202 protein-coding genes and 2 tRNA genes (1 of these 204 running past the window's edge) are annotated in these 228715 nt (G+C 65.9%); 122 read left to right on the top strand and 82 right to left on the bottom strand.

The window, feature by feature from the left end; translation table 11 throughout:
- Nucleotides 1-821: the 5' portion of an ADP-forming succinate--CoA ligase subunit beta gene (gene sucC, locus ACOABP_RS19750; protein ID WP_474229685.1), read on the bottom strand. Its footprint begins 391 nt before the window's first position; only the first 821 of its 1212 coding nucleotides appear in the window; the start codon lies at nucleotides 819-821; the stop codon falls past the left edge of the window.
- Nucleotides 822-1247: 426 nt separating this feature from the next.
- Here sucC and frc point away from each other — a divergent pair, with 426 nt between their 5' ends.
- Nucleotides 1248-2480 carry a formyl-CoA transferase gene (gene frc / locus ACOABP_RS19745; RefSeq protein ID WP_474229683.1) on the top strand — a complete coding sequence of 411 codons (1233 nt, stop codon included), beginning with the start codon at nucleotides 1248-1250 and terminating at the stop codon, nucleotides 2478-2480.
- A gap of 132 nt (nucleotides 2481-2612) precedes the next feature.
- The gene (locus ACOABP_RS19740; protein ID WP_474229682.1) at nucleotides 2613-4742 is read left to right on the top strand and encodes an acetate--CoA ligase family protein; all 2130 of its coding nucleotides are present in this window, start codon (nucleotides 2613-2615) and stop codon (nucleotides 4740-4742) included.
- A gap of 81 nt (nucleotides 4743-4823) precedes the next feature.
- On the opposite strand, the gene ACOABP_RS19735 is transcribed toward ACOABP_RS19740, so the two are convergent.
- Both ACOABP_RS19735 and ACOABP_RS19730 read right to left on the bottom strand, forming a co-directional pair.
- The gene (locus ACOABP_RS19735) at nucleotides 4824-5102 is read right to left on the bottom strand and encodes a LysR family transcriptional regulator (protein ID WP_231906950.1); all 279 of its coding nucleotides are present in this window, start codon (nucleotides 5100-5102) and stop codon (nucleotides 4824-4826) included.
- Nucleotides 5103-5249: 147 nt separating this feature from the next.
- Nucleotides 5250-6209: a LysR substrate-binding domain-containing protein gene (locus tag ACOABP_RS19730; protein WP_474229680.1), complete on the bottom strand. Its 960-nt coding sequence runs from the start codon at nucleotides 6207-6209 to the stop codon at nucleotides 5250-5252.
- A 215-nt stretch (nucleotides 6210-6424) separates the two neighbouring features.
- On the opposite strand from ACOABP_RS19730, the gene oxlT (ACOABP_RS19725) reads away from it, so the two are divergent.
- The 5 genes from oxlT (ACOABP_RS19725) to ACOABP_RS19705 all read left to right on the top strand — a co-directional run bounded on the left by oxlT (ACOABP_RS19725) (nucleotide 6425) and on the right by ACOABP_RS19705 (nucleotide 12425).
- A complete protein-coding gene (gene oxlT, locus ACOABP_RS19725) occupies nucleotides 6425-7768 on the top strand; it encodes an oxalate/formate MFS antiporter (protein ID WP_066737370.1) in 1344 nt (447 codons plus the stop codon).
- A 48-nt stretch (nucleotides 7769-7816) separates the two neighbouring features.
- Nucleotides 7817-8728, top strand: a complete 912-nt coding sequence (locus ACOABP_RS19720; protein WP_474229678.1) for a LysR family transcriptional regulator — start codon at nucleotides 7817-7819, stop codon at nucleotides 8726-8728.
- A 248-nt stretch (nucleotides 8729-8976) separates the two neighbouring features.
- On the top strand, nucleotides 8977-9192 hold the full coding sequence (locus ACOABP_RS19715) for a hypothetical protein (protein ID WP_474229676.1): 216 nt from the start codon (nucleotides 8977-8979) through the stop codon (nucleotides 9190-9192).
- Between the two features lie 725 nt (nucleotides 9193-9917).
- The gene (gene oxlT, locus ACOABP_RS19710) at nucleotides 9918-11243 is read left to right on the top strand and encodes an oxalate/formate MFS antiporter (RefSeq protein ID WP_474229675.1); all 1326 of its coding nucleotides are present in this window, start codon (nucleotides 9918-9920) and stop codon (nucleotides 11241-11243) included.
- A gap of 165 nt (nucleotides 11244-11408) precedes the next feature.
- The gene (locus tag ACOABP_RS19705; RefSeq protein WP_474229673.1) at nucleotides 11409-12425 is read left to right on the top strand and encodes a zinc-binding alcohol dehydrogenase family protein; all 1017 of its coding nucleotides are present in this window, start codon (nucleotides 11409-11411) and stop codon (nucleotides 12423-12425) included.
- 60 nt (nucleotides 12426-12485) lie between these two features.
- On the opposite strand, the gene ACOABP_RS19700 is transcribed toward ACOABP_RS19705, so the two are convergent.
- Both ACOABP_RS19700 and ACOABP_RS19695 read right to left on the bottom strand, forming a co-directional pair.
- Nucleotides 12486-13385, bottom strand: coding sequence for an alpha/beta fold hydrolase (locus ACOABP_RS19700; protein ID WP_474229671.1), 900 nt, complete (start codon nucleotides 13383-13385; stop codon nucleotides 12486-12488).
- Nucleotides 13386-13712: 327 nt separating this feature from the next.
- Nucleotides 13713-14333 carry a TetR family transcriptional regulator C-terminal domain-containing protein gene (locus ACOABP_RS19695; protein ID WP_474229670.1) on the bottom strand — a complete coding sequence of 207 codons (621 nt, stop codon included), beginning with the start codon at nucleotides 14331-14333 and terminating at the stop codon, nucleotides 13713-13715.
- Nucleotides 14334-14617: 284 nt separating this feature from the next.
- Here ACOABP_RS19695 and ACOABP_RS19690 point away from each other — a divergent pair, with 284 nt between their 5' ends.
- The 21 genes from ACOABP_RS19690 to ACOABP_RS19590 all read left to right on the top strand — a co-directional run bounded on the left by ACOABP_RS19690 (nucleotide 14618) and on the right by ACOABP_RS19590 (nucleotide 33948).
- The gene (locus ACOABP_RS19690) at nucleotides 14618-15004 is read left to right on the top strand and encodes a helix-turn-helix domain-containing protein (protein ID WP_474229669.1); all 387 of its coding nucleotides are present in this window, start codon (nucleotides 14618-14620) and stop codon (nucleotides 15002-15004) included.
- A gap of 410 nt (nucleotides 15005-15414) precedes the next feature.
- Entirely contained in the window at nucleotides 15415-16743 is a 1329-nt protein-coding gene (hmgA, locus tag ACOABP_RS19685; RefSeq protein ID WP_474229668.1) for a homogentisate 1,2-dioxygenase, read from the top strand.
- A 19-nt stretch (nucleotides 16744-16762) separates the two neighbouring features.
- On the top strand, nucleotides 16763-18028 hold the full coding sequence (fahA, locus tag ACOABP_RS19680) for a fumarylacetoacetase (RefSeq protein WP_474229667.1): 1266 nt from the start codon (nucleotides 16763-16765) through the stop codon (nucleotides 18026-18028).
- Between the two features lie 202 nt (nucleotides 18029-18230).
- Nucleotides 18231-18989, top strand: coding sequence for a beta-ketoacyl synthase chain length factor (locus tag ACOABP_RS19675; RefSeq protein WP_474229666.1), 759 nt, complete (start codon nucleotides 18231-18233; stop codon nucleotides 18987-18989).
- Nucleotides 18982-19761, top strand: a complete 780-nt coding sequence (locus ACOABP_RS19670) for a lysophospholipid acyltransferase family protein (protein ID WP_474229665.1) — start codon at nucleotides 18982-18984, stop codon at nucleotides 19759-19761. Before ACOABP_RS19675 ends, ACOABP_RS19670 begins: the two co-directional genes overlap by 8 nt.
- Entirely contained in the window at nucleotides 19748-20017 is a 270-nt protein-coding gene (locus ACOABP_RS19665; RefSeq protein ID WP_474229663.1) for a phosphopantetheine-binding protein, read from the top strand. Before ACOABP_RS19670 ends, ACOABP_RS19665 begins: the two co-directional genes overlap by 14 nt.
- Nucleotides 20018-20080: 63 nt before the next feature.
- Nucleotides 20081-20341, top strand: coding sequence for an acyl carrier protein (locus tag ACOABP_RS19660; RefSeq protein ID WP_066737466.1), 261 nt, complete (start codon nucleotides 20081-20083; stop codon nucleotides 20339-20341).
- A gap of 12 nt (nucleotides 20342-20353) precedes the next feature.
- Nucleotides 20354-20911 (top strand): COG4648 family protein, encoded by a 558-nt coding sequence (locus ACOABP_RS19655; protein WP_474229661.1) that lies wholly within the window; start codon nucleotides 20354-20356, stop codon nucleotides 20909-20911.
- Complete coding sequence (locus ACOABP_RS19650; protein WP_474229659.1) at nucleotides 20904-22607, top strand: ApeI family dehydratase; 1704 nt, start codon at nucleotides 20904-20906, stop codon at nucleotides 22605-22607. The genes ACOABP_RS19655 and ACOABP_RS19650 overlap by 8 nt, the downstream gene beginning before the upstream one ends.
- On the top strand, nucleotides 22604-23356 hold the full coding sequence (locus ACOABP_RS19645; RefSeq protein WP_474229657.1) for a glycosyltransferase family 2 protein: 753 nt from the start codon (nucleotides 22604-22606) through the stop codon (nucleotides 23354-23356). The genes ACOABP_RS19650 and ACOABP_RS19645 overlap by 4 nt, the downstream gene beginning before the upstream one ends.
- On the top strand, nucleotides 23353-24390 hold the full coding sequence (locus ACOABP_RS19640) for an LpxL/LpxP family acyltransferase (RefSeq protein ID WP_474229656.1): 1038 nt from the start codon (nucleotides 23353-23355) through the stop codon (nucleotides 24388-24390). The genes ACOABP_RS19645 and ACOABP_RS19640 overlap by 4 nt, the downstream gene beginning before the upstream one ends.
- Nucleotides 24368-24784, top strand: a complete 417-nt coding sequence (locus ACOABP_RS19635; RefSeq protein ID WP_474229655.1) for an acyl-CoA thioesterase — start codon at nucleotides 24368-24370, stop codon at nucleotides 24782-24784. Before ACOABP_RS19640 ends, ACOABP_RS19635 begins: the two co-directional genes overlap by 23 nt.
- Entirely contained in the window at nucleotides 24781-25401 is a 621-nt protein-coding gene (locus tag ACOABP_RS19630) for an outer membrane lipoprotein carrier protein LolA (protein ID WP_474229654.1), read from the top strand. Before ACOABP_RS19635 ends, ACOABP_RS19630 begins: the two co-directional genes overlap by 4 nt.
- The gene (locus ACOABP_RS19625; RefSeq protein ID WP_474229653.1) at nucleotides 25394-27748 is read left to right on the top strand and encodes an MMPL family transporter; all 2355 of its coding nucleotides are present in this window, start codon (nucleotides 25394-25396) and stop codon (nucleotides 27746-27748) included. Before ACOABP_RS19630 ends, ACOABP_RS19625 begins: the two co-directional genes overlap by 8 nt.
- Before the next feature lie 25 nt (nucleotides 27749-27773).
- Nucleotides 27774-29003, top strand: a complete 1230-nt coding sequence (locus ACOABP_RS19620; protein ID WP_474229652.1) for an NAD(P)/FAD-dependent oxidoreductase — start codon at nucleotides 27774-27776, stop codon at nucleotides 29001-29003.
- Entirely contained in the window at nucleotides 28991-29593 is a 603-nt protein-coding gene (locus ACOABP_RS19615; RefSeq protein ID WP_474229651.1) for a DUF3261 domain-containing protein, read from the top strand. The genes ACOABP_RS19620 and ACOABP_RS19615 overlap by 13 nt, the downstream gene beginning before the upstream one ends.
- The gene (locus ACOABP_RS19610; protein WP_474229649.1) at nucleotides 29590-30780 is read left to right on the top strand and encodes a beta-ketoacyl-ACP synthase; all 1191 of its coding nucleotides are present in this window, start codon (nucleotides 29590-29592) and stop codon (nucleotides 30778-30780) included. Before ACOABP_RS19615 ends, ACOABP_RS19610 begins: the two co-directional genes overlap by 4 nt.
- A 2-nt stretch (nucleotides 30781-30782) precedes the next feature.
- Nucleotides 30783-31280 (top strand): hotdog family protein, encoded by a 498-nt coding sequence (locus ACOABP_RS19605; RefSeq protein WP_474229647.1) that lies wholly within the window; start codon nucleotides 30783-30785, stop codon nucleotides 31278-31280.
- A complete protein-coding gene (gene fabG, locus ACOABP_RS19600) occupies nucleotides 31277-32008 on the top strand; it encodes a 3-oxoacyl-ACP reductase FabG (RefSeq protein WP_474229646.1) in 732 nt (243 codons plus the stop codon). Before ACOABP_RS19605 ends, fabG begins: the two co-directional genes overlap by 4 nt.
- Nucleotides 32005-33246: a beta-ketoacyl-ACP synthase gene (locus tag ACOABP_RS19595; protein ID WP_474229644.1), complete on the top strand. Its 1242-nt coding sequence runs from the start codon at nucleotides 32005-32007 to the stop codon at nucleotides 33244-33246. Before fabG ends, ACOABP_RS19595 begins: the two co-directional genes overlap by 4 nt.
- A 3-nt stretch (nucleotides 33247-33249) precedes the next feature.
- Nucleotides 33250-33948 carry a 4'-phosphopantetheinyl transferase family protein gene (locus ACOABP_RS19590; RefSeq protein ID WP_474229643.1) on the top strand — a complete coding sequence of 233 codons (699 nt, stop codon included), beginning with the start codon at nucleotides 33250-33252 and terminating at the stop codon, nucleotides 33946-33948.
- 18 nt (nucleotides 33949-33966) lie between these two features.
- On the opposite strand, the gene ACOABP_RS19585 is transcribed toward ACOABP_RS19590, so the two are convergent.
- A complete protein-coding gene (locus tag ACOABP_RS19585) occupies nucleotides 33967-34701 on the bottom strand; it encodes an IclR family transcriptional regulator (protein ID WP_474229642.1) in 735 nt (244 codons plus the stop codon).
- Nucleotides 34702-35003: 302 nt separating this feature from the next.
- On the opposite strand from ACOABP_RS19585, the gene ACOABP_RS19580 reads away from it, so the two are divergent.
- From ACOABP_RS19580 to ACOABP_RS19565, 4 genes are all read left to right on the top strand, one after another.
- Nucleotides 35004-35405 carry a helix-turn-helix domain-containing protein gene (locus tag ACOABP_RS19580; protein WP_474229640.1) on the top strand — a complete coding sequence of 134 codons (402 nt, stop codon included), beginning with the start codon at nucleotides 35004-35006 and terminating at the stop codon, nucleotides 35403-35405.
- Nucleotides 35405-36727, top strand: coding sequence for a type II toxin-antitoxin system HipA family toxin (locus ACOABP_RS19575; RefSeq protein ID WP_474229639.1), 1323 nt, complete (start codon nucleotides 35405-35407; stop codon nucleotides 36725-36727). The genes ACOABP_RS19580 and ACOABP_RS19575 overlap by 1 nt, the downstream gene beginning before the upstream one ends.
- Before the next feature lie 173 nt (nucleotides 36728-36900).
- Nucleotides 36901-37071 (top strand): hypothetical protein, encoded by a 171-nt coding sequence (locus tag ACOABP_RS19570; RefSeq protein ID WP_474229638.1) that lies wholly within the window; start codon nucleotides 36901-36903, stop codon nucleotides 37069-37071.
- 18 nt (nucleotides 37072-37089) lie between these two features.
- Entirely contained in the window at nucleotides 37090-37902 is an 813-nt protein-coding gene (locus tag ACOABP_RS19565) for an alpha/beta fold hydrolase (RefSeq protein WP_474229636.1), read from the top strand.
- Between the two features lie 60 nt (nucleotides 37903-37962).
- Here ACOABP_RS19565 and ACOABP_RS19560 read toward each other — a convergent pair whose 3' ends face one another.
- From ACOABP_RS19560 to ACOABP_RS19545, 4 genes are all read right to left on the bottom strand, one after another.
- Nucleotides 37963-38691: a DUF4198 domain-containing protein gene (locus ACOABP_RS19560; RefSeq protein ID WP_474229634.1), complete on the bottom strand. Its 729-nt coding sequence runs from the start codon at nucleotides 38689-38691 to the stop codon at nucleotides 37963-37965.
- 25 nt (nucleotides 38692-38716) lie between these two features.
- Nucleotides 38717-41152 (bottom strand): TonB-dependent siderophore receptor, encoded by a 2436-nt coding sequence (locus ACOABP_RS19555; RefSeq protein ID WP_474229632.1) that lies wholly within the window; start codon nucleotides 41150-41152, stop codon nucleotides 38717-38719.
- Nucleotides 41153-41286: 134 nt separating this feature from the next.
- Complete coding sequence (locus ACOABP_RS19550) at nucleotides 41287-42336, bottom strand: FecR domain-containing protein (protein ID WP_474229630.1); 1050 nt, start codon at nucleotides 42334-42336, stop codon at nucleotides 41287-41289.
- Nucleotides 42337-42339: 3 nt separating this feature from the next.
- A complete protein-coding gene (locus ACOABP_RS19545; RefSeq protein WP_474229629.1) occupies nucleotides 42340-42861 on the bottom strand; it encodes a sigma-70 family RNA polymerase sigma factor in 522 nt (173 codons plus the stop codon).
- A 955-nt stretch (nucleotides 42862-43816) separates the two neighbouring features.
- Here ACOABP_RS19545 and oxlT (ACOABP_RS19540) point away from each other — a divergent pair.
- Both oxlT (ACOABP_RS19540) and dbpA read left to right on the top strand, forming a co-directional pair.
- Nucleotides 43817-45133, top strand: a complete 1317-nt coding sequence (gene oxlT / locus ACOABP_RS19540; protein ID WP_474229628.1) for an oxalate/formate MFS antiporter — start codon at nucleotides 43817-43819, stop codon at nucleotides 45131-45133.
- Between the two features lie 291 nt (nucleotides 45134-45424).
- Nucleotides 45425-46828: an ATP-dependent RNA helicase DbpA gene (gene dbpA / locus ACOABP_RS19535; RefSeq protein WP_474229626.1), complete on the top strand. Its 1404-nt coding sequence runs from the start codon at nucleotides 45425-45427 to the stop codon at nucleotides 46826-46828.
- Between the two features lie 118 nt (nucleotides 46829-46946).
- Here the strand turns inward: dbpA and ACOABP_RS19530 are convergent, their stop codons facing one another.
- Complete coding sequence (locus ACOABP_RS19530; RefSeq protein ID WP_474229624.1) at nucleotides 46947-49520, bottom strand: autotransporter family protein; 2574 nt, start codon at nucleotides 49518-49520, stop codon at nucleotides 46947-46949.
- Nucleotides 49521-50237: 717 nt separating this feature from the next.
- Here ACOABP_RS19530 and ACOABP_RS19525 point away from each other — a divergent pair.
- On the top strand, nucleotides 50238-50804 hold the full coding sequence (locus ACOABP_RS19525; protein WP_474229623.1) for a hemerythrin domain-containing protein: 567 nt from the start codon (nucleotides 50238-50240) through the stop codon (nucleotides 50802-50804).
- Nucleotides 50805-50867: 63 nt separating this feature from the next.
- On the opposite strand, the gene shc is transcribed toward ACOABP_RS19525, so the two are convergent.
- Nucleotides 50868-52847: a squalene--hopene cyclase gene (shc, locus tag ACOABP_RS19520; protein ID WP_474229621.1), complete on the bottom strand. Its 1980-nt coding sequence runs from the start codon at nucleotides 52845-52847 to the stop codon at nucleotides 50868-50870.
- On the bottom strand, nucleotides 52844-53431 hold the full coding sequence (locus ACOABP_RS19515) for a TetR/AcrR family transcriptional regulator (RefSeq protein WP_474229619.1): 588 nt from the start codon (nucleotides 53429-53431) through the stop codon (nucleotides 52844-52846). Before ACOABP_RS19515 ends, shc begins: the two co-directional genes overlap by 4 nt.
- A gap of 169 nt (nucleotides 53432-53600) precedes the next feature.
- On the opposite strand from ACOABP_RS19515, the gene ACOABP_RS19510 reads away from it, so the two are divergent.
- Nucleotides 53601-55154, top strand: a complete 1554-nt coding sequence (locus tag ACOABP_RS19510) for a methyl-accepting chemotaxis protein (protein ID WP_474229617.1) — start codon at nucleotides 53601-53603, stop codon at nucleotides 55152-55154.
- 101 nt (nucleotides 55155-55255) lie between these two features.
- On the opposite strand, the gene ACOABP_RS19505 is transcribed toward ACOABP_RS19510, so the two are convergent.
- The 7 genes from ACOABP_RS19505 to ACOABP_RS19475 form a co-directional block, all read right to left on the bottom strand.
- Nucleotides 55256-56017, bottom strand: a complete 762-nt coding sequence (locus ACOABP_RS19505) for a 3-oxoacyl-ACP reductase (RefSeq protein WP_474229615.1) — start codon at nucleotides 56015-56017, stop codon at nucleotides 55256-55258.
- Nucleotides 56018-56028: 11 nt separating this feature from the next.
- Nucleotides 56029-56253, bottom strand: a complete 225-nt coding sequence (locus tag ACOABP_RS19500; protein ID WP_066737459.1) for a DUF1653 domain-containing protein — start codon at nucleotides 56251-56253, stop codon at nucleotides 56029-56031.
- 194 nt (nucleotides 56254-56447) lie between these two features.
- Nucleotides 56448-57362: an AEC family transporter gene (locus ACOABP_RS19495; protein ID WP_474229614.1), complete on the bottom strand. Its 915-nt coding sequence runs from the start codon at nucleotides 57360-57362 to the stop codon at nucleotides 56448-56450.
- 176 nt (nucleotides 57363-57538) lie between these two features.
- On the bottom strand, nucleotides 57539-58885 hold the full coding sequence (locus ACOABP_RS19490) for an MFS transporter (protein ID WP_474229613.1): 1347 nt from the start codon (nucleotides 58883-58885) through the stop codon (nucleotides 57539-57541).
- 228 nt (nucleotides 58886-59113) lie between these two features.
- A complete protein-coding gene (locus tag ACOABP_RS19485) occupies nucleotides 59114-60187 on the bottom strand; it encodes an NAD(P)-dependent alcohol dehydrogenase (protein WP_474229612.1) in 1074 nt (357 codons plus the stop codon).
- A 183-nt stretch (nucleotides 60188-60370) separates the two neighbouring features.
- A complete protein-coding gene (locus tag ACOABP_RS19480) occupies nucleotides 60371-60949 on the bottom strand; it encodes a DUF2939 domain-containing protein (protein ID WP_474229610.1) in 579 nt (192 codons plus the stop codon).
- A gap of 19 nt (nucleotides 60950-60968) precedes the next feature.
- Nucleotides 60969-62729, bottom strand: a complete 1761-nt coding sequence (locus tag ACOABP_RS19475) for a sigma-54 interaction domain-containing protein (protein WP_474229609.1) — start codon at nucleotides 62727-62729, stop codon at nucleotides 60969-60971.
- A 177-nt stretch (nucleotides 62730-62906) separates the two neighbouring features.
- On the opposite strand from ACOABP_RS19475, the gene ACOABP_RS19470 reads away from it, so the two are divergent.
- From ACOABP_RS19470 to ACOABP_RS19440, 7 genes are all read left to right on the top strand, one after another.
- Nucleotides 62907-64454 (top strand): acyl-CoA carboxylase subunit beta, encoded by a 1548-nt coding sequence (locus tag ACOABP_RS19470; RefSeq protein WP_474229608.1) that lies wholly within the window; start codon nucleotides 62907-62909, stop codon nucleotides 64452-64454.
- Nucleotides 64455-64520: 66 nt separating this feature from the next.
- Nucleotides 64521-67838: an acetyl-CoA carboxylase family protein gene (locus ACOABP_RS19465; RefSeq protein ID WP_474229607.1), complete on the top strand. Its 3318-nt coding sequence runs from the start codon at nucleotides 64521-64523 to the stop codon at nucleotides 67836-67838.
- Between the two features lie 77 nt (nucleotides 67839-67915).
- On the top strand, nucleotides 67916-70381 hold the full coding sequence (locus tag ACOABP_RS19460; RefSeq protein WP_474229606.1) for a CaiB/BaiF CoA-transferase family protein: 2466 nt from the start codon (nucleotides 67916-67918) through the stop codon (nucleotides 70379-70381).
- A 57-nt stretch (nucleotides 70382-70438) separates the two neighbouring features.
- Nucleotides 70439-71437, top strand: coding sequence for a Bug family tripartite tricarboxylate transporter substrate binding protein (locus ACOABP_RS19455; protein ID WP_474229604.1), 999 nt, complete (start codon nucleotides 70439-70441; stop codon nucleotides 71435-71437).
- Nucleotides 71438-71669: 232 nt separating this feature from the next.
- Nucleotides 71670-72080, top strand: a complete 411-nt coding sequence (locus tag ACOABP_RS19450) for a cupin domain-containing protein (RefSeq protein WP_474229602.1) — start codon at nucleotides 71670-71672, stop codon at nucleotides 72078-72080.
- Between the two features lie 67 nt (nucleotides 72081-72147).
- Nucleotides 72148-73131: a Bug family tripartite tricarboxylate transporter substrate binding protein gene (locus ACOABP_RS19445; protein ID WP_474229601.1), complete on the top strand. Its 984-nt coding sequence runs from the start codon at nucleotides 72148-72150 to the stop codon at nucleotides 73129-73131.
- A 10-nt stretch (nucleotides 73132-73141) separates the two neighbouring features.
- The gene (locus tag ACOABP_RS19440; protein ID WP_474229599.1) at nucleotides 73142-74314 is read left to right on the top strand and encodes an acyl-CoA dehydrogenase family protein; all 1173 of its coding nucleotides are present in this window, start codon (nucleotides 73142-73144) and stop codon (nucleotides 74312-74314) included.
- A 311-nt stretch (nucleotides 74315-74625) separates the two neighbouring features.
- Here ACOABP_RS19440 and ACOABP_RS19435 read toward each other — a convergent pair whose 3' ends face one another.
- The gene (locus ACOABP_RS19435; protein WP_474229598.1) at nucleotides 74626-74808 is read right to left on the bottom strand and encodes a glycine zipper 2TM domain-containing protein; all 183 of its coding nucleotides are present in this window, start codon (nucleotides 74806-74808) and stop codon (nucleotides 74626-74628) included.
- Nucleotides 74809-75154: 346 nt separating this feature from the next.
- On the opposite strand from ACOABP_RS19435, the gene ACOABP_RS19430 reads away from it, so the two are divergent.
- The gene (locus ACOABP_RS19430; RefSeq protein WP_474229596.1) at nucleotides 75155-77221 is read left to right on the top strand and encodes a putative bifunctional diguanylate cyclase/phosphodiesterase; all 2067 of its coding nucleotides are present in this window, start codon (nucleotides 75155-75157) and stop codon (nucleotides 77219-77221) included.
- 65 nt (nucleotides 77222-77286) lie between these two features.
- On the opposite strand, the gene ACOABP_RS19425 is transcribed toward ACOABP_RS19430, so the two are convergent.
- Nucleotides 77287-77547 (bottom strand): copper resistance protein CopQ, encoded by a 261-nt coding sequence (locus ACOABP_RS19425; protein ID WP_474229594.1) that lies wholly within the window; start codon nucleotides 77545-77547, stop codon nucleotides 77287-77289.
- Between the two features lie 340 nt (nucleotides 77548-77887).
- Between ACOABP_RS19425 and ACOABP_RS19420 the strand changes: the two genes are divergently transcribed.
- On the top strand, nucleotides 77888-78193 hold the full coding sequence (locus ACOABP_RS19420; protein ID WP_474229593.1) for an H-NS family nucleoid-associated regulatory protein: 306 nt from the start codon (nucleotides 77888-77890) through the stop codon (nucleotides 78191-78193).
- A 36-nt stretch (nucleotides 78194-78229) separates the two neighbouring features.
- Here ACOABP_RS19420 and ACOABP_RS19415 read toward each other — a convergent pair whose 3' ends face one another.
- From ACOABP_RS19415 to ACOABP_RS19395, 5 genes are all read right to left on the bottom strand, one after another.
- Nucleotides 78230-78601 carry a copper-binding protein gene (locus ACOABP_RS19415; protein ID WP_474229592.1) on the bottom strand — a complete coding sequence of 124 codons (372 nt, stop codon included), beginning with the start codon at nucleotides 78599-78601 and terminating at the stop codon, nucleotides 78230-78232.
- Between the two features lie 30 nt (nucleotides 78602-78631).
- Nucleotides 78632-79945, bottom strand: coding sequence for a multicopper oxidase family protein (locus tag ACOABP_RS19410; RefSeq protein ID WP_474229590.1), 1314 nt, complete (start codon nucleotides 79943-79945; stop codon nucleotides 78632-78634).
- A 2-nt stretch (nucleotides 79946-79947) separates the two neighbouring features.
- A complete protein-coding gene (locus ACOABP_RS19405; protein WP_474229588.1) occupies nucleotides 79948-81360 on the bottom strand; it encodes a TolC family protein in 1413 nt (470 codons plus the stop codon).
- Nucleotides 81361-81372: 12 nt separating this feature from the next.
- On the bottom strand, nucleotides 81373-81708 hold the full coding sequence (locus tag ACOABP_RS19400; protein ID WP_474229586.1) for a hypothetical protein: 336 nt from the start codon (nucleotides 81706-81708) through the stop codon (nucleotides 81373-81375).
- A 150-nt stretch (nucleotides 81709-81858) separates the two neighbouring features.
- Nucleotides 81859-82350 carry a hypothetical protein gene (locus tag ACOABP_RS19395; RefSeq protein ID WP_474229585.1) on the bottom strand — a complete coding sequence of 164 codons (492 nt, stop codon included), beginning with the start codon at nucleotides 82348-82350 and terminating at the stop codon, nucleotides 81859-81861.
- Between the two features lie 216 nt (nucleotides 82351-82566).
- Here ACOABP_RS19395 and ACOABP_RS19390 point away from each other — a divergent pair, with 216 nt between their 5' ends.
- The 3 genes from ACOABP_RS19390 to ACOABP_RS19380 are packed head-to-tail and all read left to right on the top strand — an operon-like array spanning nucleotide 82567 to nucleotide 85166.
- A complete protein-coding gene (locus ACOABP_RS19390) occupies nucleotides 82567-83244 on the top strand; it encodes a heavy metal response regulator transcription factor (RefSeq protein WP_066737252.1) in 678 nt (225 codons plus the stop codon).
- 28 nt (nucleotides 83245-83272) lie between these two features.
- A complete protein-coding gene (locus ACOABP_RS19385; protein WP_474230450.1) occupies nucleotides 83273-84709 on the top strand; it encodes a heavy metal sensor histidine kinase in 1437 nt (478 codons plus the stop codon).
- 46 nt (nucleotides 84710-84755) lie between these two features.
- Nucleotides 84756-85166, top strand: a complete 411-nt coding sequence (locus ACOABP_RS19380; RefSeq protein ID WP_474229582.1) for a VOC family protein — start codon at nucleotides 84756-84758, stop codon at nucleotides 85164-85166.
- 51 nt (nucleotides 85167-85217) lie between these two features.
- On the opposite strand, the gene ACOABP_RS19375 is transcribed toward ACOABP_RS19380, so the two are convergent.
- The 4 genes from ACOABP_RS19375 to czcI all read right to left on the bottom strand — a co-directional run bounded on the left by ACOABP_RS19375 (nucleotide 85218) and on the right by czcI (nucleotide 91379).
- Complete coding sequence (locus ACOABP_RS19375) at nucleotides 85218-88379, bottom strand: CusA/CzcA family heavy metal efflux RND transporter (RefSeq protein WP_474229581.1); 3162 nt, start codon at nucleotides 88377-88379, stop codon at nucleotides 85218-85220.
- Between the two features lie 12 nt (nucleotides 88380-88391).
- Nucleotides 88392-89624: an efflux RND transporter periplasmic adaptor subunit gene (locus ACOABP_RS19370; protein WP_474229580.1), complete on the bottom strand. Its 1233-nt coding sequence runs from the start codon at nucleotides 89622-89624 to the stop codon at nucleotides 88392-88394.
- 24 nt (nucleotides 89625-89648) lie between these two features.
- Nucleotides 89649-90902 (bottom strand): TolC family protein, encoded by a 1254-nt coding sequence (locus ACOABP_RS19365; RefSeq protein ID WP_474229579.1) that lies wholly within the window; start codon nucleotides 90900-90902, stop codon nucleotides 89649-89651.
- Between the two features lie 96 nt (nucleotides 90903-90998).
- Nucleotides 90999-91379 carry a cation efflux protein, CzcI family gene (gene czcI / locus ACOABP_RS19360; RefSeq protein WP_474229577.1) on the bottom strand — a complete coding sequence of 127 codons (381 nt, stop codon included), beginning with the start codon at nucleotides 91377-91379 and terminating at the stop codon, nucleotides 90999-91001.
- A gap of 139 nt (nucleotides 91380-91518) precedes the next feature.
- Between czcI and ACOABP_RS19355 the strand changes: the two genes are divergently transcribed.
- Nucleotides 91519-93897 carry a heavy metal translocating P-type ATPase gene (locus tag ACOABP_RS19355; protein WP_474229576.1) on the top strand — a complete coding sequence of 793 codons (2379 nt, stop codon included), beginning with the start codon at nucleotides 91519-91521 and terminating at the stop codon, nucleotides 93895-93897.
- Between the two features lie 42 nt (nucleotides 93898-93939).
- Here the strand turns inward: ACOABP_RS19355 and ACOABP_RS19350 are convergent, their stop codons facing one another.
- Genes ACOABP_RS19350 through ACOABP_RS19320 form a run of 7 tightly spaced genes read right to left on the bottom strand, consistent with a single transcriptional unit; the run spans nucleotide 93940 to nucleotide 101051 of the window.
- Nucleotides 93940-94830 carry a polysaccharide deacetylase family protein gene (locus tag ACOABP_RS19350; RefSeq protein ID WP_474229574.1) on the bottom strand — a complete coding sequence of 297 codons (891 nt, stop codon included), beginning with the start codon at nucleotides 94828-94830 and terminating at the stop codon, nucleotides 93940-93942.
- A 7-nt stretch (nucleotides 94831-94837) separates the two neighbouring features.
- Nucleotides 94838-95890, bottom strand: coding sequence for a bifunctional UDP-4-keto-pentose/UDP-xylose synthase (locus ACOABP_RS19345; RefSeq protein ID WP_474229573.1), 1053 nt, complete (start codon nucleotides 95888-95890; stop codon nucleotides 94838-94840).
- A gap of 10 nt (nucleotides 95891-95900) precedes the next feature.
- On the bottom strand, nucleotides 95901-96827 hold the full coding sequence (locus tag ACOABP_RS19340) for a formyltransferase (RefSeq protein ID WP_474229572.1): 927 nt from the start codon (nucleotides 96825-96827) through the stop codon (nucleotides 95901-95903).
- Complete coding sequence (locus ACOABP_RS19335; protein WP_474229571.1) at nucleotides 96815-97807, bottom strand: glycosyltransferase; 993 nt, start codon at nucleotides 97805-97807, stop codon at nucleotides 96815-96817. The genes ACOABP_RS19340 and ACOABP_RS19335 overlap by 13 nt, the downstream gene beginning before the upstream one ends.
- Nucleotides 97786-98961 carry a DegT/DnrJ/EryC1/StrS family aminotransferase gene (locus tag ACOABP_RS19330; protein ID WP_474229570.1) on the bottom strand — a complete coding sequence of 392 codons (1176 nt, stop codon included), beginning with the start codon at nucleotides 98959-98961 and terminating at the stop codon, nucleotides 97786-97788. Before ACOABP_RS19330 ends, ACOABP_RS19335 begins: the two co-directional genes overlap by 22 nt.
- Before the next feature lie 6 nt (nucleotides 98962-98967).
- On the bottom strand, nucleotides 98968-99339 hold the full coding sequence (locus ACOABP_RS19325; RefSeq protein ID WP_101685443.1) for a DMT family transporter: 372 nt from the start codon (nucleotides 99337-99339) through the stop codon (nucleotides 98968-98970).
- The gene (locus ACOABP_RS19320) at nucleotides 99336-101051 is read right to left on the bottom strand and encodes a glycosyltransferase family 39 protein (RefSeq protein ID WP_474229568.1); all 1716 of its coding nucleotides are present in this window, start codon (nucleotides 101049-101051) and stop codon (nucleotides 99336-99338) included. Before ACOABP_RS19320 ends, ACOABP_RS19325 begins: the two co-directional genes overlap by 4 nt.
- Before the next feature lie 369 nt (nucleotides 101052-101420).
- On the opposite strand from ACOABP_RS19320, the gene ACOABP_RS19315 reads away from it, so the two are divergent.
- Nucleotides 101421-102272: a hypothetical protein gene (locus tag ACOABP_RS19315; protein WP_474229567.1), complete on the top strand. Its 852-nt coding sequence runs from the start codon at nucleotides 101421-101423 to the stop codon at nucleotides 102270-102272.
- A 128-nt stretch (nucleotides 102273-102400) separates the two neighbouring features.
- Here the strand turns inward: ACOABP_RS19315 and ACOABP_RS19310 are convergent, their stop codons facing one another.
- Together ACOABP_RS19310 and ACOABP_RS19305 are read right to left on the bottom strand one after the other, a co-directional pair.
- On the bottom strand, nucleotides 102401-102685 hold the full coding sequence (locus ACOABP_RS19310) for an amino acid ABC transporter permease (protein WP_066739945.1): 285 nt from the start codon (nucleotides 102683-102685) through the stop codon (nucleotides 102401-102403).
- Between the two features lie 157 nt (nucleotides 102686-102842).
- Entirely contained in the window at nucleotides 102843-103754 is a 912-nt protein-coding gene (locus ACOABP_RS19305; RefSeq protein ID WP_474229565.1) for an amino acid ABC transporter substrate-binding protein, read from the bottom strand.
- 225 nt (nucleotides 103755-103979) lie between these two features.
- Here ACOABP_RS19305 and ACOABP_RS19300 point away from each other — a divergent pair, with 225 nt between their 5' ends.
- The 15 genes from ACOABP_RS19300 (at nucleotide 103980) to ACOABP_RS19230 (ending at nucleotide 118771) form a co-directional block, all read left to right on the top strand.
- The gene (locus tag ACOABP_RS19300) at nucleotides 103980-105083 is read left to right on the top strand and encodes an acyltransferase family protein (protein WP_474229564.1); all 1104 of its coding nucleotides are present in this window, start codon (nucleotides 103980-103982) and stop codon (nucleotides 105081-105083) included.
- A 286-nt stretch (nucleotides 105084-105369) separates the two neighbouring features.
- On the top strand, nucleotides 105370-106608 hold the full coding sequence (locus ACOABP_RS19295) for a GTP cyclohydrolase II (RefSeq protein ID WP_474229562.1): 1239 nt from the start codon (nucleotides 105370-105372) through the stop codon (nucleotides 106606-106608).
- Complete coding sequence (locus ACOABP_RS19290; RefSeq protein WP_474229561.1) at nucleotides 106605-107912, top strand: URC4/urg3 family protein; 1308 nt, start codon at nucleotides 106605-106607, stop codon at nucleotides 107910-107912. The genes ACOABP_RS19295 and ACOABP_RS19290 overlap by 4 nt, the downstream gene beginning before the upstream one ends.
- 112 nt (nucleotides 107913-108024) lie before the next feature.
- Nucleotides 108025-108717 carry a uracil phosphoribosyltransferase gene (upp, locus tag ACOABP_RS19285; protein ID WP_474229559.1) on the top strand — a complete coding sequence of 231 codons (693 nt, stop codon included), beginning with the start codon at nucleotides 108025-108027 and terminating at the stop codon, nucleotides 108715-108717.
- A gap of 17 nt (nucleotides 108718-108734) precedes the next feature.
- A complete protein-coding gene (locus ACOABP_RS19280; RefSeq protein WP_474230448.1) occupies nucleotides 108735-109430 on the top strand; it encodes a TetR family transcriptional regulator C-terminal domain-containing protein in 696 nt (231 codons plus the stop codon).
- Nucleotides 109431-109506: 76 nt separating this feature from the next.
- Nucleotides 109507-110514, top strand: coding sequence for a BMP family protein (locus ACOABP_RS19275; RefSeq protein ID WP_474229558.1), 1008 nt, complete (start codon nucleotides 109507-109509; stop codon nucleotides 110512-110514).
- Nucleotides 110515-110606: 92 nt separating this feature from the next.
- Nucleotides 110607-112166 (top strand): ABC transporter ATP-binding protein, encoded by a 1560-nt coding sequence (locus ACOABP_RS19270; protein WP_474229556.1) that lies wholly within the window; start codon nucleotides 110607-110609, stop codon nucleotides 112164-112166.
- Nucleotides 112156-113247 (top strand): ABC transporter permease, encoded by a 1092-nt coding sequence (locus tag ACOABP_RS19265; RefSeq protein ID WP_474229554.1) that lies wholly within the window; start codon nucleotides 112156-112158, stop codon nucleotides 113245-113247. Before ACOABP_RS19270 ends, ACOABP_RS19265 begins: the two co-directional genes overlap by 11 nt.
- Entirely contained in the window at nucleotides 113244-114197 is a 954-nt protein-coding gene (locus ACOABP_RS19260) for an ABC transporter permease (protein ID WP_474230447.1), read from the top strand. The genes ACOABP_RS19265 and ACOABP_RS19260 overlap by 4 nt, the downstream gene beginning before the upstream one ends.
- A gap of 21 nt (nucleotides 114198-114218) precedes the next feature.
- A complete protein-coding gene (locus ACOABP_RS19255) occupies nucleotides 114219-115499 on the top strand; it encodes an amidohydrolase family protein (protein WP_474229552.1) in 1281 nt (426 codons plus the stop codon).
- Between the two features lie 98 nt (nucleotides 115500-115597).
- Nucleotides 115598-115684: transfer RNA gene (locus ACOABP_RS19250), tRNA-Leu, on the top strand.
- Between the two features lie 4 nt (nucleotides 115685-115688).
- Nucleotides 115689-115832, top strand: coding sequence for a hypothetical protein (locus tag ACOABP_RS19245; RefSeq protein WP_474229550.1), 144 nt, complete (start codon nucleotides 115689-115691; stop codon nucleotides 115830-115832).
- Between the two features lie 235 nt (nucleotides 115833-116067).
- Nucleotides 116068-116805: a hypothetical protein gene (locus ACOABP_RS19240; RefSeq protein ID WP_474229548.1), complete on the top strand. Its 738-nt coding sequence runs from the start codon at nucleotides 116068-116070 to the stop codon at nucleotides 116803-116805.
- A gap of 92 nt (nucleotides 116806-116897) precedes the next feature.
- Nucleotides 116898-116974 (top strand) — tRNA-Arg (locus tag ACOABP_RS19235).
- A gap of 384 nt (nucleotides 116975-117358) precedes the next feature.
- Nucleotides 117359-118771, top strand: coding sequence for a DUF1254 domain-containing protein (locus ACOABP_RS19230; RefSeq protein WP_474229546.1), 1413 nt, complete (start codon nucleotides 117359-117361; stop codon nucleotides 118769-118771).
- A gap of 90 nt (nucleotides 118772-118861) precedes the next feature.
- Here ACOABP_RS19230 and ACOABP_RS19225 read toward each other — a convergent pair whose 3' ends face one another.
- Both ACOABP_RS19225 and metE read right to left on the bottom strand, forming a co-directional pair.
- Nucleotides 118862-120967, bottom strand: coding sequence for a TonB-dependent receptor family protein (locus ACOABP_RS19225; protein WP_474229544.1), 2106 nt, complete (start codon nucleotides 120965-120967; stop codon nucleotides 118862-118864).
- A 147-nt stretch (nucleotides 120968-121114) separates the two neighbouring features.
- Nucleotides 121115-123511: a 5-methyltetrahydropteroyltriglutamate--homocysteine S-methyltransferase gene (gene metE / locus ACOABP_RS19220; protein WP_474229542.1), complete on the bottom strand. Its 2397-nt coding sequence runs from the start codon at nucleotides 123509-123511 to the stop codon at nucleotides 121115-121117.
- A 128-nt stretch (nucleotides 123512-123639) separates the two neighbouring features.
- On the opposite strand from metE, the gene ACOABP_RS19215 reads away from it, so the two are divergent.
- Nucleotides 123640-124584, top strand: a complete 945-nt coding sequence (locus ACOABP_RS19215) for a LysR family transcriptional regulator (protein ID WP_474229540.1) — start codon at nucleotides 123640-123642, stop codon at nucleotides 124582-124584.
- Here ACOABP_RS19215 and ACOABP_RS19210 read toward each other — a convergent pair.
- Nucleotides 124573-124863, bottom strand: a complete 291-nt coding sequence (locus ACOABP_RS19210) for an AsnC family transcriptional regulator (protein WP_474229538.1) — start codon at nucleotides 124861-124863, stop codon at nucleotides 124573-124575. The genes ACOABP_RS19215 and ACOABP_RS19210 overlap by 12 nt on opposite strands.
- 176 nt (nucleotides 124864-125039) lie before the next feature.
- Here ACOABP_RS19210 and ACOABP_RS19205 point away from each other — a divergent pair, with 176 nt between their 5' ends.
- A complete protein-coding gene (locus ACOABP_RS19205; protein WP_066740198.1) occupies nucleotides 125040-125510 on the top strand; it encodes an Lrp/AsnC family transcriptional regulator in 471 nt (156 codons plus the stop codon).
- Nucleotides 125511-125519: 9 nt separating this feature from the next.
- Here the strand turns inward: ACOABP_RS19205 and ACOABP_RS19200 are convergent, their stop codons facing one another.
- Nucleotides 125520-126446, bottom strand: a complete 927-nt coding sequence (locus ACOABP_RS19200) for a DMT family transporter (RefSeq protein ID WP_474229537.1) — start codon at nucleotides 126444-126446, stop codon at nucleotides 125520-125522.
- 159 nt (nucleotides 126447-126605) lie between these two features.
- Here ACOABP_RS19200 and ACOABP_RS19195 point away from each other — a divergent pair, with 159 nt between their 5' ends.
- Nucleotides 126606-127076, top strand: a complete 471-nt coding sequence (locus tag ACOABP_RS19195; protein ID WP_066739987.1) for an Lrp/AsnC family transcriptional regulator — start codon at nucleotides 126606-126608, stop codon at nucleotides 127074-127076.
- A gap of 84 nt (nucleotides 127077-127160) precedes the next feature.
- Here ACOABP_RS19195 and ACOABP_RS19190 read toward each other — a convergent pair whose 3' ends face one another.
- Entirely contained in the window at nucleotides 127161-127775 is a 615-nt protein-coding gene (locus ACOABP_RS19190) for a uracil-DNA glycosylase family protein (protein ID WP_474229535.1), read from the bottom strand.
- Nucleotides 127776-127843: 68 nt separating this feature from the next.
- On the opposite strand from ACOABP_RS19190, the gene msrA reads away from it, so the two are divergent.
- Nucleotides 127844-128350 (top strand): peptide-methionine (S)-S-oxide reductase MsrA, encoded by a 507-nt coding sequence (msrA, locus tag ACOABP_RS19185; protein WP_474229533.1) that lies wholly within the window; start codon nucleotides 127844-127846, stop codon nucleotides 128348-128350.
- A gap of 18 nt (nucleotides 128351-128368) precedes the next feature.
- Here msrA and ACOABP_RS19180 read toward each other — a convergent pair whose 3' ends face one another.
- Both ACOABP_RS19180 and ACOABP_RS19175 read right to left on the bottom strand, forming a co-directional pair.
- Nucleotides 128369-128749, bottom strand: coding sequence for a helix-turn-helix domain-containing protein (locus ACOABP_RS19180; RefSeq protein ID WP_474229531.1), 381 nt, complete (start codon nucleotides 128747-128749; stop codon nucleotides 128369-128371).
- Nucleotides 128746-128955 (bottom strand): type II toxin-antitoxin system RelE family toxin, encoded by a 210-nt coding sequence (locus ACOABP_RS19175; protein ID WP_474230445.1) that lies wholly within the window; start codon nucleotides 128953-128955, stop codon nucleotides 128746-128748. Before ACOABP_RS19175 ends, ACOABP_RS19180 begins: the two co-directional genes overlap by 4 nt.
- A gap of 309 nt (nucleotides 128956-129264) precedes the next feature.
- Here ACOABP_RS19175 and uvrA point away from each other — a divergent pair, with 309 nt between their 5' ends.
- On the top strand, nucleotides 129265-135126 hold the full coding sequence (gene uvrA, locus ACOABP_RS19170) for an excinuclease ABC subunit UvrA (RefSeq protein WP_474229529.1): 5862 nt from the start codon (nucleotides 129265-129267) through the stop codon (nucleotides 135124-135126).
- On the opposite strand, the gene ACOABP_RS19165 is transcribed toward uvrA, so the two are convergent.
- Nucleotides 135127-135987, bottom strand: coding sequence for a TetR/AcrR family transcriptional regulator (locus ACOABP_RS19165; RefSeq protein ID WP_474229527.1), 861 nt, complete (start codon nucleotides 135985-135987; stop codon nucleotides 135127-135129). It abuts the gene before it with no gap.
- A gap of 299 nt (nucleotides 135988-136286) precedes the next feature.
- Here ACOABP_RS19165 and ACOABP_RS19160 point away from each other — a divergent pair, with 299 nt between their 5' ends.
- The 6 genes from ACOABP_RS19160 (at nucleotide 136287) to ACOABP_RS19135 (ending at nucleotide 141925) form a co-directional block, all read left to right on the top strand.
- Nucleotides 136287-137444, top strand: coding sequence for a porin (locus ACOABP_RS19160; RefSeq protein WP_474229525.1), 1158 nt, complete (start codon nucleotides 136287-136289; stop codon nucleotides 137442-137444).
- Nucleotides 137445-137651: 207 nt separating this feature from the next.
- The gene (locus ACOABP_RS19155; protein ID WP_474229524.1) at nucleotides 137652-138185 is read left to right on the top strand and encodes a winged helix-turn-helix transcriptional regulator; all 534 of its coding nucleotides are present in this window, start codon (nucleotides 137652-137654) and stop codon (nucleotides 138183-138185) included.
- A 110-nt stretch (nucleotides 138186-138295) separates the two neighbouring features.
- Nucleotides 138296-138640 carry a hypothetical protein gene (locus ACOABP_RS19150; protein WP_474229522.1) on the top strand — a complete coding sequence of 115 codons (345 nt, stop codon included), beginning with the start codon at nucleotides 138296-138298 and terminating at the stop codon, nucleotides 138638-138640.
- A gap of 103 nt (nucleotides 138641-138743) precedes the next feature.
- Nucleotides 138744-139163, top strand: a complete 420-nt coding sequence (locus tag ACOABP_RS19145; RefSeq protein ID WP_474229520.1) for a short-chain fatty acid transporter — start codon at nucleotides 138744-138746, stop codon at nucleotides 139161-139163.
- Nucleotides 139164-139511: 348 nt separating this feature from the next.
- The gene (locus tag ACOABP_RS19140) at nucleotides 139512-140885 is read left to right on the top strand and encodes an MFS transporter (protein ID WP_474230443.1); all 1374 of its coding nucleotides are present in this window, start codon (nucleotides 139512-139514) and stop codon (nucleotides 140883-140885) included.
- A 164-nt stretch (nucleotides 140886-141049) separates the two neighbouring features.
- Nucleotides 141050-141925, top strand: a complete 876-nt coding sequence (locus tag ACOABP_RS19135) for a BON domain-containing protein (protein WP_474229518.1) — start codon at nucleotides 141050-141052, stop codon at nucleotides 141923-141925.
- Between the two features lie 128 nt (nucleotides 141926-142053).
- On the opposite strand, the gene ACOABP_RS19130 is transcribed toward ACOABP_RS19135, so the two are convergent.
- Nucleotides 142054-142365: a hypothetical protein gene (locus ACOABP_RS19130; protein WP_474229516.1), complete on the bottom strand. Its 312-nt coding sequence runs from the start codon at nucleotides 142363-142365 to the stop codon at nucleotides 142054-142056.
- 216 nt (nucleotides 142366-142581) lie between these two features.
- Between ACOABP_RS19130 and ACOABP_RS19125 the strand changes: the two genes are divergently transcribed.
- Entirely contained in the window at nucleotides 142582-143121 is a 540-nt protein-coding gene (locus ACOABP_RS19125; protein ID WP_474229515.1) for a malto-oligosyltrehalose synthase, read from the top strand.
- 29 nt (nucleotides 143122-143150) lie between these two features.
- On the opposite strand, the gene ACOABP_RS19120 is transcribed toward ACOABP_RS19125, so the two are convergent.
- The gene (locus ACOABP_RS19120; RefSeq protein WP_474229514.1) at nucleotides 143151-143633 is read right to left on the bottom strand and encodes a hypothetical protein; all 483 of its coding nucleotides are present in this window, start codon (nucleotides 143631-143633) and stop codon (nucleotides 143151-143153) included.
- Nucleotides 143634-143890: 257 nt separating this feature from the next.
- Entirely contained in the window at nucleotides 143891-144232 is a 342-nt protein-coding gene (locus tag ACOABP_RS19115; protein ID WP_474229513.1) for a hypothetical protein, read from the bottom strand.
- A gap of 301 nt (nucleotides 144233-144533) precedes the next feature.
- Here ACOABP_RS19115 and ACOABP_RS19110 point away from each other — a divergent pair, with 301 nt between their 5' ends.
- From ACOABP_RS19110 to tnpC, 3 genes are all read left to right on the top strand, one after another.
- Complete coding sequence (locus tag ACOABP_RS19110) at nucleotides 144534-145940, top strand: BON domain-containing protein (RefSeq protein ID WP_474229511.1); 1407 nt, start codon at nucleotides 144534-144536, stop codon at nucleotides 145938-145940.
- Between the two features lie 117 nt (nucleotides 145941-146057).
- Complete coding sequence (locus tag ACOABP_RS19105) at nucleotides 146058-149057, top strand: Tn3 family transposase (protein ID WP_474229509.1); 3000 nt, start codon at nucleotides 146058-146060, stop codon at nucleotides 149055-149057.
- Nucleotides 149050-149400 (top strand): Tn3 family transposase post-transcriptional regulator TnpC, encoded by a 351-nt coding sequence (gene tnpC, locus ACOABP_RS19100; RefSeq protein WP_474229508.1) that lies wholly within the window; start codon nucleotides 149050-149052, stop codon nucleotides 149398-149400. The genes ACOABP_RS19105 and tnpC overlap by 8 nt, the downstream gene beginning before the upstream one ends.
- Nucleotides 149401-149480: 80 nt before the next feature.
- On the opposite strand, the gene ACOABP_RS19095 is transcribed toward tnpC, so the two are convergent.
- The gene (locus ACOABP_RS19095; RefSeq protein WP_474229506.1) at nucleotides 149481-150350 is read right to left on the bottom strand and encodes a TolC family protein; all 870 of its coding nucleotides are present in this window, start codon (nucleotides 150348-150350) and stop codon (nucleotides 149481-149483) included.
- A 515-nt stretch (nucleotides 150351-150865) separates the two neighbouring features.
- On the opposite strand from ACOABP_RS19095, the gene ACOABP_RS19090 reads away from it, so the two are divergent.
- On the top strand, nucleotides 150866-152548 hold the full coding sequence (locus tag ACOABP_RS19090) for a phage integrase family protein (protein WP_474229504.1): 1683 nt from the start codon (nucleotides 150866-150868) through the stop codon (nucleotides 152546-152548).
- 115 nt (nucleotides 152549-152663) lie between these two features.
- Here the strand turns inward: ACOABP_RS19090 and ACOABP_RS19085 are convergent, their stop codons facing one another.
- Nucleotides 152664-152873 carry a hypothetical protein gene (locus ACOABP_RS19085; protein WP_474229503.1) on the bottom strand — a complete coding sequence of 70 codons (210 nt, stop codon included), beginning with the start codon at nucleotides 152871-152873 and terminating at the stop codon, nucleotides 152664-152666.
- 38 nt (nucleotides 152874-152911) lie between these two features.
- Here ACOABP_RS19085 and ACOABP_RS19080 point away from each other — a divergent pair, with 38 nt between their 5' ends.
- Entirely contained in the window at nucleotides 152912-153214 is a 303-nt protein-coding gene (locus tag ACOABP_RS19080; protein ID WP_474229501.1) for a hypothetical protein, read from the top strand.
- A gap of 30 nt (nucleotides 153215-153244) precedes the next feature.
- Nucleotides 153245-153544: a hypothetical protein gene (locus ACOABP_RS19075; RefSeq protein ID WP_474229499.1), complete on the top strand. Its 300-nt coding sequence runs from the start codon at nucleotides 153245-153247 to the stop codon at nucleotides 153542-153544.
- A 325-nt stretch (nucleotides 153545-153869) separates the two neighbouring features.
- Here ACOABP_RS19075 and ACOABP_RS19070 read toward each other — a convergent pair whose 3' ends face one another.
- Nucleotides 153870-154298, bottom strand: coding sequence for a RidA family protein (locus ACOABP_RS19070; RefSeq protein WP_474229498.1), 429 nt, complete (start codon nucleotides 154296-154298; stop codon nucleotides 153870-153872).
- Nucleotides 154299-154422: 124 nt separating this feature from the next.
- Here ACOABP_RS19070 and soxR point away from each other — a divergent pair, with 124 nt between their 5' ends.
- Together soxR and ACOABP_RS19060 are read left to right on the top strand one after the other, a co-directional pair.
- On the top strand, nucleotides 154423-154935 hold the full coding sequence (gene soxR, locus ACOABP_RS19065; protein WP_474229497.1) for a redox-sensitive transcriptional activator SoxR: 513 nt from the start codon (nucleotides 154423-154425) through the stop codon (nucleotides 154933-154935).
- 121 nt (nucleotides 154936-155056) lie between these two features.
- Entirely contained in the window at nucleotides 155057-155386 is a 330-nt protein-coding gene (locus tag ACOABP_RS19060; protein WP_474229496.1) for a DUF4148 domain-containing protein, read from the top strand.
- A gap of 89 nt (nucleotides 155387-155475) precedes the next feature.
- On the opposite strand, the gene ACOABP_RS19055 is transcribed toward ACOABP_RS19060, so the two are convergent.
- On the bottom strand, nucleotides 155476-156459 hold the full coding sequence (locus ACOABP_RS19055) for a tripartite tricarboxylate transporter substrate binding protein (RefSeq protein WP_474229495.1): 984 nt from the start codon (nucleotides 156457-156459) through the stop codon (nucleotides 155476-155478).
- A gap of 175 nt (nucleotides 156460-156634) precedes the next feature.
- Nucleotides 156635-157840: a phosphoglycerate dehydrogenase gene (gene serA / locus ACOABP_RS19050; RefSeq protein ID WP_474229494.1), complete on the bottom strand. Its 1206-nt coding sequence runs from the start codon at nucleotides 157838-157840 to the stop codon at nucleotides 156635-156637.
- 228 nt (nucleotides 157841-158068) lie between these two features.
- On the opposite strand from serA, the gene ACOABP_RS19045 reads away from it, so the two are divergent.
- Nucleotides 158069-159130 carry an SMP-30/gluconolactonase/LRE family protein gene (locus ACOABP_RS19045; protein WP_474229492.1) on the top strand — a complete coding sequence of 354 codons (1062 nt, stop codon included), beginning with the start codon at nucleotides 158069-158071 and terminating at the stop codon, nucleotides 159128-159130.
- A gap of 65 nt (nucleotides 159131-159195) precedes the next feature.
- On the opposite strand, the gene ACOABP_RS19040 is transcribed toward ACOABP_RS19045, so the two are convergent.
- Nucleotides 159196-159381 (bottom strand): hypothetical protein, encoded by a 186-nt coding sequence (locus ACOABP_RS19040; protein WP_474229490.1) that lies wholly within the window; start codon nucleotides 159379-159381, stop codon nucleotides 159196-159198.
- On the bottom strand, nucleotides 159374-161023 hold the full coding sequence (locus tag ACOABP_RS19035) for a heparin lyase I family protein (RefSeq protein WP_474229488.1): 1650 nt from the start codon (nucleotides 161021-161023) through the stop codon (nucleotides 159374-159376). Before ACOABP_RS19035 ends, ACOABP_RS19040 begins: the two co-directional genes overlap by 8 nt.
- A 199-nt stretch (nucleotides 161024-161222) precedes the next feature.
- Here ACOABP_RS19035 and ACOABP_RS19030 point away from each other — a divergent pair, with 199 nt between their 5' ends.
- Both ACOABP_RS19030 and ACOABP_RS19025 read left to right on the top strand, forming a co-directional pair.
- Nucleotides 161223-162194 carry a SphA family protein gene (locus ACOABP_RS19030; RefSeq protein WP_474229486.1) on the top strand — a complete coding sequence of 324 codons (972 nt, stop codon included), beginning with the start codon at nucleotides 161223-161225 and terminating at the stop codon, nucleotides 162192-162194.
- Nucleotides 162195-162397: 203 nt separating this feature from the next.
- Nucleotides 162398-164047, top strand: coding sequence for an S-layer protein (locus ACOABP_RS19025; protein WP_474229485.1), 1650 nt, complete (start codon nucleotides 162398-162400; stop codon nucleotides 164045-164047).
- A 22-nt stretch (nucleotides 164048-164069) separates the two neighbouring features.
- Here ACOABP_RS19025 and ACOABP_RS19020 read toward each other — a convergent pair whose 3' ends face one another.
- On the bottom strand, nucleotides 164070-164210 hold the full coding sequence (locus tag ACOABP_RS19020; RefSeq protein ID WP_156546119.1) for a hypothetical protein: 141 nt from the start codon (nucleotides 164208-164210) through the stop codon (nucleotides 164070-164072).
- Between the two features lie 109 nt (nucleotides 164211-164319).
- Between ACOABP_RS19020 and ACOABP_RS19015 the strand changes: the two genes are divergently transcribed.
- The 4 genes from ACOABP_RS19015 (at nucleotide 164320) to ACOABP_RS19000 (ending at nucleotide 168491) form a co-directional block, all read left to right on the top strand.
- Nucleotides 164320-164718 (top strand): PepSY domain-containing protein, encoded by a 399-nt coding sequence (locus ACOABP_RS19015; protein ID WP_474229483.1) that lies wholly within the window; start codon nucleotides 164320-164322, stop codon nucleotides 164716-164718.
- 6 nt (nucleotides 164719-164724) lie between these two features.
- Nucleotides 164725-165396: a response regulator transcription factor gene (locus tag ACOABP_RS19010; RefSeq protein WP_474229482.1), complete on the top strand. Its 672-nt coding sequence runs from the start codon at nucleotides 164725-164727 to the stop codon at nucleotides 165394-165396.
- Complete coding sequence (locus ACOABP_RS19005) at nucleotides 165393-166727, top strand: sensor histidine kinase (RefSeq protein ID WP_474229481.1); 1335 nt, start codon at nucleotides 165393-165395, stop codon at nucleotides 166725-166727. The genes ACOABP_RS19010 and ACOABP_RS19005 overlap by 4 nt, the downstream gene beginning before the upstream one ends.
- Before the next feature lie 96 nt (nucleotides 166728-166823).
- Nucleotides 166824-168491, top strand: a complete 1668-nt coding sequence (locus ACOABP_RS19000; RefSeq protein ID WP_474229480.1) for a tyrosine-type recombinase/integrase — start codon at nucleotides 166824-166826, stop codon at nucleotides 168489-168491.
- A 52-nt stretch (nucleotides 168492-168543) separates the two neighbouring features.
- Here ACOABP_RS19000 and ACOABP_RS18995 read toward each other — a convergent pair whose 3' ends face one another.
- The 4 genes from ACOABP_RS18995 to ACOABP_RS18980 are packed head-to-tail and all read right to left on the bottom strand — an operon-like array spanning nucleotide 168544 to nucleotide 172691.
- Nucleotides 168544-169362: an SDR family NAD(P)-dependent oxidoreductase gene (locus tag ACOABP_RS18995; protein ID WP_474229479.1), complete on the bottom strand. Its 819-nt coding sequence runs from the start codon at nucleotides 169360-169362 to the stop codon at nucleotides 168544-168546.
- The gene (locus ACOABP_RS18990) at nucleotides 169359-170144 is read right to left on the bottom strand and encodes a citryl-CoA lyase (RefSeq protein ID WP_474229477.1); all 786 of its coding nucleotides are present in this window, start codon (nucleotides 170142-170144) and stop codon (nucleotides 169359-169361) included. The genes ACOABP_RS18995 and ACOABP_RS18990 overlap by 4 nt, the downstream gene beginning before the upstream one ends.
- Nucleotides 170141-171664 (bottom strand): class I adenylate-forming enzyme family protein, encoded by a 1524-nt coding sequence (locus tag ACOABP_RS18985; protein WP_474229475.1) that lies wholly within the window; start codon nucleotides 171662-171664, stop codon nucleotides 170141-170143. Before ACOABP_RS18985 ends, ACOABP_RS18990 begins: the two co-directional genes overlap by 4 nt.
- Nucleotides 171665-171680: 16 nt before the next feature.
- The gene (locus ACOABP_RS18980; protein ID WP_474229474.1) at nucleotides 171681-172691 is read right to left on the bottom strand and encodes a Bug family tripartite tricarboxylate transporter substrate binding protein; all 1011 of its coding nucleotides are present in this window, start codon (nucleotides 172689-172691) and stop codon (nucleotides 171681-171683) included.
- Between the two features lie 100 nt (nucleotides 172692-172791).
- On the opposite strand from ACOABP_RS18980, the gene ACOABP_RS18975 reads away from it, so the two are divergent.
- From ACOABP_RS18975 to ACOABP_RS18925, 11 genes are all read left to right on the top strand, one after another.
- Nucleotides 172792-173598, top strand: coding sequence for an IclR family transcriptional regulator (locus ACOABP_RS18975; RefSeq protein WP_474229472.1), 807 nt, complete (start codon nucleotides 172792-172794; stop codon nucleotides 173596-173598).
- A gap of 151 nt (nucleotides 173599-173749) precedes the next feature.
- Nucleotides 173750-174247 (top strand): DUF4381 domain-containing protein, encoded by a 498-nt coding sequence (locus tag ACOABP_RS18970; RefSeq protein WP_474229470.1) that lies wholly within the window; start codon nucleotides 173750-173752, stop codon nucleotides 174245-174247.
- Nucleotides 174244-175260, top strand: coding sequence for a vWA domain-containing protein (locus ACOABP_RS18965; protein ID WP_474229469.1), 1017 nt, complete (start codon nucleotides 174244-174246; stop codon nucleotides 175258-175260). The genes ACOABP_RS18970 and ACOABP_RS18965 overlap by 4 nt, the downstream gene beginning before the upstream one ends.
- Entirely contained in the window at nucleotides 175257-176858 is a 1602-nt protein-coding gene (locus ACOABP_RS18960; protein WP_474229467.1) for a VWA domain-containing protein, read from the top strand. Before ACOABP_RS18965 ends, ACOABP_RS18960 begins: the two co-directional genes overlap by 4 nt.
- Entirely contained in the window at nucleotides 176855-177940 is a 1086-nt protein-coding gene (locus ACOABP_RS18955; RefSeq protein ID WP_474229465.1) for a BatD family protein, read from the top strand. The genes ACOABP_RS18960 and ACOABP_RS18955 overlap by 4 nt, the downstream gene beginning before the upstream one ends.
- 116 nt (nucleotides 177941-178056) lie before the next feature.
- Nucleotides 178057-179253 (top strand): formylglycine-generating enzyme family protein, encoded by a 1197-nt coding sequence (locus ACOABP_RS18950; RefSeq protein ID WP_474229464.1) that lies wholly within the window; start codon nucleotides 178057-178059, stop codon nucleotides 179251-179253.
- Between the two features lie 115 nt (nucleotides 179254-179368).
- The gene (locus ACOABP_RS18945; protein WP_474230441.1) at nucleotides 179369-180385 is read left to right on the top strand and encodes an HAD family hydrolase; all 1017 of its coding nucleotides are present in this window, start codon (nucleotides 179369-179371) and stop codon (nucleotides 180383-180385) included.
- 55 nt (nucleotides 180386-180440) lie between these two features.
- Entirely contained in the window at nucleotides 180441-182255 is a 1815-nt protein-coding gene (locus tag ACOABP_RS18940) for an arylsulfatase (RefSeq protein ID WP_474229463.1), read from the top strand.
- Nucleotides 182252-184837, top strand: a complete 2586-nt coding sequence (locus ACOABP_RS18935) for a fused MFS/spermidine synthase (protein WP_474229462.1) — start codon at nucleotides 182252-182254, stop codon at nucleotides 184835-184837. Before ACOABP_RS18940 ends, ACOABP_RS18935 begins: the two co-directional genes overlap by 4 nt.
- Nucleotides 184838-184846: 9 nt before the next feature.
- Complete coding sequence (locus ACOABP_RS18930; protein WP_474229461.1) at nucleotides 184847-185845, top strand: AAA family ATPase; 999 nt, start codon at nucleotides 184847-184849, stop codon at nucleotides 185843-185845.
- A gap of 25 nt (nucleotides 185846-185870) precedes the next feature.
- On the top strand, nucleotides 185871-186875 hold the full coding sequence (locus ACOABP_RS18925) for a DUF58 domain-containing protein (RefSeq protein ID WP_474229460.1): 1005 nt from the start codon (nucleotides 185871-185873) through the stop codon (nucleotides 186873-186875).
- A gap of 39 nt (nucleotides 186876-186914) precedes the next feature.
- Here ACOABP_RS18925 and ACOABP_RS18920 read toward each other — a convergent pair whose 3' ends face one another.
- From ACOABP_RS18920 to ACOABP_RS18905, 4 genes are all read right to left on the bottom strand, one after another.
- On the bottom strand, nucleotides 186915-189149 hold the full coding sequence (locus ACOABP_RS18920; protein WP_474229458.1) for a phosphocholine-specific phospholipase C: 2235 nt from the start codon (nucleotides 189147-189149) through the stop codon (nucleotides 186915-186917).
- Nucleotides 189150-189210: 61 nt separating this feature from the next.
- Complete coding sequence (locus tag ACOABP_RS18915; protein WP_474229457.1) at nucleotides 189211-189378, bottom strand: hypothetical protein; 168 nt, start codon at nucleotides 189376-189378, stop codon at nucleotides 189211-189213.
- A 231-nt stretch (nucleotides 189379-189609) separates the two neighbouring features.
- Nucleotides 189610-190566 (bottom strand): Bug family tripartite tricarboxylate transporter substrate binding protein, encoded by a 957-nt coding sequence (locus tag ACOABP_RS18910; RefSeq protein ID WP_474230440.1) that lies wholly within the window; start codon nucleotides 190564-190566, stop codon nucleotides 189610-189612.
- An 86-nt stretch (nucleotides 190567-190652) separates the two neighbouring features.
- Entirely contained in the window at nucleotides 190653-191792 is a 1140-nt protein-coding gene (locus tag ACOABP_RS18905; protein WP_474229456.1) for an L-talarate/galactarate dehydratase, read from the bottom strand.
- 302 nt (nucleotides 191793-192094) lie between these two features.
- Between ACOABP_RS18905 and ACOABP_RS18900 the strand changes: the two genes are divergently transcribed.
- Nucleotides 192095-193090: a LacI family DNA-binding transcriptional regulator gene (locus tag ACOABP_RS18900; RefSeq protein ID WP_474229454.1), complete on the top strand. Its 996-nt coding sequence runs from the start codon at nucleotides 192095-192097 to the stop codon at nucleotides 193088-193090.
- A gap of 116 nt (nucleotides 193091-193206) precedes the next feature.
- On the opposite strand, the gene pdxR is transcribed toward ACOABP_RS18900, so the two are convergent.
- Nucleotides 193207-194688, bottom strand: a complete 1482-nt coding sequence (gene pdxR, locus ACOABP_RS18895) for a MocR-like pyridoxine biosynthesis transcription factor PdxR (protein WP_474229453.1) — start codon at nucleotides 194686-194688, stop codon at nucleotides 193207-193209.
- A gap of 115 nt (nucleotides 194689-194803) precedes the next feature.
- On the opposite strand from pdxR, the gene ACOABP_RS18890 reads away from it, so the two are divergent.
- Nucleotides 194804-195445, top strand: a complete 642-nt coding sequence (locus ACOABP_RS18890) for an FMN-binding negative transcriptional regulator (RefSeq protein ID WP_474229451.1) — start codon at nucleotides 194804-194806, stop codon at nucleotides 195443-195445.
- A gap of 18 nt (nucleotides 195446-195463) precedes the next feature.
- On the opposite strand, the gene ACOABP_RS18885 is transcribed toward ACOABP_RS18890, so the two are convergent.
- Entirely contained in the window at nucleotides 195464-196339 is an 876-nt protein-coding gene (locus ACOABP_RS18885; RefSeq protein ID WP_474229449.1) for a LysR family transcriptional regulator, read from the bottom strand.
- Between the two features lie 148 nt (nucleotides 196340-196487).
- Between ACOABP_RS18885 and argH the strand changes: the two genes are divergently transcribed.
- The 6 genes from argH (at nucleotide 196488) to ACOABP_RS18855 (ending at nucleotide 202818) form a co-directional block, all read left to right on the top strand.
- Nucleotides 196488-197996 carry an argininosuccinate lyase gene (argH, locus tag ACOABP_RS18880; RefSeq protein WP_474229448.1) on the top strand — a complete coding sequence of 503 codons (1509 nt, stop codon included), beginning with the start codon at nucleotides 196488-196490 and terminating at the stop codon, nucleotides 197994-197996.
- Nucleotides 197997-198096: 100 nt separating this feature from the next.
- Nucleotides 198097-199077 carry a Bug family tripartite tricarboxylate transporter substrate binding protein gene (locus ACOABP_RS18875; RefSeq protein ID WP_474229446.1) on the top strand — a complete coding sequence of 327 codons (981 nt, stop codon included), beginning with the start codon at nucleotides 198097-198099 and terminating at the stop codon, nucleotides 199075-199077.
- A gap of 111 nt (nucleotides 199078-199188) precedes the next feature.
- Nucleotides 199189-200262 (top strand): ABC transporter substrate-binding protein, encoded by a 1074-nt coding sequence (locus ACOABP_RS18870; protein WP_474229444.1) that lies wholly within the window; start codon nucleotides 199189-199191, stop codon nucleotides 200260-200262.
- Nucleotides 200263-200271: 9 nt separating this feature from the next.
- Nucleotides 200272-201192, top strand: coding sequence for an ABC transporter ATP-binding protein (locus ACOABP_RS18865; RefSeq protein WP_474229443.1), 921 nt, complete (start codon nucleotides 200272-200274; stop codon nucleotides 201190-201192).
- The gene (locus ACOABP_RS18860; RefSeq protein WP_066740127.1) at nucleotides 201189-201977 is read left to right on the top strand and encodes an ABC transporter permease; all 789 of its coding nucleotides are present in this window, start codon (nucleotides 201189-201191) and stop codon (nucleotides 201975-201977) included. Before ACOABP_RS18865 ends, ACOABP_RS18860 begins: the two co-directional genes overlap by 4 nt.
- Nucleotides 201970-202818: a substrate-binding periplasmic protein gene (locus ACOABP_RS18855; RefSeq protein WP_474229442.1), complete on the top strand. Its 849-nt coding sequence runs from the start codon at nucleotides 201970-201972 to the stop codon at nucleotides 202816-202818. Before ACOABP_RS18860 ends, ACOABP_RS18855 begins: the two co-directional genes overlap by 8 nt.
- A gap of 21 nt (nucleotides 202819-202839) precedes the next feature.
- On the opposite strand, the gene ACOABP_RS18850 is transcribed toward ACOABP_RS18855, so the two are convergent.
- Nucleotides 202840-203640 (bottom strand): SDR family NAD(P)-dependent oxidoreductase, encoded by an 801-nt coding sequence (locus tag ACOABP_RS18850; protein WP_474229441.1) that lies wholly within the window; start codon nucleotides 203638-203640, stop codon nucleotides 202840-202842.
- A gap of 139 nt (nucleotides 203641-203779) precedes the next feature.
- Between ACOABP_RS18850 and ACOABP_RS18845 the strand changes: the two genes are divergently transcribed.
- Complete coding sequence (locus tag ACOABP_RS18845; RefSeq protein WP_474229439.1) at nucleotides 203780-204721, top strand: GlxA family transcriptional regulator; 942 nt, start codon at nucleotides 203780-203782, stop codon at nucleotides 204719-204721.
- Nucleotides 204722-204788: 67 nt separating this feature from the next.
- Here ACOABP_RS18845 and ACOABP_RS18840 read toward each other — a convergent pair whose 3' ends face one another.
- The 3 genes from ACOABP_RS18840 to ACOABP_RS18830 form a co-directional block, all read right to left on the bottom strand.
- Nucleotides 204789-206756, bottom strand: coding sequence for an acid phosphatase (locus tag ACOABP_RS18840; protein ID WP_474229438.1), 1968 nt, complete (start codon nucleotides 206754-206756; stop codon nucleotides 204789-204791).
- Between the two features lie 186 nt (nucleotides 206757-206942).
- Nucleotides 206943-207509 carry a YcbK family protein gene (locus ACOABP_RS18835; protein ID WP_474229437.1) on the bottom strand — a complete coding sequence of 189 codons (567 nt, stop codon included), beginning with the start codon at nucleotides 207507-207509 and terminating at the stop codon, nucleotides 206943-206945.
- A gap of 25 nt (nucleotides 207510-207534) precedes the next feature.
- Nucleotides 207535-209190 carry a L,D-transpeptidase family protein gene (locus ACOABP_RS18830; RefSeq protein ID WP_474229435.1) on the bottom strand — a complete coding sequence of 552 codons (1656 nt, stop codon included), beginning with the start codon at nucleotides 209188-209190 and terminating at the stop codon, nucleotides 207535-207537.
- Nucleotides 209191-209393: 203 nt separating this feature from the next.
- Here ACOABP_RS18830 and ACOABP_RS18825 point away from each other — a divergent pair, with 203 nt between their 5' ends.
- A complete protein-coding gene (locus ACOABP_RS18825; protein ID WP_474229434.1) occupies nucleotides 209394-209849 on the top strand; it encodes a universal stress protein in 456 nt (151 codons plus the stop codon).
- Between the two features lie 327 nt (nucleotides 209850-210176).
- Here ACOABP_RS18825 and ACOABP_RS18820 read toward each other — a convergent pair whose 3' ends face one another.
- Nucleotides 210177-210938 (bottom strand): bestrophin-like domain, encoded by a 762-nt coding sequence (locus ACOABP_RS18820; RefSeq protein WP_474229432.1) that lies wholly within the window; start codon nucleotides 210936-210938, stop codon nucleotides 210177-210179.
- 200 nt (nucleotides 210939-211138) lie between these two features.
- Between ACOABP_RS18820 and ACOABP_RS18815 the strand changes: the two genes are divergently transcribed.
- Nucleotides 211139-212818 (top strand): phage integrase family protein, encoded by a 1680-nt coding sequence (locus ACOABP_RS18815; RefSeq protein WP_474229431.1) that lies wholly within the window; start codon nucleotides 211139-211141, stop codon nucleotides 212816-212818.
- A gap of 36 nt (nucleotides 212819-212854) precedes the next feature.
- Here the strand turns inward: ACOABP_RS18815 and ACOABP_RS18810 are convergent, their stop codons facing one another.
- The 4 genes from ACOABP_RS18810 to ACOABP_RS18795 are packed head-to-tail and all read right to left on the bottom strand — an operon-like array spanning nucleotide 212855 to nucleotide 217709.
- A complete protein-coding gene (locus ACOABP_RS18810) occupies nucleotides 212855-214408 on the bottom strand; it encodes a TolC family protein (protein ID WP_474229430.1) in 1554 nt (517 codons plus the stop codon).
- A complete protein-coding gene (locus ACOABP_RS18805) occupies nucleotides 214395-216410 on the bottom strand; it encodes an FUSC family protein (protein ID WP_474229428.1) in 2016 nt (671 codons plus the stop codon). Before ACOABP_RS18805 ends, ACOABP_RS18810 begins: the two co-directional genes overlap by 14 nt.
- A complete protein-coding gene (gene mdtN, locus ACOABP_RS18800; RefSeq protein ID WP_474229426.1) occupies nucleotides 216391-217440 on the bottom strand; it encodes a multidrug transporter subunit MdtN in 1050 nt (349 codons plus the stop codon). Before mdtN ends, ACOABP_RS18805 begins: the two co-directional genes overlap by 20 nt.
- Nucleotides 217437-217709, bottom strand: coding sequence for a hypothetical protein (locus ACOABP_RS18795; RefSeq protein WP_474229424.1), 273 nt, complete (start codon nucleotides 217707-217709; stop codon nucleotides 217437-217439). The genes mdtN and ACOABP_RS18795 overlap by 4 nt, the downstream gene beginning before the upstream one ends.
- Nucleotides 217710-217835: 126 nt before the next feature.
- Between ACOABP_RS18795 and ACOABP_RS18790 the strand changes: the two genes are divergently transcribed.
- Nucleotides 217836-218711, top strand: coding sequence for a flagellar brake domain-containing protein (locus tag ACOABP_RS18790; RefSeq protein WP_474229423.1), 876 nt, complete (start codon nucleotides 217836-217838; stop codon nucleotides 218709-218711).
- A 44-nt stretch (nucleotides 218712-218755) separates the two neighbouring features.
- On the opposite strand, the gene ACOABP_RS18785 is transcribed toward ACOABP_RS18790, so the two are convergent.
- Nucleotides 218756-220321 carry a tannase/feruloyl esterase family alpha/beta hydrolase gene (locus tag ACOABP_RS18785; protein WP_474229421.1) on the bottom strand — a complete coding sequence of 522 codons (1566 nt, stop codon included), beginning with the start codon at nucleotides 220319-220321 and terminating at the stop codon, nucleotides 218756-218758.
- 199 nt (nucleotides 220322-220520) lie between these two features.
- Between ACOABP_RS18785 and ACOABP_RS18780 the strand changes: the two genes are divergently transcribed.
- Nucleotides 220521-221399 (top strand): LysR family transcriptional regulator, encoded by an 879-nt coding sequence (locus ACOABP_RS18780; RefSeq protein WP_474229420.1) that lies wholly within the window; start codon nucleotides 220521-220523, stop codon nucleotides 221397-221399.
- A gap of 45 nt (nucleotides 221400-221444) precedes the next feature.
- Here ACOABP_RS18780 and ACOABP_RS18775 read toward each other — a convergent pair whose 3' ends face one another.
- A complete protein-coding gene (locus tag ACOABP_RS18775; RefSeq protein WP_474229418.1) occupies nucleotides 221445-222353 on the bottom strand; it encodes a LysR substrate-binding domain-containing protein in 909 nt (302 codons plus the stop codon).
- Between the two features lie 93 nt (nucleotides 222354-222446).
- A complete protein-coding gene (locus tag ACOABP_RS18770; RefSeq protein ID WP_474229417.1) occupies nucleotides 222447-223166 on the bottom strand; it encodes a YoaK family protein in 720 nt (239 codons plus the stop codon).
- Between the two features lie 141 nt (nucleotides 223167-223307).
- Here ACOABP_RS18770 and ACOABP_RS18765 point away from each other — a divergent pair, with 141 nt between their 5' ends.
- Nucleotides 223308-223610, top strand: coding sequence for a DUF1330 domain-containing protein (locus ACOABP_RS18765; RefSeq protein ID WP_474229415.1), 303 nt, complete (start codon nucleotides 223308-223310; stop codon nucleotides 223608-223610).
- Between the two features lie 153 nt (nucleotides 223611-223763).
- Here the strand turns inward: ACOABP_RS18765 and ACOABP_RS18760 are convergent, their stop codons facing one another.
- Complete coding sequence (locus ACOABP_RS18760) at nucleotides 223764-224045, bottom strand: hypothetical protein (RefSeq protein WP_474229414.1); 282 nt, start codon at nucleotides 224043-224045, stop codon at nucleotides 223764-223766.
- A gap of 175 nt (nucleotides 224046-224220) precedes the next feature.
- On the opposite strand from ACOABP_RS18760, the gene ACOABP_RS18755 reads away from it, so the two are divergent.
- The 5 genes from ACOABP_RS18755 (at nucleotide 224221) to ACOABP_RS18735 (ending at nucleotide 228389) form a co-directional block, all read left to right on the top strand.
- Nucleotides 224221-224541, top strand: coding sequence for a hypothetical protein (locus ACOABP_RS18755; RefSeq protein ID WP_474229413.1), 321 nt, complete (start codon nucleotides 224221-224223; stop codon nucleotides 224539-224541).
- Between the two features lie 502 nt (nucleotides 224542-225043).
- Nucleotides 225044-225262 carry a hypothetical protein gene (locus tag ACOABP_RS18750; protein ID WP_474229411.1) on the top strand — a complete coding sequence of 73 codons (219 nt, stop codon included), beginning with the start codon at nucleotides 225044-225046 and terminating at the stop codon, nucleotides 225260-225262.
- A gap of 148 nt (nucleotides 225263-225410) precedes the next feature.
- Nucleotides 225411-226871 carry a hypothetical protein gene (locus tag ACOABP_RS18745; protein ID WP_474229410.1) on the top strand — a complete coding sequence of 487 codons (1461 nt, stop codon included), beginning with the start codon at nucleotides 225411-225413 and terminating at the stop codon, nucleotides 226869-226871.
- A complete protein-coding gene (locus tag ACOABP_RS18740; protein ID WP_474229409.1) occupies nucleotides 226868-227194 on the top strand; it encodes a DUF2523 domain-containing protein in 327 nt (108 codons plus the stop codon). The genes ACOABP_RS18745 and ACOABP_RS18740 overlap by 4 nt, the downstream gene beginning before the upstream one ends.
- Before the next feature lie 4 nt (nucleotides 227195-227198).
- The gene (locus tag ACOABP_RS18735; protein ID WP_474229408.1) at nucleotides 227199-228389 is read left to right on the top strand and encodes a zonular occludens toxin domain-containing protein; all 1191 of its coding nucleotides are present in this window, start codon (nucleotides 227199-227201) and stop codon (nucleotides 228387-228389) included.
- Nucleotides 228390-228715: the final 326 nt, after the last annotated feature.

The following is a 228715-nucleotide window of genomic DNA, read 5'->3' as shown; positions in this document are numbered from 1 at the left end:
CCGTTCACCAGGCAGCCGATATTGCCGTCCAGCCGCACGTAGCTCAGCCCGTGGCGGGCGGCCTCGGTCTCGGCCGGGTCTTCCTCGCTCTCGTCGCGCATGGCCTCGATCTCCGGATGACGGAAGAGGGCGTTGTCGTCGAAACTGAACTTGGCATCTAGCGCCATCACGTCGCCGCTGTCGGTGACCACCAGCGGATTGATCTCGACGATCGACGCATCGAGTTCGATGAACGCCCGATAGGTGGACAGGATGAACCGCGTCGCCGCGCCAACTTGCTTGCCGGACAGCCCGAGACCGAACGCCAGCCGGCGTGCATGGAACGGCTGGATGCCGCTGGCCGGATCGATCGCCACCTTCAGGATCTTCTCGGGCGAGCGCGCGGCAATCTCCTCGATATCCATGCCGCCCTCGGTGGACACCATGATGGTGACGCGCGACGTGGCGCGGTCGATCAGGATGCCCAGATAGAGTTCGCGTGAGATGTCGAAGGCCTTTTCGATATAGAGGCGCCGCACCACCCGGCCAGCCGGGCCGGTCTGCCGCGTCACCAGCGTCTTGCCCAGCATCTGCCGGGCATTGGCATGCACCTCGTCGATCGACGTCACGACGCGTACGCCGCCCTTGCCCGAATCGTCGTCGGCAAAGCGGCCGGCACCGCGTGCGCCTGCATGGATCTGCGATTTCACTACCCAGACCGGGCCGCCCACCTTGCGGGCGGCATGGGTGGCCTCGTCTGGCGTAAACGCTACGCAGCCTTGCGGTACGGGCACGTCATAGCGCCTGAGCAACTCCTTGGCCTGATGTTCGTGAATGTCCACGTGTCTCCTCGCATGGGAAAGCGCCACGGCGGCGCAGGGCGGTGTCCGCTTGTTCTAGTTCTTCGCAGCCTAAAATATGGTATGTAATATATCAACAAAATCAAGCAAAAAGTGCATCGAAGATTGCTTTGGTGATGCTGCTGCAAGGAAATGTGCTGGGATGACAAGCCGGCTGCATCAATCACGTGGGATTGATGGCAAAGCGTTCTATGTTGCGGGTTTTCGCGGATAGGGAAGCGCCAGTTTGGTGCGTCGCGGCACCGAAAGTTGGCGTTCTGCCGATTTTCTTCTTGTTTGGTGGTGATATATCACATACGGTGTTTAGCAAGGTCGACGCCGCACGGCGCGAATGGTGCATCCCGGTCGAACAAGTCAGGCCGGCTGCATAGACATTGCCTTCACGAGAATACTCAAGGAGACAACGCCATGAACAACAAGGCTCTGGAAGGAGTCCGCATCCTGGACATGACCCACGTGCAGGCCGGCCCGTCGGCCACGCAACTGATGGCCTGGCTGGGTGCCGATGTGATCAAGGTAGAACTGCCCGGCCGGGGCGACATTACGCGCGGCCAGTTGCGCGATGTGCCCAACGCGGACAGCCTCTACTTCACGATGCTGAACTCGAACAAGCGCAGCGTGACCCTCAATATGAAGACGCCCGAGGGCAAGGCCTTGCTCGAAGACCTGGTGCAGCGCTGCGATGTGCTGGTCGAGAACTTCGGACCGGGCGTGCTGGACCGCGCCGGCTTCGACTGGGACCACCTCCAGACGTTGAACCCGCGCCTGATCTACGCCTCGATCAAGGGCTTTGGCCCCGGCCCGTATGTCGACTGCAAGGCCTACGAGAACGTGGCCCAGTGCATGGGCGGATCGGCCAGTACCACGGGCGCCGACGACGGCGAGCCCACCGTGACCGGCGCGCAGATCGGCGATTCGGGCACCGGCGTGCATTGCGTGGTGGGCATCCTGGCCGCACTGCTGCATCGCGAGAAGTCCGGCCGCGGCCAGCGCGTGGAAGTCGCCATGCAGGATGCCGTGCTGAACCTGTGCCGCGTGAAGCTGCGCGACCAGCAGCGGCTCGCGGCCGGCCCGCTCAAGGAATATCCGAACCAGGAGTTCGGCGATTTCGTGCCACGCGCAGGCAACGCGTCGGGCGGCGGCCAGCCCGGTGCCGCGCTGCGCTGCTCGCCGGGCGGGGCCAACGACTATGTGTACGTCATCATCCAGCCGCAGGGCTGGGAGCCCTTGATGCGCCTGTGCGGGCGCGAAGACCTGATCACGCATCCGAATTTCGCCACGCCGGAGGCCCGCCTGAAGATCCTGGGCGAGTGCTTTGGCGTGGTCGAGAAATGGACCAGGACCAAGACCAAGTTCGAGGTCATGGCGGCCCTGAACGACGAGGATGTGCCGTGCGGCCCGATCCTCTCGATGAAGGACCTGATCGAGGACGGCTCGCTGTACGAGCGCGGCTACCTGGTGGAGCTGGATCACCCGCAGCGCGGCAAGTACGTCCAGCTGGGGTGCCCGATCATGCTGTCCGATTCGCCGGTGGAAGTCGAGCGCTCGCCGCTGCTGGGCGAGCACACCGACGAGGTGCTCGAATGGCTGGGCCGCACGCCGGCGCAGATTGCCGCGCTCAAGGCGGCCGGAGCGGTCTAGCGCCGCGCAGCACTTCCTGAATTTTCTCCAGAGCAGTCCGCACGCCGCCTGCGTCATTCGACGCGGGGTGGCTGCCCTTTTGCACGCCTCAATATTGGCGGTGATCCCGCCCGATACAGATGGAGACCTGACATGGCACATGACAAGGATGCGGTACGCAAGATCCTCGCGACCGTCAAGGAAGAGGGCCGCGATGCACTGACTGCGCCCGAGGGCAAGCTGGTTTGCGACGCCTATGGCATTTCGGTGCCGGGCGAGGGCGTGGCGAAGTCGCCGACCGGTGCCGTCGAGCTGGCCGGCAAGATGGGATTCCCTGTGGTGCTCAAGATCGTGTCGCCCGACATCCTGCACAAGACCGAGGCCGGTGGCGTGCTGGTGGGCCTGAGGTCGGCGGCCGAGGTGGAGCAGGGCTACCTGACGATCATCGAGAACGCGAAGAAATACAAGGCGGACGCCAATATCGTCGGCGTGCAGGTGCAGCAGATGATCGCCGGTGGACAGGAAGTCATCATCGGTGCCGTGACCGACCCGTCGTTCGGCAAGCTGGTGGCGTTCGGCCTGGGTGGCGTGCTGGTGGAAGTGCTCAAGGACATCACGTTCCGCATGGCGCCGGCTTCGTACGATGACGCGCTGTCGATGCTCGACGGCATCGCCGCCGCCGAAGTGCTCAAGGGCGTGCGCGGCGCCGAACCGGCCAACCGCGAGGCACTGGCGAGCATGATCCAGCGCGTGTCGGAGTTGGTCAGTGATTTCCCGGAAATCTCCGAACTGGACCTGAATCCGGTCTTCGCCAGCGCCAGCGGTGCGATTGCCGCAGACGTGCGGATCGTGGTTGACCATTCGCCGCAGCCGGAGAAATATCGCCCGAGCCAGGAAGACATCGTGCGCCAGATGAACCGCATCATGAAGCCCGATACCGTGGCCGTGATCGGTGCGTCGGCCGAGGACGGCAAGATTGGCAATTCGGTGATGAAGAACCTGATCAACGGTGGCTACCAGGGCAAGATCTATCCGATCCACCCGAAGGCCGAAGAGATCATGGGCATGGCGGCCTACAAGAGCGTGCTCGATGTACCGGGCGAAGTCGATGTGGCCGTCTTCGCCATTCCCGCCAGGTTCGTGGCGCAGGCGCTGGAGGAAGTTGGCAGGAAGGGCATCCCGGGCGCCGTACTGATTCCGTCGGGATTTGCCGAAACGGGCAACGTCGCCGGCCAGGAGGAGATCGTGGCGATCGCGCGCAAGCACGACATCCGCCTGATGGGGCCGAATATCTACGGTTTCTACTACACGCCGAAGAACCTCTGTGCGACATTCTGCACGCCGTACGACGTCAAGGGCAAGGCGGCGCTGTCGTCGCAATCGGGTGGCATCGGCATGGCGATCATTGGTTTCTCGCGGTCGGCAAAGATGGGCGTGTCGGCCATCGTGGGCCTGGGCAACAAATCGGATATCGACGAAGACGATCTGCTGACGTTCTTCGAGCAGGACGAGAACACGGAGATCATCGCCCAGCATTGCGAAGACCTGAAGGATGGCCGTGCGTTTGCCGAAGTGGCCCGCCGCGTTTCGCAGAAGAAGCCGGTGGTGGTGCTCAAGGCGGGCCGTACCAGCCTGGGCGCCCGGGCGGCCAGCTCGCACACGGGCGCGCTGGCCGGCAATGACAAGATCTACGAGGATGTATTCAGGCAGGCCGGCGTGATCCGCGCCCGTTCGCTGCGCGATCTGCTGGAGTTCGCGCGGGGCATTCCGAAGCTGCCGACGCCGAAGGGCGAGAACGTGGTGATCATTACCGGCGCGGGTGGTTCGGGCGTGCTGCTGTCAGACGCCTGCGTGGACAACGGCCTGTCGTTGATGGGCATGCCCGAGGACCTGGACGCCGCATTCCGCAAGTTCATCCCGCCGTTCGGCGCGGCGGGCAACCCGGTGGACATCACCGGTGGCGAGCCACCTTCGACCTACAAGAACACGATCAGGCTGGGCCTGGAGGATCCGCGCATCCACGCGATCATCCTGGGCTACTGGCACACGATCATCACGCCTCCGATGGTGTTTGCCAGGCTGGTGATCGAGGTCAAGGAGGAAATGAAGGCGCTGGGTATCGAGAAGCCGATCGTCGCGTCGCTGGCTGGCGACGTGCAGGTGGAGGAAGCGGCCGAATACCTGTACGAGCATGGCGTGCCGGCCTACGCATACTCGACGGAAATCCCGGTGGCGGTGCTGGGAGCCAAGTACAAGTGGGCGCGCGGTGCCGGGAAGATCTGAGGTAGCCGTCGATGTAGGAGATCGTTGAAAAGCCAAGGGCCCCGTGACGGGGCCCTTGTCGATCTGGCGATGCGCGGGAACTTAGTTCGCGCCAGCGCCGGCCATGCCACGCAGGTACTCGTTCTTCTTGTCGAAGATCAGCTGGCTCAGGAACGGCGCATCGTAGGCGTTCAGCAGGTGGGCATGGTATTGCTCGATATAGCGCGTGACGCGCGCCTTCTCGCATTCGATACCGCACAGCCATTCGAACATCGGCGCGTCCCAGCGGAAACGCAGGCCCAGTTCGGTGAACGCGGCATTGTAGGCGGCCAGCTGGACCTCACGATCAACGTGGCGCATCTCGCGGACGGCCGTCGACATTGCGGCGGTGGCGGGCGCGTCGGATTGGAGGTGGTTCATGATCGTCTCCTGTAGTTGGCACACATCTCAGCGTGTGATGTCCGAAGCTTAGACAGGAGGAACGATTTACGATAATTAAAGTTTTATCGAAAAACCATAAGTCATTACTTATGCATGGGATGACCTGTGTCGCGCGGGATGGATCAGGCCCTCAACGCCCGTGATCTGCTGGATCAGCGTATGGCCTTCCTCCATCAGGAACTGCTTGAACGCCAGCGCAACCGGCGGCAGGCGCTTGTTCTTGCGATGGACCACGTACCAGTTCAGCATCACTGGAAAGCCTTCGATATCAAGCACGGCAAGCTTGCCGGTCTGCAGTTCCAGGCCCACCGTATGCGCGGACAGGAATGCGATGCCCATGTTGGCGATCACGGCCTGCTTGATGGTCTCGGTACTCTTGATCTCCATCGCGATACGCAGGTTCGACAGCCGGCCCGCAAAGCCTTCCTGCATCGAGTTCCAGGTGTCGGAGCCTTTTTCGCGCGACACGAACGCTTCCGCGGCCAGGCCCGCCAGCGGGATATTACGCTGGCCCACCAGCGGATGGTTGGGCGCGGCGACGATCACGTAGGGGTGCGGGGCGAACGATTCGGCAATGGTGTCCATGCCCTCGGGGGGGCGTACCATGACGGCCAGGTCGGTCAGGTTGCCCGCCAGCTGGTGCAGCAGTTCCTCGCGGTTGTGCACTGCAAGATTCAATGTGACCGACTCATGCCGGTTCATGAATTCGGCCAGCAGGCGGGGAAAGAAATAGTCGCCCGCACTGATCACGGCAACGTTCAGGCGGCCCCCGGAAATACCCTTAAGCTGCGCCATTGCGTCTTCGGCTTCACGAAATTGCTGAATGATGCTGCGGCTGTAATGGAGCATTTCCGTGCCGGCAGGCGTCAGGAAGATTCGCTTGCCAAGCTGCTCGAAGAGGGGCAGCCCGACATGCAGCTCGAGCTGCCGAACCTGTGTAGAAACAGCAGGTTGCGTGAGATGCAGCTCTTCGGCAGCGCGCGAGAAGCTCAGGTGGCGGGCCACCGTTTCGAAGACTTTCAGCTGGCGCAGCGTGGCATTTTTCATTGCACGATATCCTGCAATCTATAAAGGATCGTCAATGATCATAATAAAAAACTTTATGCTGTGCTGATCTAAGTTTGAAGTAGCATCAATCCACGAATACACGTGCCGCAATGTCAGGCGCGCTCATTCAGTAGTGAAAGCGGGCGGCCCCCCCAAAGGCCAGCCCACAACGCGCGCCGCAGAGCGCGCATGACACTAATGCAAGGAGACACGACATGGCGCACATCAATGCGGCAGGCCCCGCCATGGGCAATTCCAACGGCGGATTGCTCCGCAACCGCTGGTTCCAGCTATTTATCGGCGTGCTCTGTATGGGCCTGGTGGCGAACCTCCAGTATGGCTGGACGTTGTTCGTAACGCCTATGAACGCGAAGCATCATTGGGGCGAATCTGCGATCCAGATCGCCTTTTCCATTTTTATCGTCACTGAAACCTGGCTCGTGCCGCTGGAAGGCTGGCTCGTGGACAAGTTTGGCCCGCGCCCCGTGGTGGCCGGCGGCGCAATCTGCGCGGGGCTGGCGTGGGTCATGAATTCCTATGCCACGTCGCTGCCGATGCTCTACGCGGCGGCGGTGATCGCCGGTATCGGCGCGGGCGGCGTCTATGGCACTTGCGTGGGCAATGCGCTGAAGTGGTTCCCGGACAAGCGCGGCCTGGCCGCCGGCCTGACCGCCGCCGGCTTTGGCGCGGGTTCGGCGCTGACGGTGATCCCCATCGCCAACATGATCCAGAAGACGGGTTATGAGAACGCGTTCTTCACGTTCGGCATCCTGCAGGGCGTACTGATCTTCATCATGGCCCTGCTGCTGGTGAAGCCGCAGCCGCCCAAGGGGCTGGTGGCCAACAAGAAGATCCTGACCAACCCGGTGGAATTCACGCCAGGGCAGATGGTGCGCACGCCGGTGTTCTGGGTGATCTACATCTCGTTCGTGGCCGTGGCCGCGGGCGGCATCATGGCCACCGCGCAACTGGGCCCCATCGCCAAGGACTTCGGGTTTGCGACGATGCCGGTGACGATGCTGGGCATGACGCTGCCGCTGCTGACGATGACGCTGTCGATCGACAACCTGTGCAACGGGCTGACGCGTCCGCTGTGCGGTTTCGTCTCGGACCGCATTGGTCGGGAAAATACGATGTTCCTGATCTTTATCGGTGAAGGGCTGTCGCTGATCGGCCTGATGAAGTTCGGCCACGACCCCTACATGTTCATGCTGTTCGCCGCGCTGACGTTCCTGTTCTGGGGCGAGATCTTCTCGATCTTCCCGGCGCTGTGTGCCGATACGTTCGGCAGCAAGTTTGCCGCGGCCAATGCCGGCACGCTGTACACGGCAAAGGGTACGGCTGCGCTGCTGGTGCCGGTGGCATCGGTGCTGTCGCATACGGGTGGCTGGAACCTGGTGTTTGCCGTGGCGGCCGTGATGACCGTGGCGGCGGGGCTGTCCGCCAAGTTCGTACTGCAGCCGATGCGCCGCCGCTTTATCACGGGCCACGTCGAGGCGCAGCCCGTCAGCGATACCGGTACCTACATGGCAGGTTTTTCCACGGGCAAGGGTGAATAACCTGAGCCCCCCAACCCCGGCAGTACCCAGCAAGGAAGGAGCGGCACCATGAATGTTTCGCTTCCTCAGTTGAAGGCCTTTGCCGCGGTAGCGCGCCAGAAAAGCTTTACGCGCGCCGCGGCGGAACTGGGTCTCACGCAATCGGCAATCAGCCGCAGCGTGCGCGAGCTAGAAGAAGAGATCGACCAGCGGCTGTTCGACCGCACTACGCGCCAGGTGGAGCTGACCGACGCGGGTGAAATGCTGTCGCAACGCATCTGCCATCTGATAGAGGAAGTCGAGCAGACGCTGCGCGACAGCCATGGCACCGGCAAGCCAAGCCAGGGCACGGTGCAGATTGCCACCGACCCCGTGCTGTCGTCGATGTCGGTGCCGATGTGGCTGGCGGGCTGCCGCAAGGCGTGGCCCGGCATCGGTATCACGCTGCGCGACCGTTCCCATGAATGCGTGCTGCAGAGCGTGCGCAGCGGCGAGGTGGATTTCGGTATCGCCAGCAATCCTGCCGCTTGCGACGATCTCTACTGCGAGCCGCTGTGCGTGGACCCGCTCCAGGCCGTGCTGCCAGCGGACCATCCGCTGGCGTCGCGCGAATCGCTGGGGTGGGGCGAGCTGGCCGATGCGTCGGTGCTGTCGCTGGACCAGAACTCCGGGGTCCAGCCCGCCGTGGAGCGTGCGTTGTCCACGTATCACGTCAGGCCTGGCTCGCTGCAGCTGCTCGGGCATTTCGCGGCCATCTTCGGCATGGTGGCGATGGGGCTGGGCATCGGCGTGGTGCCGTCACGTGCGCAGGCCAGCGGCATGGCTCCCGCTGCTGTCCTGCGACCGTTGCGGCCCCAGGTGACGTCCAACGTCATGCTGGTCCGACGCAAGGCACGCTCGCTGAAGCCGAACGCGGCAGCGGTCTGGGACAACCTGCGCGCGCAGGAATACGACCAGGGCCTGTTGAAGAAAGTAGGGTAGGGCGATGAACGGGATTCACGTGTCGCGCCGCAGTAAATATTTTTGCGACGGTTTTGGCACTTTTATCCCTTGATTGGCCGAATTCAGCCCCTGCACGGCACGTATTTGAGACGAACAACGCACCCCAAGGGGTGCGTTGTTGTTTTTAGAGCGATTCCTCTCTAGATATATCACATACCAAATATTTACAGACCTCGCAGTGCAGCATATAATGAATACACCTTGATCCTTACGACTTAGGAGTTTTCATGAACGCCACGCTGCTTACCCTTCTCGCTCTCGGTGTTGTTTCGCTGGGTGTCACCGTTACTTATGTGCTGGCCAGCTTCCTGCCGATGGGCCTGCTGACCACCGCCCAGGAACATGGCCGTTTCGCTGGTCTGGGTTCTTCGGAAGAGCCGTCCACCGGCATCGGCAGCTCGGCATCGGATATGGTGCTCCAGCCGCGTTTCCTGCACGCCTGATCGCTGTTCGATGGTTTCTTGCAGTACCCGTAGCACCCGTAGCACCCGTAGTACTTGTAGTTCGCAGTTGGTTGTAGTGGGGAAGTTGTAGCGGCCGGCAACTCCCGCAGCACGCAGTATCCGCAGTCCTCCGCGGCCGTTTTCTCCGTCTTTTCGCAAGACGTGTCTCCATGCCCCTGCGCCCGTGATCTCAGGTCGCGACGCAGCCTGGCATCTGTCCCAGCGCACTTCCGTCCGTATTCCCCTCCGCAGTTGTCTCCGGATCTTTCCGGAATCCCCCGTCCCGCTCCGTTCCCGCCTTATCCGTGTCCATTCGCCGTGATCCTGAATCGCGCCAGATTCAGTCTGTCCGCTGATGATTCGACGTCGCCGCAACGCTTGGGACTTTCCCTAGATGGGGTAATCCGCGACATGCGCCGCAGCATTTTTCATTGATGCCGGTTCCATGCCTAAGTGACTGATCGGGAAGGGGATTGGACTGCCGGCGGCGGGGGCTTTCATGCACCCGATGCACCAGTCGCCGGGGTCACGCGACTGCGTGCTTTCGAATGTCTGCCTGATAGGTCAGGTAACGCGCCGAATGGTCTTGACTTGCTTGATATACCACATACTGTATAGCACTAGAGCGGCTAAGCCGTTCGACAACAAGAAAGCAGCACACACCACAGGCATCCAATGCAGATGCCGATCCACAACAGCGGGCCCACCCGCCTGAAGGAGACACCATGGAAAGTCGGCAGAGCGCGAGCGCGCAAGCGTCCTGGTATTCATCGCCGTGGACGCAGCTTGTATTTGGCGTGATCTGTATGGCGATGATCGCCAACATGCAGTATGGCTGGACCCTGTTCGTCAACCCGATTGACGACAAGTACCATTGGGGCCGCACGGCAATCCAGGTGGCATTCACGATCTTCGTGGTCACCGAAACCTGGCTGGTGCCGATCGAAGGCTACCTGGTGGACAAGTATGGCCCGCGCCCGGTGGTGGTGGGTGGCGGCCTGCTGTGCGCGGTGGCCTGGGCGCTGAACTCGGTGGCGTCGTCGCTGCCGATGCTCTACGTGGCCGCGGCAATCGGTGGTGTCGGCGCGGGCGCGGTGTATGGCACCTGCGTGGGTAACGCGCTGAAGTGGTTTCCGAATCGCCGGGGGCTGGCAGCGGGCCTGACGGCCGCGGGCTTCGGCGCCGGTTCGGCCGCGACTGTCGTGCCAATCGCGAACATGATCAAGAGCAGCGGCTATGAGGCCACGTTCCTGTACTTCGGTCTGGGGCAGGGCATCATCGTCATGATCCTGGGCATGCTGCTGCTGCCGCCGTCGGCCAAGATCCTGGCGGACGTGAAGTCGACGCTCAAGGCCGCGACCACCTACAACGCATCGCCACGCCAGGTGCTCTCGTCGCCGATCTTCTGGGTCATGTACGCGATGTTCGTGATGATGGCGGCGGGCGGCCTGATGGCTACCGCGCAGCTGGGTCCGATCGCCAAGGATTTCGGCCTGCACGATTCGCCAGTGTCGATCCTCGGACTGACCTTGCCGGCGCTGACTTTCGCGCTGACCATCGACCGCGTGCTGAATGGCCTGACACGCCCGTTCTTCGGCTGGGTGTCGGACAATATCGGTCGGGAAAACACGATGTTCCTGGCGTTCGCGGTGGAGGCGGTGGGTATTCTGCTGCTGGCCAACTACGGTCACAACCCTGTGGCATTTGTGATCCTGACGGGCATCGTGTTCTTCGCCTGGGGTGAAATCTACAGCTTGTTCCCGGCCACCTGCGGCGATACATTCGGCCCGAAGTTCGCGGCGACCAATGCCGGCATGCTCTACACGGCCAAGGGTACGGCTGCGCTGCTGGTGCCGTTCTCGAGCGTGATCACGGCGGCCACCGGTGACTGGCACGCGGTGTTCATGCTGGCATCGGGCATGGCGGCGGTCTCGGCGCTGATGGCGATCTTCCTGCTCAAGCCGATGCGCGAGGCGCACGCAAAAAAGTTCGTCCAGGACAGCACGACGTCTCCGATGGGCTATCGCCCGGTGCCGGATGACCTGACCTGATCGCCTTCGTATCATGGAAAGCGAAAAGCCCGCTTCGTGCGGGCTTTTTGTTTGGCCCGATTTTCCTGGAAAACGGGAAAGTGATTGCAATACTATCCGGCTAATCAATCTGGTGGCGATTGGCTACGATGCATCCATCCCGTGATTCTTAAAAAGGATGCTGACATGAAAGCCATCGGCCTGACCCGTTACCTGCCCATTTCCGATCCCCAGTCGCTGGTCGATGTGGAGATTCCCAAGCCCGAAGCCACTGGCCGCGACCTGCTGGTCAAGGTGGAAGCCATTGCCGTGAATCCGGTGGACACCAAGGTGCGTGCGCCGAAGGAAAAGGTCGAGGGCGCTCCGCGCGTGCTGGGATGGGACGCCGCCGGTACCGTGGTGGCGGTGGGCCCCGAGGTGACGCTGTTCAAGGTGGGCGATCCGGTGTTCTACGCGGGCAGCATTACCCGGCCCGGTGCCAACAGCGAATTTCATCTGGTCGACGAACGCATTGCCGGCCACAAGCCCGCATCGCTGGATTTCCCGCAAGCCGCCGCGTTGCCGCTGACGGCAATCACGGCCTGGGAAGCGTTGTTCGACCGGCTCGGCGTTTCGCCAAAGGGCGACGATGCCGGCAGGTCGGTGCTGATCATTGGCGGGGCAGGCGGTGTGGGGTCGATCGGCATCCAGCTTGCCAAGGTGCTGGCAGACCTGACCGTGATCGCCACGGCTTCGCGCCCGGAATCCGAGGCATGGTGCCGCCGCCTGGGCGCCGATCACACGATCGACCACCGCCAGGACATGCCGAAGCAACTGCGCGCGTTGGGGTTTGCGCACGTCGACTACATCCTGTGCTTTAACGATACGGATCGCCATTTCCACGCGATGGCCGAAGCGATTGCACCGCAGGGAAAGATCTGCTCGATCGTCGAGAACGCCGGCCCGCTGAGCGTGGGTGAACTCAAGAGCAAGAGCGCCACGTTCGTGTGGGAATTCATGTTCACGCGTGCGATGTTCGAGACGCCCGACATGATCGCCCAGCACCGCCTGCTGAACGAAGTGGCGCGACTGGTAGACGCGGGCAAGCTGCAGACCACGGTGGGCGACAACCTGGGTGCCATCCGTGCCGACAACCTGCGGCGGGCTCATGCCTTGCTCGAAGGCGGCCAGACCATCGGCAAGCTGGTGCTGCAAGGGTTCTGATCCGCAATTAACGGCCATGCTGTAGTCAGCACGGCATGGACGGCGAGTCCGGACTCCGTATTATTGCGACGCGGGAGCTCTGAACGACATCGGGGGCAGGGCCGGCGCGGCAGCCAGGCCGCACACGAAGCGCGTGAGATGCGCGATGACATCGGCATCGCGCAGGACGCGCCGGTGACCCAGACCCTCGGTAGTGATCAGGCGCGAGTCCGGCCATGCGCCGACAATGGCCGCGCCATCTTCCCAGCGCACTTCCTTGTCGTCGCGGTCATGAATCACCAGCAGCGGCGGCACCGGACGCGTCCGGCCGATATCGGGAACGTTGAACGTGGACCAGCTCGCGCCCAGCCATTGCTCGCTGCGGCGTTGCATGCGGTCCAGCACATGCGGCGCGATGCCAAGCTGCCAGGCCATCGCCGAGCATGCGTCGTACATGTCGGCAGGCGCGCCGATCATCGCCACGCCGCGTGCTGGCAGGCCCTCGCGGATCGCCTGCGCGGCCGCGGCGCCGCCGAGCGAATGCGCCACGACGGCATGTACCGGCCCGACATGCCAGGCTACTGCCAATAGCGATCTCGCCATTTCCAGTATCGAAGTTTGCTGTTGGCCTCGCGCACCTGCATCCGACGCGCCGTGCGACAGCGCATCGAATGCCACCACACGCATGCCTGCCGACAACAGGCCGCCGACAACCGCATGCCACTGGCCGGCATTGCCTCCCCAGCCGTGAGCGAGCAGCACGACCGGCCCCTTGTTGCCCCAGCGATACACCCGGACGCGACGGCTGGCGCCCTGGCCCGTCACGAGTGCCCATTCCGTGCGGGCGGAATCCAGCAGCCGGCGGCCTTCGGGACTGTGCTTGCCCCGCGGCGGACTGAACCACAGGCGCTCCAGCGCCGTGGCGGTCGCGGTCGGAAAGAACAGGCTGCCGGCTTGCCAGCGCAGCCGACGCCATGCCATGACACTGGCTTGCAGTGCGCCAGCAACGGTCTGGGGAGAACGGGGGAGGGCACCACCAGCGTCCGGGCTGGTGGGGCGTTGGGATGTGGATGACAGCACTTGCGGCACGACGAACACCTCCAACGGATCATTTACCGATCTGGCCGGTGACAAGACCGTGCTGGCCTCATCTTTTTTATGCTTTACGACCGACCAGTCGTGCTATTTTCAGGGCAAGAAAACAGGGCAAAAATGCCGCCTGAACCACCCTCCACTCCGCCGCGCCGCTGTCTCACGGCGCACGGACGTTCTGGGATCGCCTTCGCAGGGCGCAGCATTCCTGCCGGCTCAGTTTGTTCCGGCGGCCTCCCTGGCGCGATTCTCTTTGACGTCATTGACCAGCCGTGCGAACGCACGCCGGGCCATCACTTCCGCGTCGGCGCGAGCCATCAGTCTGGACGACGACTGGAACGACATGCCGATGCCTGCCATCTCGAAGGCAAACTGGCGCGGATCGGTATCGGCATGCAGGTCGCCTTCGTCCACGGCATCGGTCACCACGCGCACGATGGTGCTGTGCCAGTCCTTGAAGGCCTGTACCAGCCTGTCGCGGATAATGCCGGGCCGGTTGCGGTACTCCTGCGACAGCGCCATGAACACGCAGCCGCCTTCGATGACCGCGCCGGCGATCCAGACCAGATAGCCGTCGAACAGCGTTTCCAGTCGGGCGATGCCACGGTCCTGGCGCATCGCCGGCTGCACCACGATTTCGGAGAATCGCTCCATCGCGCGAGCCAGCACGGCCTCCTGCAACGCTTCCTTCGACTTGAAGTGTGCGTATAGGCCGCTCTTCGACATATTGGTGTCGGCGGCCAGCGTGGCGAGCGACAACTGCTCGAAGCCGACCTGGGTGGCCGACTGCAGAGCCTGTTCGATGATCGCGGTGCGCGTGAGTTGTCCCTTTTGCATGCGATGGAGAATAGCACGACCGGTCGGTTTGTCAACTTGCCTTGTGCCACACATGGACGATACTGATGTGACGTCAACGCAAAGCGCGCACTGTCGTTATGTGGGGGCGGGAGGAGGGATGCTGTGCTTTATCCGCCGTTTGGATGAGAGTCCGGCGGCGAAGATCAAGCCATCATAAGAAATCTGTAAAAGTGTTCCACAACAGACCTTACGGAACGCTTTACGTGCTCTATACTCGAATGCACGTCCGCGCACTTTTTTTTCACTGGTGACTGGAGACCGACATGAACAGTACAGCCGTGCCAAGAGGCGCTAGCGAACCGTTCCGGCAACTGCGGGCGTTGCGTCGAGCGCGCAAGCTCAAGCAGGAGGACGTCGCCCGTAAGGCCGGGATTTCCCGCGAGGCATATCTTCGTGCCGAATCGGGTCAGGCCGACCCGCGTATGTCCACTTTCCTGGCGGCCTGCGAGGCGCTGGGTCTTGAAGTGGTGCTTGCGCCACAGCATCTTGCCGCCGACGTGAACGCGTTCATTGCCAGCCGTAATGGCGGGGTGACGGCTGCCTCGATGGCAGGCCAGCCTGCCGCGACAGCTGCACCGGCTACATCGACGCCGTCGTCCGGTGGTTTTGGTTCGGGCCCCGCATCGGGGGAGGGCCACAAGCCCGTCTGACCCCTCAGGATTCGTGACAGGACAGGCAACCACCCGTCCTGTCACGAATTCCGTTGGCTGCGCCTGGCGTCTGCCCTGGCGCCGCTTGTCCTGCCGGCCGCCACATCGGATGGCGCGCCTTCTTGCTGCCTCCTTGCAGCGTGCTTTCGCGCGCCGCTGTCTCCGCTTTTCCCTTTTTCCTGACGTTACGCCGCTGATCGCCGCTGTCGCCTTGCGCGCTGGCGTCTGCCGGCGCGCCTTCGCTCGTCCGCTCGCTGACCTATCGTAATTGTGGTTTGACATCGCTCGTCAGCATGATTACGATTTGGTAAATCAATTTTACTAACCGTAATTTGATGGGTATGGCGCCAACGCCATGCCGATGACAAACGCCGGCTTTCAAGCCGGCGGAGGTGTGAGAGGAAGACTCCATGACGCAAACACAACTGCACACGGCCGACACGAAGATCGCCGAGTACATGTCCGGCTTCGCCAATGAATTCGCCACCGAGGCGCTGCCCGGCGCCTTGCCCGTGGGCCGCAATTCGCCGCAGCGCGCCCCGTATGGCCTGTATGCCGAGCAGATTTCCGGCACGGCCTTTACGGCGCCGCGCGCCCACAATCGCCGTGCGTGGCTGTACCGGATTCGTCCGGCGGCCATGCACAAGCCGTTCGAGCGTATCGAGCAGGACCGCTGGCTGAGCCGTTTCGACGAGGTGCCGCCGTCGCCTAACCAGATGCGCTGGAGCCCGCCGGCGATGCCGTCCGCGCCCACCGATTTTGTCGATGGCATCGTGACGATGGCCGGCAATGGTGGCCCCGAGGCCCAGACTGGTTGCGGCATTCATCTGTATCTGGCCAACCGGTCGATGCAGGACCGCTATTTCTACAACGCCGATGGCGAAATGCTGATCGTGCCGCAGCAGGGCCGCCTGCTGATCGCCACCGAGATGGGGCGTCTGGCCGTCGAGCCGCAGGAGATCGTGGTGATTCCGCGCGGCGTGCGCTTCCGTGTGGAACTGCCCGACGGCGAGGCGCGCGGCTATATCTGCGAAAACTACGGCGCGCTGTTCAAGCTGCCCGACCTGGGCGTGATCGGCTCCAACGGCCTGGCCAACCCGCGCGACTTCCTGACGCCCGTAGCCAGCTATGAAGACCGCGAAGGCAGGTTCGAGCTGGTGGCTCGCTTCCAGGGCAATCTCTGGCGCGCCGAGATCGATCATTCGCCGCTGGACGTGGTGGCCTGGCATGGCAACTACGCGCCGTACAAATACGACCTGCGGCACTTCAACACGATTGGCTCGATCAGCTTCGACCATCCCGACCCGTCGATCTTCCTGGTGCTGCAGTCGCCGTCCGACACGCCGGGCGTGGACACCATCGATTTCGTGATCTTCGGCCCACGCTGGCTGGCTGCGCAGGATACGTTCCGCCCGCCATGGTTCCATCGCAATATCGCCAGCGAGTTCATGGGCCTGATCGCCGGCGTCTACGATGCCAAGGCCGATGGCTTCGCGCCCGGTGGCGCCAGCCTGCACAACTGCATGAGCGGCCATGGCCCCGATGCGGAAACATTCGAGCGCGCGTCGGCGTCGGACACCGACACGCCGCACCACATCACCGACACGATGGCGTTCATGTTCGAAACGCCGGGCGTGATCCGTCCCACCCGTCATGCCGCCGAATCGGCGCTGCTGCAGCACGACTACTACACGTGCTGGCAGGGCCTGAAGAAGCATTTCAACCCGAACGTGCGCTGATTTCCGGAGTTACAGAACAATGACTGCCCCCAAGACCAGCTGGGTCGCTTCGGCCAACGACGGCCAGACCCACTTTCCGCTCCAGAACCTGCCGTATGGCATTTTTTCGATGGGTAACAGCGCGCCTCGCGTCGGCGTGGCGATCGGCGACCAGGTGCTCGATCTGTCGGTGCTGGACGATGCCGGCCTGCTGCCTGCCGCCGTCAAGGGCGCCTTTGCCGCGCCGAACCTGAACCGCTTTATCGCGCTGGGCAAGCCGGTGTGGACCGACACGCGCGCCGCCCTGACGGCCCTGTTATCCGCCGATAACCAGACGCTGGCCGGCAACGGCGCCCTGCGTGACAAGGCGCTGGTGCCGGTGTCGGCGGCGACACTGCATCTGCCGGTGGACATACCCGGCTACACGGATTTCTACTCGTCGCGCGAGCATGCCACCAACGTGGGCCGCATGTTCCGCGATCCGGCCAATGCCTTGCTGCCTAACTGGCTGGAGATCCCCATCGGCTACAACGGCCGCGCCAGCTCGGTGGTGGTCAGCGGTACGGCGCTGCGCCGTCCGAATGGCCAGGTCAAGCTGCCCGACGAGGCGCGCCCGGTGTTCAGCCCGTGCCGCAAGCTCGACTACGAACTGGAAATGGCCTTCATCGTCGGCAAGCCGTCGAATCTGGGCGAGCCCGTCAGCACCGCCGAAGCGTCTGCGCACATGTTCGGCATGGTGATCCTGAACGACTGGAGCGCACGCGATATCCAGCAATGGGAATACGTGCCGCTCGGACCGTTCAACAGCAAGGGGTTCGGCACCTCGATCTCGCCGTGGGTCGTCACGATGGACGCCCTCGAACCGTTCCGCAGCGAGAACCCGGCGCAGTCGCCGGAGCCGCTGGCGTACCTGCAGCAACCGGCCCGCAACGCCTACGACATTGCGCTGGAAGTCGCGCTGCAGCCGCAAGGCGCGGCTACGGCCACCACGGTCTGCCGCACCAACTTCAAGGCAATGTACTGGACCATGGCGCAGCAGCTGGCGCACCACACGGTGTCGGGCTGCAACGTGCGGGTGGGTGACCTGATGGGATCGGGCACGATCAGCGGCACCACGCCCGATTCGTTCGGCAGCCTGCTGGAAACCACGCGCAATGGCGCCGAGCGCGTGACGCTGGCCGATGGTGTCACCCGTGGCTTCCTGGAAGATGGCGATACGGTGACCATGACCGGCTGGTGCCAGGGCGATGGCTACCGCGTCGGTTTCGGCGCGGTGACTGGCCAGATACTGCCCGCGCCACGCTGAACGGCCGGCCGGCATCGCGTCGGGTAGTAGGGGAAACGACAAGGCGGATCCGGCCAAGTGCCGCATCTGCCTTGTTACAATTTTGCATTCCAGTTACGTTCTGGCACAGCCACCGCTATCTGTGGCGTGGGAGAATGCGTCGCCGACCAGATATCGCATGCTGGCGGCAGACTGGATCACTTTCCCTCCCCACGCGCACGGCATGGCACTTCAATTCGACATTCGCGCATGGGCCGCCTGTGCGCCGGCATTGCAGACTTCCGCCGACTGGCAGGCCTGGAGCCAGGCGCCCTGGTTGCCGGAGGGGACGGACCTGCCCGCGCTGGCGGCAATGGCCCCGATGCTGCGCCGTCGTGTCAACGTCACGGGCCGCGCCGCGCTCCATCCCGCCTACGATATCGCTGCTGTTGACGAGGCAACCGGTACGCCGAAGGGCATTCCCGCCGTATTTGCCTCCCGTCATGGCGATTCCCACCGTGCCTACGAAATGCTGGGCGAGCTCGCCAACGGCCAGCCGCTGTCGCCCACGGCCTTTGGCCTGTCGGTTCACAACGCCATCGGCGCCATGTTTTCGATCGACCGGCGCGATCCGTCGAACATGCAGGCGCTCTCGGCCGGGCGCGATACCGCAGAAAATGCGCTGGTCGAAGCCTGCGCGCTGCTGGAGGAGGACGCGGACGAGGTGCTGGTGGTCTGCTACGACACGCCGCTTCCCGATCCCTATCTGGATTTCGCCGACGAGCCGCAGTGCCTGTTCGGCTGGGCCTGGCACATTGGCCGGCCGGACGGCCGCCATCCGGCCTTCAGCCTGGAAATCATCGAGCCGGACAGCCTGGATGCGCCGCGTCCGCCTGCCTTGCTGCCACATGGCCTGGACGTGCTGCGCTTTGTCCTGACGGACGAGCCGATGCTGCTGCATCGTGGCGAAAACGCCGCATGGAGGTGGCAGCGACATGGTTGACCGCATCGAACGCGGCTGGCGGGTATTGGCAACCGCGCTGTGCTTCATCGTTTTCGGCATTGGCGGGCTGCTGGTCCGCCTGGTGGTGTTTCCCGTGCTCTCGCTGATGCCATGGTCTGCGGACACGCATCGTCGTGTCTGCCGGGATGTGATTCATCATACGCTCCGCGGATTTCTCTGGCTGATGTGCAGCCTGGGTGTGATCGAATACCGCGTGCGCAATGGCGAACGGCTACGTCGCGGCGGCCTGCTGATCGTGGCCAATCATCCGTCGCTGATCGACATCGTGTTCCTGATGACGCTTACGCGCGGCGCCGATTGCGTGGTCAAGGCCGACCTGGCCCGCAACCCGTTCACCAGCGCCGCCGTGGCTGCCACCGGATGGATTCGCAACGACGCAGGCGGCGCGGCGATGGTCGAGGACTGCATCGCTTCGCTGCGGGCGGGCAGCAACCTGATCATTTTTCCGGAGGGCACGCGCACGCGGCCGGGCGAACCGCTGCAACTGCAGCGCGGCGCCGCCAATGTGGCCGTGCGCGGTGGCTTTGATCTGACGCCAGTGGTGATTCGCTGCGAACCGCCTACGCTGACAAAAGGTGACAAGTGGTATCGCGTGCCGGCCAGACGGCCCTGCTACGAGATCGACGTCCATCCCGATGTCAGCGTGGCCGCCTGGATGCCCGTTGAGACCGAGGCCGTGCAGGCGGTGCGGCGTCTGACCCGCTCACTATCCGATTTTTTTACGAGGGAGATTCGCCGTGAAGGCGCTTGAACAGGAAATCAAGGAACTCATCATCGCGTCGCTGTCGCTGGAGGACATCGCGCCGGACGATATCGATGCCGAGGCGCCGCTGTTCGTCGAGGGGCTTGGCCTCGATTCGATCGATGCGCTGGAACTCGGTCTCGCGCTGCAGAAGAAGTACGGCATCACGATGAAGGGCGACAAGGAAGAAATGCGCGCCCGTTTTGCCAGCGTGGCCACGCTGGCCGCCTATGTGGCATCGCAACGCGACAAGTCCGCAAGGTGAATTGCGGCGTAAACATCACTTTTAATGCGCACTTTGTTTGACGGGGGAAATGCGGAGCGAATCATGACGCACGATGAAATCCTTGCACGCGTGGCTGCGGTGCTCGAGCAGATGTTCGAGATCGCGCCCGGGCGCATCACGCCCGAAGCTCGCCTCTACGACGATCTCGATATCGACAGCATCGATGCGGTAGACCTGCTTGTCAGACTGAAACCGATGTTGCACCACCCCCTGAAACCGGAACAATTCAAGTCGGTGAAGACTGTGGGAGACGTGGTGAGAACGCTTGCGCAACTGATCGATTCCCCGGCGGCCACCGCCTGATTCTGGAACAGCATGGCATGGCGCAAATTGGGGCTGGGGCTGCTGACGATGGCATACCCGCTCGTGATCTATTTTGGCTTGCAGCATTACTCGCCGCGCGTGATGGCGCTGGCGCTGGTGGCGCTCGCGCTGCTGCGTGCCACCACCAGCCGCCAGGCCGGCTGGCGCCTGCTGGCCTTGCTGGCGGGCGTGCTGGCCGCCGTGGTACTGGTGTCCGACCACCCGTTGCCTTTGAAAATTTATCCCGTACTCGTCAACGTGGCGCTGCTGGGCGTTTTCGGCTGGAGCCTTGCCTATCCGCCCACGCTGGTCGAGCGGCTGGCGCGCCTGCGTGAGCCGGACCTGCCCGAGCATGGCGTGGCCTATACGCGCCGTGTGACGCAGGCCTGGTGCGTGTTCTTCGTCTGCAATGGCACGGTTGCCGCCGTGACGGCGTTTGCCGCCAGCGACCAGGTCTGGGCGCTGTATAACGGCGCCATTGCCTATGGCCTGATCGGTGCGATGTTTGCCGGTGAATGGCTGGTGCGCCAGCGCGTCAGGGCCCGTCATGCGGAGGGCCATCATGGTTGAGCGCGTGACAGACGCAGGCAGCGTGGCTGGCGTGAGCGGGGCGATGTCCCGGCTCGCCACGCAGGCCGCCGCAGCCGGCTTTGTGGCCCATGTGGCGGCCTGGCGCCGGGCATTTGCGGCACAGGCCGGGCAGCGCTGGGCGCTGTACCTGGACCAACCCGGCGCGTTTGCCGCTGCGCTGCTTGGCGCATGGCATGCGGGCAAGCAGGTGGTATTGCCCGGCGACAATCGCGCGGAAACCATTGCAGCCCTGCGAGACGCGGTCGACGGCCTGGCCGGCGACCTGCCGGATGGCCTGCAGGCTGGCCCCGGCCCGGCAGGGTCCCAGCCGGGCCTTGACTGGGCTCCGCTGTCCCCGGACGATACCTGGGTCACGCTGTTCACGTCAGGCTCGACCGGCACGCCCGTGGCATTGCCGAAGCGGCTTGCCCAGCTCGATGGCGAACTGCGCGCGCTGCAACAGGCGTTCGGCGCGCGGATGCCGGCCGATGTACGGGTGCTGACCACGGTGTCGCACCAGCATATCTACGGCTTGCTGTTCACGATCCTGTGGCCGCTTGCCGCGGACCGCGACATCCCGCAGAGCCGGCTGGCTTTCCTAGAAGAACTGGTGAGCCAGTGCGCCACCGACCGCCGTCCGGCCATCCTGGTCAGCAGCCCCGCCCACCTGCGGCGGATGCCTGCCGGGCTCGACTGGCCCGCCACGCAGGGCGTTTTGCACGCGGTGTTTTCGTCGGGCGGCCCGTTGCCGGCCGAGGCATCGGCCGATGTGCTGCGCCTGGCCGGGGTGTCCCCGGTCGAGGTCTTCGGCAGCTCCGAAACCGGTGGCGTCGCCTGGCGCCAGCGCCAGTATCACGCCGATGCCTGGACGCCGCTGCCGGGCGTGGCCTGGCGCCTGCAGGACGGGCACCTTGCCGTACGTTCCGCGCATCTGGCGGATGACGACTGGTATGTCTGCGCCGATCGCGCACTGCCCACGCAGGACGGCGGCTTCGTGCTGGCCGGCCGGGCCGACCGCATCGTCAAGATCGAGGAAAAACGCGTTTCGCTGACGGCCATCGAGCAACGCCTGGGCGCGTCGTCCCTGGTGCGCGAGGCCCGCGTGGCAATGATTGCGACCGCCGTGGGCGAGCGCGTTGGCGCGGTGGCTGTGCTGGACGATGCCGGTCAACGCCTGCTTGATGAACAGGGCCGGCCCGCCGTGGTGCGCACACTGCGCCAGTGCCTGGCGGGAGCCATCGACCCGCTGGCACTGCCGCGCCGCTGGGTGTTTCCGCGCGAACTGCCCGCCAATGCGCAGGGCAAGACCACCGAGGCCATGCTGCGCGAGCTGTTCCGGCACGCCGTGCCGGCGGCGCGCTGGGTGGCGGCCGACGCCACGTCCGCACAGGCCGAACTGGACATCGCCGACGACCTGGCCGTGTTCGATGGGCATTTCCCCGGCATGCCGGTGGTGCCCGGCGTGGCCCAGGTGGACTGGGTCATGGCGCTGGCCCCCGAGCGGCTCGCCATTCCGCCGCGCGAGCGTTTCGCGCGGCTCGACATGCTCAAGTTCCAGGCAGTCATCCGGCCCGGCACCCGTGTCAGGCTCGCGCTGGCCTGGCAGCCGGCCGAATGCGTGCTCGGTTTCCGATTGACCTCCGATGCCGGCCCGCATGCGAGCGGCAAGATCGTATTTCATCCCGTAGCTTCATGAGCGCAGTATTCCGCCCCATCGTGCTGGTTCCGGTCTACGACCATGAGCATGCCATCGGCGCCATGGTCGAGGCGATCCTGCGCCATCCGTGGCCCTGCCTGCTGGTCGATGACGGCAGTGGGCCGGAGTGCGAGGCGGTGCTGCGCCAGATTGCCGACGCCCATCCAGGCCGCGTGCTGCTGGAACGGCTGCCGCAGAACCAGGGCAAGGGCGCAGCGATGATGGCCGGCTTTCGCACGGCGGCGCGGCTCGGCTATACGCACGCGCTGCAGATCGATGCCGACGGCCAGCACGACGCCAACGACATTGCGCGCTTCCTGGACCTGGCCCGGTCGCACCCGGACGCCGTGATCGCCGGCTATCCGGTCTACGACGACACCGTGCCCAGGCACCGGTTCTACTTCCGCTACCTGACCCACGTGATGGTCTGGCTGATCACGCTGTCGTTCGATATCCGCGATTCGATGTGCGGCCTGCGCGCGTATCCGCTGTCGGCGGTCACCAGGCTGATGGCCGACAGCCGCCTGGGCCATCACATGGAGTTCGATACCGAGGTGATCGTGCGGCTGTACTGGCAGGGGGCGCCGGTGGTCAACGTGCCCACGCGGGTCACGTATCCGTCCGATGGCGTGTCGCACTTCCGCATGCTGCAGGACAACCTGCTGATCGCCGGCATGCTGACCCGGCTGTTCGTGGGCATGATCTGGCGCGCGCCGTCGCTGCTATGGCGCAAGGTGAGGACGGCATGAGCGTCGTCCATCCCGATTCCTCGCAGTCGTCGTCCGACCGCCCGCAGCGCTCGCAGCACTGGAGCGCCATTGGCGAGGCCACCTGCGTGTGGGGCATCTGGCTGCTGTATGCGCTGTACCGGGTGTTCGGGCGGACGCTGTTCCGGCTGGTGATGGTGCCGGTGGTGGCGTACTTCTGGCTGGCCTATCCGCTGGCGCGCCGCTCTTCCACGGACTACCTGCAACGCCTGGAAGCGGCCACCGGGGCCGTTGGCACGCGGCCCACCTGGCGTCATTCGCTGAACCACCTGTTCTCGTTCGGCGACACCATCCTCGACAAGCTGCTGGCCATCGGTGGCCGCTATCGCTTCGAGAACGTGTCCAAGGAAGGCGCCGACGTGCTGCTCAGGCAGATTGCCAGCCGCCAGGGCGGCATCATCATGACCGCGCACGTGGGGTGCCTGGAGCTGTGCCGCGCCATGGCCAGCCGAATCGAAGGGCTGCGGCTGACCGTGCTGGTGCATTCGGCCCACGCCGAGCAGTTCAACCGCATCCTGGCGCGGCTCGATCCCGACGCGATGCTGCAGCTGTACCAGATCGACGATATCTCGCCGGCCACGGCGCTTGAGCTGTCGGCTCGCGTGCAGGCCGGCGAGTTCGTGGCGATTGCCGGCGACCGGGCGCCCGCGCATGGCGGCCGGGCCGTGAGCGTGCCGTTCCTGGGCGCGCCGGCACGCTTCCCGGTGGGCCCGTACGTGCTGGCGGCGCTGCTCAAGTGCCCGCTGTTCGCCATGGGTTGCGTGCGCGCCGGCAACGGCCACGTGATCCGCTTCACCGAACTGGCGCGCAACGTAACGCTGCCGCGCGCCGCGCGCGAAGCGCGGCTTGAAGAACTGGCGCGGCGCTATGTGGCCTGGCTGGAACTGCTGGTGGTGCGCTCGCCGTTCGACTGGTTCAACTTCTACGATTTCTGGGCCCGGGATCCGATCAGCGTCGGCCGGCTCGATCCCTCGCAGGCTGCGCGCGACCAAGATGCCGAACATCCTCAATCATGAAATCGAACTGACGCCGGCGTTCCACGACCTGGACCCGATGGACGTGGTCTGGCATGGCAACTACCTGCGCTACTTTGAACTGGCGCGCTGCGCGCTGCTGCAGCAGATCGACTACGACTACCCCCAGATGCGCGAATCGGGCTTTGCTTGGCCGATCATCGACATCCGGGTCAAGTACGTGCGGCCGCTGCGCTACGGGCAATCGATGATCGTGCGCGCTACCTTTGCCGAGTGGGAGCACCGGCTCAAGATCCACTACGAGGCGCGCGATGCGGCCACCGGCCAGCGGCTGACCCGTGGATATTCGATCCAGGTGGCCGTGGACATGGCTACGCAGGAAATGCTGTACGCGAGCCCGCCCGTGCTGTTGCAACGACTTGGAGTCCAGGGATGATGCGCCGAAACCTCCTGCGGGCGCTGGCAGCGCTGGGCTGCCTGGCCGCGCTGCCGCTGCATGCCGAGGACCTGCCCGCGGCGGTGGCCGCGCGGCTGACCGATGCGCCCGTGATTCGCGGCCAGTTCGAACAGACCCGCCGGCTGGCGGGCTTCAGCAACCCGCTGGTGTCGCATGGCGACTTTGTGGTGGCGCGCGGCCGGGGCGTGGTGTGGACCACGCGCGACCCCGTGCCGTCGAGCCTGCTGGTGACGCCGGACAAGCTCGTCATGCGTGGTGCCGACGGCCAGGTGCAACAGCAGATGCGTGCCGATGCCCAGCCGGCCATGCGCATGGTGGGGGAATCGATGATCGCCATGCTGCGTGGCGATTTCCGCAGCCTGTCCAGCCGTTTCGCGATAACCGGCAAGCTGGTAGGCAGCAGGGGCTGGACCCTGACGCTGACTCCAACCGATGCCGGCGCGCGGCGCGCGTTTGCCCGCATCGACCTCTCGGGGGACCAGTATGTGCGTGACGTGAGGCTGGAAGAAGCCAGCGGCGACAGCACCGTGGTCAAGATGATCAACCCCGCGGCCGCCAACCGGCTCGACGCCGCAGAGGAGCAGCGCTTTGAGTAATGCGGCAGGCGGTCTCGCGATGCAGGGCGTGCTCACGCGGCGAGACCGGGTGCTGGCGATTGCGTGGCTGTTGCTGGTGATCGCGGTGGCCGTGCATCAACTGCAGTTCTGGCGCGCCTCGCGGATCGATACCGATGTGATGGCACTGCTGCCGACCAGCGCGCGCACCGCCACGGCCGACCGCGTGTTGCGGCAGCTTGGCGAAGGCGTCTCGCGTGAAGTGGTGGTGCTGGTCGGGGCCGACGACTGGGCGCATACGCGGGCCGCTGCCGAGCGCTTCCGCCAGTCCATTGGGCCGGCCAACCCGCTGCTGCAGCCGCAGGACAAGCTTGGCGCCTTCGATTTCGACGCGGCGCTGGCGTTTTATCGCCCGTGGCGAGACCGGCTGCTGACAGATGCGCAGCGCCAGCAACTGTCTTCGGAAAGCCCCGATACGCTGGCCCGGCAGGCCCTGACGCGGCTCTACCAGTTCTCGATGGGGCCGCAGCTTACCGAATGGGCGGCCGATCCGCTGAGCCTGTGGCAGCAATGGTGGCTGGACCGCGCGGCGGCCACGCGGGTACGCGAGCGCGACGGCATGGCGACGGTGACGGGCGACGGCAAGGACTGGATCGTGCTGACGTTCCGCACGGCCCGGTCGGGCTTTTCCGCCAACGGCAATACCGACTACGGCGACCTGCTGGGCCAGGCCGAAGCGGCAGCACGAAACGGGGCAGGCGGCGACAGCGCCGTGCGCGTGATCATGGCCGGCATTCCGCTTCATGCCGAGGCCGCGGCATCGCAGGCCAACTGGGAAATGAACGTGATCGGCTGGGGCTCGCTGGCGGCGGTGTTGCTGCTGGTGTGGGTCGCCTTCCGATCGCTGCGGCCCATCCTGCTGGTGGGCCTGTCGCTGCTGATCGGTACGGCCATGGCGATTTCCGCCACCGCCGTGGTGTTCGGTCGCGTACACCTGATCGCGCTGGTGTTCGGCGCGAGCCTGATGGGCGTGGCCGAGGACTTCGGCATCCACTACTTCGTGACGCGGCAGGCCATGCCGCGCGCGACGCCGCCTTCGGTCATGCGCTTTCTGCTGCCCGGCCTGTCGCTGGCGTTGCTGACCAGCGTGATGGCATACCTGGCCCTTGGCATCGCGCCGTTCCCTGGCTTGCGGCAGATGGCGCTGTTCTCGGCGGTGGGGCTGACCGGGGCCTTCCTGACGGTGGCGTTCTGGTTTCCGCTGCTCGATCGCGGCACGCCGCGGCAGACCCGGCTGTCGACATGGCTGGCCGACAGCCTGGCGCGCTGGCCGCAGGTGCGCAACGATCGCCGCACCTGGGTGGCGCTGGGCGTGCTGGGGCTGTTCATTGCCGGAGGCCTGTGGCAGGTGCGCGTGGTCGACGACGTACGGCAGCTGCAGAGTTCTCCGCCGGCGCTGATCGAGGCGCAACGTACCATCGGCCGGCTGCTGGGCACGCCCAGCCCCGCACAGTTCGTGCTGGTGCGAGGCGCCACGCCAGACGAAGTGCTGGCGCGCGAAGAAGCGGTCAAGGCCAGCCTGGCCGGCGCGCGGGATCGCCATGCGTTTGGCGGTTTCGTGGCGATTTCCGACTGGGTGCCTTCGGCGGCCCGGCAGCGCGCCGATGCGGCGCTGGCCGACCGCCAGGAGGCGGCGGTGCGCGAGCGCGTGGCCAGGGCGCTGGGTGGCACGATTGCCGCGCCACCCGCCGCGCCCGCCGGCGATGGGCTGACCCTGCAGGCGTGGCTGACCAATCCGGTGTCCGACACCCTGCGCCATCTGTGGCTGGACCGCGAAGGCCACGGCTACGCCAGCGTGATGCTGCTGCGCGGCCTCGACAATGCGGCGGAGATACCCGCCATCGCCGCCACGGTCCGCCAGGTGCCCGGCGCCGAATGGGTAGATCGCGTGGCCGATTTTTCATCGCTGCTGCATCACTACCGCGTGCTGATGAGCTGGCTGCTGCTGGCCGGCGCGGGCGTGGTGGGCCTGCTGCTGGCATGGCGCTACGGGCTGTCAGGCTGGCGCGCGCTGGTCCCTACGCTGCTGGCGGCGGCATTCAGCGTGGCCGTGCTCGGCTGGCTGCAGGTGCCGCTGCAGCTGTTCTCGATTCTGGCGCTGGCGCTGCTGCTGGGCGTTGGCGTCGACTACGGCATCTTTCTGCTCGAACATCCCGGCGACGGCGTGTCATGGACGGCCATCGTCCTCGGGGCCGCCAGCACGCTGCTGGCGTTCGGGCTGCTCGCGCTATCGTCCACGCCGGCGCTGCACGCGTTCGGCATGACGATGCTGTCGGGCGTGGGCGCGGTCTGGGTGCTGTCGCCATGGTTCAGGCCCGCCGCCAGGTAGGCGCGGGACACAAGGAGAAATATTGATGAGGACCGAACAAGCCGAAGTCGTGATCGTGGGGGCTGGTCCGGCCGGCTCCGTGGCCGCCGGGCTGTTGCGCCGGCGCGGTATCGGCGTACTGGTGCTGGAAAAGGAAACGTTCCCGCGCTTTTCGATCGGCGAAAGCCTGCTGCCGCAGAGCATGGCCTATATCGAGGAGGCCGGCATGCTGCAGGCCGTGGTGGAGGCGGGCTTCCAGTACAAGAACGGCGCGGCGTTCGCACGCGGCGACCGCTATACCGACTTCGACTTCCGCGAGAAGTTTTCGCCGGGCTGGGGCACCACTTACCAGGTGCAACGCGCGCATTTCGACGACGTGCTGATCCGCGAGGCGCAGAAGCAGGGCGCCGAAGTGCGCTTCCGCCATGTGGTGGAGACAGTGGACGTCAGCGGCGCGCAGCCGGTGGTGACCGTGCGCGGCGAAGACGGCGAAAGCTATGCCGTGCAGGCCAGGTTTCTGCTCGATGCTTCGGGCTTCGGGCGCATCCTGCCCCGGCTGCTGAAGCTGGAATCGCCGTCGAACTTCCCGGTGCGCGCGGCCATCTTCACGCACGTGGCCGACGGCATTCCGGCCGGCACGTTCGACCGCAACAAGATCCGGGTCGGCGTGCACCCCGAGCATGACGATGTCTGGTACTGGACGATCCCGTTCTCCAATGGCCGCTGCTCGCTGGGTGTGGTGGCCGAGAAGGCATTCCTTGACCAGTACGAGGGCGACGAGATGACGAAGCTGCGCGCGCTGGTCAATGAAGACCCGGGGCTGGCGGGGCTGCTCAAGGACGCGCAGTGGGATACCCCGGCGCGTCAGATCGCCGGCTACGCGGCCAACGTCAGTTCGCTGTGGGGCAATGGCTATGCGCTGCTTGGCAACGCGGGCGAGTTCCTGGACCCGGTGTTCTCGTCGGGCGTGACCATCGCGTTCAAGTCGGCCAGCCTGGCCGCCGACTGCCTGGCGCGCCAGCTGACCGGCGAGGCGGTTGACTGGGAAGCGGACTTCGCAAAGCCGCTGAAGGCGGGCGTCGACTGTTTCCGCGTGTTTGTCGAGGCGTGGTACGAAGGACGCTTCCAGCGCGTGCTGTTCCATCCCGACTCGCCAGCCGAGATCCGGGGCATGATCTCTTCGATCCTGGCGGGCTATGCCTGGGATACGTCCAACCCGTTCGTGGCCGATGCGCGGCGGCGCCTTGGCGTCGTGGAGCAGCTTTGCGGCGCCTGATACCGGTCTCCCTCGTCTCGCTGATGGCCGCGTGCGTGCTGGCTGCGGGCATGGCCGGCTGCGCGACGACCGGGGCGCCCAATGCTGCGGAACAGCCGAATCCGGCGCAAGCGCCGCTGTTGCGGCTGTCGCCGGCCTCGCTGGGCCGTACACTGAGCCTGGAGCAGCAGATCACGGTGCAGTACCCGTCGCCGCAGGGCGAGCAGACGCGCGACATGCTGGCGCTGCTGGAGGCCGATGCGGTGCACACGCGCCTGGCGGCCATGGCTGGCAACCAGGTGCTGGCGCGCATCGACTGGGACGGCCACGACCTGCGGGTGATGCGGTCGCCGTGGGCGCCGCCCGAGCTGAATCCCGAGCGTATCCTGAGCGACATGCAGCTGTCGCTCTGGCCGGTGGCCGCGATCCAGGCCGCGCTGCCGGCGGGATGGCGGGTCGAAGCGACCGACGGCATGCGCCAGTTGCGTGCCGGCACCGAGGTGGTGGCGGAGATCCGGTATCCCGATGCCGCCACCACGCTGTTCACCCAGCGGCGTGACGGCTATCGGCTGACCATTCGTACCTTGCGCGACAACGGGAGTGCGAAATGACGGTGTACCTGCACGACATGAACGTGCTGTGCGCGCTGGGCAGCGGCAACGATGCCGTGCGGGCCGCGCTCTGGCGCACCGACGGCCCCTCTGGCGGCGCCAGCACCGATGTCTATACGCCCGGTACGGCGCTGCACCTGGGCGTGCTGGCCGAAGCGGTCGGTGTGTCGGACCTGCCGCCCGATACGCCGCCGTCGCAGGCCAGCCGCAACAACGCGGTGCTGGAGCGCGCGCTGGCGCCGTTGCGCGCAGCCGTCGATGCGGCCATCGCACGGGTGGGGCCGACGCGCGTCGCCATCGTGCTCGGTACCAGCACGTCGGGCATCCATGAGGGCGAGCTGGCGGTGCGTGCGCGTGCAGTGACCGGTGCGTTTCCCACGGGCTTCCACTACAGCCAGCAGGAGCTCGATTCTCCGGCACGCTACCTGGCGCGCCGGCTTGGCACGGCCGGGCCGGCCTATACGATCTCCACGGCGTGCTCGTCCAGCGCGAAGTCGCTGAGCGCGGCCGCCCGGTTGCTGGAGATGGGCGTGGCCGACGTCGCCGTGGCCGGTGGCGTGGATACGCTCTGCACGTTTACGATCGCCGGATTCCGCGCGCTGGAAGCCGTCAGTGCCACGCGCTGCAATCCGCTGTCGGTGCACCGGCAAGGCATCAACCTGGGCGAAGGGGCGGCATTGTTCCTGATGTCGCGCGAGCCCGGGCCGGTACGGTTGAGCGGCTGGGGCGAGACCGGCGATGCCCATCATATTTCCGCGCCTGACCCGAGCGGCGCCGGTGCCCGGGCAGCCATGCAGCTGGCGCTGGCCCGTGCCGGGCTGCAGCCCGGCGAGATCGATTACCTGAACCTGCATGGCACCGCCACCGAGCAGAACGACACCATGGAGACGCGCGCCGTGGCAGACCTGTTCGGCGCGGACATACCGGTCAGTTCGACCAAGCCGCAGACCGGCCATACGCTGGGCGCGGCCGGAGCCGTGGAGGCCGCGCTGCTGTACCTGACGCTGGCCGGCAACCCGAAGGGGCGGCTTCCCGCGCATTGGTGGGACGGCGCGCTCGATCCCGACATCGCGCCGCTGCACGTGGTGGGGGCCGACGAGTCGCTGGGCCGTCCGGTGCGCCATGCCATGAGCAATTCGTTCGCCTTTGGCGGCAGCAACTGTGTGCTGGTCATGAGCGAGGGCTAAAGATGCCTGCCGCCGATCCGTTATCGACTGCACGTAACCCGCTGCCGCCCATCGGCGAACTGGTGCCCCACGCGGGCGCCATGCGCCTGATCGACGAGCTGCTGGAGGCAGATGCCACCCATGGCCTGGCACGGGCCACGGTGCGGCCGACGCAGCTTTTCGTGGACGATGCCGGCATGCCGGCGTGGATCGGCGTGGAGTACATGGCGCAGACCATCGCCGCCTGGGCCGGCATGCAGGCGCGCGAAGCCGGGCGGGCTCCCGTGCCGGGATTCTTGCTGGGCACGCGGCGCTACGTGAGCGATGTGCCGGCGTTTGCGGCCGGCAGCGTGCTGACGATCCGCGTGCAGCTCGAGATGGCTGGCGACGTGGCGGCCGAAGGTGGCCTGTCGATGTTCGCCTGTACGTTGGCGCAGGAGGGCAGGGAAGTCGCCCGCGCCACGGTTTCCGTATTTGTGCCTGCCGATGCGCGGGCGTTCCTCGAAGGACAGCAGACATGACGAACCAGACCGTGCTCGTGACGGGCGCGTCGCGTGGCATTGGCCGCGCCATAGCCTTGCGCCTGGCGCGCGATGGCTTTGACGTGGTGGTGCATTGTCGTGCCAGCCGCGCCGAAGCCGAATCCGTGGCCGACGCCGTGCGCGCGTTCGGCCGCAATGCCCGCGTGCTGGCCTTCGATGTAAGCCAGCGGCAGGCCGCGGCCGATGCGCTGCTGGCCGACATCGGCCAGCATGGCTGCTACTACGGCGTGGTCTGCAATGCCGGCCTGGCGCGCGATGCGGCCTTCCCGGCCATGACCGGCGAGGAATGGGACGAGGTGGTGCATACCAACCTGGACGCCTTCTACAACGTGCTCAATCCCGTGGTGATGCCAATGGTGCAGCGCCGCCGGCCGGGGCGCATCGTGACGCTGTCGTCGGTGTCGGGCATCGTCGGCAATCGCGGCCAGACCAACTACAGCGCGGCCAAGGCCGGCATTATCGGCGCCACCAAGGCGCTGGCGATCGAGCTGGCCAAGCGCCAGATCACGGTCAATTGCGTGGCGCCGGGGCTGATCGATACCGAAATGGTCGAACCCCACGTGCGCGAAGAAGCGCTGAAGATCATTCCATCGCGCCGCCTGGGTACCCCGGATGAGGTAGCTGCAACAGTTGCCTTCCTGCTGTCGGCCGATGCCGGTTACATTACGCGGCAGGTGATATCGGTCAACGGAGGCATGTTCGGATGAAGCGGGTGGTCGTGACGGGCATGGGCGCCGTCAGCGCGCTGGGCAACGACTGGGGGACGGTGCGCCGCAACCTGGCACGTGGCCGCAACGCCGTCGTGCGCATGGACGCCTGGGCCGGTATTCGCGGCCTGAACACCCAGCTTGGCGCACCGGTGCCCCCGTTCACGCTGCCGCCGCACTACACGCGCAAGGTCATGCGCACGATGGGCCGGGTGTCGCAGATGGCGGTGCTTGCCAGCGAGGCCGCACTGGCAGATGCCGGGCTGACCGGCCATCCGCTGGTGACCGGAGGGCAGATGGGCGTGGCGTATGGGTCGTCGACCGGCACGCCATCGGCCGCGCAGGATTTCGCGCGGATGATGAGCGACCGCACCACCGAAGGCGTCAACGCCACGACCTACATCCGCATGATGGCCCATACCACGGCCGTCAATATCGGCCTTTTCTTTGGCGTGACCGGGCGAATCCTGACCACGTCAAGCGCCTGCACGTCAGGCAGCCACGGTATCGGCTACGCCTTCGAGACCATCGCCACGGGCCGCCAGGTGGCCATGCTGGCGGGCGGTGCGGAAGAACTCGACGCCACCGAAGCCGCGGTATTCGATACCTTGTTCGCGGCCAGCACCCGCAATGACGAACCCGAAGCCACGCCGCGCCCGTTCGATGCGGCACGCGACGGCCTGGTGCTGGGCGAGGGCGCCGGCACGCTGGTGCTCGAAGAGCTTGGGCATGCCCAGGCGCGTGGCGCGCGCATCCTGGCCGAGGTGGTTGGCTACGGCACCAATAGCGACGGCAACCACGTCACGCAGGCCCAGCCCGAAACGATGGCGCAGGCCATGCGCATGGCGCTGCACGACGCGGGGCTGCAGCCATCGCAGGTCGGCTACCTGAATGCGCACGGCACGGCCACGGAGCAGGGCGATCTGGCCGAGGCCCAGGCCACCCATGCCGTATTTGGCGACCAGGTGCCGATCAGTTCGCTGAAAAGCTACCTTGGGCACACGCTGGGCGCCTGCGGGGCGCTGGAGGCGTGGATGAGCATCGAGATGATGCGCGACGGCTGGTTTGCGCCTACGCTTAATCTGGATCAGCCTGATCCGCGTTGCGCGCCGCTGGACCATATCGCCGGGGACGGGCGCCGGATCGATACCGACCATGTGATGAGCAACAATTTCGCGTTCGGCGGCATCAACACGTCGCTGATCTTTCGCCGCTGGCCCGAACCGGGTCTCCACTGAACCATGCCGATTGCCCTGCGTACCGGATCGGTCATGGCCTTTGCCGCCATGGCGCCACCTGTCAGCCGCTGGATGTCGGCCGAGGAAGTGGCGCGGCTGGCCGCCATGCGAGCCCAGCAGCGGGCCGAGCAGTTCGCGGCGGGCCGCTGGCTGGCGCGGCGGCTGCTGGCCGTGACGTTCGGCGGCGATGCGTCGGAATGGGCGCTGTCCGCCGCCGAGGATGCGCCGCCGCTGGCTACCCATACGGCCGGCGCGGTGGGTACGCCGGTTTTCGTCTCGATTGCCCACTCGGGCGATCACCTTGCCTGCGCGGTCTCGGATCTGCCGGTCGGGGTCGATATCGAGGAACTGCAGCCGCGCCAGCACCTGGCTACGCTGATCGAGGCCACTACCACCGAGGCCGAGCGCGCGGCGCTGCCCGAACTGCTGGACGACGGCGACGAGGAAGCCCGCATGCTGGCGTTCTTCCAGCTCTGGACGCTCAAGGAAGCGTGGATCAAGTGCCACGGCGGCAACCTGTTCCAGACCATGATGGGAAATGTGGTGGAAGCCATGCCATCACCGCTGGAGCTGGCCAACGGGCTGACCTGGCGCCGCAAGAACGCTGTCCTGGCGCTTGCCGCCGCTTCGGGCCTGGAGGACGACCTGGGCCTGCCGAACGTTACAGGCTGGCGGCTGCACGCCCAGGCCACCGTCGACTGAGCCTGGGTTACCGGACGCTCAGGTCTTTTCCAGCGAGGCGCAGGCTGCGCGCAGGATGGCGGCGTAGCGCTCCAGATGCGGCTCGATCCGGTAGACGGGCCCCGCTATCGAAATCGCATAGCACTCCCCCGAAAGCCGCACCGGCCACGCCAGCGCGCCCACATCGGGCATCGATTCACTGAGATTGACGTAGGCGCCGCGCTCGCGCGACTGGCGCAGGTCGGCTTCGAGCGTCTCGGGCGTGGTCAGCGTGCGGGGCGTGAAGCCCTGGAACGCCAGCCGGGGCAGCAGCGCGGCCCGTTCGCCTTCGTCCATGGCTGCCAGCAAGGCCTTGCCGATGGAGTTGGCGTGCAGTTCGCGCCGTTCGCCGGCCGTGGCGATATAGCGAATGGCGTGCGGGGATTCGAGCACATCCAGGTAGACCACGGCCGTACCCTCGTGCAGCTTGCCGATGACGATGGTTTCGCCTGTGGCGTCGCGCAGTTCGCTCATGGTGCCGTGTACGCGGTCCAGCACGGGATCGTGCCGGGCAATCTGCTGGGCCATTGCCAGCAGCCGCCCGGTGGGGTAGTAGCCCTGGCGCCGTGCGGTCTCGTAGAGGTATCCCAGCGAAGTCAGCGTGCGGATCAGGGCCAGGCAGCTCGATGCCGGCACGGCCAGCAGGCGCGCCAGTTCCGACAGCGACAACGCCCGCCGCTCGCGCGCGAAGGTCTCGATGATCTCGATGACCCGCAGGGCGGTCTTGACGTTCATTGCCGGGGATTTGGTGGGCTCGGGGCGCTCTGGCATGGGCGGCGGGGCAGGATCGGGGCGGGTGCGAATCGTGGATGCCCGGGGTGGGGCCGTCGGGGCGGACTGTAGCACGGCAACACGCACGAGGCGACCGCGGATGCACCCGGAGGCCCACCCGCCGATGCGCTCGATACAACGGATAGGTTGTAAATCTGCTTTACAACCTATCCGTTGTAACTTGTAAATACAACCTTTACGTAGTAAAACGGCTTTACAACCAATGTGTTGTGAACCTGAACCCCGAAAGTGCTCGTGCAGCCCCCATGTCCACCCAATATCCCATTCGAATCCTGACCCAGCTGAATCCGGTATTGCAGGGTTTTCGCAGGTCGCGCGGCCTGACCCAGGCCGATGTCGCGGCGCGCCTTGGTGTCAGCCAGCAAAGCTACGCCCGCCTGGAGGCCAATCCGGGCCGCGCCAGCATGGCGCGCGTACTGGCGGTGTTGCAGGCGCTGGAGGTGGATCTGGTACTGGCGCCCCGTGGCGCGGCGGTTCCCGCGGATGCCGCAGCCCCCGCAGATGCTGCCGGGGCCGCCAATGGCAGGCGCAGCAGGCCTGGCAAGGCCGGCAAGCCCGGTACTGCCCAGGCGGTCGCCAGGCCGACCGGCACTGTTGCGGCCCGCCGCAAGCCAAAACCCGGCCAGGGCTCGGGAGAAGACTGGTAATGGGTCGGCGTCCGCTCCGGCGCCGGCTTGGCGTCTGGATGAACGGCTGGCTGACGGGTACCTGGGAACGGGGCACCGACGGCGAGTCGTTTGCATACGATGCCGACTGGATGGACAGCGCCCAGGGGCGCCCCCTGTCACTGTCGCTACCGTTCCGGTCCGATGCGGCACCGTATCGCGGCGGCGTGGTCACCGACTACTTCGACAATCTGCTGCCCGACAGCGATGCCATCCGCCGCCGCCTGGCGCAGCGCCATCGCACCCAGGGCACGGGCCCGTTCGACCTGTTGGCCGCACTGGGGCGCGACTGCGTCGGCGCGCTGCAACTGCTGCCGGAAGGCGCCGAGCCCGAAGCGTTGCGGACCATCGCGGGCACGCCAATGGATGAGGCGGCCATCGCGCGGTTGCTGCGCGATGCCACGCGCAGCGCGCCGCTGGGTCAGCACGACGACGAGGGCGACCTGCGGCTGTCGATTGCCGGCGCGCAGGAAAAGACCGCATTGCTGCATCACGGCGGCCAATGGCTGCTGCCCCACGGCAGCACGCCCACCACGCATATCCTCAAGCTGCCGCTGGGCCTGGTCGGCAACATGCGGGCGGACATGCGTACCTCGGTGGAAAACGAATGGCTGTGCGCACGGATGGTGGGGCATTTCGGCCTGCCGATTGCCGACTGCACCATCGAAACGTTCGAGGACCAGAAGGTGCTGGTGGTGGAGCGGTTCGACCGGCGGCTGGCGCCCGATGGCAGCTGGATCATCCGCCTGCCGCAGGAGGACTTTTGCCAGGCGCTGGGATTGTCGCCGCTGTCGAAGTACCAGGCCGACGGTGGACCGGGCATCGCCGAGATCATGGGCGTGCTGGCGGCTTCGGAAACCCCGGCGCATGACCGTCGTAATTTCTTCAAGACGCAGATTCTGTTCTGGCTGCTGGCCGCCACCGACGGGCATGCCAAGAACTTCAGCCTGTCGATCGGGCCGGGCGGGCGCTATTGGTCGACACCGCTGTACGACGTTCTGTCGGCATTCCCGATCATGGGCGGCGGCGCCAACCAGCTGGCGCCGCAGAAGGCGCGCATGGCGATGGCCGTGCGCGGCACCCAGAACCACTACCGCATCGCGCAGATCATGCGCCGGCACTGGCTGGAGCAGGGGCGTCGCGTGGGCCTGCCTGCCGATGACGTCGAGGCCATCCTGGCCGAACTGAAAGATGCCGTGGAACCTGCCATCGGCGCCACGGCAGCCGAACTGCCGGCAACGTTTCCGCAGGACGTGGCCGGACGCGTGTTCGACGGGCTGCGGGCGCAGGCGCGCCGGCTCTGAGCGCCTTCCGCCCCGGGGATTTGTACCGTTCTGTATCACGGCGAACAATCGATACGTCGACACACGGAACGGCCGCTTGCGCCACACGCACGCGATACGTCCAGCCCTTCCAATAGGCTCCATGGCGAATGCGCACGGTGCGCCGCCAATCACCGGTCTGGGTGGAGCCCCACATGTCGAAAATCAACATCGCGTTGCAGCTGACGAGGACAGTGTTCTCGTCGTTGCCGCCTGGTGCGCTCCAGGGACTGACGCTCGCGGCGGCCATCGTCGCCACGGGCACCGCCTGCGTGGCGCTGGCGATTGCGCGGCCCGCGCAGCCCGGACCGGCTTTCCAAAACTAGTCTTGCTGGAGAAATCGCATGTTCAATCGCAAACACGACCGCAATCGTACGCTCGTAGCGCTGGCCCTGGCCGCCGTCGGGTTGACCACCGGCGTAGCTGCCCAGGCCGCATCGGCCGCCGCCAATGCTGCCGACACGCAGCAGCCTTCCGTGGTCATCGTGCACGGCGCTTTTGCCGATGGCTCGGACTGGGCCCGCGTCATTCCGCTGCTGCAGGCAAAAGGCGTGAAGGTGCAGGCCGTGCAAAACGGGCTGGAATCGCTGGCCGGCGATGTGGCGGCCACGCGCCGCGCCATCGACAACCAGCCGGGCAAGGTGGTGCTGGTGGGACATTCGTGGGGCGGCACGGTGATTACCGAGGCGGGCGCCAACGACAAGGTGTCGGCGCTGGTCTACGTGGCGGCCTTTGCGCCGGAAGCGGGACAGTCGACCGAGGAAGCCGGCAAGGCGTTTGCGCCGGCACCGGGCATCGGCAAGCTGGTGGCGGACAAGGATGGCTACCTGTCACTGCCGCCGCAAGCCGTGGCAAGCGATTTCGCGCAGGACGTGCCCGCCGCGCAGGCGCGTGTGATGGCCGCGACCCAGGGCCCGATCCAGGCCAAGGCTTTTGGCGAGAAAACGAGTGTCGCGGCGTGGTCCAGCCGACCGTCGTGGTACATCGTCAGCGCCAATGACCGCATGATTCCGCCCGATCTGGAGCGCGCCATGGCAAAGCGGATCGGCGCCAGGGTGACCACGCTGCCGACCAGCCACGTGCCGCAGCAATCGCGCCCCGCCGATGTGGCGAAGGTGATACTGGATGCCGTGCAGACGGTGAAGGCGCAGAACTAAAGAAAATGCGATGACTTTGCGAGCCCTCTCCCGCATGCGCGAGAGAGGGCTGTACCACGCTTACTTGTTCGGCGTCGCTGCCGGGCCAGCCGGCAGCGGGTCGATGCCGTCGCGCTTGACGTACGTGACAGACGTCACATGGCTGGTGGTGGTGAACTTCTCCACGCCGCTTGCGCCCTGGCGCTCGCCCGGCTGTGCGTCGGTGTGCGTGATTTCCGCGACGTACATGCCTTTCCACGGCATGTCGAACGTCACCAGCCCCTGATCGTCGGTGTGGCCTTCCCTGGCCCAGCCCGATTGCGTCACCAGCGCCACCTTTGCCTTGGGCAGCGGCTTGCCGTGGTAGTACGCCTTGAAGGCACCGGGCTGGCCGGCCGGTACCAGGTCGAGCGTCAGCCGGGGCTGCTGGGCGGTGAAATCCGATACCCAGCGCGCGGCCGGGTAATAGCGGCTGATGACCTCGGCATCGCCGCGCTTGAACGTGCGCAGCGGGTAGCGGGCGTCTTCGGCCACCACCGCATCGCGTTCGCCCAGCGTGAACGGAAGCTGGAAGCCGTTGGCGGCCTTCACGCCGTTCGCGGTCTTGTCGCCACCGGCCGCCAGCAGCGTGGCGGTGGGCGCGCCGAACCTGTCGAGCAGGCCTGGCGATACTTCGCGCAGGTTGTCACCATATTCGCCGAAACGGATCGACGCCGGCTGGCCGGCCGGTTGTTCGATCCAGATCTGGTGTGCCTGGACGGCGCCGGACAGCGCGAGCAGGGCGGCGGCAAGGGAGATGGACTTGTTCATAGGGAGAAGGCCTCGTCGGTTGGCGTCAGAAATCGAACTGTGCGGAAAGGAATACGGTGCGGGGTGCCGCCACCGTGGCGTAGGTGCCGCTGACGAGCCAGTAGTCCGAATTGAACAGGTTCTCGACGTTGGCACGGAATACCACCGACTTGCCCATGACCTTGGTGCGGTAGCGGGCGCCGATGTCGTAGCGGGTCCAGCTCGGCAGGCTCAGCGTATTGGTGGCGTTGAAGTACAGCGACGACGTATGGATGACCCGCCCGTTCAGGCTCAGGCCCGGCACCCAGGGCACGTCCCAGTCCGCGCCCAGGTTGAAGGCGTTGCTGGGTACGCCGTTGGCCTTGTTGCCGTCGTTCACGCCGCCGGCGGTCTTTGTCAGCCTGGCGTCATAGAACGTGGCGCTGGCCATCAGCCGCAGGCCGCGCACCACTTCGCCATAGGCGGACAGTTCGATGCCGCGGTTGCGCTGCTCGCCGTCGAAGCTGTACAGGTTGGTGGCCGGATCGGTGACGGCGCTCGGGCGTTCGATCTGGAAGGCCGACACGGTAGTGGTGACCTTGCCCCAGTCCACCTTGACGCCGCCTTCGTACTGGTTTGACTTGTACGGCGGGAACACCTGGCCGGCATTGGCCGCCGTGACCGGTGCCACGCCGCCGCGCGACAGGCCGGACGTGAAGTTGCCATACAGCGACACATTCTTCACCGGCTTGACCACGATACCGGCCACCGGCGACACCGCGCTTTCGTCGTAGCTCGACGTCTTCGCCCCGGTGGTGGTGCTGAAGTTGTCCAGCGCCACGCGCTGGTGGCGGAAGCCGCCGGTCAGCAGCAGGCGGTCATCGAGCATCGCCAGCGTATCGGTCAGCGTGAAGCTCGTAAGCGCGGTGTCGGATGCCTTGCTGGCATCGATGCGCGTGCCCACCACGGGCGTCAACGGCACCGGGTTGTAGATGTTCGATGCCTGCGGCGGGGCCGACGACGGCACGTAGGCGTTGCCGAGTTCCTGCTCCAGCCGGGTGAAGCTGGCGGTGACCGTATGACCGACGCCGAACGTGCTGAACGACGTCCGCGCGCCCACGTCGGCCGTCCACGTCTTGCTGTACGAGTCGTAGTAGGAATTCGTGGCCGTGAAATTGCCCTGCGCGTCGGCAGGGCCGCCCGGGAAGGTCTGGTACGCCGTGCCGCCGCGATAGCCGCCGGCCGCGTACACGGTCAGGTTGGGCAGGATGTCGTATTCCAGGCGCGACATCACGGCCGTATCGTGCAGCGCGAGTTCGGTGCCGGGATAGAAGTTGCGATGGCCCGACGGTGCGTCGGGGATCTTTGTCACGCCGGCCTGGAAGCCGATCTGCGGACGGAAATTGTCGGTGCCTTCGTGCTGCGTGTAGGTGTCCAGCGACCAGCGCAGCTTCTTGCCCCGGTAGTCCAGCGCCAGCGCGCCTACCCCCTGTTTCTGGCTGCCGTCGTCGATGGCGGTATTGCCGCCCCGGAACACGCCATTGACGCGCACGCCCCATTCCTTGTTCTCGCCGAAGCGCCGCCCCACATCGGCCTGCACACCGAACAGCGACTTGCTTTCGTAGGTGGTGGTCAGGCGTGTCAGCGGTTCGTCCTCGGCGCGCTTGGTGACCACGTTGATTGCGCCGCCAATGCTGCCGCTGGGGCCGATGCCGTACATCAGCGTGCCGGGGCCCTTGAGCACTTCCACGCGCTCCATGATCGCGGCGGGCATGCGGCTGGACGAAGCCATGCCATAGAGCCCGTTCAGGCCCACGTCGCTGCTGGACACCGTATAGCCGCGAATCTGGAAATCCTCGCCAAAGCCGCCGCGCGAGGTCAGCGTGCGGACCGAGGCGTCGTTGATGACCACGTCGGCCAGCGTCCTGGCCTGCGTGTTGTCGATCATCTCGCTCGTGTAGTTCGTGGTGCTGAACGGCTGGTCCATGACATCGGACGTGCCGAGCACCCCGAGTCCGCCCCCACGCGCCACCTGGCCGCCCGCATAGGGCGCCGGCAGGTCATGTGCGGCGGCGGCCGTGACGGTCACGGCGGGCAGCGTGGCCGCGCCATCTGCCGCGCCGCCGCCAGCCGGGCCATTGATCAGGTAACTGCCATTGGATTGCTGCGCCACCTCCAGGCCGGACTGGGCCAGCAGCGTGTCCAGGCCCGCGCGCGGCGTGTAGGTGCCCGTCAGGCCCTGGCTCCGCTTGCCGGCCGCGATCTCGGGCTTGAACGACAGCATGATGCCGGCCTCGCGGCCAAAGCGGCTCAGCGCGTCTTCCAGCGAGCCTGGCGGGATGCTGTAGGCGCGCGCAGCAGCCTGGGCGTGTGCCACCATCGGCACGATCATGGCAGGCGCGGCGGCGAGCGCCCCAAAGGCAATACGGCCGACCACCGAGGTCAGCAGCTTGCGGCGGAAAACAGGATGTGACTGACGCTGGCACGCCTTGACCGGACCCATGGACAGACCTTTCGAATTGGAGGAGAGATGCAGTACTTGCCCTCCTTGACCCACGAAGGCCCGAAACGGATCAGGTTTCGCCAACTTTTTTTGCGAACGGTGAGCCATCGGGATGTACACGGTGTCCACGGCGGTCAGCCCCGTGGCGCCGGCAGCAGGCGGATGTCGTCCTGCCCCCACAGGCGCGTGATGGTCTCCTTGCGCAGGTTCAGCGTGGTGCTCAGCGTCTGCAGTACCTTGTTCAGGTCGTCGAGCGGGAACGATCCGGACACCTTGAGCCCCGCAATGGCGGGATCGCATGACAGCGACGCACGGCTGTAGCGGCCCAGTTCGGCCACAAACGCATCGAGACGCATGCTGCGGGCCACGATAAAACCTTCGGCCCAGGCAATGCGGCTGGCGTCCGCCGGGGCTGGCTCTGCGACGTCGCGCTCTGTATAGCGGACGCAACTGCCGGCCTGCAGCACGCGCTGATGGCCGCTGGCGTTGCGCGGACGGATCTCCACGGCCCCTTCGAAGACGCAAACCTCCGTGTTGCCGTGTTCCTCGTTCTTGCCGGCCCCGGTGGCGTCCTGCCGCACCAGGTAGCGCGTGCCCAGCGCACGGGCGGTGCCGTGTGCCGTATCGACCAGGAACGGGCGTGGCAACGGCCGGGCATCCCTGGCCGTCGTGACCAGGATCTCGCCGGCCAGCAGCCTGACGCGCCGTTCGGTATCGTCGAAATGGATGTCGACGGCGCTGTCGGTGTTCAGCACGAGCCGGGTGCCATCGGCCAGCATCACGGTGCGCCGCTCGCCAATGGCGGTACGGTAATCCGCCACCCACTGGCGCCACGGTGTGTACTCGCGGGCCGTCCATGCCAGTCCGCTGGCAAAGGCCAGCGTCGCCAAGGTCTTGATGGCCTGGCGGCGCGGCTGTTCACCAGGAGAGGCGAGGGCGGCGCGCACCACACCGGCCGCCCCCGGCGCTGCCAGCGGCTGCAGCCGGCCGCGCACCGATTCGATCCGTTGCCACGCGCGCTCGTGGTCAGGGTGCGCGGCGCGCCAGTCGGCCCACGCCTGCCGCACCTGTGGCGACGCATCGGCGGCCTGCAGTTCCACCAGCCATTCGAGCGCGCGCTCGGCCACGCTCGCCGGAATCGTTGCAGCGTCGGACGTGGCGCGGTACCAGGAGGATGTCGGCACGTGTCAGCCCACGAACGACAGATCGGCAAAGTAGCACTGCTGCAGCCCCTTGACGATGTAGCGCTTGACGGTCGGAATGGAGATGCCAAGGGCTTCGGCGACCTGCGCATGCGTGTGCTCGTCCAGCTGCGAGAGCAGGAATGCCTGCCGGACGATGGGTGGCAGGCCGTCGAGCAACCGGTCGAGTTCCAGCAGGGTTTCGAACAGGATCGCGCGGTCTTCAGGCGAGAGTTCCACCTCGCGCGGCGCCTGTGCCAGTGCTTCCAGATAGGCCCGCTCCAGCTGTTCGCGCCGCCAGTGGTTCGACATCAGGTTCCGCGCCACCGTGGTCAGGTAGGCGCGCGGTTCATCCAGCGTGGCGGGCACGCGTTCGCTGTTGAGCAGGCGGACGAAGGTGTCGTGTGCAAGGTCGGCGGCCTGATCGGCACTGCCCAGCCGCCGGTGCAGCCAGCCCTTGAGCCACGAATGATGGTCGCAGTAAAGCGACTCGATGGTCGAAGGGAAAAGGGAGCCTGGCGTACTCATGATCTAGCCCGTCATCGGTCGACTACGTAGCCCCGTGCGCGGTACCCGGCTAGCCATGCAGTTGTATCAAGACATTTAAATGATAATCATTATTAGTAACAGAAAGCCCGGGTGACTGTCAAACAACTGCGCCGATGCGTCGTGTCCGACACGTTGTGTCCACCACACAGACATTGGCGACATGAAGCCGAGTGGCGATGAAACTACGTCGCAGTATGCCCGGCGGAATAGGGTGGATTTACGGGATTTTTCGGATACGCCGATTATTCTGACAAAAATGTAATGTTCTACGATTAAGAGAAAACCCTTGGATTGCGAATAGACGTTAAAAGATCACCTATAAATAGAGCCTACGTGTTGCGAACTGGTGTCACGCATCACGCCTCCGCCCGCCTGTGCTAGCCTGCGGGCTTTTTTTTGCCCATTTTTCGACCCATGAATGCACGTGCATGATTAATAACGGATTTTTTATTGCCGTCTGTAATGAATAAGATTTTTGGGGTGGTGAAAACCCTCTCCCTGCTTTCGCTTGACTATGTTGGTATATCACATACCTTGTAACCATCGCGTTCCGGATTACGCGAACATTACGCCGAACATTACATTTTTGTAATCCAGCGTTGCGCCGAACATTACAAACGTGTAATTCATTCGGTGATTTTAAATATGGAGGAGATTTCAGATGCAAAACGAATAGCCGGTCGGTGAACTGCCTGGAAACCAAGGCTGGACAAGGGTTTCGGCGCGCATTCGGTACCAACTCGTGGTTTGAGCAATGGCGGTCCTGCGCAAATGGGTTTCACACGCGAAACCGGAAGACCAAAAACAACAAGAACGAAGACACAGGAGACACGCAAATGCAGGCGACGACATTACGGTTCGAGCGCACGGTGCCCGTGTATCGAATCGCATCCCCACGAATTGCAGACCAAACCACGACATCAGGGAGCGCGCAATGACTCACGCACCGACCGGGGCATTGCGCCCCAATCCACAGGTTTCCGACAAAAAACGCTGGTTACAGTTGCTGGTTGGCGTAGTCTGCATGATCGCTACGGCGAATATCCAGTACGCCTGGACGCTGTTTGTGCCGGAAATCCAGGACACCTTTGGCTGGTCACGCGCCAATATCCAGATTGCCTTTACGATCTTCGTGCTGGTGCAGACTTGGCTGGCCCCGATCGAGGGTTATTTCATCGATAAATTCGGGCCACGGTTGATGGTGGCGTTCGGCGCACTTTTCATTGGCTTCGCCTGGGTGATCAATTCGCAGGCCACCACGCTGATGGGGTTCTACGTGGGCGCGGCGGTAGGCGGGCTGGGCGTGGGGTCGATCTATGCCACCTGTATCAACAACGCGATCAAGTGGTTCCCGGATCGACGCGGGCTGGCCGTGGGCCTGACGGCGGGCGGCTACGGTGCCGGCTCGGCAGCCACCATCCTGCCGATCGCCGCGATGATCGAGTCGCAGGGCTTCCAGCACACGTTCATGTTCTTCGGCATCCTGCAGGGCGCGCTGGCGTTCATGGCTGCATGGTTCCTGCGCGCACCGCAGGCCAATGAAGTGAAGGCGTCGAGCAAGATCTACCAGTCCACGCGCGACTACACCCTGCGCGAGGCGCTGGCTACCAAGCTGTTCTGGCTGATGCTGGTGATGTTCGTGCTGGTGGTTACCGGCGGCATGATGGCCGTGGCACAGCTTGGCGTGATCGCCAAGGACCTGGGCGTCAAGGAGTTCAAGGTCGACCTGTACTTCTTCACGATGGCCGCGCTGCCGCTTGCGCTGATGCTCGACCGCGTGATGAACGGTATCTCGCGGCCACTGTTCGGCTGGATCTCGGACAACATCGGGCGAGAGAAGACGATGGTGATCGCGTTCTCGCTGGAAGGCATCGGGATCATCGCGCTGGGCTACTTCGGCAGCAATCCGTACGCGTTCCTGATCCTGTCGGGCGTGGTGTTCCTGGCGTGGGGCGAGGTCTACTCGCTGTTCTCGGCGCTGGCCGGCGACGCGTTCGGCACCAAGCATATCGGCAAGATCTACGGGGTGCTCTACACGGCCAAGGGTATCGGTGCGCTGTTCGTGCCCATCGGCAACCTGATGATGGAAGCCACCGGTACGTGGTCGACAGTGCTCTATACCGTGGCGACGATGGACCTGCTGGCCGCGTTCCTGGCCTTTACGGTGCTCAGGCCGGTGTTTGCGAACCATGTGGCAGCGTCGAAACGCGCCTTTGCCGAGGAGGGAGGCGGGACGCAGGTGCCAGCCTGATGTCCTGAGCCAGCCCGGAAGACGCCGCGGCGGGCGTCTTCCGGGCACATCGGGCGCGGGCGTGCCGTAGCCATCGTGATGCCGGTTCGGCGGTGCGCCCACGCCGCCCGGACCAGCCCACGGCGGCTGGTTCTTGCTCACGCTCTGGTGTTATGTAAGCGCCACAAATAGCCGGCCGTGAACATGCTGTGGCGATGAGGCGACGTCCTCCGAATCCCCCGTTGCGAGCGCGGAAGGAAACGGATTGGTCAGGGCAGGGCGAAAGCGGCCGCCGCGCATCTATAATCCGGCATGACTTCTTCCGCCCCCACCTCATTCGCCACGCTGCCGCTGTCCGCGGCCATGCAGGCCACCCTCGCCCAACTTGGCTACGACGCCATGACGCCGATCCAGGCGGCCAGCCTGCCATTGGCGCTGGCAGGGCAGGACCTGATCGCCCAGGCCCGCACCGGCAGCGGCAAGACCGCGGCGTTTGCGCTCGCGCTGCTGCACCGGCTGGACCCGCGTCCGTTCGACGTCCAGGCGCTGGTGCTTTGCCCCACGCGCGAACTGGCCGACCAGGTCACACAGGAAATCCGCCGCCTTGCGCGCGCCGAGGACAACGTCAAGGTGCTGACACTCTGCGGCGGATCGCCGATCCGGCCGCAGGTGGAGAGCCTGGTGCATGGCGCCCACGTGGTGGTCGGCACGCCGGGCCGGATCATCGACCACCTGGATCGCGGCAGCCTGAATCTCGACACGATCAATACGCTGGTGCTCGATGAAGCCGACCGCATGCTCGACATGGGCTTTCATGACGACATCGCCTTCATTGCCAGCCACGCGCCCAAGGACCGGCAGACACTGCTGTTTTCGGCCACCTATCCGGATGCCATCGACAAGCTCGCCCATCGCTTCCTGCGCCAGCCCAAGACGGTGAAGGTGGAAGAGGCACACGATGCCGCCACCATCACGCAGCGCTTCTACGAGGTGGAGAACGGCGAGCGGCTCAACGCGGTCGGCCTGCTGCTGGACCATTTCCGCCCAGCCACCACGCTCGCGTTCTGCAATACCAAGGCGCGTTGCCGCGATCTGGCTGATTTGCTACATGCGCAGGGCTACGCCGCGCTTGAACTGCATGGCGACCTGGACCAGCGCGAGCGCGACCAGGTGCTGGTGCAGTTTGCCAACCGGAGCTGCTCGGTGCTGGTGGCTACCGACGTGGCTGCGCGCGGGCTCGACATCTCCCAGCTGGAAGCCGTGATCAACGTGGACGTCACGCCCGATCCGGAGGTGCATGTCCATCGCGTCGGCCGCACCGGGCGCGCCGGCGAGGCGGGCTGGGCCTTCAGCCTGGTCAGCCTCGACGAAATGGGCCGCGTGGGCAATATCGAGCAGCACCAGGGTGGCGAATTCGAGTGGCACGCGCTGACCGAACTGACACCCGCAGGCGGCACGCGCCTGCTGCCGCCGATGGTGACGCTGCAGATGCTGGGCGGCCGCAAGGAGAAGATCCGGGCCGGCGACATCCTTGGCGCGCTGACCGGTGACGCTGGCTTCACGAAGGAGCAGGTTGGCAAGATCAGCGTGATGGAGATGTCGACCTATATCGCCGTCGACCGCGCCATTGGCCGCGAAGCCGTGAAGCGGCTGAACGAAGGCAAGGTGAAGGGGCGCAAGGTGAAGGTGAGGCTGCTGACGACTGGTCAGCGGTAACAGCCATGCCATGCCGGCCCCGCCTATGGGGCCGGCGAAAAAAAACCACGTCGACAAGGACGTGGTTTGCAGTTCTGCCGTCGCTGTCGATTGCTCGCAGCGACTTCCTGTTGCCCTCTTACCAGCGATAACGCACGCCCAGCTTGGCGCCAATCGCATTGCTGTCGCCAAAGTTCTGCACGCTGGTGCGTGCCAGCAGTTCGCCGTAGACCGTGTAGCGGTCGTCGTTCCAGTTCATCGATGCACCGATGCCCAGGCCGGCCCACAGCGCCTGTTCCTTGCTGACCACGCTGAGGTCGGCCACGCGCGCCGACGTGCCGTGCAGGAAGTCGTAGTACAGGTTGGTGATGCCGTAGACGTGCGAGCGGCTGGTCTTGCCGTTGGCAGCGGTCCACTTGGTCTCGTGGTCGAGCGACACGCCCAGGCGCGAGACAAGGCTGTTGCCGTTGTCACGCGACACATTGGCGCCGTACTGGTCGGTGAATGCGTCGAAGCGCACCTGCGACCAGGCCAGTTGCGCCTGCGGCGTGATCGACCAGTTGCCGCCCAGCGCGAGCTGGTGGCCGGCTTCCACGCTGGTCGCCACGCCGCTGCCGCGATTGCCGTTGGCCAGCTTGGTGCCAAGCGTCGACGAACGGATATCGGTGTCGTACCAGGTCAACGTGGCGCGGGCATCGACGTACGCGCCATTGTTGCCGTACCACGTCGCCGTTCCGCCGAAGCCGTAGCCGGTGGTATCCACTGCACCATTGCCGAACATCGACGAGACGCTGGAGTTGGCAATGCCGTAATGGAAGGTCGGACCCACCACCAGCGTGCCGGACTGGTTCTGGACGACCGGGGCATCCACACCGCCTTCGAACTTCCACATGCGCACGTTGTAGCTGGCGCTGGTGGTGCTGGTGATCGGATCGATATGGGTGTTCGAACCTTCCACCCGCGCCCAGGCGCCACGGCCGATGATCGGCTTGCCGGCTTCCTGTTCGGCCTGCACCGAGGCATTCGGCGACCACGAGCGGTTGCCCACGCGCTGCTGCATCGTGCCCAGTTCGTTGAGGCGCTGCAGCACGCTGGAGTAGGCTTCGTACAGCGGGACGGTAGGCGCCAGCAGCGGGCCGGAGGCGGCCGCTGCTGTCGTGCCGACGACGGCTGGATCCAGCAGCGACGACCGCAAGTACCAGTCACCATCCGTCGGCGTGGACGCGCCATTCTTGAACAGCCGGTAACCGTATGCGCCAGCCACGATGGCTTGCTGGCCTTGGAACGTATAGTCGCCAGCCAGCGTGAAGGTGCCATTCGATGCGCCCTGCACGTCGATGATCTTGATACCCTCCGAAGTCAGTGCGCCAGTGCCGCCGACATTGACCACGCGAACCAGGCTGGTGCCCGACGTATCGCCCGTTACCACCAGACGGCCGGTGGCCGACGAATCGCCGCCAAGCACAGTGTTCACGCGCACGGTGCCGCCGTTACCGATGTAGTTACCGGCGACGGTCAGCACGCCCGAGCCACCGCCGGGTGTAACCGTACCGGTGTTGGTGACATTGCCGAAGATCGTGCCGGTGCCCGACAGCGTACCGGCGGCGTTCACCGTCACCGGGCTGGTGATCGAGCCATCGATGGCGAGCGTGCCGAGGTTGATGGTGGTCGGGCCGGTGTAGGTCTGGGCGGTGTTGAACACCGTGGTGCCGGTACCGTTCTGCGCCACACCACCAGTGCCCGAGATGAGGTTGCCGAAGGTGTAGGTGTCCGAGCGGTTGAACGCCAGCGTGGCACCGCTGTTGACCACGACATTGCTGGCGAGGCTGCCACTGGTGCCACCATTGCCGATCTGCAGCGTGCCCTGGTCGACCGTCCACGGCGTGGTGACCGTGCCGGTGCCGATCAGCGACCAGGTGCTGACACCGTTTTTCTCGAACTTGTCGAAGTTGCGGTACTGCGCAGCGTTGCCGATGGTCGAGACGTCGAACACGGCGTTGGTGGCACCGCCCAGGCGGAAGGTGTCGTTGGTACCAGCACCGGCCACGACATTGCCAACGATGTTCGAGCCGGCCTGCAGTTCGAGCGTCGAGGTGCTGGCAGCGGTTGCGCCAAACTCGATGGCGTTCGCGTAGCTGCTACCGGCGCGGATGGTGCCGGAATTGACGATCGTCAGTACCGAATTTTGCTGTACGTAGATCGCCGAGTTGCCAGCTCCGCCCTCCATCAGCCCCGAGTTGGTGATCGAAACGGTTCCGTTCGCAATGCGCACAGCCCGGCCACCGCCCAGGCCGCCGCTCACGTCCGCACCGCCGCGAATCGTGCCTGCATTGACCAGGGTGCTGCCGGCGGTGACGGCAAATGTCACACCCGCGCCCGCCATCCCGCCAGACCCATCGGCGCCGCTGATCAGCCCGGTGGCGGAATTGATAAGCGAGCCGCCGGCGTTAAGCAACACACCGGTGCCCTGGCTGTTGTTGCTGGCGTTGTAGCCTGCCCCTCCTCCGCCCCCAGTGACAGTGCCGTTGTTGGTAACCGTGATGCTACCGTTGGTGGAGAAACCCGCGGAACCACCCGTGGCTGCCGTGGTTGAGTAGCCTCCTGTCACCGAGCCGTTGACGATGGCCTCGGCGCCACTAGTGCCTGCGGCGAGGGCAAGTGCAACGGTAGGGCTGGCGGCCGCCGCCACTGCATACGTCCCGTTGAATGTCATGGGAGCCCCCGCGTTGATGCGGAAGGCGGCTGGTGTCCCACTTCTGGTTAACGTAAAGCCCTGTGTATCGACGATGATTGGCTTGGTGGTCGTGGGAAATGTAGAGGTCGCGGGGAGCGCGATCGTTACGTCTCCTGTCAGCCGGATCGTGGCATTGGCATCGCCATCGGCAAGGGCGTTATTGAGTGCCGTGCGAAACTCGGCCTCGGTGCTGGCTGTGTACTCCGCGGCTGATACGGCCACCGGAAACAACAGCGCAACAGCGAGAGTGATAGACGACGCTTGCGGCGCGCGAGCGCGGGCCTGCCGCATTCCACGACAAAGATTGGACTTCATTGACTACCCCGTTCGAAATGTATTGTTTTGGTTACAACGTGAAGCGGGGGCGATGGTAAATCAGCGTGTGATGCTTTGTCTCATCAACAAGCGGTGTGTTGTGGTTTAGATGCGACGCTCTATTCGTGCCATTGAAGAGGGTCCGCGAAAGCGTTCCGATAGTCGGAATTCTCATCGCTGCGGCCATCGGTGCCAACGCCGTGCATCGATGCGAACACGCGGTCACCCCGGCGCAGGCCACTCGCAAAATCTCCAAATCCTTTCTCATTGACTTGAGCCAGATCAGAGAAAGCCGTGGGCCGAAGGATAGTGTTTCAGGCACGGGGCCTTGATTCCGACGAGGCTTCGAAGGAGACACCATTCAATCGATGGAGCACCCCCATGCCCAGCCCACTTGCCACATGGCACGAAGACCATATCCATTTCGCCCGACTGCTTGATCTGCTCGAAGGGCAGGTCGTCCGGTTCAACCGGGGAGAGCGCCCGGACTACCACCTGATGGAGACCATTCTTTATTACCTGCGCAACTTCGGTGACAGCGTTCACCATCCTCGCGAGGATGTGGCCTACGCCAGGCTGGTCGGGCGCGATCCGAACATGCAGATCGTGGTCAGCCGCCTGCAGCAGGAGCATCGCGTAATTGCCACGGTCGGCCAGGCCTTGCTGGAGCGTCTGAACGAAGCGGAGCGGGACGTAATCAGTTCCCGCGCGGCGCTGGAGGCGGCGGGGGCCATGTATCTGGTCTACTACCGCAATCATCTTTCGACCGAGGAGCGCTACGCCATGCCGCGGGCAGCGCAGTTGCTGACCCGGGAGGACTGGGAGGCCGTCGAGGCAGCCGTGCCGGAATTGGCGGATCCGCTATTCGGCGACGCGACCCCGCAGCGGTTTGCCATGTTGCGAGACCTGATCGACAGCGAGGCACAGGTTGCTGCCTGTACGCAGTGACCGTCCGTTGACAATCGACGCACAAGAAAAAGGGGCGCCTCGGCGCCCCTTTTCTCATGAACCTCAGGCCAGTTCCTGTTCCGGAACGGCCACGGCCGGTTTCTCCGCCTGCTTGCGCGTGGCGGTCAGCCGTCGATATCGACCGAGCGCCCACAGCGGGAAGTACGCTGTATAGCCGTGGTATTTCAGGTGGAAGATGCGCGGGAAACCGGGGGCATTGTGATAAGAATGGGTCCAGAAGCCGTCGTCGCCTTGGGCGTCCAGCAGCCAGGCTACGCCGCGCTTTACCGACGCCGACTCGTGCTCGCCCAGCGCCAGCTGGCCCAGCAGCGCCCACGCCGTATGCTCGGCGGTGCTGCCCGCGTCATGGGTTCCGGCCAGTTCGGGATGCAGGTAGCTGTCGTTGGTTTCGCCCCAGCCACCGTCGGCGTTCTGCTTGCCGCGCAGCCAGTCCACCGCGCGGCGGACCATCGGCAGCTTGCGGTCGACGCCGGCCAGCGCCAGGCCGGCCAGCACGCTCCACGTGCCATAGATATAGTTGGTGCCCCAGCGGCCCCACCAGCTGCCATCGGCCTGCTGCGTCTGGCGCAGATAGCCGATGCAGCGCTCGCGCGAGCTGGCGTCCTGCGGACGGTTGGTCACGCCCATGGCAAGCAGCATGCGACCCGACACGTCTTCGGTGGGCGGGTCGAGCAGGGCGCCGTGATCGGCAAACGGGATCGCGTTCAGGTAGTTGCGGTCGCAGTTGGCGTCGAACGCGCCAAAGCCGCCGTTCTTCGACTGCAGCCCGATCGACCAGTCCAGCGCACGGTCTACGTGCGGGCGGAAACGTTCGGTCTGGCCGGTGCGCTTGCCGTGGGCGTGCAGCATGGCAAGCACTACGGCCGTGTCGTCGACGTCCGGGTAATACGGGTTTTCGTACTGGAACGCCCAGCCGCCGGCTGGCGTTGCCGGCGCGGCGTTGTGCTTCCAGTCGCCGATCAGATCCAGCACCTGGCGTTCGGTGAGCCAGTCGTAGGCACGCGCGATGGCGGTCTTCGACTGCTCGGTGGCCGGTGCCTGCTCCAGCGCCATCACGGCCCAGGCGGTATCCCACACCGGCGACAGGCAGGGTTGGCAGTACGAAATGCCGTCGTCGCGATGGACGATCAGCTTCTTCAGCGCGTCCATGCAGTCACGGCGCATCGGATGGTCCTTGGCATAGCCCATCAGCACCATCATTTCGTAGGCGTAGACCATCGGCGGGAAGATGCCGCCGAAGCCGTCCTCGCCGTTCATCCGCTCCTCGCTCCACTGCACGGCGCGCTGGATGGCCTTGCGGCGCAGCGCGCGCGGGATCAGCGGCTCCGCGTGGCGCACCACGCGGTCGAGTTTCAGGAACAGGCCTTGCAGGCCAGGCTTGCGCGGGAAGTACCCGGTTTCCAGCTCGGGCGGCGTCACGAACAGTTCCTGCACGTGGATGCCGAGCGGATTCCTGGCCTGCGCGCGCATCGAGCACAGCACCAGCAGCGGCACCATGGTCGTGCGGGCCCAGTAGGCCACCTTGTCCATATGGATCGGCGCCCAGCGCGGGAACAGCACGAACTCCACCGGCATGAACGGCGTGGCGCGCCACGGCACCTCGCCAAACGTTGCCAGCAGAATCCGGGTGAACACGTTCGATTTGGCGGCGCCGCCATGCGCCAGGATGGCGTCGCGGGCGCGCACCATATGCGGGGCGTCGGGCGAATCGCCAGCGGCCTTCAGCGCAAAGTACGCCTTGACGCTGCAGGACACGTCGAGGTCGCCGCCGTAGTACAGGTCCCACGCGCCGTGCCGGTCCAGCCGCTGCAGCGCGCGCAGGTATTTCGCCATGCGGGCCTGCAGCGCCGTGTCGATCTCGTCGACGAAATGCATCATCAGGATGTATTCGGCCGTGATCGTGGCGTCGGATTCGAGTTCGAAACACCAGTGGCCATCGGTGTGCTGCTTGTCCAGCAGGGCATCGCGTGCTCGTGCCAGGGCGGCATCGATATCGGATGCCGGAATGTCTTGTGGAGTCATGCTTGTTCTTGTTCCGTGCGGGGCTGGGTCAGCTGTTCAAGATTGCGGACCAGCGCCGCGCGTTGTGCGGGATCGATCGTGCGGTGGCCGAGCAGGTCGGCCAGCCAGAGCCCGTCAGCGGCCAGCCGGCACAGCAGCAGGCGCGTGGCGTCTTCGCACTGGGCCGCGTCGCGCTGCAGCGTCGCGGCTTCCCATTCCTGATAGGGCATGCGGAATTCGGGGCGGGCCATGACCAGCATCATGGCGGCCTTCCAGAGTTCGCGTTCGCCCGCTTCGACAAAGCCGTCGGCCGATGCGCGCAGGTAGGCGCGCGTATTGCGGCCATGCGGTTCGGTATCGGATTCGGCCACCGTGGTCACCTGGCGCTTGAAATGGTCCAGCACTTCGCTGGACAGCGCCTCAAGCAGCTCCTGCTTGCTTGAGAAGTGGTGCTGCAGCCCGCCCTTGGACACACCGGCGCGGGCCGCCACGGCATTGAGCGTCACCGCGCCGATGCCTTCCTCGACCAGCAGGTCGATGGTGGCGGCGATCAGGCGATCGCGAATCAGCTGGGGTTGCTTCGGACGGCGGTGGGCTTCACTCATGGCGCCGGAAGATACCATCCGGACGGATTGTTTGCAAATCGATGCGGCGTGTGCGCCGCTTTATGGGAGTCGCCATGTCTACATTTGTCTACATGGGCCCGTCTGCCTTCAGACGCGGCATTCGGGGCCGTTAGTGCGCTGCAGCATCGACTCCCGGTTGTGACCATCCATGCCAAGCAAACTTTCGATTCGATTCCGCCTGAACGCGGCCCTGGCCGTGCTGGCTGCCCTGCTGACCCTGATCGGCATCATCGGTGTCTTCGGGATGCGTGCGTCCATCGCCGATATCCAGGAGATCTATACCAACCAGCTGGCGTCAACGCGTTTTGTGGCGGCATCGCAACTTAACGCGGCCGTGGTGCGGACCACGCTGGATCGTGCGGTATTCCATCCCGATTCCGCCGACGTGCCAACCACCATCGACAAGGCGGTGGGCTATCGCGAGAAGTCCGAGAAAGCCTGGAACGCCTACCAGGCGCTGCCGAAATCCGCCGAGGAGAAGGCGCTGTCCGATAAGGTGGAAGCACTGCGTAGCAAATTCTTCAAGGAAGGCGTGGAGCCGCTGATCGCCGCGTTGCGCGCCCAGGATGCGGCCGCCATCGACCAGCAGGTGATGGCGAAGATCCCGCCGATGTTCGTGGAACTGACTGGTGCCGTGAACGCGCTGGAGCGCAACCAGAGCGACCAGGCACAGGCCATGTACGAGAATGCCACGGCGCGCTCGCAGCGCTTCCTGTGGATGGTGACTGGCGCGATTGCCATCGGCATCGTCGGGGCGCTGGCCTGCGCCATCGGCCTGCGCCGCGCTATTTCCGAACCGCTGGTGCGCATGCTGGAAAGCTTCGGCCGCATCTCGCACGGCGACCTGACCGAGCGCATCCGTGCCACCAGCCAGGATGAAATGGGCGACCTGACCCAGGGCCTGCGCCAGATGCAGTCGGGCCTGATCGACGCCATCCAGACCATGCGCGGCGGCAGCGACGCCATTGCGACGGCCACGCGCCAGATCGCGGCGGGCAACCTGGACCTGTCCCAGCGCACCGAGCAGCAGGCCAGCGCGCTGGAAGAAACGGCCGCCAGCATGGAACAGCTGACGGCCATCGTGCGGCAGAACGCCGAGAACGCCCATCAGGCCAACCAGCTGGCGGCGGCCGCTTCGGAGACCGCATCGCGCGGCGGCGAGGACATGCGCAACGTGGTGTCCACCATGAGCGGCATCCAGCATGCATCGCGCAAGATTGGCGAAATTACGGCGGTGATCGAAGGTATCGCGTTCCAGACCAATATCCTGGCGCTGAACGCTGCCGTGGAAGCAGCCCGCGCAGGCGAGCAGGGCCGGGGCTTTGCCGTGGTGGCGGGCGAAGTGCGCGAGCTGGCGCAGCGCTCGGCATCGGCCGCCAAGGAAATCGTCCAGCTGATCAACGACACCGTGAGCCAGGTGGAAGCCGGCACGCAGCAGGTGGACAAGGCCGGCACCACGATGCACGACCTGGTGCAGGCCGTGGGCCGTGTCACGTCGATCATGGGCGAGATCAGCACGGCATCGCGCGAGCAGAGTGCAGGCATCGATCAGGTGGGCAAGGCGGTGACGCAGATGGACCAGATGACGCAGCAGAATGCCGCCCTGGTGGAAGAGGCCGCCGCAGCAGCCAAGGCGCTGGAGGAGCAGGCCGATGTGCTGAAGGCGTCGGTGTCGTCGTTCCAGGTGCCGGCGGTGGTCTGAGTGGCTTGAGGGGCCTGGGCGGGCCTGAGCGGGCCGGGGCGGCGGGACGCCGGGCCATGCGCCTCTCGACCCGCGTCCCTTGACCCTCGCTAGCCGCCCTGTCAGTCCTTCACCAGCCCGCCGTCGACCACCAGGTTCTGGCCGGTCACGGCGCGTGCCCACGGCGACAGGAAGAACAGCACTGCGTCGGCGAATTCCTCGGGCGTGGTCACGCGACGCACCGGCGTGAGGCTGGCGATCAGGTCGAAAACGGCATCTGGCGTGGCCGCGCTGGCGTCCGTCACGCGCAGCAGGCCGCCCGACACCATGTTCACGGTAATGCCGTCGGGCCCCAGGTCGTTGGCGGCGGTGCGTGTCAGTGCCAGCAGCGCGGCCTTGGCTGCCGTGTAGTCGTGGTAGGGCACCACCGGATACTGGAACAGGTTGGTGCCGATGTTGACCACCCGCCCGAAGCCCGCGCCGCGCATGGCGGGCGCAGCGGCCTGCATGGTGTTCAGTGCGCCCTTGAGCGAGCCATCGAGTTGCTGCCGGAAACGGTCCCAGCTGATGTCGTCGAGCTTCGGCCGCGCGTCGCCATCAAAGCGGAAGTCGGCCAGCGCGTTGTTGATGACCGATGCCACCGACTGGTTGAAGTGCGCCTGCGCGTCGTCGAGCATCCGGCGCACGGCGTCGGCGTCGGTCACGTCGGCCTGCAGTGCCACGGCTCGGGGGCCGAGTTCCTGTGCCAGCGCACGGGCCTGTGCCTCGCTGCGGCGATAGTTGATGACGACGCTGGCACCTTCGCGCGCCAGGGCGCGGACAATCGCGGCACCCAGGCCGCGCGCGCCGCCTGTGACCAGCACGCATTGCTGATGAATTTGCATGATCGGTACCCTCAGGCTGCGGCCAGCGGCGCAAAGCGCAGGCGTTCGTCCTCCAGCCGGCCGTGGAACATCTCGGCGGGGCGCACCCATGGCGATGTGTTGTGCGGCCAGATGTGTACGTAGACGGTCAGTACTTCGTCGTTTTCCGAGTGCTTCGCTTCGAAGATGCGGCGATACAGCCCGCCCTTGTAGTGGCGGTGCGTAGCCAGCTTCAGCGCTTCGGCCTCGCTGGTCACCTGGTAGCGCGGGGTCTTGCCTTCGCCGAATTCACCGACCAGCGCAAAGGCCTGGCGGATGGCGTCGATATCGGTGTCTTGCATGAGGAATTCCGGTTTGGTCTGCCTGGCCCGGGTGCCTGGCGCAGACTGGGCCGGCATTCTACTCCCCGGGCGGCACTGACGCTCCCGCAGCGCGTCGGGCGCAGCGCTTGTCAGACCACGTCCAGCCACTTGATCCAGGCCGCGATGGTGAAGATCGAGACGATGGTCGACAGCACCACCGCCGATGACACCGCCGCTTCCCCGGCGCGATAGCGCAACGCCAGCAGATAGGAGTTGATGCCGACCGGCATGGCGGCGAAAAGGGTAGCCACGCCGGCGTAGGCGGGCGGCATGTCGAAGACGTGGAAGGCAATCAGCCAGACGAACAGCGGATGCAGCACGAGCTTGCCGACGGAGATGGCCGCTGCCGCGCCCAGGCCATCGCGCAGCCGGTACTGGTGCATCGACACGCCGAGCGAGAACAGCGCGCACGTGGAAGCGGTGTCGCCAAACGCCTTGACCAGCGTGGCCGCCACGCCGCCGAGCGTGACATGCGTGAGCCGCAGCACGCCGCCAACCGCCAGTGCCAGGACGATGGGATTGCGGGCCAGGCGCCGTGCCACCTCCAGCAGCCGCCGGCCCAGCGAGCCCCCGTCGCCACGCTCGATCAGCACCGTCGCCGCGGTCATCATGATCGGCAGATGCACGGCCAGAAGCAGGAACAGCGGCACCTTGCCTGCATCGCCATATACGGCAAGGATGATTGGCACGCCAAAGAACACCGTATTCGACTGGCTCGACGCGAAGCCGACGATCACGGCCGAGCGCTTGTCGTGATGCTCGTCCGGGCGTCGCCTGCGGCCCAGCAGTCCGGCCAGCATCGCCCACACGATGGCGCAGCCGCCAAAGTAGGCAATCCAGTAGCCGACATGCACCGTGGTGCCGTCGCCGGGCTGGGCCAGCGTCTGGATGATCAGCGCAGGCACGGCCACGGCGAACACATATTCGGAGAGCCCTTCGCCCACGCGCGCGGAGAGGATGCCGGTCGCGGCAAGCGCCCACCCCGCGAGGACAACGGCAAACATGGGCAGGATCAGAAACGCGAGGTCCATCGTAAAGCGGCCGGGCAGGCAGGGGCATGTGCAGGAAACCGCAATACTGCCATGCCGGACCATGTCCGTGCCATGCCTGTGGCACCTCCGTGCCACGTCAGACCTGTGTCAGCCCCATCCCGGCGCCGTGGCGCGGGTGCATGCCGGGGTCAGGGTGCGCCCGTTGCCGGCCGTTCGATGGACGCGTGCGAATCTGCCGGTGCGGTCTCCGCAGCGGCCATCGGATCCACATCGTTGACCTTGGGCGCCCACTTGCGCTGGAGCAGCACCACCGTGCTGGTCGCACCGGTCAGCAGGAATCCGAAAATCGCCAGCATCGGCAGTTCATAGCTGCCCCCAACGTGCAGCAACCACCCGGACAGGCTGGCCGATACGCCGCCAGCCAGGCTGGTGGCTACCTGCTGCAGGCCGGTATTCAGGCCTACCGCCTGCCGGGGAATCAGCGTCAGCTTGCACAGTGCCAGGTTGTTGGCCGTGACCAGCCCCAGCAGCGACAGCGACAGCACGTTCCAGAACAGCGCCATCTCCAGCGATGGCGCATAGGCGCCCAGCAGCACGGTGGTGCCGTCAAGGAAGCCCGCCAGCACGAACGACTTGCGCACGCGCACCGCATCGTGGCCCCGGGCGATCAGCCGGTCGGCCGCCCAGCCGGCCGCCATGGCGACGATGGCGATGCCGGCAAAGCTGAAGAACGTGTAGAGCCCGGAGCGCGTCAGCGACAGCCCGCGCTGTTCCACCAGGTAGGCGGGCATCCAGGTCATGCAATAGAACGTGAAGTAGCCGTAGCAGAAGTTGTTGACCAGCCCGCCCCAGACCACCGGGCTTGCCAGCAGGTTGCGCAGCGGCACCGACGATGCCCGGTGAACCCGCACCGCCAGCTGCTCGCGCGACGGGAAATCGTTGCGTACCAGCCGCAGCCACGGCACCAGCCACAGCAGGCCGACCAGCCCCGTTGCCACGAACATCACCTGCCACGACCACGTGACGATCAGCCAGGCGGCAATCGGCGCGCCCAGGGCCGGGCCCATCTTGCCGCCGATCGAGAAGATGCCGAGGGCAGTGCCCTTGCGGGTTTCGTCGAAGTTGTTGGCGAGATAGCGATAGGTGGCCGGTACCACCACGGCCTCGGTCAGGCCGATCAGCAGCCGCATCACGATCAGCGCCGAGAGGGTGGTGACCATGCCCGTCACGGCCGCGGCCACGCACCAGACCAGAAAGCAGACCGTGTAGGGCCATTTCACGCCGTAGCGGTCCACCAACCATCCCATCGGCAATTGCACCAGCCCGTACGACCAGAAGAAGGCCGAGTTGAGCCAGCCGCGCTCGATGCTGGTCAGGCCGAATTCGCGCACGAAACGCTGGTCGGCCAGGGCGGCGGACAGGCTGGTGCGGTCCACGAACGCAATCATCAGCCCCAGCGCCAGCAGCACAAGGATGTGCCACGGGTTCTCGGGGGCGGCGGGTCGGGTGGATCGAGTGGGCGGGCTGGTCTCCATGGACGGCTCTTTTCCTTGTACGGTCTCCTGGCTGCCAAGGATAGAGGACGCTACGGCGCACGTCCCTGTACAAAAGCGCGATTCGCCGGCACTTTGGGGTGCCGCGCATGCGTCGGGCGCCGCGATCGTCGCACGGCCCGCCGTGGAGGGCGGGCCGTGCGGACGGCGGGCATGATGGGGTTACGGGGTCACGGGGTTACGGCGTCACAGCCGTACGGCATTACGGCATTACGGCGTGATGGCCACCTTCAGCACCCCGTCGCGCTGGTTGGCAAACAGGTCGTAGGCGGATTCGATGTCGGCCAGCTTGTAGTGATGGGTGACCAGCGGCGCCAGGTCGACGCGGTGGGTCTCGATCACGTTCATCAGCCGGCGCATGCGTTCCTTGCCGCCGGGGCACAGCGAGGTCACGATCCGGTGGTCGCCCAGACCGGCGGCGAATGGCCCCAGCGGGATGCTCAGGTCGGTGGAATAGACGCCCAGGCTGGACAGCGTGCCGCCGGGCTTCAGCACCCGCAGCGCCGCCTCGAAGGTGGCTTGCGTACCGAGCGCCTCGATCGAGGCATCGACACCCCGGCCGCCAGTCAGCCGCAGGATTTCGTCGACGACATCGGTCTTGCGGAAATTGACGACCTCGTCGGCACCCATATGGCGGGCAATCGCCAGGCGTTCGTCGATACCATCGACCACGATGATCTTCGACGCGCCCCGCAGCCGTGCCCCAGCCGTCGCACAAAGGCCAATCGGCCCCTGCGCGAAGACCGCCACAATATCGCCAATCTTGATGTTGGCCCGCTCGGCGCCCGCAAAACCGGTGGACATGATGTCCGGGCACATCAGCACCTGCTCGTCGGTCAGTCCATCGGGGATCGGCGCCAGATTGGCCTGCGCATCGGGCACCAGCACGTATTCGGCCTGCGTACCGTCGATGGTGTTGCCAAAGCGCCAGCCACCCATCGGCTTGTAGCCGTGGCCGTGCGCCTGTCCGTCCTGCGACGCGCAGCCGTCCTGGCATGCGTAGGAATAGAAGCTCGGACAGATGGCTCCGGCAATCACACGCTGGCCTTCCTTGTAACCGGTGACATTGCTGCCAAGCTTCTCGATCACCCCGACCGGCTCGTGACCAATGGTCAACCCGGGCTGGACGGGGTATTCGCCTTTGAGAATGTGAACGTCGGTCCCACAGATCGTGGTGGTGGTGATCCGGATCAGCGCATCGCCGGGACCGACATCAGGGATAGGTTTTTCCTGAAGAGTGATCTTGCCGGGACTTAGAAAGACTGCAGCGCGCATGCTGGGCATGGTTGGGCTCCTGGAGACTTCGGCGGAAGGGCGGCCCTTCGGGGGCGGGTGGGCGCACCGCTTTCAGTCTATTGCCACAAATTTGCGCGAGTGTTGATCAGAGTCTGGGCGTGCAGAAATTGATGGGTTGGTTGATCTGGGGCAGCTAGCGCCAGATTGCGGATCATCGAACGGTGTGCGCGGCTAGGGTTTTGCCAGATCGGGAATCTTGATGCCGGCCCACTTCCAGGACCAGAGTCCCTGACGCCGGAGGTCGGCAACGATTGGCTCGCCATTTTCCTTGGTGGCGGTGGCCTGGACCAGGTCCCAGCTCTTGTACGAAACGTCGTACCGCAATGCGTCTTTTGCCGCCTCCTTGCGAGGCGCTTCCGGTGCTGCCGGCGCGGACGCCGTTGTCGGGGCCTGCGGCGCCGGTTCTTTCGGTGCCGGCTTTTCGCCCGCCATCAGGGCCATCACCCCAGCGGGCGTCACCATCGTGTCCACCACGGTATTGACCATGGCGAGGCCGATCATCTGGCCCAGCCCGGCAAACGGGTTTTCCTTGGCGTCCGGCGCGCCCAGCTTGTCCTTGAGCGACAGCAGAAGCTGGGCCTTCAGGCTCTCCCTGAGCGCTGGGTAATCAACGTATCTGGAAAACTTTTCCGGATCGCGCTTTTCGATTGCCGTCCGCATCTGGTAGATCGTCCAATATGGGCTGGCATAACTCGTCACCGCGCCGATAACGGCGACAGCCACTGCACTGGCTAACAGTTTCTTGTTCAAGCTGTACTCCCGGTTTGCGTCATGGCGTCCGCCCGCCACGTTCCAAAATCTTATACAAATGCGACCGCGATATCCGCAGTTGTTCCGCTGCGCGCTTCTTGTTCCCGCCGTGGCGGGCGATGGCGTCGAGCACTGCCGCATACGCCAGATCGCTCATGCCTGCGCTGCTATCCGTCAATGACTGACTCGACAGATGCGCGCCGACGGCCGCGTCTGCATCGCCTGTCCCGGCGACACTGGCCGATGCGAACGCGGCGTCGTCGTCGGCGGCGGCCGGCGCGGCAATGACCCCTCGCGCCGCATCCCCTCGTGCAAAATCCGCCACCCTCAGCGCGCGCCCGTCGCAAAACACCAGCGCTTCTTCCACACGTTGACGCAACTGCCTGACATTGCCCGGCCATGGCTGCCCCGCCAGGTGCCGGGCCACGTCATGCTCGATCCGTGGGGCGGGCATGCCATTGCGGGTGCAGAACGCCTCCACAAAATGCTGCAGCAACGCGGGGATATCCTCGCGCCGTTGCCGGAGGGCGGGAATCCGCAGCACCACGCCGCTGAGCCGGTAATACAGGTCCAGGCGGAATCGTCCCGCGTCGATCAGTTCGGGGATGTCGCGATTGGTGGCCGAGACCAGCCGGAAGTCCACCTTGCGGGCGCGTCCGCTGCCTAGCCGTTCGACCATGTGGTCTTCCAGCACGCGTAGTAGTTTCACCTGCATTTCCATGGGGATATCGGCGACTTCATCCAGGAATACCGTGCCGCCTGCGGCCAGTTCGAGCTTGCCGGCCTGGCCCTGGCGTTTGCTGCCGGTAAAAGCCCCGGGGGCGTGGCCGAACAGTTCGGACTCGATCAGCGTGGCGGGCAGGGCGGCCAGGTTCAGGCTGACCAGCGGGCGCGCGGTGGCGTCGTCGTCGTGGCCGGTGCCGTGGATGGCCCGTGCCACCAGTTCCTTGCCGGTACCGCTTTCACCCAGGATCAGCACGGGCACGTCCAGGCGGGCCACGGTCTGGATTTCGCGGCGCAGCCGCTGCATCGGTGCGCTTTCGCCGATCAGGCCCATATTGGCCTGGCGTTCGCGCAGGCCTTCGAACTCGCGCTGGTAGCGGGCCACCTCGGAGCGCAGCGTCACCAGTTCCTTGTGCATGCGCACCAGTTCTTCCGGCCCCTTGAACATGACCTGGCCGATGGCGCCAACCACCTCGCCATGCTGGCGAATCGGGATGCGGTTGACCACCCGCGAGGTGTGATTCAGTTGCTGAAGCTGCCCGATCTCGGCCTTGCCGCTGCTGACAACCTGGGGCAGCCGCGAATTCGGGATGACGTCGGCGGCCGCGCGACCAATGCCGGCGCCGGGGTCCAGGCCCAGGAATTTCTCGTGGACCGGGCTGATATAGCGCACCAGCCCCGCGTGGTCGACCACGGTGATGGCCTGGTAGGGATCGTTCAGGAAGTGGTCCAGGATGGCATCGGCAAACGGTACGGTGCCCAGGAAATCGAACAATGTCGCCTGGGCGTCGGCGCGATGCAGCAGGATCAGGTGCCGCTGGCCGTCTTCCAGCGACAGGCCGATATAGCGCGCCGCACCGACCTCCACCGGGAACAGCCTGCGGCCGCTTGCCGGGTTGGCCTGCCGCCATGCGGACAAGGTGGCCGACGCCACTGCAGCATCGGCACAGATCCCGAATGCCGTATCGGCCGTGCCGTCGCCAGTGCATGCCAGCACACCAAGGAACGCTGGATCCGGACGCAGGGCGGCGGCCGGCTGTGTTGTCTCCGTGGACACGAGTGTCTCCTGTTGTGTCCTCGATGCGGACACTTATGTGTTGTTTTCGCGGACATCTTAGCCATGTCACAAGGATTCCTCAATGTAATCAAGGGGCCGGCAGGTACCTAAAAGCTGGCACGGGTTGTGCAAAGTGTCTTCGCATCAACAAAACCAAAGACAGTCGGAGACAAAAGCGTGAGCTGGCAGCCTGAAGTGGACGAACTCGCCTGGCGGCGGCGGCTGGCCGCCCGCATGGGCGGTGACAGCAAGGTGGAGCGCCACAAGTCGGCGGGCAAGCTGACCGTGCGCGATCGGGTCGATGCGATTGCCGATCCGGGCTCGTTCCGCGAGGTAGGTGGCCTGAGCGGCAGTGGCCGCTATGACAGCAACGGGCGGCTGGTGGACCTGATTCCGTCGAACCTGGTCATGGGCCGCGCGCAGGTGGACGGGCGCCCGGTGGTGCTGGTCGGCGACGATTTCACGGTGCGGGGCGGTGCCAACGACGGCGCCCCGGGCGACAAGCTGATCCACGCCGAGAAAATGGCCCACGACCTGCGGCTGCCGATGATCCGGCTGGTCGATGGCACGGGCGGCGGTGGCTCCGTGCGCAATATCGAGATCAAGGGCCACACGCTGATTCCGACCATGAAGGTCTGGCAGTACGTGGTGGAGAACATGGCCACGGTGCCCGTGGTGTCGCTGGCGCTGGGCTCCGTGGCCGGGATGGGCGCGGCGCGCGTGGCGGCCAGCCACTATTCGGTGATGGTCAAGGAGACCTCGCAGCTGTTCAGCGAAGGGCCTCCGCTGGTGGCGCGTGCCGGGCAGGACATCGGCAAGAACGAACTTGGCGGCAGCCAGATCCACACCCGCAACGGTGTGGTGGACGATGAGGTGGCGACCGAGCAGCAGGCGTTTGCGCGCGCCCGGCAGTTCCTGTCGTATCTGCCGGCTTCGGTCTACGAGCTGCCGCCCCGGACCGACACCCTGGATAGCCCGTCGCGGCGCGACGATTGGCTGCTGTCGGCCATCCCGCGCGATACCCGGGCCGCATATCAGATCCGGCCGATTCTGGAGACCCTGGTCGATGCCGGGACGTTCTTCGAGACCGGCACGCAATGGGGGCGCGCCATCGTCACCGGGCTGGCCCGGCTGGACGGCTGGCCGGTGGCGGTGATCGCCAGCGATCCGGCCTGTCACGGTGGCAACTGGGACAGCGACACCGCCGAGAAATTCACCCGCTTTGTCGACCTGGCGCAGACCTTCCACCTGCCGGTGGTCCATCTCGTGGATACGGCAGGCTTTCAGGTTGGGCTGGAGGCAGAGCAGGCCGGGATCATGCGCTACGGCGTGCGGGCGCTGGCGGCCGTCTACCAGGCGACGGTGCCGTGGTGCTCGGTCATTGTGCGGCGGGCCTATGGCGTGGCGGCGGCGGGCCACCAGCACATGGGCCGCTTCAATTTCCGGTATGCGTGGCCATCGGCCAACTGGGGTGCCCTGCCGATAGAAGGCGGCCTCGAAGTGGCCTACAAGGCCGAGATCGAGGGCGCCGATGATCCCGTGCAGAAGCGCGCCGAAATCGAACAGCGCGTACGCAGCCTGACTTCGCCGTTCCGCAGCGCCGAGGCATTCGTCATCGAAGACATCATCGATCCGCGCGATACCCGCGCGCTGCTGTGCGAATTCGCCAATCTGGCTGCGCCGCTGCGCGAGCCCGGTGTCAGCCGCTTTGGCGTGCGGCCCTGACACGGCCTGACACGGGCCGGCCCCATCGAACACGACACAAGACATAGAACATCACAGGAGAGAGACTTGAAGAAGCTGCTGATTGCGAACCGGGGCGAGATTGCCCTGCGTATCCTGCGGGCCGCGCGGGATCTGGATATTGGCACCGTGGCGGTCTATTCGCAGGATGACGCCACTGCGCGGCATCGCGTCCTGGCCGACGAGGCCGTGGCGCTCGATGGCGCCGGCCCGGCTGCGTATATCGACATCGCGGGGATCATTGCCGCGGCCAGGGCCACCGGCTGCGATGCGGTGCACCCCGGCTACGGCTTCCTGAGCGAGCGCGCGGACTTTGCCCAGGCGTGCACAGAGGCCGGCATCCGGTTTGTCGGGCCCAGTGTCGAACATCTGGCGATCTTCGGCGACAAGGGCCGTGCGCTGGAACTGGCCGTGCAGAGCGACGTGCCGGTGATGCCGGCCACACACGGCGGCGCATCGCTGGAAGAGATCACGGCCTTCTTCGATACGCAGGGCGCAGCCGGCGTTGTCATCAAGGCGGTGGGCGGCGGGGGTGGGCGCGGCATGCGCGTGGTGCGCCGCCGCGAAGACCTGGCCGAAGCCTACGCGCGCTGCCGCTCCGAGGCGGCCTCGGCGTTCGGCATCGACGCGCTCTATGCCGAGCGGCTGGTGGCACGGGCGCGCCATATCGAGGTGCAGATTGCCGGCGATGGCGTGAATGTGGTGGCCCTGGGCGAGCGCGATTGCACGCTGCAGCGCCGCTTCCAGAAGCTGGTGGAGATTGCGCCGAGCCCGGTGCTCAGGCCCCAGCTGCGCGACCAGATCATCAAGGCTGCACTGCGGCTGGCACGCCGGGTGGGCTACGCCAGCCTGGGGACGTTCGAATTCCTGGTCGAGGAAAACGAAGCCGGCGAGCAGAAGGATTTCGTCTTTATCGAAGCCAATCCGCGCCTGCAGGTGGAGCATACGATCACCGAGCAGGTCACCGGGGTGGATCTGGTGGCGTTGCAGATCGGGCTGGCCGCCGGGCGTACGCTGGGCGACCTGGGGCTGGACCCGGCCGCGCCGCCGCAACCGCGCGGCTTTGCCATCCAGGTGCGTGTGAACGCCGAGATGACCGATGCCAACGGGCTGGCGCGTCCGGCGCATGGCCGGCTGGAGCGCTTCGACCCGCCGACCGGGCCGGATGTCCGCGTCGATACGCATGCCTACACGGGCTACGAGCCGTCGCCGAACTTCGACACGCTGCTGGCAAAGCTGATCGTCAGCAGCGGCACGTCCGACTTCGGGGCGGTGCTGCGCCGGCTGCAGCGCAGCCTGGCCGAGTTCCGCATCGATGGTGTGTCCACCAACCTGAACCTGCTGCGCGCGCTGGTACAGCGTGACGAATTCCGGACCCAGGCCGTTCATACGCGCCATTTCGAGGCCATCCTGCCGGAACTGGCCGCAGCGGCGGAAGCCATTGCCGATGCCGGCCGTGCGCAGGATGCGCTGCTGGGCGGTGCCGCCCGGCCGCCGGTCCATGGCCTGGCGCATGCCGCGGGGCCCGAGGAGCAGGTCGAGGAAGGGCTGGTTGCCGTCCGCGCGCCGCTGACGGGGCGCGTGGTGGAAATCGCGGTCGAACTGAACGCACTGGTCAAGCCGGGCCAGACCGTGGCCGTGCTCGACGCCATGAAGATGGAGCACGCCATCGTGGCCGAGTGTGCCGGCCGCGTGGTGGACCTGCGCCTGGAAAAGAACGCCCTGGCGGCCGAGAACCAGATACTGATCGTGCTGGAAGAAACCGACGCAGCGGGCGTGGCGGCCGACACCGCGCAGGCGCACGATGCCAACGCCATCCGCGCCGACCTGCAGCGTGTGCTGGACCGGCACGCCTTCCTGCATGATGCCGCACGCCCCGACGCCGTGGCCCGGCGCCGCTCGCGCGGCCAGCGTACTGCCCGGGAGAACATTGCCGACCTGTGCGACGCCGACACCTTCGTGGAGTACGGCGCGCTGGCGCTGGCCGCCCAGGCAAGCCGCCGCAGCAAGGAAGACCTGATCGCCAATACGCCGGCCGATGGCCTGATCACCGGCATTGGCAACGTCAATGGCGAACTGGTGGGCAAGGATCGTGCACGCAGCGCGGTGATGGCCTACGACGCCACCGTGATGGCGGGCACGCAGGGCAAGCGCAACCATATCAAGACCGACCGCATCGTGGAGGTGGCGCTGCGCGACGAACTGCCGCTGGTGCTGTTTGGCGAGGGGGGCGGCGGGCGGCCTGGCGACGTGGATTTTCCGTCCGTGTCGGGGCTCTACCAGCCGTCGTTCGCCGCATTTGCGGAACTGAGCGGACAGGTGCCGGTGGTGGGCATCGTGTCGGGCCGATGCTTCGCGGGCAATGCCGCGTTTCTGGGCTGCTGCGACGTCATCATCGCCGACAAGTCCGCCAATATCGGCATGGCCGGCCCGGCCATGATCGAAGGCGGCGGCCTGGGCATCTTCCGTCCTGAAGACGTGGGGCCGGCGCCGGTGCAGTTTGCCAATGGCGTGATCGACATCCTGGTGGAAAACGAGGCCGAAGCCACGCAGGCGGCCAGGCACTACCTGTCGATGTTCCAGGGCCGCGTCGCGCACTGGAGCGCGCCCGATCCGGCCGATCTGCGCCACGTGGTACCCGAGAACCGCCTGAGGGTCTATGACACGCGCAAGGCCATCGAGGGCATTGCCGATGTGGGCAGCGTGCTGATGCTGCGCGGCGGCTTCGGCGCGGGCATCCACACGGCACTGGCCCGCGTGGAAGGGCAGCCGGTGGGCATCATGGCAAACAACCCGTACCACCTGGGCGGCGCGATCGATGCCGATGCGGCCGACAAGGCATCGCGCTTCATGCAGCTATGCGACGCGCATGGCCTGCCGATCGTCTCGCTGATCGATACGCCGGGCTTCATGGTGGGGCCGGACGTCGAGGCGCGTGCGCAGGTGCGCCACGTGTCGCGCATGTTCCTGACGGCGGCCAAGCTGCGCGTGGCGCTGCTGGCCGTGACGCTGCGCAAGGGCTACGGCCTGGGCGCGATGGCCATGGCAGGCGGTGGATTCCGCTCGGCCAGCTTCACGATCTCGTGGCCGACAGGTGAGTTCGGGCCGATGGGACTGGAAGGCGCGGTCAGGCTCGGCTTCAAGAAGGAGCTGGAAGCGGTGCCCGATGGCCCGGAGCGCAAGGCGTTGTTCGACCGGCTGGTGGCGCAGTCCTACGAGCGCGGTCACGCCATCAACACGGCGGCGGCGGTAGAGATCGACGCGGTGATCGATCCGGCCGATACGCGCAAATGGATCGCGCAGGGCATCGCGTCGGCAGAACTGCGTGGCCGCCGCGAGCGTCGCGGCTTCGTGGACGCATGGTGAGCGGCCCGGTGGACATCCAGACCCCGAACTCCCGGATCCCACTGAATCAACGGAATCCAGGCAACCAGGAGGCTTTCATGACCAGGAATGGTCCAGATCCGGCGCAACTGGCGCTGGGCGGATTGCGCGTGCTGGAAATCGGTACCGGGCCGGCGCTGGCCTACGCGGGCAAGCTGTTTGCCGACTTTGGCGCGGAAGTCATCAAGGTCGAAAGCGCGGCCGGCGATGCCTGGCGGCGGATGCCGCCGCTGGTCGATGTGCCAGGCGGCAGGCCGCCAGAAAGCGCGCTCTTTGCCTGGCTCAATACCAACAAGCGCAGTGTCGTTGCGGCGAACGGCCCCGAGGACGAGGCGTGGCTGGCCCAACTGGCCCGCACATGCGACGTGGTGCTCGACGCGCGCGCGCTGGACGAAGGCGTCGCCGTGCTCGAGCGTCCCGTCTGGCAGGTGCCAGGCCAGGTCCACGGACACGTGCCCATCGACATCGCGCTGACATGGTTTGGCGACAGCGGCCCCTACAGCGGATTCGCGGGCACCGAGGCGGTTTGCCGGGGGCTGGCCGGGGCCGTGCATGGCAGCGGACCGGTGGAAGGGCCGCCGCATATGCCGCATGACGTGCAGACGGGCATCGTGGTGGGCGTGAGCGCGTTCTCGGCGGCGGTGGCGGCGTTGATGGGCACCGGCGGGGGCAGCCTGCGCTACGTGCTGAGCACGCACGAATGCATCTTCAGTGTGGTGGAGATGGAAGCGGGCATGGTGCAGGACAAGCGCCACCCGCTGCGGCGCATGGGCGTGAACCGCTTCTGCGGCACGCACCCGGGCGGCATCTACGAGACCGCCGATGGCTGGATCGGCATCTTCACGCATACGCTGCCGCAGTGGAAGGCGCTGTGCGAGGCCATCGGGCGCCCCGAGCTTGGCAGCGATCCGCGCTTTGCCAGCGGGCCCGAGCGCATGCTGGTAGCCGACGAGATCGACGCGTTCCTGAAGCCGGCGCTGTTGAAGCGTTCGGCCGAAGAGTGGTTCGCGCTGCTGGGCGACAAGAAGCACCCGGCCGTGGTGGTGCCCAGCATGGCAACGCTGCTGGGCCAGGCCGTGCACCGCGAGCGGGGCGCGTTCGTGCCTGTGACGCTGGGCGACGTGGCATTCGAAGGCCCGGTGGTGCCGCTGCGGCTCGATGATGCCGGGCCTCTGGCCGGTGGCAAGGCGCCGGATCTGGGCGCCGACAGCGCGTTCTATCGGCAAGCGGGGCTGGATCATCAGCCGCGCCAGCGTCTGGCACCGGCACCCGCCGGCCGCCTGCCGCTGGAGGGCGTTCGCGTGATCGACCTGACGATGGGCTGGGCCGGGCCGCTCGCCACGCGCACGCTGGCGGACTTTGGCGCGGAGGTCATCAAGGTGGAAAGCACGGGCTACCCGGACTGGTGGCGCGGCGCGAATTTCACCGAGGAGTTCTATCGGGACAGGCTGTACGAGAAGAACTCGAACTTCAACATGATGAACCGCAACAAGCTCGGCATCACGCTGGATCTGACCCAGCCCGAAGGCAAGGCGCTGCTGCTGGATCTGGTGGCAAACGCCGATGCGGTCATCGAAAACTACTCGGCCGAGGTGCTGCCGAAGCTGGGACTGACGTACGACACGCTGCGGGCTCGCAACGATCGCCTGGTGATGGTATCGATGCCGGCCTTCGGCCTGGGCAACGCCTGGAGCAACACGCGCGCCTATGGCGGCACGCTCGAACAGGCCAGCGGGCTGCCTTGCTACACGGGCCATCCCGAGGGGCCGCCGGCCATGACGTCGTACGCCTATGGCGATCCGATTGGCGGACTGAATGCGGGCGCGGCGATGCTGGTGGCGCTGTTCGCCCAGCAGGCCACGGGCAAGGGGCGGCATCTGAACCTGTCGCAGGTGGAGGCCATGCTGGCGCTCACCGCGCCGTACATGATCGAGCAGTCGGTGTCGGGGCAGGTGGCGCCGCGCCAGGGCAATCGCCATCCGGTGGCCGCGCCGCATGGCTGCTACCGCTGCGCGGGCGACGATGGGTGGATCGTGCTGAGCGTGACCGATGCCCAATGGCCCGCGCTGTGTCGCGTGCTCGGACGCATGGACCTGGCCGAAGGCACGGCGCTGGCCGAAGCGTCGGGCCGGCGCGCGCAGCATGACCGCATTGACGCCGCCATCGCCGCCTGGTGCGCGACGCGCGCGCCCGAAGACGCCATGCAGCAGCTTCAGCACGCCGGTATCGCTGCGGGCGCGGTCAATCCCATGTGGCAGGTACTGCAAGACCGCCATCTGCATGCGCGCGGCTTCTGGTGCGAGGTGGAGCGGCCCTACGTTGGACGTTACGCCGCCAGCACCAGCTGGTTCCGTGGCGCAAACGGGCCGGCGCCGATTCGCCATGTTTCGCCAACGCTGGGCCAACACACCGACCAGGTGCTGGCGACTGTGCTGGGGCTGGGCGCCGGGCAACGCGAGGCGCTGGAGCGTCGGGGCATTACTGGACAAACCGCCCGGCCGAAGGGCGCCGGGTCATCGGCCTAGCCCGATGAACTGGGCATGAGACGCCAACTTCCAAGATAACTACGACAAGGAGACAACATGAAACGACGTGCACTGACCGCCGCCATGGGAATGGGATGCCTGCTGGCAGTCGTACTGCCTGGCGCCGCCGCCGCGCAGAGCGGCCCGGCCGGAAACTGGCCGAACAAGCCGATCCGCATGATCGTGCCGTTCCCGGCCGGATCGTTCACCGATACCGTGGCACGCGTGCTGTCGGATCGGCTGACCAAATCGCTGGGCCAGGCCGTGGTGGTGGAGAACAAGGCCGGCGCCAACGGCCTGATCGGCGTGGGGGAGGCCGCGCGCTCGGCGCCGGACGGCTACACGCTGCTGGTAACCAATTCCAGCAGTGTCACCATCAACCCCCACATCTACAAGAAGGCCAACTACAAGGCCCGTGACCTGGCGCCAGTGACGCTGGTGCTGGAGGCGCCGTTCATCCTGGTGACCAACCCGGAATGGTCGCAGAAGCACGCGGTGGCCACGGTGCCCGACCTGGTTCGCTATGCATCGCAGAACCCCGGCAAGATCAGCTACGGCTCGGCGGGCCCCGGCAATATCGCCCACCTGAGCTTTGCCATGCTGAACAACCGCGCGAAGATTTCCACCACGCATGTACCGTACAAGTCGGCGGCGCAGGCAGAAATGGCCGTGATCAGCGGCGAACTGGATACCGCCTTCGACACCTGGACCGCGCTGCCGCAAATCAAGTCCGGCAAGCTCAAGCCCATCGCCGTCAGTTCCACGCGGCGCATGACGCAGCTGCCCGACGTGCCGACCGTCGAAGAGGCCGGCCTGAAGCCGTTCAATTCCACGTTCTGGATTGGCTTGCTGGCACCGGCCGGCACGCCGCAGCCGATCATCCAGAAGCTGCATGCCGCCACGCGCGGCGTGCTGGATGACGAAAAGGGCAAGGCGGCGCTGAGCCAGCAGGGCGACGTGGTGATGATCGATCCGGACAACTTCGCAAAGCGGGTCGAGAAGGAAGCGGTCAGCTGGGATGCGGTGATCCAGAAGGAGGGGATCACGCTGGATTGACTGCCGGACTGGTAGCCAGACTGGCGTGGCTGCACGTGGCCGGGTCGCACCCCGGCCAGCGCTGCCTCGTGGGTGTGCCGCAGCGCGGGCGGAAATCCGGCTACCAGCTCCCACCATCCGTACCAACCCCTAGTTGACTCCATTTTTCATGGGCATAAAATCTGTTTCACAAACATGAAAACAGAGCGTCGGCCATCCGGTACGGCGCCACCATGTTGGAGACAGCCTACCCATGACCGCATCGTTCGCCGCCAAGCCGGCGGCTCCCACCTATTTCGTCCGCACCGAAGACGTGGCCGGCTATCACCCGGCCAACCATGTCGGCACGCTGAACCGCCGCATCATCGGGCGCGAGAACGTTGGCGCCACGCAACTGGAAGTCATCCACGGCACCATCGAGCGTGGCAAGGGCGCGCTGCCGCACGCGCACCCCGGCATCGAGCAGGTCTGCTATGTGCTGGAAGGGCGTGCGCGGGCCGAGGTCAACGGCCAGGCGCGCGAACTGGGGCCGGGCGACTGCTGCTTCTTTCCGGCCGATGCCATGCACGTTTTCACGGTGATCAGCGACGAGCCCGTGAAGCTGCTGGTGATCTATGCCCCGCCGTACGAGGAATCGCCGGATCGCGTGATTCGTCCGGCCTGAGCCCAGGCCGCACCTCGCCGTACCCATAAAGGCCTAGCAGCCGTCCAAACCCCTGGAGGAGACCACCATGCCGAATTTCCGCGTGCGGCGCACGCTTGCCGCCGCCTTGCTGGCACTACCCGCGGCGGCGCTGCCGCTGGCCGCGCAGGCCGCCGACAACTACCCGAGCCGCCCGATCCGTCTGGTGGTGCCGTTTGCGGCGGGCAGCGGCACCGACGCCGTGGCGCGCATCACGGCCAAGGAACTGGGCGACGCGCTGGGCCAGAACGTGGTGGTCGACAACCGGCCCGGCGCCAACGGCGCGATTGCCGCCGAGCTGGTGGCACAGGCCGCGCCCGACGGCTACACGCTGTTCATGACGACGAACACCACGCATTCGGCCAATCCGTCGCTGATGAAGAAGCTGCCCTATGACCCGATCAAGGATTTCACGCCGGTCGCGCGCATGGGTAACCTGCCGTTCATGCTGGTGATCAATCCCAAGCTGCCGGTGAAGACCGTGGGCGAGCTGATCGCCTATGCCAAGGCACACCCGGGCATGTCGTACGCCAGCGGTAACAGCACCGGCATCGTGTCGGGGGCCACGCTGGGCCGCATGGCCAACATCGACCTGCTGCACGTGCCCTACAAGAGCACGCCGCCGGCCATGACCGATGTGATCGCCGGCCAGGTGCCGATGATGTTTGTCGACGTGGCGGCGGGCATCGCCAACGTCAAGGCCGGCAAGATGCGGGCGCTGGCCGTGACCACCGCGCAGCGCAGCCGGCTGCTGCCCGATCTGCCGCCGATTGCCGACACGCCGGAGCTGAAGGGTTTCGACATCACGTCGTGGAACGGGGTTTTTGCGCCCGCGAAGACGCCGCAGCCGATTGTGGACCGGCTCAACCGCGAACTGTCGAAGATCGCGTCCAGCAAGGACGTAGCGCCCAAGTTCGAGGCGCTGGGCTTCGAGGCTTTCGGACAGACCCCGCAGCAGTTCACGGCCTTTGTCGGCAGCGAACTCGTGAAATGGAACAAGCTCGTCAAGGACGCGGGCATCCAGCCGGAATAAGGAGCACCGGATGAACTTCGAAAGGACACCCGAGCAGAACGCCATCGTCGACGCGGTAACGCAGCTGTGCAGCGACTTCGGCCCCGAGTACTGGTCCGAACTGGACCGCGAACACCGGTTCCCCGAGGCGTTCCACCAGGCCATGGCGGGAGCTGGCTGGCTGGGTATCGCCATGCCGGAACGGTTTGGCGGGGCGGGGCTTGGCATCACCGAGGCGGCGCTGATCATGCAGACGGTGTCGGCGTCCGGGGCTGGATTCTCGGGCGCCTCGGCCATCCACATGAACGTTTTCGGCCTGAACCCGGTGGTGGTGTTCGGCAACGAGGCCCAGCAGGCGGCCGCGCTGCCTCCGCTGATCGAAGGCCGCGACAAGGCCTGCTTTGCCGTGACCGAGCCCGATGCCGGGCTGGACACCACGCACCTGAAGACGCAGGCCGTGCGCACTGCCGATGGCAGCGCCTACCGCGTGGATGGCCGCAAGATCTGGATCTCCACCGCGCAGGTCGCCACGCGCATGCTGCTGCTGGCCCGCACCACGCCGCTGGAGGCGGTAAGCAAGCCCACGCAGGGCCTGAGCCTGTTCTATACGACGCTGGACCGCAACCACATCGAGGTGCGCGAGATCGACAAGATGGGGCGCGGTGCGGTCGATTCGAACATGCTGTTCATCGACGGCCTGATGGTGCCGGCCGAAGACCGTATCGGCGATGAGGGCAGGGGGTTCGAGTACATCCTGCATGGGCTGAACCCCGAACGCATCCTGATCGCGGCCGAGGCCGTGGGACTGGGCCGCGCCGCGCTGGAGGCTGCCACCCGCTACGCACGCGAACGCACCGTGTTTGGCCGGCCGATCGGCCAGAACCAGGGCATCCAGCATCCGCTGGCCCAGGCATGGATGGCGCTGGAGGCCGCCGACATGATGGTGTGGAAGGCCGCCTGGCTCTATGACAACGGCAAGCCCTGCGGCGCCGAGGCCAATGCGGCCAAGTACCTGGCCGCGGAGGCAGCGCACCAGGCGTGCCAGACCGCCGTGCTGACCCTGGGCGGCATGGGCTATGCGCGTGAATACCATGTGGAGCGCTATCTGCGGGAATCCTATATCCCGCGCATCGCCCCGGTCAGCGCCCAGCTGATCATGTGCCACATCGCGGAGCGCGTGCTGGGGCTGCCGAAATCGTATTGAAGCTGTACCGAAGACCAGGCGTCCCGCAACACGCGTGCGGCGCACACCAAAGGAAAAGCCCCGGACCTGTGAAGATCCGGGGCTTTGTTCCGTGCAGGTTTCCCGCTGCCGCGCCATGACGATCCGCGAGGATCTTCCATCGTTGTGTGCCATGGTGCCTTTCAGCGATGAAAACGTCCAATCATCGTTGAAAAGCACAATAGGCCGGTGCTCATGGCGCGGCGCGCGGCGGCATGTTCTTCCCATCTAAGAGCCCATGCCGCGCAAACCTGGATGACCCTGCCCGCCATCCCGGCCGCGGAAATCGTTGATTACTTGCCCAGTTCGTGACCAATCACGCCACCCACCACGGCGCCACCGACCGTACCGGCCGTGCTGCCGTTGGTGGCCTCATGGCCCACCACACCGCCTGCCACCGCGCCGGTTGCCGTGCAGCCCGACAGGGCCCAGCAGCAAGCGCCAATGGCGAAAATGCCTGTGACTCGCTTCCACATGATGTTCTCCTGCGTTGGCGCCGCGCTGGCACTGCTGTTTTTGCGCGGCGGCGTCTGTCGTTCATCACGCCTCAAGGATAGGCCCGGGCCGCCGGCCGGCCTTTCCGGCGGGCGCTGATTGCACTGTAGGAATTTGCCGGACGGTCGAAACATGGCACGAGCAGCATGTCAACCATGCAAACGTACGAAATTGGGCTGCGGGTGCACGCGGGCTGATGCACAATCCCGCTTCAGTCCGGGCTGAAACGACCGATAACCTTTGACGGTGCCGGAAATTTCACGCCTGGTTCGCCTGACCCTTCAGAATGGCGGCCTGCTGCAAGCCACTGCCCCGTCACCCGCTTCCATGATGTCGCCCCGTTTCGACGCGTCTCTCGTTCTGATTTCCGTGCTTGTTGCCGTACTGGCGTCGTATACGGCGCTGGACATGGCCGGCCGCATTTCCACCGCCGCACGTGGCCGCTACGCGCGGATGTGGCTGGCCGGCGGTGCCGTTGCCATGGGGCTGGGCATCTGGTCGATGCACTTCATCGGCATGTTGGCCTTCAGGCTGCCGATTCCGCTGGGCTACGACCTGGCGATCACCGGGGCATCGTTGCTGATTGCCGTGCTGGCGTCGGCATTCGCGCTGCGCCTGGTCAGCCAGGAGTACCTGCCCCGCAGGCGCCTGGTGCTGGGGGCGCTGACGCTGGGCGCGGCGGTATCCAGCATGCACTACACGGGCATGGCGGCACTGCGCATGCAGCCTGGCATCGACTACGACCCGTGGCTGTTCCTGCTGTCGATCGTGATTGCCGTGGCGGCATCGGGCGCGGCGCTGTGGATCGCCTTCCGCCTGCGGCGCAGCATGCCGCGCGTGCACCAGTTGCGTTTCGGGGCGGCGCTGGTCATGGGCGGGGCCATTGCCGCCATGCACTACACTGGCATGGCGGCGGCGCGATTTCCGCTGGGCAGCGTCTGCGGCGCGGCAGGCTCGGGCGTGGACAGCGCCGCGCTGGCCCTGCCCATCCTCGTCATCACGGTGTGCGTGCTGGCCGTGGCGCTGATTACGTCGGTGCTGGACATGCGCCTGGAAATGCGGACAGCCGTGCTGGCCAACGCGCTGGGCGTGGCCAACAAGGAGCTTGAATTCCTGGCCCTGCACGACAAGCTCACCCACCTGCCCAACCGTGTGCTGCTCGAAGACCGCTTCCAGCTGGCGATCCAGTCGGCCACGCGCCAGCCCGGCACATTCGCGGTGCTGTTCGTGGACCTGGACGGATTCAAGGGCGTCAACGACACCTATGGTCACCAGATGGGTGACAGCCTGCTGGTGGGAATCGCGGGCCGCCTGCGCGCATCCACGCATTCCGAGGACACGATCTCGCGCGTGGGCGGCGACGAATTCGTGGTGCTGGCAAGGATCGACGAGCCGGCTGACGCGGGCGTGATGGCCGAGAAGCTGATCGAGGCGCTGCGCGAGCCGGTAGACGTGTCGGGCCATGCGCTGCACGTGTCGGGCAGCATCGGCATCGCGCTCTATCCGGCCGATGGTGCCGACCAGGACACGCTGATGACCAATGCCGATGCCGCGATGTACCACGCCAAGGCATCGGGCCGCAATGCGTACTGCTTCTTCGAACGGTCGATGAATCATCAGGCGCGTGTCCAGCAATCGCTGATCCAGGACCTGCGCGGCGTGACCCGCACCGGCCAGCTCGAACTGCACTACCAGCCCAAGTTCGCTGCCACCGACAGCCGCCTGGTGGGCGCCGAGGCGCTATTGCGCTGGCATCACCCGCAGCACGGCCTGCTGATGCCGGACCAGTTCATCGGCCTTGCCGAGAAGACCGGCGCCATCGTGGCGATCGGCAAATGGGTGCTGGACGAGGCCTGCCGCCAGTTGGCCGCCTGGCATGCCGGCGGTCATGAGGACTGGTCGATGGCGGTCAACCTGTCGGCGCTGCAGTTCTGTCATGCGGGGATGATCGAGACCGTGTCCGATGCGCTGGCCAGCCATGGCATCCCGGCCGCGAGCCTGACGCTGGAAATCACGGAAAGCACGGCCATGCGCGATGTGGAAGACACGCTCGCGATCATGACGCAGCTCGACGAGATGGGCGTGCGCATTGCTATCGACGACTTCGGCACCGGCTATTCGAGCCTGTTGCACCTGAAGCGCATTCCGGCCAGCGAACTGAAGATCGATCGCGGTTTTGTGCGCGATCTGGCAGAGGATTCGGAAGATGCGGCCATCGTGTCGGCCATCGTGGCGCTGGGCCGTACGCTGAACCTGCAGGTGGTGGCGGAGGGGGTGGAGACCGCCGCGCAGCAGTCGTTCCTGGCGGGGCTGGGGTGCGATGCGCTGCAGGGTTACCTGCTGGGCAGGCCCGTGCCCGCGGCGCAATTCATGAGCCAGGCGGCGACGCAGTAAGCGCCGCCGCCTGGCGGTTCGGGCTGTATCAGCCCGGATCTGGCCCGAGCGGGCCATAGCGTGGATCAGGCACCATCGGTGAACGGGCTGCGGGCGTCGCGCACATCATGCGCACCGTCGCTGAACGGGTTGCGCGCATCGCGCACGTCGCGGGCGCCGTCGGTGTAGACGTCGCGGGCGCCAACGCGTTCGACCTGGCCGTCACGGTTGGTCACACGAGCGCCGTCAGTGAACGGATCGGCGCTGCGCGGGGCGGCGTTGACCATCGTGGCGGCGCCGGCCAGCGTGGTGGCCAGGGCGGTGTAGAGCAGGGCTTTCTTGAGCATGTGGACTCCTTGGATACGAGGATGGAGGCAGTTCGGTGATTCGGTGGTTTGTACCGGCCGTCATGCGACCTTGGATTGCAGTCTATGAGTGCTGCAGCCACGCCAACATGACCAACGCATGACAGATTCGTCATTCGCTCGCGCAAGCCGCGCGTATCCGCGTGCACTACCTGAAAGTGCCGCAACGAATGCAACATTCCGGCGGTAATCGGCGGATTCCGCGGGTGCCAGCCCAACACCCTGTAGAATCCGTGCTGGTCCGCCGGATTTCCTGCCCGGACCGATCCCCCCTTCGAATTCTCCAGCCCGCCCGCAAGGTGGCGGGCGCGCACGATAAGTCATGTCCGAGTCTGATGCAGCCAAACAAGCCGCGGTGGCATGGATCCGCGAGCAGATGGATCACCATGGCCTGACGTTCGACCATCTCGTCGAAGCAGGCTGCTTTACCGATGCCGACACCGAAGACGGTGCCAATGCGGCGCCGTCCGTCCCCGAAACCGAAGCGCCCGTGGCCAGCAATGCCGCACCGCGCGTGCTGTATCGCAACGCGATGGGGCAGACCTGGGACGGCAACGGCGAATATCCCGACTGGCTGCAGCGGGCCGTCAACGCCGGCCAGTCGATCGACTTCTTCCGCGTCGAGTAAGGCGCGCCGAGCGCCCGCGTTGCGCGGGCCGCCCGCTTACTGCCCGACGGCCAGCGAGGTGACCGTCAGCAGTCCGTCGATACGGTCGACGGTGAATCGCACCTTGTCGCCCGCCTGCACCTGCGTCAGCATCGCCGGGTCCTTCACACGAAAAATCATCGTCATTGCGCCCATGTCGAGGTTGCCGATCGGCCCGTGACGGATCGTCAGCTTGCCGGCCTGTGCATCGACCTTGCGGATTTCGCCTTCCACTTCGGGTAACGGTGCCTGTGCCGTGGCGGCTGGCCCGGATGCCTCGGGCGTGGCCGCCATCAGTGCCGGGGATGCCCCGGCCATCAGGGCTATCAGGGCCAGCAGCGCGACGGCTGCCTGCGTCTGCTTCATCGTCCGTGTCATCGTGTGTTTCATGTCTGTCCTTTGGGAATAGGGTGGATGCGGTTATCGCGGCCGGCGCGGTGCAGGCGCCACGGGTTCGGTGTACTCGAAGGCAACCGTGCCCTTGGGATGCCGATACCAGCCTGGATCGCGGTAGTCATTGGCGGCCATGCCCGCGCGCACCTTGAGCGTGGTGAACATGCCGCCCATTTCGATGGGGCCGAACGGCCCCTGTCCACTCATCATCGGCAGCGTGTTCTCGGGCAACGGCATTTCCATGCTGCCCATGTCGGCCATGCCCGCCTGGCCCATCGGCATGTAGTCGGGCACCAGCGCATTCATGCCGCTGGTCAGGTCCTTCTGCTTCACGCCAATCATGGTCGGCAGGTTGTGGCCCATGGCATTCATCGTGTGGTGCGACTTGTGACAGTGAAAGGCCCAGTCGCCGGGGTTGTCGGCCACGAACTCGATGGCGCGCATCTGGCCCACCGCGACATCGGTGGTCACCTCGGGCCAGCGCGCGGATGGCGGCACCCAACCGCCATCGGTCCCCGTCACCTCGAACCGGTGGCCGTGCAGATGGATCGGATGGTTGGTCATGGTCAGGTTGCCCATGCGGATGCGCACGCGGTCGCCCAGACGCACGGGCAGCACGTCGATGCCGGGAAACACGCGGCTGTTCCACGTCCACATGTTGAAGTTGGTCATCTCGGCCACGCGCGGCGTGTAGGAGCCGGGGTCGATGTCGTACGCGGCAATCAGGAACACGAAGTCGCGGTCCACGCGTTGTGCAGCGGCATCGCGCGGATGTACGACGATAAAGCCCATCATGCCCATCGCCATCTGCACCATCTCGTCGGAATGCGGGTGGTACATGAAGGTGCCCGCGTGGCGCATCTCGAACTCGTAGACAAACGTCTTGCCCGGCGGGATGTGCGGTTGCGAGAGCCCGCCCACGCCGTCCATGCCGGCCGGCAGCAGTACGCCGTGCCAGTGCACGGTGGTGTGTTCCGGCAACTTGTTGGTGACGAAGATGCGTACACGGTCGCCTTCCACGCATTCGATGGTGGGCCCCGGACTCTGGCCGTTGTAGCCCCACAGGTGCGCGGTCATGCCGGGCGCCATCTCGCGCTCGACCGGCTCGGCCACCAGGTGGAATTCCTTCCAGCCGTTGCGCATGCGCCAGGGCAGGGTCCAGCCGTTGAGCGTAACCACCGGCTGGTAAGGGCGGCCGCTGGCGGGTGCAAGTGGCGGCTGGGTCGTGGCGCTGGTCTGCAGCGGTGCCTCGGGCAAGGCCGCCGCGCCAGCGCGCGACACCATCGCCGTACCGAGCATGGCGGCGGCGGACTGCCCCAGGAAATTGCGTCGGGAAACCATTGTCATTGTCGTTGTGAGGGTGCGGCCGAAGGGGTGGCGGAGGTGGCGACGGATGGGGTGGCCGGCAGGCGGCCGCCCAGCGTGCCGCGCAGGTCGGAATCGGCCAGCCAGAAGTCGCGTTGGGCATCCAGGTAGCCATTGACGGCGTTGACCTGCTCGCGTGCATCGGACAGCAGTTCGAAGACGCTGATCAGCATGCCGTTGTAGCGCAGCAGGCTTTCGTCGACGATGCGCTTGCGCAGCGGCACCACTTCATCGCGGTAGTGCAGGGCGATGTCGTAGCGCGCCTGGTAGCCGGCATAGGTCTCGCGCACCATGGATCGGGCGTTGATGGCCTGCTCGGCCAGCCGCGACGCCGCCTGCATGTAGACCGCTTCGGCCCGGGCCACGCGGGCGCCGCCCCAGTCGAACAGCGGCACCTCGATGTCGATGCCGTAGCCCGTTTCGCGCGGCCGGCTGGTTTCCGAATTGTGGATATAGCTGACGTCCAGCACGCTGATAAAGCGCGTGGCGCGCGTCAGGCCCAGCGAGCGCGACAGGCTGTCCAGCTGCAGGCGGCTTGCCTGCAGGTCCAGGCGCTGCGAAATCGCGTAGCCCTCCAGGTCCTGCATGGCCGGCCGGGCCTTGGGCAGGTCGGGCAGGCGATCCGGCAGCGTGTAGGCGATATCGCCTCCCCACAGGCCCAGTTCGCGCGTCAGCTGTTCGCGTGCCGACAGCGCCCGTTCGCGGGCGCGTGCGAGTTGTGCAGCGGCATCGGCATAGAAGGCCTGCTCGCGCGCATGGTCGAGTGCGCTGACGTTGCCCGCGCGGGCCAGGTCACGGGCGAACAGCGCCCCGGTTTCGGCGGCGCGGCGCACCTGTTCCGCGTATCGTGCGGCCTGTTCGGCAGCAACGGCCTGCACCCAGGCGCGCCGGGCGGCTTCGGCGCGGCGCAGCGTGGCATCGGCCACGGCCAGGCGCGTCTGGGCGAAGCGGCTTTCCTCGATGCGGGCGGCAAACGGCAGCGCCAGCAGGTTCATGAACCCGATAGTGACGGCGCGGTCGATCTTGAGTTCGTCGCCCGAGGTCTTGCGGCTGAACGAGAAGCCGGGGTTCGGCAGGCGCGTGGCCTGCACGTAGTCGGCCTCGGCAATGCCCAGGTCGGCGTACTGGGCTTGCAGCCCGGCATTGTTGAGTAGCGCGACCTGGATCGTGGCGTCGGCGTCCAGCGGCTTCGCCAGCAGTTCGCGCGTGCGGTCGCGCAGGGCACTGCGGTCGGCATCGCTGCGCGCCCAGACGGCGTCCTTGCCCAGCCTGTCGCGCGTGGTGTCGGCAACGGGGCCGAATCCACCGTCGGGGGCAAAGCCCGTACATCCTGCCAGCAGTACCGCTGCAGCCAGCGGGACGGCGGCGCGCTTGAAGAAGGCATTCATCATTGCAGGCCTCCGTCAGTGGGCATGATGGCCGGCATGGCTGTCATGACCGGCAGCCGGGGCCGATGCCGGGGCGGCGGCGCCCTGCGGCATGCGATGCCCCGCGTGAGGGTCGGCTGCCGCCTTGGCCCCCGGCGTGACGTCGGCGTTCGACTGGCGCCAGGGTGAGACCTTGGGGCTCTGGTAGGGGACATAGCCGGCCATTGGCGCGATGTCCGGCATGGCCGGCACCGGTGCGGCGGCGTTCATGGGATCGGCTGGAACGGTGGCGGGCGCCGATGCCTGTGCCACGGCCAGGGCCGGGACCAACATCAGCAGCCACGCCACGGCGACAGTACGCACGACGGGCATGACAACCTCTTGAATGATTCCGCCGCACGCGGCGCTCAGGCCGTGCGGCAGGGATATGCGTAGGTGAGGCGGCGCGGCGTTTTCAGGCGACCGCGCCATCAGCGCCTGTTCAGGCGCGGGGACGAGCGTGCGAAGGACGCACCTCGGGTGTCAGCAGCGACGGGCAGGCGGCCGGTCGGCGGGCAGGGGGAGTTGGCTGGCGAAGCTGGCCGGGGTGGTCAGCGGCAGGGCATGGCGGCGGTGCTGCAATGCCACCAGCGGGATTTCGGGCAGCAGCATGGCGCTGGCTGCGCAGGCACCACACGCGCTGCAATGGCCGGCGGCATGGTGCGAATGGTCGGTCGGCTGGTCAGGCGTGGCGCCGGCAGGCTGGGCGTCGTGCCAGACCGGCATGTCGCCATTGTCGCTGGCGCCCGTCTGGTGGCAGTGCGCGTGGTCCATCTGGCCCATCTGTCCGGCGTGGTCCATCACCATCACCGCCTCGGCTTCAGCCTCCGCCTTGATCGCGGCATGGCGTTCCGGCATCGACAGGCCCGCTGCTTCCGTCACGCTGCAGATCATCATGACTGCCGCCGCGGCGCCCTGGATGGGCAACGCGAACATGGCAAGACACAACAGGAAGCTGGCGAACAGACGTTTCATCAGAAATTGAATAGACCTGCCCGGACAGGGGCGCGGCAGGCTGCCACAATCAGGGCAGGCGGCATTGTACTGTGTTTGGTGGCAGGATTTCGCCGAATGACGATGACATTCCTGCAATGTTCCACAAAATGCGTCTAACCTCGGATAGTGTCTAGGTTCTGCAATAAACCGAAAAGGGGGCGCCGGCGGTTTGACCGGGCCCGGAAGTGAATCTCCATGCGTATCCTGATTGTCGAAGACGAACCGAAGGCGGGCGACTACCTGCTCAAGGGCCTGACGGAGTCCGGCTTCGTGGCTGACCTGGCGCGCGACGGCGTGGACGGACTGTCCCACGCCCGCGAGCAACACTACGACCTGATCGTCCTGGACGTGATGCTGCCGGGCATTGACGGCTGGCAGGTATTGCGCGAACTGCGACGCGACAAGGACACCCCGGTGCTGTGCCTGACGGCACGCGACGAGTTGTCGGATCGGCTCAAGGGCCTGGAACTGGGTGCCGACGACTATATGGTCAAGCCGTTCGCGTTTGCCGAACTGGTGGCGCGCATCCGCACCATCCTGCGCCGGGGGCCGCTGCGCGAGAGCGAATTCATGGAGGTGGCGGACCTGCAGATCGACACGATTCGCCGCCGCGTCAGCCGCGCCGGCCAGAAGATCGACCTGACGTCGAAGGAATTTGCGCTGCTGCAACTGCTGGCGCGGCGCCGCGGCGAGGTGCTGTCGCGCTCGCTGATCGCGTCGCAGGTGTGGGACATGAACTTCGACAGCAATACCAACGTGGTGGATGTCTCGATTCGCCGGCTACGCGCCAAGGTGGACGACCCGTTCCCGAAGAAACTGATCCATACGCGCCGTGGCATGGGCTACGTGCTCGATGAAACTGAAGACGCGTGAGCGCCGAAGCATGAGGCGGCTGGTGCGCATGCGCCGTGCGCTGAACGCGTGGATGCCGGCATCGCTGACCACGCGGCTGGCCCTGGCCTATGGCCTGACCACGGCAGCGATCCTGGTCGGGGTGGCCACCTACCTGTCCAGCGCGTTGGGCAGCCAGTTGCAGTCGCGCGACGAAACCGAACTGGTTGGCGAAGTCCTGCTGGTGCGCCACCTGTTGCGCGAGGTGGCCGACGAGACCGAGATCCGCACCGACACACACCGTTTTGCGGATATTGCGATGGGACACGAGGGGCTGATCCTTGTGGTGCGCACCGCCGGAGGCGATCCGCTGATCTCGCTGAATCCCCATAACGAAACCCTGCCGCCGCTGCGCGTGCTGCCGCTTGCCACCGCACCGGACAAGTCGCAACTGCAGACCTGGCATCCGCGCAATGGCGTGCCGTCGCGCGGCATGGCGGCCCTGGGCCAGATTGGCGACACCGGCCGCACCGTCGAAATCATCGTGCTTAGCGACGCGGGTTACCGGGTGGCGCTGATGCGCGAGTACCGGGGCGAGTTGCTGGGTGCGGTGTTGTGCGGCGCGATTGTTGCGGCGGCCCTCGGCTTCGTGCTGGCCCGACGCGGCCTGCGCATGCTACGGCGCATGGCAAGCGATGCGGCGGCGGTGACTACCAGCCGCCTGGCGACGCGGCTCGATGTGGGCGGTGCGCCGGAAGAATTGCGCGCGCTGGCCGGTGCGCTGAACGGCATGCTGGCGCGATTGCAGGACAGTTTCACGCGCCTGTCCCAGTTTTCGGCCGATCTGGCGCACGATTTCCGCACACCCATCAGCAATCTGGTGGGGCAAACACAGGTGACGCTGGCCCAGCGCCGGACGCCGGCAGAATACGAGGCCGTGCTCGAATCGAACCTTGAGGAATACGAGCGGCTGTCTCGCATGATCGAGAACATGCTGTTCCTGGCGCGGGCGGACAACGCGCAGGTGGCGCTGGGCGCCCGCCCGCTCGATGCGCGTGCCGAACTCGACAAGGTGGCGGAATATTTCGAAGCCGTGGCCGCCGACCGGAACCTGACCGTGATGGTGTCGGGCCATGCCACGGTCGTGGCAGACCAGACGTTGTTGCGCCGCGCCATTATCAATCTGCTGGACAACGCGTTGCGGCACGCGCCGGTGGGCAGTGCGGTGCGTATGGTTGTGGAGCGCAATGGCGCGGATACGACATCGATCAGCGTGACCAACGGTGGCCCAGCCATCGAAGCCGACGCGTTGCCGCACCTGTTCGGCCGCTTCTATCGGGCCGATCCGTCGCGCCGCAACTCGTCCGGATCCACCGGGCTCGGATTGGCGATTGTCGACACGATCATGCGGCTGCACGGCGGCAGTGTGTCGGTGACCAGCGTGGAGGAACAGACACGGTTCGAACTCGAGTTTCCTGACAATTCTGTCAGTAGGGCAGGCGCATAATGGCGCCGCGCGGACTATCCGTCCGCGCACCCAACAGGAGACCGACATGCAGGTGCAACCGTATCTAGACTTTGGCGGGCGCTTCGACGAGGCCATGGAATTCTATGGCAAGGTGATGGGCGCAAAAGTGACCTTCCTGATGCGCTACAAGGACACGCCGCCGGGTGGCGGCGAGCCGCCGTCAGCGGCATGGGCCGAAAAGGTCATGCACGCCAACATCCAGATCGGCGATAGCCAGATCATGGCGTCCGACGGCCGCGAAGGGCAGACCCCGGCGTTTTCGGGGTTCATGCTGTCCGTGGGCTATGTGCCGAACGCCGAAGGCAAGCGCATTTTCGAAGCGCTCTCCGAAGGCGGCCAGGTCATCATGCCGTACCAGAAGACCTTCTGGGCCGAAGGCTTCGGCATGGTGGTCGACAAGTTCAAGATGACCTGGATGGTGAACTGCGAGCATTGAGGTTGCACTGGGCCCCGGGCCGCTCTTGCAATCAGGAGCGGCCCGGTGGCTTCAGCGCGGGACGGAACCAGCCAGCCCGGCCTCGGGTTCCGTCCGGCGTCCGTGCGCCCACCGGTACAACACCGGCAGTACCAGCAGCGTCAGCGCCGTCGACGACAGGATCCCGCCAATTACCACGGTCGCCAGCGGCCGCTGCACTTCGGCGCCAGTTCCGGTGGCGATAGCCATCGGCACGAACCCGAGCGAAGCCACCAGCGCCGTCATCAGCACCGGACGCAAACGCGTCAAAGCCCCGTGGAATACCGCGTCATCGAGCGATTCGCCTTGCTCGCGCAGGCCGCGGATAAACGACAGCATGACCAGCCCGTTGAGCACGGCCACCCCGGACAGCGCAATAAAACCCACCGCCGCCGAGATCGATAGCGGGATCCCGCGCAGCCACAGCGCCAGCACGCCGCCCGTCAGCGCAAATGGAATGCCGGTGAACACCAGCAAGCCATCTCGTACATTTCCGAACATCACAAACAGCAACACGAAGACCAGCAGCAGTGCCAGTGGTACCACGATCTGCAACCGCGCGGTGGCGGACTGCAACTGCTCGAACGTGCCGCCCCAGGCGATCCAGTAGCCGGCTGGAATCTGCACCCTCGATTCGATGGCCGACATGGCTTCGGGCACGAAGCCGCCCACATCGCGACCTCGTACATTGGCGCTGATCACAATGCGGCGCTTGCCATTTTCACGCGATACCTGGTTCGGGCCCGGCGATACGTCGAGCGTAGCAATTTCGCCAAGCGGGATGTAGCTAGTGCCAGCATTGGCGCCTCGGGGCAACGGAATCGGCAGGCGCCGCAGTGCGTCCACGTCGGAACGGATGCCTTCGGGCAGCCGCACGCCGATATTGAAACGACGGTCGCCCTGGTAGAACACCCCTGCGTCGCGGCCGCCGATGGCAATCGCCACGGTGTCCTGCACGTCGATCATGTTCAGGCCGTAGCGCGCGGCGCGGGCGCGATCCACGTCGACGGTCAGCACGGGCAGGCCGGTAGTCTGCTCCACCTTGACTTCCGTGGCGCCTGGCACCGACTGGAGCACCTGGGCGATCTTCTGCGCCGTGGCGTCCAGCACCGCGTTGTCGTCGCCAAACAGCTTGACCGCCACATCGCTGCGTACGCCGGAGATCAGTTCGTTGAAGCGCAGCTGGATCGGCTGGGAAAACTCGTAGCGGTTGCCCGGAATGGTCTCCAGTTCCGCCTCCATCGCCGCGCGCAGCGAATCGCGCGAACGGCCCGGGTCCGGCCACTTGTCGCGCGGTTTCAGCATGATGTAGGCGTCCGACGCATTGGGTGGCATCGGATCGGAAGCAATCTCGGCCGTGCCGGTGCGCGAGAAAACGCGCTCGATTTCGGGAAATTTCGCCTTGAGACGGGCTTCGATCTGCTGCTGCATTGCCACCGACTGCGTCAGGCTCGTGCCCGGAATGCGCAGCGCCTGTACCGAGAAATCGCCTTCGTTCAGGTTGGGGATGAACTCGCTGCCAAGCCGCGTGGCCAGCAGGCCGCTGAGCACGATGGCTACCACTGCAGCCGTCAGCACCACCGGTGTATTGCCCAGCGCGTGCCTGAGGGCGGGTTCGTACCAGCGCCGCGCCCAGCCCATGATGCGGTTTTCCTTCTCGGCCACGCGGTCGCCGATAAACAGCGCCACGGCGGCCGGCACGAAGGTTACCGACAGGATCAGCGCGCCCAGCAGCGCCACCACCACCGTCATCGCCATCGGATGGAACATCTTGCCTTCCACGCCAGTCAGCGCAAAGATCGGCACGTAGACGATCATGATGATGAGCTGGCCGAACACCAGCGGGCGCCGGGCCTCGCGGGCCGCGGCGAACACTTCGTCGAAGCGCTCCGCGCGCGTCAGGGACCGGCCCAGCCGCTCGCGCGCATGGGCCAGGCGCCTCACGCAGTTTTCGACGATCACCACTGCACCGTCGACGATGATGCCGAAATCCAGCGCGCCCAGGCTCATCAGGTTGGCGCTGATCCGATAGGTGACCATGCCGGTGAACGTGAACAGCATCGACAACGGGATCACCATCGCCGTGATGAGCGCCGCCCGCAGGTTGCCCAGGAACAGGAACAGCACGGCAATCACCAGCACGGCACCTTCGAGCAGGTTCTTCTTGACCGTGGCGATGGCCTTGTCCACCAGCGTCGTGCGGTCGTAGACCGTGACGGCCTTCACCCCGGCGGGCAGCGACTTGTTGATGGCGGCCATGCGCATGTCCACGGCGCGCGAGACGGCCCGGCTGTTCTCGCCGATCAGCATGAACACCGTGCCCAGCACCACTTCGCGGCCGTTGTCCGTCGCGGCCCCGGTGCGCAGTTCGCGGCCCAGCCCCACATCGGCCAGGTCGCGCACACGGATCGGCTGGCCCTGTGCCGTGCCGACGATCACTTCGCGGATATCGTCGATCGACTTCACCTGGCCGGGCGCCCGCACCAGGTACTGCTCGCCGCGCCGCTCGATATAGCCCGCGCCGACGTTGCCGTTGTTGCGCTCCAGCGCCTGCACCACGTCCTGCAGCGACAGACCGTAGGACGCCATCTTCTCGGGGCTGGGTGCCACCAGGTATTCCTTGGCGAAACCGCCAATCGAGTTGATCTCGGTCACGCCCGGAACGGTGCGAAGCTGCGGCTTGATGATCCAGTCCTGAATCTCGCGCAGGTCCGTCGGCGTGTATGGCATGCCGTCAGGCTTGCGCGCGCCGGGGTCGGCTTCCACCGTCCACAGGTAGATCTCGCCAAGGCCGGTGGAAATCGGTCCCATCTGCGGCGATATGCCGGACGGCAGGTGCTCGCGGGCTTCCTGCATGCGCTGGTTGACCAGCTGCCGCGCAAAATAGATGTCGGTGCCGTCCTTGAAGATCACGGTGATCTGCGACAGGCCGTAGCGCGACAGCGATCGCGTCTGCTCCAGGCCCGGCAGCCCGGACATCGCTGTCTCCAGCGGATAGGTGACGCGCTGCTCGGCTTCCAGCGGCGAATACCCGGGTGCCGCCGTATTGATCTGGACCTGCACGTTGGTGATGTCGGGGACGGCATCGATCGGCAGGCGGCTGTAGTTGTAGACGCCCAGCCCGGCCATGGCGAGCACGCCCAGCATGACCAGCCACCGCTGCGCAATGGCGAACCGGAGGATACGTTCGAACATGGTGGGCTCCCGTCAGTGCGCGTGCTCGGCGCCGGCCTTGCCCTGTTCCGCCTTCAGCACAAAGCTGTTCGCGGACACATAGCGGGTGCCGGGCGCCAGGCCGTCGACGATTTCAATGCGCTTGCCGTCGGTGCGGCCCGTCTTGACCGGGCGCGCGGCAAAGCCGCCTGGAACCTCCACGTACACCTGCTGGCGGTCGCCGTCGGTCTGCAGTGCTTCGCTGTCGATGACCACGGCGGCGTCGCTCTCGCCGGTGGCAACGCTGACCGTGACAAAGAGCCCCGGCCGCCAGGCCATCTGCGGGTTGGGCAGTGTCACACGCGCCGTGGCCGTGCGAGTCTGCTGGCCGAGCAGGGCGCCCACGTACGAGATCTTGCCCTCGGCTGTGCCGTCGAAGGCGGCCGACGTGACGCGGACGGCCTCGCCCAGCCTGACGTGGCCCAGGTCCTTGGCCGCGATCACGAATTCGGCCCACACCGTGTTCAGGTCCGAAATCGTGAAGACCGCCGTTTCGGCCGCCACGGCCTCGCCAAGTGCGAGATGCTTTTCCACCACGATGCCGTCGAATGGCGCGCGCAGTTCGAACTGGTTGATCGCCCGGGCCGACGTCGTGGCGCCAATCGCGGTCAGCTTCTGGCGCGCGTTCTGCGCCGCGATTTCGGCTTCCTGCAGTGCGGTGCGGGCGGCCAGAAAATCCTGCTCCGCCGATACCTTGTCTTCCCAGAGCTTCTTTTCGCGTGCGTAAGTGGTGCGGGCCAGTTCCAGCCGGCGCTGGGCGGCCAGCAGTTCGCTGCGCTGGTCGGACAGCTGGGTGCTGGCAAAGACAGCCAGCAGGTCGCCTTTCTTTACGCGCTGGCCCAGGTTTGCCACCACAGATTCGGCGACGCCGGCCACGCGCGGCACCACGTGCGCGGTGCGGTCTTCGTTGAACCTGATTTCGCCGGGAAACTCCACGGCGCTGCGGATCCTGCCCGGGCCTGCGGTGGCGACCGACAGGTTGGCGTTGCGGATCTGTTCGGGTGTCATGGCGATCCGGCCAGCGCCTTCGTCGGCGTGGTCGGCGTGATCAGCGTGGTCGCTTTCGGTGGCCGAAGCGCCAGAAGCTGGCGCGGCATGCGCGGTTTCGGCTTCTCCTTCATGGCTGTGGCCGTCGCCGCGGCCAGCCAGCAGGAGCGCCAGCGCGGCAATCAGGCCGACAATCACGATGGCGGCAATCGCCACGCCTTGTTTGCGAGTCAATGTCATGACGGTGTTCCTTGCGTTGGCGCGTCAGCGGCCAAGAATGCGATCGATCGTGGTGGTGGCCTGCCAGCTGCTGGCGACGACGCCGAGATAGCGGATGCGGGCCTGGAACAGCGTGCGCTGTGCATCCAGCACATCGAGATAGTTGAATTTGCCGGCTTCGAAACCCTGCGTGGCTGCCTGGAATGCGCGCTCGGCGGCGGGCAGGACGGTTTCGCGCAGCGTCAGCGCCGATGTGCGCGACACGTTCAGCTGGCTGGATGCCTGCTGCAGGTCGTGATCCAGCCGCAGCCGTGTGGCGCGCAGTTCGTCGGCGGCCTTGTCGGCCTGGCGGATTGCCGTGTAGAGGTTGCCCTGGTTGCGATCGAACAGCGGCAGCGGAATGGCGATACCCAGCACGGGGAACGTGCCGCGCTCGGGGGCGCCGTTGTCTCGCTTGGCGCCCACGCTGAGCGTCACGTCCGGGTACTGTCGGCTGCGCTGCACGTTGATTTCGGCCTGGCGGCGGTCCAGCTCGCGTTCGCTGGCCAGCAGCACGGGCGCGTTGTCCAGCGACTGCCGCAGCAGGGTGGACGCAGGGCGCGCCGGCAGGTTGTCCAGCTTGCCGTCGGCTTCGGAAAAGCGCGGTGACGGATTGCCCCACAGCGTTGCCAGGGTCTGGCGGGCGGCCACCAGCCCGGCATCGGCTTCGGCGCGCTCCAGTTCGGCATTGGCAAGTTCCACCTGTGCCTTGGTTTCCTCGACCGGCGAGATCTTGCCGGCCGCCACACGGCGGGCCGCCGCCTGGGCACCGCGCCGGGCGATATCGACCGAGCCGGCAGCCAGCCTGATGCGTTCCTGGGCAATCAGCACGTTGAAGAAGGCACCGATCACTGTGGCGCGCAGATCGGCCTGCGCGGCGCCCAACTGGGCCTGGGCCACGTCGCGTGCACGCTGCGCGGCCCTGATGCGGGCGCCGCGTTTTCCGCCGAGCTCCACCGGCAGGTTCATCTGTGCGGTGGTGGCGCGCGTTGCCTGGCGCGTGTCTTCCATCTGCACCGAGACTTCGGGATTCGGGATCACGCGGGCCTGGGTGATGCCACCTTCGGAGGCATCGACTTCGATCCTGGCGGCGGATAGCGTCGGGTTTTGCGACGTCGCCAGGGCCAGTGCGGCGTCAAGGGTCAGGGCGCCGGGCGGCTCCTGGACGCCGGGCATGGCGTCCTGCGCGGACGCACCGGGCGTGAAGAATGGGCTGCACAACACGGCCGCCAGCCCCAGCGGCAATAAAAGGCTTCTCATCGAATTCACCAGATCAGGCAGGAGAAAATCGGCGAGACGCGAGGCGACACCGCTCAGCGGTATCGGGATGACAGGGTCAGGGGTGCGTCCCGCCGGCTAGGCGAGGCGCGGCCACTGGGGACGATCTGGGACGGAAGCGGGAATGGAGCCGAACGCGTACTGGTGCGGCGCATAGCGCAGGGTGACGTAGCGATAGTCACCGGGCAAGCGGAACTCGGCGAAGACGCCGTGTGATCCGGGGAAGTGGCAGGCTGTGCAGTCGCCATCGGGCAGGTTGACCGCCTTGGCAGCGCCCTTGCCGGCAGTTTTGCCAGCCTTGTGCGCGTCGGTGCCGTGCTCGTGCGTGTGATGGCCGAAGTGACTGGTCATCGCGGCCGGCTGGTCTGCCGATTCGTGTGCGCAATACGCCGCAGCGCCGGCCCAGGCGAACTGGAGCGGCAGCAGGATCGACAGGAAGACGAGCAGCAGGCGGCGCATGGGCAGCGATTATAGGCCGCAAGGCTCGGCAGCGGACATTACGTTGATGTCATCGTCGGGTCTTTGCGCCTGACGCTTGACCTTGAAGTGGCTACAGGGTCTTCAATAGCAGACAACAACGCACAAACGGATTCCTGCCATGGCTCGTACCACCCCTGAAAACCTGCTGCCGCCAAGCGCGGCAGCCCGCGGTCACGGGCACGACCATACTCACGACCACGACCACGACCACGACCACGGGCACGGGCACGGGCACGGGCACGATGGGCATGGACACGATCACGCCCACAACCATGCGCCCAGCCCGGCGCCGGCCAGCTGCGGCTGTGGCACGACCTGCGAGGCTCCGGTGGGCGTCAGCAAGCCTGTTGCCGCACCCGCCGGTACGCGGTCAGCGGTTTACCGGATCGAGGCGATGGACTGCCCGACCGAGGAAACGCTGATCCGCAACAAGATCGGCAATATTGCCGGCGTGGCGGCACTTGATTTCAACCTGATGCGGCGCGTGTTGACGGTTCATCACACGCTCGATTCGGCAGATGTCGTCGTCAAGGCCATTGCGACACTGGGCATGAAGGCCGAACCGCTGTCGGAAGACGGCGCCAAGGCGGCCGCGGTGGAGCCGGGCAAGCCCTGGTGGCCGCTGGCCCTGGCCGGCGTGGCGGCCATCGGCGCCGAAGTGGCCGAGTGGTTCCAGATTGCCGCCCCCTACCTGCCGGCGGCGCTGGCGCTGGCGGCCGTGCTGATCTCTGGTCTGGGCGTGTATCGCAAGGGCTGGATTGCGGTGCGCAACGGCAACCTGAACATCAACGCGCTGATGAGCATTGCTGTCACGGGCGCCATGGTGATCGGCCAGTGGCCGGAAGCGGCGATGGTGATGGTGCTGTTCGCACTGGCCGAGCGCATCGAGGCGGCCTCGCTGGATCGCGCCCGCAATGCCGTGCGAGGCCTGATGGCGATGGCGCCGGAGCAGGCCACCGTGCTGCAGGCCGATGGCAGCTGGCAGGCCGTCGAAGCCCGTGCCGTGCCGGTTGGCGCCACGGTGCGGCTGCGGCCCGGCGAGCGCGTGGCGCTGGACGGCCGCGTGCTGCGTGGCCAGTCTGCGCTTGACCAGGCACCCATCACCGGAGAAAGCGTGCCCGTGGACAAGTCGGAGGGCGATCCACTCTACGCTGGCTCGATCAACCAGTCGGGGGAAATCGAATACACGGTGACTGCGCCCGCCACCGATTCCACGCTGGCGCGCATCATCCACGCCGTGGAGGCCGCGCAGGGCAGTCGCGCGCCGACCCAGCGTTTCGTGGACCAGTTCGCGCGCATCTATACACCCGTGGTCTTTGCCATCGCCCTGGCCGTGGCGGTGGTGCCGCCGTTGCTTCTGGGCGGCGCATGGCTGGAATGGGTCTACAAGGCGCTGGTGCTGCTGGTGATTGCATGCCCCTGCGCGCTGGTGATCTCCACGCCGGTGACGATTGTCAGCGGGCTGGCGGCTGCGGCCCGGCGCGGCATCCTGATCAAGGGCGGCGTCTATCTGGAGCAGGGGCGGCATCTGTCGTGGCTCGCGCTGGACAAGACCGGCACGCTGACGCACGGCAAGCCCGCGCAGACCGACATCGCGCTGCTCGTCGACGAGGTGCCACAGGCCCGCGCCATCGCCGCAAGCCTGGCGGGCCGGTCAGACCATCCGGTATCGCTGGCGGTGGCTGCTGCCGCCCAGGCCGATGGTGTGGCGCGGCTGGAAGTCGTGGATTTTGCGGCGCTGCCGGGTCAGGGCGTGCGCGGTACCGTGGATGGCGTGGCATACAGCTTCGGCAATCACCGGCTGATCCATGATCTGGGCGCATGCTCGCCGGCCCTGGAGGCACGGCTCGAAGCCATCGAGCGGCAGGGCAAGACCATCGTGATGCTGGCGGCCATGCCACACGGCGGGCAACCGGCCCGTGCGCTGGCCCTGTTCGGCGTGGCCGACACGGTGCGCGAGACCAGCCGCCAGGCCATCGAACAGCTCCACGCGCTGGGCGTGAAGACGCTGATGCTGTCGGGCGACAACCCGCATACGGCGCAGGCTATCGGCGAGGCAGTGGGGATTGACGAAGTGCGTGGCAATCAGTTGCCGCAGGACAAGGCCGACGCCATTGCCGCATTGACGGGGCAGGCCCATACGCATGCGGGCAAGGTCGGCATGGTGGGTGACGGCATCAACGACGCGCCCGCGCTGGCGCGTGCCGACATCGGCTTTGCGATGGGGGCGGCCGGTACGGACACGGCCATCGAGACCGCCGATGTGGCGCTGATGGATGACGACCTGCGCAAGATCCCGGCGTTTGTTCAGCTGTCGCGCCGCACGTCGACCATCCTCAAGCAGAACATCACCTTGGCGCTGGGCATCAAGGTGGTGTTCCTGGCCCTGACCGTACTGGGCATGGGCACCATGTGGATGGCGGTGTTCGCCGATATGGGCGCGAGCCTGCTGGTGGTGTTCAACGGGCTGCGCCTGACGCGCAAGGGCATGGCCTGACGAGGCGCCCGGCCGAAAGGCCGGGCCAACCCCGGAGGCAGGTTACGGCTGGATGATCAGCTCGCCGCTGCGGCCGGGAATCTCTCCCCAGGTGACCGGCAGTTGCGGCAGGTCGGTGCAGTCGATGTGCTGGTAGTAGGTGGCCATCGATACCAGATCGTGCCCCTGGGCGCGCCAGCCGGCCAGCAGCCGCTGGAATACCGGCGCCAGCTTGCCGCCTTCCAGTTCGGTATGCAGCGTGAAGATGTGGTCGGCGTCGCCTTCGGTCAGCTTCAGCACGGCGTGGTGGACGTTGTCCTCGGTCAGGTCGCCCACGCCGATCAACTCGTCGAGCGTCGGCAGCGTGGTCGGCATCTGCACGTGGCGGCACGGCTTGCCCGCCACGGTCGGGATATAGGGCGCCGTGCCCCGGCCATCCGAAGCGTAGGTCATGCCCCAGTCGTCGATCTGGCGGAACGCTTCCTCGTTCATCTGCCAGCCCGCCGCGCCATGCGTGGCGGGCGGCGTGCCGAAAATCTCGGCGAAGCGTTCGAACGACTGCTGCATCTGGCGCCGCGTCCAGGCCGCATCGCGCCCGCGTACGTTGTCCTGCCAGTACACGTGGTCCCACGTATGAATGCCGCACTCGTGCCCGGCGGCGGCCGCAGCGCGCATTTCCGCGGCACCCTTGCGGCCGATATCGGGCCCCGGCAGCAGCACGCCGTACATCAGCGTGCGCAAGCCGTAGTTCGACACGACCGACGTGCGCGACACCTTCTTCAGGAAGCCGGGGCGAAACACGCGGCGCAGCGCCCAGCCCGTATGGTCGGGGCCAAGGCTGAACAGGAATGTGGCTTCCGCCTGGTGCGGAGACAGCATCGACAACAGCGCGGGCACTCCTTCACGGGTGCCGCGCAGCGTATCGACGTCGACTTTCAGGGCGATGCGGGCCATGCGGGGATCAGTTGTTGGCGTCGACCAGCGTGCGGGCGTCCACCACCTTGTCGCGGTAGGCCTCGAAGATGCGGCGCAGTGCCTGCTCCATCGTCACCTCGGGCTTCCAGCCCAGTTCGTCGATGGTGTTGTCGATCTTCGGCACGCGGTGCTGTACGTCCTGGTAGCCCTTGCCGTAGAACTCGCCCGACGACGTCTCCACGATCTGCGTCTTGCGCGCTTCCTCGGCGTATTCCGGGTAATCGGCCGCCATCTTCAGCATCATCTCGGCCAGCTCGCGCACCGAGTGGATGTTCTTCGGGTTGCCGATATTGAAGATCTTGCCGCTGGCGACACCGTCCTTGTTCTCGATGATCTGCATCAGCGCCGAGATGCCGTCCGAGATATCGGCAAACGCACGCTTCTGCTCGCCGCCATCCACCAGCTTGATCGGCTCGCCGCGCACGATATGGCCCAGGAACTGCGTCACCACGCGCGACGACCCTTCCTTCGACTCGAAGATCGAGTCCAGACCGGCACCGATCCAGTTGAACGGGCGGAACAGCGTGTAGTTCAGGCCCTGTTCCATGCCGTAGGCGTGGATCACGCGGTCCATCAGCTGCTTGGAGCAGGCGTAGATCCAGCGCGGCTTGTTGATCGGGCCGTAGATCAGCGGCGAGGCCTCGGGGTCGAATTCCTCGTCCGCGCACATGCCGTAGACCTCGGAGGTCGACGGGAACACCAGGTGCTTGCCGTACTTCACGGCGCTACGCACGATCGGCAGGTTGGCCTCGAAGTCCAGCTCGAACACGCGCAGCGGGTTGCGCACGTAGGTGGCCGGCGTGGCGATGGCCACCAGCGGCAGGATCACGTCGCACTTGCGGATGTTGTACTCCACCCACTCCTTGTTGATGGTGATGTCACCCTCGGAGAAGTGCATGCGCGGATGGTTCACCAGGTCGCCCAGGCGGTCCGACGACATGTCCATGCCGTAGACCTCCCACTGCGTGGTTTCCAGGATGCGGCGCGTCAGGTGGTGGCCGATGAAGCCGTTGACGCCAAGAATCAGGACCTTTTTCATCGGTTTCCTTTCAAGACTGTGCAGGGATGATGTTCTGGAATTCGGTAACGGAGACCGGGCTCGCGTGGTCGGCACTGCTGCCTTCCAGCAGTTGCAGCACGCGCAGCGCGCCGCCGTCGCCACAGACGGCCACGATACGGCCGTCCAGCACGTGCAGGCCGGGCCGCAGCCCCGCCGGTACTGCACCGCCTTCAAGACGGCGTGCCTGGGCCACGATAAAGCGGCGCCCGGCGATGTCCGTGAACGCGCCGGGGTAGGGCGGCGCCACGGCACGGATCAGATTGTAAACGGCAGATGCGGGCAGGCCGAAATCGATGCGGCCGTCCTCGGGCTTGCGGCCGGAGAAATAGCTGCCATCGGCCAGGCGGTTCGGCCGCTTGGGTGTCTGGCCGGCCTTCATGGCGGGCAGCGCGCGCCAGAGCGTCTGCTCGGCCGCTACGGTGACCTTCTCGAAGACCTGGCCCGCCGTGTCGTCGGGCAGGATCGGCACGGCCGTCTGGTCGACGATATACCCGGCGTCGGGCTTGGCCTCCATCGCGTGCAACGTGGCACCGGTCTCGGTCTCGCCGTGCAGCACCGCCCAGTTCACCGGCACGCGGCCGCGATACTTGGGCAGCAACGATCCATGCATGTTGAACGCGCCGTGTGGCGCAATCGCCAGTACGTCGGCCGGGATCATGGCGCGGTAGTAGAACGAGAAGATCACGTCGGGCTGTGCCGCGCGTACCGCTTCGGCCAGCGCCGGGTCGGTTGGATCCTCGGCGTACAGGAACGACAGGTTCAGCTCGGCAGCGGTGTCGGCCACGCGCTGGAACCAGATGTTCTCGTCGGGCCGGTCGCGGTGGGTCACCACAAGGGCCACGTCCACGCCCTGCGCGTGCAGCACGCGCAGGCAGCGGTCGCCAACGTTGTGATAGGCAAAGACTACGGCGCGCACGATACCTCCGGCTTGCTGCCCTGTTTCGGGTCGCGTTCCAGCACCGCCTGGATGCGGTAGCGGGGCCGGTCGCGCACTTCCTGGTAGATCCGGCCGATGTACTCGCCCAGCAGGCCGATGCCGAACAGCATGATGCCGATCAGGAAGAACGTGAAGGCGAACAGCGTGAACACACCCTGGACTTCCGACCCGAAGATGAAGCGGCGTACAAGCAGCACCACGAACAGGCCGGCCGACGTGATCGACAGCATGGTGCCGATGGCCGAGAACCACTGCAGCGGCACGATCGAGAAACCGGTCACCAGGTCGAAATTCAGGCGGATCAGCTGGTACAGCGAGTATTTCGACTCACCCGCATGGCGTTGCTCGTGGCCCACCTCGATCTCGACCGGGTTGGACGAGAACGTATAGGCCAGCGCCGGAATGAAGGTGTTGACTTCGCGGCACGCGTTGATCGTATCGATGATGTTGCGGTCATAGGCGCGCAGCATGCAGCCCTGGTCCGTCATCTTGATCTTGGTGATCCTCTCGCGCAGGCGGTTCATGGCGCGCGACGCGTAGCGGCGCCAGGCGCTGTCATTGCGCTGGCGGCGGATGGTGCCCACGTAATCGTGGCCCTTGCGCATCTCGGCCACCAGGCGCGGGATTTCCTCGGGCGGATTCTGCAGGTCGGCGTCCAGCGTGATCACGATCCGGCCGCGCGTATGCTCGAAGCCGGCCAGGATGGCCATGTGCTGCCCGAAGTTGCCGTTGAACAGGATGACGCGCGTCACGTCGGGGCGCTTGTGGTACTGGGCGGCCAGCATTGCGGGCGACCGGTCCACGCTGCCATCGTTGACGAAGATGACCTCGTACGATTCGCCCATGCCGTCCAGTGCCGGATACACGCGGTCGAACAGCGCCTGCAGCCCGCCTTCCTCGTTGTAGACGGGGATGACGACCGAGACCTCGACAGGACTTAGTGAGAGAGACGTTTGCATGTTTCGCTGAGAGTTGCACAGACCCGCTCGACGTCGGCGGCCTGCATCGCGGGGAACAGCGGCAGCGTGACGATGCCACGGCCGATGCGTTCGGCATGCGGCAGCATGCCCTCGCGCCAGCCGAGCGAGCGGAAATAGGTAAACAGGTGGACGGGCGGGTAGTGGACGCCGGTGCCCACGCCTTGCTCGCGCATCGCTTCCATCACGAGCTTGCGGGCCTCGGCCGGGCCGCCGCGCAGGCGGTCGGTGGGCAGCACCACCTGAAACATGTGCCAGTTCGTGGTGGCCACGGTGGGGTCCAGCGGCACCGGCAGTTCGATGCCCAGGTCTGCCAGACCGGTCTCGGCCGCACAGCGGAAATAGGTCTCGGCCAGCTCCGCGCGGCGCGCGGTAATGGTGTCGAGGTGCTTCAGCTGCGCCAGGCCGATGGCCGCGTTGACGTCGGTCAGGTTGAACTTGCCGCCGGGCTCCTCGACGTCCATGCCGTCCATCCCGGTGCGGATCACGCCCTGCAGGCGCAGGCGCTCGGCGCGCTGTGCCTCTTCCGGCGTATTCATCACCAGGCAGCCACCTTCGATGGTGGTGATGTTCTTGTTGGCCTGGAAGCTGAAGCTGACCAGGTCGCCAAACGCGCCAATGCGCTGCCCGCGCCAGCGCGAGTCGATGGCCTGCGCGGCGTCTTCGATCACGCGCAGGTTATGGCGCTTCGCGATGGCATAGAGGCGATCCATGTCGACCGGCAGCCCGGACAGGTACACCGGCATGATGGCGCGCGTGCGCGGCGTGATGGCGGCCTCGACCGCGTCCAGGTCGATATTGCGCGTGACCGGATCGATGTCGACGAACACCGGCCGGGCGCCTACCGTCAGCACCACATTGGCGGTTGCCACCCAGGTGATCGGCGTGGTGATGACTTCGTCACCCGGGCCGATATCGGCAATGCGCAGTGCGATCTCCATCGTGGCCGAGCCATTGGAAAACGTGCGCACGGGGCGGCCGCCGAACAGTTCGGACAGCGCGGCCTCGAAAGCCTGCACCTTGGGGCCGGACGTGATCCAGCCTGACGCGAGCACCTTGCCCACATCGGCAATGGTGGCGTCATCGATCTGGGGGCGTACGAACGGCAGGAAATCCTGCGGAGCGGAAGCGGTCATGGGCGGTCAGGAACGGGCAATCAGGAAAACACCAGCAAGTATCAGCATGATGCCGGCCACGCGCAGCGGGCCAATCATCTCGCCAAACAGCCACCATGCGGCCAGGGCGTTGACGACATAGCCAAGCGACAGCATGGGATACGCAATCGATACATCCACGCGCGACAGGCCGACGATCCAGACCCCGACGCTGATCACGTAGCAGGTCAGCCCGGCGATTACCGGCCATTGCGTCAGCACCCGGAACGCCGTGGTCAGGATGGTGGCGCGCTCGATCGTGATCGCGCCCACGGCATTGGTGCCGGCCTTGAGCAGCAACTGGGCACAGGCGTTGAGCAATACGCCGGTGAAGATAAAGGCAAATGTCGAAAGATTCATCGGGTATTTCCGGCTTCCTGGGCCGGCGGCGGGAAATTGCTGGCGACGACACGCCGTACATCGCGTGCCACGACGTAGATCGGCACGTGCTGCGCCACCAGGCTGTCATACGTTTCCGGCGACATGATACCGAGCGCCGGCTGGCCGTCCTTCCATTTGGCGACGAACGCATCCATGGTCGGAATCCACTTGTCCGGTTCCTGTTGGGTGCCGAACTCCAGTTCGTCCGGGGCTGCAACCATGGTCAGCGTACGGCCCAGGTAGAAGGGTAGTGTGTGATCCAGCATCCCCACGCCGTACAGCGGCATGTCGTCCTTGAGCACGGCCTTGATGGCTGGCAGCATGTCCACGCCCGCCGCACGGCGGCCCATTACCTCATGGCCGAGCAGGCCGATCGTACAGGTCAGGAACATCGACAGCGCAAACGCGGCAACGCTCGGAAACACCCCGCGGGTGCGCAGCAGCCGGCGCGCCAGCAGCATGCCGGCCAGCAGTACGGCAAACGCCACACCAATATAGACGGCGAAGGCGCGGAACACTTCATTCGGATTGGTTTCCCGCTCCAGCGTGGCAACCACGGGTGCGGCCAGCAGGCCCACCACGGCCAGTACCAGCAGCGCATTGATCTGGCGATTCCACGACCGGTCGCTGATCTGGTCAAGCGCCACGGCGGCCAGAATGGCCAGGGCAGGGAACACCGGCACGATATATCCGGGCAGCTTCGACCCCGACATGCTGAAGAAGACGAAGATCGCCGCGAACCAGACCAGGCTTAGCAGGGCCGGCTGGAACGGCTTGCCGCCGGCGCCGCGCTGGGCACCGGTGCGGTCGCGCACCACCTCCCACATGCGCGGCACCAGGCCCAGCCAGGGCAGCATGCCCGCCAGCAGCAGCGGCACGAAATACCAGATCGAGCCCTTGCGCGAATGCACCGTGGACGTGTAGCGGTCCCAGTGCTCGTGGATAAAGAAAAAATGAGGAAATTCGGGGTTCTTCGTTGAAATCAGCCAGAACCAGGGCACGGTGACCACCAGCATCGCCAGGATGCCGGTTGGCAGGTGCAGGCGCCGCCACAGGCCGAGATCTCGTGTCAACAGCGTATAGACCACCAGCACCAGGCCGGGCAGGGCGATGCCGACCAGCCCCTTGGTCAGGATGGCGATGCCCATGGATGCCCAGCACGCCAGCATCCACGCCCGGCGGGCGCCAGGCGACGTATCGGGATGCTGGGCCAGCAGCATGCAGGCCAGCACGCACGCCAGGGCGCCGGACAGCGTCATGTCCAGCGAATTGAAGTGGCCCGCCACGCTCCACATCGGCATGGCCAGCATGACCAGGCCGGCCAGCAGCCCGGCGCGGCATCCGAACCAGCGCGCGGTGGCCCACATCGTCATGCCAAGGCCGACGATGCCCGACAGCGCCACGCACAGGCGCGCCTGCCAGTCGCCCACGCCAAACAGTTCGTAGGCGATGGTGGTCACCCACATGTGGAATGGGGGTTTTTCGAAGTACTTCAGGGCGTTGTAGCGGATCGTCACCCAGTCGCCCGTGACGAACATCTCGCGCGAGATCTCGGCATATCGGCCTTCGTCCGGACGCAGCAGGTGGCGGGCATCGAGCGTGCCGAACCAGACCAGCAGCACGCCGATCACGACGAGCACAACCATGCCGACAGGCAGCCCGGCTTGGCGCGTGGGCGAAGAACTACGCATATTTCTCCTGAAGTGGCCGGGATCCCGGAGGCTGTTCCTACGTCCGCCTTGTGGCGAACACCCCACAACGCGGCACGCCCCGACATGGTGGACACGCGCAGGCAAGGCGGCTGCGCCCGCGCACGGCCTGAAATTGGCGCGTGTCCGGAGGCCAGCTTTCGGGCATGGCGACCGCTACGGGCGCGCAATGGTAGCACGAGCGCATTTCCCGCCTCGCCGTTTTGGCGTGCAACAGGCACTGGGCGCGGCCTTCCGGGCACCGCAGGCCATTTCCGCCGCGCCGATTTCGCGTAATACTTGCGCCATTCCGGCACATTTCTGGCAGAAGCTGACCCTGCCGCCGCCGGCCATTGGAAACGGACGATCGCCATGAAACCGGCGCTGCTGTGGTTGCTGACTGGTGTAATGAGTACGGCATTTGCGCAGGCATCGGCCCCCGATGCCGCGCCAGTGTCGGGCATGTCGCCCCCGATGCCGAACGGCGCGGCCCTGTGCGACGCACCGTGGTTCCGCTCCGGATCACGCGTGCAGATGGAGGGCGATGGCTCCATGCCGATGTCCATCACGATGACTCTGCGCGATGTCATGCGCACCGCCCGTGGCTGCAGCGCCCAGCTGGAAGTCCGCTCCAAGTCTGCGCTGTCGGCGCTGATGGGCCCGCCGGTTGTCATGGATCAGGTCCACGAGATCAATATCGACCGCAACGTCGCCACGTCGCGTACCCGTATCGACAGCCGTAACGCCGTGATCAATGCCCGTGCGCGCTATGCGCGGATGTTCGGCGAGGCATCGTTCAATGGCAGCGGCGTGTTCAACTACGCAGGCGTGGAAATCAAGGAAGGCGCCACCCTGGAAGGCGAAACCTTCCAGTCCAGCGTGTCGCTCAAGATCTATCCGCTGGGCAAGGACGAAGTGGTTGGCACGATGCAGGCGCTGCATGCGTCGATCATCGTCGGCTCTCGCCACGTAGGCCGCAAGCAGATGATCAACACGGTCATGGGCCGAAAGGAATGCATGCCCATTACCTATGAAAAACGCACCTCGCTCGGCCCACTGATGGTGGGCGACGAACTGCTGCAACTGGAACCGAGCGTGCTGCACGTCACCGACTGGTACTGCCCGATGGAAGCATTCGTGCTTCGCACGGAAATCCGGCAGAACAACGAGGTGCAGCGTGTGGACGTGACGGCGCTGGAGATGCTGCCGGAGGAGGAGCAGTAGACCCGGCCCGGCGTTGACCGGGCACGCATGCGCGGGGGGAGCGCCTTGAAATCACTTTAGTGCATATTGAGGCACAAAATCAAAAAGGAGCCCAAGGGCTCCTTTTTGCGTCCAGAACCGCCAGACGTTCAATTGCCCTGTGCCGGCTTTTTCGTCGGGGCCTTCTTCGACTTCGACTGCTTCGGGGCGGCCGTCGACTGGTCGGTCAGGTCGGCGCGGGTGCTCTTGTTTGCACCTTGCGAATACGGGTCGAATTTGTCGCCGGACTTGGCGCCCTGGCTGTAGGTGTCGAACTTCTCGCCAGCCTTGGCGCCCTGCGAATACGGGTCGAACGACTTCTTGTCCTGTGCGATGGCAGCCACGGATGCAGTGGCCAGACCTAGCGCGACGGCGGTGGCGATCAATTGCTTCATGGAAATCTCCTCTGAGTTGCCGCCCGGTGGCGTTTCACGGTGGCGGTCGCGTTGTCGCTGGTCCTACCGGGCGGTAGAACCAGGCTCAGGCCAGTGTGGACAAGGCCGTAAAGGGCGTCAACTCAGGGCTTTTCCGGGGGAGCACCCCATAAAATGCTTATTCCGTCACAACGTCGGAGGGGTGCTTCCAGGCTTGCAGCACTTCTGCCGACGGCGCCAGTGCCAGGTTGGTGCCACGGGTGCCGATCGGCTGCTGGAACCAGCGTTTCTGCAGGGCAGCCGCCTCGGGGCTGGCAAAGGTCTTCGCCAGCGTCTGGTCGACCAGTTGCTTCCATTCCGGATCGGCCTTGGACATCATCAGCGCGTTCTGTTCCACCGACAGGGCCGGGCCGACGATCACGTACTGGGACGGATCCTTCGACTTGGCGCGCAGGCCGGCCAGCAGCACGTCGTCCATCACGAACGCCTGGGCGCGGCCAGTTTCCAGCAGCAGGAACGATTCGCCATGGTCCTTGGCATAGACGTCGCGGAAACCATACTCGCTCTTCAGCCGGCGCACGTGGCGGTCGCCCGTGGAGCCGGCGCTGGTCACCACGGTCTTGCCGCGCAGGTCATTGAACGACTTGATGCCGGAGTCGGCCCGCACCAGCATGCGCACCGTGGAAACATAGTGCGACACACTGAATGCCACCTGCTTCTGGCGTTCGAGCGTATTGGTGTTGGGTGCGCAGTCCAGGTCGGCCAGGCCGTTGACCATGGCCGGAACGCGGTTCTGCGGCGTCAGCGGCAGCCAGCGCACCTTCAGGTCTTTCAGTCCCAGCTTCTGCTTGGCCGCTTCGGCCACGCGCAGGCACAGATCCACCGCATAGCCGGCCGGCTGGCCCTTGTCGTCGGCAAACGAGAACGGCAGGGCGGACTCGCGATAGCCGAGCGTGATGGTGCCGGTGTCACGGATCTTGTCCAGGACGGGGCTGGGGCTTTGCGCGTGGACGGCCGGCACGATGGCGGCGGCCAGGGCAACAACAGCCGTCAGGCGGCGGAACGAGGAGAAGGCAACAGTCAGGGACATGTTCGGGGCAAGGCACGGAAAGACGCAAGGGTATACCCCCGGCCATTGCGCACGAAGAATTTGTTTCTTATTAGCTAATGCCCGAGAGTAGTGCAATGAAAGTTGCCTTTTCGCCACGCCGTACACGGAATTACAACCGTTACGGCAGCGGTTACCGGTCGCCCCAAGGCTGAATGCACCGATGCGAGTACAATTCGGCCCACTTTGCACCCCCACGAAGAACAAATGAGCCCCCGTCCTTCCCGTCTGGCGTGTGTAGACGCGCTGAAGGCGGTCAGCTCGCAGCTGATCGTATTGCACCACCTGGCGTTCTACGGGCCGATGTCCGATGCCGCCCAGTCACTGGCGCCTGGCTTGATCGGCTGGCTGGCCGACTATGCGCGCATCGCCGTGCAGGTCTTCCTGGTCATCAGCGGCTTCCTGGCCGCGCGCAGCCTGGCCCCCGGCGGGCGCCTGACTGCCGCCAGCCCGGTGCTGACGATCTGGCGCCGCTACCAGAAACTGGTGGTGCCGTTTGCCGCCGCCATCTTGGTGGCAATTGCCGGTGCCGCCATCGCGCGCACCTGGATGCAGCACGATTCCATCCCGGCCGCGCCGCATCTGGCGCAGTTCGTGGCTCATGTCCTGCTGCTGCACAACATTCTCGATGTGGACGCGCTGTCCGCCGGCGTCTGGTATATCGCCATCGACCTGCAACTGTTCGCGCTGATGGTGCTGGCGCTGTGGTTCGCCCGGGCCGTGGTCCGCGACGCGTTGCCGCTCGGCGTGCCGCTGGTGGGAGTGCTGGCAATGGCCTCGCTGTTCTGGTTCAACCGCGATGCGTCGTGGGATATCTGGGCCATCTATTTCTTTGGTGCCTACGGCACGGGATCGCTGGCCTACTGGGCGTCGAATCCGGGCCGCTCGGTCATGCCGCTGATGGCGCTGGCCGCCATCGGCCTGGCCGCGCTGGCGGTGGACTTCCGGTTGCGCATTGCGGTGGCGCTGGCAACGGCATTGCTGCTGGCCGTCTCGCGTCGCGGCGGCTGGCTGGAGAGCTGGCCAGCCGGACGCCTGACCGCGTACTTCGGCCGGATTTCCTATTCGGTGTTCCTGGTGCACTTTCCGGTCTGCCTGGTGGTCAATGCCGTGGTTACCCATTTCGTTCCGGGCCGGCCGGTGCTGAATGCGCTGGGCATGGGCCTGGCCTGGGTCGCCAGCAATGCCGCCGGGGCGCTGTTCCATCGCTATGTGGAGGCCGCCAACCCCGTGCGGGCCATGGTGGACTGGCTGACCGCCGATCTGCCCCAGCGTGGGCGCGAGCGCCTGGGCCATCGCGCGGAAGGCTGAGCCTCTCGCCCCTTCATCGCCGGAACGGCACGTTCGATCGAACGTGCCGTTTTTGCTTGTGCCGACGGTCATCCCCGGCCGGCGCCGGGATCCGGTGCGCGCTGCACCGCGATGTACCGCACGCGCCATCCGGACGGTGGCACCAGGCACGCCGACGGTGCGTACGGGATGCCACCAACCGTAACAACCCCACTTGGGCGTTGGCACGAACGTTGCCTACTATGAACATGTAAACCTGACCATCTGGTCAGGATTCGTGTTCCGGTTTCATACCGGGGAGGCGACCATGTCCGACCATATCGTCCTGACCTCGCACGCGCGCCGCGACAAGCCGGCCGAGCCGATCCACTGGGGCGCGCCCACCGCGGCCGAGCGGGGGCCTGTGATCGCCAGCCTGACAGACCCGGCGCAGCGCAACGTGATCGGTACGCATGCCGGGGCCTACGCGATCTATCGCGCGCTGGCCGTGGCTTCGGGCAGCCTCCAGCGGGCGCACCGCCCCGACCTGACCGACACGGCGCCGGCCGAGCCGATCGGCCCGCATGCGCAGTGGGGCGACCCCGACAAGATCGTGTCGCTCGATCCCTGGGGCCATCTGGTATCGACGGTCTTTGCCGACCGCATCGCAGCCGGTTTCGATATCCGGCCGACCATTGCCATCACGCGCGCCCATATCAATATGCCGGAACTGGTGGCGGCCATCGCGGCGGGCCGCCTGGCACCGGACGGCGACATCCTGTATGCCAACGGCGATGTGCGCGTCACCAAGGCCGCCATCGACCCGGTCTGGTATCTGCCCGGCATCGCCCGCCGGTTCAATATCAAGGAAAGCATCCTGCGCCGCAGCCTGTTCGAGCAGACCGGCGGCATGTTCCCGGAACTGGTCACACGGCCAGACCTGAAGGTCTTCTTGCCGCCCATCGGCGGCATGACGCTCTATTTCTTTGGCGATATCAGCAAGCTGGGCAAGCCCGAGACCAAGGTGGCCTGCCGCGTCCACGACGAATGCAATGGTTCCGACGTCTTTGGATCCGATATCTGCACCTGCCGGCCCTACCTGGCGCATGGCATCGAAGTCTGTATCGAGATGGCGCAGCAGGGCGGCGTTGGCCTGGTGGTCTATAACCGGAAGGAAGGGCGCGCGCTGGGCGAGGTGACCAAATTCCTGGTCTATAACGCACGCAAGCGCCAGGTGGGCGGCGACCGGGCCGAAACGTATTTCGCGCGCACCGAATGCGTGGCCGGGGTGCAGGACATGCGCTTCCAGGAACTGATGCCCGATGTCTTTCACTGGCTGGGGATCCGGCGGATCGACCGCTGGGCCTCGATGAGCAACATGAAGCATGGCGCGCTGACGGCGCAGGGAATCGAGGTGGTGGAGCAGGTGCCCATCCCCGAGGCCCTGATCCCGGCCGATGCGCGCGTGGAAATCGATGCGAAGGTGGCGGCGGGTTACTTCACCAGCTACACGCCGCCTGATGCCAACGAACTCGCCCTGGCAAAGGGCAGGGGGTTGAACGAATGAACGAGCATCCCGCAGGAGGTACGACCGGACACGAACCCGGCGCGGGCAGCGGCTGGCATAGCCCGGTGCCGCCCGATCATCCCGCTTCCGCACTGCTGAGCGGCGAGGCGGTGCGCACGCATTGCGCGGTCGTGACCGAATTCGTCGCATCCGGCGAGTCTGAACTGTTTACGTGGCATCCGGACCGGATCCACGCCATTGCAGACTACGTGGCGGCCACCATCCGGCGCCGCTACCCGGATCTCCAGGTGCCTTATCACAGCCGCTGGCGCCATTTCGAAAGCGGCGGGCCGGGGAATGAGTCGATCAACCGGTGGCAGATCCTGTGCGAGCGCGCGGGCATGTCCGGCGCCGATCATTGCGCGGAGCGCGCGCGCATCGGCATCGACCTGGTCATTCCGAGCGTGCTGCTGGACGCCGGCGCAGGCCCCGACTGGCGCTATCGGGATCCGGCCAGCGACATGATGCTGACGCGCTCCGAAGGGCTCGGCGTGGCGAGCTTCGACCTGTTCGCCCGGGGCGGCTTCTCGGCCGAATCGGGCGATCCGCTGCGCGCCGATGCAGAGCGGCTGGCGCGTATCGATGCCTCGACCATTGCCACGGCCTTCCAGGTGGCCCAGCACAACCCGCTGGTGGGCCTGGAAGGGCGCGCCGGCCTGTTGCGCCGGCTGGGCGAGGTCATGCAGGCCACCCCGGCGGTCTTCGGCACCCCGGCGCGGCTGGGCAACCTGTTCGATTACCTGGTTGCCCACGCCAGGGACAACCGCATCGAGGCCGGTTTCGTGCTGCGCACGTTGCTGGTGGCGCTGGGTCCGGTCTGGCCGGGACGGGTGCAGATGGAGGGCGTGTCGCTGGGGGACTGCTGGCGGCATCCGGCGGCGCCCGGCGGGCTGGTGCCGTTCCACAAGCTCACGCAGTGGCTGACCTATTCGCTGCTGGAGCCACTGGAGGATGGCGGCCTGGTGGTCGTGGGGCTCGACGCGCTGACCGGGCTGCCTGAATACCGGAACGGCGGCCTGCTCTACGACTTCGAGCTGACGGTGCCGCGCGACCGCGCATTCGCCGAACGGTCCCATACGGTGGACGAGCCCGAAATCGTCGAGTGGCGCGCGCTGACCGTCACGGGCCTCGACCTGGTGGCCGATGCGGTGCGTCAGGCGCTGGGGCTCAAGGAAGAAGACTTTCCGCTGGCGCGCGTGCTGGAAGGCGGCACGTGGGCGGCGGGCCGCCGTATCGCGGCACAGCGCCGGCCACCGGGCGGGCCGCCGCCATTCGCGATCCAGAGCGACGGCACGGTGTTCTAGCAGCAACACGGTATTGCACGGCAGTTCCTGACAGACAGGCAGCCAGAGCGTGGCGGGCCCGGGGGCCCGCTGCGCCCGGCCAGGCGAAATTCGGATGACCAAGGAGCGCAGCATGAACGACATGTCGGACGTACCCACGGCCGTGCAGGCCTTTGCCGAAACGGAAGGCACGGCGGCGCCCGCGGTAATGGTGGTCAACCACCCGCTGGTGCAGCACAAGGTCACGCTGGTGCGCAGCGAGGAAACCACCACCGACAACTTTCGCCGCCTGGTGCGCGAGATCAGCCAGTTGCTGACCTACGAAGCCACGCGCGACCTGGCGATGGAGACCATCGCCATCAAGACGCCGATTGCGCCGATGCAGTCGCCGGTGCTGTCAGGCAAGAAGCTTTGCCTGGTGTCGATCCTGCGGGCCGGCAACGGTTTCCTGGACGGCATGCTCGATCTTCTGCCGGCGGCGCGCGTGGGCCACATCGGCCTGTATCGCGACCCCGAAACGCTGGAGCCGATCGAGTACTACTTCAAGATGCCCGAGGATATCGAGGAGCGTTTCGTGATCGTGGTGGATCCGATGCTGGCGACCGGCAACTCGGCCATCGCCGCCATCAACCGGCTGAAGGAGGCCGGCGTGACCACCATGAAGTATGTCTGCCTGATCGCCTCGCGCCCGGGGCTGCGGGCGCTGCAGGCCGCGCACCCGGACGTGGCCATCGTCACCGCCGCCATCGACGAGCAGCTGAACGAGCACGGCTATATCGTGCCCGGCCTTGGCGATGCCGGCGACCGGCTGTACGGCACCAAATGATGGACGCCCTGGCGCGCATGCCATCGTCGGCGCGCGGCATCGAACCCCGGCCCGGGCCGCCGGGCGGCCGCATCCGGCAGGAGAACGAGGCGTTGATCGTGCGCGCCGCCGAGTACGTGTTCGCGCGTGCGGGCTTTGCCGGGGCCACGATGGCCGATATCGCCGCCCGCGCCGGGGTGCCGAAGTCAAACCTGCATTACTACTTCCGGACCAAGCAGGCGCTGTATCGCGCGGTGCTGGCCCATACGCTGACGTTGTGGTTGTCCGAGACCGACATCATCAGCGCCGAGCACTCGCCCCGGCTGGCGCTGGAACAGTACATCCGGGCCAAGATGCGCCTGTCGGCCAGCCATCCCGACGCGTCGCGCGTGTTTGCCAACGAACTGCTGCACGGTGCGCCCGAGATCGGCAACGTGCTACGCCAGGCCCTGCGCGAACTGGTGGCACGCAAGGCGATGGTGATCCGGACGTGGATCGAGGGCGGCCGGATGGCGCCCGTGGATCCATATCACCTGTTCTTCACGATCTGGGCCGCCACCCAGACCTATGCGGACTTCGAGGCGCAGGTGTGCGCCGTGCTCGGCGTGAGCCAGCTTGACGCCGACGACTTCGAGCATGCCACCGAGCACCTGGTGGCGCTGCTGCTGCGGGGCTGCGGGCTGCAGGAGCCAGATTCCGACCCGGATTCCGAGCCAGACCCAACGCGCGCCTGAGCCGGCGCATCTATCCATCGCAAGACATCAACCACGCGCCACGAGCGCACACAACGTAAAAAAGGGGAGTGAATTCATGCACAAGGGAAGCGATCGTCGCAACTGGCTGAAAGCCGCTGCGGCGGCCACCGCGCTGGCTGCCATGGGCCTGTCGCCGGGCGTGCAGGCGCAATCGAAGGTCAAGGTGGCCGCGGTCTACACGGTGCCGGTGGAGCAGCAATGGGTGTCGCGCATCCACAAGGCGCTCAACGAGGCCAAGGCGCGCGGCGAGATCGACTATGTGTTCTCGGAAAGTGTGTCGAACGCCGACTACGAACGCGTGATGCGCCAGTACGCCGAACAGGGTTCGGGGCTGATCGTCGGCGAGTCGTTCGCTGTAGAAGGCGCGGCCCGCAAGGTCGCCAAGGACTATCCGAAGACGGCCTTCCTGATGGGATCGTCGGGCAAGCCGCAGGCGCCGAACTTCTCGGTATTCGACAACTACATCCAGGAGCCGTCGTACCTGACCGGCATGATCGCGGGCGGCATGACCAGGACCAACCATATCGGCATGGTGGGCGGCTACGCGATCCCGGAGGTCAACCGGCTGATGCACGCCTTCATGGAGGGTGCCCGCGAAGTGAATCCGAAGGTGAAGTTCACGGTGAGCTTTATCGGCTCGTGGTTCGACCCGCCCAAGGCCAAGGAAGCCGCGTTCGCGATGATCGACAAGGGCGCCGACGTGCTCTACGCCGAGCGCTTTGGCGTGTCGGACGCCGCCAAGGAACGCGGCAAGCTTGCCATCGGCAACGTGATCAACACCCAGCCGCAGTACCCGGCCACGGTGGTGGCATCGGCTCTCTGGAACATGGAGCCGACGATCGCGGCCGCGCTGGCGAAGGTCAAGGCCGGCCAGTTCAGGAACGAGGACTACGGCCAGTATTCGCTGATGAAATTCAAGGGCGCGGAACTGGCGCCCCTGGGCACCTTCGAGGGCAAGGTGCCGGCCGACGTGATGGCCAAGGTCAAGGCGAAGGAGAAGGCGATCCTCGACGGCAAGTTCACCGTCAAGGTGGTGGAGACCGAGCCAAGGTCGACGCCCTGAGCCACCGGCTGGCTCTCCGGCGCGTGCTGCGCATGGCCCCGTTCAGATGGACGGGGCCGCTTCGTTTCGTTCGTTCTGATTTCTGAAAATCGATGCCCCAGGAACCGCCGGTGCTCCGGCTCTCGCACATCACCAAACGGTTTGGCCCGCTGCTGGCCAACGACGATATCTCGCTCGACCTGCATCGCGGCGAAGTCCTGGCCCTGCTTGGCGAAAACGGCGCCGGCAAGAGCACGCTGGTCAATATCCTGTTCGGCCACTACATTGCCGACGCGGGCAGCGTCGAGGTGGATGGCGTGACGCTGCCGCCCGGCAATCCGCGCGCTGCGCTGGCGGCGGGGGTGGGCATGGTCCACCAGCATTTCACGCTTGCCGACAACCTGTCGGTGCTCGACAACATCCTGATCGGCACCGAGCCGCTCTGGCGCTGGCGCCAGCAGCGTGGCGCCGCGCGGGCACGCATCGACGATCTGGCGCGGCGCTTCGGCCTGGCGGTGCAATCGCAGGCGCGCGTGGGATCGCTTTCCGTGGGCGAACGCCAGCGCGTGGAAATCATCAAGGCGCTCTATCGCGGCGCGCGGGTGCTGATCCTGGACGAACCCACGGCTGTGCTGACGCCGCAGGAGGCCGACAGCCTGTTCGCCACGCTGGCACAACTGATTGCCGAAGGGCTGTCAGTCATTTTCATCAGCCACAAGCTCGACGAGGTGCTGCGCGTCTCCCATCGCGTGGCGGTGCTGCGCGGTGGCCGGCTGGTGGCGGATCGTCGTGCCGATGCCACCGGCAAGGCGGAACTGGCCGAACTGATGGTGGGACGTCGCGTGGAGATGCCTACGCGCGCGGCCAGCCCGGCCGGGGGCGATGTCGTGGCGTCGCTTGACCGCGTCAGCGTCGCCACGGCGGCGGGCCGGCAGGGCCTGCATGACGTGACGCTCGACCTGCGTGCCGGCGAGATCGTCGGTATCGCGGGGGTATCGGGTAATGGGCAGGTGGCACTGGCCGAGCTGATGAGCGGAGTGGCGGCAGCCTCGTCCGGCCGCATCACGGTGTGCGGTGCGGCGTTGCCGGCGTCGCCCCGGCGCTGGATCGGGGCCGGTGTGGCGCGCATACCGGAAGACCGGCACGCCGAAGGCGCGGTGGGCGATCTCGCCGTCTGGGAAAACATCATCATCGAGCAGCTTGGCAATCGTGCCTTCGTGCGGGGCGGGGTGATCCGTGGCGCGGCATCGCGGCGCTTTGCCGGCGAGCTGGCAGGCCGGTTCGATGTGCGCGGCGGCGGGATCGACGTGCCGACGCGCACGCTGTCGGGCGGCAATATGCAGAAGCTGATCCTGGGTCGAGCCTTCTCGGTGCGTGGCGAGCGGGTGCCCGCTCTGGTGGTCGCCAGCCAGCCAACCTGGGGGCTCGATATTGGCGCTGTCGCGTACGTGCGCGGCCTGCTGCTCGATGCCGCCGCGCAGGGGGCGGCCGTGTTGCTGATCTCCGAAGATCTCGACGAACTGATGGCGCTGTCCGACCGCATCGCCGTCATGCACGCCGGCCGACTCAGCATGGCGCGTGCCACGCCGGCATGGACGCTTGCCACGCTTGGCCTGGCGATGGCCGGTGCCGATGGCGCGCAGGCGCACGCGGAGGTGGCCCATGCGGCTTGAAGCCCGAACCTCCGTATCACGTAGCGCGCTGGTGATGGCGCCGATTGGCGCGATCATCGTTACGCTGCTGATCTGCGCACTGCTGGTGGCGCTGGCCGGAGCGCCCGTCGGCAAGGCCTACCTGCTGTTGCTGGAAGGTGGATTCGGGTCGCGCTTTGCGTGGTCCGAGACGCTGACGCGTGCCACGCCGCTGATCCTGACCGGGCTGGCCGTCGCCGTGGCGTTCCGCACCCGGCTGTTCAATATCGGCGCCGAGGGCCAGCTCTACCTTGGCGCGCTGGCGGCAGTGGCCGTGGGCGGGCAGGTGGACGGCGCGGCGGCGCCCTGGGCGGCATCGCTGCCCGATGGCGTGCTGTTCGGCCTGATGGTGGCCGCCGGCATGCTGGCCGGCGCGTTGCTGCTGCTGCTGCCCGCAGTACTCAAGCTCAGGCTGGGCGTAGACGAGGTGGTGACCACGCTGCTGCTCAATTTCATCGTCCTGCTGGGTGTGTCGCTGATGCTCGATGGCCCGATGAAGGATCCGCTGGCGATGGGCTGGCCGCAGTCGGTGGCGCTGGTGCCGGAACTGGAACTGGCCCGGCTGATGGAGCGATCACGCGTGCACAGCGGCTTGCTGGCCGCCGTGGGGCTGGCCGTGCTGGGCTGGGCGGTGAACCGCTTTACGGTCTTCGGGCTGCAGATGCGCGCAGTGGGGGCCAACGCCCGTGCGGCGGCGTTCGCCGGCATGTCGGTCACGCGCGTGACGTTGCTCGCGGCGGCGCTGTCCGGGGCGCTTGCAGGCCTGGCCGGGGTGGTGGAGGTGGCCGGCCGCACCGGCTACCTGACGCTCGACATGTCCCCCGGCTACGGCTACACGGGGGTGGTGATCGCCATGCTGGCGGGCCTGCATCCGGTGGGCGTGGTGGCATCGGCCATATTCGTGGCCGGCATCCTGGTGGGGGCGGACGGCATGAGCCGGGCCGTTGGCGTGCCCAACACGATTGCCGATGTGATCGTGGCGGTGGCACTGCTCGCCATGCTGGTGGCGACGATGCTCACGCGCTATTGCATTCGTTTTGACCGGACCGGGAAGGTGGCCTGATGGAACTGTTCGATATCGTGTCCGGCGCGCCGTTCTGGATTGCCGTGCTGCGCGTGGCCACACCGCTGATCTTCGGCACGCTCGGTGTGCTCCTGTGCGAACGCGCCGGCGTGCTGAACCTGGGCATCGAAGGCATCATGGTGGCCGGCGCTTTCTCGGGCTGGCTGGCCGTGTACCACGGGGCGCCGCTGTGGGGCGGCGTCGCCGCCGCCGCCGGGGTGGGGTTGCTGTTCGGGCTGCTGCATTGCTGGCTGACCGTGTCGATGGCGCTGTCGCAGCACGTGGCGGGGCTGGGCGTGACCATGCTGGCGACCAGCGTGTCGTACTACGCCTACCGGCTGGGCTTTGCCCAGGTCTCGACACCGCCGACGATCACGCCGTTTGCGCCGATGGCGTGGTGGGCTGGCGTGCCGCTGATCGGCCCGGTCATGGCGGCGGAGACGGCGCTGACGCTGCTGGCGCTGCTGATGGCGCCTCTGCTGGCGTGGCTGCTATATCGCACGCCGCTGGGGCTGGCGCTGCGCATGGTGGGCGAGAACCCGGCCGCGGCCGAGGGGCAGGGCATCCGCGTGGGCGCGGTGCGCATCGGCGCGATCATGGCCGGATCGGCGCTGATGGCCGTGGGCGGTGCATTTCTCACGCTGTCGGCGTTCAACGCCTTCTTCTTCAACATGATCAATGGCCGGGGCTGGATCTGCGTGGCGCTGGTGGTATTCGCGTCGTGGCGGCCGGGCCGGGCGTTGCTGGGCGCGCTGTTGTTCGCGGCCTTCGACGCGCTGCAACTGCGGCTGCAGCAGGGCGGGGCCAGCCTGCCGGGCCTGCCGCCGCTGCCGTACCAGATCTACCTGATGCTGCCTTATATTCTGTCGATCCTTGCGCTGGTGCTGGTGGCGCGCCGCGCGGCCTATCCGCAGGCGCTGATGAAGCCGTACCGCAAGGGCGAACGCTGAACACTTCCGGAAAATTTACCCATGCTCGATACCATCCTGCGTCACTGCAACCTGCCCGATGGCCGCACAGACGTTGACATTGGCATCTCCGCCGGCCGCATTACGGCGGTCGAGCCCCGGCTGTCGGCCACGGCTGGCGAGGAGATCGACGCGGCGGGGCAGCTTGTGTCGCCGCCCTTCGTCGATGCGCATTTCCACATGGATTCCACGCTGTCGTACGGCCTGCCGCGCGTGAACCAGTCCGGCACGCTGCTGGAGGGTATCGCGCTGTGGGGCGAACTCAAGCCGCTGCTGACGCAGGACGCCATCGTCGACCGCGCGCTGGCCTATTGCGACTGGGCCGTCGCCAAGGGGCTGCTGGCGATCCGCTCGCACGTGGACGTATGCGATCCGCGCCTGCTGGCTACCGAAGCACTCCTGCACGTGCGCGAGCGTGTGAAGCCGTACCTCGATCTGCAATTGGTGGCGTTTCCGCAGGATGGCGTGCTGCGCGCGCCGGGCGCGCTCGACAACCTGCGCCGCGCGCTGGACATGGGCGTCGACGTGGTCGGCGGGATTCCGCATTTCGAACGCACGATGGCCGACGGCGCGGCATCGGTAAAGCTGCTGTGCGAAGAGGCCGCCGCGCGCGGGCTGCGCGTGGACATGCACTGCGACGAGAGCGACGACCCGATGTCGCGCCATATCGAGACGCTGGCCAGCGAATCGGTGCGGCTGGGGTTGCAGGGGCGGGTCACGGGATCCCATCTGACGTCGATGCACTCGATGGACAACTATTACGTGTCGAAGCTGCTGCCGCTGATGCGCGAGGCCGGCGTGGCCGCCATCGCCAATCCGCTGATCAACATCACGCTGCAGGGCCGCCACGATACCTATCCGAAACGCCGTGGCATGACACGCGTGCCGGAACTGCTGGCCGCCGGCATCCCGGTGGCGTTCGGCCACGACTGCGTGATGGACCCCTGGTACAGCCTGGGGTCGGGCGACATGCTGGAGGTAGCCCACATGGGCCTGCACGTGGCCCAGATGACGGGGCAGGACGCCATGCGCGCCTGTTTCCGGGCAGTGACCGAGACCCCTGCGGCCATTCTCGGGCTGGACGGCTACGGCGTGGCACCTGGCTGCCGCGCCGACCTGGTGCTGCTGCAGGCCCGTGATCCGGTCGAGGCGATCCGGCTGCGGGCCACGCGGCTGCTGGTGATGCGCGCAGGAAAGGTAGTAGCGCGCACGGCGCCCGCCACGGCCACGCTGTCGCTACCGGGCCGGCCCACGGAAGTCGACTTCGGGCTACATCGCAACTGAGCTTTTTTTGAAGTTTCTGCGAGAAGGGTGTTGACAGGGTGAGTGCTACTCAGCATAATCACGTTCTTCGCATCGCCGCAGCAATGTAGCGAAACGAAGCCCAGATGGCGGAATTGGTAGACGCACTAGGTTCAGGTCCTAGCGGTGGCAACACTGTGGAGGTTCGAGTCCTCTTCTGGGCACCAATATTTGAAAGCCCTGCTCATCGAGCAGGGCTTTTTCATTTCTGCCGCGCCTTTCGAATTTGGCGATTTGGTGACCTCGTCCGACATCGTCTCTCTCAACCCCGATCTCCGCCTTTTAGCGGGCGACGCTCCCCACATTCGGCTCTAACCATCACGCGGGCTTTGACCTATGCTCAAGCTTATCGGGCATGGTTCACACAACGCCCGACGAGGTGGTCGCCATGTCCGTACAGCTGATGTGCGGGAGAGAGGAGTGTGCCGGACGGCTGTCTGGCAGGGCGCATTGCGCCTGCCTGCATGCTGCGCACCCCGGTCTCCCCCTGTGTTTCGTACTTGCGCTGCTGGCCTGCGCCGTGGTTCATGCTGAGGAATCCCTGGACGGCATGTCAGGACGTGATGCACTGCAGTTCGTGCAGCATGCGCGGGCCCCCGATCCACCACCGGCCGACCAGGCCGCGCCGCCGGCCATGCCGGAAGACGCCACGCCATCGATCGTGCCGCCGCGCATGGTGGTCGCCGACGACGACCCCGACTTGCCGATCCCCGTGCATGCATCGCGCACGTTGCCGGAATCGGCGCCCGAGTCCGAGCCCATCGCGATCAACCTGGCCAGCATCGACCGTGTCGTCGAGCGGTTCGGCGGCGCGCCGCGGGTCCCGCTCGTCCATGCGGAAGACGCAACCACCGCCACCGGCCTCATCGACAGCCGTGCGCGCAGCATGGCAGTGGCGCTCGATGCGCCGTTGTCGCGCAGCGGCATGGGGATGACGCTGCAATCGCGCGTGGAGATGGCGTATCGGCCAGGCATGGCACCCGTACCGGGCAACTGGGATGCGCCGCCCGGGGAGGTCAGCGCCACGGGGCTGGCTGTGCGGCTCTATGGCTCGAAGCCGACCCGGCTGAGCGGCGTCTATCCATTCGTCGAGGCAGACTGGTGGCAGGACAATCGCGCGAAGACCATCAACATCAATGGCACGCGTATCGACACCGATCTGCTGCGCGGGCTGTTCTCGTTCAACATCGGCGCGCACAGCAGTTCGACATCGGGTCTGAGGCTCTGGATGAAGGCGCGCGCCGGCCGCAATGCGGGTGGCACGCTGGGCGCCAGATATCGCTGGTAAACGAAAACAGCATGCCGGCGCGCGGCCAGTGAAATAATTTTGATAAAACGCTTGCGCGCAAGGTGAATTGCGATACAATGCGTCCCTCGCGTGCGGCTGTAGCTCAGTTGGATAGAGTACTTGGCTACGAACCAAGGGGTCGTGGGTTCGAATCCTGCCAGCCGCGCCACCTATTGGAAGGGCCTCCAGCAATGGAGGCCCTTCGTCATTTCGGGCCACTGTTTGGGTCACCATCCGGGTCTCCAACTGGGTCACCATCCGGGCCATCATCGCGCGCCTGGAAGCCGTACCCTCCTCAATCTCGCGGCCAGCCGTACGCAATGCGTGCGCGCCTACTGCGTGACGCCTTCCACACAATTTCCCCAGCCCCGGCGGATGCGCTAGAGGCAGTGTTCGGTATCCCCCTGAAGCCGGTACTGGGGTCATTGACATTGGCCGAGTCGCGGGCACATCATTCGTTCGGAATAGATGCGCCTCCGGAGCTACACGCGTCCCCCCCGGACCCGTTGTGCAAACTACCCGGAAGGCCGCCACCACACAGGGAAACGGGGTCATGAACCGATCGATACGCCAACTGGCAAGCGTGGTCGCGCTTGCCGCCTTCCTTGCCGCATGCGCGTCCGCGCCGCCGCCCGCACCGGACGTTCCGGCCGCGGAGCAGCCGCCATCGGACCAGGCGATGAAGGCGCTCTCCGCAGAGGTGTTTACATATGGCTATCCGCTCGTGCTGATGGATGTCACGCGCGAGGTGATGACTGCCAAGACACCCGTCAATACATTCAATCACAGTCGCGCCTTTCCGGATGCCACGTACACCACGGTGGTGAGCCCGAACGCGGATACGCTGTACTCGACGGCCTGGGTGGATGTTTCCAGGGAACCGGTCGTACTGTCCGTGCCCGATACGGCGGGCCGCTACTACGTGATGCAGATGCTCGATGCCTGGACCAACGTGTTCGCGTCGCCGGGCAAGCGCACGACGGGCACACGCCGTGGCGCTTTTGCGATTGTCGGCCCGGACTGGGAAGGTACGTTGCCCAAGGGTGTCACCGAAGTGCGCGCGCCGACCAGCATGGTCTGGCTGATTGGCCGGATTCAGACTAACAGCAAGGCGGACTACGCCAACGTTCACCGCCTGCAGGACCAGTTCCGGCTGGTGCCGCTGTCAGCCTGGCGCAAGGGCTCGCGGACCACGCCGCCGGCCACGCCGCGCGCCGGGCTGATCGATACCGAAACGCCACCGTCCGAGCAGGTGGCGGCGATGGACGCCCAGGCGTTCTTCAGCCGCATGGCCGCGTTGCTGCCAGACAATCCGCCCGGGCCCGATGACGTGGCGATGCTCGAAAAGATGCAGCGCATGGGCATCAAGGCTGGCGAACCCTTCAAGACCACGGTGCTGGAGCCATCGACGGCGCGCGCCGTGCAAGAGGGCGCCACTGCGGCGCTGGCCACCATCTCCGCCAACGCACGCAAGAGCGCGGCGGGCAGCACCGGCTGGCGACTGCAGCGCGACACGGGCGTGTACGGCGCCGATTTCGAACGCCGCGCGGTGGTGGCGATGTTCGGGCTGGGCGCCAACCTGGCAGAAGACGCTGTCTATCCGGTTGCCCGTGCCGATGCAACGGGCCGTCCGTTCGATGGCGGCAGCCGCTATGTCCTGCATTTCGACAAGGGGCAGCTCCCGCCGGCCAAGGCGTTCTGGTCGCTGAGCGCCTACAACAACAAGCAGGCCTTCGCCAACAATCCGCTCCAGCGCTACACCATCGGCAGCCGCGACCGGCTGCGCTACAACCGTGATGGCTCGCTCGATATCTATATCCAGTACGAGCGCCCCGCACCCAACCAGGTAACGAACTGGCTGCCGGCACCGCCCGATGCATTCAGCCTGATGCTGCGCGCTTACTGGCCCGAGCAGGTCGTGCTCGATGGCAAATGGATGCCACCGGCCGTGCAGCGCGTGAACTGATTCGCGTCGCCCGGCAGGCCATGAAAAAGCCCTTCCAGAGTGGAAGGGCTTTTTGTTTCGGGGCACCGGCGGGGCTGGCAAAGCCGCCAGCTAGAACTTGTACTTCACCCCGGCGTAGAACGCGCGGCCGACACCCGGATAGAACACTGCGGTGTTGGCCGTGCGTGCATCGGTAACCGTGCTGAAGTCGCTGATATAGCGCTTGTCGGCCAGGTTGCGGGCGTCGAGGTACAGCGTCACGCCGCGCTCGAACTCGTAGCTGGCCTCGATACCGAACAGCACGTACGAGGGCACCTTGAGCGTGTTGGCGTAGTCCACGTAGGCGCCGGTCGGCACCCAGTCGATCGTACCCGCCACGCGCAGGCGGCTGTTGCGGCTGTAGGCCAGCGTGGTGCGCAGCACGTGCTTTGGCACCCCCGCGATGCGATTGTTGCCGTAGACCGGATCGTTGTCGAAGCGGAAATCGCTGTAGTTCCAGATCTGCGATACGGTGACCTTGTCGCCCTTGCCAATGACGTCGCGCAGCACGTCGGCACTGGCACCCAGTTCCACACCCTGCAGCACCGTCTTGTTGGCGTTGAAGGTCGACGCCGGGATATCGGCGCTTACCGTGTACTGCAGCAACTGGTCGCGCAGCAGCGACCGGTATGCCGTGACGTCCCAGGCAAAGCGGTCCCACTTGCCGCGCGTGCCCAGTTCCAGCGTCCAGCCGTGCTGGGCCGCCAGCGGCACGAACTGCTGGGTGGTGCCGATGGTCTGGCTCAGGTCGGTGAAGTCCGGCACATCGGCGCTGCGCGTGATGTCGATAAATGCCTGGATGTCGGGCTTCGGTTCCCAAAGCACCCCGAACTTCGGGTTGACGCCGCTGAACGTGGCGCCATCGGACTTTGCCGTCGGATTCGCCGGCAGGCCGCCGTAGTCGGTGTATTCGCGCCGGTTGCGGTAGGCCTTGGCGCCGGCCATCAGCGCCACCGTGGGCAGCACGTACAGCCGGTCTTCCAGGTAGGCCTCGTAGTTGTAGGCGTCCTGCTTTGCGTTCAGCGTCTGGGCGCCGCGATTGCCGTTGACGTTGACGTACTGGCGCGCGTCGTTATTGCCGCCGAAGAAGCGCGCGCCGGCAATCAGCTGGTTGCGCATGCCGGCCAGCGTGAAGTTGCCCGTGTAGCGCGGCGCGAAGCCGTATGTCCAGCTGTCCTGGTCCACCACCTGGAAGATCGGGTGGTACAGGCTCTTGTGGATGCCCCAGGTGGTCAGGTCGATCTGCCCGTTATCGAGCTTGATGCTCGTGACGTTCGCCAGCCGCTCGGTGCGGGTGTTGCGCGCCTGATCGCCTGCCAGCGCACTGGCCGATGCCATGCGCGGCGTGGTCAGCGCCTGGTTCAGCGTCAGCGCGCCGGGCAGCAGCTGGTCGACGATATAGGCGCCGAAGTAGAAGCGCGTTTCGACGGCTGGACTGAAGCGATAGCCGACATTGGCGTTGATCTGCTCGTACTGGCCGCGTTCGTGATTGCGCCAGCCTTCCGAATGGCTGACCGTGGCATTGGCCAGGAAATCCCATTGGCCGATCTGGCGCGATACCTGGCCGCTGCCGCGTAGGGTGCCAAAGCTGCCGCCGTCCACGCGCACCATGTTCTGTGCATCGGACGTCAGCGCCGTTGGCGTGGTGAAATTGATCGCACCGCCGAGCGTGGTGCTGCCATAGGCCAGGCCGTTGCCGCCCTTGTAGACCTCGGCGGCGGACAGCGCCAGCGGATCGATCTGGTAGAAATCACCACTGCCATCGGCAAAGTTGGTGGGCACGCCGTCCTGCAGGATCTCGATGCCGCGCGTATGGTAGCCACGCGCCACGCCGGACCCGCGAATCGACAGGCGCAGTTCCTGGCCGTAGCGTTCCTGCACGTAGACGCCGGGCGAGTCCTTCAGGACATCGCGCAAGTCGTACGCATAGGTATTGGTGAACGACTGCGCATCGACAAAGCCGACCGACCCGGCCGACTGGAACACCGACTGCCGTTGCCGGGCCACGCCGGGCGCGGTCAGTGATCCGGCTGCGGCAGCAGTGGCCGTCACGGTGGGCAGGGTAGGGATAGCGGCGGCATCCGGGCTGGTGACGGTTGCCGATTGGGCGAAGGCAGCGCTGGACAGTGCGGCTGCAGGCAGCGCCGCGACGCGGCGCCATGGTGTGGCTCGTTTCATTCCTATTGGTCGAAGATCGCGCCGGATGCCGACGCGACCTCACAATTTTCTTGTTTGGCTCGACCGAAAGGATACGGAGCCGCACGTCGCGCCGCCATGCGACACAGCGACGCAACGTGCGCTCCAGCGCATAAGCTCAGGCGCTTTTCAAGCGCTGGCCTGCCCGGCGCACGTCGGTCCGCATGCCGCACCATGCACATGCGACGCGGGGTTCGATGTGCGGTTTGCCGTACCGGCCTGGCGCACCACACGCTTCCAGTTTGCCGGCGCCTGGCCGGCAAGTTTCTGGCGCAGTGCACGCGTCGCGCTGACCATATTGGCAAGCGCCGCCTCGGTCTCGGTCCAGCCACGGGTCTTCAGGCCGCAGTCCGGATTGACCCACAGGCGTTCGGGCGGAATCACCTCGCAGGCGCGCTCCAGCAGGCGTGTCATGGCATCGACCGAAGGCACGCGTGGCGAGTGGATGTCGTAGACACCCGGCCCGATCTCGTTCGGATAGTCGAAGTCGCCAAACCCTTCCAGCAGTTCCATGGCCGAGCGCGAGGTCTCGATGGTGATCACATCGGCGTCCATGGCGGCGATGGCCGGCAGGATGTCGTTGAACTCGGCGTAGCACATATGGGTGTGGATCTGCGTTTCGTCGCCCACGCCCGACGCCGACAGGCGGAAGGCGTTGACGGCCCAGTCCAGGTAGGCGGCCCAGTCGTCGCGCCGCAACGGCAGGCCTTCGCGCAGCGCGGGCTCGTCGATCTGGATCACGCGGATGCCGGCGGCCTCCAGGTCGCAGACCTCGTCGCGGATGGCCAGTGCCAGCTGGCGCGTGGTCAGGGCGCGCGGCTGGTCGTCGCGCACGAACGACCACTGCAGCATGGTGACGGGGCCGGTCAGCATGCCCTTCATCGGCTTGTCGGTCAGCGATTGCGCAAAGCGCGCGGTATCCACGGTCATCGGTTCGGGACGGTACACATCGCCAAAGATCACCGGCGGCTTCACGCAGCGCGAACCGTAGCTCTGCACCCAGCCGTTCTCGGTGAACGCATAGCCGCATAGTTGTTCGCCGAAATATTCGACCATATCGTTGCGCTCGGCCTCACCATGGACCAGCACGTCAAGGCCAAGCGCCTCCTGCTTGCGCACGGCGAGTTCGATTTCGGCACGCATGCGATCCAGATAGTCCAGCGCGCCGATGTCGCCACGCTTGTAGGCCGCGCGGGTCTGGCGGATGGACACGGTCTGCGGGAACGAGCCGATCGTCGTGGTGGGCAGGGCGGGCAGCTTCAGCGCGTCGCGCTGGCGGACGATACGCACATCGAATGCACTGTCGCGGTCAGCCATGCCGGCCGTCACGGCCGCCAGCCGCTTCTGCACCTGCTGGTTGACCACGCGGCGCGACGTGCGGCGTGCGGCCTGCGCGGCATCCGATGCGGCAAGCTGTTCCGCCACGGCCGATTCGCCAAGCTTCAGCGCCTTGGACAGCGTGTGCAGTTCGTCCAGCTTCTCCGTGGCAAACGCCAGCCAGGCCTTCAGCTCCGGATCCAGGCGGATTTCGGCATCGAGCGATACCGGCACGTGCAATAGCGAGCAGGAAGGCGCGAGCCACAGGCGGTCGCCCAGTTCGGCGTGCAGCGGACGGACGGTGTCGAGCACCTTGCGCAGATCGGCCCGCCAGATATTGCGGCCGTCGATCACCCCCACCGACAGCACGGCGCTGCCCGGCAGCACGGCCTGCCAGGCCGGCAGTTGCTGGGGTGCACGCACCAGATCGATATGGAAGCCGTGCACCGGCAGGGCGGCAATGCGGGCGGCATGATCGGCGGCGGTATCGAAATACGTCGCCAGCAGCAGCTTCACGCCGGCGTCGGCCAGCGCCGGGTAGGCCCGATCACAGGCATCGAGCCATTGCGGCGGCAGGTCCAGGCACAGCGCCGGTTCGTCGATCTGTACCCACTCGATGCCGCGCGCCTGCAGTTGCGAAAGGATGCGCCGGTAGGCCTGCACCACCTTTGGCAGCAGGCTCAGCCGGTCGAAGCCGGCCGCGTGCGACTTGGACAGCCACAGATACGTAACCGGCCCGATCAACACCGGACGCGTGGACAGGCCCAGCGCCAGCGCCTCATCGATTTCGTCGAAATACCAGTTGGCGCCGCCGTCGAAGGTGCTGTCGGCATCCAGTTCCGGCACGATGTAGTGGTAGTTCGTATCGAACCACTTGGTCATCTCCATCGCCGGCTGGGCGGCATTGCCGCGCGCCAGTTCGTAGTACTGCGCCAGGGTCAGCGCGGCCGGATCAAAGCCGAAGCGCTTGGGCAGGGCACCCAGCAGCGTGGTCAGGCCCAGCATCTGGTCGTACCAGGCGAAATCGCCCGCAGCCACCGTGGCCAGGCCCGCATCGGCCTGCAGTTGCCAGTGGTGGCGGCGCAGCGCGGCACCCGTTTCGTGCAGCGCGCCTTCGGATGTTTCGCCGCGCCAGAACGCCTCTTGCGCGAATTTCAGCTCCCGTCGTGCGCCAATGCGCGGAAATCCCAAAACGTGTGTACGTGCCATGCCGTGCTCCGGTGATGTCTGATCTGGCGCACAGTGTCGGTTCGCGGCTAGAATGAATCAAGCGACATGTTTTAAACAAAGTATGAATTTCATTCAACTCACTGATCCGACTTGCCGAGGCGGCTGCGATGATTGAAGTGCGCCATTTCCGGTCACTGGTAGCGATTGCGGACGCCGGCAAGCTGGCGACGGCAGCCGAGCGCGTGCATGTGAGCCAGTCGGCGTTGTCCCATCAGATCAAGGCCATCGAGGCGCACTACGGCATGGCGTTGTTCGATCGCACGCGCCAGGGCCTGCGTTTTACCCCGGCCGGCGAGCGGCTGCTGACACTGGCGCGCGAAGCGCTGGCAGCCATCAGCGCCGCCGAGCGCGACCTGCTACGCCTGAAGAGCGACACGCGGGGCGAACTGCGCGTGGTGCTGGAATGCCATACCTGCTTTGACTGGCTGATGCCCGTGATGGACGAATTCCGACGCCGCTGGCCGGAAGTAGAGATCGACCTCGTGGCGGGTTTCCATGCCGATCCGTTGGCGCTGCTGGCGCAAGGCAAGGCCGACATGGTGATCGGGTCGAAGCCCCCGGCCAAGCGAGGGCTGACCGTGGCGCCGCTGTTCCGCTTCGAGATCCTGGCGGTCATTGCCAACGAGCACCGCCTGCGCAACAAGCGGCGTATCGAGGCCGCGGATCTGGCGGGGGAAACGCTGATCACCTACCCGGTACCGGAGCAACGGATCGACCTGATCCGCGAGGTGCTGGAGCCGGCCGGTATCAAGCTCGAGCGGCGCACGGCCGAACTGACCGTGGCAGTGCTGCAACTGGTGGCCAGCCGGCGCGGCGTGGCGGCGCTGCCGAACTGGGGCGTCAAGAACTATGTCGACCACGACTACGTGTTGTCCAAGCGTATTGGCGCCGGGGGGCTGTGGAGCGAACTCTATGCGGTGCTGCCGACCGCCATGGCGGATCGGCCATATGTGGACGATTTCGTATCGATCGTGCGCGAGACGTGTGCGGCGGAGCTGGATGGTATCGAACTGCTCGACGACGCCGACGGCCCGGAACGATCAGGCCGCTAGCGCCTCGGGCTCGGCCAGCGTTTCCAGTTCGCCACTAAATTCGGCGTCGACGATTTCCAGGTCGACACCATGCGCCACGCGGCGCACGAACAGTTCCAGCAACTCGACGGTATCAGCGTGGCATACCAACCGTGCCACGTTGGCGCGGCCCGCATCGAAGGTCATCTGCTGCAGTGAAAGCCCCGTGCGGCGGGCATTGGCGAGCACCCATTCCAGGCTGCCGAAGGTGTCGCTCAGGTCGGAGCGGTCAAGTCGGAGGGCAAGTTGAAGGGCGGGCATGGCAGTTTCCGGTGGTGCGTGACGGGGTGCGATGTGATTCGCAAGGAGTCCGGTAAATTTACCAGCCAGGCCGCAAAATGAGCTTCTGAAATTTCTCCAGTCGGCGTCTGGATGGAGAATAATCATCCGTCATGGTGTAGATTGATGGTGAATTCATCCTTGCATGCGTGATTGCCGTGACAAACGTTCCCAAACTCGACGACATCGACCGCCGCATCCTGCGCGAACTGCGCCGTGATGGGCGGATCTCCAATGCCAAGCTGGCCGAGCGCGTGGGGTTGTCCGCCACGCCCTGCTGGAACCGCGTCAAGGCGCTGGAGGATGCCGGGGTAATTGGCGGTTATGCGGCATTGCTGAACCAGAAGGCCCTGGGCCTGCCCGACACCGTGCTGATCGAGGTCACATTGGACCGCCACGACGACGATATGCTGCACCGCTTTGGCGAGGCACTGGCCGAATTGCCAGAGGTACTGGAAGCCCATCTGCTGACGGGCGAGTACGACTACCTGATCAAGGTAGCGGTGGCCGGCACCGAAGGCTACGAGGAATTCCTGCGCCACAAGCTCTACAAGCTGCCGGGGCTGCGGCACAGCCATTCCACCTTTGTCCTGCGTACGCTCAAGCGCGAGCTGTCCGTCGAGCCTTGAGCAAGCGGGTCAGCGCGCCGCCAGGCGTCCCAGCCGGGGCGCCAGCGCGGTTGTCACCACGCCCAGCGCAATCAGCCCCAGGCCGATCGACAGATCCGCCGAAATCTGCTCGTGCCAGGCCACGGCCGACAGCACCAGCCCGAGCAAGGGCACGCCAAGCATGGCGATGGACGTGGCAGCCGGCGGCAGCGACTGGGTCACGTTCAGCACGACGATAAAGGTCAGCGCCGTGGCCAAAGGGCCGGTGTAGGCGACGGCAGGCCAGATTTCGCTCATGGCGCCCAGGTCCGGCGCGCCGTCACGCAATACGGCCAGCAATACCAGTGGCACCGTTGCCACCGCGCATTCCCAGGGGATCATCTCGGCCCCCAGCCGGACATGGCGATGCGCGCGCAGGTGGATGATGCTCACGGACCATGCCAGCGATGCGCCAAGCAGCATCGTGAGGCCCATCACCGTATGCAGTTCCCAGCCGCCCAGCGCAGGGGCCACGATCACGCCGATCCCGGCGTAGCTGAAGCCTGTTGCCAGCCATTGCCAGCGCGACGGACGCTCGCCCAGCACCAGCGACGACAGCGGAATCACCCAGATGGCCGTTGCATAGGCCACCACCGAGGCACGCCCCGGCGCCACGTATTGCAGCGCCCAGAGCGCCAGCGCGGTAAAGGCGGCCATCTGCAGCAGGCCGACGCTGAACACCAGCGGCCATTCCTCGCGCGACGGCAGGCGTACGCGCTTGCACGCGCCCAGCACGACAAAACTGATCAGGGCCGCCGAGCCAAAGCGCAGCGCGGCGAACCACAAGGGGCTGACATGCGATAGCCCGAACTTCATCACGGGCCAGTTCCCGCCCCAGATGATGACGGCGCCGATCAACGGCAGAAACGACTTGAACGTGGCAGAGCGAGCGCTGCCGGCGGAGGAGAAAACGGACATGAAAGGGCGTGGAATCGGGGCGGCCTGGTGAGTCATCGAATGACTCGCGGTATGTCCAAAAGTCTACGATTCATCGCACCGCATCATTGTCCGGATCGCCCTGTCATCGCATCCGGATACAGCATAGAATGCTGGAAAATATCATTCATGAAGCCAAATATGCTGGACATCGATCTTGACGCCACGGATATCCGGATCCTGGGGGAATTGCAGCGCGACGGCAGCCTGACCAATGTGGAACTGGCGAGCCGTATCAACCTGTCGCCGTCGCCATGCCTGGCACGCGTGAAACGCCTGGAAAAGATCGGCGTGATTTCTCGCCGCGTGACGCTGCTGGACGCCCGGCGGCTGGGCCTGAAGGTGGTGGTGTTCATCTCCGTCTCGCTGGACAAGCAACGCCGCGAGACGCTCGACACGTTCGAACGGAAGATCGGCGCGCTGCCGCAGGTGATGGAGTGCTACCTGATGTCGGGCGATGCCGACTACCTGCTGCGCGTGGTGGTGCCCGATGTGGAAGCGCTGGAGCGGCTGATCATCGATCAGATCACACGGATTCCGGGGGTTGCCAGCATCCGGTCGAGCTTTGCGCTGAAGCAGGTGCTCTACAGTACCGCGCTGCCGCTGGGGTGAGGACGGTCATCGGCAACGCTGCATCTTCGCCGGTCCGCCTGCTGGCGCACGCCACACGCGCACGACGTCCTGGCCACAGGGGCCTCAGTCTGACAACCGTGCCCGCACGGCAGCCTGCAGCGCAGGCAATAACTCCGCTTCGAACCACGGGTGCTGGCGCATCCAGAGCACCACGCGCCACGATGGATGGGGCAGCGGGAACATGTTTGGACCAAAACTTCGGAAATCGGCTACCAGTTCGGTCATGGACCGCTTCGGCCGTTCCGGCTGCCGGGGCAGATAGGCGGCCTGGGCGTAGGTGCCGACCAGCAGCGTCAGCCGGTCGGCGGGCAAACAGTCCAGCACGCGTTGATGCCAGAGCGGCGCACATTCGCGCCGGGGCGGCAGGTCGCCGCTCTTTCCCTTGCCTGGGTAGCAAAACCCCATCGGCATGATGCCGACGCGCGATGCATCGTAGAACGCGTCCTTGGTCACCCCCATCCACGCCCGCAGCCGATCGCCGCTGGGGTCGTCGAACGGCACGCCGCTGGCGTGAACGCGTGAGCCCGGTGCCTGGCTGATGACGACGATTCGCGACGTGCTACTGAACTGGACCACCGGGCGCGGCCCGCAGGGCAGGTCGGCGGCGCATTCGGTGCAGGCGGCGATCTCGCGCTGCAGGATCTGTATGACACCCTGTGCGCGTTGGGGGGACTTCATGGCGGTCAGCGAGTTTCGTGGGGTATGCGTATATTACGAGGCTCGATGTATTGCGATGGAAAACCACGATGACGACTCAAACCGAAACCGCGATCCTGGCCGGCGGCTGCTTCTGGGGCATGCAGGACCTGCTTCGCCGCTACCCTGGCGTGCTGACCACCCGAGTTGGCTATACCGGGGGCGACGTGCCGAATGCCACCTACCGCAATCACGGCACGCACGCCGAAGGCATCGAGATCGTGTTCGATCCGAAGCAGATCAGCTATCGCCAGATTCTTGAATTTTTCTTCCAGATCCACGATCCGACGACGAAAAACCGGCAGGGTAACGATATCGGCACCAGCTACCGCTCGGCCATCTTCTATCTCGACGACGAACAGAAGACCGTGGCCGAACAGACCGCGGCCGACGTGGACGCCTCGGGCCTGTGGCCGGGCAAGGTGGCAACGGAAATCGCCCCGGCGGGACCGTTCTGGGAGGCCGAACCCGAGCACCAGGACTACCTGGAGCGGATTCCCAACGGCTATACCTGCCACTTCATCCGCCCGGGCTGGAAGCTGCCGCAACGCGGGTAAGAAGCAGGGGAGCGGCCCTCAGGCGGGCCGGTCCTCGACCAGCAGGTCCAGCGGCACGGCCAGCGCGGTTGCCAGGGCGCGCAGCACATCCACGCTGCCGTCGCGCTTGCGGTTTTCGATCTGGCTCAGGTAGGGCTTGCTGACGCCGGCGGCCGTTGCCAGCGCGTCCTGGGTCAGGCGGCGATGGTCGCGCCAGGCCTTGATCGGGTGGTCGCCTTCGAGCTGGGCGTCCAGCACCGCGGCAGGGATCCGGAAGCCGTCGTCGTCTGCGACGGCAGCGTCATGGATACGGACGTCTTCCATGGCTTCGAACAGATGCTGGACGCGTTCCCAGAGGTCGATCGGAACGATCGCATACTCACGGTTGCCTTCGCGCTGAATGAACTGTATCGCGGTCATTGATATGCACTCCCACGTGGTTTGACGGTCAACACGACGACCACCAGCTGTCCGGCTTCGATTCGGTACAAGACGCGCCAATCTCCAACGCGTAGCCGATAGGCATCCCGGCCTATCAGCTTCCGTACGTTCTGGTTTGGCCCGTAAGGATCTGCTGCCAGCAGACCTACCTTGGCCCGGATGTTGCGGGCCACGTTTCGTGGCATCGACAGCAACTGCTGTGTAGCCTGTCTGGTGAACTCGATCGCGTGTTGCATCCCGATGTTAGCGTATCGCTAATGTTTTGCAAACCATGTTTGCTCAATTCGGGGGCGACTTGAATCTGGGGATGCATTCTGACCCAGAATGTGCGCGCGATGACGCTCGGCTTCTGAAATCAGAATTGTCTGTTGGCTGTCAGGAAGCCTGTACGTTTATACAGTATAGTTAGGGCACTTCTGCGCCCACGCTGCGCAGTTCAATGCTTTCAAAGAACGTTAAGTTCTGCATCCAACTCACTGATTCGAGGCAAGAAATTGTCAGATTCCGGCACGATCCGCATTCGCGGCGCCCGTCAGCACAATCTCAAGAACGTTGATCTCGACCTGCACACGGGGCAAATGACCGTCGTGACCGGGCCGTCGGGGTCGGGCAAGTCGAGCCTGGTGTTCGACACCCTGTACGCCGAAGGCCAGCGCCGCTACGTGGAAACCTTCAGCGCCTATGCGCGCCAGTTCCTGGACCGTATGGACCGGCCGCAGGTGGACAAGGTGGACGGGGTGCCGCCGGCGATTGCCATCGATCAGACCAATCCGGTGCGCAGCTCGCGGTCGACCGTGGGCACGATGACCGAACTCAACGACCATCTGAAGCTGCTGTACGCGCGGGCGTCGGAACTGTTCGACAAGCAGTCGGCGCTGCCCGTGCGCCATGACTCGCCGGAAACGATCTACGCCGAACTGCAGGCCCGCACGGCAGCCGGCCAGCCGTTTGCCGACGCCCGGCTGGTGGTGACGTTCCCGGTCGAACTGCCGGAATCGGCCACCGAGGACGAAGTGGCGCAGTGGCTGTCGGTCAGCGGTTATACCCGCGTGCATGGGCAGCGCATCGTCGAATCGCCAACGGGCAAGCGCAAGGTGCTGGATGTGGTGGCCGACCGCTTCCGTTTCGGCAACGTGGAAAAGGTGCGCGCGATGGAGGCCATCGAGGCGTCGCTGAAGCGCGGCGGCGGCCGGGTCAGCGTCAATGTCGTGACCGACGACGGCGACGGCCCGGTGTGGAAGTTTTCCACTGGCCTGCACAGCCCCGAGAGCGATATCCGCTATGCCGACCCGCAACCGGCGCTTTTCTCCTTCAACTCCGCCTATGGCGCCTGCGAGACCTGCCGCGGCTTTGGCCGGGTGATCGGCGTGGACCTGGGCCTGGTGATCCCGGATGGCCGCAAGTCGCTGCGCGATGGCGCGATCAAGCCGATGCAGACGCCGGCCTGGAAAGAATGCCAGGACGACCTGATGCGCTACGCGGCCAAGGCCGGGATTCCGCGCGACCTGGCGTGGAACCAGCTCACCGAGGCCGAGCAGCACTGGGTGATCCATGGTTCGCCTGACTGGAACGGCCAGTGGAACAAGCAGTGGTATGGCGTGATGCGGTTCTTCAACTATCTGGAGTCGAAGGCCTACAAGATGCACATCCGCGTGCTGCTGTCGAAATACCGCAGCTACACGCCGTGCGAAACCTGCTGCGGCGCCCGCCTGAAGACCGAGGCGCTGCTGTGGCGCCTGGGCAGCAGGGACAACGCCGATGCCGTGCTGGCGCCGGCCAGCCGCTTCATGCCCAAGGGCGTGGACTGGAACCGTGCGCAACTCGAAAGCCTGCCGGGTTTGACCGTGCACGACCTGATGCTGATGCCGATTGCGCGCATCCGCCGCTTTTTCGATGACCTGACCCTGCCGAGCGCCTTGCTGGACGATGCGCTCAAGCTGCTGCTGGCCGAAGTCCGCACGCGCCTGAAGTACCTGTGCGACGTAGGCCTGGGCTATCTGACGCTCGACCGCCAGAGCCGCACGCTGTCTGGCGGCGAGGTGCAGCGGATCAACCTGACCACCGCGCTGGGTACCTCGCTGGTCAACACGCTGTTCGTGCTGGACGAGCCCAGCATTGGCCTGCATCCGCGCGACCTGAACCGCATAGTCGAGGCCATGCACCGCCTGCGCGACGCCGGCAACACGCTGGTGGTGGTGGAGCACGACCCGTCGGTGATGCTGGCGGCCGACCGCCTGATCGATATGGGGCCGGGCCCCGGCGAGCGCGGGGGATCGATCATTTTCGACGGCACGCCCGATACCATCCGCAAGGAAGCCACGCTGACGGGCGACTACCTGGGTGGCCGCCGGCGCGTGACCGATGCCACGGACTGGCGCCTGCGGCCCGTGGATGACGCTACGCCGCGCCTGAGGCTGGAAGGCGCGACGGAGCACAACCTCAAGGACGTGACGGTCGAGATCCCGCTGAACCGGCTGGTTTGCGTGACCGGCGTGTCCGGCTCGGGCAAGTCCACGCTGCTGCAGGACGTGCTGTACCCAGCCATGGCGCGCCACTTCGGCAAGGCCACCGAATCGCCGGGCGCGTTCCGCGACCTGGTGGGGGCCGAGCAGGTGGACGACGTGGTATTTGTCGACCAGTCACCCATCGGCAAGACCGCACGTTCGAACCCCGCCAGCTACGTGGGCGCATTCGATGAAATCCGCAAGCTGTTTGCCAAGGCGCCGCTGGCGCTGCAGCGCGGCTATACGGCCGGCACGTTCAGCTTCAATTCGGGCGACGGCCGTTGTCCCACCTGCGGCGGTTCGGGGTTCGAACACGTGGAGATGCAGTTCCTCTCCGATGTGTACCTGCGCTGCCCGGACTGCGACGGCACGCGCTACCGTGCCGAAGTGCTCGAAGTGAAGATCGAGCGCGCCGCGCGCGGGCAGGCACCGCGCACGCTTAGCGTGGCTGATGTGCTCGAGCTGACCGTCAGCGAGGCTACTACGCTGTTCGAGGGCGATGCGGCCGTGCTGCGCGTGCTGGCGCCGATTGCCGACGTAGGTCTGGAATACGTGAAACTGGGCCAGCCCGTGCCGACGCTGTCGGGCGGCGAGGCCCAGCGCCTGAAACTGGCCGGCTTCCTGGCCGAGACGGCAGCTGCGCAGCCCGTGAGGAACCGCAAGGCGGTGGTGCTGCCCAAGCGCCTGTTCATGTTCGACGAACCCACCACGGGGCTGCATTTCGACGATATCGCCAAGCTGATGCGCGCGTTCGGCAAGCTGCTGGACGGCGGGCACTCGCTGATCGTGATCGAGCACAACCTTGACGTGATCCGTGCGGCTGACTGGATTGTCGACCTGGGCCCCGAGGGCGGCGACGCGGGCGGCGAGGTGCTGTGCGTAGGCACGCCCGATATGGTCAAGGGCTGCGCCGATTCGCATACCGGCCACGCACTGCTGGCCTATGACAAGGCACTGGGCGAATCGGGCACGCTGGCTGCCGAGCGCGAGGAGCAGGAGAAGCACGGCCTGCCACTGCAGGCCGCGGTGCAGGCTGCCCGCGCGCGCCGTGCGGTGGAAGGCGAGGGCGTGGTGCGTATCGTCAACGCGCACGAGCACAACCTCAAGGCGCTCAACGTCGACATTCCGCACGGCAAGTTCAATGTGATTACCGGTGTGTCGGGCTCGGGCAAGTCCACGCTGGCTTTCGACATCCTGTTCCACGAAGGGCAGCGCCGCTATCTGGAATCGCTGAACGCCTATGCGCGCTCGATCGTGCAACCGGCGGGCCGGCCCGAGGTGGATGCGGTCTACGGCATTCCGCCCACCGTCGCCATCGAGCAGCGGCTGTCGCGCGGCGGGCGCAAGAGTACCGTGGCGACCACGTCTGAAGTCTGGCATTTCCTGCGCCTGCTGTACGTCAAGCTGGGCATCCAGCATTGCGTGCATGACGGCGCGCCGGTGACATCGCAAAGCCCGGCGTCGATCGCGGCCCAGTTGCTGCGCGACTATCGCGGCCAGCATGTGGGGCTGCTGGCGCCGCTGGTTGTGAACCGCAAAGGCGTCTATACCGACCTGGCCAAATGGGCCAAGGCACGTGGCAATACGCACCTGCGCGTGGATGGCGAATTCCTGCCGGTGGATCCGTGGCCGCGCCTGGACCGCTTCCGCGAGCACACCATCGAACTGCCGGTCGGCGACATCGTTGTTTCTCCAGATAACGAGGCTGAATTGCGCGCGTTGCTGGACCAGACGCTGGAACTGGGCAAGGGCGTGATGCATTTGCTGGCACCGCTCGACGGGCTGCATGACGCCATGCACAGCGGCAAGGGATCGGGCAAGGTCGGCGAGACCAAGGTGTTTTCCACCAAGCGCGCCTGTCCGGTCTGCGGTACCAGCTATCCGGAACTGGATCCGCGCATGTTCTCGTACAACAGCAAGCACGGCTGGTGCGGCACCTGTGTCGGCACGGGCCTGGCGCTGACCGGCGAGCAACGCGCGGCGTTTGACGACACCGTGCTCGGCGGCGATGACCGCGGCCGCGAGCAAAGCCTGCCATCCGAGGAACAGGAACCCGAAGGCGTGGCCGATACGCCATGCCCGGACTGCGGTGGCACGCGCCTGAACCACGTGGCGCGGGCAGTGACTTTCGATGCCAATGCGATTACAGACGTGGCGCAATGGACCGTGTCGGATACGCGCCGCTGGGTCGATGGCCTGCGCCTGAAGGGCCGCGATGCCGAGATCGCACGCGATGTGGTGACCGAAATCGCCAGCCGCCTGCAGTTCCTGGAAGAGGTGGGGCTTGGCTACCTGAGCCTGGACCGTGCCGCCCCGAGCCTGTCGGGCGGCGAGGCGCAGCGTATCCGTCTGGCGGCGCAACTGGGCAGCAATCTGCAGGGCGTGTGCTACGTGCTCGACGAGCCGACCATCGGCCTGCATCCGCGCGACAACCAGATCCTGCTCGATGCCTTGCGCAAGCTGGGCGACAAGGGCAACACGCTGGTCGTGGTGGAACACGACGAAGACACGATCCGCCGGGCCGACCATATCATCGACATCGGCCCCGGAGCCGGCAAGCGCGGCGGCAACCTGGTGGCGCAGGGCGGCGTGGCCGCGCTGTCGGCCGCCGCGGATTCCACCACGGGCAGGTTCCTGGCCCATCCGATGATCCATCCGCTGCAGCCGCGCAGGCCGGTCAAGCCGGCGCGCGCAGGCAAGGAAGCCGAGCCGGTGCAATGGCTGACCGTCCAGGGCGCGCATCTGCATAACCTGCGTGACGTGACGGCGCGGATTCCGCTCGGCCGGCTGGTTGCCATCACGGGCGTATCGGGCTCGGGCAAGTCCACGCTGGCGCGCGACGTGCTGATGACCAACCTGCTCGATGCCGTGGGCCGCTCGGTGATGTCGTCGCCAGCCACGCGCCGGGCCCGGGCCGCCGCCGAAAAGGCCGGCAAGCCGACCGCGACCAGGGCGCTCAGCGTGGAACATGCCTGGCACGGTTGCGAAGGCATCAGCGGCTGGGAATCGATCGACCGCGTGCTGGAGGTGGACCAGACCCCGATTGGCAAAACGCCGCGGTCCTGCCCGGCCACCTATATCGGCGTCTGGGACGCGATCCGCAAGCTGTTCGCGGAAACGCTCGAAGCCAAGGCGCGCGGCTACAGCGCGTCGCGGTTCTCGTTCAACACCAGCGAGGGGCGCTGCCCGGCCTGCGAGGGGCAGGGTGTGCGCACCATCGGCATGAGCTTCCTGCCCGATGTGAAGGTGCCGTGCGACGTCTGCCACGGCCAGCGCTTCAACCCGGAGACGCTGGCGGTGACCTGGCGCGGCAAGAACATCGGCGATGTGTTGACGATGGAGATCGACGAGGCCGTGGAGTTCTTCGCGGCCATCACGCAGATCGCCCATCCGCTGCAGCTGATGAAGGATGTGGGCCTGGGCTACCTGACGCTGGGCCAGCCGTCGCCGACGCTGTCGGGCGGCGAGGCGCAGCGGATCAAGCTGGTGACGGAGCTGTCGAAGGTGCGCGACGACATCACGCGGCGCGGCCAGAAGGCCCCGCACACGCTGTACGTGCTAGACGAGCCGACTGTGGGCCTGCATATGGCCGACGTGGCGCGGCTGATCCGCGTGCTGCACCGGCTGACGGACGGCGGCCATAGCGTGGTGGTGATCGAGCACGACCTGGACGTGATCGCCGAGGCCGACTGGATCATCGATCTGGGCCCGGAAGGTGGCGCCCATGGCGGCACCATTGTCGGAGCGGCCGATCCTGAAGCGCTGTCGCGCATCAAGGCCAGCCATACCGGCGCCGCTTTGGTGCCGGTGCTGGCGCGCACTGCGCCGGACGAGGCGCGCGCCACGGGCTGATCAGCGCGCTCGCGGGGCTTTCGGCGGCCTGGCCGGTAATGCCAGGCCCGATGTCTGCCCCGGTATCCCACCGGATGCCGGCGGCCTAGGACCAGCCAGGGCCGCCGCGCAGAAATCGATCAGTTCTTCCACGGGCGGCCCGCTGCGGGCCCGCTTGCTGCGTTCGCGCACCCAGTGGGCCAGCGAATACACCACCGTATCCATGAACCAGATCATGCGCAGTTTCATGACGTCGCGCGGCACATCGGGCAGCAGGGTGTAGAGGTGTTCGCGCACGCGGTACAGCGCGCTCATGGCGGTCTTGTCGACCAGACCCTTGTTGAGCAGCCCCGGGCTGAACGTGGTCTGGGCCAGTATCTGCAGGTAGTTCGTGCCCCAGTCCGTGTCGAGCACCACCTCTACCAGCGGCCGGATGGTGGCTTCCACCACGCCGTGGATGTCGATGGGCCCGGTGCGGCCTTCAAGTTCGTCCAGATGCCGGTGGCGAATCTCGTTGACCTGATGCAGGCGCCGGTTCAGCAGGTGGCTGACCAGCGCTTCGCGCGACCCGAAATGGTAGTGCAGGGCAGAACGGTTGCGCTGGCCGCTTTCCACCACGATCTGGCGTAGCGGCACTTGTTCCACGCCCTGTTCGGCAAACAGGCGCTCGGCGATTTCCAGAATGCGGCGGGCGGTATCGGTCAGGCCGTCGTGGGCGGCGGGGGCCGCAACGTCGGCGCGGCTGGGCGCGTCGGCGCCTGTCGTGCGATCGGTATCGGCAGCGGTATCGCTGCCGGTATTGTGGCCGGCGTGGCGTCGGGTGTCGTGTGCGGGCGGGCGGTGCTCGTCCGCGATCATGGCGCGCGCTTGCTTGAGCTTCATGGCGGGGTGGCGTCGCTGGCGAGCTTGTCGTTATCAAAATGAAAGCCTCGCAAGGATACGGAAAAATCCGATGTCCGACATCCATCTGGCGTCGTATTTCCCTTCATTTTTGTCCCGTCTCCGGGAAAGTCCTAACTAACTGAACGTGCGTATGCCGTTAGCCTGCGGTCCATGTCAATTTAATACGAGGGATTAAATTGACATGCGGAGGTCGGCGTCGAACGTCGACGAACGCAACCGGGCGCTGGCCGGAGGAGACCACTGGCGCCATCAGCCACCACACTCGGAATCGTAAAAAAATGAAAAAGACGCTGTTCGCCGCCATTGCCGGCGCGCTGCTTGCTCCCGCCGCCTGGGCGCAATCGTCCGTGACGCTCTATGGTGTCGTGACCACGAGCATCCAGTACGTCAACCACGTGCAGAACACCAACAACGGGGTGCTGGCACCGGGTAGCGGCTCGGCCGTGTTCATGAACTCGTCGGGCATTGCCCAGTCGCGTTTCGGCCTGCGTGGCGTGGAAGAGCTTGGCGGCGGCCTGAAGAGCCTGTTCGTGCTGGAAAACCAGTTCAATGCCGACGACGGCAAGATGGGCAACGGCGGGCTGCTGTTTGGCCGCCAGGCATTCGTGGGCCTGCAGAACCAATGGGGCAAGGTGACGTTCGGCCGCCAGTACACCTCGGCGTTCCTGACGATGGGCAGCTTTACGCCGGTGGCGTATGCACCGGAATTCGAACCGGTGGTGGGTATTGCAGGCGCGAACTTCCGCGAGAACAACATGGTGCAGTACCAGGGCACGTTCGGCCCGCTCACGGCCATGGCGCACTGGTCGTTCGGCGAACGCTCGGGCACCTTCGCGGCGGGCTCGGCCTATGGCGTGGGTCTGTCGTATTCGAGCGGCCCGTTCGGCATCGCGGCAGCCTATGACGAGGTGAAGACGCTCAACGCGGCTCAGGCCGCCGGCACATCGGGATCGAACGACTACGGCCGCGACATGCGCGCGATGCTCGGCGCCAGCTACCGGCTGGGGCAGGTCAAGATGGTGGCCGGCTATCGTTGGGGTAACTCCGTTGCGCCGGCAACCGGCACCCCGACGCTGCTGCCGCACCGCGACGACATGTACTGGGTGGGCGTGAACTGGGACGCCACCGCCGCGCTGCGTCTGACGCTGGCCTATTACTACGACGACATCAAGTACGCGCGCATCAACGGCGTGAGCACCAACCCGAAGAACCCGCAGCAGTACCTGGCGCTGGCCGACTACAGCCTGTCCAAACGTACCGACGTGTTCTTCGCGGTGAACTACGCGCGCAACGCATCGCTGAACTGGGACAACATTTCATATCTGCCCAACGGCCAGTCGGTGGGTTACCTGCCGGCGACGTCGCAGGTCTACTACAAGACGCCCGACGCGAGCGGCCAGCTGGGCGTGTCGCTGGGCATTCGCCACATTTTCTGACCCCGGCTGTCCCGGGGCATTGCAAGGCAAGCGAGGGGCCGGCGCGGCACTCCACGACGCGCAGGCATTGCGGCGCCGCGGCCAAAGGGTCGTGGCGCCTTTTTTCGCTGGCGCCGCCCCGGATGCCGCCCGTTCCTGCGGGGCTTTGGCCGATGCGCGCCGAAAGGTGGGTATCATCGGGCCGATACACCGACAAACGGGAACGCCATGCAACGCAAGACTTTCCGAAACATGCAATGCCCGATTGCCCGCAGCCTCGAACGCGTGGGCGAGTGGTGGAGCATTCTGATCCTGCGCGATGCGTTCTACGGCACGAAACGCTTCGACGAATTCCAGCGCAATCTCGATATCGCGCCGAACATGCTCACGCGCCGGCTCAACGGCCTGGTCGAGGAAGGGCTGCTCGAAAAACGCCAGTATTCCGAGCGGCCACCGCGCTATGAATACGTACTGACCGAATGCGGGCGCGATTTCCGGCCCGTGCTGCTGGCGCTGCTGGCCTGGGGCAACCGCAATTTCGCGCCCGAAGGGGCCAGCGTGCAGATCGTCGACCGCGATACGGGCAAGGTTGTCGAGCCCCAGTTGGTGGACGCCGCCAGCGGCGAACCGCTGCAGATGGGCAAGCGCCACGTCGTGCGCGCGGGGCCGGCTGCCGATGACCGTACGCGCGAGCGCCTGTCTTCGGCCGCCTCGTACATGGCCAGCCCGCCCCCGGCCAAAGCCAAGGCCCCGGCAGCCTGACATCGCGGGCGCCGCCTGGCGCCTTCCGCCCGGGCATCCTACGCTGGTGAATCCGGACATCTTCATCCGTCCGTCGATCCGCCCCTTCACCAGCCCTGCAGGAGCCCGCCATGCCCGATTTCCGCCTGCCGCTTTCCGGCGACGTCATCCAGTCGATCAATCCATGGAACTGGTTCGTGCGCACCGTTGGCGGCCAGTTTGGACTGATCAATATCAATCTGGGACGCAGCACCAACCCCGAACTGGAGGCCCGCATCCTCGACGAAGTGGGCTCCTACGGCGCCCAGCTCGGCAAGATTGGCGATGCGCTTGGCGTGCTGCTGGCCCACGTCGACCGCAGCAAGCTGGACGATGTCGAGGCGTGCAAGATCAAGGAATTCGAGGCCCAGCTTGCCGAGATTGCGCGGGTCAAGGCCCGGCGTGCCGCGCTGCCTGGGGCACCCTCGGCGCAGTGAATGACGCGGCGTCAGGTTGCTCCAAAAGCATTTCTGACATAGAGTCGAATAGATCAGCACCCCGTCCTCCGACGGTTTTTTGCGCCGACTCCGGATAGACCCGATGCCACGTTTTACGATTTCATTCCCGTTTGCAACGGCCCTGCTGGCCGCGATCCTGGCCGGCTGCGCGAGTTCGCCGCTGCCGCCGCCCACGGCGCCGCGCATGCCGCAGCAGCCATCGACCACCATCACCACGCCCCAGGGCGGGGTCAGCCGCGCCCAGCTTGATGCGGCCGGCAATGCCTGCGAAAAGCGGGTTGCCGACGCGGTCAAGACCCGTTATCCCCAGCCGGGCAGCGTCATGATGATGCCGGATCGCGAGCGCATCGCGCAGCAGACGACCAACCAGACGTCGATCAGCGGCGAAGGCACGTTCGAGCCCGATGCCAGCGAGGAAGCCATGGCTTTCCGCTACACCTGCCTCTATAACATGCGCACCCAGCGCGTGGACGATGTCCAGATGAAGTACGGGCCGAACTGAGCGTCCGACCCGGCACCGGTTTTCCGGATTGCCCCCGATTTGAACGATATTGGCCCGTGTTCGGCGACGATCACGGGCCAATCTTCTTGGTTCGTTGCAAAGCCGTGCCAGCAGGGCATGGCTGGGCGGAATCCGGCGCCAGCACGCGGGCGCGTTTTGGCGTATTGTCTCGACTTGCGATACTTGACGGCGCAATGATTGCTGCGTCATTTGTGTCGCCACTTCCCATCCGTTCCAGCCCGCCCCCGGATCGATATCGTGCAGAACCACGCAAGCCCGCCCGCCGAAGGCGAAACACCGGCGTCCGCCAGCCCCTCCACCGCCGCCGCGCCTCCCGCCGACAGCCCGATGACCGCCCGCGAAAAGCGCGGGATGGCCGCCATCATGATCGCCGTGTCGCTGGCAACGCTGGACACGGCCATTGCCAATACGGCGCTGCCGAACATTGCCGCCGACCTGAACAGCACGCCGGCCGCGTCGGTCTGGATCATCAATGCCTACCAGCTCGCCATGGTGGCGACGTTGCTGCCGTTCGCGGCACTGGGCGGGGTGCTCGGGCATCGCCGCATCTACCTGGGTGGCGTGGTGGTGTTCATCGTGTCGTCGGTGGTCTGTGCAATGGCCTGGTCGCTGCCGTCCCTGGCGGCGGCGCGATTGCTGCAGGGGGTTGGCGCGGCCGCCATCATGAGTGTCAACACGGCGCTGATCAGTGCGATCTTTCCGATTCATCGGCTTGGCCGCGGCGTGGGCCTCAATGCGCTGGTCGTGGGTGTGTCGTTTGCCGTGGGGCCCACGGTTGCCTCGGTGATCCTGTCGTTTGGCTCGTGGCCCTGGCTGTTTGCCGTCAACCTGCCGATCGGGCTGCTGGCGCTGTTCATCGCCTGGCCGTCGCTGCCGCAGACCAAGCGCAGCCAGCACGGTTTCGATCCGGTGGCTGCTGTGCTCAATGCGATCACGTTCGCCGCGCTGATCTTCGCGCTTGGCGAGGGCGTGCAACGCGAGCCGGTGGAATATGTCGCGGCCGCCGCCGCCATCTTCGTGGTGGCCTTTGTGCTGCTGCTGCGCCGCGAGCGCGGACATCCGGCGCCGATGCTGCCGGTGGATCTGCTCAAGCGGCCGATGTTCGCGTTGTCCACGGCCACCGCCGTCTGCTCCTTTGCCGCGCAGGGTCTGGCGTTCGTGTCGCTGCCGTTCTATTTCGAGCATGTGCTGGGCCGTAATCCCGTGGAGACAGGTTTTCTGCTGACGCCCTGGTCCGCTGTGGTGGCCGTGATGGCGCCTATCGCGGGCCGGCTGTCCGACCGCTATCCGCCGGGCTTGCTCGGCGGCATCGGCCTGGCAATCATGGCCGTGGGCATGGCGTCGCTGGCGATGATGCCTGCCGATGCCAGCGTGCTCAATATCGGCATCCGCATGGCGATTTGTGGCGCCGGCTTCGGCTTTTTCCAGTCCCCGAACCTGAAGGCACTGATGGCGAGCGCACCACGCGAGCGCGCTGGCGGGGCCAGTGGCGTAGTGGCCACGGCGCGTCTGCTGGGGCAGGCCACCGGCGCGGCCCTGGTGGCCTTGTCGTTCGGCATTGCCGGCGAGCACGGGCCGACCCTGGCGCTGAGCCTCGGTGCCGGCTTCGCGGCGGCGGCTGCCGTGGCAAGTGGGCTCCGGCTCGTGACGCCGCAAAGTGCCGACAGCGCGGCAATGCAGGGCGCGCGCAAATCCTCGTAGATGGCCTGCAGCCAGTCGCGCAAGACCTGCGCGCAGGTCTTGTAGAAACTGCATGGCGCCGGTGCTCCCGGCGCCATTTTTCATGGCCGCCCGCTCCGGTACGAAACTTGCCCGCTTGCCTGTATCGGGGGCGATCTTCGCCCCGGCTTCACGGAGGCAAGGCAATGAACCGATCAGACGACTACGGCCGCCGCCGCAGGCCCGACCAGCAGTACGGAGGCTACGAGGAGGGCTATGGCAACGTGCCTGGCGACGATCGACACTGGCGCCGCCGCGACCTGTCGGCAGGCCGCTATGGCAACGCCGGCGAACGTAATCCGTACGACGCCTACGATGACGGCGACGCGCGCTGGGGCAACGAAGATCCCCGTAATCGTGGCGCCTGGCGTCAGGGGCGCACCGCGCAGTTGAGCGGCGGATGGCGTTCACGCGGCGCCACCGTCTACTATCCGGGCCGATCGACATATGACGAAACGCCTGACGAAAGCTCCCCGCACAGCCCGGGCTACGTCAGCGCCTACAGCAGCGGCTACGAAGACGGCTACGACGCCGGCGCGCGCACATCGAACTCGCCGATGCCGGGCCGCGACGAGCGCTGGAGCGGCACGCGTGGCGGCTACGAGGGTAGCTACGCGCGCCCATACGGCTACGGCGGCGGGCAGGGCAGCCGCTATGGCTCCGGCTACGAGGACTATGGCGTGGAATCGGGTCGTAATTTCCGCCAACGCCCGCGCCTGGGCGAGGCGGTTCATGCACGCCGCCCCGAAGCTTATGGCCGCCGCCCGGCCGGCCCCAAGAACTACACACGCTCCGACGAGCGCATCCGCGAAGAGGTCTGCGAGCGCCTGACGCACGCGCCGACGCTGGACGTCAGCGATGTCACGGTGGCCGTGTCGGGCAGTGTGGTCACGCTGACCGGCACTGTGGACAACCGCCGCATGAAGTACGAGATCGAGGATCTTGCCGATGACACGTACGGTGTCTCCGACGTGGTCAACCAGATCCACGTGCGTCCCTACGGCGTGCTGGCATCCGAATAAGTCGTTATTTCTGCAATATTCGCGGCGTATCATCCGGACCACCCGCCTGCGAGCCCCGGCCCTGCCGGGGCTTTTTGCTTTCGGGAGGGCCCGGTGGCGCAGGCGGGCTGCCGCAGGCGGACAGGCCGCTACAGGTCGCTGCCGCTGGGCGGAGTCTCCATCCGCTTGTCGGTCTGGTCGGCGCGATCCACCGGCGTATCGGATGGCAATTCCTCGGCGGCACGTCGTACTTCGTCGAAGATTTCGTCCTCCGGCAGTTCGTCGTCGTCAGGCTCGTGACGCTCTCGTGATAAATCGCCCAGTTCCCTCTCGATCTCGTCGGCAGCCTCGGGGTCCAAGCGCGGGTCCAGCGTGCTGGGGATGCCTTCCGGCTCTGCGGCTTCCTTGTTCCGGCTCTTGCTGTCGGCGTCCGGACGGCCGTGTCGGGTGGTCTTGCTCATCGTCACTCCTCTGGTCGTATTGCATCGTCGGATATTCATCACTGGCGGCAAGTTGCATGCCAATGGAGGCGGAGCAGGCCGATTCGCATGCGGCGGGCGCGGCGCCTATAGTGGTCTCAGGGGACCGCCGCAGAAACCAGTCTGCCGAATCCGCCCGCAAAGAGGCTGGAACGGCAATTGCTGAAGCAAGGCAAGCATCGTGCGAGGGAGATAGCGATGAACCTGACCGGCGTTCTGGCCACCCTCAGCGTGGCGTCCTCCGTGGCCGTGTCTTCCACGCCCGTCGAAAAACAGCTGCTGGCCATCAGCCCGCACGACTTTGCCCAGCAGTTCAACGTGGTGGCCCACGACGTGGGCGCCAAGCTGACGCTGCCCGATTTCCAGGCCAAGCCGGGATGGCATCGCGCCAATACCAGCGACGGCGTATCGGTCATGGTGCGGGGTGCGCATACCGGCTATGCCATTGACGAAGTGGTGGTGGTCTGCCGCGCGGCCGAGCAGTGCATGATGACCATATGCACCGCCGCCCGCGCCATCGATGCCACCGTGGAGCCCAATCTGCTGCAGTATTTTGTTGCCGCGCGCATCGCCGGGCAACTGGGAGAGGTGGCGCTGGTGATGTCCGGACTGGTCTACCTGGTCGTGAATCCCGACGACGAAGACTATGTGGCGCTGGTGATCCGGCAGTATCAGCCCCAGCAGGAACTGACGGCACGCCGCCAGGCGGCGCTGAAGGTGCCGCCGCCCTCGACCTGAAGCGCGGGAATGCCCAGGATGCCTGACGCCTAGTGCACGGGCGGCACCATCCGGCGGGCGCTTGCGCCAGGTGATCGGGCGGGCGTGAATTCCATTGCGCGCTGTTCCAGCATACGCTGCAGTTCCGTGGCACCGCGATAGTAGTGGGCCAGCAGCAGGCGCAGTTCCGGATCGGCAATCGGCTCCCGCAACAGTTCGCCATAGGCGGATGCGGCGCGGCCGGCCTGCTGGGCGGCGTGACGCAACAGCGGCAGTTCGCCAGACTCTGCGGGCGGCGGTACATGCTGCACATCGCGGGTGCGGTCGGCGGTGCCGTCCTTGCCGACGCCGTCACTGGTTGATGCGGCGCGGGTTGCCAGTTCCACCGACGCGCACCGCTGCATGTTGGCGCGATGGGCCAGCACCGCCCGAATCTGTGGGTCCGATGCGGCCGCCGCCACGGCCGACAGCGCTTCTGCACACTGCATGGCGTGACGGCTAAGCCGCGCCAGCATGGTGTTCAGTGCATCCATGTACGTCTCCGGTTGATGCTTTTACTGTAGGTGAAGCGCGCTGGCCAGCGGCCGAATCGCGTTGTTCGCGTGGTTAATCTTTTGCAGATCGGCATTTACTGGATTCGACAAAGGTATCGCCGGCCTTCGAATCGGAAGGAAACATGCAAAAAACGCGCCGCACGCTGCTCCGATTTGGGGAACAACGTGCGGCGCGCTGCAAGCGGGTCTACGGGGCAAGCCCGTGGAAAGGCAGACCCGCCGGCGTGACCTGCCGATTACTGCTTCGGGACCGGATCGGGCGAATCGCCCTTGGGGCCTGAAGGCGCGGTCGGCGTGGCAACCGGCGACGCGCTCTGCTCGCGAGGCTTCTTGGCGTGCTGGCCGGTGTTCTTCTTCGTCTTCTGGGTCTTCGTCGCGTCCTTGTCCTGCTGCATGGTCGAGTCGCCCGACATCATCGCGCCGCCGCCCGAACTGCCGCGCTGCGTCGATGGGCCTTCGGGGGCCGGCGGCGCACTTGGGTTCGGTGCGCTGGGCGAAAGGGGTGCCTGCTGCGCCATCACGGGCACACAGCAGAGCGCACTGATGGCCAGGGCGGTAGTGGTGAGCAAGCGTTTCATGGTTTGTCTCCCGAAAAACTGGTGGCGGTGACTCCACGATATGACTCCGCCACCCGAGCGCTCAGGGGGACGCGACTGAATTGGGTGTAGGCCGTTGACTACAGCATGTGAAGCCCGTTGGCAGGATTTATATGGCTGTGTAAATCGAACCGGCGGCGACCCCGCAGGCGGCCTCGGGCGCGCTGCCGAAGCCGCTTGCGCGGCAGTGGATCACGCGCTGATGCCGATGGCCGGGTCAGCGGTATGGAATTTGCGTCGCCAGTTCCGTATTGACCTATTGACCCGCCAACCGGAGACGCTCATGAACCAGGGGAACAACAGGGGTAGTGGTTCCGACGACCGCTACAGCACCTATGGCGCGGAACGCGACGATCGCAGCGATTGGACCGAGCGCGATGAGCGCGGCGAGCGCCGCCAGCAGGGCGGCAGGCAGCGCCAGCAAGAGGCCTATAGCGGCGGAGACTGGCTCACGCATCGCCAACAGGGCGGCAGCGACTGGCAGGGACGAAGCCAGTCACAACCGGGCCAACCGGGCGCGGGAAGCGACTGGCAAGCCAGTGCCCAGCAGCCTGGCGGCAGCCGCTGGAGCGGGCAGGGCACATCGTCACAAGGCTCGACATCGGTGTCGTCATCGAGCGGCTATGGCGGCTATGAAGGCCAGAGTCGGCGCTACGACGAAGGCTATGGCGAAGGTCGGTACGGGGAGTATGACGAGGGCCGCCAGCCGTCCGGGCATGACGCCGGCGACCGCAACACGCCACGGCGCCACGCCGAACGCGAACGCTGGGGCGACTGGCATCAGGAAGACGCCACGGGACGCGGCAGCGAATGGTCGAGCCAGCAGGGCAGCCAGCGCGACGAGTGGGGACAGGGCCGTGCGGGTTGGGACCAGCCGGCGCGTGGCGGATCGCCGCAGCGCCAGGGCGGATGGGAACAAGGGCGTGGAGGACACCAACAGGGCTACCAGCAAGGCCGCCAGCAAGGTCGCCAGATGCAAGGCCGTGACACCGGAGGTGCCTGGGGCAGCAGCTGGGAAGGCCCGACGGGGTCGGAACCCGACATGCGCACGCACTATCGCGGCGGCTATGGCGTTTCCGACTATGGTCACCAGGAACCGGCGGTGGGCCAGAGCCACCAGACCTGGCAGCGCCGGGCCGCCGCCGACTGGATGGACGAGCGCGAGCGGCGCGAGCGCCATGCAGCCGGCCCTGGGCCGATGGGTGACCGGGGCGGGCGTGGCTACGGCGGTAGCACGGGGGCCGGCGGCTACGATCCTAACGAACAGGCGTACGAGCACTTTACCGGCGCGAACGAACGCAGCGACCTGAATCGCGGTTACGGCGGGGCCGGTGGTTCTGCAGCCGCCCGACGCGCCCAGCGTGCGGGCCCGAAGGGCTACCAGCGTTCGGACGAACGTATCCGCGAAGACCTGTGCGAGCGCCTGGCGATGAGCGGACGTGTCGATGTCCGCGAGGTGGAAGTCTCCGTCGCCAGCGGCGTGGTCACGCTCAGCGGCACCGTGCAGGACCGCCAGCAGAAATACCGGATCGAGGACATGGCCGAGGAAGTGTTCGGCGTAAAGGATGTCCACAACCAGATTCGCGTCACGCGCGACACCGGCATGGGCGGTGCGGCAGGCCAGGGCCGGACAGGCGGCTCGCGCACGTTGCAGGGGTCCGACCAAGATACACCCGATCCGCTATCATAAGCCTTCTAGTTATATAAGTGCGCGAAGCCATTTCCATCAGTTATAACGGGGGCTCTGGAATTTTGCGACGCTCCTCGGCTAGACTGGCTGGCCCTTCAGAGATTGCCGAGATCCTGTATGGCCACCGTCGAGCGTACCGCCTACCCGCGTTTCCCGAAGGTTTTCTCCACCAAGGAGTTACAGGCCTGCTACACGCCGGAAGCCGAAGAACTCGAGTGGGCCACCCGATCTACCCGTGGCCAAGGCCCGCGACTTGGCTTGCTGGTGCTGCTGAAGGTTTTCCAGCAACTGCATTACTTCCCCAACCTGGACAGCATTCCCGTTGTCGTGATCGACCACGTGCGAGCCAGCGCTGGTCTGGCGCCAGACGCGGCGTTTGGCTATGACCGCAAGCTGTCCCCCACGCTGTACCGGCATTACACAGCGGTGCGCGAATTTCTCGGCGTCCAGCCTTATATTGGCACCGATGCCAACGAGGCCACGATCCGCGCCGCGCGCGAAGCCGCGGAAACGATGGATCAGCCGGTGGACATTATCAACGCCACTATCGATGCGCTGATCCTGCGCCAAGTCGAGCTGCCAGCGTTCTCCACGCTGGACAACATTGCCGAGCAGATTCACACCCGCACACAGACCGCATTATTCCGACGTGTCGCAAGGCGCCTGTCGGATGAGGAGCGGCAGCGGCTGGACCGGCTTCTCACCCGGGAATTCACCAGCCGCGTGACCGCCTACAACAACATCAAGCGCCACGCGCGCCGGCCATCCCGCAAGCATCTCAACCTCCTCGTAGAACACTTGACCTTACTCGATGGTCTGGGCGATTTCTCGCGCGCGATAGAAGGCGTGCCAGCCTCGAAGCTACGCTCGCTGGCTAGCCAGGCTATGAGCCTGGACGCGGCCAACCTCCGGGAAATCTTGCCCGAGAAGCGCTACACGCTGATCGTCGCGCTGCTCAACCACATGCGCGTACGCACCCGCGACGACCTCGCGGAAATGTTCATCCGTCGCATGGGCGCCATTCACAAACGGGCGCGCGACGAGATGGAGCGCATCCAATCGCGCCAGCGCGCACAGATGGAGAAGCTGGTCACCGTGCTCGACGGCGTGGTCGATATCGTTGCCGAAGGACAAGACGACGCGCTGATCGGCCAACAGGTGCGCCGCTTCCTTGCCCCATCCGGCGATCTGGAGCCCCTGCGCGAGAGCTGCGCCGAAGTGCGAGCCTTCAGCGGCAACAATTACCTGCCGCTGCTGTGGCGACATTTCCGGGCGCACCGCTCTGTCATGTTGCGTCTGGCGCAGGTGCTCGAATGGGAGTCGACCAGCCAGTCCCGCACGCTGCTGGCGGCACTGGAAGTCGTGCTGGAAAACGAAGCCCTGCATCGGGAATGGATCAACGCCGCGGTCGACGTCAGCTTCGCCTCGGAACGATGGCGTAAGCTCGTGCGCCGCCCGCAAGACCAGGGCGCCCCCACTAACCGGCGCTACCTGGAACTGTGTGTGCTCTCGCATATGGTCAACGAACTGCGTTCCGGCGACTTGTGCGTCGTGGGTTCCGACGCCTTTGCAGATTACCGAGCGCACTTGTTACCGTGGCGGGAATGTGAACGGCGCCTTCCGGAATACTGCGCCAAGCTGGGTATGCCAGCCAACGCGCAGGAGTTCGTGGCGCAGTTGCGCCAATGGCTGGCCGACGCGGCGCGTACGCTGGACGCCAGTTTTCCCGACAAGCGCCAGCATGTCACCATCGGCCAGGACGGCGAGCCAGTGCTCAAACGGACCGTCGCCAGGGAGATCGCGGCCAGCGCGATAGCCCTGCAGCAGGCGCTGATCCGGCGCATGCCAACACGCAATCTGCTGGATGTGCTGACCAACATCGAGCACTGGACCCATTTCACGCGGCATTTCGGCCCGCTCTCCGGCAGCGACCCCAAGATTCGCCATGCCGCCGAGCGCTACCTGCTGACCATCTTCGCCATGGGCTGCAACCTGGGGCCCACCCAGGCCGCCCGCCACATGGGAGATCGGGTCACGCCGCACATGATGTCGTTCGTCAACCGCCGGCACCTGAGCCTGGAGCGTCTTGAAACCGCGCAACGGGAATTGATCGAACTGTATCTGCGACTTGACTTGCCCAAGCACTGGGGCGATGGCAAGACCGTCGCGGCCGACGGCACCCAGTACGACTTCTACGACAACAACCTGCTGGCGGGCTACCACTTCCGGTACCGCAAGATGGGGGCGGTGGCCTACCGACACGTGGCCGATAACTACATTGCGGTGTTCCGGCATTTCATTCCGCCCGGCGTTTGGGAAGCCATCTATGTGATCGAGGGGCTGCTCAAGGCCGGCTTGAGCGTCGAGGCCGATACCGTGCACGCCGACACGCAGGGCCAGTCGGCGGCAGTGTTCGCCTTCACACATCTGCTTGGCATCAAGTTGATGCCTCGAATTCGCAACTGGCAGGACTTGAAGCTCTATCGCGCCGAGGCCAACACCAAGTACAAGCACATCGACCGCCTGTTTTCGGACACGGTGGACTGGGACCTGATCACGTTCCACTGGCAGGACCTGATGCAGGTTGCGCTTTCGATTCAGGCCGGCACGATTTCCTCGCCGCTCCTGCTGCGCCGGTTTGGCTCCGAAAGCCGCCGCAACCGTATTTTCCTGGCGGCACAGGAACTCGGCAAGGTCGTGCGCACGGTTTTCCTGCTGGAGTGGATTGGCAGCCGCGAGCTGCGTCAGGAGATCACGGCGACCACCAACAAGATCGAGTCGTACAACGGCTTCGCCAAGTGGTTTTCGTTCGGTGGCGACGTGCTCACGGAGAACGACCCCGACGAACAGCAGAAGCGCCTGCGCTACAACGACCTGGTGGCATCGGCGGTGATCCAGCAGAACACGGCCGACATGATGCAGGCCCTGCGCGCCATGGTAAAGGAGGGAATTCAGGTGGATGTCGCCGATATCGAGTTCCTGAGTCCCTATCTGACCAGCAATATCAAACGCTTCGGTGACTACAAGCTGCAGTTGGATCGCATCCCTGAATCCTGGATTCGAGACAGTCTATTTGCCGGTCCCGTTCATTCAGTACGCAAGCCCCGCCATGCCTGACATTGATACCCCGTACGGCAAGGTCAATGCCGACGCCCTGCAGAAACTGCAAGAAACCTTCGACACGCGCACCATTCTTCGCGCCGTGGACCAGCTGGACGGCATCCGCGCGCGATGCGAGCCAGAGGGGCTGCGCGACGATCTACTGCGCTTGCACGGCATCGCGCAGACCGTGATCAACGGCGCCATCTTGTCCTACACGACCAATGGTCCAACACTGACCGAGCAGATCGACGCCATCATGGAAGAGCTGGACGACTGGATCGCTATTCTCAGGCAGACTCAGCGTGCCTTGCGGCCATTGGAGATGTTGCGGATCCCGCCCGGGGAAGAAAACGAGTAGGTGTAGGCGCGACAATACGAGGGCGTCGTGTCGAAACCTGTAGAAAGTAATGCGCGATCAAATGTCCCTCGCAGGCCCCGTCAATAGCCTTCTACCTGCCGCAGATCTGGGATACCAAGCCGACCGATCTTCGCGGCCAGTTGGAGCCTAGCCGCCCGCCAGTCCGTCAGCGCTTGAATGCGCCGCCTGTTTGCGTCCGAGTATGAGGACTGGGCGTTGAGTAGTTCGAGGATGTTGCCGACGCCAGCGGCGTACCGATACTTGGCTGCGTTGTACGATTGTTGGGCGATTTGGAGCAAAGCGGCCGTGTTTTCGAGATTCTGGGTATTGACCTGCAACGTCTGGTAGGTCTTCCAAACGTCGAGGCCGACCTGTCTACGAGCTTCGTCTAGAGTGTATTGCTGCACTTCAACTTGAGCGTGTGCCTCGCGGACCTGATAGGTCCGAACGAACCCTTCAAAAAGGGGAATTTGCACCTGCACCCCGAAGTACCAGTCATGGCTCGTTGCAGGGAAGGATGGCTGGCCCAATCCGAGCGTTGCCGGCTGGTTGTTCCGCGAGTATCGGCTGACGAAGCTGATGGTCGGCCACCCTTGGGCGCGAGTCTGCTGCTCCTTGGCAACGGTTGCCTCAAGTTGGGCGCGCGCCGCAGCTATCGCCGGATGCCCCCGCTGGGCCTCCGCCATCAGTTCGGCAACCGACTCGAGGAAATTTAGATCCGGCTTGACGCCGTCGCCGACAGTGGGAACGACAATCCTCTGGCCCGGATCGAGGTTCATATCCGATGCCAGCGTGCCCAATGCGATCTGCAGCTCGCCCTCAGACTTGGCACGGGTATCCGCCAACACATTATAATAACTTGAATCGAAGCCGAAACTCGCCGAGTCCTTACCAAAGGCATCTAACTTCTCATACTCAGCCTGGCTAATATCAATAGTTTTTGAATACATCTGCTCAGGATTCTTCTACGAGGTGCTGGCCATTGCGCAGAAGAAGGACTGGCTGTCGGGCTAGTACTTCAGCCAGCGTGAAAGTTCGCCACACTACCAGGTCTTCAAAAGCTCGGGGAGGTCACCCATGTTGCTGCAATTTCAACCAATTCCGTGCGAGACACTGGCTGACCCAACCTGTCTTGCGGAACCAACGACCGCCGCCGCAATCCTCCCAAAGGAGGGAATTTGAGACCTGAGTTCCAACGCCCAGCAATAGCGACGCTGATTTTCCGGCAACGGACGTTGCGTGGTTAGGCCAGCTGCTGACGCAGATTTTTGCGCACATCACTCAAATGAGTTAGTACCTCTGAACATCGCAACAAGCCGAGTCTTGAAGATATTCAGCAGGCAGCTACTGAAAGCAGGGGGTGCATTGGCCGTGTCGGCCTCCGCACTGTACGAGTGGCCCGACGGCAGTACAGAGATAAGAGTTATTATCTCTGTGGCTTTGTTTTCGTACTAAACTGCCCTTCATGAAAACCCGCCCATACATGCCCGAGGGCGACCTCGACTTTCCCGACGCGGCGGCACTGGCGGCCCTGCGCGCTTGGTACGAGGGCGCTTCGTCGCGGCAAGTCGCGGAGCGCTACCTGCGCGATCGCCTCGGCCATGGCCAATCGGCCCGCGGCATCATCGGCCAAGTGCGCCAGCAGCTGGCCACGTTTGCCCTCCACCGCCAACGCCCCGACCTGGCCGCGCTGTTCCAGTGTCCCGCGACCCTTCGCACCCGCCATGCCAGGGCTGTCACGCAAGCCCTCGAGTTGCTGCGCGCGATGCCGGTCCCGACGCCGCAGATCGCCGACGATATCGCGCTGTGGCTGCCGGAGCGAGCGGTGCGCGTGCTGTATGCCGTTGGCATCCGGACCTTGAGCGACCTCACCGTACGGATTCCGCGCCGGCGGCAATGGTGGACTGCCATCCCGGGGCTCGGGCCCGCCAACGCGCGCAAGATCGAAGCCTTCTTCGCCGCGCATCCCGCGTTGACCGAACGGGCCCGCGCCCTGATCGCCGCGGAGCGTCCGTCCATCGTGACGCGCTGGGAACAGTTGCGGCTGCCACACAACGTCGACGGCTCGGCCGGGGCTTTCCGGGCGCCAGCGGCGACCTGCATTCTGGGCGTGGACAATGACTACGAGGCTATCCAGGCCTGGCTCGCCCTGCACGAATCCCCGGCCACGCAGCGCGCCTACCGGAAGGAAGCCGAACGCCTGATCCTGTGGGCCATCGTCGCGCGGGGCAAGGCCCTGTCGTCGCTGACCACCAAGGATGCCACGGAGTACCGGGCGTTCCTGCGCAAGCCGACGCCGCGCGAGCGGTGGGTCGGCCCGCCGCGTCCGCGCACGGCCCCGGATTGGCGCCCGTTCGTCGACAACCTGTCGCCCCACTCAATTGCCCATGCGCTCGCCGTGCTCAATGCCATGTTCCGCTGGCTGGTCGAGCAGCGCTATGTCGTGGCCAACCCGTTTGCCGGCATCAAGGTGCGCGGCAGCCAGCGCGCCATGGCTGTCGAGACCACGCATGCTTTCACGGAAGGTGAATGGCTGCTGGTGCGCGCGATTGCCAATGGACTCGAATGGTCATACGGCTGGCAGGCCACGGCAGCGCAACGGCTGCGCTTCCTGCTGGATTTCGGCTACGCGACCGGGCTGCGGATCAGCGAACTGGCCAACGCCACGCTGGGCAATATCGAAACAGATGCCGCCGGCGATCACTGGCTGCATCTGGTCGGCAAAGGCGGCAAGCCCGCGAGGGTCACCCTGACACCCCTGGCGCGCGTGGCACTGGATCGTTATCTGCAGGAGCGGGGCCTGCCCGTTACCCATGCCCGCTGGGAGCCGGCCACGCCTGTGATCGGCAGCCTGGACGGCACAACTGCAGGCATCAGGCCGCTACGGCTGTGGGAGGTCATGCGCCGGTTCTTCGCCCTCGCGGCCGATGTCATTGGGGATGACCATCCGGCCCTGGCCGAAAAGCTTCGGCGAGCTACGCCCCACTGGATGCGGCACACTCACGCGACCCACGCGCTAGCCAAGGGGGTCGAACTGAGCGCTGTGCGCGACAACCTGCGCCACGCCTCAATTTCGACCACCTCGATCTACCTGCACACCGACGACGTCAAGCGGGCGCGGCAGTTCGGACAGGCGTTCATGGCTTGAGTAAACCTTATTCCATCACAGAATAAGGCGAGACGAAGTCATAACCTGAACGCTTATGATAGCGGATTGGCGTATCTTGGCCAGACCCCTTGCAGGGCATGAGCAACCCGGCCAGTCAGGGCGGCAGCGCGACATCCAGCGCGGCCGGCAGCACAGGCAGCCTGGGGACCGGCATCGGTAGCGATTCCTCGGCCAGTTCGGGCTCCGGCACCACAGCGGGAAGCACATCCGGCTCCACGTTGGGCAGATCGGGAAGCTGATCGTCCGACGCACCAAGCCAGCGCGCCGGGCACAGGCCTGCCGCGCTGGCCGCATCACCCTGCAAGCATCGATAAACCTCTCATTCGAACAAGGAGATGCCCCATGCCTTTCGCCTATGCAGGAACCCGCCGCCGCCGGAATCGCGACAGACGTCGCACCCACGAATCCCCGGAAAGCAACGCTGCATCACAGAACCGCGAGAGCGGGCCGGACGCTCGGGAAGAGCGCAATCCACTTGCCACGCGTCGGGCTTCAAGCGAGGAAAGCCCCGCCGCCCGCGAAGAGCAGCGCGCCACCACGCGGCCAGACGACAAAGAGGACAAGGCGGCCGGCATCGGCGGCCAGGATCTGCAAGACACCGGCAGTGGGGAGCCCGATGCGCCGCCGGTCGACAACCGATCGTAGTCGCGCCCATTGACGACAGGAGCCGCCATCATGCGATATCCGAAGCTTGCGATTTCGATGCGTGCCCGCCACGCCCTGTGCGCCATCGCCTGTCTGTCGGCAGGGGGCCTGGCGTGGGGCCAGACACCCCCCCAGACGCCAAAGGTGGACAACCGCGCTCCGGGCATGGCCGCGTCCGATGTGGCGCCGGGGGGGCGCGAGTGGGGGTTGTCAAAGGACGGCCATCGCAGCCATGGTGGCGGGTTGGGCCTTAATCAGGGGGCTTCGTCGGCCCAAACGTATGACTACCCGGCCTCGGCGCCGAAGGCTGCCCCGGCCAAGCGTCAGTAGACCGAGGGCACCCATATCGCGAGCGGCCGGGTGCATCGGCGACGCACGTCGGCCGTATCCGGAGACCAGTGCCGCTCCGGTGCCGGCGAGAACAGCGCCAGCAGCGCTGCCGCAGCTGAACACGGCGTCGTCAAGGTGCGGCGAAATTATCGTCGGCGGATGTGGAACTTCCGTTTGTTTGCAATGCCGACCGGTGTTGGGAAGCCCGGCCCGGACATCGGCCGGGGTCATCCGTGGAGTTGCACGGGTCATGCCGGTCAGCCATACGTTCGTATGGAGACCGTTCGGCGGGGCATGGCAGGGGGTATGGCGCCCAAGGGCGGCCTTAGTCAGGCAGCACCGCTACCGCCTCGATTTCGAACAGCATGCCGTCCAGAGCCAGCCGTGGCACCGGGATCAACGTGCAAGCCGGCGCGGGCCACTCGCCCAGCAGTGCCTGCCAGGCCCGGCTGAAGATCGCCAGCCGTTCCATCGAGTGGTCGACGATCAGCACGGTGATCTTGGCCACGTCGGGGATATCGGCACCCCCGGCCTGCAGCGCGACACGCAGGTTGGCCAGTGCCTGGGTGACCTGTGCGGAAAAGTCCGCGCGCAAGCCGCCGCACATGTCCTCGCCACCCTGGCCGGCAGCGAACACGATCCGGGCGGCCCGGGTGGCAACGGCCACGTGGGAATAGCCGTTCAACCGCGGATCGTAGAGGTCAGGCGGATTCATGAATTGCAAGTACGGCGCGCGGGGCGATTCAAGCAGCATGGCAGGGTCCTGAGTCAGTAGTCGCGCCAGTATCAGACCTCAAGCACACTTGAGGTCAAGCGCAGTTGCGATACCATCGCGCAGTACAAGGGAATTCGAATATTCTCCAAAAAGAGGGATCACCATGCCAAAGACCGCCGCCCCCCGTCGTGCGGAACGCCCGCTGCGGGCTCGCGACCCGCTTACCGTCGGCGAGGTGGCCGAGCGCAGCGGCATCGCGGTATCGGCACTGCATTTTTACGAATCGAAGGGGTTGATCGCCAGCACACGCAGCGCGGGCAACCAGCGCCGCTATCCGCGCGGCATCCTGCGCCGGCTGGCCGTGATCCGCGTAGCGCAGCGCATGGGCCTGCCGCTGGCGACCATCGCAGACGCGTTCACACATCTGCCCGCCAACAAGGCCCCCACGGTGGCCGACTGGCGCCGGCTGTCGGCAGCGTGGCGAGAGGACCTCGATGCCCGCATCCGCACGCTGACCATGCTGCGCGACCAGCTCGACGGCTGCATCGGCTGCGGGTGCCTGTCGCTGAAGGCATGCCCGTTGCGCAACCCGCAGGACATGCTGGCGCAGCAGGGCCCGGGGGCGCACATCGAGGAGGGCGGTTGCCAGCATCGGCAAAAAGCCATCAGGCGCTGAAGCAGCTATGCCCGCACCGGATCGTGACAACCCGACAACTTCGTGCAATCTGAAAAAGCCAATTGGATGCCGGCGTCCATGATGAATCCTGTTCGCAACCCCTGCTGACAAGGAGCAAATCATGAACACACTGAAGAAACTGCTGATTGGCGCCGCCATCGTCGCGGCTCCCGCCATGTCGTTCGCACAAAGCGTCCAAAGCGCCCAGGCCCCGGTTACCCGGGCCTCGGTACTGGCCGATCTGATCGCCGTGGAGAAGGCGGGCTACCACCCCGGCCGCAACGACGACGACTATCCCGCCGACATCCAGGCCGCCGAGGCCAAGGTCGCGGCGGAGCAGGGCATCCAGCCCGCGGCAGTGGCAAAGCCCGTCATCAAGGCGTCGATGCACGCCGCGAACACGGTGCCTCGCATCGACCGTCCGCGGAATGCGTTTTATGATGGGGCTTGAGGGTGAGCAGGGGCCAATCCGAAAGGCTTGGCCCCTTTGCGTTGTAAGGCTCGATCGAACCGCGTCAGAACAACGCGGCTTGATAGCCCCTACTGATTTTTCATTGCCTCGGCCAGGCGCGAGATGATTTCGCCCTCGCTCTTGAACGCCTTTTGCGCATAGGCCGCGTATTGTTCCGGGCCCATGTAGTTCGTGACCATGCCGTACTGGCGCGTCACGTTCAGGAACCTCGGGTCCTTGAGCGCGTTGCGGAAGGCCTCGTCGAGTCGTTTGACGACGGCCGGTTTCATATTGGCCGGGCCGATGATGCCGAATGGCGAGTTCGACCACACCGGGTAGCCGATTTCCTTCAGCGTCGGTGCATTCGGGAAGTCGGCTGCGCGCTTTTCTGACAGCGTCGCCAGCACGCGCATTTGGCCGTTCTGCACATAGGGCAGCAGCGTGTTGGACAGCACCGCCACATCGGACGACCCACTCAGCAACGCCGTAATGGCCTCGGCGTCGCCCTTGTACGGCACGTGCGTCCAGTTCGACTGCGACACGCGCGCCAGTTCTGAGATCGTCAGGTGCTGGCTGCCATAGATGCCGGTGGTGCCGTAGCTGATGCCTTTCTTGTTTGCCTTCGCATCGGCGATCAGTTCCTGCATGGTCTGCCACTTGGCGTCCTTCTTCACGGCCACGGCGAAGTTGTAGTCCGCGATCATCGACACGTAGGTCAGATCCTTGAGCGGGTCGTAGCGCATCTTCTGCACGTGCGGCAGGCGGAAGATCACCACGGGCGCCATGCTCAACGTGTAGCCATCGGGCTCGGTGGTCACCATCTGGGTGGCGCCCAGCGTGCCGCTGACACCGGGCTTGTTTTCCACGACGATGGACTGACCCAGTTCGCGGCCCGCCGCGTCAGCCAGGGCGCGTGCCACCTGGTCGGTCACGCCGCCGGCGCCGTACGGCACGATAAGCCGGATCGGACGGGTGGGGAATTCATCGGCAGCCAGTGCATGAGTGCCGGGCGATGCAGCCAGCGACAGGCCCGAAGCGGCCAGCACTACGCGGAAGAAGCGACGTCGTTGCATGAGGTTGTCTCCTGATTGTCTGCCGGATCGTGCATGTCCGGTCTGCGAGGTTGTTCGCGCAGTATGACAATGCCGCCGGGCGGCGGCTATCAGGAAACGGCGGGGGTGCGGTGCATATCCACCGATTTCATCGCCCGCATGCGGTGGCTGCATGCGGGCTCCGGCGGGGTACTGCCTAGCGGTTCTCGATCACGCGCGAGCGGATGAACGCGTCGTGTTCCATCAGCTTTTCGGCCCATCCTGCCGGCGGCACCAGGCTGATATCGGTAATGACATAGCCGATGTCGCCTTCGGTCTGCAGTTGCTGGGCTTCGATATTGGCGCCGATCTCGGCCAGCGCCTGGTTCAGGTGCGACAGCGTGCCGGGGCGGTTGTAGTGGATATTCAGCACCCGCGCCGGCGAGTCCAGCGGATTGGGCTGGATCTGCGGCAGGTTCACCGCGCCAATCGTGGCGCCGGTTTCCAGGAAGTTGGCGAGCTTGGTGGCCACTTCCACGCCGATATTCTCCTGGGCCTCTTCGGTGCTGCCGCCCACATGCGGCGTCAGGATCACGTTCGGCTTACCCTGGAGCGGCGTCACGAACGGGTCGGTATTGCTGCGCGGCTCTTCGGGGAATACGTCGATGGCGGCGCCGGCAATGTGGCCGTCGTCCAGCAGTTTCGCCAGCGCTTCGATATCGACCACGGTGCCGCGCGATGCGTTAAGCAGGATGCTGCCCGGACGCATTGCCGCCAGGGCCTTCGCGTTCAGCAGGTTGCGGGTCTGGGGTGTGGCCGGCACGTGCAGCGTCACCACATCGGCGGCGGCCAGGGCGTCTTCCAGCGAATGCATCGGCACCGCGCCGCCAATCGACAGGCGAGGGCGGATGTCGTAGAACACCACGCGCATGCCCATGGCTTCGGCCAGGATACCCACCTGCGCGCCGATATTGCCGTAGCCGATCACCGCCATCGTCTTGCCGCGGATTTCGAACGATCCCTTGGCCGATTTCTGCCATTGGCCCTGATGGGCCGCACGGCTTTTCTCGGGCACGCGGCGCATCAGCATGATGGTCTGGCCGATCACCAGTTCCGCCACCGAACGTGTATTCGAGAACGGTGCGTTGAACACCGGGATGCCGGCATGCGCGGCGGCGCCCAGGTCTACCTGCGACGTGCCGATGCAGAAACAACCCACGGTCAGCAGGCGCTGCGCGTTGGCAAAGTGTTCGGCGGTCAGGTGCGTGGCCGAGCGAATGCCCAGCAGGTCGTGGTCGCGTACGGCGGCCATCAGCGGTTCGCCGGCCAGCGCCTTGCTTTGCGTGGCGATGTCGATGTGGTGGCGGCCCAGCAGTTGTTGCCCGCTGGCGTGAATATTTTCGAGGAGGAGAGCGCTTGCCATGATTCGGGCGTGCTTCAGGAGAGTTGAGAAGGCATGTCAGGCGTCCTGTCCCGGACGCGCACATCCAGACCATAGCACCGAACCTTTCCCGTGCTGGCGATATGGGCAAGGCACATCCAAATGGATGTCATCATACAAGTGCTTGCTGCGAGGCAACTTTTCTCATAGGATGTCGGACAACTATAAAGGTCCATCTGGACCGATTCCACCATCCGATGAGGAGACAGCATGGACAAGAACAAGACGGGCGTTGACGCCGGGCGCCGCCACCTGCTCAAGGCTGGCGCCGCGCTAGGCGCAGCGGCCGCGAGCGGACAGGCGCTGGCGCAGGCGTTCGAATTCAAGGCCGCCCAGCGCTACCCCGACCCTGCCGTCGAGATCCTGGACCCGAGCTTCGGCAAGTACCGGCTGTTCAGTTCCACCGTGGAGCAGGTGGCCACGGGGTTCCGGTGGGTGGAAGGGCCGGTCTACTTTGCCGATGGCCGCTACCTGCTGTTTTCGGATATCCCGAACAACCGCATCATCAAGTTCGATGAGACGTCGAACCAGTGGAGCGTGTTCCGTTCACCGGCCAACTTCACCAATGGACACTGCCGCGACAGGCAGGGCCGGCTGGTCAGCTGCGAACACCTGACGCGGCGCGTCACGCGCACCGAATACGATGGCTCGATCACCGTGCTGGCTGACCGCTATCAGGGCAAGCGCTTCAATTCGCCGAACGATATCGTCTGCAAGTCGGACGGGTCGCTCTGGTTCACCGACCCGCCGTTCGGCATTGCCGGCGACTGGGAGGGCGACAAGGCGGCCTCGGAACTGCCGCACGCCGTCTATCGGATCGATCCGAAGGACAACAGCGTGACGCAGGTCATTGCCGACCTGAATGGTCCGAACGGCCTGGCGTTCTCGCCAGACGAGAAGAAGCTCTACATCATCGAATCGCGTGCCCAGCCTAACCGCGTGATGTGGGCCTACGACGTAGGCGCCGACGGCCAGCCTGGCAACAAGACCAGGCTGATCGACGCAAACGGCCCGGGCGCGCTCGATGGCTTCAAGGTCGACGTGGACGGCAATATCTGGGCCGGCTGGGGCAGCAGCGGCGCGCCGGGCGCCGATCCGTCGAAGCTCGACGGCGTGCGCGTGTTCAACGCGCAGGGCAAGGCGATTGGTCATATCCACCTGCCGGAGCGTTGCCCGAACCTGTGCTTCGGCGGGCCGAAGCGCAACCGCCTGTATATGGCCAGCAGCCATTCGGTGTACGCGCTGTATGTGGAGACGCGCGGCGCGGTCTGACCGTCGTCACGCATGGCAGGGCGGCAGCCCAGCTCCGTGCGCACGCGGGCCGGGCCGGTCGGCCATTATTTCCGCACGATCAGTCCGATTGCGATGGGTCGCTGGAACCAGCTTTCGTAACTGCCCTGGGCCAGTACGAAAACGCTGCCGGCGTACCGCCCGGCGGGCAGATCGGGATTATCTGCCGGGCGATATTCCAGTTCCAGGTCGCTTTGCTTGTCATAGCCGCCGCACGCAAAGGTGTTATTCATCCTGACCTTGCCGCATGTGCCGGTCTGGCGCCGCGCGCGCACCACGACGGGATAGCGTGCCGCAGTGCCCTGATCGGCAACCGTCACCGTCAATTTCGTGTCCTGCGATACCTGATCTACCACCATGGTCCGCGGTCCGCTGGCGTCCGACTGGGCGGGCACCAGAAAGCCAATCGTGCCACGCTGGATATGGCGATCCAGGCCGCGCACGCCCGTCAGCGTTCCCGGCCTGAGTTCGCCCGAGATTGCGGTCACGAATATCCGGATATTGGCCTTGATGGTTCGGCGATACGCCACATCTTTCCAGCCGAGCCGCTTCGACGGTGAGCTTGCCCTCATAAAGCCCTTCTGGCAGCCCGCGATTATCTTCGCGGTCGAAAAACAGTTCGAGCCGGCTGTTCTTGCGGTTCCGGCAGTCAACCGCCACGTTCATGGCCGCGTAGGTGCAGCCATTATGGCGGTAGCCCCGGATATTGACGTTTCGGCTCCGGCCATCGAGCCGGTTTGTCAGTTCGACCGAGAACATCGACCGATCTGACAGCCCCGCCGACCAGACCATCGACGCCGGGCCGCCCGTGACGCCATCCTGCTGGGGGACGATAAACCCTACGGTGCCTTTGTCCACTTCCCTGCCGAAGTCGATCGGAAACAGCAGGCTTCCGGTGCGTCGATTGCTGTTCCATTTGTCCAGCGTGCCGCTGACCACTGGAGACACTTCGCCATATCCTGCATCGGAGCGTCCGATCCGCATGTCGCTGACACGCACGACAATCGGCGCTTCGCTGGTGGTCGAATCCTTTCGTGCCGGCCGGTAGATGCCGGTTTTCAGATAGGGCGTGCGGTCGACGGACAGGTTATAGGCGTTCTGGCCCTTTTGCTGGTAGACCAGCGTGTCATCCTTCCAGATCTCGACGATGCCGCTGCTGTCGGTTGCCCATTTCGTGTGAATGACCCAATTGGTCAATATGCCAGGCACCACGCTGCCAGGGAGTTCGGTGCTCGAACGTTGAATATTGGCCGGCGTGCCCCACGCGCGCGCGACCACCCATTTGTCGCCTTTCTGATGAATCGCCAGGTTCGGGAAATTCCTGTTCACCTTGTCCTGGCCCATGACGGCATGCCATTGCAGGACGATATATCCGGCCTTGTCGGTAATCTGATCCACGGCGATGCGCGCGCCGTACCAGCGTTCCTGCAGCCCCTCTTCGGCAGGGAGGGCCAGTTCCGACCGGAATGTGCCCGGCGTGCCCGGCAGATGGAATTTCACCGGCAGGCGGCCCGACAATCCGGCCATGGCTTCCCTGGTGACGCGGTCGGAAGTCAGCGGACGCGCGGCGGGGTCGTACAGGGCATCGATCGAAAGCGTCCATTTCCTGAAATCGCCGCGAAAATCGTCCTGATAGATGATTTTCTTCGTGGTATCGAATACGTCCACCGGTTTGAGCTGCCGGGAGGCATATTGCGCATTCGCATCGGGCAGCAATGCATGGAATGCCCCGAACAGGGCGGCTGTTGCAAGACAGGCCCGCCAGCATTGGCGGGCGCGGAAACTCCCATTGATTCGCATAATGGTGAACTCCAGTACGGTGATGACGGAAGGGAGGAAGCAAGACGGGAAGGAAAATCCCGCGTCAGATTCCATCAGCACCGGCCGGTGCAATCGTTGCTTGCGGTCAATTCGGAAACCGTGGCCGAATGGATTTCAAGGCGATGCCACGATTCAAAAAAAACATTCAACTCGCGCACCTATAAAACTGAATTCCAGACGCGCTGGAATCTGAGAGGATGCTGCATCCCTTTTTTGTTACCGCAGCGCCCTCACACGCCCGCAAGGAGACCCCATGATTCGCGCACGCTCGGCCGTCTTCGGTGTCATGACCGTTGGGAGCCTGCTGTCGCCATTGGCCGGACACGCCACCGAAGGCGCGCTCGGGCGGCCGGTGGCGGGCACCAGCGTGTCGCCGAACGTTGGGGTGATTCCCGACCAGCCTGTGTGGATCGCCAATCTGCAGCAGCTCTATATGGATGGCTCGGTCGGCAGCGGCCGCGAGGTGCCGGTCGGCGGGCGAACCACCGCAGGCATCGATGCCAAGATCGCTTTCACGCTGGCAACGATCATGAAGGTCTGGGATACCGGGCCCGGTGCCTGGAATTTTGCGTCCAGCTTCACGCTGCCGTATGTCTGGACGACGGTGCACACCAGCGCCGTGTTCGCCGGCCCCGGCGGCAACACGTTCTCGCGTGGCGCTTCCGACCGTGCGTCGAACCTCTATGACATGTATTTCAGCCCGCTGATCGCCGGCTACCATTTCTCGAAGACCACCCATATGGCGTTGAGCTTCAACGTCTGGGCGCCCACCGGTCAGTACGACAAGAACGCGCTGGCCAATCCCAGCCTGAACAACTGGACCTTCGTGCCGCAGGTTGCCTTCACGCACCTGATGCCGGAATACGGGCTGGAGTTCAATGCCGTGGCGGCCTTCCAGTTCTATACGCGCAATACGGCCACCGACTACCAGAACGCGCCGCTGTTCACGCTGGACGTGATGGGCGTGAAGAAGTTTGGCAAGTGGGGGGCGGGTCTGGTGATGGGTACGATCCAGCAACTCGGCGACGATACCGGCCCCACGGCAGACCGCCTGAACGGCTTCCGCGGGCACGACTTCACGATCGGCCCGATCGTCACCTACGACACCAAGCTGGGCGGCAAGGCACCACTGTCATTCAGCCTGCGATGGGTGCCGACGGTGACCAGCAAGAACCGGCTCGACAGCACGGCCACCGTCATGGCCACGGCCACGCTGGTGTTCTGATTCCCGGCGAACGACTCGAAAATATCACTAAAGCATCACTTTCCTGTCATGTGACATTGTCATCATCGCGCCCAAAGATGAGCCGGTCAGTGCGGCTGGACCTTTGGGCGCGCCGATCCGTTGACGTTTGACCTCAAGGCCAAGGCAGCACGGCGAATTGGGTCGAAATATCAACAGGATAACGGGGAAGTTTCATGCGTCACATGAAGTCTGCAATCAGCCTGGCGGCGGCAATGACCGTCGCTTTTGCGTTCTACGGCTGCAACGGCAGCGACAACACCAGCAGCACCAGCGGCAACAATGGCGCCACGCCGCCCACCACCACGCCGACCACGCCTTCGACGCCACAGGCGGAAGTCACCGGCAAGTGGACCACGGGCGATCTGCATGTCCACACGACCGAATCCGACGATGCGCAAAGCAAGCTCGTCGACGTGCTGGACCAGGCCATGATCACCAACAACCTGGACTGGACCGCTCTCACGAATCACCTGCGCGTGTCCACGCGCGACCAGAACGGCACCGCCATCGTGGGCGGTCCGCTGCCGTTCTCGAAGGCCATGGCCGACTATGAAATCCCGGCCGTCCGCCAGCTTCAGGTCAATGGCAGCTATGTCAACAAGCTGATCTTCTCGGCGTTCGAATGGGACATGCCGACCCACGACCATATGAACGTGGGCATTTTCACGGGCGCGCCGCTGGCTACGGCCACCAAGGCCGCCAACCAGTTCGAGTATTACTTTACGAACCGCCCCGACACGTCGTTCGATGCGGTGGATGTCGCCAACTGGAACGCCGCCGGCACGCGTGCCTTTACGACCCACGCCGATGCCGTCAAGGCGGTGGCCTGGCTGCGTGACAACTTCCCGGACTCCAGCTACGCGCTGATCAACCACCCGTCGCGCAACCCTGGCAAATACACCGCCGCCGATTATCGCGAGTTCAACGATACCGCCCCGAACATCGCATTCGCCGTGGAAGGCATGGTCGGCAACCAGATGGAGCCGGACCGCGGTGGCTACAACTCTGCCTACATCGACGCCAACCTCAAGAGCCGCGTCTACGGCGGCGTGGACTACGTGGTGGCACAGGTTGGTGGCATCTGGGACGCGATGCTGGGCGACGGCCGCCGTTTCTGGAACGTGGGCGACTCCGACCACCACTTCAAGACCGTCGGTACCAACAGCAGCGGCTATTTCCCGGGCGAGTACGCCAAGACCTATGTCTGGATCGAGAACAAGAACACCGGCATCAAAGGTGTGCTCGAAGGCGTCCGTTCGGGCAAGATGTTCTCGGTCTTTGGCGACCTGATCAACGCGCTGGATTTCAACATTGCCAGCGGTGCCAGCAAGGGCGAGATGGGTGGTGAACTCAAGGCCAAGGCCGGCGAGACGGTGACCGTGACCATCCGCTTCAAGAGCCCGGACCGCAACAACTACCAGTATCCGATCAATGGTGGCGTCAGCGTCAACATGCGGCCGGTGGTGGACCATATCGACCTGATCGCCGGCGATGTGACGCCGCGCGCCGCGTCCGGCACGCCTGGGTACAGCAAGGACACCAACGACTCGACGAAGGTGGTTGCCACGTTCACGTCGGCCGACTGGAAGCTGGACAAGGACGGCTACAACACCGTGACCTACACCTACAAGGCCGCCAAGAACCAGTACTTCCGCCTGCGCGGCACCAATCTGGGCATGAATGTGGCCGGTGAAACGACCAACGGCAATCCGCTGCCGGACCAGCAGATCTCGATCACGGACGCCAACGCGCGCTTCGACGCGATCAACGCGCGCAACTACAACGACCTGTGGTTCTATTCGAACCCGGTGTTCGTGACGGTCGGTTCGTAAGGCCGATCATTGCCGGTCCTGCCTAGTGGCCCAGCGTCTGGAGCCAGAAGGGCAGGCCGGCGCCGGCCATGGCCACCGCCAGCGGGGCCAACTGGGCCAGGCCCGCGCCAAGGCTGCGCAGGGTGGGGTAACGCGGGGACAGGAGTTTGCTGGAACGTGACATGGTGCCGGGGTTGTGGGAATCTTGAGGGCATCATGCGCCGTGGTACCTGAATGGCACCTGAGCATTCCGTTCAGGCGCCGTTCAGCTTGCCCGGCCGAGAATGCCGCAAATGACTGCCTCGCCCCCTTCCACATCCGCCGTCACGGGCTTGCCCGCTTTCCGTCCCGCCGCACGCCTTCGCGGCGCCTGCCGCATGCTGATCCTGCTGGCCGTGCTGGGCGCGGCGGGCAGTGCCGGCGTGGCGCTGGCCGATACCGACGCCGACCGCGCCCGTGCGGCCCTGCGGTCCGGCGAGATCCTGCCCCTGGCGCGCATCCTGGACACCGTCTCGCGCCAGTATTCGGGCGACGTCATCGACGTGAAGCTGGACCGCGACGACGGCATCTGGCAATACGAAGTCAAGCTCCTGCTGCCCACCGGCACCGTCGCCAAGCTCGAATATGACGCACGCGATGCCAGGCTGCTCAAGGCCAAGGGCCACGATCTCGACCGCGCGCGCAAGCCCTGAACCGCCATGCGCATCCTCCTGGTCGAAGATGAAAGCACACTGGCCGCGCAGCTTGCGCAGGCGCTGACCCAGGCCGGCTACGCGGTGGATCATGCCGCCGACGGCATCGACGCCGAACACCTGGGCGCCGAACATCCCTATGACACGGTCGTGCTCGACCTGGGCCTGCCCCGGCTCGACGGCCTGACCGTACTCAAGCGCTGGCGCCAGGCCGGCAACGATGTGCCTGTGCTGATCCTGACCGCGCGCGACAGCTGGGTGGAGAAGGTGGAGGGCATCGACGCCGGCGCCGACGACTACCTGACCAAGCCGTTCCGCACCGAAGAACTGCTGGCCCGCATCCGCGCGCTGATTCGCCGGTCTGCCGGCCGCACATCGCCCACGCTGGCCTGCGGCCCCGTGCTGCTGGCGCCCGGCAGCGGCCAGGTCAGCGTGCACGGCAACCCGGTCACGCTGACCGCGCACGAGTTCAAGGTGCTGGACTACCTGATGCACCACCAGGGCACCATTGTCAGCAAGACCACGCTGACCGAGCATATCTACGCGCAGGATTTCGACCGCGACAGCAATACCATCGAGGTCTTCGTGGGGCGCCTGCGCCGCAAGCTGGGCGTCGACGTTATCGAGACCGTACGGGGCCTGGGCTACCGCATGCGGCCGCCGGCCGACGCTGCATGAAGCGCGCCTCCATCGCCCGGCGCCTGCTGGGCATTGCCACGCTGTGGATCGCCGGCACGCTGTGCACCACCGGCTGGCTGCTGGATACGCTGTTCGGCCGTCACGTCGACCGCACCTATATCGCCGAACTCGACCGCGACCTGACCAGCCTGACCGCCGCGCTCGAGTGGCGCGCCGACGGCAAGCTGGAACTGACCCGCCAGCCGGCCGATCCGCGCTTCGAACTGCCTTACGGCGGGGCCTACTGGCAGGCGTCGTCGGGCAGCCAGACGCTGCGCTCGCGTTCGCTCTGGGATGTCGATATCCCCGTGACCGTGGAACGCCGGGTTGGCGAGGGCGATGCCGATATCCGCGTAGGGCCGCGCGACCAGTCGCTGCTGGTGAAATCGCGCCGGCTGCAACTGACCGGCGCCGATGCCCCGGTCGACATTACTGTGGCACTGGACCGCACCGAGCTGCGGCAGGCCAAGCGATCGTTCCGGCATCTGCTGTGGCTGTCGCTCGGCGTGCTGGGCCTGGGCATCCTGGGCGCGGTATGGGCGCAGATCCGCTTCGGGCTGGCACCGTTATCGCGGCTGCGCGCGGCGGTGGCGCGGCTGCAGGCGGGCCAGGCGCCGACGCTGCAGGGCGCGTGGCCGGCCGAAGTACAACCGCTGGTCGACGAGATCCACCTGTTGCTGCGCCGCAATCATGAGGCCGTAGAGCGTTCGCGCCGGCAGGCGGCAGACCTGGCACATGCGGTCAAGACGCCGCTCGCCATTCTGGCGAACGATGCGGCAACATTGACCGCGCCGGCATCGCAGCGCGTAATGCAGCAGGTGGATGCCATGCGCCTGCAGGTAGACCGCCACCTGGCCCGTGCCCGGGCCGCCGGAGCGGGTGGGGCGGCCGGCGGCGCGGTGGCGGTACGGCCCGCCGTTGACGAACTGGTGCGCGCGCTGACCCGCCTGCACGCCGACAAGCCCATCGCCGTCGATATCGAAGGCCAGGCCAGCTTTGCCGGCGACCGCCAGGACCTGGTGGAAATGCTCGGCAACCTGCTGGACAACGCGTGGCAGTGGGCCCAGGCCAGGATTCGGGTCGACCTGGTGACGCAGGCCGCCGAGGTAGAGATCCGCATCGACGACGACGGCCCCGGCATGCCGGCCGCCGCGATGGCACAGGCCGTGCAACCGTATGCGCGGCTCGACGAGTCGGCCGAAGGCAGCGGGCTGGGGCTGGCGATCGTGCGCGATGTCTGCGCGCTATACGGCGGCAGCTTCGAACTGGCTACCTCGCCGCTGGGCGGGCTCGGGGTGCGCGTGCGGTTGCCTGCGGCGCCTGCGGGCTGATGGCTTTCCCCCGCTCTTGCACGGCGGGAGCGGGGCGGCGTCTCCCATCGGGTATCATCGCGCCCTTTGCTGTTTGCGGTTCCCGCTTTCCATCCCTTGTCTTCCGCCGTACCCCGCGCCGCGCAGGCCGTTCGCCGGCGCCAGCGCCCGCCGGTGGCCCCGGCGCGTTTGCTCGGGCCGCATCACTTTGCCTACTACCGTGGCTACCTGCAGGGTCTCGACCTTGGCCGGCTGGCCGCGCGCTATCTGACGCCGGGCCTCGATCTGCGCCAGGCACGCACCACGCTGGCCTGGATCGAAGCCGAACTGGCGCGCGGCATCAAGCGGCTGGCAACGCGCCCACGCGCCGATGGCGAAGCCGCCATCCTGACCGAGAAGACCTGGCTGGCGATGATCGTGCCGCCCGCCACCGAGAGCGCCACCGCACGCCAGACACGCCAGCGCAAGCTGCTGCGGGCGCTGGATGCGCTGCAGCCGCTGCTGCTGGTACGCCCCTTGCCGGGCGACGCCGTAGCCGGCTGGTTCACGCCGGCCATCGCGGCCCGGCTGGTGGCAACGGGCTGGACCACGCTGGGCGCACTCGGGGCAGCCGTCGCCGCCGATCCACGCGCCTGGTATCGCCACACGCACGGCATTGGCGAAGCCACCGCGCGCGAGGTCGAGGCATGGCTGCACGCGCAGGCGATGACGCCGCACCGTGCGGATGTGCCGGATGCGCCAGACGCTGGCCCGCAGGCGCTGGCCCCGCTCGAATCGCTGCGGCACGCGGCTGCACAGGCCGATGTCCGGATCATCCAGACCTGGCTGGAGGCGTACGGCCCGGAAGGCAGCCACACCTGGCGCGCCTATCGTACCCAGGCCGAGCGCTTCCTGCTGTGGGCCGTTTTCGTGCGGAACAAGACGCTGGCAAGCCTGGACGCCGACGATTGCCGCGCGTACCTGGCATTCCTGGCCGATCCACAACCGGCCGCGCAATGGGTGGGGCGGCGTGGCTCTGCGCGCAATGGCCCGGACTGGCGGCCGTTCGAAGGGCCGCTGTCGCCGTCAAGCATCGGCCATGCGGCAAGGATCCTGAAGACGCTATGTGCGTGGCTGGTCCGGCAGGGACACCTGCCCGACAACCCGATCGCGTCAGCCGCGCAGCCCGAAGCCACCGCCGCGCCACGCATCCAGGCCGATCGCAGTCTCAGCCGCACCCAATGGCAGCACCTGAAGCAGTACGTGGGCGCGCTGCCCGCCGATGATCCGCGCACGGTGCGCTTGCAGTTCATGCTGAGGCTTGTGCATGCCACGGGGCTGCGTGTCTCGGAGCAAGGGCAGCTGACCGTGGCGCATCTGTCGCAGACCGATGGCTGGCGGCTGCGCGTGCCGGGCAATCGGGCTCGCACCAACGACTTGCCCGAGACCGTGATCGACGCCTTGCGCGATCACATGGAAGCACGCGGGCTGGGGCGCGACGTCGAACGGTTGCCGGCCGCCACGCCGCTGATCGGCCGCGTGCTGCAGGAAGCCGATGACACGCCGCTGTCTGTCGCCCAGGTTGCGGCAATCTGGAAGCGCTGCTTCACGCGGGCGGGCCAGGCGTTGGCGGACCAAGATCCCACGGCGGCCACACGCCTCGCGCAGGCCAGCGCGCACTGGCTGCGGCACACGGCCGGCGCCCACGCGCTGGCGCGCGGCGTGGGCCGCAAGGCCGTGCAGCGCCAGCTGGGTCACGCGTCGGCCAGCACCACCGCGGCCTATGCCGACCCGGACCTGCACTGACCACCTTACCGACCACCTCACCGACCACCTCCCAGTCCGCGATCCCTGGCCGCTACACGTACTTGCCGGTCAGGCCCCCATCGACCACCAGCTCCGTGCCGGTCACATAGGCGGCCGCATCCGACGCCAGGAACGCGCAGGCGTGGGCCACATCCCATGCCGTGCCCATGCGCTGCAGCGGCACCTGCCGGCTGCGCGCCGCGCGGGCATCGTCAAGGCTGTCGGAGAACTGCTTCGCCACCGTGTGTGCAATGCGCGGTGTGTCGATCAGGCCGGGCACCACGCAGTTGGCGCGGATGCCCTGGCCCGCGTACTGCTGCGCGATCATGCGCGTGAACTGGATCACGGCCGCCTTCGTCACGCAATACGACAGGTGCGGATAGCCGAGGTAGCGCAGGCCGGCCACCGACGAAATCGTGACGATGGCACCGCGCCCGCGCTCGGCCATCGACGGCAGCACTTGCCGCGATGCCAGCAACAGACTGCGCACGTTGACGTTGTGGGCCGCGTCGAAGTCGTCCAGCGCGGTGTCGAGCGGGCCGCCCGGCTTGCCAATGCCGACGTTGTGATGCAGCACGTCCACCGGCCCGAACTGCTCGCGTGCCTCGGCAAACAACCGCACGACGTCGTCCTCGACCGCCACGTCGCCAACAAAGGTTTCAGCCTGGCCGCCTTCGGCGCGGATCAGTGCCGTGGTTTCGGCCGCCGACGCCGCGTCGCGATCGGCCACACAGACGCGCGCACCCAGGCGCGCGTAGGTCAGGCTGGCTGCCCGGCCGATGCTCCAGCCGGGGCCCGCCGAGCCACCGCCCGCCACGAATACGGTGCGGTCGGCCAGGCTCAGGGGCAGGGCGTTCGGGGGCATGGTCATGCGTGATTCCCATGCGGCGCGTTGCCCACGTAGGGAATCGCTTCATCGACCACATCCCAGATATAGCGGCCCGACGGGCTCTGCTGTTCCTCGACGATATGCGCGACCAGGCCTGCTGCGCGCGAAATCACCGCGAAACCGCGCATGACTGCCGTCGGCACGCCGATTTCGCCAAGCAGGGCGGCCACGGCGCCGGTGGCATTGATCGTGATCGCACGGCCATAGACCTCATCGACGGCGGCCGACAGGCGCTTCAGCGCACCGATATGTGCGCCAGCCAGATCCGTCTCGGCTTCGCCCAGTTCCAGCAGCTTGTAGGCGCGCGGGTCCACCGGCTTGTGCAGGTGGTGGCCAAAGCCGGGCACCGGGGCCTTGCGTGCCTTGCAGTCGCGGGCGATGGCGAGCGCTTCGGCGTCGGGGTCCTGCGCGGCCAGGATGCGGTCCAGCAGCTGCGAGCAGTTTTCCATGGTGCCGACAAACGAACTGCCCACCGCCAACAGCCCGGCCGACACCGCGCCCTGCAGGTTCTCGGGCGCGCTCATGTAGATCAGGCGCGTGGCAATCGCGCTGGGCGTCAGGCCGTGTTCCATCAGTACCACCAGCACCATGTCGGCGATACGCATATCCACGGGCCGTGGCTTGCGGCCCAGGATCTGCATCAGCATCACCTCGGTAAACGTGGTCTTGCCAAGCAGGTCTTCCACCAGGTCGGCGTCGCGATAGTGCAGGCTGGTCAGCGTATGGGTGCAGAGCCGGGTCACCGGCTTGTCTTGTTGGCTCATGCTTGTTCTCCGGATGGATGCGCGGCCAGGGCCTGGTCGCGCACGGTGTTCTTCAGTACCTTGCCGACGGTCGAGCGCGGCAGGCTGGTGTGGAAATGAATCTGCTTGGGCGTCTGCACCGGGCCCAGCCGTTCGCGCACGAACGCGATCAGGTCGGCGGCCGCCGCCTGGCAGCCTTCGCGCAGTTGCACCGCTGCGTGAACGGCCTCGCCCCATTTGTCGTCGGGCACGCCGAACACGGCGCATTCATGCACGGCCGGATGCTGGCCCAGCGCGTTCTCCACATCGATCGGATAGACGTTGAAGCCGCCCGTGATGACCACGTCGCGCAGGCGATCCTTCAGGTACAGGAAGCCACGCGCATCGATCAGGCCCCGGTCGCCGGTATGGAGCCAGCCGTCGATGATGGTGGCGGCGGTCAGGTCGGGGCGCTTCCAGTAGCCGGTCATGACCAGGTCGCCGCGCGCCACCACTTCGCCCACCTCGCCAGCAGGCAGCAGGCGGCCGTCGGGGGCCATGATCGCCACGTCGCTGAACCAGGTGGTGCGGCCCACGGACGCCAGGTTGCGCTCGTCTTCGAAATCGTCGGGGCCGATCACGGTCAGCAGCTGCGGCGCCTCGGTCTGGCCGTAGGTGGTGGCCACCACGGGGCCGAAGAAGTCGCGCGCCTGACGGATCTTCTCCGGCGGCATCGGCGCGCCGCCGTAGATCAGGCGGCGCAGGGCGGGATAGTCGGCGCGCGACGTGCCGGGCAGTGCCATCAGCATGTAGATCAGCGTGGGCGGCATGAAACAGACCGTGCCACGCCGGTTGCGGAACGCGGCACGCACCGCTTCGGCGCCGCTGCCCTCCATGATCACGTGGCAGCCGCCCTGGGCCAGGATCGGCATCACATAGGTGGACGTGCCATGCGTGATCGGCGCGGCCATCACGTAGCGATCTGCCTCGGTGAATCCCCACGCATGGATCTGGTTGACGATATTGGTCAGCCAGGCGCGATACGGCTGCATCACGCCCTTGGGCGCGCCGGTGGTGCCGCCCGTGAACTTGATGGCCTGTGTGGCATCGCGGTCCAGGTCCAGCACAGGGCGCGCCGCGCCGGCGTGCTGCGCGACGGCCGATGCGAGCGACTCGCCCGGGCCCGGCGCCTGATCGGTGTAGATGCGCGTGCCGGGCGCACCGTCGAGCAACGCTTCGCATGCCGCGTCCAGCACGACGATGCCTGGCGTGGTGGCGTCGACGATGCGCCGCAGTTCAGGCTGCGTGCTCTTGGGATTCAGCGGCACCCAGATCTTGCCGCTCGCCAGCACGGCCAGCAGCGCCACGATGTGCTGGGCCGAGTTGCCGGCGCAGATGCCCACGCAGCTCTGCGGTGCCGGGTCGAGCTTGATGAAGTGCGCGGCCAGCGCGGCCACCTGGGCGGCCAGCTCGCGGTAGCGCAAGGCGCCGTCCGGGGCGTCGATGGCGATGTTGTCGGGCCAGCGGTCGGCGGCGCGCCAGAACAGGTCGATCGGAAACATGGGACTCTCGGACTCCTTAGTTGACGCGTGCGCCCGATTGCTGCACCACATCGTGCCAGCGCTTGATCTCGGACATCGCGAAGGTGCGGCATTGCTCGGGCGTGCCGGGTTCGGGCGTGGCGGCGAGGTCGCGCATGCGTTCGCGCACGTCGGCATTGCCCAGCGCCTTGTTCAGCGCGGCGTTGAGGCGATCCACCACGGGGCGGGGCGTGCCGGCCGGCGCGGAGATGGCAAACCACGACTGCACGTCGAATCCCGGATAGCCCGATTCGGCCACCGTGGGCACGTCGGGCAGCAGCGGCATGCGTTGCGCGCTGGTCACCGCAATGGCGCGCAGCTTGCCGGACTTCACATGCGGCAGCGCCGACGGCGTGTTGTCGAACATCGACTGCACCTGGCCGCCCATCAGGTCGGTCACGGCCGGGGCGCTGCCCTTGTAAGGCACGTGCAGCATGTTGGCGCCGCTGCGGGTGCGGAAGATCTCGCCGGACAGATGGATCGACGACCCGCTGCCCGATGACGCGAACGTCACACCGTTGGGCGATGTCTTCGCCAGCTTCACGTAGTCGGCCACGGTCTTCACCGGCAGGGCGGGATTGACCACCAGCACGTTGGGAATACGGGCGATCATGCCGACCAGCTCGAAATCCTTGGCCGGGTCGTAGTTGAGCTTGTCGTACAGCGTGGCGTTGATGGTGTTGGCGATGGTGTAGACATACAGCGTGTAGCCGTCCGGCGTGGCCTTGGCGACCACCTCGGCACCCACGTTGCTGTTGGCCCCGGCGCGGTTTTCCACCACCATCGGCTGGCCCAGCGCCTCGCCCATCTTCTGCGCCACCAGCCGGGCGAGCACGTCGGTGGCACCCCCGGCCGCGTAGCCAACCACCAGCCGCACCGGGCGGGTGGGGAATGCGGGATCGGCGGCCAGCGCCGGGGAAGCCCCGCACACCAGCGTGGCGGCAACGGCAACGGTGCCGGCAAGGACATGGCTGAACAGGCGCCTGCGCGCTCGGCTGCGGATGGTCATGATGGCTGTCTCCTGTTTTTGGATATCGTGGCCGGCGGACGCTTGGGCGTGGCTTCTGCGGCATACTGCGGACTGCATCCCGGCCAGCCAATTCTTTCCCATGCGTTCTCGTACTGCGAATCAGAACGTCCGCCAGGCGGACGATCAGGGCCAATCCGTCGAAGAGGGCGCACGCGCCTTGCGGCGTGGCCTAACGCTGCTGGATGCCATCCTGGCGGGCGGCAAGGACGGCTTGCGCGTGGTGGACCTGTGCCGCGCCGCAGAGTTGGAGCGGCCTACCGTCTACCGGCTGCTCGCCACGCTGATCGAGTGTGGCTATGTGGTGCAGCGCGGGCGCTTCCGGTACGTAAAGGGCCCGCGCCTCGCGGCGCTGCCGCAGCGCGGCGAGTCGGCCGACCTGGCCGAGCGGCTCCATCCGGTACTGGCCCGCATCAGCCAGGCCTGCGGCGATGCAGCATTCGGGATCGTCCGCGACGGGGCGCTGTCGCGCTGCATCGCGCGCCATGTCGGCACGCATCCGGTGCAGGTACTGGTGATCCAGGTCGGTACCCGCCAGCCGCTGGGGGTGGGCGCCGCCGGGCTGGCGCTGCTGGCGGCCCTGTCCGATGGCGCCGTGGACGACGTGATCGCCACCAATGCCGACGCGCTGGTGCAATACGGCGGCATGACGCCCGACCGCATGCGCATCCTGATCCGCGCCACGCGCGAGCGCGGCTACTCGGTCATCGGCAACCACGCCACGCGTGGCGCACTGGCGGTGGGCATGGCCGTTGCGGATCGCGATGGCGAACCCGTGGCCGGTATCAGCGTAGCCACCACGCTGGCCCGTATGCCGCGCGAGCGGCAGCAGTTGCTGGCCCGTGTGATGCGCGATGCGGTGCGGGATCTGCTGCCGGAAGGGTTGTAGCCTCGGCGGCCGGTTACCGAAATCGCTAAATATCGGCGCCAAAAACTCTGAATTCGGATTCCGACGGCCTCGGCGTAACCTGCCCGCATGCAGTCGGTCCGGCCTGGTCCGGCCCGGCCTGTTCCGACGCGCCATGGGGAGGACCCGTCCGGTGAACGATCTGGCCGATATCGTCACGCCGCCCCCGCCATCCTGGTTTCCCCAGACGGCGGGCTGGCTCGTGGCCGGCATTTGCGTGCTCTGCGCCTTGCTGTGGCTGGGCTGGCGAATGTGGCGCCACTGGCGCGCCAACCGTTATCGGCGAGCCGCGCTCAGGGAACTGGGCCGTCTGCAGGCCGGGTTGGATGCCGATGGCCCTGATGGTGCGGATCGCGCGCAGGCGCTGCTGGGGCTGGCGGAACTGCTCAAGCGCACCGCGCTGGCAGCCTGGCCGCGCGAGACCGTGGCAGCCCTGTCCGGCGCGTCCTGGCGCGATTTCCTGCTGGCCCACGCCGGCCGCGCGACGGATGCCGTGCCGCCGCTGGCCGCCCTGATCGAAACCGAATACCTGAACCGCTCCGCGCTCGGACACTGGCCGGCACAGCAGACCCGTGACACGGCTGCTGCCTGCCGCCGCTGGATCGCCGAACATCAGGCGCCGCCCGCATGATCGCGTTTGCCTATCCGTGGCTGTTCGTGCTGCTGCCCCTGCCGCTGCTGGTGTGGTGGCGGGTGCCGCCGTATCGCGAAACCAGCGCATCGGTGCGGCTGCCGTTCTTTGGCGAGGTCGCCAGCGCGGCCGGGCTGCAGCCCGCCGCCGGCGCGCATGTGCCACGGCGCAACCTGGTGCAGCATCTGCTGGCGCCGCTGGCATGGGCCCTGATCGTAGTGGCGCTGGCGCGGCCGCAGTTCCTGGAGCCGCCGGTCTACAAGAGCGAACCCGTGCGTGACCTGCTGCTGGCCCTGGACCTGTCGCAGTCGATGGACACCCGCGACTTCAAGGATCCCGCCGGGGTGGTCGAAGCACGCGTGCAAGCCGTTCGGCAGGTAGTGAGCGATTTCGTGGCCCACCGGCCCGGCGACCGCATCGGGCTGATCGTGTTTGGCGACGCACCATATCCGCTGGCGCCGTTCACGCTCGACCACGCACTGGTGCGCACGCTGATCGACGACATGGTGCCCGGCATGGCCGGCGCCAGCACGTCGCTGGGCGATGCCATCGGGCTAGGCATCAAGATGTTCGACAACAGCCAGGCCGCCGAGAAGGTGCTGATCCTGCTGACCGACGGCAATGACACGGCCAGCCGCATGCCGCCAGCGCAGGCAGCGGACATCGCCCGGACGCGCGGCGTGGTGGTGCATACCGTGGGCATTGGCGATCCTGCCGCCACTGGCGAACAGAAGGTGGACCTGCAAACGCTGCAGCGCATCGCCAGCACCACGGGCGGCCGCTACTTCTTCGGCGCCGACCAGACCGCGCTGGCATCGATCTATGCCACGCTCGACCGCGTTACACCACACAAGGAAAAGACGTTGAGCTGGCGCCCGCGCCGCGAACTGTTCATGTGGCCGCTAGGCGCCGCCGTGCTGCTGGTGCTGGCGTACCAGGTGGCCATGGCAGGCTATGCGTACGCGCTGGCACGCGCGCCGGGGTCGAACGTGCGCAAGGAGCCCGCTGCATGAGCAATGGCTTCCAGGCGCTGACCCAGTTCCATTTCCTGCGGCCCGCGTGGCTGCTGGTGCTGATTGCCGCCGTGTGGCTGCCGTGGGCCGTGAGCAGGCAAGCCGACGTGCGGCGCCGCTGGCGCGGGACCATCGCGCCGCATCTGCTCGACGCGCTGGTCGTGCGCGAAGGCCGCCATCGCACGGTGCGCCCGGTGCATATGACGGCGCTGGCGCTGGCGCTGGGCGCGCTGGCGCTGGCCGGGCCCACGTGGGAACGCGAGCGGCCGCCGTTCCTTTCGGACAAGGCGCCGCTTGCCATCGCCGTGGACCTGACGCCCGACATGAACGCGATCGACCTCACGCCAACGCGGCTGGAGCGCGCCAAGCTCAAGATCAAGGCGCTGCTGGCCCACCGCGACGGCGGCCGCACGGCGCTCTATGCCTACGCCGGCTCCACCCATCTGGTGCTGCCGCTGACCGACGACGCGGCATTGCTGCAGACCTTTGTCGATGCGCTGCAGACCGCGATCATGCCCGTGCCGGGCAAGGACACGGCGCGGGCGATCCAGACCATCGGCGCGGCATTGTCGAAGGAACCGGTGCCCGGCACCATCCTGCTGCTGACCGATGGCGTGGAGCCTGCCGCCATGGCGGCCCTGCAGCAGCGCGACAAACGCACGCAGATCGTGGTGCTTGCCATTGGCACCGCCGCTGGCGGCCCGCTGAAGGCTGGGGACGGTGCAGCGCCCGGGCTCGACGCCGCGGCGCTGCACCGCCTGCGCGACACTGGCGTACCTGTGGCAACGGTGACCACCGACAGCGACGACGACGTGGCCTGGGTACAGCGCCACGTCCAGTCGCACGTGGAGCAGGCCAGCGCCCAGGACACGCTGCGCTGGCACGACGCAGGCTGGCCGCTGACCATTCCCATCGCGGTGCTGGCGCTGCTCTGGTTCCGCAAGGGCTGGACCATCCGCTGGCTGGCGTCGCTGGCCCTGGCCGTGCTGGTGGCGGCGCCCCGCGGCGATGCGCTAGCACAGGCCAGCCCGCCGGAACGCGGCTGGCAATTTGTTGATCTATGGCTGACGCACGACCAGCAAGGCCGGCGCGCCTTTGCGCGCGGCGACTACGCGGCGGCGGCCACATTGTTCGATGACCCGATGTGGCGCGGCGTGGCGTACTACCGCGCTGGGAAGTTCGACGAGGCGACCCGGGCCTTCGAGCAGATCAGCTCGACCGACGCCCAGTTCAACCTTGGCAATGCACTGGCCCGGCAGAACAAGTACCCGGAAGCCGCCGCCCGCTACCGGCTGGTGCTGCAGCAGCGCCCCGGCTGGCCGCCCGCGCAGCGCAACCTGGCGCTGATGCAGCAGGCCATCGAGCGCCAGAAGCAGGCCGAGAAGAACGACAAGGGCGACGAGGAACCGCCCGACCTGAAGCCCGACCAGATCGAACTGGACCCCAGCAAGCCGCCACCGCCGCCGGGCGGTGAGAAGACACAGCAGGGGCTGGTGCAGCAGAACGCCGACATGTGGATGCGCGCGATCCAGACCTCTCCCACGATGCTGCTGGCGCGCAAGTTCGCGTTGCAGTCACAGGCCCAGGCCCGGCCATGACGATGCGCTGGCTGGCGGTTCTGCTGCTGTTCCTGTCCGGCGTGGTCCAGGCCGCCGCGCCCACGGTGCGGGTGCGGGTGCTGGGCCAGCAGCCCGTGGTGGCCGGGCAGTCGGTACAGATCGAGGTCACGATCCTGACACCGAATTTCTTCCTGTCGGCGCCCGCATTTCCGGCGCTGCAGGTGCCCGGTGCCGTGGTGACGATGCCGGACGAGCGGGGGGTGAACTCCACCGAGACCATCGATGGCACCAGCTATGCGGGCATCCGCAAGATCTACGTGTTCACGCCGCAGACCGGGGGCGATTTCACGCTGCCGACGCCCGAGATTCACTTCCGGTGGTCCGGCGATGGCGGCAAGCCACAGGATGCCACGGTGACGCTACCGGCCATCACGATCCATGCCGGCGGGCAAGGGAACGATAGCCAGGGCGCCGGGCCTTCGGCTTCAGCTTCAGCTCCGGCCGCCGCGCCCCTGCTGCCGGCCGCGCCCATCCACATCGGGCAGACCTTCGACCAGCCTGTCAGCGGCAAGGATGCCCACTTGCGGGCCGGCGATGCACTGGTACGGACCATCACGATCTTTGCGCCCGGCACGCCCGCGATGATGATCGAGCCACCGCAACTGGCCGCGCCACGCGGGGTGCGGCAGTTCCGCGCCGATCCACAACTGCAGGATGGCGTTGCCGCCAGCGGCGACGAGCCGGCCGGCACAAGCGGCGGGCGGCGTGTGGAGACCATCACCTATGTGTTCGAAGGCAGCGGCCATTACACGCTGCCGGCGGTTTCCGTGGCGTGGTACGACCCGGCCACCGGCAAGCGCGCGCAGTCGTCCGCGCCAGCCGTGACCATCGACGTCGCACGCGCCGCCCCCGGGCTGGGGTTGGCGCCCTCCGGTGGGGCGCCGCTGCAGATCCCGGATTGGCTCGACTGGCGGTGGGTGGCGCTGCTGGCAGGCGTGTTGATCGGGGCGGGCTACGCGGCATGGCGCTGGCACAAGGGCTGGCGTCCGCACGGCCGGCGCGCGCATGGGGACGGGCCGCACCGCCGCAATGCGCCCCCGCTGCCGCCACTGAATCCGTAGTTCACAAAATCATTCAGATCAAAGTTCCAAAAGTTTGCATTCCGCTCTGGCAGCGACCCCGCCCATACTGGGATGGCTGGATCAGGTGATCGAATCGTATCGTGCAAGGAGTGTCGATGGGACGGAAGCAGCAAGGCAGGGCCATTGCCACCGCCACGCCGGTCTGGCGCCAACGCGTGTGGCTGGTGGCGCTTGCGCTGGGCATGGTCGCGGCCGGTGCCGGCGGTACCTGGTGGTACCACGCGAAGAGCGCGCGCACCGATGCCCCGGCTATCCGTGCCGGCGATGGCGTAAGTGGCCCGCGCGGCATGGTCCATGTCCCCGGCGGCGATTTCCAGATGGGCAGCGACCACAAGATGGCGCAAGCCAATGAACGCCCCGCGCACAAGGTCCACGTGAACGGCTTCTGGATGGACCAGCACCACGTGACCAATGCCGAATTCCGCAAGTTCGTCGCCGCCACCGGCTACCTGACCACGGCCGAGCGCAGGCCGGACTGGGAAACCATCAAGGTGCAGTTGCCGCCCGGTACGCCACGTCCGCCTGACAGCGCGATGGTTGCCGGCGCCATGGTCTTCGTCGGCACCAACAGCCCGGTGCCGCTGCGCGAGTACTGGCGCTGGTGGCGCTTTGTGCCCGGCGCCGACTGGAAGCATCCGAACGGCCCCGGCAGCAATATCGACGGCAAGGACAACCACCCCGTGGTGCAGGTCTCGTACGAGGACGTGCAGGCCTACGCGCGATGGGTGGGCAAGCGCCTGCCCACCGAGGCCGAATGGGAATTCGCCGCACGCGGTGGCCTGGAACAGTCCACCTACGCCTGGGGCGACCAGTTCGCGCCCGATGGCCGCCAGATGGCCAACGTCTGGCAGGGGCAGCAGGTGCAGCCATTTCCGGTGGTCAGCGCCAAGGCCGGCGGCGCGGCGGGCACCAGCCCGGTGGGTACCTTTCCGGCCAATGGCTACGGCCTCTACGACATGACCGGCAACGCATGGCAATGGGTCGCCGACTGGTACCGGGCCGACCAGTTCCGGCGCGAAGCCCGCGTGACCACGGCCGCGCTGCAGAACCCGGCGGGCCCGGCCGATTCGTGGGACCCGACCGAACCCGGTGTACCGGTGTCTGCGCCCAAGCGTGTCACGCGCGGCGGGTCGTTCCTGTGCAACGAGGATTTCTGCCTGAGCTATCGGCCCAGTGCACGGCGTGGCACCGATCCGTACACGAGCATGTCGCACCTGGGGTTCCGGCTGGTGATGGATGACGGCACCTGGGCCGAAGCCCGCCGGCAGCCCGCGCTTGCCGCACGCCCGTAAGCCGCTTCCCGTTTTGACGATCAAGGAGGAACGCACGATGCCATTCGCCTGGGCAGGAAGCCATCGGCTTGTTCGCCGTGCGGTGTCCGATGTAAAGGCAGCCGCCGTCCTGGCAATGCTGCTGGCGGCGCTGGGAGGCTGTGCGTCGGGGCCCGGTGCGGATGGGTCGGCCAGCGCGCAGCCTGCGGGAACGGCCACTGCGGCCAGTGCCGCAACGGCGTTGCCATCGTGGCGCGACGGCGCGGCGCGCCAGGCCATCGTCCACTTCGTCGAAGCGGTCACGCGGCCAGGCACGCCTGAGTACGTGCCGCCTGCCGAGCGCATCGCCGTGTTCGACAACGACGGCACGCTGTGGAGCGAGCAGCCGCTGTACTTCCAGTTCTTCTTCCTGCTCGACCAGATTCGCGCCGCCGCGCCCCAGCATCCCGAATGGAAGAACAACCCTGCCTTCAAGGCGCTGATGGCCAATGACATGGCCGGGCTGATGCGCGAGGAAAAGCGCCTGCTGCCGTTGATCGCCCAGGCCAACAGCGGCATGACGGTGGACGAGTACGACCGCACGATCCGCGCCTGGCTGGATACCGCGCGCCACCCGAAATTCAACCGGCCCTATACCGACCTGGTGTTCCAGCCGCAGATCGAGCTGCTGAACTACCTGCGGGCCAACGGCTTCAAGACGTTCATCGTGTCGGGCGGCACCATCGAGTTCATGCGGCCGTGGTCGGAGCGTGTGTACGGCATCCCGCCCGAGCAAGTGGTGGGGTCCACGCAGACCGTGACTTACGAGGTGCGCAATGGCCAGCCCACGCTGCTGCGCGGCCCCAAGCTCGAATTCATCAATGACGGCGCCGGCAAGCCGGTGGGCATCTATCGGCAGATTGGCCGGCGGCCGATCCTGGCCGTGGGCAATTCCGACGGCGACCTGCAGATGCTGCAGTACACGATGGCCGGCACCGGCCAGCGCCTGGCCGTGCTGGTCCACCACGACGATGCCGAGCGCGAGTTTGCGTACGACCGCAAGTCGGGGATCGGCAAGCTCGACAAGGCGCTGGACGAGGCGCTTACGCGCGGCTGGACCGTCATCAGCATGAAGCAGGACTGGGCGCGCATCTATCCATTTGCCCAGCCCTGATCCTGGCGATTTCCTGAACTCCTAACGCCCCGAACCAAACCAGAGGGAGCTTTCGATGAGACCAGAAGCGGGGACGCGTCTGACCAGGCTGGCCACCAGTGCGGCGATTGTCGCCATCCTGGCCGTGGCTGGCTGCAAGAAGGCCGACGAGAACAAGGCGGCGCCTGGCGCAGCATCGGCGCCGGCCGCCCAGGTGCCCGCCGCGCCGCCGCCCGTGGCGACCACGCCGGCCTCGCCCGTGGCATCGGCACCGGACGCCACCGGCGCTTCGCCCGTGGCGGCAGCACCGGCCAGCGGCACGGTGGCGCAGGGCAGTCGCGGCGGCAAGCCGAACATCCTCGTGATCTTTGGCGATGACGTGGGCCTGGGCAATGTCAGCGCGTTCAGCCACGGCGTGGTGGGCTACAAGACGCCCAACATCGACCGCATTGCCCGCGAGGGCATGATGATGACCGACTACTACGCCGAGAACAGCTGCACGGCGGGGCGCTCGACGTTTATCACCGGGCAGTCCGTGTTCCGTACCGGCTTGTCGAAGGTGGGCCTGCCCGGCGCTCCGGTGGGCCTGCAGGACCGCGACGTCACGATTGCGCAGGCATTGAAGCCGCTGGGCTACGCCACGGCGCAGTTCGGCAAGAACCACCTGGGCGACCAGGACCGCTTCCTGCCGACCAAGCACGGCTTTGACGAGTTCTTTGGCAACCTGTACCACCTGAACGCGGAAGAGGAACCCGAGCGTCCGTACTGGCCGAAGGACAACCCCGACTTCCTCAAGTTCTACAACCCGCGCGGCGTGCTGCACAGCACGGCCGACGGCAAGATCGAGGATACCGGGCCGCTGAACCGCAAGCGCATGGAAACGATCGACGACGAAACCACCGGTGCCGCCGTCAACTACATCCAGAAGCAGGCGCAGGCCAAGCAGCCGTTCTTTGTCTGGATGAACTTCACGCGCATGCACCTGTTCACGCACGTGCGCCCCGAATACGAAGGCAAGGCTGGACTCGGCAAGGGCCATGAGTATGCAGATGGCATGTGGGAGATGGACCAGAACGTCGGCAAGCTGCTCAAGGTGCTGGACGACTCGGGCATCACCAACGACACGCTCGTGATCTTCACCACGGACAACGGCCCGAACTTCTTCACATGGCCCGACGCGGCGAACACCCCGTTCCGCAGCGAGAAGGACTCGAACTGGGAAGGTGCGTTCCGTGTGCCGGCAATGGTGCGCTGGCCAGGCAGGATCCAGCCCGGATCCGTGACAAACGGCCTGATGTCCGGCCTGGACTGGTTCCCGACGCTGCTTGCGGCGGCCGGCGATGGCGATGTCAAGGACCGTCTGCTGAAGGGCACGAGCCTCGGCGGCAAGAACGCCAAGGTCCACCTGGACGGCTACAACCAGTTGCCGATGCTGACCGGCCAGACCGACAAGAGCGCGCGTAGCGAGTTCTACTACTTCAATGACGATGCCGAACTGGTGGCAATGCGCTACGACGTGCTGACCCAGGGGGCGACGCAGCCTACCGCGTGGAAGATCGTGTTCTGCGAGCAGCGGCAGAACGGATCGTTCATGGTCTGGAAGGAGCCATTCACGTGCCTGCGGGCGCCCAAGTACTTCAATTTGCGCATGGACCCATACGAGCGCGCCGACACCGGCCCGACCAACCGGTACTTCGATCTGGAAACGCAGAACCCGTTCCTGTTCATCGAGGGTAACCGCCGGGCGATCAACTTCCTGCAGACCTTTGTCGATTACCCGCCGAGCCAGTTGCCGGCCAGCTTCACGATCGACCAGGCCAGCGAGAAGATCAAGCGGCAGGTGGCCGACCAGATGGCCAAGGTCCAGCAACCGCAACAGCAGAAAAAGTGACGGCAACCCATCGCAAGCTGGAGCCCGGCGTGAAGCGCCAACGCGTCTCGCGCCGGGCATCGGGCGCCGTCTCCGCGGCAGCGGGCGCGCAAGCCCAGGCGCGCCGCGGCCTCTTGAGGGCCGCGGCGTTGTTGTGTCTGTCCGGCGTGGCCGGACTCGTCTATCAGGTGCTGTGGATCAAGCAGCTGTCGCTGGTGGTGGGCGTGGACGTGCATGCGGTCACCATCGGCGTCAGCGCATTCTTTGGCGGGCTGGCGCTGGGCGGCTGGGCCGTGGGCAAGCTGGCCGACCGCACGGCATCTGCCTGGCGCCTTTACCTGTGGCTGGAAGTGGCGATTGCCGTGCTGGGTATCGCGGCAACTCTGGCGTTGGCCCGCGCCGCAGCGCCGTTCGCCTGGCTTGAACTGCGGATCGGGGCGTCCGCCTGGCTGCTGCCGCTGGCACTGGTGGCGCTGCCTGCCATCGCCATGGGCGGCACGTTGCCGGCGCTGATGCGCGCGATTCGCGGCGACGGCGTGGCACTGGGCGGCAATGGCGGGCGGCTTTACGCGGCCAATACGGCCGGCGCCATCGCCGGCACGCTGCTGGCGGCCTTTGTCCTGATTCCGATGCTGGGCGTTACCGGCAGCGCGCTGGTTGCGGCCGCGTTCAATGGCCTGGCGGCGCTGGGTGCCTGGTGGTTCGGCCGTACGCTGACCGGACCTGCCGAGGCACCATCGACCCAGCCGGCTGCCGTGCGCCCTTCGGGCCAGCGCGTGCTGGCGCTGACGCTCTATGCGCTGGCCGGCGCCATTGCGCTCGGTTACGAGGTGGTCTGGTCGCAGGCCATCGTCCAGTTCCTGAGCACGCGGGCATTTGCCTTTGCCGTGATGCTTGCCACATACCTGGCGGGCCTGATGATCGGCAGTGTCTTCGTGGCCCGGCGCGTGGACCGCGCAAAAGACCCGTGGGGCGTGTTCGCGCTGCTGATCGTAGGCGCCGGACTGGTGGCGCTGGTCGAATTCGCGTGGCTGGGCGAATGGCTGCCCGCCGCGCAGCACCTGGTGTCGCAGCGCGTGCAGGGCGCCACCGGCAACCTGCTGGCGGCCACCTGCGCCAGCTTTGCGGTGGCGGCGCTGTGTATCGTGTTCGTGCCCACGTTGCTGCTCGGGGCGGCCTTCCCATACGTGGTGCGCCTGTCGGTAGACCCTTCGCGTACCGGGTCTGGCGTGGGCGCGGTGCTGGCGCTCAATACGCTCGGTGGCATCGCGGGATCGGTGCTGGCAGGCGTCTGGCTTGTGCCGACGCTGGGCGTGATCCATACGCTCGGCGTGCTGGCGACCGCCAGCGGACTGGTAGCCATCCTGGCGGTGGCGTTTGGCGATGGCGCCGGGCGCCGTGCCCGATTTGGCATTCCGCTGCTGGCCGTCGTCGCGCTGATCGTTGCCGTGGCGACGCCTGCCGACCGGCTTGCCGCGCTGCTGGCAAAGACGCGCGGCGGCGAACTGGTGTTCTATGAAGAAAGCCGGGGTGCCACCGTGGCCGTGGTGGAGCAGGGCAAGGCCGCGCAGCGCTTTCATCGTCTCTATATCCAGGGCGTGTCGAATTCGGGCGATACGATGACCTCGCTGCGCTACATGCGCCTGCAGGCGCTGCTGCCGCTGATCGTTCACAACGGCACGCCGCGCGCATCGCTGGTGATCGGCCTGGGCACGGGCATCACGGCCGGTGCCACACTGCAGTACCCGGGGCTTGAACAGCGCGTGGTGGCGGAACTGCTGCCGGCCGTGGTGCGCGCCGTGCCCGAGTTCCAGGGCAATTTCGATGTCAGCCGCAGCCCGCAGGTGGATATCCGCCTGCGTGACGGGCGCCGCGAACTGCTGCAAAGCGCGCAGCGCTATGACCTGATCACGCTGGAGCCACCGCCGCCTTCGGCCAGCGGCGTGGTCAACCTGTATTCGCGCGAGTTCTACCAGTTGGCCGCCGCGCGGCTGCAGGCGGGCGGCATCGTGGCCCAGTGGCTGCCGCTGCCGACGCAGAACCGCGACGACACCCGTTCGCTGGTGCGCAGCTTCCTCGATGTGTTTCCGCATGCCACGCTGTGGACCACGGAATTGCACGAAATGCTGCTGGTCGGATCGCTGCAGCCGATGGCGCTGGACGCAGCCACGATTGCCTCGCGTTTCGCCCAGCCGCAGGTGTCGGCGGCGCTGCGCGCGGTGGGGGTGGCGTCGCCGGCGGCGCTGCTGGCTACCTATGTCACCGATCGCGCCGGGCTGGACTGGTTTGCAGGCGATGCCCCGGCCGTGACCGATGACCGGCCGCGCATCGAATACACCAGCTGGGTGCGCCGGCAGGACTTTCCCCCCGTGCTGCGCGAACTGCTCGACCTGACTGGCGATCCGCCGCTGCGCGGCGCAAGCGATGCGCTGTACCAGGACATCCGCCGCGAACGCGCCACGCTGCATACGTTCTATGCCGCGGGGCTTGATGCCTATCGCGGCGACCGTGCGCAATGGATGCGCGATATCGACACGGTGATGCGCGCGGACCCGGACAACCCCTACTACAACTGGTTCACGGGCGGACGCCCGGATCGCTAGGAGACCACGATGAATGCGCGCGACGACATCCTGCAGCTTCAGGCGCGCATGGGCGAGTCGATCGTTGGACAGGCCCGCATGATCGAGCGGCTGCTGCTGGGCCTGCTGGCGAACGGCCACCTGCTGGTGGAGGGTCTGCCGGGACTGGCAAAGACGCGGGCGATCAAGAGCCTTGCCAGACATCTGGATGCCAGGCTGTCGCGCGTGCAGTTCACGCCCGACCTGTTGCCCGCCGACATCACCGGCTCCGACATCTATGTCACCGACGGGGGCAAGGGCGACTTCCGCTTCCAGCCCGGCCCGCTGTTCGCCAACCTGGTGCTGGCCGACGAGGTGAACCGGTCTCCCGCCAAGGTGCAGGCGGCGCTGCTGGAGGCCATGGAAGAGCGGCAGGTGACCGTTGGCGGCAAGACGCATCCGCTCGAACCGCTATTCCTGGTGATGGCCACGCAGAACCCGATCGAGCAGGAGGGCACCTATCCGCTGCCCGAGGCGCAGATGGACCGCTTCCTGATGCATGTGAGTGTCGGGTATCCGCAAGCCGATGCCGAGGCCGAGATCATCCGGCTGGCCCGGGCGGAAGAGGATGACGGTGGCACGGCAAGTCCGCCTGCGGGCGGCGCGGGTGCACAGGCCAGTGAGCAGCGGCTGTCACCCGAGGCCATCTTTGCCGCCCGCCAGGCCATTCATGGCGTGACGGTCAGCGAGCCGGTGGAGCGCTACATCGTCATGCTGGTACAGGCCACGCGCGATGCGGGGCGGTTCGACGACGACCTGAAGCGCTGGATCCAGGTTGGCGTGAGTCCGCGCGGGTCGATCGGGCTCGACAAGGTGGCGCGCGCCATCGCCTGGCTGCGTGGCCGCGACCACGTGACGCCCGACGACGTGCAGGCCGTGGTACACGATGTGTTCCGCCATCGCCTGATCCTTTCGTACGAAGCCCACGCCGCAGCCGTGGGCGCCGATGCCGTGATCGACCGGCTGCTTGAACGCGTGGCGGTGGCCTGAGCCCGCCACGGCACACCAACGCGCCATGACCCGCGACATCGCCGCGCGCGCCCGCGCCCCGGCCAGCGCCAACGCCGACCGCGCGCCTGCCGCATCGCAGGTGGTGCCCGGCGTAAGCGTGGACCTGGCCGCGCTGGCCAGTCTGGAAGCCAGCGTGCGCGACTTCCATTTCCGCACGCGGCAGCCGGTACACAGCCTGTTGTCCGGGCGGCATGGGTCGCGCGTGCATGGTCGCGGGCTGGCTTTCGAGGAACTCCGTCTCTACCTGCCCGGCGACGATGTCCGGACGATGGACTGGCGCGTCACGGCGCGCACCGGCAAGCCGCACGTGCGCCTGTACGCCGAGGAAAAGGAACGACCGGTTCTGCTGGTGGTGGACCAGCGCATGAACATGTTCTTCGGCAGCCGCCGGGCCATGAAATCGGTGACGGCGGCCGAAGCCGCGGCGCTGGCCGCGTGGCGGGTGGTGGCCGACGGCGACCGCGTGGGCGGCGTGATTTTCGGGGACACCGACCAGACCAGCATGGCGCCCCAGCGCAGCCGCCACGGCGTGCTGCATCTGCTGGGCGACCTGGCCCGGCACAACCAGCGGCTGCGCGCCGATGCGCGGGCCCAGCGCGGCGCCGCCCAGCTGAACGGCGCGCTGGAACGGGCGCTGCGGCTGGCGCACCACGACCACCTGGTCATCGTGATCAGCGATTTCGACGGCAGCGATGACCAGACCCGGCACCTGATGCTGGCCCTGCGCAGCCGTAACGACGTGCTGTCGGTACTGGTTTACGACCCGTTCCTGCTGGAACTGCCGGCATCGGGGCAACTGGTGGTCAGCGACGGCGAACTGCAGGTGGAACTCGGCTTCGGCCACGAAGCGCTGCGGCGCAATGTGCGCAGCTTTGCCGATGGGCACAGTGCCGCGCTGATGGACTGGCACAAGGCCATCGGCGTGCCGCTGCTGCCTTTGTCGGCGGCCGAGGACACCGCCGCCCAGCTGCGCCGGCTGCTGGGACGTGCGGCGTCCGGCGCGCCCTAGCAGGAGCAGGCACGCCTTGACCGGGACCGGCGAAGACGATCAGCCTTCGCCCATCGCCGGATCGCTGACGGTGTGCCTGCCCGTCTCGACGCGTCCGGCAAAGCGCCGGTAGTACGCCGGGTCGCTGCTGCACGTGACCGCGAAGTCGTACCACTGGCCGCTATCCTGCAGCTTCCAGTCCAGCGTGGACGTAGCGCCGGGCGCCACGGTGGCCTGCCACGGGCCGTCCGCGCGGTAGGCCAGCGGCGTCACCGTGAACGTGCAGGGCTGGGCGCCCTTGTTGATCAGGTCCACGAAGACGTTGCCGTTGGCAATGTCGTAGCAGACGCGGATCTCGGGTGACGCGGCGGCCCGGCCCAACTGCTTCAGGTCGCCCTTGAAGTGCCGGTGGTAGCCGTTCGGGCCCAATACCCAGAGATCGTACTGGCCGGCGTTGGCGAGCGCGGCATCCCAGCTGTCGATCAGCGTCTTGCCGGCCTCTACCATGTAGCGGCGCGGGATACGGTCGATATTGGCGACATCGTAGACGTGAAACACCGCGGCCTGCGAGCCGGTGTTCGCGAAGATCAGTTCGACCTGGCCACTGTCATAGCAGCGCGCGCTGGTATGCAGCTCGTAGGGCAGGGCGCGCGACGGGCGGGTACCTGGCGCCTGCGCCGGCAACTGCATGGCGCTGGGGACCGGCACGGCCGGCAGGGCCTGCTGCGCGGCGCGCACACGGTCAGCCGCGTCGCGGGTGGAGCGGCCCGTCAGCGTGGGCAGCGCCTCGGTGTTCGGCGTCTTGAAGTTGAAGGCGCTGGTCAGGTCGCCACAGACGGCACGGCGGAACGGACTGATGTTCGGCTCCTTGACGCCAAAACGGGCCTCCAGGAAACGCAGCACCGACGTATGGTCGAACACCTGCGAATTGACCCAGCCGCCTCGACTCCACGGCGAGATCACGTACAGCGGCACACGCGGCCCTGGGCCGAAGACGCGGCCGTCTGGAGCCGGCTGGCTCGTGCTGCCAGCGGGCGGGCCCTGGTTGAAGTATTCGGCGGTCAACGCCGTTTCGGGCAGCGTGGTCTTGCCGGCGAAGCTGTTGTCTGCATTGCGCGAAGGCGCGGACGGCGACGGCACGTGGTCGAAGAAGCCGTCGTTCTCGTCGAAATTGATCAGCAGGACGGTCTTGCTCCAGACGTCGGGGTTGGCGGTCAGGGCGTCGAGCACTTCCTGCAGGAACCAGGCGCCCTGGATCGGGCTGGACGGGCCGGGGTGCTCGCAGTAGATCGATGGCGCGTTCACCCACGATACCTGGGGCAGCGTGCCGTTCATGACGTCGCGGCGGAACGCATCGAGGTACTGCTCGGGCTGTGCGCCCGGCAGCGTATTGGCAATGCCCTTGTAGAGCGGATTGGCGGCGTTGTCGGTGGCGGCGTCATACGCCTTGTAGGGCACGGCCTGGGCTGGCGTGCCGTACGGGCGGCCGGGCGAGCCACCGCTCGACACCGGAAAGCCCGACGCCAGGTTGGCGCGCCGGAAGGCCTGGAACGCGCCCAGCATGTTGTCGCCCCATTCGTCGGGCATGTTCTGGTAGCTGATCCAGTTCACGCCCGCCTCTTCCAGCCGTTCGGCATACGTCTTCCACGTGTAGCCGACCGCGTTTTCGCTGGCGGCGCCGTAGATGGCATCCCACTCGTTGTTCACGAAAGCCACCCCCTGCGGCGTTGCGCCGTTGGTCCCGGTCATGTGGAACGACCGGTTGGCGTCGGTGCCGGTGTGCATGGCGCAGTGGTAGGCGTCGCAGATCGTGAAGGCATTGGCGAGCGCGAACTGGAACGGCAGTTCCTGCTCCTTGTAGTAGCCCATCGACCGGTCGGTCTTGGACACGGGCCAGCGCGTCATGCGGCCGTTGTCCCAGGCGTTCTGGCTGTCGTTCCATTCGTGCGGGGTGCCTGACACGCGCTGGGCATTGTTGGCCGTGCTGTCCAGGTGATAGGGCGTCATCAGCGTGCCGTTGGTGCGCTGCTGTTGCCACACCTTGCGGCCATCGGGCATGGGGATCGTCATGCGGTCACCAAAGCCGCGTACACCGTTGAGCGTGCCGAAGTAGTGGTCGAACGAGCGGTTCTCCTGCATCAGGATGACCACGTGCTGGACGTCCATGATGGTGCCGGTGACGTTGCTGGCCGGGATGGCAAGCGCGCGGCGGATGCTGGGCGGGAAGGTGGCGAGCGCAGCGGCCGAAAAGGCGGCGCCTGCGCTCGCCTGCAGGAATTTGCGGCGAGAGTTCATGTTCTTGCTGTACGGGGATGAGTCGGGCGGTACGGGCGATCAACGGAGATCACGGCGCACATCACGGTGCGCAGCGTTTTTCGATCGGCTGGGACGGGGTGGACGGATCGCCCGGGTTGGCAGGGTTGGACGGATTGGCTGGGCCGTCGTCGTTGCCGCCGCAGGCGGACAGTGCCGCGGCCGTCAGGCAGACGGCCAGCAGCACCCTGGTCAGGCGCATGGTTTGCATGGGGGAGTCCTCGGCTTTGAGGGTGATTCGGAAAATGTGCTTCCGGAGGCCCCGCAAGACTAAGGATGAAACGTGACAGATCAGTGACGTAATGAGCGCTTTTGGCAACAAGATGTAAAAAGACGTCCTGTCACGGAAATGAAAAAAGGGCGCCATGACGGCGCCCTCTGGCGATGCTATTTACCGCGCGCGCAGCGGCCCGCGAAGGGGCCTGGCGGCGCTGTCCGAACCTTAGTCGGCCGTGATGTTGCCGGTCTGGATCACCTTCTTCCAGCGCGCGAACTCCGATGCCTGGAACGCCGTGAACTGCTCCGGCGTGTTGGCCACGACTTCAAACCCGAGTTCCAGCAGCTTCGGCTTGTTGGCCGGATCGTTCATCGCGGCCACCACGGCGTTGTGCAGCTTGGCCTTGATATCGGCCGGCAGGCCCTTCGGCGCGGCAATGGCCTGCCACGAATACACGGTCACGCCCTTGTAGCCGAGTTCTTCCATGGTCGGCACGTCGGGCAGGATCGGCGACCGCTTGCTGCTGGTGATGGCCAGCGCGCGCAGCTTGCCGGCCTTCAGGTGCGGCACGGCGGTGTTGATGTTCATGAACGTGGCATCCACCTGGCTGCCCAGCAGGTCGTTCAGCGCCGGCGCGCCGCCCTTGTAGGGCACGTGTACGCCCGTGGTGTTGGTCTGTTGCCAGAAAAGCTCGGCCGTCAGGTGGTCGCTGGTACCGTTGCCGGCCGACGCGAACGTCATCTTGTTCGGATTGGCCTTTTCGTAGTTGATGACGTCCTGCAGCGACTTGTACGGCGAGCTGGCCGGCACGGCCAGGATGTTGGGCGCCTGCACGGCCACGCTGATGTAGTCGAAGTCCTTCGTCGGGTCATAGCCGGCGGTCTTCGTCAGGTGCGGGCCGATCACGAATGGCCCCAGCGACGACACGAACAGCGTGTAGCCATCGGCCGGCGCGCGCTTGGCCGCTGCCGCGCCAATCATGCCCGCCGCGCCGGGACGGTTGTCCACCACGAAGCTGCCACCGAACGTCTGCTGGAACTTGGCGCTCAGGATGCGGGCGATGTTGTCCGTCGATCCGCCCGGCGGGAACGGTACGATCATCGTCACCGGCTTTTCTGGCCAGGCGGCGTGGGCTGCCGCCATCGTGACCCCAAGCAGTAGCGATACCAGCGCTTTCTTCATCATCGTTTGTCTCCTTGTGTTTCCGTTTTACTGTTGTTTGCGGTGATGTTGTCCGACGACTGCGAGCGGTCGAGTCAGCGGTCGAATCAGCGGGCGCCGAAGTCGGCCTGCTCGCGCGTCCATGCGCGTGCCTGTTCGCTGACGGTGAGCCCCAGGCCCGGGCGGGTCGGGACGATGATGCGGCCGTTGGCGATGTCGAGCCGCTCGTTGAACAGCGGTTCGAGCCAGTCGAAATGCTCGACCCACGGCTCGCGCGGATACGCCGCAGCCAGGTGCACGTGCAGTTCCATGGCGAAGTGGGGCGCGATCATCAGCCCGGCATGCTCGGCCAGTGCGCAGACCTTCAGGAACGGCGTGATGCCGCCCACGCGCGGCGCATCGGGCATCAGGTAATCGGCGGCGCGATGGCGGATCAGGTCCCAGTGCTCGGCGGCGCTGGTCAGCATTTCGCCGGTAGCAATGGGCGTATCGAACTGCTGCGCCAGCGCGGCATGGCCTTCATGGTCGTAGGCGTCTAGCGGCTCCTCGATCCACACCAGGTTGAACGATTCGAACGTGCGGCACATGCGCTGCGCGGTAGGGCGGTCCCACTGCTGGTTGGCGTCGACCATGATGGGCACGGCGTCGCCCAGCTTTTCGCGCACGGCGGACACACGCTGGATGTCGATCTTGCCGTCCGGCTGGCCCACCTTGAGCTTGATGCCGCCAATGCCGCGCTCCACCGACGCGGCCGCATTGACCAGCAGTTGGTCCAGCGGCGTATGCAGGAAACCGCCTGACGTGTTGTAGCAGCGCACGGAGTCGCGATGCGAGCCCAGCAGCTTTGCCAGCGACAGGCCGGCACGCTTTGCCTTGAGATCCCACAGTGCCACGTCGAAGGCGCCAATCGCCTGCGTCGACAGGCCGCTGCGGCCGACCGAGGCGCCGGCCCAGCACAGCTTGTCCCACAGCTTGGCGATATCGCTCGGATCTTCGCCAATCAGGGTAGGGGCAATCTCCCTGGCATGCGCAAACTGGCCGGGGCCGCCAGCGCGCTTGGAATAGCTGAAGCCCAGGCCCTCGTGGCCGCTGGCCGTGCGGATCTCGGCAAACAGGATCGCTACTTCGGTCATCGGCTTCTGGCGGCCGGTCAGCACCTTGGCGTCGCTGATCGGCGTCGCCAGTGGCAGGTAGCAGGACGACAGGCGAATGGAGGTGATGGCGTCAGAGGCGGGCGAGGTGGTCATGAGGCGGTGCATCCTGATTAACGTCCTAGACTTCGGACATCGTATGACATCGTTGTCAAAAAATGGCCGGATTCCGGCCGATGTGCGTTGCTATAATGCGGGTCGCCGCAATGTTGTGACGCGAATTGGCGCCCCAATGTTTGCAACGTGCATTGAAAACTCGTCTTCCGCCGCCGCAGGGTGTCTTGACCCGGACAGCGGACGAGAAGAATGCTAACGTTGTCATTTGCCACGGTCAACCGTTGCGGCAGCCATTGGCATCGTCGTTTACCCGCACTGCAATTCATTTATCCCGAACAGGCATGTCCGATTCATCTGGCGGCAAATCCGTCACCCTGCACGATGTGGCGCGCGAAGCAGGGGTGTCCCTGATTACCGCGTCACGGGCGCTAGGCAATCCGGGGCTGGTCTCCGCCAAGACGATCGCCCGCGTGCAGCAGGCCGTGGAAGTCACCGGCTATATCCCGAACCTGCTGGCCGGTGGCCTGAAATCGCGCCGCAGCCTGACCGTGGCCGCGCTGGTGCCCAATATTGCCGTGGCGCAGTTCATTCCCACCGTGAAGGCGCTGACCGATGCACTGGACGCGGCCGGCTACCAGCTGATCCTGGGGCAGACCGGCTATGACCACGCGCGCGAAGAAGCGCTGCTGGGCACGATGATCAGCCGCCGGCCCGATGGCATCGTGGTAACCGGGCTGGTCCATGCCCAGGCATCGCGCGACCGCCTGCGCCGCTCGGGCATCCCCGTCGTGGAGACATGGGACCTCAGCGACCGGCCCGTGGATATGGCCGTGGGCTTTTCGCACCTGAAGGTGGGCAGTGCCGTGGCCGGCTATTTCCTGGCAAAGGGCTGGCGGCGTTTCGGCATCGCCACCGGCGACGACCAGCGCGCGGCCGAGCGCCGCGATGGCTTTATCTCGACGCTGGGCCACGATGTGCCCACCGCACGCGTGCCCGCCCCAAGCAGCCTGGGCCTGGGACGCCGGGCCTTGCGCGATCTGCTGGCGCAGGACCCTACAATCCAGGCCATCTTCTGCAGTTCCGACCAGCTTGCGCAAGGCGTGGTGGAAGAGGCCAGGGCGCGCGGCCTGCGCATTCCCGAAGACCTGGCGATCTGCGGCTTCGGCGACGCCGACTTCGCCGCGGACATGGCGCCATCGCTGACCACGGTACAGGTCGACGGCGCCGGCATCGGCACACGGGCCGCCGGCCTGCTGCTGGCACGCTGCCGGGGCGAAACCGTGACGGAGCCGGTGGTGGACATGGGGTTCAGGATTGTGGAGCGGGGGTCGACCTGAGAGAGACCGCAGATCCACAAGCATCCGTTCGACCGCGTGCTGATCTCGCAGGCCACTGTCGAAGGCATTACCGCTGCTGACAGCGGATGGGTTGGTCGCGAGGTATCCCTGACCGATCAAGCTCGTCTAGTCTCGGACGAGGCACCAATCACGCCCGCCAGCCGCCGCGCCGCTTCCTCGATTTCCCGATCTCCAAAGCCGCCGAACCCCAGCACCAGTCCCGCGGGCGGCTTGTCTCCCGCGTAGGTTGGCGATACGGCGCGTACCGACACGCCGGCCTGCGCGGCGCGCTTCACCACCGCCCGGTCGTCGATGCCCGGTGCCAGCCACAACACCAGGTGCATGCCCTGGTCTGATGGCTGCAGCCACGCCAGATCGGCGGAAATCTCCTTTTCGATGGTCCTGATCACGAACGCGCGCCGCTCGGCATGTACGCCGCGCACGCGGCGGATATGGCGATCGAGATGCCCTTCGGCGATGAACGCCGCCAGCACGTGCTGGTCTGCCGTCGGCGGATGGCGGTCCATCAGCACGCGTGCGCCGATAAAGGCTTCGACCAGCGCATCGGGGACCACGGCATAGCCGAGCCGCAGCGACGGATAGAGGATCTTGCTGAACGTGCCAAGGTAGATCACGCGCTCTGGCGCCAGCCCCTGTAGCGACGGAAACGGATGCCCCGCGTAGCGTAGTTCGCTGTCGTAGTCGTCTTCCACGACCCACGCCTGTTGCCGGTCTGCCCAGGCCAGCAGTGCCTTGCGCCGTGCCATGCTCAGCGGCATACCCAGTGGATACTGATGCGAGGGCGTGACAAACGCGGCGCGCGCCTGCGGAGCCAGCGCGATCCCCGCGTCGACGTCGATGCCTTCGTTGTCCACCGGCACACGCACGATACGCTCGCGCGGCCCGATGCTTTCCAGGATGGCCGTGATGCCGCGGTAGGCCGGGTTCTCGACCCATACGGCATCGGCCGGTTCCAGCAACACCTGGCACGACAGGAACAGGCCCTGCTGGGTGCCCGTGGTGATCACAACCTGGCTGGCGTCGCAATGCACCGAGCGCGAGCGGCGCAGGTAGTCGGCAATTGCCTCGCGCAATGGCAGCGCGCCTTGCGGTTCGCCATAGCCGGCCGGCGCGGCGCTGCCGCCAGCGCGCAACCGGTTGCCAAGCCGGCGCCAGTCTTCGTTGGGCGCGGCTGCACCAGCGGGCACCGACACCGCGAACGGCACCGGCGGCAGCGCGGTGAATTCCTTTGCGATGGCAGCGAATTTCTGCGCGGCCGGGGGCAGTGCGATGCTGTCACGCACCCGCCGGCGCGCGGCTGGGGCGGGCGCCAGCGCCGCCACACGCGTACCGGCACCGTGTTGCGCGGTGAACACGCCCTCGGCCACCAGTTGTTCGAAGGCCTCGACCACGGTGCCGCGCGATACCTTCAGCGCCTCGGCCAGCGCACGCGTGGACGGCAGCGATTCTCCGGGCTTCAGGTCGCCTTGCGCCACGGCGTCGCGCAAGGCCTGCACCAGCTGGCGGCTCAACGGCCCGGCGTCGCGATCCAATGTGCCGACAAACGGGATTTCGGGCACTTTTGCGGTTCTGGGCATGGCGGGGCAGCGGGAAAGTGGTCTGGTGAAATCGGCATAAACTGGCCCTACACTCTACTCCAGTTTATCGCCAGAATATGGCTTCGATATCCCCCAGAACCATGCCGGAGCAGTCATGTACGTCCCCGCCCATTTCGACCTGGCCGACCAGCAGGCCATGCATGCGCTGATCGGCGCCAACCCGTTTGGCACGCTGTTTACGCACGGACGCAGCGGCATGGATGCCAACCATATCCCGTTCGAAATCGACCCGGACCTTGGCGAGTCGGGCATCCTCAAGGCTCACGTGGCCCGCGCCAACCCGGTCTGGCAGGACGTGACCAATGGCGACGAGGTGCTAGTCGTCTTCCGCTCGGGGGATGCGTATATCTCGCCGAACTGGTACCCCAGCAAGCACGAGGCCCACAAGCAGGTGCCCACCTGGAATTATCAGGTGGTACACGCCCACGGGCGCATCACGGTGCACGACGACGAGCGCTATGTGCGCGGCGTGGTAGCCCGGCTGACCCGCCACCACGAGGCCAGCCAGCCACGGCCATGGAAGATGTCCGATGCGCCCACCGATTTCATCGACACGCTGCTGAAGTCCATCGTCGGCATCGAGATCGAGATCACACGCCTGCAAGGCAAGCTGAAGCTGGGCCAGCACAAGGACGCACGCGATATCCGCGGTCCCGGTGAAGCATTGATGGCCCAGGGCAGCACGGTGATAGGGCAGGCAATGCTCGCGCGGGCGGAGGAGAAGGAGCGCGGGTGAGCGGGCTCGCCCGGACCCTTACCCCCGCATCACCTGCCGCACGCAATCCAGAAATTCCTGGGCCAGCGCCGGCACCGGGTGCTGCTGGTTGATCAGCACGAAGCTCTCGAACTCGATGGCGGGTTCGAAGGGCAGTGCCTTGAGGCCCGGGAAGCGGAGGCTGCGCACGACCAGCGGATTGACCACGCTGACGCCCAGGCCCATCTCCACCATCGTGCAGATAGTGGCCGCGTAAGGAGTCTCCAGCGTGAGCACGCGCTGGTCGGGAACGAAGGCGGCGTCGACAATGGCTCGCGTGCCGTCGCCGCGCGTCAGCGATATGAACGGCTCGCCAGCCAGGTCCTGCGCGCGAATACGTCGCTTTTTCGCCAGATTGTGCGTGGCCGGCACGATGCAGACGCCTGCCTCGCGGTGCAGGGCGTCGCTGCGGATGCCCGCCATTTCCACCAGATAGGACACCAACCCAACGTCGCAGAACCGCGCCGCCGTCCATTTCGCCACGGTTGGTGAATCGCTCGTATGCACGGCGATCGGCACATCGGGATGCCGGTTCCGGAAGCGGGCAATCGCCTGGGGCATCACCGTCATGGCGATCGACGGCACCGTGCCCACGCGCAGCGTGCCGACCCCCACCTCGCGGATCGAGCGCGCGGATGCCTGCAGGCTGTCCAGGCCGACAAAGGCCCGTTCGACATCGCGAAACATCGCCTCCGCTTCGACGGTGGGCGTCAGCCGGCCGGCAATCCGCGTGAAGAGCCGGAAGCCGCAGGCCTTTTCCAGTTGCGCAATCACTCGGCTGATATTGGGCTGCGAGGTATGCAGCTGCGTCGCCGCAATGGTCATCGAACCGGACATCATCACGGCGCGGAACGCTTCGATCTGCTTGAAATTCATGGCGCTGGGGGCTTCGGTGCAAACGCGCGGGAGCGCGGAGGGTGTGGCCGATGGTATATCAAATCCGTATCTGGACGATAAAACTAGTGATTTGACGATATGACGACGCGATTCCCATACTGGGCTCCAACAACGAGGAGAAAGTTGCATGGAATCGAAGGTCAGCCGCCGCCTGACGCAAGCCACCGCCCCCGAAGTCTGCGAGCACATCTACCTGCCGCGGCTGCATCGTGAATTCGGCCCCGGCTTTCGCTATCTCACCGACATCAACCAGGCGCACCTGCTGATGCTGCACGGCGCCGGCCTGATTCCGGCCGACGTGGCCGGCGCGCTGGCCCGCGCGCTGCGCCAGATCGAGGCAGAAGGCCCGGGCGCCGTACCGCTGGACCCCGAGCGCGAAGACGCCTATTTCAACTACGAGGCGCGGCTGATGGCCGTGGCCGGTGCCGATACCGGCGGCCGTCTTCATGTGGCGCGCAGCCGCAACGACATCCTCGCCACGCACGACAGGCTTCGCGCTCGCGATACCGTGCTGGCGCTGCTGACCGCGCTGACCGATACACGCGAGGTGGTGCTGCAGAAGGCCGCCACCCACGCCGATGCCGTGATGCCAGGCTATACGCACCTGCAGGCCGCGCAGCCCATCACCTATGGCTATTACCTGTCCGGCGTGGCGCAGGCCATGGGCCGCGACATCGCACGGCTGCGCCATGCGCTGGACGGCCTCGACGCCTGCCCGCTGGGCGCAGGCGCGCTGGCCGGCACGGCGTTCCCGATCGATCGCGCCGCCACGGCACGCTGGCTGGGCTTCTCCAGCTACGCCCCCAATTCGCTCGACGCAGTGGCCTCGCGCGACTTTGCCTGGGAGATCCTGTCCGCCATCACCATTGCCACCGTCACATGGGGCCGCGTGGCGCAGGACCTGTATATCTGGGCGACGCCGGAGTTCGGCCTGATCGACTTCCCGGACAGCGTGGCCGGCACGTCGAGCATCATGCCGCAGAAGAAAAACCCGGTCGTGCTGGAATACCTGAAGGGCAAGGGTGGGCACATGATCGGCCTGCTTACGGCCTCGCTGGCGGCGCTGAAGGGCAGCAACTTCACGCACAGCGGCGACGGCAATCGCGAAAGCATGCGTGGGTTCTGGGAAGCCCTGGATGAAGCCCTGCGCTGCGCCAGCCTGCTCAAGCTCGTGCTCGAAAACGCCACGCCCCAGCGGGCCAACATGCTGGCCCGCGCCCGGCGCGACTTTTCCTCGGCCACCGACCTCGCGGACATGCTGGTGCGCGATGCCGGCATGTCGTTCCGCGAGGCCCATCACGTGGTGGGCGCCGTGGTGCGCGAGGCGCTCGACCGGCACATCCCCGCCTGCGAGATCGATAGCGACATGGTGAACGGCGCGGCCGCGCATCACACCGGCCGCGCGCTGGCGCTCGATGCCGCAGCCGTGGCGCGCTGCCTGGACCCGGAGCAGGGTGTCGCTGCGCGACTGGCCGCCGGCGGCCCCGCACCGATCCTTGTGCGTGATCAGGTCGACGCCCAGCTTGCCGCGCTGGCGCGTGACCGCCATGCCATCGATACGCTGCGCAACACCGTGGGGACGAATCGTGCCACGATGAAGCACGCGGTCGAACAACTCGCCAGCCGGCAGCCGTAGTCCATCGCCAACAGCCACTAGCCACCGGCCACTAGCCACCAGCCAACAAGCCGGCACGCGATTCCATTCCCACGACTGTCCGACCCGGAGATCTGCCCCCATGAAACCGATTGCGCATGCATTCGCCGCCGCCTGCCTGACACTGGGCGCTGCCGTGACATCCCCGCTGGCTGTCGCGGGCGCGTTCCCCGACAAGCCAATCCGCCTGGTGGTGCCGTTTCCGCCCGGCGGCACCACCGACCTGCTGGGCCGCGTGCTGGCGAACCGCCTGTCCGAATCGCTGGGGCAACAGGTGATTGTGGACAACCGGCCAGGCGCGGGCGGCACGATCGGCTCCGACGTGGTCGCCAAGTCGCCCGCCGACGGCTACACGCTGATGTTCGGCACCGTGGGCACGCAATCGATCAACAGTTCGCTGTACAAGCGCCTGCCGTTCGACGCCCAGAAGGACTTCACGCCCGTGGCGCTGTTCGCGGGCGTGCCGAACATCCTGGTGGTCAACCCGAAGGTGCCTGCGAAAAGCGTGAAGGAACTGGTCGACTACGCCAAGGCGCACCCGAACGCGCTGAACATGGGGTCGGCGGGCAATGGCACGACCAACCACCTGTCCGGCGAGCTGTTCAAATCGATGGCGGGCGTGCAGATCACCCACGTACCCTACAAGGGCAGCGGCCCGGCCATGGCCGACCTGCTTGCCAACCAGGTGCAGCTGATGTTCGACAACCTGCCCGGTTCGTTGCCCCACGTGAAGGCGGGCCGGCTGCGCGCACTGGCAGTGACCAGCGCCACGCGCTCGCCCGCGTTGCCCGATGTGCCAACCATGGCCGAGGCGGGCATCGTCGGCTACGAGGCGGATGTCTGGTTTGGCGTGGTCGGTCCCAGGGGGCTGCCGGCCGACGTCGTCGGCAAGCTGGCCGGCGAGATCACGCGGATCGCGCAGGACAAGGCGACGCGCGACAAGCTGCTGCAGGCCGGGGCGTCGCCGCTGACGTCCACTCCCGCGCAGTTCTCGACCCTGATCCAGCACGACACGGTGAAGTGGTCGAAGCTCGTGCGCGATTCCGGCGCCAGCATCGACTGACCATCGGCTAACCATCGGCGAATCCGATATCGATAGTCAAAAGTCTTCGTTGTGTGGGAGTGCGGCGCTTCGCAATACTGCGAACGGAAACTGCACTCATCACACAACAATATGGCCTTCGAACTTTCCTCTCCCGCGCCCGGCCGCCGTGGCGCGCTCAAGCAACTGGCATCGCTGGCAGTGGCCGGCACCATGGGTCCGCTGCTGGCCGCCTGCTCGAAAGGCGATTCCGCCGCTAGTCCTGCCGCCCAGGCAGGCACGCCGGCCGCGCCGGCCGCCCCAGCCGTGATCGGCAATGCAGGCGACAAGGTCAGCTTCAAGTACCCGGACAACCCAACCTTCGACCTGGTCTACCTGGCCGACCAGCTCGGCTATTTCGAGGGCACCAACACGCGCCCGAACTACATCGGCAAGGTGGCCGCGCCGCAGATCATTCCGCTGACCGGCACGGGCGAGATCGATTTTGGCTCGCGCATGGTGCCGCTGGTGATCTCGGCCGTGGCGGCCGGGGCCGATCTCAAGATCGTGGCGGCCGGCAACAAGACGCTGCAGGACGCGCCGCACATGAAGTACTTCGTGCGCAAGGATTCGGGCATTCGCGCGCCGAAGGACCTGGAAGGCAAGACCATCGGCATCAACAGCTTTGGCGCCTGCGCCGAGTTCGTGACCAAGACGTTCCTGCGCCAGAAGGGGGTGGACGTCAACAAGATCAACTTCGTGGTGATTCCGGACGACCAGGCCGAACAGACGCTGGCCACCGGCAACACCGACCTCGCCATCATCCATGCGCCGTTCTCGGGTCGCGCAGACCATGCCGACAAGCTCACGCGGCTGTGGAGCGACTTTGACCTCGATGGCGGCCTGGGCGGCATGCAGCCGTACAGCGTGCATGGCAAGTTCCTGCGCGAGCACCCCGAAAACGTGCGCGACGTGGTGACGGCGCTGGCAAAGGCCGCCAACTGGGTCAACGCCAACCCCGAAGAGGCCCGCAAGCTGGTGTCCAGGCGTATCAACCTGCAGCTTGAATACGTCGACCGCTACGCCTACGTGGACAACCTCGTGGTCACCGAGCCGCCGATCCAGTACTACATCGACGTACTGGAGGCCGAAGGCAAGCTGACCAGGGGCAAGGTGGCCGCGCGCGACATCTATACGAACGATTTCAACCCGTTCGCCAAGGCATAGGACCGCACCATGAGCCACAAGATCGTGGCGCGCGGTGTCAAGATGGACTATGCCGTGCGCAATGAAGCAGGCCGCGCCGACAACGTGGCCGTGCTGCGCGACTTCGACCTCGATATCCGCGAGGGCGAGTTTCTTTCCATCCTGGGGCCGTCCGGCTGCGGCAAGTCCACCTTCCTGAGCATCCTGGCGGGCCTGACCGAGCGTACGGGCGGCGACATCGCCATCGACGGCCAGCCGTTGCGCGGCATCCACCCCGCCCAGGGCGTGGTCTTCCAGGGCTACGCGCTGTTCCCGTGGCGCACCGTGCTGCAGAACATCGAGGTGGGCCTGGAGATTCGCGGCGTGCCCAAGGCCAGGCGCCGTGTGATTGCCGAGGAATACCTGGAACTGGTTGGCCTGACCGGTTTCGGCCAGCGCTATCCGCACGAGATTTCGGGCGGGATGAAGCAGCGCGTGGCAATCGCCCGGTCGCTGGCCTACCAGCCCGAAGTGCTGCTGATGGACGAGCCGTTTGCGGCGCTGGATGCCCAGACCCGCGAAATCCTGCAGGGCGAGTTGCTGCGCATCTGGGAGCAGCGGCGCAAGACCATCGTGTTCATTACCCACAGCCTGGACGAGGCGATCTTCCTGTCCGACCGTATTGCGGTGATGACCCGGCGCCCGGGCACCATCAAGCAGATCATCGACGTGCCATTGCCACGCCCGCGCGCCGCCGAGGTGCGCAATTCCGAAGCCTTTATCCGGCTGCGCCAGCAGGCCTGGGACATCCTCAAGGACGAAGTGCAGTTTTCCAACCCGGCCGCCGTGCCGCGCCCGCTGGGCGCCACGGCCAACCCGGGCGAACGGCTGCAGGGCGAGCGCGCGCAGGTCGGGCAGCCGGCGGCTGTCGCGGAGAAAACGGCGGCCCCCGTGGCAAAGGCGGCATCATGAGCCGCGCCGCTTCGCTTTCGCGCCTGGGCGACCGGGCGCTTGGCCTGCTGGGTATCGTCGCCTTCCTGCTGATCTGGGAACTGGTGCCGCGCCTGCATATCGTCAGCGATGCCTACCTGAGCCCGCCGTCGCAGATCATCGTCACGATCTGGGACCTGGTCAGCAGCGGGGCGCTGTTCAAGCACCTGTTCGCCAGCCTGCAGCGGTCGCTGTACGGACTGCTGTCGGCCATCGTGCTGGGCGTGGTGCTGGGCCTGCTGATGGGGTGGTTCAGCCGCTTCGAGGCCATTGTCGACCCGATCCTGCAGTTGTTTCGACAGACCTCGGCCTTTGCGCTGTTCCCGGTGTTCATCCTGTTCCTGGGCATTGGCGAGACGTCCAAGGTAGCCATCATCTTCTGGGCATCGTTCTGGCCCGTGCTGCTGAGCACGATCAGTGGCGTCAAGCAGGTAGACCGGCTACTGATCGATTCCGCGCGTTCGATGGGGGCCAACCGCCTGTTCGTATTCCGCAAGGTGGTGTTGCCAGCAGCATCCCCGTCGATCTTTACCGGCGTGCGGCTCGCGGGTACCTACTGCATTACGGCGCTGGTGGCTGCCGAGATGATTGGCGCGCATTCCGGGCTGGGCTTCCTGACGCTGAATTCGCAGGAGGTGTTCCAGATCCCGACGATGTACGCGGGCATCCTGCTGCTGGCCTTGCTGGGCCTCGCGCTGAACTATGTGCTGGCGGTGGTGGAACGCCGGCTGACGCGCTGGCGCAAGGGGTTGACGCTCAATGGCTAGGTTGCGCCAATACCGCTGGCTGGCCGCGCTGCTGGCGCTGGCCGGCATCGCTGCGGCCTATGCCGTGACGCGGCCCGTGGCCCCCGGCCCCTGGCTGCAGGCGGTGCAGCAGCGCGGCACGCTGGTGGTGGGCGTCCGGCAGTATGCGCGCCCCGCGCCGCCCAAGGCGCCGACGCCGCCCGCACCCGACAACTTCGACGTCGCCATGGCGCGTTATGTGGCCGATCGCCTTGGCGTGACGCTGCAGATCACGGGGCTTCCCGGCGAGCCGGGATCGCCGGCATGGCAGGCCGCACAACGCCATGTCGATGTAGTGATCGCGGGTGCCAGCCCGGCCGCGGGTGGCGACGCGGTGGTGCCGGTCGCGTCGGCCTATGCCGTGGGCGACGGTTCGCTGCTGGTGCTGCGCGGCAGCCGCTATCAGCGGGCTGCCGACCTGCGCGGTCAGCCGGTCTGCGTGGGGCAGGGCAGTGCCTATGCCACACGCATTGCGCAGGACGTCCACGGTGTGCCAAAGGTCTATGCGTCATCCATTCGGGCGGCCACCGGCTTTCTGGCCGGCGAATGCCAGGCGCTTGCCGACGATGCGCCGGTGGTGGCGCGCCTGCTGACGCTGCAGGAATGGCGCTTCTATCGCAAGCTCGATGGCGACCTGCAGGCCGACACCCACGCTGCGCAGATCGGCCTGCATGCCGCCGATCCGCAATCCGCCGCCTGGTTCGAGCAGGCCGGCCGCGACTGGCGCCGCGACGGTGCCCTGCAGCGCGCCCGCGAACAGCGGGCCGGCGATGTGGCCTACGAGGCCAGCCAGTTGCAGGACGGCCTTGTCTGCCATTCCTGAACCCGCTGGCAGCTGGAAACTTCAGGCCCTCGCGTAGCGCGGGGCCGGCGCACTGTTCGACAGCACACCGGACATCGCACCGCGCGCCGCCTCATAGGCATTCCAGTGCTCGATGGCGTGCAGCGACGGGATGGTGATCAGTTCGCCATTGTCGAAGCCGACCAGCGCGGCATCGACCATATCGGTGGCCTGCATCACGATCGCCGGGTCCAGGTTTTCCACGGGTAGACCGCCGGTTTCCCAGAAATCGGTGGCCGTGGCGCCCGGCAGCACCGCCTGCACGCGCACGCCCCGGGCGCCCACTTCATGATGCAGCGACTGGCTGAGCGCGGTCACAAACGCCTTGCTGCCGCCATAGACGCCGTTCAGCACTTCCGGCGCGATGCCCACAATCGACGAGATATTGATGATCGCGCCCTTGCCGCGCGCCACGAAGCCCGGCACGGCCGCGTAGGTCAGGCGCGTCAGCGCGGTGACGTTCAGGTCGATCATGCGGGTCATCGCGTCGACGTCGCTGTCCAGCAGCGGCGTATGGGTGCCGACACCGGCGTTGTTGACCAGCAGCGTGATGCTGGCATCGGTGCGCAGCTTTTCCTCCACGCCGGCGAGCGAGGCGCGGTCGTTGAGATCGGCCGCAAACACTTCGACGGCCCGGCCCGTGTCATCGGTGATCCGGCGCGCCAGTGCGTCGAGCTTGGCGCGGTTGCGCGCCACGAGCACAAGGTCGTAGCCACGCCGTGCCAGGCGATCCGCGTAGATCGCGCCGATGCCCGACGATGCGCCGGTGACCAGTGCCGTGCCCAGGTGTTGTTGCTGCGTCATGATGCTTCTCCATTCGGTGCGGTTGGGATTGGGTTCGGATGCGCCGCATCCATGTGAAGCATCGTAGGCCGGATCACCGTTGGCCGAAATGACGTATATAGTCATGTTTCAGGACATCGAGCAAAAACGGAGTGGCAGCATGCACAGGGTGGGATTCCTGCTGATGGATGGCTTCCAGGTGATGGCGCTGGCGGCACAGAGCGTGTTCGAGTACGCCAATCTGGTGGCGGGAGAGCCGTTCTACCGGATCGAAAGCTACTCGGTGGCGGGCGGGGCGGTGCGCTCGTCGCTGGGCATGGCGGTCGACACGCGCGCCGTCAGTTCAAGGGCCACCGTGGATACGTGGATCCTGGCCGGGGCGGCAGACCCCGTCGCCACGCCCACGCCGCAGCCGGTGCTGGATGTCGTGCGCAAGGCCGCGCCACGGGCCCGCCGGGTGGCATCGATCTGTACCGGGGCATTTATCCTGGCCGAGGCAGGGCTGCTCGATGGCCGCCGCGCCACGACGCACTGGTTCTATGCGCGGGACATGCAACGTGCGCACCCGCAGATCCGCGTGGAGGACGATCGCATCCATATCGTCGACGGGCCGATCTGGACGTCGGCCGGCATGACGGCCGGGCTGGACCTTGCACTGGCGATGGTGGAGACCGATTTCGGGGCCGATGTCGCGCGGTCGGTGGCCCACAAGCTTGTGATGTACCAGCGCCGCTCCGGCGGCCAGTCGCAGCATTCCGAGTTGCTGGACCTGGCCCCGAAGTCAGACCGCATCCAGAGTGCGCTCGACTACGCACGCAAGAATCTGCACCAGCCGCTGACCGTGGAAGACCTGGCCGGCGCCGTTCACCTGAGCCCAAGGCAGTTCAGCCGCGTGTTCACGGCCGAAACGGGACAGTCACCGGCCAAGGCGGTGGAAAGCCTGCGCCTGGAGGCTGCACGGCTGATGATCGAGCAAAGCCGCCATCCACTGGACGTGGTGGCAAAGGAAACCGGATTCCGCGACCGCCGGCATCTGCGCGAGGCCTTTGTCCGGGGCTTCGGCATGCCGCCGCAGGCGGTGCGGAGAGAGGCGAGGGGATAGGTTGCGCCACCGTCCCGCTGCCGCGCACGCGAAAGCGCGGCGACAGGGGACTTCACTGCTTGCCGGATCAGCCGTCGATGCGGATCTGCACGCCGTTCGCAGAGTAGACCGGCGTGGCCTTGTAGCCATCCACGGCAACCGTGGCGAACTGGCCCTTGACGCTGCTGCCGGTGATCACGGCAATCGTGTCGCCTGCCTTGGGCGCAAAGCCGTCGACAAAGGCGATGTGCAGCGTGCCACCGGAGATGGTCGTCAGGCCCGCCACGGTCATGCGGCCCTGCCCATTGGGGCCAACGCGCAGATCGAGCGTGGTGTCGGCCAGCTGCGTGTACTTGCCGGCAATCGCCACGCTTTGCGGCGCATTGATGATGACGGAGCCCGCGCCCAGGTAGACATCGCCCGTGCCGAAGGCCTTGGCCGAGACCGCCTCGAGCGCGCCCCCTGCCACCTGCGTGCCGCCGGAATACGTATTGGCGCCGCCGAGCTTCAGGTTGCCGGTGCCGGACAGCGTGAACTTGCCGGCGCCCGCGATATCGTTGCGCCAGATGTCGTTGGCGCTGAAGCCGCCCTTGCCGGCATCCATCGACACCACGACGTTGCCGTTGAACGCGCCATAGCCGTCGCCAGCGGCGAACAGGTTCAGGCGTCCCCAGCCTTCCGCATCGTCCATGACCGGATAGCCCGAGGCAATCTCGGTGGTCTTCAGCACCACGCGACGCTGGTCTGCGCTCAGGTAGGGGAAGCGCGTTTCCAGCATCACTTCGGCGCCCTTGGGCACCACGGCGTCAGCCGTCGCCGAGCTGATCTGCGCAAAGCCGAACGTCATGCGCCGCAGGAAGTTGGCCTTGTTGGCGGCGTAGTCGGTAAAGCGGTCGTTGCTGGCGGTGCCCGACTGCGCGAAGGTGCGGAACGTGGCCGGCGTGGTGCCGGTGGCGGCCATCAGCGTGGCATGGGCCTGGGTATAGGCCGAAGTCTTCAGCGTGGCATTGGCCGGTGCATAGAGGTTGGCTGCGGCCGAGGCAATGCCGAGCATGCGGCCGCCGATCACGTCGAGCGGCGAATGCATGCCGGCAAGGATACGGTTTTCGCCCAGTTCCATGCCACGGCTCAGCATTTCCTGGAACCGTTCGGGGACCAGGTAGGCCATCACCACGGCATTGCGCAGCGCTTCGGCGGTGTGGCCGCTGATGAATCCGCCGTCGGTCGTGGGATCGGTACTGATGGCCGGCACCAGCGTCGGCGCCAGGACCACGCTCGAGCTCCAGCGGTACGGGCGGGCGTACTTGTAGAAGCGCTTGGCCGGCTCGGTCGACGCGTTGTCGCCCACCTTGTTGACCATCGTGATCACGTCGCCGAACGCCGCATTGGTGGCGCCCGCCACGCCGGTGTTGTTGCCGCCGTCGTCGTACTTGACCGTGGTGGCATCGGCCGGGATGCTGGTGATCGTGGTGGTCTGCTGGGCGGCGGCGCGCCATGCCGCCGTCAGCGGGCCCATGCCGTCCGTCACGCTGTAGTTCTTGCCACGACGGTCATCGTAGTACGCAGCCTCGGCCTGCGCAGCCGTGCGCTGCGTGGTGGCGTTGATGACGTACTGGATGTTCGCACTGTGCGCAGCGGCATTGGTCACCGAACCACCGGCCGTGCCGTCGTTCGGCAATCCGGTCCACGCGGACGCGGCGACAGCCGGGAAGGTTCCGTTGGCGGCGGCCGGTGCACCGGCGTCAACCAGGCGCGTCAGCGGTTCCCAGACATCGAGGAAACCCTTGACCAGACGTACGCCGGCATTGGTCTCGACGGTCACGTAGCGCGCGTCGCCGCGCTGGTTCGTGGCAATGTTGTCGACAAATGGCAGCACCGATGCCTGTACGGGGGCGCTGTCGACAAACCCAGGGTCGGCCGGCGGCGCCGGCACGGCCAGCGGCGTGGCAGTGGAGGCATTCTGATTGTTGTCGTCGCCGCCACCGCAGGCGCTGAGCAGGAGGGCAAGGCAAGCGACCGCAATGGCCGATGGAATCCCGGGCTGGGAAAGAGACATGAGAGGGTCCTCTGAAGAAAGACGGCAACCAGGCCGTCGAAAGAGGACGCAGTCTAGAGACGTCTCATGTCATATATGTGAAGCAATAACCACTGATGTCGACGAATCACTCGGTTTCCGTACAACACCGTGTCATATCCGCCGGCCATCGCCCTGCGCGGGCGACCGGGCCGGGCTGGTTCGCACCTAGCCCCAGTGCCGCACGCGGCCCGTGTCGACGTGCACGAAGTTCTCGGACTTGTAGAAGCCGACCCCGCCAACCTGCAGCGATTGCGCCGCGTCGCGCAGATCGGCCAGCCCTACGCCGGGCAGCCGGACATCGATAGCCATGCCGTCCATGTGCAGGCTGTGCCTGGCCACGCCGCCGCCACGCGTCTTGCGCAGGCGCTCGTTCGTGATCGGGCAGCGGTAGCCCGAAATCACCTGGAACGGTGCATCGCTGCCCACTTCACGGCGCAGTGCGAACAGCAGGCCGAACAGCTTCGGATCGATTTCACCGACCGTGCCCGAGTAGTGATCGCGCAAAAAGTGATTGAGCGACGTCTGCGCCTGCGGCAGCACCTGGTCGCCCATGGCGTAGACCAGCGACAGATGTTCGCCGGTATGGGTGTGCTCGAACGACAGGGATCTGGCGTCGGGACCCAGCGCCGCCAGGGCCGCGCGGGGCGCCAGCGTCGACAGGCCCGCGCCTACCGCGATGGCACCTGCACGATGAAAAAAACGGCGGCGCTGGTTGGAACTGGATTCAGGCATGGAAACTTTTACAACGGCGCGGCATTCAGGAAGGCCGTACGGCAGGCCTGGCACCGGTGCGCTGCCGCAGCGCCTGGTCCAGCAATTTGTCCTGTCCGTAAATGTCAGGCACGAAGTATACCCGCCCATCGGCACGCGCAATGGCTGTCCCATAGGCCAGCACCACGGGCACCGGCTGCTGTAGTGCAACGGTCTTCGACTTGCCCGCCGTCATTGCCTCACGAATACGCTCCGGGGTCCATTCGGGCATGCCCTGAAGCGTGAATTGCGCCAGCGCCACGGGATCTTCCACTCGGATGCAGCCGTGGCTGAAATCGCGCCGGCCGCGCTTGAACAGCTCGGGCGCGGGCGTATGGTGCAGATAGATGGCCTGGTTGTTCGGAAAGATGAACTTGATATCGCCGAGCGCGTTGAGCGGGCCGGGCCGCTGGCGAATGCGCGCCTGCCCGTTCAGCACCGCATCGACATTGGCCTGGCTGAACGTGGCGTTGGCCTGGTTGCCATACACGAACTCGAAGCCCTGCCGGGTGAAATAGCCCGGATCGCGCTGGGATTTGGGGATGACCTCCTTGCGCGCAATCGACGACGGCACGTTCCAGTACGGGCTGAACTCGATATAGCGCATATCCTCCTTGAACAGCGGCGTGCGCGTATCCAGCGCCTTGCCTACGATGACCTTCATCTCCAGCTTGATGTCGAGCTTGCCTTCGTCGTAGTCATAGGCGCGCAGCACGAACTCGGGCACGTTGACGACGATCATGCGCGGGCCTTCCGCCAGTGGCGTCCAGCGCAGGCGCTCCATCGTCAGCACGATCTGGTCGACGCGCGCGGCGGGCGTCACATTGAGCTGCGCCAGCGTACCCGCGCCGATCACGCCATCGGCATCCAGGGCATGACGCGCCTGAAACGCCTTGACGGCATCCACCAGCGCGCCCTCATAGCGCTGCGGCACCGGCGTGCCCGCCGGCAGGTCGCCCAGCGCTGCCAGCCGTTGGGCCAGCACCGGCAGACCACTGTAGGACTGCCCCGGCGTCAGTTTGCCGGCAGCGATGGCGGGCAGGGGGTTCTTCCAGTACGGCTCGGCCGCGAGCCTGCGGTATTTCGACAGCGCATCGCGCAGGGTGCCGTAGAGCGGGAACGACGGCGCGGCTTCGCGCATCGCGTCGGTCAGCCGGTTGGCGGCCATGGCGTTGCGCAGATAGCTTTCGGGATCGAACGGCGGCAGATTGCTGACCGAGAAATTGGCGTGGACCTTGCGCGGATCCACGCGTCCCCGGTGCAGATCGGACAGGTAGCGCTTCATGGCGCCCGTTAGCGCGCCGTCAAAGCGCTGCGCCGCGTCCGACGGGGCGGCCGGGTCGTCAACCAGTTGCGCCAGCGAGCGCTGCAGGCCATCGGCGTCGTAGTCGCGCGGGTCCAGACCATCGGCGCCGGCGCCACTCAATGCCTTGACGGCGGCTTGCGCCGCCTGCGACGGGCGCCCGTCGGCAAACCACAGCAGACCTTGCGGCGGCTGGGCCCACGCCGCCGTGGCGCTGCACAGCAGCCAGGCCGCCCCGGCACTGGCAAGGAAGGAGATTGGAGAACTGCAAACGGAACGGGCTCGCCCGGAAAACGGCGCGGGACCAGGTGAAAGGCGATGCGAACGCAAGGCCGTGGCGTTCGCCGTCGTGGCTGGCATGGCTGCAGGGGCAACTGTCATCGTATGAAGGTCGATAGCGTTTGTCCTTTGCGTATCGTATCCGAACATCGTGACGTATCCATCCCTTCACACATCTGAAAACAAAGTTTCTACTATTGCCAGGCGTTTGATGCAGGTCAATTAACAAGCCATGCCGCGAACTATGCTGTCTACAGCGACAACATCAATGCGGAGGTGGATCGATGTACGAACGGATTCTCGTGGCAATAGACGGCGGCCCGTCTTCGGAGTTGGCCATTTCACAGGCCGTGGGGCTGGCCAAGCATCTGGCGGCCGAAGTCAAGGTGCTGTTTGTGGTAGACGACAGCGAATTGTTCTTCGAGTACGCCCATATCGACCCCAGCCAGATCGTGGGCGGCATGATCGATGTGGGTCAAAAGGCCCTGGCTTCCGCCGCGCGCCGCTTCGAGAACGCCAACGTGCGCTGCCTGACCGAACTGGTCGAAAAGCCAGTGTCGCCTGGGAATATCTCCGGAACCATCGTCAGATGCGCCGATCATTGGCCAGCCGACCTGATCATCATGGGCACCCATGGCCGGCGCGGCATGCGGCGCGTAATCATGGGCAGTGTGTCGGAGGGCGTGATCTCGAAGTCCAACAAGCCGGTCCTGCTGATTCGCGGCGAGTCCGTGCATTGATGCAGCTGGTGCTACGGCAACGCGATACCACATGAATTCCGGGCGGCAAATGCCGCCTCGACGCGGGGTAGCACAAGCCGGAACCATGCCGTGAAAACCTCGGGCTTACGGGACATGCCACGGCCGATCTTGCCAGGCCGGCGCCAAGCGAAGCAGTCAGCCTCTTCGGGATTGACGCTTGGCGTTGCTTCGGAACGGCCGAAGAAGATATGTCCATACTCATGCTCGGCAAGCCCGCACGGCAACGCTGTCCGGTAGCTGAATTGAACACCTTCTCCTGGCTGCAACTGACCCCCATCTCGTCCTTGAAAAAAACAGGCGGCGTGGCTAGCGTTTCAACGATTCCTGCACGCTGAGCAGGTTCTGCGGCACCACCCGGATCAGCCCGCCACGCGGGCTGTCGATATCGGCGATCAGCGCCAGCGACAACGACACCGTCAGCGGCACCACCAGCAGCAGCACGATCTTTGTGCTTTCGGTACGCGCGCCGTAGCCCTGCATCAGGCTGCTGCAGAAGGCGATGATGATCATCAGCCCCCAGGCCGCCAGCGGTATGTGATTGCGCCAGGCAGCTTCCGTGTATCCCTGGGAGTTGATCACGTCGTTCATGCCTGCCACCACCAGCGCCGTGATCGGGTTCGGCGCCTCGCGGGCCGCGCCGCGCACCAGCTTCCACATCTCGTCTTCGATCTGCGATGTCTCGGTCTCGATGCGGTCGAGTTGCTGATGATCGCGGGTCTGGTAGTAGCGGATGCGCTGCTCCAGATAGCGCGCGAGCAACGCCTTGATCGCGTCCGAGTTCCGCTCGAGCAGTTCCGCGCGCAGGTATTCGGTGCCGACGGCGTTGGCTTCCTCTTCCTCCAGGTTCTTGCGCTGGTCGTACCGGCCAACCGCCATCGACAGTGTGAAGCCGATCAGCAGCGCCAGCAGCGTCAGCGTGGCCCCCTGGATGATGTTGAAGTCGTCCCGGCTGTCGCTGGCCAGCGGACGCATGCGGCGCATGACCAGCGCGCCAATGGCGGTGGCAATGCCCATCAACACCAACAGCAAGACAAACAGCAGGCCCGGATGGCCGACGAGCGGTCGCATGGCACCTCCCTGATCGGTGGTGGGGAAATGCTGCCCAAGCCCGGTCGGCGGATCAAGTGAAAGCTTCTTTTGGCTACTTAAACAGATTCGTCTGCCATGCCCCCATCGTTTCCCGGCGGCCCGGTTCTCGCGCCATGCCGATACCATCGTGATAACTTTTCTTATCGCAATAGTGGGATGACGATGCTAAACTTCATCGCATGAAAAACCGTCAGTCCCAGCCCTTTGCCTTTCCCGATGCCGACTCGCTTGCCGCGCTGCGTGCGTGGCACGCCGGCATGTCGACTCGGGTGGCCGTCACGCAGTACCTGGACGCCGACCGGGCGCACGGCCAGTCGTCGCGCGGCATCCTGGGCGGCATTCGGCGGCAGCTGGCCGCCTACGCGCGCTACCGGCGCCGCGAGGATCTGGCGGTCCTGTTCGAATTCGCGGCGGCGGATCGCCCGCGGCAGGGCAGGGCGGCCGATCAGGCCATCGAGACACTGCGCACGATGCCGCCGCCCGCACCGGCCATTGCCGACGACATCGACATGTGGCTGGCAGCATCCGCCGTCATCGCGCTGCGGGCGCAAGACATCCACACGCTGGCCGACCTGACCGTACGGATCCCTCGCCGCCGCCAGTGGTGGGCCACGATTCCCGGCCTGGGCGTCAATGGCGCGCGTCGGATCGAGGCGTTTTTTGCGGCATGGCCGGAGCTGACGGCCCGTGCTCGCGCGCTGATCGCCACCGAACCGCGCGGCGCCATCGTGCCGTGGGAGCAGATGGGGCGCCTGCCGCATGAGGTGGATGGCTCGCTGGGCCAGTTCCGTGCCCCGCGCGAAACCTGTTCGCTCAATGCCGACAACGACTACGCCGCCATTCAGGCCTGGCTGGGGCTGCACGAATCGCCGTCCACGCAGCGCGCCTATCGCAAGGAGGCCGAGCGGCTGATCCTCTGGGCGATCATCGAAAAGGGCAGGCCGCTGTCGTCGCTGACCACCGAGGATGCCACCGCGTACCGCAATTTCCTGCGCCAGCCCACGCCGCGCGAGCGCTGGGTGGGACCGGCGCGGCCACGCACCGCACCCGACTGGAAGCCGTTCACCGACGCGCTGTCGCCGCGCTCGGCCGCTTACACCCTGCAGGTGCTGGGGGCGCTGTTCCGCTGGCTGGTTCAGCAGCGCTATGTGCTGGCGAACCCGTTTGCGGGTCTGAAGGTGCGGGGCGGCGCCAAGACGGCCGCGCTTGATGTATCGCACGCGTTTTCGGAAGGCGAATGGATGCTGACCCGCAGCATCGCCGATGGGCTGGAATGGTCGTATGGCTGGGAAGCCCCGGCCGCGCAGCGGCTGCGCTTCATCCTTGACTTCACCTATGCCACCGGGCTGCGGGCGAGCGAACTGGTAGGCGCAACGCTGCGCAACATCGAGACCGATATCCATGGCGACCACTGGCTGCACCTGGTGGGCAAGGGCGCCAAGGCCGGCCGGGTGGCGCTGCCGCCGCTGGCCCGCAATGCGCTGGATCGCTACCTGGTGGAGCGGGGCCTGCCGGTGACGCGCGCGCAATGGGATCCGTCCACGCTGATTGTCGGCAATCTGGGCCCGGACGAAAGCGGCGGCATTACCGGCGCGCGGCTCTGGATGATCATCAAGCGATTCTTTGGTACTGCGGCCGACCAGCTGGACGCGGAGCGCCCGGCCACCGCCGAAAAGCTGCGGCGGGCCAGCCCGCACTGGCTGCGCCATACCCATGCCACGCATGCGCTGGCCCGCGGTGCGGAGCTGACCACAGTGCGCGACAACCTGCGCCATGCGTCGGTGTCGACCACGTCGCTGTACCTGCACGGCGACAGCGTCAAGCGCGCGCGCCAGATGGAGGATGCATTCGGCGGATAGCGGGAATGGATGGCGGCCGTCAGTGTGGGCGCGCGGCTACGGCGTCTTGCCGACGTCGCCCGCAGCCAGCGCCAGCGTGGCGGCGGCGGCCAGCGCGGCGCTATAGGCATCGGCCGATGCATTGCGCGCCAGCAGCAGCTGGTTCTGCGCCAGGTTTGCTTCGGTCACCGTCCCCACGCCCTTGCGATAGGCGGCGAACGCCGCGTCATACGTGGTCTGCGCGGCATCGGCCAGGGCCCGGGCAGCGTCGTAGGCGGTCAGGCTCGATTCCAGCGCGCTCTGGCTGACCACCACCTGACGCACCGATTCCTCCTTGGCCCGGGTCAGTTTGGCCGACGCGCTGTCCACGTCGTTACGCGCCTGCGCCAGCACGGCGGAGCGCATGCCACCATCGTAGATCGGCAACGTCACGCCCAGGAATACGCTGTTGCCGTACCGATAGCCATTGAGGTTGACCGTGGGCGGCTGCTGGCCGATCGGCGGAATGGCCGTGATGGCGGAGCCGCCCGACGCATACGACGCAAACGCCGACATGAAGACCTTGGGCAGGAACGCCGCCTCGGCCGCCTTCACGCGGGCCTGGTTGGCGCGCTCCAGCGCATAGGCGCCCAGCACGTCGGGCCGCTGTGCAATCGCGCGTTCCACGATCTGCTCGACCGAACTGCGCAACGCCGGCGACAACGGCCGTACCGGCATCTCGGCAATCAGGGGCTTCGACAGTGGCGAGATGCCGATGGCCGTCACCAGCCCCAGGTAGGCATCGGTCTGCGCGCCCTGCGCCTGCACCATGGCAAGGTTGGTCTGGGCGCGGTTCTGGGTGGCCTGCGCCACCTCCACCACCGTCCCGACGCCACGCGCAAAGCGCGCCTTGGCCGCCGTCAGCACCGCTTCGGCATTCGCCATGGCCTGATCCACCGTGGCGCGCCGCGAGCGCGCGGCCAGATAGCGGTAGAACGCCACGCTGACATCGTGAATGATGCGCTGATGCATGGCCGTGAAGGCGATATTCGCGGCCACCGTGGCCTGCTCGGCCGCTTCGACCAGGCCCGCCCGCTCGCCAAAGTCAAACAGCAGCCATTGCAGCGACACCACCGAGATCGCGCCGTGATGCGACGCGTCCACACCGGCCGTGCCCAGGGCCGTGTTGCTTGATAGGCGGCCGTTTTGCCAGCCGCCCATCGCCGCCACCGATATCTGCGGCAGATAGGTGCTGCGGGCAATGCCGGTAGCCAGCGCCGCATTGCGGGCATCGTTCCAGGCCACGCGCGTTAGCGGGTTCGACGATTCGGCCAGGTCGATCAGCTCGGCCAGCGTGTACGGATGCGTGGCGTCGAGCTGGGCCGGCGGGGCGATGGTCGCCAGCGCCGAGTTGGCTGGCAGCGTGTAGTCGGACGGCCGGTTCTGTGGCGCGGGCCGGCTGGCGGCACCGGCCACGATTTCGCCGGCGCCGGTGGTCTGCGGCTGCCACGGCCGGTCGGCCTGCGGCGGGGCCAGGTCAAGCGCCGACGTGGCGCAGCCAGACACCAGCAACGTGGACACAACCAGCGCGGGACCTATCGGCAGGCGTGCCAGCGGATCAGGTTTGTGCATGCGATGCAGGTGGATGGGCGGGCCCGGACGGCGAGTCGGCCAGCTGTTTGTCGACGATGGCCAGCAAGGCATCGCGGGTTCGGGTATCGGCGTCGGTCGCGGGCGGCACCGATGTGGCGGGCGATGCCGGCGGCTGCGCAGTCCGCACTGCATGGAGCCGCGCTGCCACGTCGGGATCGCCCGGAAACCGCTCCGCCAGCAGAAATAGCGGGCCTGCCACGGCATCCAGCATGCCAAGCCGCCGCCGGTGATGATCGATCCACGCCAGCCCCGGCCCGACTCTGGCCGGCTCGTAGCGGGCCAGCGCCAGGTCTTGCGCGATAGCCCCCTGCAGACCCAGCGCCGTGGCCGCGTGCTGGCGCCGCTGGTCGGACTGGCGGGCCGCCACCAGTTCCTGCCACTGGCTCACCAGGGCGTTCAGGGCGCTCTCGATTCGGCCGGAAATGCTGACCGGCCAGATTCGCGTGAACACCAGATAGACCACGAGATTGCCAACCAGGATGCCGATCACACGGTCGCGGACAATGGTCAGGTCGAACCCCGGTGCCGGCCCCTGGATCACGCAGAGATAGAACGCAAACGCGATCTGAAAGCCCGCGTACGCGATGCGCGGCGACCCCATGGCAACCCACGCCGACAGCCAGGTGCCCGCGAACACCAGTGCCAGCAGGCCACCCACCGAATCGAGCGCCGGCACGACATAGACGATGGCCGCCGTACCCAGCGCCGCACCGATCAGGCAGCCCGCCAGCCGCAGCACAAGCTTTTCCACCGATTCCGCCGCCGTGCCCAGCGACACCAGATAGACAGTGATAAAGCAGGTATGGATGCCCGGCCAGTTGAGCTGCTGGTAAAGCAGGTAACAGAACATGGCCGCGCCCGTGGTCTTCAGGGCGTAGTGAATGTGCGACCGGTTGGTGAAGGCATCGGCATCCAGAAAGCCGCCAGGCCTCTTGCCGGCCGCCTGGGGCTCCGGGCTGGCCGGCGCGGCGGTGTCAACCGGGGCGGCAGCGGCAGCTTCAGGCTCGGCATAGTGCGCAATGGCATGGCGCAGTTCCGCCAGGACTGACTGCTGCAGCGGGGACAGGCCTGCCGCGTCAGGCAGCGTCACCGCGACATCCTCCACGATATCCACTGGATAGCCACCGGCGTCGAGCATCCGCGCCATCTCGTCGAGCGTATCGGCAATGGGGTCGGCAAGCGCGGCCGGCAATCTGGCGCCATCCTGCCGGCCGACCACGTCGGCTGCCATCAGGATCGCCGTGGTCGACGTCATCGCCTGCCGCAATGCCGAGACATCCGCCGTATTCGCGCTACCTTCGAATTTCACCAGCTTCAGCCAGCCGGCCACCGGCTGCACACCGTCGCGCAATGCTTCGGGGATGGCCCGGCCGCCCGCTTCGGGATGCCGCAGGCCCTGCGCCGCCACCCGCATGCAGTGGGCCAGGCGAGCCCCGGCCAGCCGGCGCGGCGACGGGCCGATCAGCAGGTTGACCACCACATTCGCCGCGATCGGGATCGCCACCATCAGCCATGCGTAGAGCAGCGCCCGGGTAGCCACTTCGCCGCCGGGCACCAGGCCCAGTTCGTCGAGTCCGAAGCCGATGATCATGGCTACGATGGCCCCCACCGGCCGCAGCTTGCTGGCCGAGGTCAGGAACAGCAGCCCGGCCGACATGACGGCCATGCACGCCACACGCAGCAAGTCGCTGTCGAGCGTGAATCCCGCGAGCACGATCACCAGCCCCACGATGATGCTGACCAGCACCAGCATGCCCACGCTCATCACGATGCTGCTGGTACGGTCGGCGCGATTGATAAAGAAGATCACATAAGCCGAAATGGCCGCTTCGGGCGTGCCGTAGATCGCCGCGACGAGCGCCGTGAGGGTGCTGGCCGCCGCAATGCGCGTGGTGGCGGCGGCGCGCCCCGGGAACGGGGCCAGCAAGGCGCCGATATCGGCCAGGCCCAGTCGGGGCGGCTCACCGGCAGGCCGTGCCATGCCGCACCTCGACCGTTGCGCTGGCCCCTACGCGCGCCAGCGTTTCCGGCGGCTCTTCGAGCTTGATCCGCACCGGGAAGCGGTGCGCGACGCGCACCCAGTTCACCGACGGCTGCACATAGGGCAGGGCGCGCGGCAGGTTGAGCCGGTCGGTATCGGTAATGCCCACGCCGATGCCCTGCACCGTGCCCCGCAGCGCGTGGCGCCGGTCGATCATCGAATAGACGGTGGCACAGTCGCCCACATGGATACCGGCCAGTTCGGTTTCGCGGAAGTTGGCTACCGCAAACCATTCGCCGGTATCGACCAGCAGGAACAGCGACTGGTTCGGGATCACCACCTCGCCGGCCAACGACCGCAGGCTGCTGACGCGGCCAGCGTGCGGGGCACGGACCACGGTGTCGTCCAGCGCGCGCTGGGCAATGGCCAGCGCGGCCTCGCGCGCCTGCACGGTGGCCACGGCATCGTCCTCGCTGCCCACGGCCTGTGCCGTGGTGGCGCGCTGCATCTGGGCCTGCTTCAGGGTCACCGCCGCGTCGCGCCAGGCCACTTCGGCCTGATCGAGTTGCTGCTTCGGTACATAGCCCTCGGCGGCCAGCGGACGCAGGCGTTCCACGGTGCGGGCCGTCAGCGCGTAGTTCTGCTCGGCACGTGCAATCTGCTCCGATGCTACCGATGCCGTGCCGCGCTCGGTGCCGATGGCGCGGCGGCGCGTGCCCAGCATGGCCTTTGCCAGTTCCAGGTCCGCCTGCGCCTGGGCCAGCGCCAGTCGGTAGGGCACGGGATCGATCTCGAACAGGACCTGGTCCTTGGCGACGTGCTGATTCTCGGCGACCAGGATGCGGGCGATGCGTCCGCCCACCGGAGAGGCCACGTGCACGAAGTCGGCATCGAGCGCGGCATCGTCGGTGGAGGGATAGCGAACCGTGCGCTGCCATGCGTAGACGGAAAGCAGCACGGCCAGCAGGACAATTGCAAAGGCAATCAATTTGCCGCGTAACGGTGCCCGGCTGATACCTGCCATTTTCATGGAAAATGCCCCGTGCCGATTAACCAGACGATTTCGGCAATCATCAGTCCGATTGCCGTATTGACCAGCAGTTGCCAGCGGACGGTTTCCGCCCAGCCGGTTGTCACGAATATCCGCCAGGCTACCAGCGCGCCCGCGATGCCGACCAGCGCGCTCAGGAGCCAGAGCGGAAAATAGGCACCGAACAGAGGCACGGACGGCGCGCCCGCGCAGCCAAATAGCGGGATAACCAATGCAGCTAGCAATAGCAGGCGTGGCAGGCGTGCCATGGGCAGGATGGCATGGACGGGCCGGAAAATGGTCACGCCAATATAGCAGCGCCGAATCGGGATTGTCCAAGGGACAAAGAAAATTTAAAGTGGCGGCTGAAAATGCCAAACCAGAAAGGGCAACCAATGCGCAGGGAAGTACAGGCTGGCGATATCGAGCTGGGCAACCCGCTCAAATCGGCCCTGGTCGACGAACTTGGTTTTCCCGTAGCTGACGAGGGAACCGTCTTCAACACGGCCGAGGAACGCATGCTTGCGCTGCAGGGAGGCCGCTGCTTCTGGGCCGACGACCTGGCGCCACTGCGGGCCGATACACCCAATGCCGCCTGGCACGACCGTTATGGCCTCCTGGTTGGCACGCTGCTGCACGTGAAGCGGCCCGGCGATGCCCACCGCGCGGCTGTGAGCCGCCTGATCGGCTTCAATGACGGCGCGGCATTCATTGGCTGGCCTGGCCTGGCCGGCGTCCCCGCCGAGATCGACGACGGCGAAACCGTGCTGTTTCGCGGGTTCTCCGGCACCAATATCCACAGCTTCTCGGCGCGGGTCCAGGCCACGTCGCGCACACCGTTCCCATACTGGATGCTCGATGACATCCGGCATCTGGAGGCCCGCGAATTGCGCGGCAGCATCCGCGTGCCCGTGCGGCTGGTGGCGTCGCTGTCGCTGGCCGATGGCCCGGCGTCGCCGCAGACCGTGCTGATTACCGACCTGAGCACCGGCGGCGCGTCGATTTCCACGGCATCGAGCCAGTTCGGCACGCCCGGCCAGCAGGTGCTGCTGGAATTCACGCTGCGCGTCGCAGGCCTGAAGAAAAAGCTGTCGATCGAGGGCTGGACGCGCGAAGACCCCGACGCCGATGCCGCCGAGCCGTTCCACCATGTGGGGGTAGCCTTCGACGCGTATGGCGAGCACGAATCGCTGCTGCTGTATTCGTTCATCCACGAACAGTTGCTTGAGAGCGCAACCATGCGGCCGGGCGGCAAGGGCGGCGAGGGGTAGGCCGCGAGGCGGTCCGGTCTGTCCCGCGCGGCCCCCATGCTCTGTTATTTGCGCGTTGCCACGCTTGCGCAGACGAAGCTGGACGCGGAGTCAACGCTGCCGGTGCCCTTGTACCTGGCCTGTTTCGGCCAGGCGCACAGCGGGCGTGTCCGGCTCGACCCTTCCGTTACCTGGGCAGCCGTGGCCAGCCCCCCGGTCTTGCTCTCCAATCCCTTGGCCGCAGCCAGGATCTGGTCCGGCGCCTGCCCCTTTTCCACCCAGGCCTCCAGTGCGCCGATGGCATCGAACGTGTTCGGGCCGACACCGCCACGGCAATGGCCCATGCCGGGCGACAGAAAGAGGCGGGCGAAGTCCGGGGTGCCGTCAACGGTGCGGCTCACGGCCTGGTAATAGTGGATCGTGTCATAGGCATTGCCGATCGGATCGGCCAGGCCGTGGTAGACGATCAGCTTGCCACCGCGCTGTTTGAAACGGCTCAGGTCAGGATCGACCGAATCGACCAGCGGGCCAACGCGCTGCTGCACCGTGGCCATGTCGCGGTCCCAGTCGAAGCTGCGCCAGTCCCACTTGGCGTCCTGGAAGACCCAGTCCCGGAAGAACTCCGTACGGAACGCCTCGGGCCCCTTGATCGCATAGCCCCAGCCACCGAGATAACCCGATTCGCTGCCGACCGGCCAGCCCGGATAGATCTGCGCGCCCGTGCGCGGATTGCGCGCCCCGGCGTAAAGGCGCTTGAGCGTGTCTGCCTGCGCCGATGTCAGACAGTTGTCGCCATCGGCCTTGCCCTTGCACTGAAGCACCTTCGGGTCGAAGTGGCATTGCGCGGGGTCGCCGATCAGGCCGTCCTTGACACCGTCCCGGGCATCGCAGGCAGCCACGGCAGCACGATTGATCGCCGGCAACTTCGACGGCGGAATATATCCGGCTTCCGTTTTCATGTTCTGCGTAGCCATCCACAGGAAGCCCGCATTGAGCGCCGTGCGATTATTGCCGGGGGCGCCGGCGATGATGCCGTCGAAGTCCTCGGGGTAGCGCTGCGCGGCCGCCAGACCCTGGCCGCCCCCGGTGGAACAGCCAAAGTAGTACGCGTGCGACGCATCGCGCTGCTGGTAGGCCTTGACCAGCGCGCGCGATGCCACGGCTGCCGCGTGGATCGATCGATAGGCCCAGTCGGCAATCTTCTCGGGATGGCCTACACCCCAGTTCAGGTTTTCGTTCCGGTAGCCAGCCTTGTCCTCGTGGCCGCTATCGCTGGAGATCACCGCGTAGCCGCGCCGCACGGCCGGCTCCAGTTCGTCGTAGCGGATGGTACCGACGTAGCCGCCATTGCCAACCACCATCATCTTGCCGTTCCACGCACCCGCCGGCGGCATCCAGAGTTCGAAACCGATGTCGGAATCGGCAGTCGGCGACAGACGGCCCGAGACGCGGCAGAACGCGGGCAGGTTGTCGATCTGGTGCCCGTTCGGCAGCTTCAGCGTGCCGGCCGGCCGGTCTGCGGTGGCCGTCAGTTTCACGCCGGGCACACTGGCTTCGGCCAGCGATTCGCAGGCGCTGGCCGCCTGGGCGGCAGGGGAGAGCGCCAGCATGGCAAGCGCCAGTGCACTCATGGCGCCTAAGGGCTTCCAGGGTTTCAAGGCTGTCTTAGGGGATGGCATCGGGGATTGTCTCGCTCGTTAGTTATGTTTGCCGTGCGTCGCGCAGGACACATGCATTCTTGATGAAGCGGTACTAAAAGACAAACGGATGCTTTCTTAGTCTTCCTAAAGAAAAGTTTTATGATCGGGCTTTTCACCCGGAAACCATCCGATGAGCACCATCCGCATGCTCAAGACATTCCTGGCCGTGTCCGAACTGGGCTCGTTTGCCGCTGCCTCCGAGCGCGTGGCGCTGACGCCGGCCGCCGTCGGGGCGCAGATGAAAGCCATGGAAGACCTGTTCAAGCGTCCGCTGTTCAACCGGACCGGACGCACCGTGACATTCACGCCGACAGGGCTGGCGCTGGTGGCACGCGCCCGGCGGCTGGTGGATGACTACGAGGATATGCTGGCCGGGCCGCCAAGTGGCGACGAGATCGCGGGAACGGTCACCGTCGGCGCCATCGTGTCGGCCATGGGCGCACTGGCTACGAGCGTGGTGGACCTGAAGGCACCGTATCCGTCGCTCGACATTCGTATCGAGAACGGGCGCCAGGCCGATCTGTACGGACGCGTGGTCGACGGCGACCTGGACGCGGCAATCCTGGTGGAGACCATCCGCCCGGACGGACGCGCCGCCATCTGGACGCACATGTATGAAGAACCGCTGATGCTGATCGCCGGTGCCAGCGTGGCAGCGCCGGGCATGGATGCGCTGGACATCCTGCGCAGGCAGCCGTTTGTCCGCCTGGACCGCGGCATGACCACCGGCGCATGGATCGACCAGTTCCTGCGGCGCAGCGGCGTGCGACCCAACGAACTCGTTGAAATGAATTCACTACCGGCCATCGTGGAACTGGTCCGCCAGCAGGCAGGCGTCGCCATCGTGCCGGTACTTCATCACTTCGGCTGGCATCGGGACGCCGGGCTATGCCTGCTGCCGCTGCCCGGCAAGCCAATGTCCCGGCGCGTGGGGATGCTGGAAAGCACCCGCCACCTGGCCGTGACCGGCATCATTCGCGACCATTTCGTTCGCAAGCACTGCGTATAGCGCAAGGCAGGGCAGCGGGGCAGGCCGGCGGGACGTATCCGGCTGTCAGGCCTGCTCGTCGAACGGCTTGCTGCCGAGCACACTCACCACATGGTCGACAAAGCAGGTAATGCGCGAGGCGAGGGCGGTATTGCGGTAGTAGACAGCATTGATCGACTGACGCACGTCGAGCGTCTGCCTGGCCAGCAGCGGCACCAGTCGCCCCGCCTGACGGTCGGCGCGCGTCATGAAATCGGACAGGCAGACAATGCCCTGGCCCGCAAGCGCCAGGCTGCGCAGCGTTTCGCCGCTCGACGACGCGATGGTCGGCTTGATATGGACGGTATCGCCATCGCCGTCGCGTAGCGGCCAGTCGTTGAGCGAATCGGGCTGCGTAAAGCCCAGCAGCGCATGGCCGGCCAGTTGCTCCACCCGGGTCGGCGTGCCGTGTCGCTTCAGGTAGTCGGGGCTTGCCAGGACGCGGATACGGCTGGTGCCGATGGGGCGGGCATGCAGCGTTGAATCTTTCAGCGCGCCAATCCGGAAGGCCACATCGGTGCGCTTTTCGATCAGGTCGATAATGCCTTCGTTCGAATTCAGCTCCAGTTCCACCTCGGGGTAGCGCTCCCGAAAGCCTTCCACCAGCGGCACGATCACGTGGAGCATGAAGGGCGTGGCGGCGTCGACACGCAGCCGTCCGAACGGACGCATGCGGCGGGCCGCCATCTGCTCTTCGGCCTCGTCCATCATCGACAGGATGGCGCGCGCATGCTGCAGGAAGGCCGCGCCTTCCTCGGTCAGTTCTAGCCGGCGTGTGGTCCGGCGCAGCAGGGTGGTCTGGAGCTTCTCTTCAAGCCGGCTCAGCGTCCGGCTCGTAGCCGAAACGGTCAGCCCCAGGTGCTCGGCGGCGGCGGTGATCGATCCGGTATCCACGACGGCCGCGAAGGCCAGCAGTTCGTCGATAGTCGTCTTCATTCTTGATTCCACGTCAAATGAAGACGACTTATACACGGCATTTGGCGCAAAGGTAAGCCTGCCGCCTCCGCCCGCCGTCCTGGGCCGGATTTGTCAGGCGGGCACCGCAGTGCGCGATTGCGCGCGCCGGACAGAGATGGCAACAAGGACGACGATGGGCAGCGCTACGGCGACATAGCCGATCCGCGTGTAGGCCAGCGCGCCCAGGATCGCACCCACGGCGAAAGACAGCACGCTGGGGACCATCTTTCCAAGTCTGGCCCGGATCGCCGGGCGCGCCTCGGGCGAGGCGGAGGGCAGATCCACCAGGTCGATAATCACCTGCGTGCTGTTGCCGGTCATGATCGTGGTAGGGCCAAGATCCACCAGCGACGTGCGCGACAACGCGTTCTGGATCGCCATGGCCGCCACGGCCAGCAAGCCGGCGAGCATCGCCAGATTCGAGTCCGCTCCGACGCCCAATGCGTGCATCCGCAAGCCAACGGCGGCGAACGCGGCCAGCAGCAGGCTCTCGGCAGCGATCAGCGGCACCACCGCATCGCGCCCCCGCTGGATCAGACGCTTCTCCGTCAACCTTGCCACGACCACCGCGCCGGCAAAGACCGGCAGCGCCAACACCTTCAGGAACAATCCCTCGGTACTGCCCACCGATTCCACGCCGATCATGATCAGGTTGCCGGTGACGTGTGCAGTGAACAGCCCGGCCAGCGCGATAAACCCGATCACGTCCGTGTAGCCAGCCACGAAGGCCAATGCCGCAATATCCGCCTTGCCTGCCTTGCCCGTACTGCCCGCGTTCCCAGTGGTAGCCATGCCAACTCCTTGTTCAAGCCATCCGGACGGCCCCATAACGGTTTGCGCGCCCCATGTGCCGAACTATAGTGATGTGCCGGCCCACACGAGCAGGCTGGCACTGTCAGAGTCATTCAAATTCACTGAAGCATGGGAGAAGGCATGAAAAAGGGTTACTGGGTGGCCGCTGTCGACATTGCCGATGCCACCGGCTATCAGAGCTACATCACCGGCAACAAGGCAGTATTCGAAAAATATGGCGCCCGGTTCCTGGTCCGGAATGGCGAAAAAACGGTGGTCGAAGGCGCACCGCGCTCGCGCATCGTCGTCATCGAATTCGAAAGTTACGCCCGGGCGCTGGAATGCTACCGGTCGCCGGAATACCAGGCGCTGATTGCACTGCGCGCACCACACTCACAGGCAGATATCGTGGTGATCGAGGGATATGAGGACCTGAGCGAGTGATGGGGTGACGGGGTGATGGCAGGGGTCGAAGATGTTGGGGGCCTGCCGGGTGCGGGTACTCCGAGCCATCTATTATTTAACATAATATGTATTATGCACAAACCGTAGGCTGACTGACCCCAGGTGGATTCAGTCAGCCCGTAGTGCACGCCTCTATGCGAGGCGCAGTTTCACGGCTCTACGGGCGCCCTTAAAAAGCTGTTTGAGCTTGTCCAGCATGCCCTTGCGGCTTGCTTCTTCTTCTGCCAGTACGCGCAGTGCCTCGCCCTCGGTCATGCCTGCTTCGCGCGCAAGGATTACGGTGGCCAGCGGTCCCGGAAGGTTTTGCCCGAGTTTGTAGCGGTTCAGCACTGGCTGGGCTATGCCCATTTCCTTCGCGGCTGCGTTCACGGATCGCCCGTGTAGCGCGCGCTCTATGAATTCTCCGTAGTTCATAAAAAACTCCAATTGGGACGACTAATCACATTTGTATAAGCTGCACACCTATACAGATGTGAGTAACGCGCATCTGTATAGCCCGAAGTGTAGGGCGTAAACAACGGTCCGTAAACCGGCCGGTGTGTAACCAAATCCTGCCGGACGTCGATTCCCGGCATAGCGGAGAAACCAAATGAGCCAGAAGCATCTGATCCATATCCACGCCGTGACCGTCCGTGAGGGTGTCGCCCGCAAGACTGGTAACGCGTACCACATCGAGGAAGGCGCGTGCATCGCGTCGGCAGAGTATTCGGACCGCGAAGGCGAGATCAAGAAGGATACGACTGCTGGTCTTCTGAACCTCCCCGATCACTGCCGTGGTCTTCCCCCCGGTGCCTATGAGCCCGTTTTCTCGTTCCGCAACTTCGAAGGCAAGGTGATGCCGTTCATCGTGGATCTGGTTCCGGCTGGCGTGAAGCAGGCTGCGCCGCTGCCGGAAAAGAAGGTGGCGTGATGTATCGCGAGTGCCTGGACTGTTTCTGGGAAGACGACGAGTCTCGTTTTTTGGACGAGGCTTACATGGCTTTTCAGTGCCCGAACTGCGATTCGCTTCGCACGTTGGGGGTGTCTGAGCATCCTGAACTGCGCGGCGAGGTCGAATGATGCGTTGGTTCCTCTCTCTGTTCTCTGAGCGCGTGGTCGTCGAACTGGACCGTCGTGCGCACGCCAGGGCGATGTACGCGAAGTATCGCGCTGCGGTGGGTGGCTGATCGTGGCTCAGTGCGTTCTGTTCCAAGGTGGCGCTTTGACCGCGACGGCTGACGCGCCGGAAGCGTGCCAAGGCTTCGTGTTGCAGACCGCTGCTGAGTACACGTCTACCCTCACCCTCGCCCAAGCTTTACAACCTCCCGCAGCTACCGATATCGGGGCGGCTTGGCTGCTGGGATTCTCTCTGCCGGTTGTGTGCTTCGTGGTCGCACGCATGGTCCGCTCCGTTTTTGTATGGGAGAAGTGAAATGAAAAACAAGCTCCAACGTCTGGCCGCTCTGGCTGTTCTGACCGTGGGTACTGCTGGCTCGGCAATGGCGGAAGCCGCTGGTGTGGACGCCTCGGGCGTTCTGGCTGGTATCGACAGCACGTCGGTCGTTACCGCCATCGTGGCTGCTGGCGCCATCATGGCCTTGCCCGGCTTCGCAAAGTGGGCGATCAAGAAGACCGCTTCGTTCTTCGGCTGATCGAACTGTGGTGCGCCAAGGCCCGTACAAGCTCTGTGCGGGCCTTTTTCTTTGTGGGGGTGATGATGCTATGGCTACTGTTCTTCGCGTTCCTCGGGTTGGCTTCTGGGTCCGCTGTCGCTATTGGCTTCGGCAGTTAGAGGCATTGGTGCTTGCGCTGGTGCTGTCGGCGCTGCTGTCGGTGCCAACGGTGCGTGCGCAAACGTTGTCGTCTGATGGTTCGCTGAACTGGGGCATTACGACGACCGGTCCGAGTACGTCGTCTGTCAATGGGACGGCGCTGGTCATTACTGCCGCTGCTCTGACCGTGGGTATGGTGGCTACGGGCGGCATACCGGCTACGGTAGCTGTCACCGGCCGTGCTTTGACAGTGGCTGGTTCCGTGGTCGCGCCGATTGCGCGCAGCATGCTCCAGGCGGCGGTAGCGCGTGGACCGCTCACTGGCGCAATGCTGGCGTTGGCTGTGGCTATGACGGGTGACACGACGTACGATGCGGCCAGCAATTCGTTTAAGACAAAGAATCCGTACACCGGCAGTCAGCCTTATTCCTCTGCGGGCGGATACTGGGTTTCCGGATTTGTCTCGACTGTTGCTGCTGATCCGCAACCGGTTTGTGATGCGTTGATGTCGTATGCGGCGGGTCAGTTTCCGATATACAACTTTTCTATGGGTCAGTACGTGATCGGTAGTTCGAATAGTGCTACGTGTCATTTAAATCGTACGCCTAAGGCTGGTGGAACGGTTGTTGATGTCACGTACAGCCTGAGTCACAAGACTGGTTGCAATACGGGCGACACGTTGCGTGCGGACGGAATGTGCATTCCACCTGGTTGGTCTGATCCGGGGGCATCTGCGTCTACAGATGCGCAGCTCGAAACTGCGCTGGCTTCGCCTGCTGCGTTGGCTAAGGTGTGGGACGCTGGCGGTTGCGGCGCGAAGATTACGACGTTCCGTGACACGGCGAGTGCGGACGATCCTTGTGCGCAGATCGTCGGTTCGCCGGGAGCTGGTGGTCGGACGTGGACGCCTGTGACGGTGCCCAATGGTGGCGCGGTGACGTTTCCGGGTAAGACCGAGACGACGACGGATGGCACTGGCAAGGTGACGGGGACGCGCACAACGACGCCAACGGCGAAGATTGCGGCGAACACTGATCAGGCCACGATGGGTGCAACGCCTGTGACGGTGACGCCTGGACAAGTCGTTACGACCACGACAAATAACCCTGACGGCACCACGACCACGACCACCACGACGACGACGAATGCGACGCAGACCACGCCGCAACAGACGGACGGCACTGCGACGTTTTCCGCTGGCGACGCGACGCTGTACACGCGCAAGTCGAGGACCTGGAACGATGTGTTGAGCTCGTTTCAGAACTCGGTTAAGGCAGCGCCCTGGTTCCAGGCTGCGTCGAATTTCTTCACGGTGACGATCTCGGCTTCGCAGTGTCCGCACTGGTCGATGCCGGCTAACAAGTGGATGCCTGCCCTGGATGCTGGCCAGTTTGTTTGCAGCTCGACGATGGTCGGGTTGTACCAGCTCGGCGGGGTAGTGGTGATGATCGTTGCGGCCTGGGCTGCTTTCCGGATTGCCTTCCTATGAACGGGATCATCAACGCGATTAGTGCGCTGGCCGCGTGGCTGCTTAGCCTTGTGGTGAAGGTCTTCGCTGCACTGTGGGACCTGGTCAACGATCTGATGATTGCCGGGGTCGATGGCCTGCTGTCGGCCCTGGCCGCGCTGCTGTCGGCGATACCGGCGCCATCATTCCTGCAGAGCGTCAGCCTGCAGACGCTGTTCAACGGGCTGGGTGCCGATGTTCTGTATTTCGTCGGCGTGTTTAACATCGGCGCGGGTATTGCGCTGTTGGGTTCGGGCTTTGCGTTTCGCATGCTGCGCAAGGTCGTGACCCTCTTCCAGTGGTGACGCGATGTTTATCTTTCACGAAGGTCTGCCCCGGTCTGGCAAGTCGTATGAGGCGATGGCGAAGCGCATTATTCCGGCGCTTCAAAAGGGTCGTAAGGTATTTGCGCGGCTGAACGGTATCGATCATGCCAAGGTTGCTGAGGCCGCTGGTCTGCCGTTGGAAGCAGTCAAGGCGCTGCTTCATGAGATTCCCGAGCAAGACGTTCTGCGTTGGCATCTGATCGTTGAAAACGATTCGCTGGTCATCCTGGACGAAATGCAGAATTTTTGGCCGCACGGTCAGCGCAATGTGCCGCAGGATCAGGTGAAGGCCATTGCCGAGCATGGGCATCGTGGTCTGGACATTGTCGGCATGGGGCAGGTGCTGAAGGGTGCGGGCGGTGTTCATGCGAACTGGGTGAACCGGTGCGACCAGAAGATCGTTTTCGAGAAACAGAACGGTCGCGGCGCCGATGCTAAGTATCGGTGGACCGCATATAAGGGTCAGCACGACGGTCAGCGGATAAAGTTCGTCAAGGTCAACAGCGGTGTCGAGAAGTACGATGAGCGCTACTTCGGCACGTACCGCACGCGGGTCGAAGGCTCGGAGAATGCGGAGACGTACAAGGACAAGCGGACGAACATCCTCCACAACCCGATTTTTCGGAAGTGGTTGCCGCTGATGGGCATCGTGGTGGTGCTGGCGGTCTTTTACCTGTTCAATTTCTTCAAGGGTGGCGGCTTTGAGAAGTCCCTCACGAAAAACAAGCCGGTCGATGCGCCGCACGTTGTCACGACGACGGTCGTCACGCCGGCATCTGGTGTGGCCGCTGTCCAACCTCCTGCGGTTCAGGGACCGCCGGTTAGCCAGGCACAGGCGCAGGACGCGATGGCCGCGGATTACGTGGCGTCGATCTCTGGCAAGTGGCGGCCGCGGCTGAGCGGGCTGATCTATGACAAGCGGCGGTCACGGCTGTATGTGGAGTGGTACGACGATAGCTTTCGCCTGAAGGAAAGGCTCTCGGCGGCGCAGTTGGAAGAAATGGGCTGGGGCGTGCAACAGTCGGCCTATGGCGAACATGTGATGCTGCACAAGGCTGGCGTGCATATAGCGGTCACGTCGTGGCCGATTGAACCGTTCGGCAAGATCAGCGAAGAATCGAACAAGGGTATTGCCGCAGCTGCGGGCGTCGAAAGGTCGCGTTCGGACGGCTAGCGTCGGGAGTGTCCGCGCTATGGTCAAGAACCCAAGAACCAAGAACGTATTTCCCTCGTGGCAGTTGTCGAGCGACTCAGCGAGGCTGGCGGGACCGAGTAGCGGGTATCACCACAGGCAGTGAACGTAAGGCGCAGGTCCGTGTGCACACCACCCCTCTCTACAAGCCGCTTTTTATGGGCGGTTGATGGTCTAGGGTGGCTTGATGCAAATGGTGAGGGCTGAAGTGGATCTGATGGGTTTTGTGGGCATCGGCCGTTCGCCCGCCCGCCCGCAGCGGCAGCGAGGACGGACGGGCGAGCGAAGCGAGCCCCTAGACTTGAATC

It is taken from the genome of Cupriavidus sp. HE11 (assembly GCF_056097175.1).
The sequence above is the reverse complement of the archived record's forward strand: the minus strand, read 5'-3'. Positions and strand labels throughout refer to the sequence as shown.

Bases quoted from the DNA above. Each gene is read 5' to 3' on its own strand.
- frc (WP_474229683.1), top strand. From the start codon at position 1,248: ATGAACAACAAGGCTCTGGAAGGAGTCCGCATCCTGGACATGACCCAC.
- ACOABP_RS19740 (WP_474229682.1), top strand. From the start codon at position 2,613: ATGGCACATGACAAGGATGCGGTACGCAAGATCCTCGCGACCGTCAAG.
- ACOABP_RS19735 (WP_231906950.1), bottom strand. From the start codon at position 5,102: ATGTCGACGGCCGTCCGCGAGATGCGCCACGTTGATCGTGAGGTCCAG.
- ACOABP_RS19730 (WP_474229680.1), bottom strand. From the start codon at position 6,209: ATGAAAAATGCCACGCTGCGCCAGCTGAAAGTCTTCGAAACGGTGGCC.
- oxlT (WP_066737370.1), top strand. From the start codon at position 6,425: ATGGCGCACATCAATGCGGCAGGCCCCGCCATGGGCAATTCCAACGGC.
- ACOABP_RS19720 (WP_474229678.1), top strand. From the start codon at position 7,817: ATGAATGTTTCGCTTCCTCAGTTGAAGGCCTTTGCCGCGGTAGCGCGC.
- ACOABP_RS19715 (WP_474229676.1), top strand. From the start codon at position 8,977: ATGAACGCCACGCTGCTTACCCTTCTCGCTCTCGGTGTTGTTTCGCTG.
- oxlT (WP_474229675.1), top strand. From the start codon at position 9,918: ATGGAAAGTCGGCAGAGCGCGAGCGCGCAAGCGTCCTGGTATTCATCG.
- ACOABP_RS19705 (WP_474229673.1), top strand. From the start codon at position 11,409: ATGAAAGCCATCGGCCTGACCCGTTACCTGCCCATTTCCGATCCCCAG.
- ACOABP_RS19700 (WP_474229671.1), bottom strand. From the start codon at position 13,385: ATGGCATGGCGTCGGCTGCGCTGGCAAGCCGGCAGCCTGTTCTTTCCG.
- ACOABP_RS19695 (WP_474229670.1), bottom strand. From the start codon at position 14,333: ATGCAAAAGGGACAACTCACGCGCACCGCGATCATCGAACAGGCTCTG.
- ACOABP_RS19690 (WP_474229669.1), top strand. From the start codon at position 14,618: ATGAACAGTACAGCCGTGCCAAGAGGCGCTAGCGAACCGTTCCGGCAA.
- hmgA (WP_474229668.1), top strand. From the start codon at position 15,415: ATGACGCAAACACAACTGCACACGGCCGACACGAAGATCGCCGAGTAC.
- fahA (WP_474229667.1), top strand. From the start codon at position 16,763: ATGACTGCCCCCAAGACCAGCTGGGTCGCTTCGGCCAACGACGGCCAG.
- ACOABP_RS19675 (WP_474229666.1), top strand. From the start codon at position 18,231: ATGGCACTTCAATTCGACATTCGCGCATGGGCCGCCTGTGCGCCGGCA.
- ACOABP_RS19670 (WP_474229665.1), top strand. From the start codon at position 18,982: ATGGTTGACCGCATCGAACGCGGCTGGCGGGTATTGGCAACCGCGCTG.
- ACOABP_RS19660 (WP_066737466.1), top strand. From the start codon at position 20,081: ATGACGCACGATGAAATCCTTGCACGCGTGGCTGCGGTGCTCGAGCAG.
- ACOABP_RS19655 (WP_474229661.1), top strand. From the start codon at position 20,354: ATGGCATGGCGCAAATTGGGGCTGGGGCTGCTGACGATGGCATACCCG.
- ACOABP_RS19650 (WP_474229659.1), top strand. From the start codon at position 20,904: ATGGTTGAGCGCGTGACAGACGCAGGCAGCGTGGCTGGCGTGAGCGGG.
- ACOABP_RS19645 (WP_474229657.1), top strand. From the start codon at position 22,604: ATGAGCGCAGTATTCCGCCCCATCGTGCTGGTTCCGGTCTACGACCAT.
- ACOABP_RS19640 (WP_474229656.1), top strand. From the start codon at position 23,353: ATGAGCGTCGTCCATCCCGATTCCTCGCAGTCGTCGTCCGACCGCCCG.
- ACOABP_RS19635 (WP_474229655.1), top strand. From the start codon at position 24,368: ATGCCGAACATCCTCAATCATGAAATCGAACTGACGCCGGCGTTCCAC.
- ACOABP_RS19630 (WP_474229654.1), top strand. From the start codon at position 24,781: ATGATGCGCCGAAACCTCCTGCGGGCGCTGGCAGCGCTGGGCTGCCTG.
- ACOABP_RS19620 (WP_474229652.1), top strand. From the start codon at position 27,774: ATGAGGACCGAACAAGCCGAAGTCGTGATCGTGGGGGCTGGTCCGGCC.
- ACOABP_RS19610 (WP_474229649.1), top strand. From the start codon at position 29,590: ATGACGGTGTACCTGCACGACATGAACGTGCTGTGCGCGCTGGGCAGC.
- ACOABP_RS19605 (WP_474229647.1), top strand. From the start codon at position 30,783: ATGCCTGCCGCCGATCCGTTATCGACTGCACGTAACCCGCTGCCGCCC.
- fabG (WP_474229646.1), top strand. From the start codon at position 31,277: ATGACGAACCAGACCGTGCTCGTGACGGGCGCGTCGCGTGGCATTGGC.
- ACOABP_RS19595 (WP_474229644.1), top strand. From the start codon at position 32,005: ATGAAGCGGGTGGTCGTGACGGGCATGGGCGCCGTCAGCGCGCTGGGC.
- ACOABP_RS19590 (WP_474229643.1), top strand. From the start codon at position 33,250: ATGCCGATTGCCCTGCGTACCGGATCGGTCATGGCCTTTGCCGCCATG.
- ACOABP_RS19585 (WP_474229642.1), bottom strand. From the start codon at position 34,701: ATGAACGTCAAGACCGCCCTGCGGGTCATCGAGATCATCGAGACCTTC.
- ACOABP_RS19580 (WP_474229640.1), top strand. From the start codon at position 35,004: ATGTCCACCCAATATCCCATTCGAATCCTGACCCAGCTGAATCCGGTA.
- ACOABP_RS19575 (WP_474229639.1), top strand. From the start codon at position 35,405: ATGGGTCGGCGTCCGCTCCGGCGCCGGCTTGGCGTCTGGATGAACGGC.
- ACOABP_RS19570 (WP_474229638.1), top strand. From the start codon at position 36,901: ATGTCGAAAATCAACATCGCGTTGCAGCTGACGAGGACAGTGTTCTCG.
- ACOABP_RS19565 (WP_474229636.1), top strand. From the start codon at position 37,090: ATGTTCAATCGCAAACACGACCGCAATCGTACGCTCGTAGCGCTGGCC.
- ACOABP_RS19560 (WP_474229634.1), bottom strand. From the start codon at position 38,691: ATGAACAAGTCCATCTCCCTTGCCGCCGCCCTGCTCGCGCTGTCCGGC.
- ACOABP_RS19555 (WP_474229632.1), bottom strand. From the start codon at position 41,152: ATGGGTCCGGTCAAGGCGTGCCAGCGTCAGTCACATCCTGTTTTCCGC.
- ACOABP_RS19545 (WP_474229629.1), bottom strand. From the start codon at position 42,861: ATGAGTACGCCAGGCTCCCTTTTCCCTTCGACCATCGAGTCGCTTTAC.
- oxlT (WP_474229628.1), top strand. From the start codon at position 43,817: ATGACTCACGCACCGACCGGGGCATTGCGCCCCAATCCACAGGTTTCC.
- dbpA (WP_474229626.1), top strand. From the start codon at position 45,425: ATGACTTCTTCCGCCCCCACCTCATTCGCCACGCTGCCGCTGTCCGCG.
- ACOABP_RS19530 (WP_474229624.1), bottom strand. From the start codon at position 49,520: ATGACATTCAACGGGACGTATGCAGTGGCGGCGGCCGCCAGCCCTACC.
- ACOABP_RS19525 (WP_474229623.1), top strand. From the start codon at position 50,238: ATGCCCAGCCCACTTGCCACATGGCACGAAGACCATATCCATTTCGCC.
- shc (WP_474229621.1), bottom strand. From the start codon at position 52,847: ATGACTCCACAAGACATTCCGGCATCCGATATCGATGCCGCCCTGGCA.
- ACOABP_RS19515 (WP_474229619.1), bottom strand. From the start codon at position 53,431: ATGAGTGAAGCCCACCGCCGTCCGAAGCAACCCCAGCTGATTCGCGAT.
- ACOABP_RS19510 (WP_474229617.1), top strand. From the start codon at position 53,601: ATGCCAAGCAAACTTTCGATTCGATTCCGCCTGAACGCGGCCCTGGCC.
- ACOABP_RS19505 (WP_474229615.1), bottom strand. From the start codon at position 56,017: ATGCAAATTCATCAGCAATGCGTGCTGGTCACAGGCGGCGCGCGCGGC.
- ACOABP_RS19495 (WP_474229614.1), bottom strand. From the start codon at position 57,362: ATGTTTGCCGTTGTCCTCGCGGGGTGGGCGCTTGCCGCGACCGGCATC.
- ACOABP_RS19490 (WP_474229613.1), bottom strand. From the start codon at position 58,885: ATGGAGACCAGCCCGCCCACTCGATCCACCCGACCCGCCGCCCCCGAG.
- ACOABP_RS19485 (WP_474229612.1), bottom strand. From the start codon at position 60,187: ATGCCCAGCATGCGCGCTGCAGTCTTTCTAAGTCCCGGCAAGATCACT.
- ACOABP_RS19460 (WP_474229606.1), top strand. From the start codon at position 67,916: ATGACCAGGAATGGTCCAGATCCGGCGCAACTGGCGCTGGGCGGATTG.
- ACOABP_RS19455 (WP_474229604.1), top strand. From the start codon at position 70,439: ATGAAACGACGTGCACTGACCGCCGCCATGGGAATGGGATGCCTGCTG.
- ACOABP_RS19450 (WP_474229602.1), top strand. From the start codon at position 71,670: ATGACCGCATCGTTCGCCGCCAAGCCGGCGGCTCCCACCTATTTCGTC.
- ACOABP_RS19445 (WP_474229601.1), top strand. From the start codon at position 72,148: ATGCCGAATTTCCGCGTGCGGCGCACGCTTGCCGCCGCCTTGCTGGCA.
- ACOABP_RS19440 (WP_474229599.1), top strand. From the start codon at position 73,142: ATGAACTTCGAAAGGACACCCGAGCAGAACGCCATCGTCGACGCGGTA.
- ACOABP_RS19435 (WP_474229598.1), bottom strand. From the start codon at position 74,808: ATGTGGAAGCGAGTCACAGGCATTTTCGCCATTGGCGCTTGCTGCTGG.
- ACOABP_RS19430 (WP_474229596.1), top strand. From the start codon at position 75,155: ATGATGTCGCCCCGTTTCGACGCGTCTCTCGTTCTGATTTCCGTGCTT.
- ACOABP_RS19425 (WP_474229594.1), bottom strand. From the start codon at position 77,547: ATGCTCAAGAAAGCCCTGCTCTACACCGCCCTGGCCACCACGCTGGCC.
- ACOABP_RS19420 (WP_474229593.1), top strand. From the start codon at position 77,888: ATGTCCGAGTCTGATGCAGCCAAACAAGCCGCGGTGGCATGGATCCGC.
- ACOABP_RS19415 (WP_474229592.1), bottom strand. From the start codon at position 78,601: ATGAAACACACGATGACACGGACGATGAAGCAGACGCAGGCAGCCGTC.
- ACOABP_RS19410 (WP_474229590.1), bottom strand. From the start codon at position 79,945: ATGGTTTCCCGACGCAATTTCCTGGGGCAGTCCGCCGCCGCCATGCTC.
- ACOABP_RS19405 (WP_474229588.1), bottom strand. From the start codon at position 81,360: ATGATGAATGCCTTCTTCAAGCGCGCCGCCGTCCCGCTGGCTGCAGCG.
- ACOABP_RS19400 (WP_474229586.1), bottom strand. From the start codon at position 81,708: ATGCCCGTCGTGCGTACTGTCGCCGTGGCGTGGCTGCTGATGTTGGTC.
- ACOABP_RS19395 (WP_474229585.1), bottom strand. From the start codon at position 82,350: ATGAAACGTCTGTTCGCCAGCTTCCTGTTGTGTCTTGCCATGTTCGCG.
- ACOABP_RS19390 (WP_066737252.1), top strand. From the start codon at position 82,567: ATGCGTATCCTGATTGTCGAAGACGAACCGAAGGCGGGCGACTACCTG.
- ACOABP_RS19385 (WP_474230450.1), top strand. From the start codon at position 83,273: ATGCGCCGTGCGCTGAACGCGTGGATGCCGGCATCGCTGACCACGCGG.
- ACOABP_RS19380 (WP_474229582.1), top strand. From the start codon at position 84,756: ATGCAGGTGCAACCGTATCTAGACTTTGGCGGGCGCTTCGACGAGGCC.
- ACOABP_RS19375 (WP_474229581.1), bottom strand. From the start codon at position 88,379: ATGTTCGAACGTATCCTCCGGTTCGCCATTGCGCAGCGGTGGCTGGTC.
- ACOABP_RS19370 (WP_474229580.1), bottom strand. From the start codon at position 89,624: ATGACATTGACTCGCAAACAAGGCGTGGCGATTGCCGCCATCGTGATT.
- ACOABP_RS19365 (WP_474229579.1), bottom strand. From the start codon at position 90,902: ATGAGAAGCCTTTTATTGCCGCTGGGGCTGGCGGCCGTGTTGTGCAGC.
- czcI (WP_474229577.1), bottom strand. From the start codon at position 91,379: ATGCGCCGCCTGCTGCTCGTCTTCCTGTCGATCCTGCTGCCGCTCCAG.
- ACOABP_RS19355 (WP_474229576.1), top strand. From the start codon at position 91,519: ATGGCTCGTACCACCCCTGAAAACCTGCTGCCGCCAAGCGCGGCAGCC.
- ACOABP_RS19350 (WP_474229574.1), bottom strand. From the start codon at position 94,830: ATGGCCCGCATCGCCCTGAAAGTCGACGTCGATACGCTGCGCGGCACC.
- ACOABP_RS19345 (WP_474229573.1), bottom strand. From the start codon at position 95,890: ATGAAAAAGGTCCTGATTCTTGGCGTCAACGGCTTCATCGGCCACCAC.
- ACOABP_RS19335 (WP_474229571.1), bottom strand. From the start codon at position 97,807: ATGCAAACGTCTCTCTCACTAAGTCCTGTCGAGGTCTCGGTCGTCATC.
- ACOABP_RS19330 (WP_474229570.1), bottom strand. From the start codon at position 98,961: ATGACCGCTTCCGCTCCGCAGGATTTCCTGCCGTTCGTACGCCCCCAG.
- ACOABP_RS19325 (WP_101685443.1), bottom strand. From the start codon at position 99,339: ATGAATCTTTCGACATTTGCCTTTATCTTCACCGGCGTATTGCTCAAC.
- ACOABP_RS19320 (WP_474229568.1), bottom strand. From the start codon at position 101,051: ATGCGTAGTTCTTCGCCCACGCGCCAAGCCGGGCTGCCTGTCGGCATG.
- ACOABP_RS19315 (WP_474229567.1), top strand. From the start codon at position 101,421: ATGAAACCGGCGCTGCTGTGGTTGCTGACTGGTGTAATGAGTACGGCA.
- ACOABP_RS19310 (WP_066739945.1), bottom strand. From the start codon at position 102,685: ATGAAGCAATTGATCGCCACCGCCGTCGCGCTAGGTCTGGCCACTGCA.
- ACOABP_RS19305 (WP_474229565.1), bottom strand. From the start codon at position 103,754: ATGTCCCTGACTGTTGCCTTCTCCTCGTTCCGCCGCCTGACGGCTGTT.
- ACOABP_RS19300 (WP_474229564.1), top strand. From the start codon at position 103,980: ATGAGCCCCCGTCCTTCCCGTCTGGCGTGTGTAGACGCGCTGAAGGCG.
- ACOABP_RS19295 (WP_474229562.1), top strand. From the start codon at position 105,370: ATGTCCGACCATATCGTCCTGACCTCGCACGCGCGCCGCGACAAGCCG.
- ACOABP_RS19290 (WP_474229561.1), top strand. From the start codon at position 106,605: ATGAACGAGCATCCCGCAGGAGGTACGACCGGACACGAACCCGGCGCG.
- upp (WP_474229559.1), top strand. From the start codon at position 108,025: ATGAACGACATGTCGGACGTACCCACGGCCGTGCAGGCCTTTGCCGAA.
- ACOABP_RS19280 (WP_474230448.1), top strand. From the start codon at position 108,735: ATGCCATCGTCGGCGCGCGGCATCGAACCCCGGCCCGGGCCGCCGGGC.
- ACOABP_RS19275 (WP_474229558.1), top strand. From the start codon at position 109,507: ATGCACAAGGGAAGCGATCGTCGCAACTGGCTGAAAGCCGCTGCGGCG.
- ACOABP_RS19270 (WP_474229556.1), top strand. From the start codon at position 110,607: ATGCCCCAGGAACCGCCGGTGCTCCGGCTCTCGCACATCACCAAACGG.
- ACOABP_RS19265 (WP_474229554.1), top strand. From the start codon at position 112,156: ATGCGGCTTGAAGCCCGAACCTCCGTATCACGTAGCGCGCTGGTGATG.
- ACOABP_RS19255 (WP_474229552.1), top strand. From the start codon at position 114,219: ATGCTCGATACCATCCTGCGTCACTGCAACCTGCCCGATGGCCGCACA.
- ACOABP_RS19240 (WP_474229548.1), top strand. From the start codon at position 116,068: ATGTCAGGACGTGATGCACTGCAGTTCGTGCAGCATGCGCGGGCCCCC.
- ACOABP_RS19230 (WP_474229546.1), top strand. From the start codon at position 117,359: ATGAACCGATCGATACGCCAACTGGCAAGCGTGGTCGCGCTTGCCGCC.
- ACOABP_RS19225 (WP_474229544.1), bottom strand. From the start codon at position 120,967: ATGAAACGAGCCACACCATGGCGCCGCGTCGCGGCGCTGCCTGCAGCC.
- metE (WP_474229542.1), bottom strand. From the start codon at position 123,511: ATGGCACGTACACACGTTTTGGGATTTCCGCGCATTGGCGCACGACGG.
- ACOABP_RS19215 (WP_474229540.1), top strand. From the start codon at position 123,640: ATGATTGAAGTGCGCCATTTCCGGTCACTGGTAGCGATTGCGGACGCC.
- ACOABP_RS19210 (WP_474229538.1), bottom strand. From the start codon at position 124,863: ATGCCCGCCCTTCAACTTGCCCTCCGACTTGACCGCTCCGACCTGAGC.
- ACOABP_RS19200 (WP_474229537.1), bottom strand. From the start codon at position 126,446: ATGTCCGTTTTCTCCTCCGCCGGCAGCGCTCGCTCTGCCACGTTCAAG.
- ACOABP_RS19195 (WP_066739987.1), top strand. From the start codon at position 126,606: ATGCTGGACATCGATCTTGACGCCACGGATATCCGGATCCTGGGGGAA.
- ACOABP_RS19190 (WP_474229535.1), bottom strand. From the start codon at position 127,775: ATGAAGTCCCCCCAACGCGCACAGGGTGTCATACAGATCCTGCAGCGC.
- msrA (WP_474229533.1), top strand. From the start codon at position 127,844: ATGACGACTCAAACCGAAACCGCGATCCTGGCCGGCGGCTGCTTCTGG.
- ACOABP_RS19180 (WP_474229531.1), bottom strand. From the start codon at position 128,749: ATGACCGCGATACAGTTCATTCAGCGCGAAGGCAACCGTGAGTATGCG.
- ACOABP_RS19175 (WP_474230445.1), bottom strand. From the start codon at position 128,955: ATGCCACGAAACGTGGCCCGCAACATCCGGGCCAAGGTAGGTCTGCTG.
- ACOABP_RS19165 (WP_474229527.1), bottom strand. From the start codon at position 135,987: ATGAAGCTCAAGCAAGCGCGCGCCATGATCGCGGACGAGCACCGCCCG.
- ACOABP_RS19160 (WP_474229525.1), top strand. From the start codon at position 136,287: ATGAAAAAGACGCTGTTCGCCGCCATTGCCGGCGCGCTGCTTGCTCCC.
- ACOABP_RS19155 (WP_474229524.1), top strand. From the start codon at position 137,652: ATGCAACGCAAGACTTTCCGAAACATGCAATGCCCGATTGCCCGCAGC.
- ACOABP_RS19150 (WP_474229522.1), top strand. From the start codon at position 138,296: ATGCCCGATTTCCGCCTGCCGCTTTCCGGCGACGTCATCCAGTCGATC.
- ACOABP_RS19145 (WP_474229520.1), top strand. From the start codon at position 138,744: ATGCCACGTTTTACGATTTCATTCCCGTTTGCAACGGCCCTGCTGGCC.
- ACOABP_RS19140 (WP_474230443.1), top strand. From the start codon at position 139,512: ATGACCGCCCGCGAAAAGCGCGGGATGGCCGCCATCATGATCGCCGTG.
- ACOABP_RS19135 (WP_474229518.1), top strand. From the start codon at position 141,050: ATGAACCGATCAGACGACTACGGCCGCCGCCGCAGGCCCGACCAGCAG.
- ACOABP_RS19130 (WP_474229516.1), bottom strand. From the start codon at position 142,365: ATGAGCAAGACCACCCGACACGGCCGTCCGGACGCCGACAGCAAGAGC.
- ACOABP_RS19125 (WP_474229515.1), top strand. From the start codon at position 142,582: ATGAACCTGACCGGCGTTCTGGCCACCCTCAGCGTGGCGTCCTCCGTG.
- ACOABP_RS19120 (WP_474229514.1), bottom strand. From the start codon at position 143,633: ATGGATGCACTGAACACCATGCTGGCGCGGCTTAGCCGTCACGCCATG.
- ACOABP_RS19115 (WP_474229513.1), bottom strand. From the start codon at position 144,232: ATGAAACGCTTGCTCACCACTACCGCCCTGGCCATCAGTGCGCTCTGC.
- ACOABP_RS19110 (WP_474229511.1), top strand. From the start codon at position 144,534: ATGAACCAGGGGAACAACAGGGGTAGTGGTTCCGACGACCGCTACAGC.
- ACOABP_RS19105 (WP_474229509.1), top strand. From the start codon at position 146,058: ATGGCCACCGTCGAGCGTACCGCCTACCCGCGTTTCCCGAAGGTTTTC.
- tnpC (WP_474229508.1), top strand. From the start codon at position 149,050: ATGCCTGACATTGATACCCCGTACGGCAAGGTCAATGCCGACGCCCTG.
- ACOABP_RS19095 (WP_474229506.1), bottom strand. From the start codon at position 150,350: ATGTATTCAAAAACTATTGATATTAGCCAGGCTGAGTATGAGAAGTTA.
- ACOABP_RS19090 (WP_474229504.1), top strand. From the start codon at position 150,866: ATGAAAACCCGCCCATACATGCCCGAGGGCGACCTCGACTTTCCCGAC.
- ACOABP_RS19080 (WP_474229501.1), top strand. From the start codon at position 152,912: ATGCCTTTCGCCTATGCAGGAACCCGCCGCCGCCGGAATCGCGACAGA.
- ACOABP_RS19075 (WP_474229499.1), top strand. From the start codon at position 153,245: ATGCGATATCCGAAGCTTGCGATTTCGATGCGTGCCCGCCACGCCCTG.
- ACOABP_RS19070 (WP_474229498.1), bottom strand. From the start codon at position 154,298: ATGCTGCTTGAATCGCCCCGCGCGCCGTACTTGCAATTCATGAATCCG.
- soxR (WP_474229497.1), top strand. From the start codon at position 154,423: ATGCCAAAGACCGCCGCCCCCCGTCGTGCGGAACGCCCGCTGCGGGCT.
- ACOABP_RS19060 (WP_474229496.1), top strand. From the start codon at position 155,057: ATGAACACACTGAAGAAACTGCTGATTGGCGCCGCCATCGTCGCGGCT.
- ACOABP_RS19055 (WP_474229495.1), bottom strand. From the start codon at position 156,459: ATGCAACGACGTCGCTTCTTCCGCGTAGTGCTGGCCGCTTCGGGCCTG.
- serA (WP_474229494.1), bottom strand. From the start codon at position 157,840: ATGGCAAGCGCTCTCCTCCTCGAAAATATTCACGCCAGCGGGCAACAA.
- ACOABP_RS19045 (WP_474229492.1), top strand. From the start codon at position 158,069: ATGGACAAGAACAAGACGGGCGTTGACGCCGGGCGCCGCCACCTGCTC.
- ACOABP_RS19040 (WP_474229490.1), bottom strand. From the start codon at position 159,381: ATGAATAACACCTTTGCGTGCGGCGGCTATGACAAGCAAAGCGACCTG.
- ACOABP_RS19035 (WP_474229488.1), bottom strand. From the start codon at position 161,023: ATGGAATCTGACGCGGGATTTTCCTTCCCGTCTTGCTTCCTCCCTTCC.
- ACOABP_RS19030 (WP_474229486.1), top strand. From the start codon at position 161,223: ATGATTCGCGCACGCTCGGCCGTCTTCGGTGTCATGACCGTTGGGAGC.
- ACOABP_RS19025 (WP_474229485.1), top strand. From the start codon at position 162,398: ATGAAGTCTGCAATCAGCCTGGCGGCGGCAATGACCGTCGCTTTTGCG.
- ACOABP_RS19020 (WP_156546119.1), bottom strand. From the start codon at position 164,210: ATGTCACGTTCCAGCAAACTCCTGTCCCCGCGTTACCCCACCCTGCGC.
- ACOABP_RS19015 (WP_474229483.1), top strand. From the start codon at position 164,320: ATGACTGCCTCGCCCCCTTCCACATCCGCCGTCACGGGCTTGCCCGCT.
- ACOABP_RS19010 (WP_474229482.1), top strand. From the start codon at position 164,725: ATGCGCATCCTCCTGGTCGAAGATGAAAGCACACTGGCCGCGCAGCTT.
- ACOABP_RS19005 (WP_474229481.1), top strand. From the start codon at position 165,393: ATGAAGCGCGCCTCCATCGCCCGGCGCCTGCTGGGCATTGCCACGCTG.
- ACOABP_RS18995 (WP_474229479.1), bottom strand. From the start codon at position 169,362: ATGACCATGCCCCCGAACGCCCTGCCCCTGAGCCTGGCCGACCGCACC.
- ACOABP_RS18990 (WP_474229477.1), bottom strand. From the start codon at position 170,144: ATGAGCCAACAAGACAAGCCGGTGACCCGGCTCTGCACCCATACGCTG.
- ACOABP_RS18985 (WP_474229475.1), bottom strand. From the start codon at position 171,664: ATGTTTCCGATCGACCTGTTCTGGCGCGCCGCCGACCGCTGGCCCGAC.
- ACOABP_RS18980 (WP_474229474.1), bottom strand. From the start codon at position 172,691: ATGACCATCCGCAGCCGAGCGCGCAGGCGCCTGTTCAGCCATGTCCTT.
- ACOABP_RS18975 (WP_474229472.1), top strand. From the start codon at position 172,792: ATGCGTTCTCGTACTGCGAATCAGAACGTCCGCCAGGCGGACGATCAG.
- ACOABP_RS18965 (WP_474229469.1), top strand. From the start codon at position 174,244: ATGATCGCGTTTGCCTATCCGTGGCTGTTCGTGCTGCTGCCCCTGCCG.
- ACOABP_RS18960 (WP_474229467.1), top strand. From the start codon at position 175,257: ATGAGCAATGGCTTCCAGGCGCTGACCCAGTTCCATTTCCTGCGGCCC.
- ACOABP_RS18955 (WP_474229465.1), top strand. From the start codon at position 176,855: ATGACGATGCGCTGGCTGGCGGTTCTGCTGCTGTTCCTGTCCGGCGTG.
- ACOABP_RS18950 (WP_474229464.1), top strand. From the start codon at position 178,057: ATGGGACGGAAGCAGCAAGGCAGGGCCATTGCCACCGCCACGCCGGTC.
- ACOABP_RS18945 (WP_474230441.1), top strand. From the start codon at position 179,369: ATGCTGCTGGCGGCGCTGGGAGGCTGTGCGTCGGGGCCCGGTGCGGAT.
- ACOABP_RS18940 (WP_474229463.1), top strand. From the start codon at position 180,441: ATGAGACCAGAAGCGGGGACGCGTCTGACCAGGCTGGCCACCAGTGCG.
- ACOABP_RS18930 (WP_474229461.1), top strand. From the start codon at position 184,847: ATGAATGCGCGCGACGACATCCTGCAGCTTCAGGCGCGCATGGGCGAG.
- ACOABP_RS18925 (WP_474229460.1), top strand. From the start codon at position 185,871: ATGACCCGCGACATCGCCGCGCGCGCCCGCGCCCCGGCCAGCGCCAAC.
- ACOABP_RS18920 (WP_474229458.1), bottom strand. From the start codon at position 189,149: ATGAACTCTCGCCGCAAATTCCTGCAGGCGAGCGCAGGCGCCGCCTTT.
- ACOABP_RS18915 (WP_474229457.1), bottom strand. From the start codon at position 189,378: ATGCAAACCATGCGCCTGACCAGGGTGCTGCTGGCCGTCTGCCTGACG.
- ACOABP_RS18910 (WP_474230440.1), bottom strand. From the start codon at position 190,566: ATGAAGAAAGCGCTGGTATCGCTACTGCTTGGGGTCACGATGGCGGCA.
- ACOABP_RS18905 (WP_474229456.1), bottom strand. From the start codon at position 191,792: ATGACCACCTCGCCCGCCTCTGACGCCATCACCTCCATTCGCCTGTCG.
- ACOABP_RS18900 (WP_474229454.1), top strand. From the start codon at position 192,095: ATGTCCGATTCATCTGGCGGCAAATCCGTCACCCTGCACGATGTGGCG.
- pdxR (WP_474229453.1), bottom strand. From the start codon at position 194,688: ATGCCCAGAACCGCAAAAGTGCCCGAAATCCCGTTTGTCGGCACATTG.
- ACOABP_RS18890 (WP_474229451.1), top strand. From the start codon at position 194,804: ATGTACGTCCCCGCCCATTTCGACCTGGCCGACCAGCAGGCCATGCAT.
- ACOABP_RS18885 (WP_474229449.1), bottom strand. From the start codon at position 196,339: ATGAATTTCAAGCAGATCGAAGCGTTCCGCGCCGTGATGATGTCCGGT.
- argH (WP_474229448.1), top strand. From the start codon at position 196,488: ATGGAATCGAAGGTCAGCCGCCGCCTGACGCAAGCCACCGCCCCCGAA.
- ACOABP_RS18875 (WP_474229446.1), top strand. From the start codon at position 198,097: ATGAAACCGATTGCGCATGCATTCGCCGCCGCCTGCCTGACACTGGGC.
- ACOABP_RS18870 (WP_474229444.1), top strand. From the start codon at position 199,189: ATGGCCTTCGAACTTTCCTCTCCCGCGCCCGGCCGCCGTGGCGCGCTC.
- ACOABP_RS18865 (WP_474229443.1), top strand. From the start codon at position 200,272: ATGAGCCACAAGATCGTGGCGCGCGGTGTCAAGATGGACTATGCCGTG.
- ACOABP_RS18860 (WP_066740127.1), top strand. From the start codon at position 201,189: ATGAGCCGCGCCGCTTCGCTTTCGCGCCTGGGCGACCGGGCGCTTGGC.
- ACOABP_RS18855 (WP_474229442.1), top strand. From the start codon at position 201,970: ATGGCTAGGTTGCGCCAATACCGCTGGCTGGCCGCGCTGCTGGCGCTG.
- ACOABP_RS18850 (WP_474229441.1), bottom strand. From the start codon at position 203,640: ATGACGCAGCAACAACACCTGGGCACGGCACTGGTCACCGGCGCATCG.
- ACOABP_RS18845 (WP_474229439.1), top strand. From the start codon at position 203,780: ATGCACAGGGTGGGATTCCTGCTGATGGATGGCTTCCAGGTGATGGCG.
- ACOABP_RS18840 (WP_474229438.1), bottom strand. From the start codon at position 206,756: ATGTCTCTTTCCCAGCCCGGGATTCCATCGGCCATTGCGGTCGCTTGC.
- ACOABP_RS18835 (WP_474229437.1), bottom strand. From the start codon at position 207,509: ATGCCTGAATCCAGTTCCAACCAGCGCCGCCGTTTTTTTCATCGTGCA.
- ACOABP_RS18830 (WP_474229435.1), bottom strand. From the start codon at position 209,190: ATGCCAGCCACGACGGCGAACGCCACGGCCTTGCGTTCGCATCGCCTT.
- ACOABP_RS18825 (WP_474229434.1), top strand. From the start codon at position 209,394: ATGTACGAACGGATTCTCGTGGCAATAGACGGCGGCCCGTCTTCGGAG.
- ACOABP_RS18820 (WP_474229432.1), bottom strand. From the start codon at position 210,938: ATGCGACCGCTCGTCGGCCATCCGGGCCTGCTGTTTGTCTTGCTGTTG.
- ACOABP_RS18815 (WP_474229431.1), top strand. From the start codon at position 211,139: ATGAAAAACCGTCAGTCCCAGCCCTTTGCCTTTCCCGATGCCGACTCG.
- ACOABP_RS18810 (WP_474229430.1), bottom strand. From the start codon at position 214,408: ATGCACAAACCTGATCCGCTGGCACGCCTGCCGATAGGTCCCGCGCTG.
- ACOABP_RS18805 (WP_474229428.1), bottom strand. From the start codon at position 216,410: ATGGCACGGCCTGCCGGTGAGCCGCCCCGACTGGGCCTGGCCGATATC.
- mdtN (WP_474229426.1), bottom strand. From the start codon at position 217,440: ATGAAAATGGCAGGTATCAGCCGGGCACCGTTACGCGGCAAATTGATT.
- ACOABP_RS18795 (WP_474229424.1), bottom strand. From the start codon at position 217,709: ATGGCACGCCTGCCACGCCTGCTATTGCTAGCTGCATTGGTTATCCCG.
- ACOABP_RS18790 (WP_474229423.1), top strand. From the start codon at position 217,836: ATGCGCAGGGAAGTACAGGCTGGCGATATCGAGCTGGGCAACCCGCTC.
- ACOABP_RS18785 (WP_474229421.1), bottom strand. From the start codon at position 220,321: ATGAGTGCACTGGCGCTTGCCATGCTGGCGCTCTCCCCTGCCGCCCAG.
- ACOABP_RS18780 (WP_474229420.1), top strand. From the start codon at position 220,521: ATGAGCACCATCCGCATGCTCAAGACATTCCTGGCCGTGTCCGAACTG.
- ACOABP_RS18775 (WP_474229418.1), bottom strand. From the start codon at position 222,353: ATGAAGACGACTATCGACGAACTGCTGGCCTTCGCGGCCGTCGTGGAT.
- ACOABP_RS18770 (WP_474229417.1), bottom strand. From the start codon at position 223,166: ATGGCTACCACTGGGAACGCGGGCAGTACGGGCAAGGCAGGCAAGGCG.
- ACOABP_RS18765 (WP_474229415.1), top strand. From the start codon at position 223,308: ATGAAAAAGGGTTACTGGGTGGCCGCTGTCGACATTGCCGATGCCACC.
- ACOABP_RS18760 (WP_474229414.1), bottom strand. From the start codon at position 224,045: ATGAACTACGGAGAATTCATAGAGCGCGCGCTACACGGGCGATCCGTG.
- ACOABP_RS18755 (WP_474229413.1), top strand. From the start codon at position 224,221: ATGAGCCAGAAGCATCTGATCCATATCCACGCCGTGACCGTCCGTGAG.
- ACOABP_RS18750 (WP_474229411.1), top strand. From the start codon at position 225,044: ATGAAAAACAAGCTCCAACGTCTGGCCGCTCTGGCTGTTCTGACCGTG.
- ACOABP_RS18740 (WP_474229409.1), top strand. From the start codon at position 226,868: ATGAACGGGATCATCAACGCGATTAGTGCGCTGGCCGCGTGGCTGCTT.
- ACOABP_RS18735 (WP_474229408.1), top strand. From the start codon at position 227,199: ATGTTTATCTTTCACGAAGGTCTGCCCCGGTCTGGCAAGTCGTATGAG.